This is a genomic window from Aminobacter sp. Y103A (assembly GCF_030294925.1).
Taxonomy (GTDB): domain Bacteria; phylum Pseudomonadota; class Alphaproteobacteria; order Rhizobiales; family Rhizobiaceae; genus Aminobacter; species Aminobacter ciceronei.
Window position 1 is genome coordinate 825,718 of sequence record NZ_AP017986.1, and the last position, 226,517, is coordinate 1,052,234.

Annotated in this window: 213 protein-coding genes, 4 tRNA genes, 4 pseudogenes and 3 riboswitches; of the genes and pseudogenes, 112 read left to right on the forward strand and 109 right to left on the reverse strand. The window is 63.3% G+C overall.

Translation table 11 applies throughout. The features are described from left to right. Positions 1 to 141 precede the first annotated feature (141 nt). Positions 142 to 981, forward strand: a complete 840-nt coding sequence (locus Amn_RS04000) for an LOG family protein (RefSeq protein WP_154385914.1) — start codon at positions 142 to 144, stop codon at positions 979 to 981. A gap of 3 nt (positions 982 to 984) precedes the next feature. Here Amn_RS04000 and Amn_RS04005 read toward each other — a convergent pair. Both Amn_RS04005 and Amn_RS04010 read right to left on the reverse strand, forming a co-directional pair. Next, a pseudogene (locus Amn_RS04005) lies at positions 985 to 1,833 on the reverse strand (DUF817 domain-containing protein); the annotation flags it as partial. Next, positions 1,830 to 2,540 (reverse strand): pyrimidine 5'-nucleotidase, encoded by a 711-nt coding sequence (locus Amn_RS04010; RefSeq protein ID WP_067965631.1) that lies wholly within the window; start codon positions 2,538 to 2,540, stop codon positions 1,830 to 1,832. The gene Amn_RS04010 and the pseudogene Amn_RS04005, both read right to left, overlap by 4 nt. A 177-nt stretch (positions 2,541 to 2,717) precedes the next feature. On the opposite strand from Amn_RS04010, the gene Amn_RS04015 reads away from it, so the two are divergent. The 3 genes from Amn_RS04015 to Amn_RS04025 all read left to right on the forward strand — a co-directional run bounded on the left by Amn_RS04015 (position 2,718) and on the right by Amn_RS04025 (position 6,389). Next, a complete protein-coding gene (locus Amn_RS04015; protein ID WP_067967133.1) occupies positions 2,718 to 3,479 on the forward strand; it encodes a GGDEF domain-containing protein in 762 nt (253 codons plus the stop codon). Positions 3,480 to 3,864: 385 nt separating this feature from the next. Beyond that, positions 3,865 to 5,361, forward strand: a complete 1,497-nt coding sequence (locus tag Amn_RS04020) for an MFS transporter (RefSeq protein ID WP_246340906.1) — start codon at positions 3,865 to 3,867, stop codon at positions 5,359 to 5,361. A gap of 122 nt (positions 5,362 to 5,483) precedes the next feature. After that, positions 5,484 to 6,389, forward strand: coding sequence for an EamA family transporter (locus tag Amn_RS04025; protein ID WP_067965628.1), 906 nt, complete (start codon positions 5,484 to 5,486; stop codon positions 6,387 to 6,389). 4 nt (positions 6,390 to 6,393) lie between these two features. Here the strand turns inward: Amn_RS04025 and phhA are convergent, their stop codons facing one another. Next, positions 6,394 to 7,227 carry a phenylalanine 4-monooxygenase gene (gene phhA / locus Amn_RS04030; RefSeq protein WP_067965626.1) on the reverse strand — a complete coding sequence of 278 codons (834 nt, stop codon included), beginning with the start codon at positions 7,225 to 7,227 and terminating at the stop codon, positions 6,394 to 6,396. A gap of 132 nt (positions 7,228 to 7,359) precedes the next feature. Between phhA and Amn_RS04035 the strand changes: the two genes are divergently transcribed. Further along, positions 7,360 to 7,836 (forward strand): Lrp/AsnC family transcriptional regulator, encoded by a 477-nt coding sequence (locus Amn_RS04035; protein ID WP_067967130.1) that lies wholly within the window; start codon positions 7,360 to 7,362, stop codon positions 7,834 to 7,836. 7 nt (positions 7,837 to 7,843) lie between these two features. Here the strand turns inward: Amn_RS04035 and Amn_RS04040 are convergent, their stop codons facing one another. Together Amn_RS04040 and argB are read right to left on the reverse strand one after the other, a co-directional pair. Continuing rightward, positions 7,844 to 8,626: a DUF1194 domain-containing protein gene (locus Amn_RS04040; protein ID WP_067965625.1), complete on the reverse strand. Its 783-nt coding sequence runs from the start codon at positions 8,624 to 8,626 to the stop codon at positions 7,844 to 7,846. Between the two features lie 160 nt (positions 8,627 to 8,786). Next, on the reverse strand, positions 8,787 to 9,689 hold the full coding sequence (gene argB / locus Amn_RS04045; RefSeq protein WP_172582946.1) for an acetylglutamate kinase: 903 nt from the start codon (positions 9,687 to 9,689) through the stop codon (positions 8,787 to 8,789). Positions 9,690 to 9,867: 178 nt separating this feature from the next. Between argB and Amn_RS04050 the strand changes: the two genes are divergently transcribed. The 5 genes from Amn_RS04050 to Amn_RS04070 all read left to right on the forward strand — a co-directional run bounded on the left by Amn_RS04050 (position 9,868) and on the right by Amn_RS04070 (position 12,993). Continuing rightward, the gene (locus tag Amn_RS04050; protein WP_067965623.1) at positions 9,868 to 10,407 is read left to right on the forward strand and encodes a sigma-70 family RNA polymerase sigma factor; all 540 of its coding nucleotides are present in this window, start codon (positions 9,868 to 9,870) and stop codon (positions 10,405 to 10,407) included. Next, positions 10,404 to 11,135 carry an anti-sigma factor gene (locus Amn_RS04055; protein ID WP_286294612.1) on the forward strand — a complete coding sequence of 244 codons (732 nt, stop codon included), beginning with the start codon at positions 10,404 to 10,406 and terminating at the stop codon, positions 11,133 to 11,135. Before Amn_RS04050 ends, Amn_RS04055 begins: the two co-directional genes overlap by 4 nt. 188 nt (positions 11,136 to 11,323) lie before the next feature. After that, positions 11,324 to 11,875 (forward strand): fasciclin domain-containing protein, encoded by a 552-nt coding sequence (locus tag Amn_RS04060; protein WP_154385911.1) that lies wholly within the window; start codon positions 11,324 to 11,326, stop codon positions 11,873 to 11,875. A 195-nt stretch (positions 11,876 to 12,070) separates the two neighbouring features. Continuing rightward, positions 12,071 to 12,568 (forward strand): peptide-methionine (R)-S-oxide reductase MsrB, encoded by a 498-nt coding sequence (gene msrB, locus Amn_RS04065; RefSeq protein ID WP_154385910.1) that lies wholly within the window; start codon positions 12,071 to 12,073, stop codon positions 12,566 to 12,568. Positions 12,569 to 12,660: 92 nt separating this feature from the next. Further along, positions 12,661 to 12,993, forward strand: a complete 333-nt coding sequence (locus tag Amn_RS04070; protein ID WP_182575136.1) for an antibiotic biosynthesis monooxygenase family protein — start codon at positions 12,661 to 12,663, stop codon at positions 12,991 to 12,993. 38 nt (positions 12,994 to 13,031) lie between these two features. On the opposite strand, the gene yihA is transcribed toward Amn_RS04070, so the two are convergent. The 5 genes from yihA to rpmH form a co-directional block, all read right to left on the reverse strand. After that, positions 13,032 to 13,694 carry a ribosome biogenesis GTP-binding protein YihA/YsxC gene (yihA, locus tag Amn_RS04075; RefSeq protein ID WP_067965613.1) on the reverse strand — a complete coding sequence of 221 codons (663 nt, stop codon included), beginning with the start codon at positions 13,692 to 13,694 and terminating at the stop codon, positions 13,032 to 13,034. Then, complete coding sequence (locus tag Amn_RS04080; RefSeq protein WP_067965610.1) at positions 13,691 to 14,329, reverse strand: CatB-related O-acetyltransferase; 639 nt, start codon at positions 14,327 to 14,329, stop codon at positions 13,691 to 13,693. The genes yihA and Amn_RS04080 overlap by 4 nt, the downstream gene beginning before the upstream one ends. Before the next feature lie 364 nt (positions 14,330 to 14,693). After that, the gene (yidC, locus tag Amn_RS04085; RefSeq protein ID WP_067965608.1) at positions 14,694 to 16,499 is read right to left on the reverse strand and encodes a membrane protein insertase YidC; all 1,806 of its coding nucleotides are present in this window, start codon (positions 16,497 to 16,499) and stop codon (positions 14,694 to 14,696) included. A 9-nt stretch (positions 16,500 to 16,508) separates the two neighbouring features. Beyond that, entirely contained in the window at positions 16,509 to 16,877 is a 369-nt protein-coding gene (gene rnpA / locus Amn_RS04090; RefSeq protein WP_067965606.1) for a ribonuclease P protein component, read from the reverse strand. A gap of 16 nt (positions 16,878 to 16,893) precedes the next feature. Next, a complete protein-coding gene (rpmH, locus tag Amn_RS04095; RefSeq protein ID WP_008833937.1) occupies positions 16,894 to 17,028 on the reverse strand; it encodes a 50S ribosomal protein L34 in 135 nt (44 codons plus the stop codon). Between the two features lie 355 nt (positions 17,029 to 17,383). Here rpmH and Amn_RS04100 point away from each other — a divergent pair, with 355 nt between their 5' ends. After that, a complete protein-coding gene (locus tag Amn_RS04100; protein ID WP_067965604.1) occupies positions 17,384 to 18,871 on the forward strand; it encodes a sensor histidine kinase in 1,488 nt (495 codons plus the stop codon). A 111-nt stretch (positions 18,872 to 18,982) separates the two neighbouring features. Continuing rightward, positions 18,983 to 19,059, forward strand: a tRNA-Arg gene (locus Amn_RS04105). Between the two features lie 261 nt (positions 19,060 to 19,320). On the opposite strand, the gene Amn_RS04110 is transcribed toward Amn_RS04105, so the two are convergent. Further along, positions 19,321 to 19,920, reverse strand: coding sequence for a hypothetical protein (locus Amn_RS04110; RefSeq protein ID WP_182575134.1), 600 nt, complete (start codon positions 19,918 to 19,920; stop codon positions 19,321 to 19,323). 305 nt (positions 19,921 to 20,225) lie between these two features. On the opposite strand from Amn_RS04110, the gene Amn_RS04115 reads away from it, so the two are divergent. Then, a complete protein-coding gene (locus Amn_RS04115) occupies positions 20,226 to 20,375 on the forward strand; it encodes a hypothetical protein (protein WP_154385906.1) in 150 nt (49 codons plus the stop codon). Positions 20,376 to 20,435: 60 nt separating this feature from the next. Beyond that, a tRNA-Arg gene (locus tag Amn_RS04120) sits at positions 20,436 to 20,512 on the forward strand. 92 nt (positions 20,513 to 20,604) lie between these two features. Here Amn_RS04120 and Amn_RS04125 read toward each other — a convergent pair. Further along, positions 20,605 to 20,781 (reverse strand): hypothetical protein, encoded by a 177-nt coding sequence (locus Amn_RS04125; RefSeq protein WP_182575133.1) that lies wholly within the window; start codon positions 20,779 to 20,781, stop codon positions 20,605 to 20,607. A 233-nt stretch (positions 20,782 to 21,014) separates the two neighbouring features. Between Amn_RS04125 and Amn_RS04130 the strand changes: the two genes are divergently transcribed. Then, positions 21,015 to 21,659: a carbonic anhydrase gene (locus tag Amn_RS04130; protein ID WP_067967126.1), complete on the forward strand. Its 645-nt coding sequence runs from the start codon at positions 21,015 to 21,017 to the stop codon at positions 21,657 to 21,659. 111 nt (positions 21,660 to 21,770) lie between these two features. Next, entirely contained in the window at positions 21,771 to 23,252 is a 1,482-nt protein-coding gene (locus Amn_RS04135) for an aldehyde dehydrogenase family protein (RefSeq protein WP_154386872.1), read from the forward strand. 70 nt (positions 23,253 to 23,322) lie between these two features. On the opposite strand, the gene Amn_RS04140 is transcribed toward Amn_RS04135, so the two are convergent. Then, positions 23,323 to 24,930, reverse strand: a complete 1,608-nt coding sequence (locus Amn_RS04140; protein ID WP_371818659.1) for an ABC transporter ATP-binding protein — start codon at positions 24,928 to 24,930, stop codon at positions 23,323 to 23,325. A 378-nt stretch (positions 24,931 to 25,308) separates the two neighbouring features. Here Amn_RS04140 and Amn_RS04145 point away from each other — a divergent pair, with 378 nt between their 5' ends. From Amn_RS04145 to Amn_RS04175, 7 genes are all read left to right on the forward strand, one after another. After that, complete coding sequence (locus tag Amn_RS04145) at positions 25,309 to 26,334, forward strand: BMP family protein (protein WP_067965596.1); 1,026 nt, start codon at positions 25,309 to 25,311, stop codon at positions 26,332 to 26,334. Positions 26,335 to 26,495: 161 nt separating this feature from the next. Continuing rightward, positions 26,496 to 28,022, forward strand: coding sequence for an ABC transporter ATP-binding protein (locus tag Amn_RS04150; protein WP_154386873.1), 1,527 nt, complete (start codon positions 26,496 to 26,498; stop codon positions 28,020 to 28,022). Between the two features lie 264 nt (positions 28,023 to 28,286). Further along, entirely contained in the window at positions 28,287 to 29,336 is a 1,050-nt protein-coding gene (locus tag Amn_RS04155) for an ABC transporter permease (protein ID WP_067965592.1), read from the forward strand. 250 nt (positions 29,337 to 29,586) lie between these two features. Then, complete coding sequence (locus tag Amn_RS04160; RefSeq protein ID WP_286294867.1) at positions 29,587 to 30,528, forward strand: ABC transporter permease; 942 nt, start codon at positions 29,587 to 29,589, stop codon at positions 30,526 to 30,528. Beyond that, positions 30,525 to 31,817, forward strand: coding sequence for an amidohydrolase family protein (locus Amn_RS04165; RefSeq protein WP_286294868.1), 1,293 nt, complete (start codon positions 30,525 to 30,527; stop codon positions 31,815 to 31,817). The genes Amn_RS04160 and Amn_RS04165 overlap by 4 nt, the downstream gene beginning before the upstream one ends. 81 nt (positions 31,818 to 31,898) lie before the next feature. Next, complete coding sequence (locus Amn_RS04170; RefSeq protein ID WP_286294869.1) at positions 31,899 to 32,156, forward strand: hypothetical protein; 258 nt, start codon at positions 31,899 to 31,901, stop codon at positions 32,154 to 32,156. A 113-nt stretch (positions 32,157 to 32,269) separates the two neighbouring features. Further along, a complete protein-coding gene (locus tag Amn_RS04175; protein ID WP_286294870.1) occupies positions 32,270 to 33,190 on the forward strand; it encodes a DMT family transporter in 921 nt (306 codons plus the stop codon). Positions 33,191 to 33,327: 137 nt separating this feature from the next. Here Amn_RS04175 and Amn_RS04180 read toward each other — a convergent pair whose 3' ends face one another. From Amn_RS04180 to Amn_RS04205, 6 genes are all read right to left on the reverse strand, one after another. Next, positions 33,328 to 33,810 carry a CAP domain-containing protein gene (locus Amn_RS04180; RefSeq protein WP_286294871.1) on the reverse strand — a complete coding sequence of 161 codons (483 nt, stop codon included), beginning with the start codon at positions 33,808 to 33,810 and terminating at the stop codon, positions 33,328 to 33,330. A 144-nt stretch (positions 33,811 to 33,954) separates the two neighbouring features. Continuing rightward, positions 33,955 to 36,396 carry a GcvT family protein gene (locus Amn_RS04185; protein ID WP_286294873.1) on the reverse strand — a complete coding sequence of 814 codons (2,442 nt, stop codon included), beginning with the start codon at positions 36,394 to 36,396 and terminating at the stop codon, positions 33,955 to 33,957. 2 nt (positions 36,397 to 36,398) lie between these two features. After that, the gene (locus Amn_RS04190) at positions 36,399 to 37,280 is read right to left on the reverse strand and encodes a phosphotransferase family protein (RefSeq protein WP_286297837.1); all 882 of its coding nucleotides are present in this window, start codon (positions 37,278 to 37,280) and stop codon (positions 36,399 to 36,401) included. 13 nt (positions 37,281 to 37,293) lie between these two features. Then, entirely contained in the window at positions 37,294 to 39,315 is a 2,022-nt protein-coding gene (locus Amn_RS04195; protein ID WP_083948708.1) for an ABC transporter permease, read from the reverse strand. Then, on the reverse strand, positions 39,312 to 40,334 hold the full coding sequence (locus Amn_RS04200) for a quaternary amine ABC transporter ATP-binding protein (RefSeq protein ID WP_067965579.1): 1,023 nt from the start codon (positions 40,332 to 40,334) through the stop codon (positions 39,312 to 39,314). The genes Amn_RS04195 and Amn_RS04200 overlap by 4 nt, the downstream gene beginning before the upstream one ends. Before the next feature lie 98 nt (positions 40,335 to 40,432). Beyond that, on the reverse strand, positions 40,433 to 41,398 hold the full coding sequence (locus tag Amn_RS04205; RefSeq protein WP_067965577.1) for an ABC transporter substrate-binding protein: 966 nt from the start codon (positions 41,396 to 41,398) through the stop codon (positions 40,433 to 40,435). 249 nt (positions 41,399 to 41,647) lie between these two features. Between Amn_RS04205 and Amn_RS04210 the strand changes: the two genes are divergently transcribed. Beyond that, entirely contained in the window at positions 41,648 to 42,412 is a 765-nt protein-coding gene (locus Amn_RS04210; protein ID WP_154386877.1) for a DeoR/GlpR family DNA-binding transcription regulator, read from the forward strand. 8 nt (positions 42,413 to 42,420) lie between these two features. Here the strand turns inward: Amn_RS04210 and Amn_RS04215 are convergent, their stop codons facing one another. Together Amn_RS04215 and Amn_RS04220 are read right to left on the reverse strand one after the other, a co-directional pair. Then, positions 42,421 to 43,803, reverse strand: a complete 1,383-nt coding sequence (locus Amn_RS04215; RefSeq protein ID WP_067965573.1) for a sensor histidine kinase — start codon at positions 43,801 to 43,803, stop codon at positions 42,421 to 42,423. Further along, positions 43,800 to 44,474, reverse strand: a complete 675-nt coding sequence (locus Amn_RS04220) for a response regulator transcription factor (protein WP_067965571.1) — start codon at positions 44,472 to 44,474, stop codon at positions 43,800 to 43,802. The genes Amn_RS04215 and Amn_RS04220 overlap by 4 nt, the downstream gene beginning before the upstream one ends. 210 nt (positions 44,475 to 44,684) lie before the next feature. Between Amn_RS04220 and Amn_RS04225 the strand changes: the two genes are divergently transcribed. Together Amn_RS04225 and Amn_RS04230 are read left to right on the forward strand one after the other, a co-directional pair. Next, positions 44,685 to 45,284 carry a class I SAM-dependent methyltransferase gene (locus Amn_RS04225; protein ID WP_154386879.1) on the forward strand — a complete coding sequence of 200 codons (600 nt, stop codon included), beginning with the start codon at positions 44,685 to 44,687 and terminating at the stop codon, positions 45,282 to 45,284. Then, on the forward strand, positions 45,281 to 45,898 hold the full coding sequence (locus Amn_RS04230) for a DedA family protein (RefSeq protein WP_067965568.1): 618 nt from the start codon (positions 45,281 to 45,283) through the stop codon (positions 45,896 to 45,898). The genes Amn_RS04225 and Amn_RS04230 overlap by 4 nt, the downstream gene beginning before the upstream one ends. Positions 45,899 to 45,962: 64 nt before the next feature. Here Amn_RS04230 and Amn_RS04235 read toward each other — a convergent pair whose 3' ends face one another. From Amn_RS04235 to Amn_RS04300, 14 genes are all read right to left on the reverse strand, one after another. Next, positions 45,963 to 46,280, reverse strand: coding sequence for a hypothetical protein (locus Amn_RS04235; protein ID WP_067965566.1), 318 nt, complete (start codon positions 46,278 to 46,280; stop codon positions 45,963 to 45,965). Between the two features lie 42 nt (positions 46,281 to 46,322). After that, positions 46,323 to 46,685, reverse strand: a complete 363-nt coding sequence (locus Amn_RS04240; RefSeq protein WP_067965564.1) for a nuclear transport factor 2 family protein — start codon at positions 46,683 to 46,685, stop codon at positions 46,323 to 46,325. Between the two features lie 70 nt (positions 46,686 to 46,755). Further along, positions 46,756 to 47,232, reverse strand: a complete 477-nt coding sequence (locus tag Amn_RS04245; RefSeq protein ID WP_067967121.1) for a carboxymuconolactone decarboxylase family protein — start codon at positions 47,230 to 47,232, stop codon at positions 46,756 to 46,758. 104 nt (positions 47,233 to 47,336) lie between these two features. Next, a complete protein-coding gene (locus Amn_RS04250) occupies positions 47,337 to 48,902 on the reverse strand; it encodes an alpha/beta fold hydrolase (protein WP_157097174.1) in 1,566 nt (521 codons plus the stop codon). An 88-nt stretch (positions 48,903 to 48,990) separates the two neighbouring features. Beyond that, positions 48,991 to 49,221 (reverse strand): formate dehydrogenase subunit delta, encoded by a 231-nt coding sequence (locus tag Amn_RS04255; RefSeq protein WP_067965560.1) that lies wholly within the window; start codon positions 49,219 to 49,221, stop codon positions 48,991 to 48,993. Positions 49,222 to 49,231: 10 nt separating this feature from the next. Continuing rightward, positions 49,232 to 50,059, reverse strand: a complete 828-nt coding sequence (gene fdhD, locus Amn_RS04260; RefSeq protein ID WP_067965559.1) for a formate dehydrogenase accessory sulfurtransferase FdhD — start codon at positions 50,057 to 50,059, stop codon at positions 49,232 to 49,234. 7 nt (positions 50,060 to 50,066) lie between these two features. Next, positions 50,067 to 52,946 (reverse strand): formate dehydrogenase subunit alpha, encoded by a 2,880-nt coding sequence (fdhF, locus tag Amn_RS04265; RefSeq protein WP_067965557.1) that lies wholly within the window; start codon positions 52,944 to 52,946, stop codon positions 50,067 to 50,069. An 11-nt stretch (positions 52,947 to 52,957) separates the two neighbouring features. Next, positions 52,958 to 54,514, reverse strand: coding sequence for a formate dehydrogenase beta subunit (locus tag Amn_RS04270; protein WP_067965554.1), 1,557 nt, complete (start codon positions 54,512 to 54,514; stop codon positions 52,958 to 52,960). Beyond that, positions 54,511 to 54,990, reverse strand: coding sequence for a formate dehydrogenase subunit gamma (locus Amn_RS04275; RefSeq protein ID WP_067965552.1), 480 nt, complete (start codon positions 54,988 to 54,990; stop codon positions 54,511 to 54,513). Before Amn_RS04275 ends, Amn_RS04270 begins: the two co-directional genes overlap by 4 nt. Positions 54,991 to 55,131: 141 nt before the next feature. Continuing rightward, positions 55,132 to 56,031, reverse strand: a complete 900-nt coding sequence (locus tag Amn_RS04280; protein ID WP_067965550.1) for a LysR family transcriptional regulator — start codon at positions 56,029 to 56,031, stop codon at positions 55,132 to 55,134. A 63-nt stretch (positions 56,032 to 56,094) separates the two neighbouring features. Continuing rightward, the gene (locus tag Amn_RS04285) at positions 56,095 to 56,472 is read right to left on the reverse strand and encodes a VOC family protein (RefSeq protein WP_067965548.1); all 378 of its coding nucleotides are present in this window, start codon (positions 56,470 to 56,472) and stop codon (positions 56,095 to 56,097) included. Positions 56,473 to 56,573: 101 nt separating this feature from the next. Beyond that, positions 56,574 to 57,125: an SRPBCC family protein gene (locus tag Amn_RS04290; protein WP_286294883.1), complete on the reverse strand. Its 552-nt coding sequence runs from the start codon at positions 57,123 to 57,125 to the stop codon at positions 56,574 to 56,576. A 24-nt stretch (positions 57,126 to 57,149) separates the two neighbouring features. Next, entirely contained in the window at positions 57,150 to 57,557 is a 408-nt protein-coding gene (locus Amn_RS04295) for a DoxX family protein (protein ID WP_286294884.1), read from the reverse strand. 33 nt (positions 57,558 to 57,590) lie between these two features. Continuing rightward, a complete protein-coding gene (locus Amn_RS04300) occupies positions 57,591 to 58,004 on the reverse strand; it encodes a VOC family protein (RefSeq protein ID WP_067965541.1) in 414 nt (137 codons plus the stop codon). 211 nt (positions 58,005 to 58,215) lie between these two features. Here Amn_RS04300 and Amn_RS04305 point away from each other — a divergent pair, with 211 nt between their 5' ends. Continuing rightward, on the forward strand, positions 58,216 to 59,382 hold the full coding sequence (locus tag Amn_RS04305) for an Mrp/NBP35 family ATP-binding protein (RefSeq protein ID WP_067965538.1): 1,167 nt from the start codon (positions 58,216 to 58,218) through the stop codon (positions 59,380 to 59,382). Between the two features lie 230 nt (positions 59,383 to 59,612). On the opposite strand, the gene Amn_RS04310 is transcribed toward Amn_RS04305, so the two are convergent. Genes Amn_RS04310 through pgi form a run of 3 tightly spaced genes read right to left on the reverse strand, consistent with a single transcriptional unit; the run spans position 59,613 to position 62,561 of the window. Next, positions 59,613 to 60,074, reverse strand: a complete 462-nt coding sequence (locus tag Amn_RS04310; protein ID WP_286294885.1) for a GNAT family N-acetyltransferase — start codon at positions 60,072 to 60,074, stop codon at positions 59,613 to 59,615. A 53-nt stretch (positions 60,075 to 60,127) separates the two neighbouring features. Then, on the reverse strand, positions 60,128 to 60,856 hold the full coding sequence (locus Amn_RS04315; RefSeq protein WP_182575542.1) for an HAD family hydrolase: 729 nt from the start codon (positions 60,854 to 60,856) through the stop codon (positions 60,128 to 60,130). Between the two features lie 55 nt (positions 60,857 to 60,911). Further along, a complete protein-coding gene (pgi, locus tag Amn_RS04320; RefSeq protein ID WP_502874749.1) occupies positions 60,912 to 62,561 on the reverse strand; it encodes a glucose-6-phosphate isomerase in 1,650 nt (549 codons plus the stop codon). Between the two features lie 273 nt (positions 62,562 to 62,834). On the opposite strand from pgi, the gene pdxR reads away from it, so the two are divergent. Both pdxR and Amn_RS04330 read left to right on the forward strand, forming a co-directional pair. Then, a complete protein-coding gene (pdxR, locus tag Amn_RS04325) occupies positions 62,835 to 64,328 on the forward strand; it encodes a MocR-like pyridoxine biosynthesis transcription factor PdxR (protein ID WP_286294887.1) in 1,494 nt (497 codons plus the stop codon). 278 nt (positions 64,329 to 64,606) lie between these two features. Next, on the forward strand, positions 64,607 to 66,196 hold the full coding sequence (locus Amn_RS04330; RefSeq protein WP_067965530.1) for a trimethylamine methyltransferase family protein: 1,590 nt from the start codon (positions 64,607 to 64,609) through the stop codon (positions 66,194 to 66,196). 44 nt (positions 66,197 to 66,240) lie between these two features. Here the strand turns inward: Amn_RS04330 and Amn_RS04335 are convergent, their stop codons facing one another. From Amn_RS04335 to Amn_RS04345, 3 genes are read right to left on the reverse strand one after another with little or no spacing between them, the layout of a single operon-like run. Next, a complete protein-coding gene (locus tag Amn_RS04335; RefSeq protein ID WP_286294888.1) occupies positions 66,241 to 67,473 on the reverse strand; it encodes an NAD(P)/FAD-dependent oxidoreductase in 1,233 nt (410 codons plus the stop codon). Further along, positions 67,473 to 67,790 (reverse strand): 2Fe-2S iron-sulfur cluster-binding protein, encoded by a 318-nt coding sequence (locus tag Amn_RS04340; protein WP_182575544.1) that lies wholly within the window; start codon positions 67,788 to 67,790, stop codon positions 67,473 to 67,475. Before Amn_RS04340 ends, Amn_RS04335 begins: the two co-directional genes overlap by 1 nt. Before the next feature lie 9 nt (positions 67,791 to 67,799). After that, a complete protein-coding gene (locus Amn_RS04345) occupies positions 67,800 to 68,402 on the reverse strand; it encodes an MSMEG_1061 family FMN-dependent PPOX-type flavoprotein (RefSeq protein ID WP_286294889.1) in 603 nt (200 codons plus the stop codon). Between the two features lie 146 nt (positions 68,403 to 68,548). On the opposite strand from Amn_RS04345, the gene Amn_RS04350 reads away from it, so the two are divergent. Next, the gene (locus tag Amn_RS04350; RefSeq protein WP_286294890.1) at positions 68,549 to 69,700 is read left to right on the forward strand and encodes an ROK family transcriptional regulator; all 1,152 of its coding nucleotides are present in this window, start codon (positions 68,549 to 68,551) and stop codon (positions 69,698 to 69,700) included. Here the strand turns inward: Amn_RS04350 and Amn_RS04355 are convergent. After that, positions 69,697 to 70,095, reverse strand: a complete 399-nt coding sequence (locus tag Amn_RS04355; RefSeq protein WP_192318517.1) for a hypothetical protein — start codon at positions 70,093 to 70,095, stop codon at positions 69,697 to 69,699. The genes Amn_RS04350 and Amn_RS04355 overlap by 4 nt on opposite strands. A 162-nt stretch (positions 70,096 to 70,257) precedes the next feature. On the opposite strand from Amn_RS04355, the gene Amn_RS04360 reads away from it, so the two are divergent. Next, a complete protein-coding gene (locus tag Amn_RS04360) occupies positions 70,258 to 70,593 on the forward strand; it encodes a hypothetical protein (protein WP_286294891.1) in 336 nt (111 codons plus the stop codon). A gap of 73 nt (positions 70,594 to 70,666) precedes the next feature. On the opposite strand, the gene Amn_RS04365 is transcribed toward Amn_RS04360, so the two are convergent. Continuing rightward, positions 70,667 to 71,374 (reverse strand): DUF6065 family protein, encoded by a 708-nt coding sequence (locus Amn_RS04365; protein ID WP_192318513.1) that lies wholly within the window; start codon positions 71,372 to 71,374, stop codon positions 70,667 to 70,669. Positions 71,375 to 71,535: 161 nt separating this feature from the next. On the opposite strand from Amn_RS04365, the gene Amn_RS04370 reads away from it, so the two are divergent. The 5 genes from Amn_RS04370 to Amn_RS04390 all read left to right on the forward strand — a co-directional run bounded on the left by Amn_RS04370 (position 71,536) and on the right by Amn_RS04390 (position 74,043). Then, on the forward strand, positions 71,536 to 71,889 hold the full coding sequence (locus tag Amn_RS04370) for an ArsR/SmtB family transcription factor (protein WP_067965514.1): 354 nt from the start codon (positions 71,536 to 71,538) through the stop codon (positions 71,887 to 71,889). Then, positions 71,873 to 72,334 carry an SRPBCC family protein gene (locus Amn_RS04375; protein ID WP_286294892.1) on the forward strand — a complete coding sequence of 154 codons (462 nt, stop codon included), beginning with the start codon at positions 71,873 to 71,875 and terminating at the stop codon, positions 72,332 to 72,334. Before Amn_RS04370 ends, Amn_RS04375 begins: the two co-directional genes overlap by 17 nt. A 110-nt stretch (positions 72,335 to 72,444) precedes the next feature. Then, positions 72,445 to 72,894 (forward strand): GFA family protein, encoded by a 450-nt coding sequence (locus tag Amn_RS04380; protein ID WP_067965510.1) that lies wholly within the window; start codon positions 72,445 to 72,447, stop codon positions 72,892 to 72,894. An 86-nt stretch (positions 72,895 to 72,980) separates the two neighbouring features. Then, positions 72,981 to 73,751 (forward strand): DUF899 domain-containing protein, encoded by a 771-nt coding sequence (locus Amn_RS04385; RefSeq protein ID WP_286294893.1) that lies wholly within the window; start codon positions 72,981 to 72,983, stop codon positions 73,749 to 73,751. 124 nt (positions 73,752 to 73,875) lie between these two features. Further along, positions 73,876 to 74,043, forward strand: coding sequence for a hypothetical protein (locus tag Amn_RS04390; protein ID WP_157097172.1), 168 nt, complete (start codon positions 73,876 to 73,878; stop codon positions 74,041 to 74,043). Positions 74,044 to 74,108: 65 nt separating this feature from the next. Here the strand turns inward: Amn_RS04390 and Amn_RS04395 are convergent, their stop codons facing one another. Further along, on the reverse strand, positions 74,109 to 75,911 hold the full coding sequence (locus tag Amn_RS04395) for an IlvD/Edd family dehydratase (protein ID WP_286294895.1): 1,803 nt from the start codon (positions 75,909 to 75,911) through the stop codon (positions 74,109 to 74,111). Positions 75,912 to 76,164: 253 nt separating this feature from the next. Here Amn_RS04395 and Amn_RS04400 point away from each other — a divergent pair, with 253 nt between their 5' ends. Further along, positions 76,165 to 76,902 carry a class I SAM-dependent methyltransferase gene (locus tag Amn_RS04400; RefSeq protein WP_182575565.1) on the forward strand — a complete coding sequence of 246 codons (738 nt, stop codon included), beginning with the start codon at positions 76,165 to 76,167 and terminating at the stop codon, positions 76,900 to 76,902. A gap of 121 nt (positions 76,903 to 77,023) precedes the next feature. After that, positions 77,024 to 77,476, forward strand: coding sequence for an SRPBCC family protein (locus tag Amn_RS04405; RefSeq protein ID WP_067965502.1), 453 nt, complete (start codon positions 77,024 to 77,026; stop codon positions 77,474 to 77,476). A 394-nt stretch (positions 77,477 to 77,870) separates the two neighbouring features. Here Amn_RS04405 and Amn_RS04410 read toward each other — a convergent pair whose 3' ends face one another. After that, positions 77,871 to 79,064 (reverse strand): TCR/Tet family MFS transporter, encoded by a 1,194-nt coding sequence (locus Amn_RS04410; protein WP_286294896.1) that lies wholly within the window; start codon positions 79,062 to 79,064, stop codon positions 77,871 to 77,873. A 462-nt stretch (positions 79,065 to 79,526) separates the two neighbouring features. Then, the gene (locus tag Amn_RS04415; protein WP_286294897.1) at positions 79,527 to 80,204 is read right to left on the reverse strand and encodes a TrmH family RNA methyltransferase; all 678 of its coding nucleotides are present in this window, start codon (positions 80,202 to 80,204) and stop codon (positions 79,527 to 79,529) included. 151 nt (positions 80,205 to 80,355) lie between these two features. Between Amn_RS04415 and Amn_RS04420 the strand changes: the two genes are divergently transcribed. The 3 genes from Amn_RS04420 (at position 80,356) to Amn_RS04430 (ending at position 82,134) form a co-directional block, all read left to right on the forward strand. Next, positions 80,356 to 80,562, forward strand: coding sequence for a ParD-like family protein (locus Amn_RS04420; protein ID WP_067965500.1), 207 nt, complete (start codon positions 80,356 to 80,358; stop codon positions 80,560 to 80,562). Position 80,563: 1 nt separating this feature from the next. Continuing rightward, positions 80,564 to 81,343, forward strand: coding sequence for a type I methionyl aminopeptidase (map, locus tag Amn_RS04425; protein ID WP_286294899.1), 780 nt, complete (start codon positions 80,564 to 80,566; stop codon positions 81,341 to 81,343). 161 nt (positions 81,344 to 81,504) lie between these two features. After that, the gene (locus Amn_RS04430; RefSeq protein ID WP_263008091.1) at positions 81,505 to 82,134 is read left to right on the forward strand and encodes an HAD-IA family hydrolase; all 630 of its coding nucleotides are present in this window, start codon (positions 81,505 to 81,507) and stop codon (positions 82,132 to 82,134) included. 138 nt (positions 82,135 to 82,272) lie between these two features. Here the strand turns inward: Amn_RS04430 and Amn_RS04435 are convergent, their stop codons facing one another. Then, on the reverse strand, positions 82,273 to 83,922 hold the full coding sequence (locus tag Amn_RS04435; protein ID WP_502874764.1) for a long-chain fatty acid--CoA ligase: 1,650 nt from the start codon (positions 83,920 to 83,922) through the stop codon (positions 82,273 to 82,275). A 157-nt stretch (positions 83,923 to 84,079) separates the two neighbouring features. Beyond that, entirely contained in the window at positions 84,080 to 84,646 is a 567-nt protein-coding gene (locus Amn_RS04440) for a hypothetical protein (RefSeq protein ID WP_286298239.1), read from the reverse strand. A gap of 390 nt (positions 84,647 to 85,036) precedes the next feature. Here Amn_RS04440 and Amn_RS04445 point away from each other — a divergent pair, with 390 nt between their 5' ends. The 13 genes and pseudogenes from Amn_RS04445 (at position 85,037) to Amn_RS04505 (ending at position 97,219) form a co-directional block, all read left to right on the forward strand. Beyond that, a complete protein-coding gene (locus Amn_RS04445) occupies positions 85,037 to 86,632 on the forward strand; it encodes an ABC transporter substrate-binding protein (RefSeq protein WP_067965492.1) in 1,596 nt (531 codons plus the stop codon). 110 nt (positions 86,633 to 86,742) lie between these two features. After that, positions 86,743 to 87,747, forward strand: a complete 1,005-nt coding sequence (locus Amn_RS04450; RefSeq protein WP_067965490.1) for an ABC transporter permease subunit — start codon at positions 86,743 to 86,745, stop codon at positions 87,745 to 87,747. 9 nt (positions 87,748 to 87,756) lie between these two features. Continuing rightward, the gene (locus tag Amn_RS04455) at positions 87,757 to 88,665 is read left to right on the forward strand and encodes an ABC transporter permease subunit (RefSeq protein WP_286294905.1); all 909 of its coding nucleotides are present in this window, start codon (positions 87,757 to 87,759) and stop codon (positions 88,663 to 88,665) included. Position 88,666: 1 nt separating this feature from the next. After that, positions 88,667 to 89,518, forward strand: coding sequence for an ABC transporter ATP-binding protein (locus Amn_RS04460; protein ID WP_154386911.1), 852 nt, complete (start codon positions 88,667 to 88,669; stop codon positions 89,516 to 89,518). Continuing rightward, on the forward strand, positions 89,515 to 90,342 hold the full coding sequence (locus Amn_RS04465) for an ABC transporter ATP-binding protein (RefSeq protein ID WP_067965486.1): 828 nt from the start codon (positions 89,515 to 89,517) through the stop codon (positions 90,340 to 90,342). The genes Amn_RS04460 and Amn_RS04465 overlap by 4 nt, the downstream gene beginning before the upstream one ends. 342 nt (positions 90,343 to 90,684) lie before the next feature. Continuing rightward, positions 90,685 to 92,292: an ABC transporter substrate-binding protein gene (locus Amn_RS04470; protein WP_286294906.1), complete on the forward strand. Its 1,608-nt coding sequence runs from the start codon at positions 90,685 to 90,687 to the stop codon at positions 92,290 to 92,292. A gap of 272 nt (positions 92,293 to 92,564) precedes the next feature. Further along, positions 92,565 to 93,551 (forward strand): annotated as a pseudogene (locus Amn_RS04475) (ABC transporter permease). Then, on the forward strand, positions 93,548 to 94,375 hold the full coding sequence (locus tag Amn_RS04480) for an ABC transporter permease (RefSeq protein WP_067965481.1): 828 nt from the start codon (positions 93,548 to 93,550) through the stop codon (positions 94,373 to 94,375). The pseudogene Amn_RS04475 and the gene Amn_RS04480 overlap by 4 nt, the downstream one beginning before the upstream one ends. Next, entirely contained in the window at positions 94,372 to 95,148 is a 777-nt protein-coding gene (locus Amn_RS04485; RefSeq protein WP_286294910.1) for an ABC transporter ATP-binding protein, read from the forward strand. Before Amn_RS04480 ends, Amn_RS04485 begins: the two co-directional genes overlap by 4 nt. Then, positions 95,145 to 95,951: an ATP-binding cassette domain-containing protein gene (locus tag Amn_RS04490; RefSeq protein WP_286294912.1), complete on the forward strand. Its 807-nt coding sequence runs from the start codon at positions 95,145 to 95,147 to the stop codon at positions 95,949 to 95,951. Before Amn_RS04485 ends, Amn_RS04490 begins: the two co-directional genes overlap by 4 nt. Next, positions 95,948 to 96,451, forward strand: coding sequence for an L-2-amino-thiazoline-4-carboxylic acid hydrolase (locus tag Amn_RS04495; protein WP_286294914.1), 504 nt, complete (start codon positions 95,948 to 95,950; stop codon positions 96,449 to 96,451). Before Amn_RS04490 ends, Amn_RS04495 begins: the two co-directional genes overlap by 4 nt. A 162-nt stretch (positions 96,452 to 96,613) precedes the next feature. Then, positions 96,614 to 96,802 (forward strand): YegP family protein, encoded by a 189-nt coding sequence (locus Amn_RS04500; RefSeq protein ID WP_055971136.1) that lies wholly within the window; start codon positions 96,614 to 96,616, stop codon positions 96,800 to 96,802. Positions 96,803 to 96,964: 162 nt separating this feature from the next. Beyond that, a complete protein-coding gene (locus Amn_RS04505; protein WP_067967117.1) occupies positions 96,965 to 97,219 on the forward strand; it encodes a GlsB/YeaQ/YmgE family stress response membrane protein in 255 nt (84 codons plus the stop codon). Between the two features lie 81 nt (positions 97,220 to 97,300). Here Amn_RS04505 and Amn_RS04510 read toward each other — a convergent pair whose 3' ends face one another. The 4 genes from Amn_RS04510 to Amn_RS04525 all read right to left on the reverse strand — a co-directional run bounded on the left by Amn_RS04510 (position 97,301) and on the right by Amn_RS04525 (position 101,912). Then, positions 97,301 to 98,224 carry an acyl-CoA desaturase gene (locus Amn_RS04510; protein WP_263008085.1) on the reverse strand — a complete coding sequence of 308 codons (924 nt, stop codon included), beginning with the start codon at positions 98,222 to 98,224 and terminating at the stop codon, positions 97,301 to 97,303. 672 nt (positions 98,225 to 98,896) lie between these two features. Then, complete coding sequence (locus Amn_RS04515) at positions 98,897 to 99,289, reverse strand: hypothetical protein (RefSeq protein WP_269441429.1); 393 nt, start codon at positions 99,287 to 99,289, stop codon at positions 98,897 to 98,899. Positions 99,290 to 99,585: 296 nt separating this feature from the next. Then, positions 99,586 to 100,365, reverse strand: coding sequence for a (2Fe-2S) ferredoxin domain-containing protein (locus Amn_RS04520; protein WP_263008084.1), 780 nt, complete (start codon positions 100,363 to 100,365; stop codon positions 99,586 to 99,588). Positions 100,366 to 100,480: 115 nt separating this feature from the next. After that, positions 100,481 to 100,673: riboswitch (cobalamin riboswitch) on the reverse strand. A gap of 894 nt (positions 100,674 to 101,567) precedes the next feature. Then, on the reverse strand, positions 101,568 to 101,912 hold the full coding sequence (locus Amn_RS04525; protein ID WP_067965468.1) for a hypothetical protein: 345 nt from the start codon (positions 101,910 to 101,912) through the stop codon (positions 101,568 to 101,570). A 167-nt stretch (positions 101,913 to 102,079) separates the two neighbouring features. Between Amn_RS04525 and Amn_RS04530 the strand changes: the two genes are divergently transcribed. The 3 genes from Amn_RS04530 to Amn_RS04540 all read left to right on the forward strand — a co-directional run bounded on the left by Amn_RS04530 (position 102,080) and on the right by Amn_RS04540 (position 104,581). Further along, positions 102,080 to 102,436, forward strand: coding sequence for a cupin domain-containing protein (locus tag Amn_RS04530; protein ID WP_067965465.1), 357 nt, complete (start codon positions 102,080 to 102,082; stop codon positions 102,434 to 102,436). Positions 102,437 to 102,839: 403 nt separating this feature from the next. Continuing rightward, a complete protein-coding gene (locus Amn_RS04535; protein WP_286294924.1) occupies positions 102,840 to 103,595 on the forward strand; it encodes a glycosyltransferase in 756 nt (251 codons plus the stop codon). A 20-nt stretch (positions 103,596 to 103,615) separates the two neighbouring features. After that, positions 103,616 to 104,581, forward strand: a complete 966-nt coding sequence (locus Amn_RS04540; protein WP_286294927.1) for a polysaccharide pyruvyl transferase family protein — start codon at positions 103,616 to 103,618, stop codon at positions 104,579 to 104,581. A 97-nt stretch (positions 104,582 to 104,678) separates the two neighbouring features. On the opposite strand, the gene Amn_RS04545 is transcribed toward Amn_RS04540, so the two are convergent. Further along, a tRNA-Thr gene (locus Amn_RS04545) sits at positions 104,679 to 104,754 on the reverse strand. 178 nt (positions 104,755 to 104,932) lie between these two features. Further along, a complete protein-coding gene (locus tag Amn_RS04550; protein WP_286294929.1) occupies positions 104,933 to 105,889 on the reverse strand; it encodes an NAD(P)H-dependent flavin oxidoreductase in 957 nt (318 codons plus the stop codon). Positions 105,890 to 106,183: 294 nt separating this feature from the next. Here Amn_RS04550 and Amn_RS04555 point away from each other — a divergent pair, with 294 nt between their 5' ends. Next, positions 106,184 to 107,278, forward strand: a complete 1,095-nt coding sequence (locus tag Amn_RS04555; protein ID WP_192318454.1) for a hypothetical protein — start codon at positions 106,184 to 106,186, stop codon at positions 107,276 to 107,278. A gap of 55 nt (positions 107,279 to 107,333) precedes the next feature. On the opposite strand, the gene Amn_RS04560 is transcribed toward Amn_RS04555, so the two are convergent. Continuing rightward, positions 107,334 to 108,932 (reverse strand): cisplatin damage response ATP-dependent DNA ligase, encoded by a 1,599-nt coding sequence (locus tag Amn_RS04560; RefSeq protein WP_286294932.1) that lies wholly within the window; start codon positions 108,930 to 108,932, stop codon positions 107,334 to 107,336. Between the two features lie 272 nt (positions 108,933 to 109,204). After that, on the reverse strand, positions 109,205 to 110,215 hold the full coding sequence (locus tag Amn_RS04565) for a ligase-associated DNA damage response exonuclease (protein ID WP_286294933.1): 1,011 nt from the start codon (positions 110,213 to 110,215) through the stop codon (positions 109,205 to 109,207). An 84-nt stretch (positions 110,216 to 110,299) separates the two neighbouring features. Here Amn_RS04565 and Amn_RS04570 point away from each other — a divergent pair, with 84 nt between their 5' ends. Further along, a complete protein-coding gene (locus tag Amn_RS04570) occupies positions 110,300 to 111,211 on the forward strand; it encodes a class I SAM-dependent methyltransferase (RefSeq protein WP_286294934.1) in 912 nt (303 codons plus the stop codon). Here the strand turns inward: Amn_RS04570 and Amn_RS04575 are convergent. Further along, the gene (locus tag Amn_RS04575; protein ID WP_157097167.1) at positions 111,208 to 111,381 is read right to left on the reverse strand and encodes a hypothetical protein; all 174 of its coding nucleotides are present in this window, start codon (positions 111,379 to 111,381) and stop codon (positions 111,208 to 111,210) included. The genes Amn_RS04570 and Amn_RS04575 overlap by 4 nt on opposite strands. 421 nt (positions 111,382 to 111,802) lie before the next feature. On the opposite strand from Amn_RS04575, the gene Amn_RS04580 reads away from it, so the two are divergent. Further along, positions 111,803 to 114,304: a ligase-associated DNA damage response DEXH box helicase gene (locus Amn_RS04580; RefSeq protein ID WP_286297844.1), complete on the forward strand. Its 2,502-nt coding sequence runs from the start codon at positions 111,803 to 111,805 to the stop codon at positions 114,302 to 114,304. Beyond that, complete coding sequence (gene pdeM, locus Amn_RS04585) at positions 114,301 to 115,014, forward strand: ligase-associated DNA damage response endonuclease PdeM (protein WP_154386926.1); 714 nt, start codon at positions 114,301 to 114,303, stop codon at positions 115,012 to 115,014. The genes Amn_RS04580 and pdeM overlap by 4 nt, the downstream gene beginning before the upstream one ends. Positions 115,015 to 115,269: 255 nt before the next feature. Here the strand turns inward: pdeM and Amn_RS04590 are convergent, their stop codons facing one another. Further along, positions 115,270 to 115,722, reverse strand: coding sequence for a MerR family transcriptional regulator (locus Amn_RS04590; RefSeq protein WP_067967102.1), 453 nt, complete (start codon positions 115,720 to 115,722; stop codon positions 115,270 to 115,272). A 441-nt stretch (positions 115,723 to 116,163) separates the two neighbouring features. Here Amn_RS04590 and Amn_RS04595 point away from each other — a divergent pair, with 441 nt between their 5' ends. From Amn_RS04595 to Amn_RS04645, 11 genes are all read left to right on the forward strand, one after another. Next, the gene (locus Amn_RS04595; protein ID WP_286294940.1) at positions 116,164 to 119,898 is read left to right on the forward strand and encodes a peptidoglycan-binding protein; all 3,735 of its coding nucleotides are present in this window, start codon (positions 116,164 to 116,166) and stop codon (positions 119,896 to 119,898) included. A gap of 176 nt (positions 119,899 to 120,074) precedes the next feature. Beyond that, positions 120,075 to 121,001, forward strand: coding sequence for a sulfite exporter TauE/SafE family protein (locus Amn_RS04600; protein ID WP_067963116.1), 927 nt, complete (start codon positions 120,075 to 120,077; stop codon positions 120,999 to 121,001). Next, on the forward strand, positions 121,001 to 121,783 hold the full coding sequence (locus Amn_RS04605; protein ID WP_263008076.1) for a TIGR02186 family protein: 783 nt from the start codon (positions 121,001 to 121,003) through the stop codon (positions 121,781 to 121,783). Before Amn_RS04600 ends, Amn_RS04605 begins: the two co-directional genes overlap by 1 nt. 349 nt (positions 121,784 to 122,132) lie before the next feature. After that, positions 122,133 to 123,929 carry an acyl-CoA dehydrogenase gene (locus tag Amn_RS04610; protein ID WP_286294941.1) on the forward strand — a complete coding sequence of 599 codons (1,797 nt, stop codon included), beginning with the start codon at positions 122,133 to 122,135 and terminating at the stop codon, positions 123,927 to 123,929. A 63-nt stretch (positions 123,930 to 123,992) separates the two neighbouring features. Beyond that, complete coding sequence (locus Amn_RS04615; protein ID WP_286294942.1) at positions 123,993 to 125,165, forward strand: acyl-CoA dehydrogenase family protein; 1,173 nt, start codon at positions 123,993 to 123,995, stop codon at positions 125,163 to 125,165. Positions 125,166 to 125,196: 31 nt separating this feature from the next. Then, entirely contained in the window at positions 125,197 to 126,405 is a 1,209-nt protein-coding gene (locus Amn_RS04620) for an acetyl-CoA C-acetyltransferase (RefSeq protein WP_067965446.1), read from the forward strand. Positions 126,406 to 126,427: 22 nt separating this feature from the next. Next, the gene (locus Amn_RS04625; RefSeq protein ID WP_286294944.1) at positions 126,428 to 128,647 is read left to right on the forward strand and encodes a 3-hydroxyacyl-CoA dehydrogenase NAD-binding domain-containing protein; all 2,220 of its coding nucleotides are present in this window, start codon (positions 126,428 to 126,430) and stop codon (positions 128,645 to 128,647) included. A gap of 6 nt (positions 128,648 to 128,653) precedes the next feature. Continuing rightward, on the forward strand, positions 128,654 to 129,199 hold the full coding sequence (locus tag Amn_RS04630) for a thioesterase family protein (protein ID WP_067965439.1): 546 nt from the start codon (positions 128,654 to 128,656) through the stop codon (positions 129,197 to 129,199). 76 nt (positions 129,200 to 129,275) lie between these two features. Then, positions 129,276 to 129,581, forward strand: a complete 306-nt coding sequence (locus Amn_RS04635; RefSeq protein WP_154387163.1) for a hypothetical protein — start codon at positions 129,276 to 129,278, stop codon at positions 129,579 to 129,581. 129 nt (positions 129,582 to 129,710) lie between these two features. Beyond that, positions 129,711 to 130,361, forward strand: a complete 651-nt coding sequence (locus Amn_RS04640) for a S24 family peptidase (protein WP_067967097.1) — start codon at positions 129,711 to 129,713, stop codon at positions 130,359 to 130,361. 1 nt (position 130,362) lies between these two features. Then, positions 130,363 to 131,166 carry a thermonuclease family protein gene (locus tag Amn_RS04645; protein WP_286294946.1) on the forward strand — a complete coding sequence of 268 codons (804 nt, stop codon included), beginning with the start codon at positions 130,363 to 130,365 and terminating at the stop codon, positions 131,164 to 131,166. Between the two features lies 1 nt (position 131,167). On the opposite strand, the gene Amn_RS04650 is transcribed toward Amn_RS04645, so the two are convergent. Together Amn_RS04650 and Amn_RS04655 are read right to left on the reverse strand one after the other, a co-directional pair. Further along, the gene (locus Amn_RS04650; protein WP_083948802.1) at positions 131,168 to 131,545 is read right to left on the reverse strand and encodes a GNAT family N-acetyltransferase; all 378 of its coding nucleotides are present in this window, start codon (positions 131,543 to 131,545) and stop codon (positions 131,168 to 131,170) included. Between the two features lie 91 nt (positions 131,546 to 131,636). Next, positions 131,637 to 133,286, reverse strand: coding sequence for a lysine--tRNA ligase (locus Amn_RS04655; RefSeq protein WP_286294948.1), 1,650 nt, complete (start codon positions 133,284 to 133,286; stop codon positions 131,637 to 131,639). 156 nt (positions 133,287 to 133,442) lie between these two features. Between Amn_RS04655 and Amn_RS04660 the strand changes: the two genes are divergently transcribed. Continuing rightward, on the forward strand, positions 133,443 to 133,856 hold the full coding sequence (locus tag Amn_RS04660) for a tellurite resistance TerB family protein (RefSeq protein WP_067965428.1): 414 nt from the start codon (positions 133,443 to 133,445) through the stop codon (positions 133,854 to 133,856). A 16-nt stretch (positions 133,857 to 133,872) separates the two neighbouring features. Here Amn_RS04660 and Amn_RS04665 read toward each other — a convergent pair whose 3' ends face one another. Together Amn_RS04665 and ppk2 are read right to left on the reverse strand one after the other, a co-directional pair. Further along, positions 133,873 to 134,715 (reverse strand): ABC transporter substrate-binding protein, encoded by an 843-nt coding sequence (locus tag Amn_RS04665; protein WP_502874750.1) that lies wholly within the window; start codon positions 134,713 to 134,715, stop codon positions 133,873 to 133,875. Positions 134,716 to 135,416: 701 nt separating this feature from the next. Then, on the reverse strand, positions 135,417 to 136,355 hold the full coding sequence (ppk2, locus tag Amn_RS04670) for a polyphosphate kinase 2 (protein ID WP_286294949.1): 939 nt from the start codon (positions 136,353 to 136,355) through the stop codon (positions 135,417 to 135,419). A gap of 98 nt (positions 136,356 to 136,453) precedes the next feature. Here ppk2 and Amn_RS04675 point away from each other — a divergent pair, with 98 nt between their 5' ends. The 5 genes from Amn_RS04675 to Amn_RS04695 all read left to right on the forward strand — a co-directional run bounded on the left by Amn_RS04675 (position 136,454) and on the right by Amn_RS04695 (position 140,790). Then, the gene (locus Amn_RS04675) at positions 136,454 to 137,731 is read left to right on the forward strand and encodes an ATP-binding protein (protein ID WP_286294951.1); all 1,278 of its coding nucleotides are present in this window, start codon (positions 136,454 to 136,456) and stop codon (positions 137,729 to 137,731) included. Between the two features lie 146 nt (positions 137,732 to 137,877). After that, positions 137,878 to 138,147, forward strand: a complete 270-nt coding sequence (locus Amn_RS04680) for an autorepressor SdpR family transcription factor (RefSeq protein WP_286294952.1) — start codon at positions 137,878 to 137,880, stop codon at positions 138,145 to 138,147. Further along, a complete protein-coding gene (locus Amn_RS04685) occupies positions 138,144 to 138,794 on the forward strand; it encodes an SdpI family protein (RefSeq protein WP_286294954.1) in 651 nt (216 codons plus the stop codon). Before Amn_RS04680 ends, Amn_RS04685 begins: the two co-directional genes overlap by 4 nt. Before the next feature lie 167 nt (positions 138,795 to 138,961). Further along, positions 138,962 to 139,687 carry a phosphate signaling complex protein PhoU gene (gene phoU, locus Amn_RS04690; protein ID WP_067965420.1) on the forward strand — a complete coding sequence of 242 codons (726 nt, stop codon included), beginning with the start codon at positions 138,962 to 138,964 and terminating at the stop codon, positions 139,685 to 139,687. Between the two features lie 89 nt (positions 139,688 to 139,776). After that, complete coding sequence (locus Amn_RS04695; RefSeq protein WP_182576002.1) at positions 139,777 to 140,790, forward strand: magnesium and cobalt transport protein CorA; 1,014 nt, start codon at positions 139,777 to 139,779, stop codon at positions 140,788 to 140,790. A gap of 89 nt (positions 140,791 to 140,879) precedes the next feature. Here the strand turns inward: Amn_RS04695 and Amn_RS04700 are convergent, their stop codons facing one another. Then, the gene (locus Amn_RS04700) at positions 140,880 to 141,398 is read right to left on the reverse strand and encodes a GcrA family cell cycle regulator (RefSeq protein ID WP_067965418.1); all 519 of its coding nucleotides are present in this window, start codon (positions 141,396 to 141,398) and stop codon (positions 140,880 to 140,882) included. 354 nt (positions 141,399 to 141,752) lie between these two features. Here Amn_RS04700 and Amn_RS04705 point away from each other — a divergent pair, with 354 nt between their 5' ends. From Amn_RS04705 to Amn_RS04715, 3 genes are all read left to right on the forward strand, one after another. Beyond that, positions 141,753 to 142,946 (forward strand): aspartate aminotransferase family protein, encoded by a 1,194-nt coding sequence (locus Amn_RS04705; RefSeq protein WP_067965417.1) that lies wholly within the window; start codon positions 141,753 to 141,755, stop codon positions 142,944 to 142,946. A 15-nt stretch (positions 142,947 to 142,961) separates the two neighbouring features. Then, positions 142,962 to 143,879 carry an ornithine carbamoyltransferase gene (gene argF, locus Amn_RS04710; protein ID WP_182576003.1) on the forward strand — a complete coding sequence of 306 codons (918 nt, stop codon included), beginning with the start codon at positions 142,962 to 142,964 and terminating at the stop codon, positions 143,877 to 143,879. Positions 143,880 to 143,995: 116 nt separating this feature from the next. After that, positions 143,996 to 144,988, forward strand: coding sequence for an Hsp33 family molecular chaperone (locus Amn_RS04715; RefSeq protein ID WP_182576004.1), 993 nt, complete (start codon positions 143,996 to 143,998; stop codon positions 144,986 to 144,988). A 19-nt stretch (positions 144,989 to 145,007) separates the two neighbouring features. Here Amn_RS04715 and apaG read toward each other — a convergent pair whose 3' ends face one another. After that, positions 145,008 to 145,400, reverse strand: a complete 393-nt coding sequence (apaG, locus tag Amn_RS04720) for a Co2+/Mg2+ efflux facilitator ApaG/CorD (RefSeq protein ID WP_182576005.1) — start codon at positions 145,398 to 145,400, stop codon at positions 145,008 to 145,010. Positions 145,401 to 145,560: 160 nt separating this feature from the next. Further along, positions 145,561 to 146,754, reverse strand: a complete 1,194-nt coding sequence (locus tag Amn_RS04725) for an O-succinylhomoserine sulfhydrylase (protein WP_067965413.1) — start codon at positions 146,752 to 146,754, stop codon at positions 145,561 to 145,563. A 43-nt stretch (positions 146,755 to 146,797) separates the two neighbouring features. After that, positions 146,798 to 146,875, reverse strand: a riboswitch (SAM riboswitch). A 141-nt stretch (positions 146,876 to 147,016) separates the two neighbouring features. Between Amn_RS04725 and Amn_RS04730 the strand changes: the two genes are divergently transcribed. Then, positions 147,017 to 148,105: a 2'-deoxycytidine 5'-triphosphate deaminase gene (locus Amn_RS04730; protein WP_182576006.1), complete on the forward strand. Its 1,089-nt coding sequence runs from the start codon at positions 147,017 to 147,019 to the stop codon at positions 148,103 to 148,105. Positions 148,106 to 148,214: 109 nt separating this feature from the next. Then, positions 148,215 to 148,997, forward strand: coding sequence for an ABC transporter substrate-binding protein (locus Amn_RS04735; RefSeq protein WP_067965409.1), 783 nt, complete (start codon positions 148,215 to 148,217; stop codon positions 148,995 to 148,997). Positions 148,998 to 149,132: 135 nt separating this feature from the next. Here the strand turns inward: Amn_RS04735 and Amn_RS04740 are convergent. Together Amn_RS04740 and Amn_RS04745 are read right to left on the reverse strand one after the other, a co-directional pair. Then, positions 149,133 to 149,206 (reverse strand) — tRNA-Gly (locus Amn_RS04740). A gap of 93 nt (positions 149,207 to 149,299) precedes the next feature. After that, positions 149,300 to 151,123, reverse strand: a complete 1,824-nt coding sequence (locus tag Amn_RS04745; RefSeq protein ID WP_067965407.1) for a glycosyltransferase — start codon at positions 151,121 to 151,123, stop codon at positions 149,300 to 149,302. 104 nt (positions 151,124 to 151,227) lie between these two features. On the opposite strand from Amn_RS04745, the gene Amn_RS04750 reads away from it, so the two are divergent. Continuing rightward, the gene (locus Amn_RS04750; RefSeq protein WP_286294965.1) at positions 151,228 to 152,214 is read left to right on the forward strand and encodes a UDP-glucuronic acid decarboxylase family protein; all 987 of its coding nucleotides are present in this window, start codon (positions 151,228 to 151,230) and stop codon (positions 152,212 to 152,214) included. A gap of 17 nt (positions 152,215 to 152,231) precedes the next feature. Here Amn_RS04750 and Amn_RS04755 read toward each other — a convergent pair whose 3' ends face one another. After that, positions 152,232 to 154,070, reverse strand: a complete 1,839-nt coding sequence (locus Amn_RS04755; RefSeq protein WP_185910215.1) for a diguanylate cyclase domain-containing protein — start codon at positions 154,068 to 154,070, stop codon at positions 152,232 to 152,234. A 327-nt stretch (positions 154,071 to 154,397) separates the two neighbouring features. On the opposite strand from Amn_RS04755, the gene Amn_RS04760 reads away from it, so the two are divergent. Further along, positions 154,398 to 154,694 carry a DUF6460 domain-containing protein gene (locus Amn_RS04760; protein ID WP_182575995.1) on the forward strand — a complete coding sequence of 99 codons (297 nt, stop codon included), beginning with the start codon at positions 154,398 to 154,400 and terminating at the stop codon, positions 154,692 to 154,694. A gap of 60 nt (positions 154,695 to 154,754) precedes the next feature. Here Amn_RS04760 and Amn_RS04765 read toward each other — a convergent pair whose 3' ends face one another. Further along, positions 154,755 to 155,651: a histone deacetylase family protein gene (locus tag Amn_RS04765; RefSeq protein WP_067965402.1), complete on the reverse strand. Its 897-nt coding sequence runs from the start codon at positions 155,649 to 155,651 to the stop codon at positions 154,755 to 154,757. A gap of 78 nt (positions 155,652 to 155,729) precedes the next feature. Between Amn_RS04765 and Amn_RS04770 the strand changes: the two genes are divergently transcribed. Beyond that, entirely contained in the window at positions 155,730 to 157,127 is a 1,398-nt protein-coding gene (locus tag Amn_RS04770; protein WP_182575993.1) for an MATE family efflux transporter, read from the forward strand. Here the strand turns inward: Amn_RS04770 and Amn_RS04775 are convergent. Next, a complete protein-coding gene (locus tag Amn_RS04775; protein ID WP_067965397.1) occupies positions 157,103 to 158,179 on the reverse strand; it encodes a quinone-dependent dihydroorotate dehydrogenase in 1,077 nt (358 codons plus the stop codon). The two genes, Amn_RS04770 and Amn_RS04775, sit on opposite strands and share 25 nt — an antisense overlap. Further along, positions 158,176 to 158,523, reverse strand: coding sequence for a DUF952 domain-containing protein (locus Amn_RS04780; protein ID WP_154387168.1), 348 nt, complete (start codon positions 158,521 to 158,523; stop codon positions 158,176 to 158,178). Before Amn_RS04780 ends, Amn_RS04775 begins: the two co-directional genes overlap by 4 nt. Before the next feature lie 112 nt (positions 158,524 to 158,635). Here Amn_RS04780 and Amn_RS04785 point away from each other — a divergent pair, with 112 nt between their 5' ends. Then, entirely contained in the window at positions 158,636 to 159,073 is a 438-nt protein-coding gene (locus Amn_RS04785; protein ID WP_154387156.1) for a hypothetical protein, read from the forward strand. 154 nt (positions 159,074 to 159,227) lie between these two features. Further along, positions 159,228 to 159,884 (forward strand): response regulator transcription factor, encoded by a 657-nt coding sequence (locus Amn_RS04790; protein WP_067965392.1) that lies wholly within the window; start codon positions 159,228 to 159,230, stop codon positions 159,882 to 159,884. 55 nt (positions 159,885 to 159,939) lie between these two features. Here Amn_RS04790 and Amn_RS04795 read toward each other — a convergent pair whose 3' ends face one another. Then, positions 159,940 to 163,434 (reverse strand): PAS domain-containing hybrid sensor histidine kinase/response regulator, encoded by a 3,495-nt coding sequence (locus Amn_RS04795; protein ID WP_286294966.1) that lies wholly within the window; start codon positions 163,432 to 163,434, stop codon positions 159,940 to 159,942. A gap of 214 nt (positions 163,435 to 163,648) precedes the next feature. Here Amn_RS04795 and mscL point away from each other — a divergent pair, with 214 nt between their 5' ends. After that, positions 163,649 to 164,071 carry a large conductance mechanosensitive channel protein MscL gene (gene mscL / locus Amn_RS04800; protein ID WP_067965388.1) on the forward strand — a complete coding sequence of 141 codons (423 nt, stop codon included), beginning with the start codon at positions 163,649 to 163,651 and terminating at the stop codon, positions 164,069 to 164,071. Positions 164,072 to 164,185: 114 nt separating this feature from the next. Continuing rightward, positions 164,186 to 165,352, forward strand: coding sequence for a pyridoxal phosphate-dependent aminotransferase (locus tag Amn_RS04805; RefSeq protein WP_154387155.1), 1,167 nt, complete (start codon positions 164,186 to 164,188; stop codon positions 165,350 to 165,352). Between the two features lie 84 nt (positions 165,353 to 165,436). Here Amn_RS04805 and hemA read toward each other — a convergent pair whose 3' ends face one another. After that, the gene (gene hemA / locus Amn_RS04810; protein WP_067965385.1) at positions 165,437 to 166,714 is read right to left on the reverse strand and encodes a 5-aminolevulinate synthase; all 1,278 of its coding nucleotides are present in this window, start codon (positions 166,712 to 166,714) and stop codon (positions 165,437 to 165,439) included. A 248-nt stretch (positions 166,715 to 166,962) separates the two neighbouring features. On the opposite strand from hemA, the gene galE reads away from it, so the two are divergent. The 3 genes from galE to Amn_RS04825 all read left to right on the forward strand — a co-directional run bounded on the left by galE (position 166,963) and on the right by Amn_RS04825 (position 171,248). Continuing rightward, a complete protein-coding gene (gene galE, locus Amn_RS04815) occupies positions 166,963 to 167,958 on the forward strand; it encodes a UDP-glucose 4-epimerase GalE (protein ID WP_286294968.1) in 996 nt (331 codons plus the stop codon). A 209-nt stretch (positions 167,959 to 168,167) separates the two neighbouring features. Then, a complete protein-coding gene (locus Amn_RS04820; RefSeq protein WP_154387153.1) occupies positions 168,168 to 169,418 on the forward strand; it encodes a D-amino acid dehydrogenase in 1,251 nt (416 codons plus the stop codon). Positions 169,419 to 169,421: 3 nt separating this feature from the next. Further along, entirely contained in the window at positions 169,422 to 171,248 is a 1,827-nt protein-coding gene (locus Amn_RS04825) for an alanine racemase (RefSeq protein ID WP_067965379.1), read from the forward strand. Here the strand turns inward: Amn_RS04825 and Amn_RS04830 are convergent, their stop codons facing one another. The 3 genes from Amn_RS04830 to Amn_RS04840 are packed head-to-tail and all read right to left on the reverse strand — an operon-like array spanning position 171,249 to position 173,374. Further along, complete coding sequence (locus tag Amn_RS04830; protein WP_067965378.1) at positions 171,249 to 171,902, reverse strand: amino acid ABC transporter permease; 654 nt, start codon at positions 171,900 to 171,902, stop codon at positions 171,249 to 171,251. Further along, positions 171,899 to 172,543 (reverse strand): ABC transporter permease subunit, encoded by a 645-nt coding sequence (locus Amn_RS04835; protein WP_154387150.1) that lies wholly within the window; start codon positions 172,541 to 172,543, stop codon positions 171,899 to 171,901. The genes Amn_RS04830 and Amn_RS04835 overlap by 4 nt, the downstream gene beginning before the upstream one ends. 27 nt (positions 172,544 to 172,570) lie before the next feature. Next, complete coding sequence (locus tag Amn_RS04840; protein ID WP_154387149.1) at positions 172,571 to 173,374, reverse strand: substrate-binding periplasmic protein; 804 nt, start codon at positions 173,372 to 173,374, stop codon at positions 172,571 to 172,573. A 154-nt stretch (positions 173,375 to 173,528) separates the two neighbouring features. Here Amn_RS04840 and Amn_RS04845 point away from each other — a divergent pair, with 154 nt between their 5' ends. Then, positions 173,529 to 174,443: an ABC transporter substrate-binding protein gene (locus Amn_RS04845; RefSeq protein WP_154387148.1), complete on the forward strand. Its 915-nt coding sequence runs from the start codon at positions 173,529 to 173,531 to the stop codon at positions 174,441 to 174,443. Here the strand turns inward: Amn_RS04845 and tsaA are convergent. Genes tsaA through Amn_RS04870 form a run of 5 tightly spaced genes read right to left on the reverse strand, consistent with a single transcriptional unit; the run spans position 174,440 to position 178,028 of the window. Next, a complete protein-coding gene (gene tsaA, locus Amn_RS04850) occupies positions 174,440 to 174,931 on the reverse strand; it encodes a tRNA (N6-threonylcarbamoyladenosine(37)-N6)-methyltransferase TrmO (protein WP_182575987.1) in 492 nt (163 codons plus the stop codon). The two genes, Amn_RS04845 and tsaA, sit on opposite strands and share 4 nt — an antisense overlap. A 2-nt stretch (positions 174,932 to 174,933) precedes the next feature. Continuing rightward, on the reverse strand, positions 174,934 to 175,140 hold the full coding sequence (locus tag Amn_RS04855) for a TOBE domain-containing protein (RefSeq protein WP_154387146.1): 207 nt from the start codon (positions 175,138 to 175,140) through the stop codon (positions 174,934 to 174,936). Further along, the gene (locus Amn_RS04860; protein WP_154387145.1) at positions 175,137 to 175,925 is read right to left on the reverse strand and encodes an ABC transporter ATP-binding protein; all 789 of its coding nucleotides are present in this window, start codon (positions 175,923 to 175,925) and stop codon (positions 175,137 to 175,139) included. The genes Amn_RS04855 and Amn_RS04860 overlap by 4 nt, the downstream gene beginning before the upstream one ends. Beyond that, positions 175,922 to 176,953 carry a FecCD family ABC transporter permease gene (locus Amn_RS04865; RefSeq protein ID WP_154387144.1) on the reverse strand — a complete coding sequence of 344 codons (1,032 nt, stop codon included), beginning with the start codon at positions 176,951 to 176,953 and terminating at the stop codon, positions 175,922 to 175,924. The genes Amn_RS04860 and Amn_RS04865 overlap by 4 nt, the downstream gene beginning before the upstream one ends. A gap of 22 nt (positions 176,954 to 176,975) precedes the next feature. Beyond that, a complete protein-coding gene (locus tag Amn_RS04870) occupies positions 176,976 to 178,028 on the reverse strand; it encodes an iron ABC transporter substrate-binding protein (protein WP_067967080.1) in 1,053 nt (350 codons plus the stop codon). A 221-nt stretch (positions 178,029 to 178,249) separates the two neighbouring features. Here Amn_RS04870 and Amn_RS04875 point away from each other — a divergent pair, with 221 nt between their 5' ends. After that, a complete protein-coding gene (locus Amn_RS04875; protein WP_067965367.1) occupies positions 178,250 to 178,699 on the forward strand; it encodes a universal stress protein in 450 nt (149 codons plus the stop codon). A gap of 72 nt (positions 178,700 to 178,771) precedes the next feature. On the opposite strand, the gene Amn_RS04880 is transcribed toward Amn_RS04875, so the two are convergent. Beyond that, positions 178,772 to 179,830, reverse strand: coding sequence for a D-TA family PLP-dependent enzyme (locus tag Amn_RS04880; RefSeq protein WP_067965366.1), 1,059 nt, complete (start codon positions 179,828 to 179,830; stop codon positions 178,772 to 178,774). A 159-nt stretch (positions 179,831 to 179,989) separates the two neighbouring features. Between Amn_RS04880 and Amn_RS04885 the strand changes: the two genes are divergently transcribed. The 7 genes from Amn_RS04885 to Amn_RS04915 all read left to right on the forward strand — a co-directional run bounded on the left by Amn_RS04885 (position 179,990) and on the right by Amn_RS04915 (position 185,232). After that, complete coding sequence (locus Amn_RS04885; RefSeq protein ID WP_067965365.1) at positions 179,990 to 180,829, forward strand: transporter substrate-binding protein; 840 nt, start codon at positions 179,990 to 179,992, stop codon at positions 180,827 to 180,829. 72 nt (positions 180,830 to 180,901) lie between these two features. Continuing rightward, positions 180,902 to 181,564, forward strand: coding sequence for an amino acid ABC transporter permease (locus tag Amn_RS04890; protein ID WP_067965363.1), 663 nt, complete (start codon positions 180,902 to 180,904; stop codon positions 181,562 to 181,564). A 5-nt stretch (positions 181,565 to 181,569) separates the two neighbouring features. After that, on the forward strand, positions 181,570 to 182,232 hold the full coding sequence (locus Amn_RS04895; protein WP_067965361.1) for an amino acid ABC transporter permease: 663 nt from the start codon (positions 181,570 to 181,572) through the stop codon (positions 182,230 to 182,232). A gap of 10 nt (positions 182,233 to 182,242) precedes the next feature. Continuing rightward, positions 182,243 to 183,013 carry an amino acid ABC transporter ATP-binding protein gene (locus tag Amn_RS04900; protein ID WP_067965359.1) on the forward strand — a complete coding sequence of 257 codons (771 nt, stop codon included), beginning with the start codon at positions 182,243 to 182,245 and terminating at the stop codon, positions 183,011 to 183,013. A gap of 16 nt (positions 183,014 to 183,029) precedes the next feature. Then, positions 183,030 to 183,413 carry a RidA family protein gene (locus Amn_RS04905; protein WP_067965357.1) on the forward strand — a complete coding sequence of 128 codons (384 nt, stop codon included), beginning with the start codon at positions 183,030 to 183,032 and terminating at the stop codon, positions 183,411 to 183,413. A 42-nt stretch (positions 183,414 to 183,455) separates the two neighbouring features. Then, positions 183,456 to 184,277: an IclR family transcriptional regulator gene (locus Amn_RS04910; protein WP_067965355.1), complete on the forward strand. Its 822-nt coding sequence runs from the start codon at positions 183,456 to 183,458 to the stop codon at positions 184,275 to 184,277. Positions 184,278 to 184,311: 34 nt separating this feature from the next. Further along, positions 184,312 to 185,232 (forward strand): sugar kinase, encoded by a 921-nt coding sequence (locus Amn_RS04915; RefSeq protein ID WP_154387143.1) that lies wholly within the window; start codon positions 184,312 to 184,314, stop codon positions 185,230 to 185,232. 36 nt (positions 185,233 to 185,268) lie between these two features. Here Amn_RS04915 and Amn_RS04920 read toward each other — a convergent pair whose 3' ends face one another. Further along, a complete protein-coding gene (locus tag Amn_RS04920) occupies positions 185,269 to 185,868 on the reverse strand; it encodes a hypothetical protein (protein ID WP_154387142.1) in 600 nt (199 codons plus the stop codon). Between the two features lie 330 nt (positions 185,869 to 186,198). Here Amn_RS04920 and Amn_RS04925 point away from each other — a divergent pair, with 330 nt between their 5' ends. Then, positions 186,199 to 186,882, forward strand: coding sequence for a helix-turn-helix domain-containing protein (locus Amn_RS04925; RefSeq protein ID WP_067967077.1), 684 nt, complete (start codon positions 186,199 to 186,201; stop codon positions 186,880 to 186,882). Between the two features lie 102 nt (positions 186,883 to 186,984). Here Amn_RS04925 and Amn_RS04930 read toward each other — a convergent pair whose 3' ends face one another. From Amn_RS04930 to Amn_RS04960, 7 genes are all read right to left on the reverse strand, one after another. After that, a complete protein-coding gene (locus Amn_RS04930) occupies positions 186,985 to 188,025 on the reverse strand; it encodes a heme-dependent oxidative N-demethylase family protein (protein ID WP_067965351.1) in 1,041 nt (346 codons plus the stop codon). Between the two features lie 42 nt (positions 188,026 to 188,067). Beyond that, a complete protein-coding gene (locus tag Amn_RS04935; protein WP_067965350.1) occupies positions 188,068 to 189,033 on the reverse strand; it encodes a PDR/VanB family oxidoreductase in 966 nt (321 codons plus the stop codon). Then, positions 189,030 to 189,623 (reverse strand): dimethylamine monooxygenase subunit DmmA family protein, encoded by a 594-nt coding sequence (locus Amn_RS04940; RefSeq protein ID WP_286294969.1) that lies wholly within the window; start codon positions 189,621 to 189,623, stop codon positions 189,030 to 189,032. Before Amn_RS04940 ends, Amn_RS04935 begins: the two co-directional genes overlap by 4 nt. A gap of 19 nt (positions 189,624 to 189,642) precedes the next feature. Beyond that, positions 189,643 to 190,776: an aminomethyl transferase family protein gene (locus Amn_RS04945; RefSeq protein WP_067965348.1), complete on the reverse strand. Its 1,134-nt coding sequence runs from the start codon at positions 190,774 to 190,776 to the stop codon at positions 189,643 to 189,645. 285 nt (positions 190,777 to 191,061) lie between these two features. Then, positions 191,062 to 192,489 (reverse strand): formate--tetrahydrofolate ligase, encoded by a 1,428-nt coding sequence (locus Amn_RS04950; protein WP_286294971.1) that lies wholly within the window; start codon positions 192,487 to 192,489, stop codon positions 191,062 to 191,064. Positions 192,490 to 192,542: 53 nt separating this feature from the next. Continuing rightward, positions 192,543 to 193,436 carry a bifunctional methylenetetrahydrofolate dehydrogenase/methenyltetrahydrofolate cyclohydrolase gene (locus tag Amn_RS04955; protein ID WP_067965343.1) on the reverse strand — a complete coding sequence of 298 codons (894 nt, stop codon included), beginning with the start codon at positions 193,434 to 193,436 and terminating at the stop codon, positions 192,543 to 192,545. Positions 193,437 to 193,817: 381 nt separating this feature from the next. Beyond that, positions 193,818 to 195,527 carry a trimethylamine N-oxide permease gene (locus Amn_RS04960; RefSeq protein ID WP_154387581.1) on the reverse strand — a complete coding sequence of 570 codons (1,710 nt, stop codon included), beginning with the start codon at positions 195,525 to 195,527 and terminating at the stop codon, positions 193,818 to 193,820. 439 nt (positions 195,528 to 195,966) lie between these two features. On the opposite strand from Amn_RS04960, the gene Amn_RS04965 reads away from it, so the two are divergent. Next, on the forward strand, positions 195,967 to 196,668 hold the full coding sequence (locus Amn_RS04965; RefSeq protein ID WP_154387582.1) for a response regulator transcription factor: 702 nt from the start codon (positions 195,967 to 195,969) through the stop codon (positions 196,666 to 196,668). Between the two features lie 429 nt (positions 196,669 to 197,097). Here Amn_RS04965 and Amn_RS04970 read toward each other — a convergent pair whose 3' ends face one another. After that, entirely contained in the window at positions 197,098 to 198,459 is a 1,362-nt protein-coding gene (locus Amn_RS04970; protein ID WP_154387583.1) for a trimethylamine monooxygenase, read from the reverse strand. A gap of 299 nt (positions 198,460 to 198,758) precedes the next feature. Here Amn_RS04970 and Amn_RS04975 point away from each other — a divergent pair, with 299 nt between their 5' ends. Next, positions 198,759 to 199,934 (forward strand): ABC transporter substrate-binding protein, encoded by a 1,176-nt coding sequence (locus Amn_RS04975; protein ID WP_286294973.1) that lies wholly within the window; start codon positions 198,759 to 198,761, stop codon positions 199,932 to 199,934. On the opposite strand, the gene Amn_RS04980 is transcribed toward Amn_RS04975, so the two are convergent. Beyond that, the gene (locus tag Amn_RS04980) at positions 199,917 to 200,642 is read right to left on the reverse strand and encodes a FadR/GntR family transcriptional regulator (protein ID WP_286294974.1); all 726 of its coding nucleotides are present in this window, start codon (positions 200,640 to 200,642) and stop codon (positions 199,917 to 199,919) included. The genes Amn_RS04975 and Amn_RS04980 overlap by 18 nt on opposite strands. A 302-nt stretch (positions 200,643 to 200,944) precedes the next feature. Here Amn_RS04980 and Amn_RS04985 point away from each other — a divergent pair, with 302 nt between their 5' ends. Next, positions 200,945 to 203,311 (forward strand): trimethylamine N-oxide demethylase, encoded by a 2,367-nt coding sequence (locus tag Amn_RS04985; RefSeq protein ID WP_286294975.1) that lies wholly within the window; start codon positions 200,945 to 200,947, stop codon positions 203,309 to 203,311. A gap of 130 nt (positions 203,312 to 203,441) precedes the next feature. Next, positions 203,442 to 204,185 carry a bestrophin-like domain gene (locus Amn_RS04990; RefSeq protein ID WP_286294976.1) on the forward strand — a complete coding sequence of 248 codons (744 nt, stop codon included), beginning with the start codon at positions 203,442 to 203,444 and terminating at the stop codon, positions 204,183 to 204,185. Positions 204,186 to 204,524: 339 nt separating this feature from the next. Here Amn_RS04990 and Amn_RS04995 read toward each other — a convergent pair whose 3' ends face one another. The 6 genes from Amn_RS04995 to Amn_RS05020 all read right to left on the reverse strand — a co-directional run bounded on the left by Amn_RS04995 (position 204,525) and on the right by Amn_RS05020 (position 211,231). Further along, positions 204,525 to 206,615, reverse strand: coding sequence for a putative bifunctional diguanylate cyclase/phosphodiesterase (locus Amn_RS04995; protein ID WP_286294978.1), 2,091 nt, complete (start codon positions 206,613 to 206,615; stop codon positions 204,525 to 204,527). Between the two features lie 172 nt (positions 206,616 to 206,787). Next, positions 206,788 to 207,537 carry a hypothetical protein gene (locus Amn_RS05000; protein WP_286294980.1) on the reverse strand — a complete coding sequence of 250 codons (750 nt, stop codon included), beginning with the start codon at positions 207,535 to 207,537 and terminating at the stop codon, positions 206,788 to 206,790. A gap of 44 nt (positions 207,538 to 207,581) precedes the next feature. Further along, positions 207,582 to 208,082: an excalibur calcium-binding domain-containing protein gene (locus Amn_RS05005; RefSeq protein WP_286294981.1), complete on the reverse strand. Its 501-nt coding sequence runs from the start codon at positions 208,080 to 208,082 to the stop codon at positions 207,582 to 207,584. A gap of 281 nt (positions 208,083 to 208,363) precedes the next feature. Next, entirely contained in the window at positions 208,364 to 208,750 is a 387-nt protein-coding gene (locus Amn_RS05010) for a hypothetical protein (protein WP_286294982.1), read from the reverse strand. Positions 208,751 to 209,658: 908 nt separating this feature from the next. Beyond that, positions 209,659 to 210,411: an SEC-C metal-binding domain-containing protein gene (locus Amn_RS05015; protein ID WP_286294984.1), complete on the reverse strand. Its 753-nt coding sequence runs from the start codon at positions 210,409 to 210,411 to the stop codon at positions 209,659 to 209,661. Positions 210,412 to 210,883: 472 nt separating this feature from the next. Further along, complete coding sequence (locus Amn_RS05020; RefSeq protein WP_286294986.1) at positions 210,884 to 211,231, reverse strand: hypothetical protein; 348 nt, start codon at positions 211,229 to 211,231, stop codon at positions 210,884 to 210,886. A 112-nt stretch (positions 211,232 to 211,343) separates the two neighbouring features. Here Amn_RS05020 and Amn_RS05025 point away from each other — a divergent pair. The 3 genes and pseudogenes from Amn_RS05025 to Amn_RS05035 all read left to right on the forward strand — a co-directional run. Next, positions 211,344 to 211,580, forward strand: a pseudogene (locus Amn_RS05025) (GAF domain-containing protein); the annotation flags it as partial. 615 nt (positions 211,581 to 212,195) lie between these two features. Continuing rightward, positions 212,196 to 213,305, forward strand: coding sequence for a histidinol-phosphate transaminase (gene hisC, locus Amn_RS05030; protein WP_286294987.1), 1,110 nt, complete (start codon positions 212,196 to 212,198; stop codon positions 213,303 to 213,305). A gap of 126 nt (positions 213,306 to 213,431) precedes the next feature. Beyond that, positions 213,432 to 214,454 (forward strand): LLM class flavin-dependent oxidoreductase, encoded by a 1,023-nt coding sequence (locus Amn_RS05035; RefSeq protein WP_286294988.1) that lies wholly within the window; start codon positions 213,432 to 213,434, stop codon positions 214,452 to 214,454. A 261-nt stretch (positions 214,455 to 214,715) separates the two neighbouring features. On the opposite strand, the gene Amn_RS05040 is transcribed toward Amn_RS05035, so the two are convergent. From Amn_RS05040 to Amn_RS32575, 11 genes and pseudogenes are all read right to left on the reverse strand, one after another. Beyond that, a complete protein-coding gene (locus Amn_RS05040) occupies positions 214,716 to 215,486 on the reverse strand; it encodes a hydroxymethylpyrimidine/phosphomethylpyrimidine kinase (RefSeq protein WP_010913510.1) in 771 nt (256 codons plus the stop codon). Then, positions 215,477 to 216,082, reverse strand: coding sequence for a thiamine phosphate synthase (locus Amn_RS05045; protein ID WP_096453536.1), 606 nt, complete (start codon positions 216,080 to 216,082; stop codon positions 215,477 to 215,479). The genes Amn_RS05040 and Amn_RS05045 overlap by 10 nt, the downstream gene beginning before the upstream one ends. Beyond that, a complete protein-coding gene (locus Amn_RS05050) occupies positions 216,079 to 216,852 on the reverse strand; it encodes a thiazole synthase (RefSeq protein ID WP_286294996.1) in 774 nt (257 codons plus the stop codon). Before Amn_RS05050 ends, Amn_RS05045 begins: the two co-directional genes overlap by 4 nt. Before the next feature lies 1 nt (position 216,853). Then, entirely contained in the window at positions 216,854 to 217,051 is a 198-nt protein-coding gene (gene thiS, locus Amn_RS05055; protein WP_286294998.1) for a sulfur carrier protein ThiS, read from the reverse strand. Next, the gene (gene thiO / locus Amn_RS05060) at positions 217,020 to 218,021 is read right to left on the reverse strand and encodes a glycine oxidase ThiO (RefSeq protein ID WP_286295000.1); all 1,002 of its coding nucleotides are present in this window, start codon (positions 218,019 to 218,021) and stop codon (positions 217,020 to 217,022) included. Before thiO ends, thiS begins: the two co-directional genes overlap by 32 nt. Further along, a complete protein-coding gene (thiC, locus tag Amn_RS05065) occupies positions 218,018 to 219,853 on the reverse strand; it encodes a phosphomethylpyrimidine synthase ThiC (protein ID WP_286295001.1) in 1,836 nt (611 codons plus the stop codon). The genes thiO and thiC overlap by 4 nt, the downstream gene beginning before the upstream one ends. 103 nt (positions 219,854 to 219,956) lie before the next feature. Then, positions 219,957 to 220,073, reverse strand: a riboswitch (TPP riboswitch). Between the two features lie 281 nt (positions 220,074 to 220,354). Beyond that, the gene (queE, locus tag Amn_RS05070; RefSeq protein WP_202296411.1) at positions 220,355 to 221,092 is read right to left on the reverse strand and encodes a 7-carboxy-7-deazaguanine synthase QueE; all 738 of its coding nucleotides are present in this window, start codon (positions 221,090 to 221,092) and stop codon (positions 220,355 to 220,357) included. Continuing rightward, positions 221,089 to 221,445 (reverse strand): 6-carboxytetrahydropterin synthase QueD, encoded by a 357-nt coding sequence (gene queD, locus Amn_RS05075; protein WP_044548957.1) that lies wholly within the window; start codon positions 221,443 to 221,445, stop codon positions 221,089 to 221,091. Before queD ends, queE begins: the two co-directional genes overlap by 4 nt. Next, on the reverse strand, positions 221,445 to 222,143 hold the full coding sequence (gene queC, locus Amn_RS05080; protein WP_286295008.1) for a 7-cyano-7-deazaguanine synthase QueC: 699 nt from the start codon (positions 222,141 to 222,143) through the stop codon (positions 221,445 to 221,447). The genes queD and queC overlap by 1 nt, the downstream gene beginning before the upstream one ends. Positions 222,144 to 222,556: 413 nt before the next feature. Next, a complete protein-coding gene (locus Amn_RS32570; protein WP_353622439.1) occupies positions 222,557 to 222,943 on the reverse strand; it encodes a hypothetical protein in 387 nt (128 codons plus the stop codon). A gap of 80 nt (positions 222,944 to 223,023) precedes the next feature. Next, positions 223,024 to 223,137: pseudogene (locus Amn_RS32575) on the reverse strand (hypothetical protein); the annotation flags it as partial. 508 nt (positions 223,138 to 223,645) lie between these two features. Between Amn_RS32575 and Amn_RS05090 the strand changes: the two are divergent. Then, a complete protein-coding gene (locus tag Amn_RS05090; RefSeq protein WP_202296399.1) occupies positions 223,646 to 225,079 on the forward strand; it encodes a phosphomannomutase in 1,434 nt (477 codons plus the stop codon). After that, positions 225,079 to 226,494 carry a mannose-1-phosphate guanylyltransferase/mannose-6-phosphate isomerase gene (locus tag Amn_RS05095; RefSeq protein WP_010913522.1) on the forward strand — a complete coding sequence of 472 codons (1,416 nt, stop codon included), beginning with the start codon at positions 225,079 to 225,081 and terminating at the stop codon, positions 226,492 to 226,494. The genes Amn_RS05090 and Amn_RS05095 overlap by 1 nt, the downstream gene beginning before the upstream one ends. The last annotated feature ends 23 nt before the right edge of the window (positions 226,495 to 226,517 follow it).

Below are 226,517 nucleotides of genomic sequence, written 5' to 3' on the forward strand. Positions count from 1 at the left end.
ACATCTCCGTTACGGGCCGTTAAGGTTAAGGCTTCTAAGCTGGCATAAAATCGCGCGGACCCTATTTCAGGCTTATCTGGGGGTCAATCGCGGTGACGCCGCGGAATGTCGCGGGCAACGAAATTTGAGGTCGAGCATATAATGAATCCAATGGACAAGGCTGGCTGGACGCCGCTGCCGCACTCCGACGAGGATCTCGAGCGTTCCAAGAGTGTGCCCGACACGCCGCAGACGCGCGCCTCGACATACAGGCTTGCCTGGAATGATGAAGACTTCATGACCCAGCGCGACCTGCGCCCGGTGCGGCTGCAGCTCGAACTGCTCAAGACCGAGATGATCCTCGCCGAGCGCGGCATACGTTCGACGGTCATCCTGTTTGGTGGTGCGCGCATTCCGGAGCCGGGCGGCGAGGCCTGGGCTGCCAAGAACGAGACGCAGCGCAAGAACCTCGAGGCCAACAGCAGATATTATGACGAGGCGCGCAAGTTTGCCCGCCTGTGCTCGCAGCATTCGGCCGCGTCCTACTATCGCGAGTTCGTCGTCGTCACCGGCGGCGGGCCGGGCGTTATGGAAGCCGGCAACCGCGGTGCCGACGATGTCGGAGCCCCCTCGATCGGCCTCAACATCGTCTTGCCGCACGAGCAGGCGCCCAACCCCTATGTGACGCCGGAGCTGTGCTTCAATTTCCACTATTTCGCCATCCGCAAGATGCATTTCGTCATGCGCGCCAAGGCGGTCGCCGTGTTCCCCGGCGGCTTCGGCACGATGGACGAGTTCTTCGAAACGCTGACGCTGATCCAGACGGGGCGTATGGAGCGGGTGCCAGTCATCCTGTTCGGCAAGTCATTCTGGGAGCGGGCGATCGACCTCGATTTCCTCGCCGATCAGGGCACGATCACGCCCGGCGACCAGGACATCATCGACTTTGTCGACACCGCCGACGAGGCATGGGACATCATCGCCAGATTCTACAGCCTTTGAGCCGGCGTCCACCGGCAGCGGCCGGTGGACGAGCGTCACCAGCACGAAGGAGATGATCATCAGCAGATACCAGGCGCCGAGCTTCTGGATCGAGACCGGCGTCCAGCCATCGTGCTGGCCGGGATAGATCCAGGCGCGCGACCAGGTGCCGATGTTCTCGGCAAACCAGATGAACAGCGAAACCAGCAGGAAGCCGAGCAAAAGCGGCATGCGGTGGCGGAAGCGGAAGACGCGGTAGTGCACGACGGTGCGGAGATAGAGCACTGCTGTGACGGCAAACAGTCCGTAGCGGATGTCGATGACGAAGTGGTGGGCGAAGAAGTTGACGTAGATCGCCGCGCACAGAAGCATCGTTGCCCATAACGGCGGATAATGCGTGTAGCGCATGTCGAAGATGCGGCTGACGCGGGCGAGGTAGGAGCCGACGGCCGCATACATGAAGCCCGAAAACAACGGGACCGCGCCGATGCGGAACAGGCTGTCCTCCGGGTAGGCCCAGGAACCTGCCTGTGTCTTGAATACCTCCATGGCCGTGCCGACGATGTGGAAGATCAGGATAACCTTGGCTTCCGACGGCTTTTCCAGCTTGAGCGCCAGCATCGCCAGCTGGATGGCGACGGCCGAGAGGAACAGGAAGTCGTAGCGGGCAAGGGCGACCCCGTCCGGCCACCACAGCTTGGTCGCCATGATCAGCGCCAGCATGGCACCGCCGAACAGACAGGCCCAGGCCTGCTTCAGCCCGAAGACGAGGAATTCGACGACCGCGCCAGAGAGGCCTCCGGCGGGCAGGCGGTCGAGAACGGCATGGGCCGCTGCATCGATCCGCGCCTCGACGGAGGTAAAACGGCTCAAGCGGCGTTGGCCTCGACGATGGTGGTCAGGAAGCTTGCGAGATCGTCGGTGACGTAGTCGACGTCGTCCTCATGGGTCGGATCGCTTTCCCAGATCTCGGAGAAGGTCGGCTCGAAATTGCGCGGCACGATCAAGACCGTGGTCATGCCGAGCGACTTCGGCACCGACAGGTTACGCGCCAGGTCCTCGAACATGACAGCGTTGGCGCCTGTCACCTTGTGCAAGGCGGCGAAGGTCTCGTAGGGCTGGCGCGCCGGCTTGGGCGTAAGCCCTGCGGCGACGATGTCGAAGATGTCGTCGAAATGGTCGAGGATGCCGAGCTGGCGCGCGGTGCGCTCGGCATGGCTGCGGTTGCCGTTGGTGAAGATGAACTTGCGGCCCGGCAATTGGCGGATGGCGGCACCCAGCACCGGGTCCGGCACAAGCCAGGAATAGTCGATGTCGTGGACGTGTTCGAGGAACGCGTCGGGGTCGATGCCGTGACGCTGCATCAGCCCGTTCAGCGTCGTGCCGTACTCCAGATAGAGCTCCTTCTGGAGCTTGCGCGCATCCTCGCGCGACAAGGTCAGAAGCTCCGCGACATAGCCGGTCATCTTCACGTCGATCTGCGAAAACAGATTCGAGTGGTGCGGATACAGCGTGTTGTCGAGGTCGAAGACCCAGTCGGTGACGTGGTCGAAGCGAGCGGGATCGGGTGTGTCGGTCATGCCGCCCTTATGCCACGGTTCGAGAATTTTGGAAGCACCTGCATAAGGCCAGTCTGGCTCTCGACAATGGCCAAAATTCGTTGGACACCAGATTCAACATGGTGGGTCAAATTTTAACTACCGATGAAAGATGACCTTCAGTTGATGCTGGCATTCCAAAGCCGGCAGGGAGTCGAAATGAAAATCGTCGTTCTTAAAACAGCCGCTGTGACCTTGATTTCAATCTTGGGTTCGCTTGCACTGGTCTTGACGATCGTGCCGGCGCTGGGAGGAACAGTTGGCGCCATCGCCTGGCTGATGTGCTTGCTGTGCCCACTGTTCATTGCGCCTCCGCTGGGTTTCTTCACCTTCATGCAGGAGAGGAAGCTCAAGCTTGCCCATGAAGACCTGACACGGGCCCACGCTCAACTCGCCGCCGCCCATCGCCGCCTGTCGGAAAAGGCGAGCCGCGACGAGATGACAGGCATGCTCAACCGCGAGAACTTCTTTGCCGCGCTCGACGGCAGCAGGCGCAAGAGCGATCGCGGCGCGCTGCTGATCATCGACGCCGACCACTTCAAGCAGATCAATGACAGTTTCGGCCACCTGACTGGCGACCAGGCGTTGCTGCAGATCGCTGCCGCCATCACCCGTGGCGTGCGCGGCGGCGACATCCTTGGCCGCATCGGCGGCGAGGAGTTTGGCGCCTTCCTCGTCGGCGCGACGGTTGACGAAGCCAAGCTGGTGGCTGAACGCATTCGCAGCGAGGTCGAGGCACTACGCTTCCAGCCAAGCGACGAGCGTGCCGTGCCGCTGACGGTAAGCATTGGCGGCACCGACTGCGAAGCGGAAGCAAATGTTTCCGAACTCATGCGCAACGCCGACAAGCGCCTCTATGAGGCCAAGCGCCGTGGCCGCAACCGGGCCATCTTCGACATGGGCGTTCCGGAAGCGGCGTAACGGCGTGCAAAACGGTCACACGGTTTGCGACAGGGGCGGTGGCGTTTGCCGTCGCCCATTTTGCTTTTGAGCTCGCCCGTTACCACTCGCTGCGGCGAAGATCCTTCGCGAAGATCGCGGTACATTCCAGCCGACCGAAGGCCAAGAAATGAACATGGGCTTAGACAGCCCGTCGATTCGCCCTACATCGACCGCGTAGGTCTCTGACGCAACCGTCATCGCTGGCGCAACGTTTTCTCTGAATCTGTCGAAACCAGGCGGTTCAGAACGACATACGTCCGCATGCATGATGCGACCTCGAAGCAGATGCCTGCATGGAATCGTTCGGTGGCCTCACGGGCAGTGGCAGTCCAACTGTCGGCTTTCGAAGTCAAAGGAACCGGAAATGACATTTTCCCATAGCTCGCCGGCAACGCCCGAGGACGCCTATCCAAGGCGATGGATTGCGATGGCGATCCTGCTCCTGGCCGGCTTCATGAATCTGATCGACGTGACAATCGTCAATGTTGCCTTGCCACGCCTGCAATCCGGGCTTGGCGCGACAAGCAGCCAGATCGAATGGGTGGTGGCGGCCTATGTGCTGGCCTTCGCGCTCGGCCTGCTGCCGTTTGGCCGGCTTGGCGACGTTGTCGGTCGCAAGCGTCTGTTCCTGATCGGCGTCGCGAGCTTCACCGTGTTTTCGGCGCTGTGCGGTCTGGCGCCGACGATGACGACCTTGATCCTTGCGCGCGTGCTGCAGGGCCTGGCCGGCGCCATGATGATGCCGCAGGTGCTGGCGATCACCCAGGTGATCTTTCCGCCGCAGGAACGTGGCTTTGCCTTCTCGCTCTTCGGCCTGTCGGCGGGCCTTGCTTCCGTCGCCGGTCCTCTCGCCGGAGGCATGCTGATCAGTGCCAACATTTTTGGCCTCGACTGGCGGCCGATCTTCCTGGTCAACATCCCGATAGGCATCATGGCGGTGATTGCCGGCCGGGCGCTCATCCCGGACATGCCTGGACGGCCGGAGCTGACGCAGGATCCGGTCGGCATTCTGATCGCCAGTGCCGCGGTCTTCCTGCTGGTGTTTCCGCTCATCGAGGGTCATGCCTATGACTGGCCGCAGTGGACCTTCGTGATGATCGCACTGTCGATCGGCGCAATGGTCAGCTTCTTCCTGCACCAGAAGTCGCGGGCGAAGGGGGAGAAAAGCCAGTTGCTTCCGGTAGCCCTGATGACCAACGGCAACTTCATGCTCGGCTCGGTGATGACCATGACCTTCTTCTCCGGCGTGGCGGGCTTCTTCCTGGTCCTTGCCGTCTTCCTGCAGACCGGTTTCGGCCTGACGCCGCTGCAGTCAGGGCTGACGACGGTGCCGTTTCCGATCGGCGTGCTGATCGCGTCGCTGATCTCGGGGCGGCTGGGCAGCCGCTGGCCGCAGCGGCGCATCGTTGCCGGCGCGCTGGTCATGGGCATCGGCATGGGCTGGCTGCGTTTCGTCGTCGCCAATGTCGGCGACGCTGTCGACCATTGGAACTTCGTCCTGCCGCTTTTGATGTGCGGCTTCGGCATGGGCATCGCCATCTCGTCGCTGTTCCAGACGGTGCTGTCTACCGTGCCGCCGCGCGATGCAGGTTCGGGCTCGGGCGCCGTGCAGGCCTTCCAGCAGATCGGCGCAGCCCTCGGCATTGCCGTTACCGGACAGATCTTCTTCTCGACCCTGGCCGTCAAGGCGAGCGAGCTTCCGCACATCGCCTTCGTCTCTGCCATGGAGCACGCGCTTGTCTACGAGATGGTGGCATTCGCCCTGGTGGCGGCGATGGTGTTCTTTCTGAAACCGGCCACCCCGCAAGGCAACCGCGGCCAAAGCGTCGAAGACAGGCAGCCGCTGCCCGTGGAGATGTGACGGGGACGCGCGGTCCGCTGGATCAATGCATCACCCCGAAAATCGATTCCGAATTGCGGGGTGATGCTGTAGACGCGGACATGCGGCCGCTCCGGCCGTCTTCAAGCCGACACTGAACCGACATGCCATTGTGGATTCCCATCACTATTGCCGCCGCCTTCCTGCAGAACCTGCGGTCGGTGGTGCAGAAGCACCTGAAAGGGGTGATGGGCACGACCGGTGCCACATTCGTGCGCTTCGGTTTCGGCTTTCCCTTCGCGCTTGCCTTTGTCGGGGTGCTGCATTTCGTCGTCGGCTACGAACTGCCGGCTCTGAACAGGACGTTCTTTGCCTGGGCGGTGGTCGGCGGCCTGGGCCAGATCGCCGCGACCTTCCTGTTGATCCACCTGTTCTCGTTCCGGAACTTTGCCGTCGGCACCGCCTATTCGCGCACCGAACCGGCGCAAGCGGCGTTGTTCGGGCTGTTGTTCCTCGGCGAACGCGCGACGGCGGGTGCTGTCGCGGCCATTGCCATCAGCGTCTTCGGCGTGATGCTGATCTCTGTCGCCCACACCGCATTCACCGCGCGAACGCTGGTGACCTCGGTGCTCAGCCGCAACGCGCTTATCGGTCTGGCCTCCGGTACGTTCTTCGGCATTTCGGCGGTCGCCTACCGTGCGGCGTCGCTGGCGCTCGGCGGGCCGAACTTCATGACGCAGGCGGCGGTCACGCTCGCCGTCGTCATCGTCTTCCAGACGCTGATCATGCTGGGCTGGATTCTGTGGAGGGAGCGCGACGAGCTGCCTCGCATCGCCAGGGCCTGGCGGCCGGCGCTGTTCACCGGTCTCGTCGGCGCCTCGGCTTCGTTCGGCTGGTTCATGGCGATGACGTTGCAGCAGGCGGCGATCGTCAAGTCACTCGCCCAGATCGAGATGCTGTTCACCTTCGCGTCGAGTGTCTTCTTCTTTCGCGAGCGCATCAACCGGCTCGAAATAGCCGGTTGTGTGCTGATCGTCGGCGGCATCCTGGTGCTGCTAGCTCTGGGCTGAGAGCCTAGACCGTAGCTGGATCGCGCGGCGGCTCGCCTTTCCAGCGCTTGATGATGCCGGCGAGGTCGCTGTTCTGGAAGGCATCCTTCAGCGTGTCGAAGGACGGCAGCACGAAATAGGCGCGCTGGAATTTGTCGATCTCGTAGGTCGTGCGCATCACCGTTTCGATGTCGAACGGCACCTGGTGCGCATCGGGGCTTTCAACAGCGAATTGCAGCTCGGTGAAGGACGACATCAGGCCGGCGCCGAAGGCCTTCAGCGGCTGGCCGGGTTCCTGCATCAGGCCGTATTCGGCCGTATACCAGTAGAGCCGGGTGATCATTTCGTCGCCGCCGAGCGCGATCAGATCGGTCGCTTTCTCGCCGTACATCTGCATGAAGTCGCCGAACACCGGCTGGCTCAGTACTGGCACATGGCCGAAGAAGTCGTGGAACATGTCGGGCTCGACGATGTAGTCGAGTTCGTCGCGCGTCCTCAGCCAGTTGGTGACGGGGAAGCGACGGTTGGCCAGGTGGTCGAAGAAGGGTTGCGCCGGGATCAGCCCGGGCACCGCCACGATCTCCCAGCCGGAGAGCTTGCGCAGCTTGTCACTGACGTCATGGAAGTCCGGAATGCGGTCGACCAGGCCGAGCGCCGACATGCCGTCAAGATAGGATTTGTGCGCCAGCCGCTGGGTCAGCCTGGTCTGGCGGTCGCACAGCGTACGCCACACATCCTGCTCGGCAGCGCTGTAATCGTATTTCTGCTCGACGGTGAAATCCGGACGGCAGACGCTGTAGTCGCCGCGTAGCCCCTGTTCCGCGCACTCCCGTGCATAGTCTTGAACGCTCACGCTCATGTCAGATCCTCCCCGGAAACAGCTTCGATGGAGGAATCATAGGCGCTGGAAGCGAGCGGAATTCACCTCTTTGCGAGCGTTCGATGTTGTTCTGAGGTATATTTACCCAAATCTCCAAAATGGATGGTGAAAATGCCTCAGTTTGATGAGTTCGAGATCAGGATGCTCGACATTCTCCAGCGCGATGGGCGCAAGCCGGTTTCCGAGATCGCGCAGGAGATCGGCCTGTCCAACACGCCATGTGCCCGACGTTTCGAGGCGCTGCAGGACGCCGGCGTCATCAAGGGCTTTTCCGCCCGCATCGGACGCCGCGCCGTCGGCCTCATGGTCGAGGTCTTCGTCCAGGTCAGGCTGGTCAGCCACAGCGACGATTCCCCGGAAAAGTTCATCGCCGCCGTGCAACGCATGGACGAGGTCTCGGCCTGCTGGACGATGACCGGCGACTACGACTTCCTGCTGCATGTCATGGTGCCCAATGTCGACGACCTCAACGCCTTCGTCATGCACCGGCTGATGCGCCTGCAAGGCGTCCGCGACGTTCACACCCAGCTGGTGCTGCAGAACATCAAGGGCCCCGGCCACGTGCCGCTCGCGCATTTGCGAGGCTAGGGGGCGACTAGGGATCGGGATAGGTGAGCGGGTAGCGCTCGCCAACGAGACAATTGACGGGTTTCGAGGCCTGGATTTTCATCATGCCTGGTGCATCCGCGATGCCGCCGACTTCGAGCACGAGCTTGCGGCGGATGGCCGTGACGAACTCGGATGCGAGGTGGATCGGCAGCACGAACGAGCCCGGCCCGCCGGTGACGCATTCGGCGTAATAGCGGTCGATGTCTTCCAGGCTGCCCGTCGGCCGGACGAGGATCGGCAGGCCGTTGATGACGATGCCCTTTGCAACCGCATTGTTGCGGGCGACCTCTACCGGCGCTCCGAGGTTGTTCGGTCCGTCGCCCGAAATGTCGATGACCTTCTTTTCACCGCGGAAGACATTTTGCTCCAGCAGGTTGGCACCGAACGCCACCGCATTCGAGATCGACGTGCCGCCGGATCCGCCGATGGGCTTGACGGCGAGCTGGGCGGCGAAGGCGTCGGCGCTCGAAGCATCGTCGATGATCTGCCAGGGGATGACCGATTCTGGCCGCACGGTCCCTGCCCACTCGAAATAGGTGACCGCGATACGGCCTCTCGAGCCCGCCAGCACGGCATTGATGAAGTCGGGATGGCGCAGCGCCTTGACGTAGCCGGCGCGCTGAAGCGCAAACTCGCCTTCGTCCATCGAACTCGAAACGTCGACGGCCAGCACCAGTTCGACATCCACCGTCCGGTCGTCCACGTCGATGGTCGGCGTGGCAGGCAGTTCGCAACCCGTGCACAGGATCAGCGCCAGCGCAGCCAGCATTGTTCATCGTCCGAGGGACCCGGAGGTCAGTGTGCGTCAACGCAGGGAAAATGAAAGCCGCAACGCTTCAAGGCTTCGTGAATACGAGGCCTGCTCTTGAAACGACAAGGCCGGCAAAAGCCGGCCTGTCTTTGTGCACTGGGCAGGTCAGTCCTGCTGCTTACGGAACGATCAGCGTCCCTGCGCCGTGCTCGGTAAACAGCTCAAGCAGCACCGAATGCGGCGTCTTGCCGTTGAGGATGACGACACCTTCGACGCCGCGCTCGATCGCCTCGATGCAGGTCTCGACCTTGGGGATCATGCCGCCCGAAATCGTGCCGTCCTTGATCAGTGCCTTGGCGTCGGCAACCGTCAGTTCGTCGATGAGTTTCTTGTCCTTGTCGAGCACACCGGGCACGTCGGTCAGGAACAAGAGGCGCGACGCCTTGACGGCACCGGCGATGGCACCCGCAAAGGTATCGGCGTTGATGTTGTAGGTGTGGCCGTCGCGGCCGGGCGCGACAGGCGCCAGCACCGGGATCATTTCCGAACGGGCCAGAAGGTCGAGCAGCGTGCGGTCGACTTCGACCGGCTCGCCGACGAAGCCGAGATCGATCACCTTCTCGATGTTCGAATCGGGGTCGACCATGGTCTTCTTGGCCTTTTCGGCGAAGACCATGTTGCCGTCCTTGCCGCACAGCCCGATCGCCCACTCGCCTTCGGCGTTGATCAGGGCGACGATCTCCTTGTTGATCGAGCCGGCCAGAACCATCTCGACGATCTCGACGGTTTTCTGGTCGGTGACGCGCAGGCCGCCCTCGAATTTCGATTCGATGCCCATCTTGGTCAGCATGGCGCCGATCTGCGGGCCGCCGCCGTGCACGACGATCGGGTTGACGCCGGACTGCTTCAGTAAGGCGATGTCGCGGGCGAAGGCACGGCCGAGCTCGACATTGCCCATGGCGTGGCCGCCATACTTCACCACGACCGTCTTGTTTTCGTAGCGCTGCATGTAGGGCAAGGCCGCGGAGAGCAGGGCAGCCTGCATTTCGGCGGTGGCGGCGACGTTCGTCGTCATCGGCATGGTCCCGGATAGGTGGAAAAGGTCGGCGCGGTCTTAGCCGGAAACCGGGCAGGGGGCAAATGGTTCGATGGGCTGGCAGGCGTGCTGTTTTGCCGATGCGCTACGGAATGTGGTTGCATGGCGCCCGACGATCTAAACAGCAGTTGCAAATAGTTTTGCGCCACGTAACTTGGCGGGCATGACGCCGCAGGACATCACCAAGCTGATTGTTCGGACCTCGATGAAGGACCGTGCGGCCTTCGATTTGCTCTACCGGCAGACGAGCGCGAAACTTTTTGGCGTCTGCCTGCGTGTATTGAACGACAGGGCAGATGCCGAGGAAGCGCTGCAGGAGGTCTTCGTCAAGATCTGGACGAAAGCGGACCGCTTCGCAGTTTCTGATCTCAGCCCCATTTCGTGGCTCGTAGCAATCGCGCGCAATCATGCGATCGATCGCATACGGGCGCGGCGTCAGGCGCCTCTCGCGATCGACGAGGCACTCGAGGTCGCGGACCCAGGGCCGGGGCCAGAGGCTGCAGCAGTGGCGGGCGGTGAAGCCGAGCGCATCCATGGCTGCCTGGAGGAACTTGAAAAGGACAAGGCTGCCGCTGTCCGCGGTGCCTATCTCAAGGGGGAGAGTTATAACGAACTCGCGGACCGCCATGGCGTGCCGCTGAACACCATGCGTACCTGGCTGCGCCGCAGCCTGCTCAAACTCAGGGAATGTCTGGAAAGATGACGCTCGCGCAAGACAATGGACCGGAACGTGGAGGCGACGATCTGGTCGCAGCCGAATACGTTCTCGGCGTCCTGCCTGCCGACGAGCGGCGTCAGGCCAGCGCCCGCATCGACGGCGAGCCTGGTTTTGCGCGCATGGTCGATCAATGGGAAGTACATTTCGCCCCGCTCGCCGCGGCCTATCCGGAGATCGAGGCCCCGGCCTCGGTGAAGCCGGCGATCGACCGCAGGCTGTTCTCGGGGGCCGCGACGTCGTCGGCACCCAGCGCGCAAGGCTCCGCGGGCTTGTGGGCCAGCCTCGCCTTCTGGCGCGGCCTGGCAACGGCGGCGGTCGCAGCCCTGGCCATCTACATTGCTGTTCCTTACATCAATCCGCCGGCCCAATTGCCGCAGGAGCGCATGGTCGCCTCGCTGGCTGCCGATGGCAGCGACGTCAAGTACATGGCGATGTACGACGCTGGCAGTGGCCAGATCGGCCTTTCGCACGTCTCCGGCGAGCGCGCCACCGGCAGGGATTTCGAACTCTGGATGATCGAGGGCAGCAACGCTCCGGTCTCGATGGGCGTCATCCCGGTCGGATCGACGATCCATATCGACGTCGATCAGGCGATGCGTGACAAGCTCGCCGCAGGCGCCGTGCTTGCCGTCAGCCTCGAGCCGACGGGCGGTTCGCCGACCGGCCAGCCGACCGGACCGGTCGTAGCCGCTGGCGACCTTCGCGACATCTGATCCACGAAAATTTGCCCGAATTCGCCGCGGGCTGAAACTTTTCCCTGCGTTGATCGTAACTATAAGTTTTGCCAAAGCTTAGAGTGAAAGAAAGGAAATATTTCTCTCCAGAAGGTGAAACTACCTGATCTCAAATCCGTAATTCCTTGTGCCTTTCCATTTAGGGAAACAACCCAAGGAGTTACATTATGCGTAAGATCTCTCTCGCTTTGCTCGCCGGTGCCTTTTCCGCTCTCGCCACCTTCGCCTATGCTGAAAACCCGATGGTTGGCGGCGCCGCGATGTTCGCCGATAAGAACATCGTCGAAAACGCGGCCAATTCGAAGGATCACACCACGCTCGTCGCTGCCGTCAAGGCAGCCGGCCTGGTCGAGACGCTGCAGGGCAAGGGCCCGTTCACCGTCTTTGCGCCGACCAATGAAGCTTTCGCCGCACTCCCGGCCGGCACGGTCGAAAACCTGCTCAAGCCTGAAAACAAGGATCAGTTGACCAAGATCCTGACCTGCCATGTCGTTGGCGCCAAGGCGATGGCCGCAGACATCAAGAAGATGGTCGATGACGACAAGGGCGCGCACCCGGTCAAGACCGTTGGCGGCTGCACCTGGACCGCGAAATATGAAGGCGACAAGGTGACTGTAACCGACGAGAACGGCAATGTCGCCAATGTGACGATCGCCAATGTCGAGCAGTCGAACGGTGTCATCCATGTCATCGACAAGGTCCTGCTGCCCAAGATGTAAGCCCGGGGGGCAGCGTGGTTGTGCGACGCTGTCGCTCCCTGAGGCGCGCGCAATCGGCAAAGCGCCCCGCAACGGGTCACCGTTGCGGGGCGCGGCCTGTTGTGCGCAGGCTGGTCGGTTTTCGCGCCAAACCCTCAAGCCCTGTTGATTTCGCCGTGATGTGACGCCGGCCTATGGTCGGCTGGGAGAAATGCCATGGACCGCCGTACATTCCTGCTGGGCAGTGCCGCGATCGCCGTTCTTGCCGGCTTTGTCGTCTCGAGGCGATTGACCATCGCCGACCAGGCATTGGCTGAAAACTTCGAAGTCACCAAGACCGATGCCCAGTGGCGCGCGATCCTTGCTCCCGCCGCCTTTGCCGTGCTGCGCCAGGAGGACACCGAGCCGCCGGGGTCTAGCCCGCTGCTCAACGAGCACCGCAAAGGCACCTTCAACTGCGCCGGCTGTGACCTGGCCGCCTATTCGTCCGCTACCAAGTTCGATTCCGGCACCGGCTGGCCGAGCTTCTGGGATGCGCTCCCCAATTCGATCGGCACCAAGGTCGATACCTCGCTGATGATGACCCGCACCGAAGTGCATTGCCGCCGCTGCGGCGGTCATTTCGGCCACATCTTCGACGACGGCCCGCCTCCGACCGGCAAGCGCCATTGCATCAATGGGCTGGCACTGACGTTCCGCCCTGTCGCGGCCTGACCTTTTCTCGAAAAATCCTCTTGACCTCAAGATACATTGAGGTTGCATCAATGCGCTCTCACGAAATCCCGAATGGAAAAAGGAGAGCGGAAATGATCCAGAATACAGAGAACGATCAGAACGGCCCGGTGGCGTTCGTCAACATCTTCACCCTGAAGCCGGGCAAGCTGGACGAGTTCATCGCCCTCCAGAAGATCAACCTGGACCGTTCGATAGGCAATGTGCCGGGCTGGCGCGGCAGCCGGCTGCACCGGGCGATCGACGGCGATACAGCGATCATGATCAGCACCTTCGATACGGTTGCCGATCACCAGCGGGTTCATCAGACGCAAGGCTTCGCCGAACACATCGCCAAGGTCGGGCCACTGATCGAAGGCGTGACGCCGGCCTACTACCAGGTCGTCCACGAAGTGACGCAGGCCTGAGGCCGGTTGCCTCAGGCAACATGCGACGGCGGCCGTGATCAGCCGCCGTTGACCACCAGCGCGATCGCCGCGCGCAGTTCGTCCAGGCCTTCGTTCTTCTCGGACGAGGTCGCAAGAACGGTCGGGAAGGCGGCGGCGCGTTTCTTGATCTTGAGCAATGTGTCTTCGATCAGCGGCTGCACGCCTGCGGCCTTGATCTTGTCAGTCTTGGTCAGGACGATCTGGTAGGAGATCGCGGCCTTGTCGAGCAGGGTCAAAACCTCCTCGTCGTTCTTCTTGATGCCGTGGCGGGAATCGATCAGCAGGTAGACGCGCTTGAGCGTCACCCGGCCGCGCAGATAGTCGAACACCAGCTTTGTCCAGGCGTCGACCTGTTCCTTCGGCGCCTGGGCGTAGCCGTAGCCGGGCATGTCGACCAGCGCCATCGGCGGCAGGTCGCCTGCCTCGCCGGAAAAGCCATCCGGGACGAAGTAATTGAGCTCCTGCGTGCGCCCCGGCGTGTTCGAGGTGCGGGCCAGGCCGCTGTGGCGAACCAGTGCGTTGATCAGCGACGACTTGCCGACATTCGAACGGCCGGCGAAGGCGATCTCCGGCGGCCCTTCCGGCGGCAGGAACTTCATGGACGGCACGCCGCGGATGAAAACCCACGGGCGCTTGAAGAGCTCGGCATCCACCGTGCGATTGGTCGTATGTTCGTTCAAGCCGCTGCCTCCAGCAGAGAAATATCCGAGCCGCGAATGGCCTTGAGGTTGCGGCCGATCTTGTCCACCGGCCAATCCCACCAGGCAATCGTCAGAAGCCGTTCGATGGTCTTGTCGTCGAAACGCTTCTTGACCACGACAGAAGGATTGCCGGCTACGATCGCATAAGGCGGTACGTGTCTGCTGACAACCGATTTCGCCGCAATGATGGCGCCGTGGCCGATATGAACCCCAGGCAGGATCACCGCTTCCATGCCGATCCAGACATCATTGCCGAGCACCGTGTCGCCGCGGACCTCCTGCTGCCAGGAGGCAAGGTCGAAGCCTTCCTCCCAGCCATGGCCGAAAATGTTGAACGGATAGGTCGAAAAGCCGGACATGGCGTGATTGGCGCCGTTCATGATGAAGCGCGCGCCTTCGGCGATCGCGCAGAACTTGCCGATGATCAGCTTATCGCCGATGAAAGGGTAGTGGTGAAGCACGCATTTCTGCTGGAACAGATCGGGTCCGTCGGGATCGTCGTAGTAGGTGAAATCGCCTATCTCGATGTTCTCGGCGTCGACGAGCGACTTGAGGAAGCCGACGCGCCTGTGCATCGGGATCGGATGCTTGAGCGAAGGGTTAGGTCCATGCATGGCATTTCGTCCCCATTGATACGCCTCTCTACCAGTATAGCGCGATCCGCGACGAAGACATCGGGGGCGATGATCTCAAGGGAAATGGTTCTTGCGCAGATAAAGGGCCGACTAGTTCGACCGAGCTGCAAACCGGGGTTCTGCAAGGGCTTGCAGAACCCCGGCCTTTGCCGAGACGGTTCAATTCTGACCGGGGGGGATGGTCAGAGACCGCCACCCCGCAGGCTGATGCTTGAGAGGCATCGCTCAGCTACGCTGCCAGCTGGAAAAAAGTTTCAGCTCCCGGTTGAAGAAAAGTCAGGTTCCTCACAATGCAGAAAAGCCCCGGAGTGCGGGGCTTTTTCGTTTCGTCTGGGCTGTTCGGCTATTCGGCCGGTGTCGGTTTCTTCTTGAACAATGCCATCAGATTGTCCCAGAGCTCGATCTTGGCGCCCTGGCGCTTCATGATCACGCCCTGCTGCAGGATCGACAGCGAGTTGTTCCACGCCCAGTAGATGACGAGGCCCGCCGGGAACGATGCCAGCATGAAGGTGAACAGGATCGGCATCCAGGTGAAGATCATCGCCTGGGTTGGATCCGGAGGCGTCGGGTTCATGCGCATCTGCAGGAACATGGTGACACCCATGATCAGCGGCCAGACGCCGATCATCAGGAAGGCGGGAACGCCCCAGGGCAGCAGGCCGAACAGGTTGAACAGCGAGGTCGGATCCGGAGCGGCCAGGTCGTGGATCCAGCCGAAGAACGGTGCATGGCGCATTTCGATGGTGACGTAGAGCACCTTGTAGAGCGCGAAGAACACCGGGATCTGGATCAGCACCGGCCAGCAACCGGCCAGCGGGTTGATCTTCTCGGTCTTGTACAGCTCCATCATCGCCTGCTGCTGCTTCATCTTGTCATCCGCGTATTTCTCGCGGATTTCCAGCATCTTGGGCTGCACCATCTTCATGTTCGCCATCGACTTGTACGACTTGTTGGCGAGCGGGAAGAAGATGGCCTTGACGATGACGGTGGTGGCGAGGATCGCCAGACCGAAATTGCCGAGCAACTTGTAGAGCGTGTCGATAAGCCAGAACATCGGCTTGGTGATGAAGTAGAACCAGCCCCAGTCGATCAGAAGCTCGAACTGGCGGATCTGGCGGTCCGCTTCGTAAGCGTTGATCTTGGCCACTTCCTTGGCGCCAGCGAAGACCAGCGTCTCGACGGTCGCCGACTGACCCGCGGCGACCGTGATCGGATCGGTCATGAAGTCGGCCTGGTAGCGCGGGCGGCCGTCCTCGAAATAGGAGAAGCGCGGCTGGAACGGCTGCTTTCCAGAAGGCACCAGTGCGGCAGCCCAGTATTTGTCGGTGATGCCGAGCCAGCCGTCGGTCGACTTGCCAGGCAGAACCTGCTTGTCGTCCTCGATGGTGGCGTAGTTGATTTCCTGCAGGCCCTCGGTGCCGGTCACGCCGATCAGACCTTCGTGCAGCACGTAGGTCGAGGCATGCAACGGCTTGTCGAAGCGGGTGAGGCGGCCGTAATTGGACAGCGCGACGTCGGTGCTGCCGGCATTCGCCACCGTATCGGTCACCGTGAACATGTAGTTCTGGTCGACGGCGATGGTACGCTTGAAGGTCAGGCCCTTGTCGTTGGTGTAGGTCAGCGTGACAGGCGTTGCCGGTGTCAGCGTCGTATTGGGCTCGGCAGTCCAGACAGTGTCGGGACCCGGAACCGCGCCGGTCGCTTCGCTGCCGACGAAGCCGATTTCGCTGTAGAAGCCGGCTGGCAGCGCCTGCGGGTTCAAAAGCTCGATGACGGGTGAATTCGGTTCGACGGCGACGCGGTAGTGCTTGAGGCTGATGTCGTCGATGCGCGCGCCGGTCAGGTTGATCGAGCCCTTGAGGCTCGGCGTGTCGACCGGGATGCGGCCGGATGCTGCAAGCGCCTGGGCACGGTCGACAACGGCGACCTGGGTCGTCGGTGCGCCGGGGACACCGGCCTGCGGCGTCGCTGGCAAGCCGGCGCTGGTGCCGGGTGCCGTGCCTGCCGGCTGCTGCGCCACACGCTCGGCTTCGATGCGTGCGGCTTCGCGCTGCGATTCGACGCGCGGGTTCATGTAGAACACCTGCCAGAGCGTCAGGATCAGCACCGACAAGGCGATGGTGATGAAGAAGTTACGGTTGTTTTCCATCGAAAGCCCTTATCGCGTTCCGCGAATGCGCCGAGAAAGTTCGGCCGTTATCTGGCCGAAGGGGGCGGTGAGCACGTCTTCGCGCCCGACGATCACATAGTCTTTGCCGGCGGCCATGTCACCTGCGGCATGTGTACGAACGGCTTCCCGGAGGCGCCGCTTGACGCGATTGCGGACAACCGCGTTGCCGACTTTCTTGGTGACGGTGTAGCCGACCCGCGGCCCCGCACTGTCGTCGCGATCCAGAACCTCGACGAGAAAAAACCGCCCGCGCCGCTTGTCACCGCGGCGGACGGCCAGAAACTGTTTTCTTTTCAGAAGCCGTTCGGGGCCGCGTCCATGCGGAGCAGACCCCTCTGGCTTGCCGTCAGCGGGCAAGGTTCCCGCCTATGGCTTAGGCGGAAAGCCGCTTGCGGCCGCGGTTGCGGCGAGCTGCGACGACGCCGCGACCACCCTTGGTTGCCATGCGAGCACGGAAACCATGACGGCGCTTACGGACGAGTTTGGACGGCTGATAGGTACGCTTCATTTGTTTTTACACCGCGGCGTGCGGCCCTTCTTGATTCTGTCACTTTGTAACAGGAGCTTGGCTCAGCTTGCTTCGACGCGATCAAAAACCGCGACGGAAGCGGGTCCCGAGCGTGTGCGGGCTTATAGAAAGAAGGTACCGCGAAGTCAATCCGCCCGTGCCGGCGCCACCGAAGGTTGATTCCTGCTGTCAGCAGCAGACAGGGGATAGCGTCCCGGCTCTGACATTTTGCAGTGCGGAATTTGCAACTGCGTTGTGATCACCTATCTTTGCCATAAAGGGGATGCAAGGCAGTTCGTGCTCATTTTAGTCCGAAGCGCATCATTCTCGCACTGGCCTCGCAGCAAAGAACAGCATGACTGAAGCAGCCGATACCGGTGTATTTCCCGGAAAACAGGCGGACCGTGCGGTTCCGCTTTCGCGCGGCCTGTCGGCCAAGCTGCTGCTGCTGACCATCGCTTTCGTACTCTTCGCTGAAGTGCTGTTCTTCCTGCCCTCTGTCGCAAGCTTCCGCATCCGCTGGCTCGAGGAGCGTCTGGCCACTGCCGCCGCCGTCGCCACGATCCTGGTACAGGGCGACCCGACCACACTTTCCCGCGCCGCCCAGAACGACGTGCTGGCGGCGATCGGCGCCAAGGCGATCGCCGTTCGCGATGGCGGCGTGTCCCGCCTGCTTGTCGTCGCCGACATGCCGCCCGAAGTCGACGAGCATATCGACATCGCCAAGGAAGGCGTGCTGGACTCGATGCCCGACGCCATCGACACGCTGCTGTTCGGCGGCAACCGCATGCTGCGCGTCTATGGCCGGGTCGGCGAGAGCGCCAAGGAGTTCGAGCTGGTCATCCCGGACTACCGGCTGCACCGCGCCATGCTCGCCAATGCGCGCTACATCGTCTTCGTCTCGCTGCTGATCTCGCTGTTCACCGCGGCACTCGTCTATGCCGCCATCGACCGCATCATGATCAGGCCCATCCGCACCATGACACGCTCGATGCTGACCTTCTCCGATGCCCCGGACAATCCCGCCGGTGTCATCGTTCCCGAAGCCCGCTCCGACGAGATCGGGCTGGCCGAGCGCGAACTGGCGGCGATGCAGACGCATCTGCAGCGGATGCTGCACGAACGGAAGCATCTCGCCGACCTTGGTCTTGCCGTATCGAAGATCAACCACGACATGCGCAACATCCTGGCCTCGGCACAGCTGATGTCCGACCGCTTGCGCATGGTCAAGGATCCTGCCGTGCAGGCTTTTGCGCCGAAGCTGCTCAGGACGCTCGACCGAGCGGTTGCCTATTCCGAGAACGTTCTGTCATACGGCCGCGCCCAGGAGCCGGCGCCGGCGCGCCGCCGCCTGCGGCTGAGCCAGCTGGTCGATGACGTGCACGGCCTGCTCGGCCTAGAGGCCGAGCAGGGCATCGAGTTCTTCAACGCGGTCGACACCGAATTCGAGATCGAGGCCGATCCCGACCAGTTGTTCAGGGTGTTGACCAACCTGTGCCGCAACGCCGTGCAGGCCATGGCCGGTGCTGCCGACAGCGCCATCGTCAATCGCCTGACCGTTTATGCCGAACGCGAGGGCAGCGTCAGCCGCATCTTGGTTGCCGATACGGGTCCCGGCCTGCCGCAAAAGGCGCGCGAGAACCTGTTTGCCGCCTTCCGCGGTTCGGCCCGCAGCGGCGGCACCGGGCTTGGCCTCGCCATCGCCTACGAGCTGGTGCGCGCCCATGGCGGCCAACTGGAGCTTGTCGAGAGCGCCGGCGGCCGCACCGTGTTCGCTGTCACCATCCCCGATCAGCCGGTTCGCCTCGATGAGGCGCGCCAGGGCATGCGCCGTCCGGCCTGATCAAAAAACTTTGCCGGCGGCGGCTTGCATTTCCCGATTCGAGCCGTTAGGTAGCGCCGGTCGCTGCAGTCGATTGACCGCAGCGTGTTGGCCGCTCACTCGGCCTGATGCGCGCCCGTAGCTCAGCTGGATAGAGCACCAGACTACGAATCTGGGGGTCAGAGGTTCGAATCCTTTCGGGCGCGCCATTTTCTCCTTGTGACAGCGCACGCCGTCATGGCTCAGGCCACAGCATCGAGGTCCACGACGCCGGACCTGGACTGAGTGGCGCTGCATTCGAGCAAACGCTGTTGCGCCGGGTGCTTGCGGAGGGGCGAGCGGACCGACCAACTCGAATTCGTTGCCAGTTGCGGCGTGCCCTACCTTCAGGGATGGATGTTCACCAAGGCGCTGCCACTGGGGCAGGCCATCGAGGTGACGCAGGGCACGACGCCGCGGCCGACTAAGAACTAGAGGCTGGTTGGAATGCGCTGCCCCTCCCAATCAGGCGGCCACCAGTCTCCGCGCAGGTGCTCGTAGTCGTCGTCGGTAATCCAGGTCAGCGGCTCCCCGCGCGTGTCCTCTGGGTCAATACGTTGTTTCAAGCCTTCGCATCGGCGCAATGCCCATTCCAGCATGGCCAGTGTATCGACCTCGCGGTCGCGAACGACCCTGCCTCGCCGGCAAGTGATGACCCGCTCGCGGGTGAACCACGATGACCAACCGTGGAAGCCCCACAGGAGCATCGGTCCTGTCGGGATGCGAAGGTGACCACTGAACCACTCGGCGCTTACTGGAAATCTGGTCGCTGGCACGAGCCGCAAAAACCAACTGCGCATGGCATCCGAGAGTGGCCGCTCCCGGTCACCATAGGTACTCAAGGCGACGAGGCACAACTTGCCATCGATAACATGCCAAGTGCCGACGTATTGACGATGACAATTCGTCGTCCATTCGTCGGGCGCGCTTATTCTGACCCGGCGGGAAGCAAGCAGGCGATAGAGCGGCAGGGCATGTAATAAATGCGGCTTGCCATCGATAAGTATCCGCTCGGGCATCTGTGATGTCATGGCCCTCCTCACGGTAGAGAAGTGTCGAGGCGGCAACCTCGAGATCGTGGCAGACTGCATGCAAGGGGCAACTCGATAATCATCTAATATTTTGATATCATGAGGTAAATTTCAGTTATCCCCTCCTTCCATTGGTGTCGGAATTTGTTGACCCTGTCCTTTGCTGAAGGAGGATTCGACGATGGAGGAGGTCGTGTTGGGTACCAGTTTCATCCTGACGAACTGGATGTCAGAGGCTGCGCCGCCATCGCGGCGAGGACATGCAAGGTACCGGCTCTGGCCGCGACAACGGAACAGGATTGTTCATGCGGCTGCTCACCGGCGGCATCGCCGCCGCCGATCGGCAACGTTTCGGCCTGCCGCCGGATCTCCCCTGGCGTCATCCGGCGCCGACAGCTTTTCCCAGAAAGTTTGAACAGGGCGGCTTGCAATTCGCCAAGTCAGCGGCTAGTTAGCGCCGGTCGCTGCGGTCGATTGATCGGAGCGTCCCGGCCGTTTCCTTGATGGCCTGTTGCGCGCCCGTAGCTCAGCTGGATAGAGCACCAGACTACGAATCTGGGGGTCAGAGGTTCGAATCCTTTCGGGCGCGCCATTCTCCTCACCAATGCAGTCAGGTCACTTCACTCGGCAGACTGGGCCTTGTCTATTGCCTGCTCGCCCTGAGGCATTTCGCCGGCCCGCCGGTCAGCTGACCGTATTTTCCTTCTTGTGCTCGCAGTCCCTGCCGCTGCCCTGGCCCCTCGGCTGCGGACAATTTTCGCCGCTGCATTCCTGGGCCTGGGCACGAATGATTGTTTTCGGCCCACCGGCGCTGGCGGCCAGAAGAATGGCGGTCGAGAAGGCGAAGAGGAGCAGGCGCATGACATCTCTCCTTGTGGCTGGGGCGGCAGAATGCCGGCTTGGTAGCCGGTCGGCGCGGCATGACCGAGGTCACGCGGCAATCAGGCTGCCGTAACGGCAGCATAGCGCACGTGGCATTGCGGTAAAGCCCGATCCGGCTGCCTGACGATAGGGAAACAATGCCGCAGGGCGGCGTTGCCTCGCGCTTGCATTTGCATTTGCCGCCACGGCAAATTTTGTTTAAGGCCAAGCTCATGTCGCACTTGCCCGAGACTCTGCTCGCCGGTTATCGCAACTTCATGAACGGTCGCTACGCGGCCGAGACGGACCGTTACAAGTCCCTGGCGCGCGAAGGCCAGTCGCCCGAGACCCTGGTCATTGCCTGCTGCGATTCTCGTGCCGCACCCGAAACCATCTTCGATTCTGGTCCGGGTGAGCTGTTCGTCGTCCGCAATGTTGCCAATCTCGTACCGCCTTATTCGCCGGATGGTGAGTTCCATTCGACCTCGGCGGCGCTCGAGTTCGCCGTGCAGGCGCTGAAAGTCAAGAACATCGTCGTCATGGGCCACGGCCGTTGCGGCGGTATCCGTGCAGCTCTCGACCCCAACATGGCGCCGCTGTCGCCCGGCGACTTCATTGGCAAGTGGATGAGCCTTGTGGCACCGGCCGCCGAGACGGTGACCGGCAACACGATGATGACCCAGGGCGAACGCCAGACGGCCCTCGAGCGCATCTCGATCCGCTACTCGATCGCCAATCTGCGCACCTTCCCGTGTGTGAAGATTCTGGAGCAGAAGGGCAAGCTGGAGCTGTTCGGCGCCTGGTTCGACATCTCGGCCGGCGAGTTGTGGGTCATGGATCGCGAAACCGGCGATTTCGAGCGCACCTCCATCGCCTGACCTTGGCCGCTGGCCTCATTTCAAAGACTTGAATGGCCTGACGTCTCCGGCCTAGCTTTGCACATGAGCCTTGGACGCCTGTGCCATGGCCGCGCGGCGAGGAGCCAAGCCATGACAACTGCCCAGCCCCGTCATTTGCTCGACGGCAGTCACCGTCGCATGTTCATCGGTGGCGCCTGGGTCGAGGCGGCGTCCGGGCAGACGATGGAAACGCGCAATCCTGCCAACGGCGTCGTAATCGCCACGGTGCCGCGCGCCGGCAAGAAGGATATCGAGCGCGCCGTCGCCGCCGCCCGCAATGCGTTTGATGGGCCGTGGAGCCGTTTCAAACCGCATGAACGGCAGAAACTTCTGCTCAGGATCGCCGAGCTGTTCGAGCGCCACTGGGAAGAGATCTGCGTTTCCGACACCACTGACATGGGCCTGCCCATCGCGCGTGCCCGGGGCAATGCCAACCGCGTCCTTGGCATGCTGCGCTATTATGCCGGCATGGCGACGGCGCTGCACGGCCAGACCATCGACAACTCGCTGCCGGGTGACATCGTCTCCTACACCCGCAAGGAGCCGATCGGGGTCGTTGGCGCCATCATCCCGTGGAACGCTCCGACCGCAGCGTCGGTCTGGAAGATCGGCCCGGCCTTGGCCACCGGTTGCACCGTTGTGCTGAAGCCGTCGGAGGAGGCGCCGCTGACCCCGCTTCTGATCGCCGAACTGATGGCCGAGGCTGGCGTCCCCGACGGCGTCGTCAACATCGTTACCGGCACCGGCACCGAGGCCGGCGCGCCGCTCGCCGAGCATATGGGCGTCGACAAGATCGTCTTTACCGGGTCGACGGCCACCGGCCAGAGCATTGTCCGCGCCTCGGCCGGCAACCTCAAGCGCGTGTCGCTTGAGCTCGGCGGCAAGTCGCCGGTAATCGTCTGCACTGATGCCGATCTCGAGCGCGCGGTGCCGGTTGCCGCCATGTCTGTCTTCGCCAATTCCGGCCAGATCTGCATCGCCGGCTCCAGGCTTTTTGTCGCGCGACAGATCCACGACGAGTTCGTCGCGCGGCTGGCCGCCTATGCAGCCGGCTTGCGCATTGGCAACGGCATCGACCCCGAGACCGAGATCGGCCCGCTGATTTCGCCCCGCCAGCTGCAGCGCGTCGAGGGCTATCTGCGCGCCGGTTCGGAGGAGGGCGCGCGGCTCGTCGTCGGTGGCACCAGGCTGTCGCAAGGCGCGCTGGCTGCAGGAAACTTCGTCGCCCCCACCGTCTTCGCCGGCGTCTCCGACACCATGCGCATTGCGCGCGAGGAGATTTTCGGACCGGTTATCTCGGCCCTGCCGTTCGACACACTCGACGAGGTGGTGCGGCGCGCCAACGACACTCCATACGGCCTCGCCGCCGGCGTTTTCACCCGCGACCTCTCCACTGCGCACCAGCTGTCACGACGGCTGCAGGCCGGCTCGGTATGGGTCAACACCTATCACGCGATCGACCCGGCGGTGCCGTTCGGCGGCTACAAGATGAGCGGCTACGGCCGCGAGGGCGGCACTGATCATCTCGACGAATACCTCAACACCAAGGGCGTGTTCATCCGTATCGATTGAGGGCGGCCGCAACGAAAGAGCTGCGCCCGGCTGCCGGCGCGGCCTCTTTTTTCGGCTGTGTGCAGTCTATTCAGTCCATCAGCTGGAATTCGTAGAGCCTGCGATAGAGACCTTCGGCCTCGATCAGGTCGGCATGGCGACCCTGCTCGACGGCCTTGCCGTCCTGCATCACCACGATGTTGTCGGCCTGGTGAACAGTCGACAGGCGGTGCGCGATGGCAATCGTCGTGCGGCCGGATGAGAGTTTCTCCAGCGCCTCGCGGAACAGCGCTTCGGACTCGGCATCGAGTGCGCTGGTGGCTTCGTCGAGCAGCAGAACATTGGCATCGCGAAGAATTGCGCGGGCAATCGACAGGCGCTGCTTCTGGCCACCAGAGAGCAGGGCGCCGTTTTCGCCGACCTGCGTGTCATAGCCGCCCTTGAGCGCCATGATGAAGTCATGCGCGTTGGCCGCCTTGGCGGCTGCGATCACCTCTTCATCGCTGGCACCGTCGCGGCCAAGGCGGATGTTGTGCATGATCGTGCCGGAGAACAGGAACGTGTCCTGGCTGACATAGGCGATGCGGTCGCGGACCGAATGCAGTGTGGCATGGGCGATGTCCTGGCCGTCGAACAGCACCTGGCCGCTGCTGGGGTCGTACATGCGCATGATCAGGTTCATGATCGTTGACTTGCCGCTGCCCGACGGGCCGACCAGCGCCGTCATCTTGCCGGGCGGGAAGGTGAGGTCGAGATCGCGCAGCACCGGTTCGCCGTCGGCATAGGAAAAGCTGACGTCCTTGAGCTCGATTTTGCCGGAACCGGGCACGAGAGCCTCTGCGCCCGGCTTTTCCGCAAGCGTCAGCGGACGGTCGGTGAGTTCGAACATCATGCGCACGCCAACCAGACCCGCTTCCAGCGAGACACGGAAGCGGGCCAACCGCTTGGCCGGCTCGTAGGCCAGCAGAAGCGCGGTGATGAAGGACATGATGCTGCCCGGGGTTTGGCCGCCCTGGACGACTAGATAGCCGCTGACCAGCACGACGCCGGCGATGGCAAGGCCGGCAAGCGTCTCCATGATCGGGCTGGTACCGGCTTCGAGGGCCGCGATGGAGTTGGCGCGCCTTTCGACGTCGGAGACGGCGCGATGCATGCGGACTCGCATCGTCGCTTCCAGGTTGAACGACTTGACGATCCTGACGCCGATGGTCGTTTCCTGCATCACCTGCACGATCTGGGCCAGCGACATGAATTCGGCCTCCATGATCTTGCGCACGCGGCGCAGGATCAGGTTGACGCCGAAGATGGCGATCGGCCCGACGATGAAGGCGACCAGCGACAGCACCGGCTGCTGGTAGACCATCACGGCTATGAGGCCGATCAGCGAAAACAGGTCGCGCACGAACGAGGTGACGATGACGTCGAGCACAACGCGCGCCGCCTGCGCATTGTGCGTGACGCGGGTGATCAGGTCGGCCGAAGGGATCGAATGGTAGAAGGAAATGCCCTGCGCCAGGATGCGGTCATAGATCTTGCGCTGGCGGTCGGCGATGATCGAGTTGCCGACGCGGCTCAGGAAAAATGCCTGCACGAAGGTCGCGACACCCTTGAGGATGAAGATCCCCGCAACCATCGCCGCGATCATGTAGACGCGGTTGATATCCTTGCCGATGACGAATTCGTTGGTGATGTCCTGCATGATCCAGGCGCTGGCCGCCGTCATGGCGGCCACCACAAGCATCGCAACGATGGCGATGCCGTAGCCAAGCGCATGCTGGCGGAACGACTCCCTGACCAGTCTCCAGATCAGGAGATGATTCTGCGACGGACGAAAAAATCGAGGCAAATCAATAAGTCCTTTGGGCGCTAATCCCCCGCGCCGGCCTGTATAAAGCAGCTCTCCGCGAAGGGGAACTGTCGTTGATCTTAGGCTCCGGGCTTACTGTCGCAGCATCCATGGCCCAGTGGACAGCCGGCTACCGCAGATTGCCGCTTCCGGCGATTTCGCATACCGTTGACCAAACGATAAAAAGTCGCCTTCGCCAAAAAAGACCAAAACCAGCCAGAGGTGGATCGTATGCACAGCAGCTCCAAAAATTCAGGCATTTCCAGACGCACGTTGATCAAAGCCGCGGGCGCTTCCGCCGCGGTCGCGGCCGTGGGCTTGCCCGGCCGGCTTTTCGCCGCCGACCCGATCAAAGTCGCGGCCATCTACACCGTCCCGGTCGAGCAGCAATGGGTCAGCCGCATCCACAAGGCGGCCAACGCCGCCAAGGATCGTGGCGACATCGAATATGTCTATTCGGAAAACACCGCCAACAACGACTATGAGCGCGTCATGCGCGAATATTGCGAGGCCGGCCACAAGCTGATCATCGGCGAGGTCTTCGGCGTCGAGGATGCTGCCCGCGCAGTCGCCAAGGACTACCCCGACGTCGCCTTCCTGATGGGCTCGAGCTTCAAGCCCGATGCCGCCGTGCCGAATTTCTCGGTGTTCGACAATTACATCCAGGATGCGTCCTATCTCTCCGGCCTCGTTGCGGGCGCGATGACCAAGTCGAAAAACATCGGCATGGTCGGCGGCTATCCGATCCCAGAGGTCAACCGCCTGATGAACGCCTTCATGGCGGGCGTGAAGGAAGTGGCGCCAGACACCAAATTCCAGGTCGCCTTCATCGGCTCGTGGTTCGATCCGCCCAAGGCCAAGGAAACCGCCTTCGCCCAGATCGATGGCGGCGCCGACCTGCTCTACGCCGAGCGTTTCGGCGTGTCTGACGCCGCCAAGGAAAAGAAAGTACTGGCCATCGGAAACGTCATCGACACCCAGGCCGACTATCCCGAAACGGTGGTCGCCTCCGCACTCTGGCACTTCGAGCCGACGCTCGACAAGGCGATCGCGGAAGTGAAAGCCGGCACCTTCAAGGCCGACGACTATGGCGTCTACTCCTTCATGAAGAACGGCGGCTCGTCGCTTGCGCCACTTGGCACCTTCGAGGGCAAGGTGCCTGACGAGATCAAGGCCAAGGTCGCCGAGAAAGAAAAGGCGATCAAGGACGGCTCGTTCACTGTCGAGATCAACGACGCCGAGCCGAAGTCGAGCTGATGACAGCGTTCTTCTCCCCCGTTTACGAGGGAGAAGATGCCGACAGGACGATGAGGGACAGCGTATCCTCTCCGATTTCGGCACTGCCCATCATCCGGCCCTTCGGGCCACCTTCTCCCCGCAGGCGGGGAGAAGGGACCTCCAGCTGCCGTCGCCGCTTCATGACAACTGAGCCCAGCATCGTCCTTCGCCTCTCCGGCATCACCAAGCGTTTCGGCCCGCTGACGGCCAACGACGCCATTTCCTTTGAGCTGAAGCGCAGCGAGGTGATCGCGCTTCTCGGCGAGAACGGCGCCGGCAAGACGACGTTGATGAACATCCTGTTCGGCCACTATGTTGCCGACGAAGGCACTGTCGAGGCGTTCGGCAAGCTGCTGCCGCCGGGCGATCCACGCGCGGCCCTCGATGCCGGCATCGGGATGGTGCACCAGCATTTCACCCTCGCCGACAACATGACCGTGCTGGAGAATATCGCGCTGGGCACCCAGGGCCTGTGGCGAGCCAGGCTCGACAGGGCAGCCGCGCGCCGTCGCATCGAACAGTTGTCCGCTGATTTCGGCCTGACCGTCGATCCTGCGGCCACCGTGGCCACACTGTCGGTGGGGGAGCGCCAGCGCGTCGAGATCCTCAAAGCGCTCTACCGCGACGCCCATGTGCTGATCCTCGACGAGCCGACGGCAGTGCTGACGCCGGCCGAGACCGACGCGCTGTTCCGCACGCTGAAGCTGCTCGTCGCCAAGGGCCTTTCGATCATCTTCATCTCCCACAAACTTCATGAGGTGATGGCCGTCAGTGACCGCGTGCTGGTGCTGCGCGCCGGCCGGCTCGCCGGCGAACGGGAGACGAAATCGACCGACCGCAAGGAACTTGCCGCCCTCATGGTCGGCCAAGAGGTCAAGCCGGCAGAGGTCAGTCCGGTCCATGCAGGTGCGGCCCTGCTGGCACTCGACCGCGTCTCGACGGCGCGCCATAACGGCGCCGGCCTCGACGAGGTGTCGCTGACACTCAACGCCGGCGAGATCACCGGCCTTGCCGGTGTTTCCGGCAACGGGCAGGCAGCGCTCGCCGCACTCATGTCAGGCACCCAGCGCCCGACCGGCGGCGCGATTTCCATCGCCGGCCACGCGGTTGGCGACTGGTCCCCGCGCGCCGCCCTCGGCCATGGCATCGCCCGCATCCCCGAGGACCGCCATGCCGTCGGCACGATCGGCGACATGAGCGTTACCGAAAATGTCATCGCCGAGCGTTATGGCAGCTCACGTTTCAGCCGCATGGGCTTCCTTGACTGGACGGCGGCGCGCCGCTTCGCCGAGGAGATCATTGCCGACTACGACGTCAAATGCCCATCGCCCGAGGCGCGCATCCGCCTGCTTTCGGGCGGCAACATGCAGAAGCTGATCCTCGGCCGCGCGCTCGACCCCGAACCGGCGGTCATCCTCGCCAGCCAGCCGACGCGCGGCCTCGACGTCGGCGCCGTCGCTTATGTCCACCGCATGCTGCTCGCCGCGCGTGAGCGCGGCGCGGCGGTGCTGCTGATCTCGGAGGACCTGGAGGAAATCCTGGCGCTTTCCGACCGCATCGTCGTGATGTCCAAGGGGAGGTTGTCCGCGCCATCGGCGCGCGGGGAACGGACGATTCGCGAACTGGGTGAACTGATGGCGGGCCATGGTGGGGAGCAGCCGGCGTGAACGCGCGAGGTCAGATGTCAGTGCTCCACGCCACCCCCCTCTGTCCTGCCGGACATCTCCCCCACCAGGGGGGAGATCAGCCGTCATGGCCTCTGAGGCCAATCACTGACGTTGCAGGACGTCCGCTGACGCTCAAGCAGACTTCCAGGGTCTCAGGACGAGGGTGGACGCGGACACCGCCAATCTCCCCCCTTGCGGGGGAGATGTCCGGCAGGACAGAGGGGGGTGCTGTCCCGCAAACATCTCAGGCCACGGAGCAGACCCATGCGGCTTGAGCCCAAACCCGCGCCATCACTGGCGGTCACGCTATTGTTCCCGCTGGCGGCGATCGCCGCCACGCTGCTCATCACGTCGTTGCTGGTGCTCGTCGCCGGTGCGTCGCCGCTGTCGGTGTTCTACCTCGTTGCCAAGGGTGCGGCTGGTTCGCAGTTCGCGCTCCTGGAAACCCTGACGCGCGCGACGCCGCTGATCTTTACCGGGCTTGCCGTTGCCGTCGCCTTCCGGGCCAAGCTCTGGAACATCGGGGCCGAGGCGCAGCTCTATGTCGGCGGCATCGTCACCGTGGTGCTCGGCACCGGCGCGCTGCCGCTGCCCGCGCCCATTCTCATCCCTATCATCATGGTCGCCGTCATGGCCGCGGGCGCGTTGCTGCTGCTCGGACCCGCCGTGCTGAAGACCCGCTTCGGCGTCGACGAGGTTGTGACTACGCTGCTGCTCAACTTCATCGTGCTGCTGTTCGTGTCGATGCTGCTCGAAGGCGTGCTCAAGGACCCGATGGGGCTGGGCTGGCCGCAGTCGCAGAAGGTCATCGCCGAGGCGCAACTGCCGCGCATCATCCAGGGCAAGCGCCTGCATTATGGCTTCGTCATCGCCATCGTCTCGGCCATTGTCGTCTGGGTCATCATGAAGAAGACCGTGCTCGGCTACGAGATGCGCGCCGTCGGCCACAACCCCGAAGGCGCGCGCTTCGTCGGCATTCCCGTCAATCTCGTGCTGATGAAGACGGCACTCCTGTCGGGCGGCCTCGCGGCGCTCGCCGGCTTCTCCGAGGTCTCGGGCCTCAAGGGCAACCTGACGCTCGACCTGTCGCCGGGCTACGGCTACTCGGGCATCGTCGTTGCCATGCTGGCAATGCTGAACCCGCTCGGCGTGATTGCCTCGGCCATCTTTGTCGCCGGCATCTTCGTCGGCGCCGATGCCATGAGCCGTGTTGCCAAGGTGCCGAGCTACATCGCCGACGTCATGGTCGCCACGTCGCTCTTGACGATGGTGGTAGCGATCCTGCTGACGCGGTTCAGGGTGAGGTGGAGGTGATGGCTGAGATCCTTCGCGCCTGGCCTGCCGGCCATCTCCTTCACAAGGGGGGAGATCAGTCGCATCGACGCCACACCAGTTCCTGTTGTTTCCCGGGATGCTTTGGCCGACACGGAGTTCCTAAGCGAACGATTGTGCGAGGCGCTGGCGAAGTCCTGATCTCCCCCCTTGTGGGGGAGATGGCCGGCAGGCCAGAGGGGGGCAACGTCGAGCGCCAGCGTTGTTTGGTATCGAGGCGGAGTGCCCTCTGATGGACGCATTTGAAATCCTCTTTACCGCTTCCTTCTGGGTCGCCGCCATCCGCATTGCTTCGCCGCTGATCTTCGCCACCATGGGCGAGCTGATCTGCGAGCGCGCCGGCGTGCTCAATCTCGGCATCGAAGGCATCATGACCGCCGGCGCCTTCGCCGGCTGGTTCACCGTCTATGCCGGCGGCGACCTGTGGACCGGCGTGCTTGTAGCGGCCCTGGCAGGGGCCATGTTCGGCTTGTTGCATGCGACGCTGACCGTGCCGCTCGGCCTGTCGCAGCATGTCGTCGGCATCGGTGTCACGCTGCTCGCCACCAGCCTGACCTATTTCACCTATCGCCTGGCGCTGCCTGAGGTAACCTCGCCGCCCAAGATCGAGCCATTCCAGCCATTGCCGATCCCTGGTCTGTCCAAGATCCCCATCGTCGGCGAAGCGCTGTTTTCGCAGACGCCGCTGACCTATCTCGCCTTCCTCACCGTCGCCGTCGTTGCCTGGGTGCTCTACCGAACACCCGTCGGCCTTGCCGTCCGCGCCGCCGGCGAAAACCCGGCGGCCGTGGAAGCACAGGGCATCTCGGTCACCGGCATCCGCATGGGCGCGGTGGTGGTCGGCAGCGCGCTGATGGCCGTCGGCGGCGCCTTCCTCACAATGTCGGCGTTCAACTCGTTCTTCTTCGAGATGATCAACGGCCGTGGCTGGATCTGCATCGCGCTCGTGGTGTTCGGCTCGTGGCGGCCGGGCAAGGCGCTAATCGGCGCCATCCTGTTTGCCGCCTTCGACGCCTATCAGGTGCGCCTGCAGCACATGTCGGGCGGCGTCGTGCCTTACCAGCTGTTCCTGATGATGCCCTATGCGCTGTCGATCCTGGCCCTGATCCTCGTGGCGCGCCGCGCTACCTATCCGAAAGCGCTGATGATCCCCTATCAGAAAGGCGAGAGATGAGCTTCGACCTGATCGTCAAGGGCGGTACGCTGCCCGATGGAACCGTCGCCGATATTGGCATCAAGGGCGACAGGATCGCTGCCATCGAGCCGAAAATCGAAGCAGCGGCCAAGAACGTCGTCGACGCCTCCGGCAACCTCGTCTCACAGCCCTTCGTCGACCCGCATTTCCACATGGACGCGACGCTGTCCTATGGCTTGCCGCGCATCAACGCCTCGGGCACGTTGCTCGAAGGCATATCGCTCTGGGGCGAACTCAAGCCGCTGCTGACGCATGAGGCGGTCAAGGAGCGCGCGCTCGCCTATTGCGACTGGGCCGTGTCGATGGGCCTGCTCGCCATTCGCACCCATGTCGACACCTGCGACGACCGGCTGCTGGCCGTCGAGGCCCTGCTCGAGGTCAAGAAGCAGATTGCGCCTTATATCGACCTTCAGCTCGTCGCTTTCCCGCAGGACGGTCTCTATCGCTCGCCCACGGCGCGCGCCAACACCATTCGCGCCTTGGACATGGGCGTCGATATCGTCGGCGGCATTCCGCATTTCGAGCGCACGATGGCCGACGGCACGCGCTCGGTGACCGAACTGTGCGAGATCGCGGCAGCGCGCGGCCTGATGGTCGACCTGCATTGCGATGAAACGGACGACCCGCTGTCGCGCCATATCGAGCAGTTGGCCTACGAGACCCAGCGTCTCGGCCTGCAGGGCAGGGTGGCCGGCTCGCACCTGACCTCGATGCACTCGATGGACAATTATTACGTCTCGAAGCTGTTGCCGCTGATTGCGGAAGCCGGTGTGTCGGCGATCCCCAACCCGCTCATCAACATCATGCTGCAGGGGCGCCACGACACCTATCCCAAGCGCCGCGGCATGACCCGCGTGCCGGAAATGCTGAAGGCAGGCATCCGCGTCGGCTGGGGCCAGGACTGCGTGCTCGACCCCTGGTATTCGCTCGGCACCGGCGACATGCTCGACGTCGCCTTCATGGGCCTGCACGTCGCCCAGATGTCTTCGCCTGCCGACATGCGCCGCTGCTTCGACATGGTGACCAAGGTCAATGCCGAGATCATGGGGCTCGACCATTTCGGGCTCGAAGTCGGCAAGACCGCAAGCCTCGTCGTGCTCGACGCCGGCAACCCGATCGAGGCTGTGCGCTTGCGCGCCGAACGCCTCTGCGTGATTGCCAAGGGCAAGGTCGTGGCGGAACGTCCGAAGCGCGACACCGCGCTGTCGATCAAGGGCCGTCCGACTAGCATCAACCGCCGCCATGTGGTGCCGCCGCAGGCGAATTGACCTGGCGTAGCGCGTGGCCAGAAGTCACAAAAAAGTCTACAACAGAACTCAAGATTCTCGCGGTTGCGGAAGGAGAAGGTCATGTTGTCGAGGTCGGTTTTGCTGGTGTTCGTGACGGCTTTGCTTGCCGGCTGCGTGTCGGCGGAAGAACAGCGCGCCCGCGACGAAGACAAGTGCCGCTCCTACGGCTTCACCAAGCGCAACGACGCCTTCGCCGAGTGCCTGCAGCGTATCGAGCTCGATCGCCGCGCCGAGTTCCGCCAGAGCAAGTCGTCGTTCGACGACTGGGACCGGCCTGTCGTGGTCTATCGCCCGATCGTCGTCGCACCGAAGCCGTAACGGCTGGTACTGCGACAGGGCAACGCATGGTCCAGGCCAGATTGCCCTCGCCATTACTCTTTCAAGCGCATAGATAGCCTCAATCCGGGCCCGTCGCCCGGCGGATTGGCACCATGACGTTTCGACAAGCCCTGGCCCTCCCGAAGAACAACATGGTTCTTTCGGGCATCCTCCTCATGTTGCTGGGCGACTTCATGTTCGCGCTCAACGACGCGATGGGCAAATGGCTGGTCGAGAACTTTTCGGTCGGACAGGTGCTGTTCATCCGCTCGATCGGCGCCTTCATCATTCTTGGCCCAATGATCTACAGGCAGGGGCTCGGTCCGCTGACCAATGTCGAGCGCCCCGGCCTGCAGGTGTTGCGTGTCGTGCTCGCCACCGCCGACACCGCCTTTTTCTACGCCGCCGTCGCTTATCTGCCGCTGGCCGACGTGATGACCTTCTACATGGCCGGCCCGATCTACATCGCCGCGCTGTCGCACTTCTTCCTCGGCGAAAAGGTCGGCTGGCGCCGCTGGCTGGCCATCGTGCTTGGCTTCTGCGGCGTGGTCATCGCGCTCCGCCCGTCGACGGCGTCGCTGTCCTGGCCGTCGCTGTTTGCCGTCGTCGGCAGCATGTCCTTTGCCATCAGCCTGATCCTCAGCCGCAAGCTGCGCGCCACCAACGATACGACGCTGGTGACCTGGCAGACGGTCGGCGCGCTGATCATGGGCGGTGTCCTTGCCGCCTCCGACTGGCAGCCGGCAAGCGCCATCGACTGGTCGGCCATGCTGTTGCTCGGTGTCGTCGCCTGCGCGGCACATCTTTTGATCACCCGCGCCCTCAAGCTCGCGCCCGCCTCGCTGCTTGCGCCGCTGCAATACACACTGCTGATCTGGGCCGTGGTCATGGGCATCGCCTTCTTCGGCGACTATCCGGATGCGCAAATCCTGATCGGCTCGGCGATCATCGTCATCGCCGGCCTGTTCATCTTCCATCGCCAGAAGGTGGTGGACAAGGCCGAACCCGAGACGGTGCCGACCAGCGTGCACTGACGAGTTTAGCTCCTTCACCAATAGCGGGTTTAGCCTCTCCCCAGAAGCGGGGGGACGTCGGCCTGCTCTCGGCAATGAGGTGTCATCGGCGGCAAGATGTTCGGATACCTCCCCCTTGTGGAGAGGGGGGATGGACCCTAGCGCCCCAGCACCAGCGCCCAATAGCGCTGGTCGCTGCCTTTGCTCTCGCGCACATAGGCGAGGCCGAATTTGCCGAAGCGCGGGTCGAGCATGTTGCGGCGGTGGCCCGCCGAGTTCATCCACATCGAGAACAGCTTGGCCGGCTCCATGCCGCCATGGGCGATGTTTTCGGCCGCGGCGCCCTCGACGCCGCCATCCTTCATGCGCGCCGCGAAATCCTTGCCCCAGCCGGTGGTGTGCTCCATCTTGCCGCTGCGCGCCATGTAGGCGGCTTGCTGCAGGGCGGCGCGCTCAAGCGTCGAGTCAGGGCTCAGCGGCGGCAGGCCATGCTCGGAGCGGATGGTCTGCAGGTAGGTGACGCCGGTCGACGACGCACCGGATCCGTCGCCGGCAATGTTGGACCCAGTCTGGCAGGCAGCCAGAAACAGCAGGGGCCCAAGAGCGGTCGCCCGCATCACCGTGCCTGTCAGTCGCGCCATGGTTTTTTCCTTGTCTGTCGTCATTGGCGACCGTTGATAAGGCTGATCATGGCTTTTTGGCGAGCATGGCGCCTCGGGGTGGGCGGGACCTTGGGACCGCGCACCACCTTTTCCGAGGATCGATTCTGGCTTTGCCGGTCGCAGCTACGCCTTCACCCTTGCCGCTAGCGGATCGAACAGCGGCTCCATATGGATCTTCGCCGGCACGCGCTCCATGGCAACGACAAGCTCGTAGCTGCCACCTGCAAGGAAGGCGTCGTCGACGCCGCCGGTATTTCTGACATAGCCGAAGCCGATGTTCTTGCCGACCGTGTAGCCATAGCCGCCACTGGTGAGGTAGCCGACCGGCTGGCCGTCGCGCAGGATCGTCTCACGTCCCAGAAGCACGACGTCCTTGTCGTCGACGGTAAAGCAGGCAAGCCGCTTGGTCGGCGCCGCGTCGCCGAGCTTCTCCAGCGCCTTGCGACCGAGGAAGTCGGTGTCTTTCCTGAGCTTCACCGCCCAGCCGAGCCCGGCCTCGAGTGGTGTGTCGTTGGGGGTGATGTCGGAACCCCAGGCGCGATAGCCCTTTTCCAGGCGCAGCGATTCCAGCGCGCGGTAGCCGACAGGGCGGATGCCGTGAGGCTTGCCCGCCGCCATCAGCGCGTCGAACACCTCACCGGTGGCGCCGATCGGCACATGCAGCTCCCAGCCGAGCTCACCGACGTAAGTGACGCGCAGCGCCCGCACCGTCGCGCCGGCGATCACGATCTCCCTGACATGGCCGAAGGGGAAGGCTGCGTTGGAGACGTCGCTATCGGTGACCGCTTCGAGCACCTTCCGCGCGTTCGGCCCCATCAGCGACAGCGTGCCGAACTGCTCGGTCACATCGACCAGCTTCGCGTCGAGCCCTGCGGGGATGTGGTCGCCGATCCAGGCAAGGTCGTGGGTGCGGAAGCCGGTGCCGGTGACGACGTAGAATTTGTCGTCGGCCAGCCGGGCAACGGTAAGATCGGCTTCGATGCCGCCGCGTGTGTTAAGCAACTGCGTGTAGGTCAGGCGTCCCACGGGCTTCGCCACGTCGTTGGCGCAGATGAAGTCGAGCGCTTTCTGCGCGTCCTTGCCGGTCATCTCGTATTTGGCGAAGGACGACTGGTCGAACACGCCCACCGCCTGACGCACATGCCGGTGCTCGTCGCCAACCGGCTCGAACCAGTTCTGCCGCCCCATGGCGTAGACGTCCTTTGGCTCTACGCCGTCCGGCGCGAACCAGTTGGGCCGCTCCCAGCCGAGCTTGGAGCCGAACACGGCGCGGTGCTTCTTCAGCCGCTCGTAGAGCGGCGAGACGATGTAGGGCCGCCCGCTCGCATATTCCTCGTGCGGATAGCCGATCGTGTAGTGCTTGCCATAGGCCTCGAGCGTGCGGTCCGACACCCATTGCCGGTCGCGGTGCAGGCCCGAGAAGCGGCTGATGTCGACCACCCAGAGGTCGAGCGGCGCCTCGCCGTCGACCACCCATTGCGCCAGCACCCAGCCCGCACCGCCGCCCGAGGCGATGCCGAAGGCGTTGAAGCCGGCGCCGACGAACATGTTCGAGCATTCAGGCGCCACGCCGAGGATGAAATTGCCGTCGGGCGTGAAGCTTTCGGGGCCGTTGATCATCTGCTTGACGCCGACATCGGCCAGTCCGGGCACACGTTCGATCGCCTGCACCATGTGCTGCTCGAAGTGATCGAAATCGTCGTCGAACAGGCGGAATTCCCAGTCGTTGGGCACGTCATCGGTGGTCCAGCCCTGCGGGTTTGGCTCGTAGCCGCCCATGACAAGCCCGCCAACCTCTTCCTTGAAATAGGTGCGACGGTCGGGGTCGCGCAGCGTCGGCGCGTCGGTGGCGAGGCCGGGCAATTTCTCGGTGATGATGTACTGGTGCTTGACGGGCTGCAGAGGCACGTTGATTCCGGCCATCGCACCGACCTGCCGCGCCCATTGGCCAGCGCAGTTCACCACCTTGTCGCAGGCAACGTCGCCTTGGTCGGTCTTCACCGTGAGGATGCGACCGTCCTTCATCTCGAAGCCGGTGACGCGCACGTTTTCGAACAGTTTGGCGCCATGCATGCGCGCGCCCTTGGCCAGCGACTGGGTGATGTCGGAGGGGCTCGCCTGGCCGTCGGTCGGCAGCCATGACGCACCTACAAGGTCCGAGGTGTCCATCAACGGCCACATGCGCTTGACCTCGTCCGGCGACACCAGCTGCATGTCCATGCCGAAGCTCTTGGCGGTCGTTGCCAGCCGCTTGTATTCCGTCCAGCGGTCCTGGTTGGTGGCAAGCCTGAGGCAACCGGTCATCTTCCAGCCGGTGGCAAGCCCGGTCTCGGCCTCCAGCCCCTTGTAGAGCTCGACCGAATATTTCAGTACCCGCGTGATCGACGCCGACGAGCGCAACTGTCCTACCAGGCCCGCCGCGTGCCAGGTCGAACCCGAGGTCAACTTGCCCTGTTCGAGCAGGATCACGTCGGCCTTGTGGTCGCGTGCCAGGTGATAAGCCGTCGAGCAGCCGATGATGCCGCCGCCGATGACGACGATCTGCGCGTGCGAGGGGAGGGCCATAGCTACAGTTTCCCGTACTGGTTCTGGTAGGTTTCGAGCGCCGCCTTGAATTTTTCGAGATTCTCGGCGGTGTAGGCGACGTAATCGCTGCCCGGGGCGGTGAGGTACAGTTCCGAGACCATGCTCCACATCGCCTCGCGCAGCAGCGAGGCGCATTGCATGGCCTGGTGCGAGCGCCGGATCGCCTGGTCGGGTCTGCCGCCGAAATAGACGGTCAGAAGCTCGTCCGACTCCTCCGCCGTCATGCCGGCATTGGAGGCGGTACCGGCAAGGTCGAACATCGCCGTCGAGAAACCGGCATATTCGAAGTCGATGAGCCAAAGCCTCGAGCCGTCGTCGAGGAAGTTGGCTGGCAGCAGGTCGTTGTGGCTGAAAATGATCGGCAGCGGCGCTTGCGCCTTTTCCAGCTTGTCGGCCAGGTCGAGATAGCGCGGCAGTTCCTGACACATCCGGCTGTTGCCGGCGGCCAGAGTGCGGGCATAGTCACGGATGACGTGGAAGGCCCAGAACATGAAGCCCGCGCCGGAGACATGCCGCGGCATCACGTCATGGAAGCGCTTGACCAAGTGGGCGATGCGTCCGGCATTGGCCCGCACATCGTCGGCGCCATAGGTCTTGGCGCCGAGGAAAGCGCTGACCATGACGCCAGGCGCGGCATAGCGCAGCTCCGGTGCAAAACCGGCCTCATGGGCCGCACGCGCCACCATCGCCTCGCGGTCGCGGAAGACGTGATGGAACGGATAGTCCTTGCCGAAGCGGACGACATGGCGGCCGTTGCCGTCTTCGACCAGCCAGCTCTCGTTGCTGATGCCGCCCTTGAGTGGCGCAATTGTCAGCGTCCCGTTCCACAAGGGCAGGGCGCGAATGCGGTCCATTGTTGTCAACGCAGCCATCCCCTTACTCCAATCCCAGCCGTGCCTTTGTCCGAGCGGCCCCGGCCGAGATCAGCCGGTCGGCTATGATGGCGATGAAGGCCACCGCCAGACCAGCAACAAGCCCGCGTCCAGTATCGGCCTTGGTCAGGGCGATGTAGACCTCCTGGCCGAGATCCCGGGTGCCGACGAGCGCCGTGATGACAAGCATCGACAGGGCGAACATGATGGTCTGGTTTAGCCCCAACATGATTTCGGGCAGCGCCAGCTTGATCTTGATCCTGGTCAGCAATTGCCATTGCGTGCAGCCCATTGCGGTGCCGGCTTCGATCAGGCGCGGATCGACCTTGCGCAGGCCATGCACGGTGTAGCGAATTGCCGGAGAGATCGCATATGCCACCACCGCAATCATGGCGGTGAAGTCGCCGACACGGAACAGCATCACCGCCGGCATCAGGTAGACGAAGGATGGCAGCGTCTGCAGTGTGTCGATGATCACCTGCACCCAGTTCCACAGCCTGTCGCGCTGGGCAGCGGCGATGCCGATGGGAACGCCGATCAGGCAAGCCAGAACGACCGATATTCCGCACAGATAGACCGTGATCATCGCCTTTTCCCACTGGCCCGTGGCGGCGATCAGGAAGGCAAGCGCGCCGGTCAGCATTGCCAGGCGAAGGCCACCGAGGCGATAGCCGGCGAAGGCCAGGAGTGCTGTCACTCCCGCCCAGGGCAGTCCGAGCAGCAGTCGCTTGAGCGGCACCAGTATGTTCAGCAGAACTGCGTTCTTGGCCGCTTCCAGCGTATCGAAGTAGTTCACGTTGATCCAGCCGACGACATTCGACCAGAACGAGCCGGTCGAGAGCTGGAGCGCCGGCGGATAGGTTTGCAGTGCCGGCATGGCGAGACCGGCAACACCGGCCAGAACGATCATTACCAATGCCGCCACGATGTAGGGATGACGAGCCGGGAGGCTGGTCGACACGGCGGGCGGCGTCATTGTGCCGGCGCGCGCGGCAAACGCCTGGCTCAAACGGTCGAGCGCGATCGCCAGTGCGACGATGGCAAGTCCAGCCTCCAGGCCAGCGCCGATGTCGAGGCGCCGCAATGCCGCCAGAACATCGAAGCCGAGGCCTCCGGCGCCGATCATCGAGGCGATGATCACCATATTTAGCGACAGCATGATCACCTGGTTGACGCCGACCATCAGGCTGTCCTTGGCCGATGGCACAAGCACACGCCATGTCATCTGCCGGCGCGTGCAGCCGATCATCCTGCCAAGGTCGAGCGTATCGGAAGGCACCGCGCGCAGCGCGAGCGTGGCAATGCGGGTCATCGGCGGCATCGCGTAGATCACTGTCGCCACCACCGCCGCTGTCGGCCCGAAACCGAACAGGAACAGGATCGGCACCAGGTAGGCAAAGACCGGAATGGTTTGCATCAGGTCGAGCACTGGGGTGAGTGCCCGTTCGAACCAGTGCCAGCGATAGGCCGCAATGCCAAGCAGCAGCCCGCCAATCACGCCGATCGGCACCGCCACCAGGATCGAGGCGAGCGTTGCCATTGCGCTCTGCCATTGGCCGAAGGCTGCCAAGAAGCCAAAGCACAGGACCACCAGTGTCGCGAGCCTGCGGCCTCCGGCATGAAAACCGATCAGGCCAATGGTCGCCGTCACTGCGACCCATGACAGCGGTGGCAAAATCTGGACCGCGCCCGAGCCCTGGCCTTTGAGAAAGCCGGTCGCCAGCAGGCTGAGCGCGCAGCGGTAAGGAAGGTCGATCAGGGCAGCAATGAACCGGGTCAGGTCCTTGAAGCTGAACAGTCCGAAATGCGCCTCATTGACTAGCCATTTCATGAAATCGCCGATCCATCGTCCAGCGGGGATGATCGCTGCACTGGGATATTCGAAGGCCCAGTTATAGGCCCCGCCAAACCGCCAAAGCACGATGAAGGCGCCGGCAGCGACGATCCACGGAATGAGCCCGCGCGGCAAGCCAATTGGACCGGCAGCAGCTTCGACGCTGGAGTTGGCCGGGGCGGTCATCGTCATCCCCGCATCAGCACGTCGACGACGTCGGTTCGAAGCAGTTGGCCCAACATGTTGCCTGCTTCGTCGATGACACCGACGCACTCGTTGGAACCGTCGAAAAGTGCGACGGCTTCCGACACGGTGGCCCGCGCCGGCACAGATGTTTTCGGCTGCGCGCCCTGTACCGGTTTCATGATCGACTGCGCCTTGATCACCTTGGCTTTCGGGACGTTGCGGGTGAACTCGGCGACATAATCGGTGGCCGGGGCAAGCACGATGTCCTCGGGCGTGCCGATCTGCACGACGGCCCCATCCTTCATGATGGCGATGCGGTCGGCCAGCCTGATCGCCTCGTCGAAATCGTGGGTGATGAAAACGATTGTCTTGTTCAGTACCGATTGCAGGCGAATGAATTCGTCCTGCATTTCGCGCCGAATGAGCGGGTCGAGCGCCGAGAAGGGCTCATCGAGGAACCAAAGCTCCGGTTCCACCGCCAGCGACCTGGCAATGCCGACTCGCTGCTGCTGGCCGCCGGAGAGTTCGCGCGGGAAGACACCTTCCTTGCCAGACAGGCCGACAAGTTCGACCATGCGGCGCGCCAGTTGCTCCCGTTTCTGCCGCTTGACGCCCTGAACCTCTAGCGGAAAGGCCACATTCGCAAGCACCGTCAAATGCGGCAGCAAAGCGAATTGCTGGAACACCATGCCCATCTGGTGGCGGCGGATTTCGATCATCCGGGCTTCGTCGGCGGCGAGCAGGTTTTCGCCGTTGAACAGGATTTCGCCTGAGGTCGGCTCGACCAGGCGCGACAGACAGCGCACCAGGGTCGACTTGCCAGAGCCCGACAGCCCCATGATGACGAAGATCTCGCCGTCACGGACCTCGAGATTGACGTTGCGTACCGCGCCGACGAGGCCTGCTTTCACAAGATCGTCGCCGGTGACCGATGCCGGCTCTCTCGCTCGCAGGAAATCGCGCGCGCCGGAGCCGAATAGCTTCCAGACATTGCGGCAGACGAGTTTAGGTTGGCTATCGTTCATCGACCCGGCTGACAATGCTTGCGGGAAATCTGCCCTTCGGCCATGGGGCCGAAGGGATGACGCGCGTCATTCGTTCCGCCCCGTGGCGGGAATGCGGTCTATTTCTTGATCCAGCCGGACCAGCGGGCTTCGTTGGCGCCCATCCACTCCGCTACCACGTCGCTGACGCTCTTTCCGTCGAGGTCGACCTTTGTGATCATCGCGCCCATCTCGTCATTGTCGATCGTGAACGCCTTGATCGCGGCATAGGCGCCAGGCCATTTGTCCTTGACGCCTGACCAGCCGACTTTCCAGATTTCGCCGAAAGGCTTGCCGCAATCATATTGGGCTGCGGCATTCGAGCCCCATTTCGGGTCCTCGTAGCATTCCTTGGTATAGGCTGGGAATTCGACCCATTCGCCCTTGTACTTGGCCGGCGCCCAGTGCGGTGCGTAGATCCACAGCATGATCGGCGCCTGCCGCTGATAGGCGCTTTCGAGTTCGGCAAACAGTGCGGCGTCGGTGCCGGCATGGATCACTTCGAAGGGCAGGTCGAGCGCCTGCACACGCTCATCGTCGAAGCCGCCCCAGGTGACGGGGCCGCCGAGGTAGCGCCCCTTTGGGGCGGTTTCAGCGGTGGAGAATGCCTCGGCGCACGACGCTTCCTTCAGTGCCTCCCAATTGGGAAGGCCCGGGCACTTCTCCTTCATGTATTCGGGGAACCACCATTCTTCCTTGGCCTTCATGCCGGTCGGGCCGATGTTCTCGACCTTGCCGGTTGCCGTCGCCGCGTCCATGGCGTCGCGTCCGGTGGTTTCCCACATCTCCATCGCCACATGCAGGTCGCCGGCTTCAAGCCCGGCAAACTGAGCGAGATAGTCGGCCTGGACATATTCAATGTTGTATCCGGCCTTCTTCAGCACTTCGCCCATGATCTCGGTGGTGATCAACTGACCGGTCCAGTCGTGTAGTGTCAGCTTGATCGGGTCAGCGGATTCCTGTGCCGTGGCCGGTGCCATGGCAAACGCAGCAGACAGCGTCAGTGCTATCGCTGCGGACTGCAAAACCTTGTTGCGCGCGAACATGTCGTGCCTCCTGATCACCCTCTGAAGATGTTGTTTCTTCTTGGTATACCCGAAGGCCCGCACGGCATTGGCGACGGCGGCTCCTGCCAGGTCACTGCATGAGTGTCACGCAGCGTAATGCACGTTGTCAACGAGTGTTTGAGGTTTTATGTGTTTTTTTGACCGATGAATGTGGAATTTTGGTCAAGGAACGGCCATCATACCACGAAACAAGTCAAACCATTGTACGTCTCCTAACAGGTCTGCAAGATGAATCACTCCAAGCGCCACAGCGAAATCCTGCGCCTGCTCGAGGATGAGGGTACGATCACCATCGCAGAGCTCGCCGACAAGCTTGGCGTCTCGCTGGAAACCGTGCGCCGCGACGTCAAGCCGCTCGCCGACGGTGGCTCGATCCTCAAGATGCACGGGGCCATCGGCCTTCCTTCGGTCGTCGGCGAAGCGCCTTTCGAGCGGCGCATGCGCGACAATGCCGACGCCAAGCGTGCCATCGCCAGGACTGTCGCCACCACCATCCATGACGGCGAGTCGGTCATGCTCGATACTGGCACGACGACAAGCTACCTGGCGCGCGAGCTTCTCGGCCATCGCCGCCTGACGGTGGTGACCAACTCCTCCGACATCGCCCGTACGCTGGCGACGGTGAACGGCAACAAGGTCTACATGGCCGGCGGCGAGTTGCGCAGCGACAGTGGTGCGGCCTTCGGCATCTCGGCGATCGAGTTCGTCAGCCGCTTCGCCGTCACCCATGCGGTGATCTCGGCCGGTGCTGTCGATGCCGAAAACGGCGTCATGGACTACAATCTCGAGGAGGCTGAGTTCGCCCGCGTCGTGCTGGCGCGCGGCCAGCGTTCGGTTGTCGTCACCGACCACAGCAAGTTCGGCCGCAAGGGCCTGGTCCAGGTATGCGGCTTCCACGGCTTTACCGAGCTCGTCACCGACAAGCAGCCATCCGACGACCTTGCCCAAGCCCTGGCCGACGCCGGGGCTCAGCTCACCATCGCGGGGCGTTGAACCAGACCTCAGGCCTGCGCGAAGACCAGCCTGAAGCAGGCGCCTTTCCTGTCGCTGCCGGCGAGCTCGATGCGGCCGCCATGGATCTGCATGATCTCGTGTACGAGGTTAAGTCCGAGGCCGGCGCCATGGCCGCGCGGGCGCAGGCGATAGAACGGCTCGAAGATCTTCTCCCGTTCCGCCGCCGGCACGCCGTCGCCCTCGTCCGAAACCTCGATCGTGGCCGGGCTGTTGACGCCGATGGTGATCCTGCCGGCATTGCCGCCGTGCTCGATGGCATTCTGGACGAGATTGGTGATGGCGCGCTCGACGGCGGTGCGGTCGCCATTGGCAAACAGCTCGCCGCGTGCCGGTTCGAACGACATCTCGTAGCCGGCGGCAAAGGCCATCGGCGCCAGGTCGACGACGACCCCACGGGCCACCGCCACCAGGTCGAAGCGGGTGAATTGCTGCGTCTGCCGGCCGAGCCGCTGGATGTCGAGAAGCTGGTCCGTCAGCGTCGACAGCCGCGCCGTGTCCTGCAACAGCCGCGCCCGTTCGGGCGTCGCCGGCAGCGAGGTGATGCGCGTGTTGAGGATGGCGACCGGCGTGCGCAATTCGTGCGCGGCGTCGATCAGGAAGCGTTTGTGCCGCTCATAACCCTTGTCGAGACGGTCGAGCGCCCCGTTGACAGCCTTCACCAGCGGCGCGATTTCGGTTGGGATTGCCTCGATTGGCAGGCGGACGCCGCGTTCTTCGACGTCGATCTTCTCGGCGAGAGTGGCAGCGCGCCGCATACCCTTGAAGGCATTGCGCACGACGAGGGGAATGACGATCAAGGTCGCCAGGCCCATGACGCCGCCGACGGGCAGAATGATGTCGGTGAACAGCTCCGGGGTTATCGACACCAGAGCCATGTAGTGAAACTCACCCTGCGCGCCAGTGAAGATCTGCACGCGGCCAGCCGCGGTATCCGCCCATTGTACGGTCGCCGACGTCTGCGTGCCGCCAAACTGCTTCACGAAAGTCGCGTCGTTGATGTAGTCTAGCGAAGAAGGAATGTCGATCAGCAGGCGGGGCACCTCGCCTTCGGAGATCTTGTTGCCTTCCGTGTCTCGCACGATGAACCAGAGGTTTGGCACCTCAGCGCGCAATCCGGCGAGCAGTGGTCCTTCCTTGAGCGTCAGCTTGCCGGCGTCGTCCTTGCGCACGGTCTTGCGCAACACGTCGATCGCGCGACCCTCATAATTGTCCGGGATCACGCCGGCGATGGTCAGCCCGGCGAGCAGGATGACGATCATCAGCGTCAGCAGAACGACCTGCAACACCACTAGGCGCCACACCAACTGCCACTTCAGCGAGCGCGGCCGGAAGAAGCGCTGGATATAGAAAAGCAGGCGCGCCAGTCTCATGAAATCTCGCGCAGGAGATAGCCGACGCCACGGACGCCATTGATCTCGACCTTGCCGTCGGCTTCGGCCAGCTTGCGCCGGAGCCGCGACACATGGGTGTCGAGCGCATTGGATTGGATCTCGTCGTCGAGGCCGAACACCGCTTCCATCAGCGACGAACGCTGCACCATGCGGCCCGTCCGACGCAACAGCGCTTCCAGCACCAGCAGCTCACGGCGCGGCAGCGTCAGCGGCTCGCCGCGGACCATGACCTCGCGATGGCCCAGATCGAAGGACAGGTCGCCGGCACGGATGACCTGCGTCTGCACATTGGCCGGCCGGCGCAACAGCGCGCGCAACCGCGCCAGCAGCTCCTCGAAGGCGAAGGGCTTGGCCAGATAGTCGTCGGCGCCCATGTCGAGCCCGTCGACCTTGTCGGAGGTGTCGCTGCGTGCCGTCAGCACCAGCACCGGTGTTGCGTTGCCGCGCGCGCGGATCTTCGGCACCAGCGTCAGGCCGTCGCCGTCGGGCAACTGCCGGTCAAGCAGGATCGCGTCGTAGTTCTCGCTGGCGGCAAAGTCGCCGGCCTCCAGCAGCGATGCGGCGTGATCCACCACCATGTCGTATCGCCGCAACGCCGTCTTCAAAGCCGAAGCCAGTTCTGGCTCGTCTTCCACAAGCAGTATGCGCATTTCAGTCCTCGAAGGGCCCCTCGGTGCCTTCCGGCTATTCCCTCAACATTGCAGAAGCATTGCGCAATAAAGGCCACGACCGAATGCAGCCGCCGAAATGCCCGGTTCTCAGGCTTTGTCGCAATGCATGTGTAATCCAGCGGCCTCAAACAGCTTTCGCTAAAGGCAGGCGACCGATTCGCCGGCAGACGATTTCGAAAGAGGTTCGCAATGGCCGCAAATGACACTTTATCCTTTCTCATGGCATGGGCCACCGCGCCACTCAAGGTCGCCTCGATAACGCCGTCCAGCTCCAGCCTGGCGACGCTGATGACCCGGGAGCTTGGCCCCGAGACCGGACCGGTCCTCGAACTCGGCGTCGGCACCGGCCCGTTCACCCGCGCCATGCTGGCGCGCGGTGTCAGAGAAAGCGACATGACGCTGATCGAATTCAACAGCGATTTCGCTCATTTGCTCAGGTGCCGCTTCCCCAAGTCGCGGGTGCTGGAAATGGATGCGGCCGATCTGCGCTACCGGCCGATCTATGACGGCCCGATCGCTGGCGCGGCTGTCAGCGGCCTGCCCTTCCTGGCGATCCCGCCACGCCAGACGCTCTCCATCCTGGAAGGTATTTTCGCCAATCTCCGGCCCGAGGGGGCGATGTACCTATTCACATACGGCTTCCGGTGTCCTATTGATCAGCCGCTTCTCGACAGGCTCGATCTCGAAGTGACGCGCATTGGCCATACCTTCCGCAACCTGCCGCCGGCAGCTGTTTATCGGATCACAAGGATGAAGCCGGCAAAGAGTTACGACTGGCGCTTTTCATGATTCCATCTTTCCTGGGCTTCGGCCTGCTCGGCGCGGCATGTCTTGCCTTCACCGAGAAGGTCTCGCCTGTTCCGCCATCGCATGTGCTGCTGCTGTTCCTCGGCATGACGGCTGCACCGGACGTTACGACACTTGTCCCGTTGATGTTTGCGACGACTTTCGGTTCGACCTTGGGATCGATGATCTGGTACACCGGCGGCAACTGGCTGGGGCCCGATCGCGCCGATGCAGCGGTCCGACGGTTCGGCAAATACATCTTCCTCAAGCACGCCACCTATCAGCGGCTGACGGTGGCTTATCGCCGCAACAACTTCCGCGCATCGCTGATCGCCCAGCTGGTGCCGGTGGCGCGGACCTATCTCGCGCTCGAGGCAGGCGTGCTCAGGCTACCGTTCGTGCCCTTCGCGATCGCCACCATGACCGGCGCCTTCATCTGGAACGCTGCCTTCCTGATTGGCGGCTATATGATGCGCGACAGCGACCACGACCCGGTGACCATCGGCTTTCGCATCATCGCCATCGTCGTCGTCGCCGAGATCGTCTTTCTCGTAGCTCTGCGCCACAGCGCGCGAGGGGAGGACAAGGACCGTCCCTCGGGCGAGACGCACCCATGACGGCCGGTGCCCGGCAACAGGCAACCTGCCGCCGGGCACTGCCTTTGATCGGGTTGTGGCTGCCTCAGCCCTGGATCACGCGATAGAAGTTCCAGTAGGACGAGCCTGAGACGACGAAGGGCTCGAGCTTCTTGCCCCATTGTGCATGGGCATCGATCTTGGACAGCTTGGCGAACATCTCTTCGATCTGCGCCAGGCTTTCGACGTTGTGGTTGACCTCGATTGTGGCTTCCTTGGCGCCGATCGATCCGGTCAGGATCTGCATGGCCATCTTGTCGGTTCCGGCCTGCGGACCGATTTCCCGTTCCCATTGGCGCAACAGATCGATGGCGCTCTGCTTGTGCCCGAAGCGGGCATCGATCTTCCAGCGTGCGACGAACATGGCTTCCTCCCATCTGGCGGGCGACCATTCGCCCGCATCCGATCACTCGTCCCAGGCCTGCACCACGGTCTGCCGCGCGATCTTGCCGTCCTTGAGTTCCAGCATCGCAGCGCAGAAGACTTTGGTGCCGTCCGGGTAGGCGCAGTCCTGCGAAAAGGCGAGGTTGTCGCCTTGCGCAATTGTCAGGTCGACGCGATGGCTCATCGCGCGGCTGCAGATGTCGTCCCAGAAGGTGGTGATCGCCGCGCGGCCGCGGATTTCGCGCGGCTTGCTGGGCGGGTTGTTACGGTCGATGACCCGCACCAGCGCGTCGTCGGCGTAGAAGCTGGACAGCATCGGCCCGTCGCGGCTTTCGATCGCCTTCTTGATCGAGGCACCGGTGACGGCTTCCTTGGTGGCAAGCATTTCTTCCTCCTGTCGGCCGGCCTCCCGAGGCGGCCCTGTGTTGCGACGGTCCCTGTGAGGACCTCGAAAACTACTGCGACTTCGCCTTGGCGGCGGCCATTGCCGTGTCGACCTCCTGCTTGAACTGTGGGTAGTCGACCTGCATGCCGTTCAGCACCGTCGACCAGTGGCGGACGACGGCCGCCATCGCCACCGCCTCGCGGATTTCTTCGTCGGTGGCGCCGTTGGCCTTGGCCGCGGCAGTGTGGAAATAGACGCAGTACTGGCACGGTATCTGGGCGGCGACGGCGAGGCCGAGCAGCTCCTTGGTCTTGCCGTTCAGCTCGGTCTTGGGATTGAGCTGGATGCCCTTGAACTCGGCCCAGGCGCCGGCAATGCCCGTTTCCGGGAATGCCTTGAAGAAGCTGGGCACCGAACCGAGCGTGGCTTCGATGTCCTTGTAGGTCGCCTCGGCAGAGGCGTCTTCGGCGCCGGCGCTCGAAGCTGCCAGAACGGCGAGGCCAGCTGCCATCGCCAGCGTGGTGAGCATTCCACTTGCCTTGGTCATGTCTTCCTCCTTCGCAGTTTCGAGGCGCTGTCTCCGCCTGCCTGCATCGGAAAACTTTAGTCCCAGGCGCCGCTTCACCGCTTCGCCCGAAAAGGCCACTGGTCCTATGGCCCGTCCGGGCCAATCTGCCGCACCGCGAATGCTGCCGCGGCCGCGCGCGAGGGCAGGTCGAGCTTGGTCAGGATGTTGGCGACATGGCGTTTCACCGTGTGTTCGCTGAGGCTGAGTTCGATGGCGATGGCGGCATTGCTCTTGCCGTCGGCGATGAGCGCCACGACCTCGTTTTCGCGCGCCGTCAAGGCCGAAGGCTCGGCTGCGGCGGGCGTGCGGCTGCGGCACGCCGGTTCGAGATGCTGCTCCGACGTCGCCTCGACCAGCGCCAGCGGTCCCTCCAGGTCATCGAGCGCCAGGCGACCGGCGTCGACGAAATGCAGGCCCGAGCCAGTCGCGATTTCGGAGACGAGCCGTGATGCCAGGATGCCGCCGCGCCCGGCATGTTCGGCAATCTTGACGGCGACACGCACTGTCAGCCCTGACGGTGGCCCGCGTGCGTCGATCTCGCCGACATGCACGCCCTGGGCGCTGGCGATGCCGATGCCCTGAGCCGCGTCGCGCAATGCAGCCGCACATCTGATGGCGCGCGCCGGCCCGTCAAAGCGGGACACCACCACGTCGCCATATTGATCGGCGATGCGGCCGCCATGGCGGCCGACAAGCAGGCGCAGCGTTTCCTGGAAGCGCAGGCTGCGTTCGCTCCACATCCGGTCGCCGAGCCGCGCTGTATCAGAGACGCGCGTCACCAACAGTGCCGCCAGCACCCGGTCGGTATCCGGCGGGGCATGGGTGCCGGTCAGGAATTCCTCGATCAGGTCGGCAACACGGTTGACGTCGCCCGTCCAGATCGGATGGTCGCGCCCTGAAATCTCGCAGAGCTGCGCGTCGGGAATGTTGCGGGCGAGGTAGCGGCTGGCCTCGGGGGCGACACGGGCATCGTTGCGGCGGTGGATCAGAAGCGTCTGCGCCCGAATGCTGGCCAGCGCACCGCGCACGTCGATCTCGGCGTTCATCCGGGCCAGTGCCGCGGCCGCCGTCGGGCTCGCCGACAAGCGTTCGAAGCGCGCCCACCAGGCGGCAAAGCGGGCGTCGTCGAGACGGCCCGGGGCGAAGTTCTGCAGCGTGGCGCCGGTGCCCCAGTTGGTCTCGGCCGCGTCGATGAATGTCTGCAGCCGCTCCGGGTCCATTACCCATTTGTGGAAATGGGCATAACCGGCATAGAGCACCAGCGAGCGGGTCCGTTCGGGATAGGTCGCGGCAAACAGGATCGCCATCGGCGCGCCCTCGGAGGCGCCGAGGATCGCCGCACGGCTCGATCCCGCGGCATCCATCACCGCGCGCACGTCGTCCATCCGCGTTTCGAGGCTGGGCAGCGCATTCGCGTCGACGCGGTCGGAAAGCCCGGTGCCGCGCTTGTCGAACAGGATCAGGCGCGAGAAGGCCGAGAGGCGCGACAGCAGCCGGCTGTAGCCTTCGTCTTCCCAGTGCAGGTCGAGATTGGAGATGAAACCGGGAACGAAGACGAGGTCGAGCGAACCCTGGCCAACCACCTGATAGGCGATCTGGACGTCACCGCTGCGCGCATATCGAGTAGCGATCGGCCTTGCCACAGCCATTCCGCCTGCAAATTGCATTAGGTCTGGCTAAGATTAGCAGGTTTCCGGCGGGAAGGTGAGGGGCCTTCGCCGGCCCCGGGGCCTGCTTTCAGGCTGCGTCCTGCCTGGGGCGCCGGATCTTGGCGGCGGCGTCGATGACCAGCGGCTTCATGCCCTTGCCGCCTTCGTCGAACATCTCGAAGAACTGGCGCCGCATCCGCGGATCCCAGAAGTCATTGATGTGCTTGGCGACGCCTGCAACACCCTCGTCATGGGGCTTGGACTCGAAGAATGTCGCGATCTGGTTCGCCATGTAGACGAGCTTTTCCTTCGTCCCCATCCTGTGCTCTTCATGCGACATTTTTGGCGGCTCCGGTGGTTACGCGGTCTGGATGGGTGAAGATGTCGAAATCGTCGCCGCGCACCAGTGCGATCAGCGTCATGCCGGCCTGTTCGGCGGTGCGGATGGCGAGTGCCGTCGGTGCCGAAACGGCGATGATGAAGGGCGCCCCGATGGCTGCCGTCTTCTGCACCATTTCCACCGACACGCGGCTGGTCACCACCACGGCGCCCGTACCGCCGCTGATGCCGGCTTTGTTCAGCGCACCCGCGAGCTTGTCGAGCGCATTGTGGCGGCCGACGTCCTCGCGTGCTGCCACGATGCCCTTGCCGGGCACGTAGAAACCGGCGGCGTGCACCGCGCCAGTCTCGGCATGCAGCGGCTGTACCTTGGACAGCAGCTTCACCGCCTGCACGATGTCGTCGGCGGAAAGCCCTGATGACGATGTGTGGACGTCGTCGACCGAACGCATCGCCTCCTCGATCGATTCGATGCCGCAAAGGCCGCATCCGACCGGGCCGGCAAGCCGGCGGCGGCGTTGCTCGAAGCGCTTGTTGGCCTTGTCCTTGAGCCTGATCTGGATGTCGATGCCGGCCTCGACATCGAGCACTTCGATCGTTTCGATCTCCTTGACCGAGCCGATGATGCCTTCGGTCAGCGAGAAACCGAGCGCGAAATCCTCGAAGTCGGCTGGGCTCGCCATCATCACCGCATGGGTGGTGCCGCCATAGGACAGCGCCACCGGCGTCTCCTCCGGCACCAGGCGGTTGGCCACCGTGATGCCGCTCGCCCGGCGGGCGAGACGGCTGGTCTGGGTGATGGCGGGGCGGTCGGTCACCGCAAGGCTACTCCGCCGCTTCCAGATGGCCGGCGATGCGGCGGCTCTGCTGGGCCTGCTCGTTGTAGTCCTTCTGCCAATCCGACGGACCGTTGGAGGCGCCGACCTGAACCGCCGTTACCTTGTATTCCGGACAATTGGTTGCCCAGTCCGAGAAGTCGGTGGTGATGACGTTGGCCTGCGTGTCGGGGTGGTGGAAGGTGGTGTAGACCACGCCAGGCGACACCTTGTCGGTGATCGTCGCACGCAGCGTCGTTTCTCCGGCACGGCTCTGCAGCCTGACCCAGTCGCCGTCGCGCAGGCCGCGCTGTTCGGCGTCGTGCGGATGGATTTCCAGCAGGTCCTCGGCGTGCCAGGCAACGTTTTCGGTGCGCCGTGTCTGCGCGCCGACATTGTACTGGCTGAGGATTCTGCCGGTGGTCAAAAGCAGCGGGAAACGCGGGCCGGTCTTTTCGTCGGTCGCGACATACTCGGTGCGGATAAACTTGCCCTTGCCGCGGACGAAGCCGTCGATGTGCATGATCGGCGTGCCTTCCGGCGCCTTGTCGTTGCACGGCCACTGCACCGAGCCCATCTTCTCCAGGAACTCGTAGGAGACGTTGGCGAAGCTCGGCGTCGTCTTGGCCACCTCGTCCATGATCTCGGACGGGTGCTGGTAGTTCCAGTTCAGGCCCATCGCCTGAGCGAGGCGCTGCGTCACTTCCCAGTCGGCGAGGCCGTTCTTCGGTGCCATCACCTTGCGCACGCGGTTGATGCGGCGCTCGGCGTTGGTGAAGGTGCCGTCCTTCTCGAGGAAGGTCGAACCGGGCAGGAACACGTGGGCGTAGTTGGCGGTCTCGTTGAGGAACAGATCCTGCACGACGACGCATTCCATGGCTTCCAGGCCGGCCGACACGTGCTTGGTGTCGGGGTCCGACTGCAGGATGTCTTCGCCCTGGATGTAGATGCCCTTGAAGGTGCCGTCGACGGCGGCATCCAGCATGTTGGGGATGCGCAGACCGGGCTCGTTGTCGAGCTTGACGCCCCACAGGCTGTCATAGATGTCACGCACCGCGTCGCCCGAGATGTGGCGGTAGCCCGGCAGTTCGTGCGGGAACGAGCCCATGTCGCAGGCGCCCTGAACGTTGTTCTGGCCGCGCAGTGGGTTCACGCCGACGCCTCTGCGGCCGATATTGCCGGTCAGCATGGCGAGGTTGGCGATGCCGATGACGGTCGTCGAACCCTGGCTATGCTCGGTGACGCCGAGGCCGTAATAGATCGCGCCGTTGCCGCCGGTGGCGTAGAGGCGGGCCGCACCGCGGATGGTCTCGGCCGGAACGCCCGACAGCTTCTCGACTTCCTCGGGGCTGTGGCGCGGATCCGAGACGAACTCGGCATAATCCTGGAATTCCGACCAGTCGCAGCGCTCGCGGATGAACTTCTCGTCGAACAGGCCTTCGGTGACGATGACATGCGCGATCGCGGTAACCACGGCGACGTTGGTGCCCGGCTTCAACGCCAGATGATGCTCGGCCTCGATATGGGCCGACTTCACCATTTCGGTGCGGCGCGGATCGATGACGATAAGCTTGGCGCCGGCGCGCAGGCGCTTCTTCAGGCGCGAAGCAAACACCGGGTGGGCCGAGGCAGGGTTGGCGCCGATGATCAGCGCGACATCGGTGTCCTCGACCGAGTCGAAGTCCTGTGTACCGGCTGACGTGCCATAGGTCTGGCCGAGGCCGTAGCCGGTCGGCGAGTGGCAGACGCGGGCGCAGGTGTCGACGTTGTTGTTGCCAAAGCCCTGGCGGATCAGCTTCTGCACGAGGAAGGTTTCCTCATTGGTGCAGCGCGACGAGGTGATGCCGCCGATGGCGCCGCGGCCGTACTGATACTGGATGCGGCGGAATTCCTTGGCCGTGTGTGTCAGCGCCTCTTCCCACGACACTTCACGCCACGGATCGGTGATCTTGTCGCGGATCATCGGGTTGAGGATGCGCTCCTTGTGCGTGGCATAACCATAAGCGAAGCGGCCCTTGACGCAGGAGTGGCCACGGTTGGCCTTGCCGTCCTTCCACGGCACCATGCGCACGAGCTCGTCGCCGCGCATCTCTGCCTTGAACGAGCAGCCGACACCGCAATAGGCGCAGGTGGTGACGACCGAGTGCTCGGGCTGGCCGATCTCGATCACAGACTTTTCCGTCAGCGTCGCCGTCGGGCAGGCCTGCACGCAGGCGCCGCAGGAAACGCACTCGCTGTCGAGGAACAGTTCATGCGCGCCGGGCGAGACACGGCTGCCGAAGCCGCGGCCTTCGATGGTCAGCGCAAACGTGCCCTGCACCTCTTCGCAGGCCCGCACGCAGCGCGAGCAGACGATGCATTTGGACGGGTCGTAGGTGAAATACGGGTTGGACTCGTCCTTGGCCATCCACTTGAAGTTTGCGACGCCGTCGTTCTTGGCGCGAACATGGTTGTCGCCTTCATAGCCGTAGCGCACGTCGCGCAGGCCGACGGCACCCGCCATGTCCTGCAATTCGCAGTCGCCATTGGCGGCACAGGTCAGGCAGTCGAGCGGGTGATCGGAGATGTAGAGCTCCATCACGCCCTTGCGGATGTCCTTGAGGCGGCCGGTCTGGGTATGCACGACCATGCCGGGCATGACAGGCGTCGTGCAGGACGACGGCGTGCCGTTGCGGCCTTCGATCTCGACCAGGCAGAGGCGGCAGGAGCCGAAGGCGTCGACCATGTCGGTGGCGCAGAGCTTCGGGATGGCGATGCCCGCTTCCATCGAAGCGCGCATGATCGAGGTGCCTTCGGGCACGGTGACCTCGAAGCCGTCGACGGTCAGCGTGACTTGCTTTTCGGCCTTGGAGGCAGGGGTGCCGAAGTCGATTTCGTGAATGAGACCCATGATGTCGTCTCCTATTCCGCTGCCTGGGCGACCGCTGCCGGCCGGAAGTCTTCGGGGAAATGGTGGATGGCGCTCATGACAGGGTACGGAGTAAAACCGCCGAGAGCGCAAAGGGATCCAAACTTCATCGTGTTGCAGAGGTCGGTCACCAGCGCGAGCTGCTTTTCCGGCTCGATGTTCTGCTTGAGCTTGTCGAGCGTTTCGACACCGCGCGTCGAGCCGATGCGGCAGGGCGTGCACTTGCCGCAGCTTTCGATGGCGCAGAATTCCATGGCGAAGCGCGCCTGCTTCAGCATGTCGGCGCTGTCGTCGAACACGGTGATGCCGGCATGGCCGATCAGGCCGTCACGTTTGGCGAACTCCTCATAGTCGAATGGCGTATCGAACAGAGCGCGCGGGAAGTAGGCGCCGAGCGGGCCGCCGACCTGCACCGCCTTGACCGGACGACCGGTCGCCGTGCCGCCGCCGATCTCGTCGACGATCTCGCCCAGCGTCAGGCCGAAGGCAACTTCGAACAGGCCGCCATGCTTGACGTTGCCGGCGATCTGGATCGGGATGGTGCCGCGCGAGCGGCCCATACCGAAGTCCTTGTAATACTGCGCGCCCTTGTCCATCACGATCGGCACCGAGGCGAGCGAAATCACGTTGTTGATGACTGTCGGCTTGCCGAACAGGCCCTGGATCGCCGGCAGCGGCGGCTTGGCACGGACCACGCCGCGCTTGCCTTCGAGGCTGTTGAGCAGCGAGGTTTCCTCGCCGCAGACATAGGCGCCGGCGCCCGAGCGGATTTCGATGTCGAAGCCCTGGGAGGATCCAAGCACGCTCTTGCCGAGCACGCCGGCGCGACGGGCAACTTTCACCGCCTTGTCCATCACGGCGATGGCGTGAGGATATTCGGAGCGGATGTAGACGTAACCCTTGGTGGCGTGGGTGGCGAGGCCGGCGATCGCCATGCCCTCGATCAGCACGAACGGGTCGCCTTCCATGATCATGCGGTCGGCGAAGGTCGCCGAGTCGCCTTCGTCGGCATTGCAGACGATGTACTTCTGATCGGCCGCGGTATCGAGAACGGTCTTCCACTTGATGCCGGTCGGGAAGCCGGCGCCACCGCGGCCGCGCAGGCCGGACTCGGTCACTTGCTTGACGATGTCGGCCGGCGCCATTGACACGGCCTTGCGCAGGCCGGCAAGGCCGCCATGAGCTTCGTAATCTTCCAGCGAAATCGGGTCGGTGATGCCGCAGCGGGCGAAGGTCAGGCGCGTCTGCTTGGCGACAAATGGCAGCTTTTCCGGATCGCCGAGCGACAGCTTGTGCTGGCCGCCATTGGCCAGGCCGGCGTCGAACAGCGAAGCGACGTCCTTGGCAGAGACCGGGCCGTAGGCAACGCGACCGGCTTCGGTCCTTACTTCAACCATCGGCTCGAGCCAGTACAGGCCGCGCGAACCGTTACGCACGATCCTGGCGTCGATGCCGCGTGCAGCAATTTCTTTCTCGACCGCCTTGGCGACCTTTTCGGCGCCGAGCGACAGTGAACCCGAATCGCCGGGAATGTAGATCGTCACGCTCATGAGCGGATCTCCTCGGCGATTTCATCGATCTTGTCGGCGTCGAGACGGCCGATCACTTCGCCGTCGAGCATCGCGGCAGGAGCACAGGCGCACAGGCCGAGGCAATAGATCGGCTCCAGCGTCACTGCGCCATCCTTGCTCGTCTCGTGGAAACCAATGCCGAGCTTCTGCTTGATCTGGGCGGCGATCGCGTCGCTGCCCATCGACTGGCAGGCTTCGGCCTGGCAGACCTTGAGCACGTGCCGGCCGGCCGGGTGGTGGCGGAAATCGTGATAGAAGGTGAAGACGCCGTGCACTTCGGCACGCGACAGGTTCAATGCCTCGGCGATGATCGGCAGGGTTTCCTGCGGAACATAGCCAAACTCTTCCTGGACACCATGAAGGATCGGGATCAGCGGACCCTCGAGGTTCTTCAATTCGCTTATCACCGCAGCGGTTCGCTCGGCGAGTTCGGTACTTGCTGGCTGCATGACCACGCAGCGCCCTCCCTGACTTCGCGCCGTTCCCTTGGCGCAGTATGTCTATTGAACCGATCCAAGGGGCCGGAATCAATAAAGCTGTTTCGTCGTATGATAAAAATTTTCTATCGAGTGGACGAAAGCAGGGGGTAGTGTAGGTCAGGACCTGCGGCGGAAATCGCCTGCCAGCGCCATGGCTTCGTCAAGCAGCGCCTGCACCAGCGTGGTGTTCGGATCGCGCTTGGCGACCACCAGTCCGACCGTGTGGCTGGCATCGGGCTCGACGATCGGTATTGCACGGATCGGTTCGGCAAAACCGAATGTTTCCGCGAGGTTGAGCGGCATGATCGACGACCATTTGCCGGTCCTGATGTGCGAGAAAAGCACGATCATCGAGTTCGATTCCAGCGTCGGCCGCACCTGAACGCCGGCATCTGCCAGGTGCTGGTCGATGATGCGGCGGTTCTGCATGTCGGGGGTGAGCAGGCACAGCGGCAGCGTGCTGACCTCTTCCCATGTCACCTTGTCACGATCGGAATATTCGTTCCCCGCCGCCGTGATCAGCTGGTAGCGCTCTGCATAGAGCGGCACGCTGGTCACCCGGCCGAGCGGCTCGTTGTCGAGATAGGTGATTCCCGCGTCGATCTCGAAATTGCCGAGCAGCGACAGAACCTCGATCGAGGTGCGCGAGAGGATCGAGAAGGTGACGCCGGGGTGCTTGTCGCGGAACGGCGTCGTCAGCCTCGGCACCATGGCAAGCGCCGTCGGGATGGCGGCAATGCGGATTCGGCCGGACAGGCCGTGCCGAGCCGCACGCATCTCCTCGCGCATGGCGCGAGTGTCGCCGACGATGCGCCGCGCCCAGTCCAGCACCTGCCGTCCCTCGGGCGTCAGCCCCTGAAAGCGCGAGCCGCGCTGCACCAGCATCACGCCAAGGATGTCCTCGAGCTGCTTGATGCCGGCCGACAGCGTCGGCTGGGTGACGCCGCATTCCTCGGCGGCGCGCCCGAAATGTTGCTCCCTTGCGAGCGCGATGAAGAACTCAAGCTTGTCGATCATGCCGGAAAACTATCCGGCGTCGGTCGAATTAGCCAGTCTTCACAAGGGACTACCGCATCAAAATCACTGGTTGATCAGGTTGAGGATGTTGCCGTCGGGATCCTTGAACCAGGCAACCCGCAAGTCGCCGAAGACATGGACGTCGCCTTCGAGCCTGACATCGGGCATGTCGTAGTGCTCGAACGCCACGCCCTTCGACCTCAGCTCATCGACGAGGCCGTCGATCCGGTCGCCGACGGCCCAGGTGACCGAGGTCGCCTTGTTGGTTCCGGCATAGTCCGAGCGGTAGACGTTGATCACAGTGTCGCCGCTCTTCAGCACCGACACCTCGTCGCCCATGTGCTCGACCTCGCTGAGACCGAGCGTCTTTTCGTAGAAGGCCCTGGCGCGTCCGAGATCCCTGACGGCCACATTGGCAACGGCATTGATTTGACCAAGCATGTCAGTCTCCTCTCTGTTGCCCCCGCATTGGGGCAAAGCCCCGGTTGAATATAGTGCCACCCGGTTGGGCGGCAGGTCTTGCTGTGCTGAGACTGGTAAACTCACGAGCCGGCAAGGCGTTTCCGTTCGGCGATCGCCTTGATGCTCGCGAGGCCCTTTTCGAAGTCTTTGCCGACCATTTTGTCGAAGTTCATGAACACCTGCATCACCTTCGACATGAACGGTGACGGACCGGTCATTTCCCAGTTCAGGCGCGTCTTTCCGGCCCTCGGTTCCATGGTGAAGCGGGCCTCATTGTGCGCTTCGAACGGCTTCAGGAAGTCGAGCTTGATGACAACCTTGTTCGGTGCCACAGCTTCGGTGATCTCCATCCGGCCGCTGCCGACCTTCTTGTTACCGTCCCATTCGTAGACCGCGCCGCGGCCGGTGCTCGCACCGCTCATCTTGCGCTTGAGGTCGGGGTCGAGCGCCTCCCATGGCGACCAGTCGCGCCAATTGTGGAAGTCATTGATCAGCGAAAAGACGGTATCAGGGTCTGCGTCGACATCGGTCGTACGCTGGATCGAGAAGATAGCGGGTTTGGTCGCGGCGATCGCCAGGATGATGAGGATCGCGAGCACGAGCAGCCCGAGGATGATGGCAAGAACCTGCATTGTCGTCTCCTGGGTATGGCTGGTTCAGCGGCGGAATGGGATCAGCGCCTGCAGACGCGGATCGCGCAGATACAGCCCGCCCCAGGCCATCAGCCCGAGATAGACGCCGAACAAGGTGTGCGAAAGCATCGGATTGCCGATGCGCAGGTGGATGGCGATGGCGCCGCCGAGATAGCCGGTCAGAAGGATCGCGCCGAGGATCGCAGTGCGTGGCCAGGCGTAGAGGATCGTGCATGCCAGGGTCAGCACGCCGAGTGTGCGTGCGAGCCCCGAAGGCAGGCCGAGCGTCGCCATGGTGTCGTGCACGACCTGCAGCGGCACCAGCTTGATTGCGCCGTCAAACAAAAGGAAGGCGATGACCAGGCCGCTGAGAACGCGTCCGGTCCACAGGACGCCATTGGAAATTGCGGGCGTTGCAACTGCAGTATTCATTGTCAGTTTCCTCGTAATGCCGCTAGTTTGAAATTATTCGCCAGCGTTGCCGCTGCTGATCATCCAGGGTGTTCCGAACTTGTCCTTCAGCATGCCGAACCCCTTGGCCCAGAAGGTCGGGGCAAACGGCATGGTGACAGTTCCGCCGTCGGCAAGGGCTGCGAAGATGCGCTCGGCGCGGGCAAGGTCGCCGAGGTCGACCGAGATCGAGAATCCGCCCATTTCGCTCGCATATTGTGGCGGCGAGTCCGACGCCATCAGCGACTGGTCACCGATCGACAGTTGCACGTTCATCACCTTGTCCTGCCAGTCCGCAGGCATGCTGCTCTCGCCGGGTTCGTCACGATAGGTCACCAGGCCGACGACCTGTCCGTCGAACACGTCGGCGTAGAACTCGAAAGCCTCACGGCAATTGCCGTTGAAGAAGAGGTAATTGACGAATTTCATCACGGTTCTCCGGGTGATTGCTCTCCGTATGCCCCAAGGACGCAGCAGGCAGCGCTGATCCTACATCCCTGCTGAAGTTTCTTTGCCGGTGTAACATGGCGCCGGATCAGGCACTTGCCAGCGGTCAGGATCCGGCTGCCATTTCGGGTAGCTTGGTTCTTCCGCCAAACTGCATTATCTCAGGCTCGACACAGAGCAGCAGGTTCGTCACATGACAGTCACCAAGGAAATCGTTGTCGAGCGTCTCAAGACGGTCAATGGCCCGGATTTCTCAGGCAACATCGTCGATCTCGGATTGGTTTCCGACATCTTCATCGCCGACGGCAAGGTGTTCTTCTCGATCACCGTGCCGGCCGCCCGCGCCCAGGAGATGGAGCCGCTGCGTGCCGCGGCCGAACGCGTCGTCAAGGCGATCCCGGGCGTCAACGGCGCCGTCGTCGCCCTGACCGCAGAGAAAAAGGGCGGCGGCATGGAAGCGCCGGTGCCGCAGAAGCCAGCACCTCGTCCGACGCCCGCACCGGCGGCACGGCCTGCTCCGCACGCACCGGCTTCGCAGACGCAGGGCAAGCGCGGAGTTCCTGGCATCGCCTCGATCATCGCCGTTGCTTCCGGCAAGGGCGGCGTCGGCAAGTCGACGACTGCCGTCAACATTGCGCTTGGCCTCGCTGCCAACGGCCTCAAGGTCGGCGTGCTTGATGCCGACATCTACGGCCCGTCAATGCCCAAGCTGCTTGGCATCCATGGCCGCCCGGAAACTGTCGACGGCAAGATCCTCAAGCCGATGCAAAATTATGGCCTCAAGGTCATGTCGATGGGCTTCCTCGTCGACGAGGAAACGCCGATGATCTGGCGCGGCCCGATGGTCATGTCGGCGCTGACCCAGATGCTGCGCGAGGTCGAATGGGGTCCACTTGACGTGCTCGTCGTCGACATGCCGCCCGGCACCGGCGATGCCCAGCTGACCATGGCCCAGCAGGTGCCGCTGGCGGGTGCCGTCATCGTCTCGACGCCGCAGGATCTGGCACTGATCGACGCGCGCAAGGGTCTGAACATGTTCAAGAAGGTCGACGTGCCGCTGCTCGGCATCGTCGAGAACATGAGCTATTTCATCGCTCCCGACACCGGCAAGCGCTACGACATCTTCGGCCATGGCGGAGCCAAGCGTGAGGCCGAGCGCCTCGGCGTCACTTTCCTCGGCGAAGTGCCGCTGGAAATGGGCATCCGCGAGAGCTCCGACGCCGGCACGCCGGTCACCGTCGCCAAACCCGACAGCGCTCAGGCGCAGACCTACCGCGACATCGCCGCCAAGGTCTGGGAGCGTCTGCGGGAGGAAAAGGGTGCCGCCGAAGCGGCGACGCCGACGATCGTGTTCGAATAGGCGAGGGCTAGGAGGCTCGTGAGACTACTGTCTCATCCTTCGCACCCCTCTCTGTCCTGCCGGACATCTCCCCCGCAAGGGGGGAGATTGGCAGCTCGGACGCCGCAGCACATCCTGCAACGCTGGTGATTGGCGAAAGTCGATTTGACGGCTGATCTTCCCCCTTGCGGGGGAGATGTCCGGCAGGACAGCGAGGGGTGCGAAAGATCGCTACCCGACCGAGTTCCGCCTCACCCCACCCGCGACGGTATACGCCTCATCTCAAACCCCGTCTTGGTCGTCTGGAACCCGGCGTTGCGGTAAAAACCCAGCGTCGCCGGCTCCTTCGAGCTGGTCAGTAACATCACCTTGTAGCAGCCGAGCGACCACGCCTCCTCGACGGCCGTGAGCAGCACTGCCTTGCCATGGCCCCGGCCGCGGAAGTCGGCATGGGTCACCACATTCTCGATCAGCGCATAGTTGGCGCCGCCGCGGACGAAGTTGGGCACCACCACAAGCGTGCAGGTCGCCACCTGCCTTCCGTCGACCAGGCCGAGCAAGATGCCGCTCGGCCCGTACTGCGAGAACCGCTCCCAGATCTCTTCCGCATGTCCGGTGCTGACTGGCTCGTCAGGCACGAGATGACGATAGAGCTGCACCAGTTCGGGCAGGTCCTCGCGGGTCGCCCGGCGGATGGTCAGCTCGTCGGCCATGGGTTTTCCTTCGGAGTGGCTGGATGCCTGCGGGTGTTGCCGATGGGCCCCGCTCAGGCTTCGCGTGCCAGATAGGCGGGCAGGTCGGCGATCGAATCGAGCACCACGTCGGCCATCGGCGTCAGCGATTCCCGCGTGCCGGTGCCCGACAGCACGGCGATGGCCAGGGCGCCGCCAGCCTTGGCCATCTCGAGGTCGTGACGATTGTCGCCGACCATGGCGATCTCCTTCGGCTTGAGGCCGGTGAGGTCGGAAAAGGCATGGATCGCATCGGGCGCCGGCTTGGGGTTGGCGACGGCGTCGTAGCCATAGGCCGCGTCGAACAACTGGGCGATGCCGAGCGACAGCAGCGTCTTCTCCGCGCCGCCGGTCGAATCGTTGGTGGCGACGCCGAGGCGGAAGCCGGCGCTGTGCAGGCTCGCCAGCGCATCCTTGCTGCCCGGCAGCGGCACGGCCTTGGCCGAGCCCTGCTCGGCCGATACCTGGTCGAACATCCTGATCAGGTCAGAGCGCTCGCTGTCGGTCGCGCCGGGATACCAGAGCGCGACGATATCGGCGTTGGTGCCGGCGGCAAAAACCGAATCGGCCTTGAAGCAATGGGCGCTGAAATCGTAGCCGGCTGCTTCCATCAGCGCGGTTGCCTGCGCCTGGTCGCCATCCGCCGCCTTCAGCGCCATCATTTCGCCGATGGCGAACCACGTCGCCTGGAAATCGACAAGGGTCCCGTCCTTGTCGAAAAGTATGCCCTTGATGCCCCTCAAATCACTCACTCCTCCGACCATGCGCCCCGGCGGAAGGCCGAATGCGCAGGTGCAATGCCAGGGGCGCCGTCCGCTTCTATTGCCCGCGCGGCGCTCTGAGGCGGTGGATATGCTCCACGAGGCCGGCTGTCGAGGAGTCATGACGCGCGGCATTTTCTCGCCCATCCACGACAGGCAACAAGCCGGTGGCCAGTTCCTTGCCGAGTTCGACGCCCCATTGGTCGAAGGCATTGATGCCGAACAGCTGCGCCTCGACGAAGACGCGGTGCTCATATAGCGCGATCAGCCGGCCGAGCATGTAGGGGTCGAGCTTACGGTAGAGGATCGTCACCGACGGGCGATTGCCCGAGAAAACGCGGTGCGGCGCGATCTTGTCGACCTCCTCCGGCTTGATGCCCTTGGTCAGCATCTGCCGCCGTGCTTCCTCGAGCGTACGGCCCTTCATCAGCGCTTCCGACTGCGCCAGGCAGTTGGCGAGCAGCAGGTCATGGTGTTCCTGCAACTCAGGTTCATGGCCTTCCGCCGCCGCGAGAAACTCGACGGGGATGAAGTCGGTGCCCTGGTGCAGCAACTGGAAGAAGGCGTGCTGGCCGTTGGTGCCCGGCTCGCCCCACACCAGCGGACCCGTCGGCGTCACCACGCCGCCGCCCGTTATCGTCACGCTCTTGCCGTTCGATTCCATGTCGAGCTGCTGCAGATAGGCTGGCAGGCGCGACAGGCGCTGGTCGTAGGGGATGACGGCGCGGGCCGGATAGCTGCACACCACCCGGTGCCAGAAGCCGATCAGCCCCATCAGCACCGGAATGTTCTTGAGCAGCGGCGCCGTGGCGAAATGCTTGTCCATGGCATGCGCGCCGGCCAGGAATTCGCGGAAGTTCTTCGGTCCGATGGCGATCATGATCGGCAGGCCGATCGCCGACCATAGCGAATAACGCCCGCCGACCCAGTCCCAGAAGCCGAACACGCGTGACGGCTCGATGCCGAAGGCGGCAACCTTGTCGAGAGCCGTCGATACGGCGGCGAAATGGTGGCCCACCGCCTTGGCCCCCAGCTTCTCCTCCACCCAGCGCCGCGCAGTGGCGGCATTGGTCATGGTCTCGACCGTGGTGAAGGTCTTCGACGCGATGATGAACAGCGTCGTGCCGGCGTCGAGCCCCTTCAGCGTGTCGTGGATATGGGCGCCGTCGATGTTGGAGACGAAATGCGCGCGCGGCCCGTCATGATAGGGCGCCAGCGCCAGCGTCGCCATGGCCGGACCAAGGTCGGAACCGCCGATGCCGATATTGACGATGTCGGTGATCTTCTTGCCGGCGGCACCTGACGCCTTGCCCGAGCGGACGTCGTCGGCGAAGGCCGCCATGGCATCGAGCACGGCGTGCACGTCAGCCGTCACATCGTGGCCGTCGAGCATGACCGGCTCGCCGCGTGGATTGCGCAGAGCCGTGTGCAGTACGGCGCGGTCTTCGGTGACGTTGATGCGCTCGCCGGCGAACATCGCGGCGCGCCGGCCTTCGAGATCGACCGAGTGTGCCAGCTTTTCCAGCAGCGTCATGGTCTCGGCGTCGACAGCACATTTCGACCAGTCGAGCAAAAGGTCGTCGTCGGAGGCGGAAAAATGCTGGAACCGCTTCGGGTCGGAAGCGAATGCCGCCCGGAGATTTCTGGGTGCGTCCTGATGGTGGCTGCGAAGCGCGGCCAGTGCCGCCTTGAAAGGTTGGTCGATCACCTGGGAACTCCGGAAATGTCAGCTGCTGGCATCATCCTAGCAGACCTTGGGGCTGATTGAGAGGCGTCGCGGCGGACTATCGCCGCAAATTTCAATCGATTCAATAGATGTCTTTCAATCGATTTAATCGGTGTCATTTGCAACCGCCGCTGGAAAGGTTCACTGGCATAAATCTATAAGATTAGAAAAATTGATTGGTGCAACTGCTTGTGCCAAGGATAGCTTTCTATGGTCCAGCGAAGTCAAAAGACTGGACATGCAGGAAACGTCCCCATGCCACAGCGAAACGATACGGCTATCTGGTCAGGCTTGTTCAGAATTTCGGCGGAATCAGGTCAGACGCTCCAGGCCCAGATCCGACAGGCGATCGTCGCCGCCATTCTCGACCGTCAGATCGCGGCGTCGATGCCGCTGCCGTCGTGCCGAATCCTTGCCGAAAAACTGGGCGTCGCGCGTGGCACCGTCGTATTGGCGTTCCAGCAGCTCGTCGACCAGGGCTTCCTCGTCGCGCGCGAGCGCCGTGGCCACTTCGTCAATCCCGAAGTGCTGGCGACGCCGGCCAAGCCGCAGCAGAAGAGCCCCGATCAGGCCAATGAAATCGATTGGAAGGCGCGCCGCCAGATCGCTGCCTCCGACATGCAGCCGCCGGCCAAGCTCGATAACTGGATCAAGTCGTCCTATCCCTTCGTCTACGGCCAGTTCGACCCGACTTTGTTCCCGACCGCAGAATGGCGTGAATGCAACCGCATGGCGCTGGCCGTGCTCGAAATCCGCAACTGGGCGGCCGACATGGTCGACCGCGACGATCCGTTGCTGATCGAGCAGATCCAGGCGCGTCTGCTGCCGCGGCGCGGCATCTTCGCCAATCCGGATGAGATCATCGTCACGCTGGGCGCCCAGAACGCGCTCTACATGCTGGCCACGCTCCTGATGAGCAAGGGCTCCAAGGTGGCGATGGAGGATCCGGGCTACCCCGACGCGCGCTCGATCTTCCGCCTCGCTGGCGCCGACATCGAGCCGGTGCCTGTCGACCATTCGGGCATCGTCACCTCGGCGATTCCGTCGGACGCCGGCTTTGTCTTCGTCACGCCGAGCCACCAGTGCCCGACCATGGTGCCGCTGAGTGCCGAGCGCCGGCAGGACCTGCTGGCGCGCGCGGCGCGCAACAACCAGATCATCATCGAGGATGGCTATGACAGCCAACTGCTCGACGAAGCGCCGCAGCAGGCCTTGAAGAGCCTCGATCGCTCGGGCCGCGTCGTTTATGTCGGCTCGATGTCGAAGACGCTCGCGCCAGGCCTGCGCCTTGGCTACATCGTCGCTTCGGCCGACCTCATCTCCGAGTTGCGCGCATTGCGCCGCTTCATGCTGCGCCACCCGCCGGCCAACAATCAGCGCGCAGTGGCATTGTTCCTGTCGCTCGGCCATCACGAGGCGCTGGTGCGCCGCCTCTCCACCGCCTTCGGCGAGAGGCGCAAGCGATTGGTCCAGGCGATCTCGGCTTTTCTGCCAGAATGGCAGTCGACCGACTCGGCCGGCGGCACGTCTTTGTGGCTGGAAGGCCCCCGCGGCACCGACTCGCGCGGTCTTGCGGCAGCGGCAGCGGCGCGCTCGGTCATCATCGAGCCGGGTGAGCGTTTCTTCGAGCATTCCGACAAGCCGACACGCTTCATGCGGCTGGGCATCTCCTCGATCGCGCTCCAGCATATCGAGCCTGGAATCCGCGAACTGGCAACCGCTGCCGGCCGTCGGCCCGCCGCTGCGTGATCCCTCAGCAACGCTGCCCGCCTCCTGGCGCGTGGCGTTGCACCACTTTTTCCAGCTTCCGATCCCTGCCCGATTTCGGCTCCGATTTCAGGCCTATCGTCCATGCCGGCCGCCGCTTCGTGCCGCCGCGCATATATGAGCGCTCTGGCATATCCGGCGCAATCTGCTGGCCCATAGTCTGGGCCAATGGACGTTGCATAGTCGCGCAAAGGGAACGAGGCGACGCGACGGTGGCATAATCACTGCGGGCCAGCCTCACACGAATTCGGAGGACCTGCATGTCAGTTGCCGTCGAAAGCCATGACCTGTCTGCGGAACAACGCTCACGAAGGTCCGGTGGCAGGGAGGCGCGACGGGCGATGCGCGCTGCTCCGCTGGCCGACGATATCCGCCCCGTGCGGGCCGGCCTGGAGGGCGGCACCTTCAAGGCATTGGGCCAGAACGATCTCGAACGCATCCACGAGGCGGTACTGACCCTGCTCGAAACCGTCGGCTTCGCCAACGCCATCCCGAGCTGCATCGAGGCGCTGAAGCGGGTCGGCGCCAGCTACGGCGACGACGGCCGCATCCGCTTCCCCAGGGAATTGGTGCTGTCGACCATCAGGAACGCCGCCCGCAACTTCACGCTCTGCGGCCAGGACCCGAGGCACGACATGGTGATTCAGGGCAGGCGGGTCCACTACGGCACCGCAGGTGCCGCTGTTCACCTCGTCGACGTCGAGAAGCGCGAATACCGCGAAAGCCTGCTGCAGGACATCTACGACGCCGCCCGCATCGTCGACGGGCTCGACAACATTCACTTCTTCCAGCGTCCGATGGTGCCGCGCGACATCCCAGACCCGCTGGAGATGGACTTCAACACGCTTTATGCCTGTGTCTCGGGCACCTCCAAACATGTCGGCACCAGCTTCACCGTGCGCGAGAACGTGGCGCCTGCCTTGCAGATGCTCTACGAGATATCAGGCGGCGAGGAAAATTTCCGCGCCCGCCCCTTTGTCTCCAACTCCAATTGCTTCGTCGTGCCGCCGATGAAATTCGCCGAGGATGCCTGCGGCGTGCTCGAAGCCTGCGTCGAGGGCGGCATTCCGATCCTGCTGCTCTCCGCCGGCCAGGCCGGCGCCACCGCACCTGCAGCCATCGCCGGCGCCGTCGTCCAGGCGGTCGCCGAAGTGCTGGCCGGCCTCGTCTATGTCAACGCGCTGAAACCCGGCCACCCCGCCATCTTCGGCACCTGGCCCTTCGTCTCCGACCTGCGCACCGGCGCCATGTCCGGCGGCTCGGCCGAGCAGGCGCTGCTGACTTCAGCCTGCGCCCAGATGGCCCAGTTCTATGACCTGCCCGGTGGCTCGGCCGCCGGCATGGCCGACTCCAAGCTGCCCGACATCCAGTCCGGCTACGAAAAGGGCATCACCAATGTCATGGCCGGGCTGTCCGGGCTCAATCTGGTCTATGAATCCGCCGGCATGCATGCCTCGTTGCTCGGCTTTTGCCTGGAAAGCCTGATCATCGACAACGACATGCTGGGCCAATGCTTGCGCTGCGTGCGCGGCATCGAGGTCTCCGATGAGGCACTCTCCATCGCCACCATCTCCGAAGTCTGCCTCAACGGCCCCGGCCATTATCTCGGCAACGAGCAGACGCTCCGGCTAATGCAGACCGAATATTTCTATCCCGCCGTGGCCGACCGCTTCTCGCCCAAGGAATGGAACGAAAAGGGCAAGCCGGATCTGCTGGGCAAGGCGATCGCGGAGAAGAGACGCATCCTTGCCGAGCGTTTTCCGCGACATATCCCGCGCACCCTCGACGACAGGCTGCGCGCCCAATTCGGCGAACTGATCAAGTTGCCGCGCTCGGGCATGGGCGGGTAACGCCAGAAACTCCTGGCGGTGTTTCAACAGACCTGCTGTGCGGCCTAGGCTGCGCGTGAAGACTCGGCCACTCGCGCGGCAAGTGCCTTCGCATGAGCCACAATGTCGAAGCCCGGCGCGTTGGCCACATCCATTCCGAGCGGGACACCCGCGTCGAGAATACGCCGCGCCGCGACATGGACGCGGTTGGCGTTGATCGTCTCGACGGCAGCCAACTGCTGGTCGCGGAAGCATAGCGCGACATGACCGTCATTGACTGCCAGTGTTTGCACCACATCGTCAGGCTGCCTCACTCCCACCATTTTCAGCTTGAGCTCGCCGATATCGCTCCAGAACCAGGGCGTCTCCGGTGTCAGATCGGGCTTGCCGCAGAACTGGGCCGCGATGCGGCGTGCCTGGAAGGTGGCATTGGCCACGCTCTCCAGCCGGGCGCCGCCACGCAGCCGCGCACAGTCGCCAATGGCCGAGATGTTGGCAGCCGATGTCGCCAACGCTTCGTCGACCAGAATGCCGTCGTCGACGTCGAGCCCGGCATGGTCGGCGAGCTCGATACTGGGCACGGCGCCGATGCCGATGACAACAAGCTCCGTCGCGCACAACCTGCCGTCGCCCAGCCGAACGCCGGTCACGCGATGCCTGCTGCCTTCGAAACCGGCAACATCGGCGCCGACGATGATCTCGATGCCCATCTCCCGCAGCGCCGTCGCTAACACCTTGGCCGTCCCCTCGGACACCGAGCGGCTCAGAGGCAGCGGACGCGACGCGGCGATGGTCACCTTCACGCCGCGCCTCGCCAGTACGGCGGCCACCTCGAGGCCGAGATAACCCGCACCAACGACGAAGGCCCTCGTGCCGATGACGACAGACGAGGCCAGCCGGTAGGCGTCGCCGAGATCGCGGATCGAGACGATGCCGTTCAGCTCCTCGCCAGGAACCGCAAGCCGGCGGTTGCGCGCGCCGGTAGCGAGGATCAACTGGTCATAGGCAAGCTGTTCGCCGCTTCCCAGCGTCAAACGCTGCCTCCTGGCGTCAATTTCTTCCACCGCCGTACCGCGCCGCAGCCCGATGTCCTGCGTCGCGTAGAACGCCGCCGGCCTGAGCGCGATCGCCTCATCGGTCAGCCCCTCGGCAAAGCGCTTCGACAGCGGCGGGCGATGATAGGGCAGGGTGCTTTCTGCACTGACCAGCTCGATGTCCCCGTCAAAACCCTCGTCGCGCAGCGAGGCAGCCGCCTGCACGCCGGCGTGACCGGCACCGACAATGACGATGCGCTCCATCAGGCGGCTCCCGGGATCGCCACGCTCAGGCCATTCAGTTCGGGCGCGAGCCTGATTTGGCACGCAAGGCGGCTCTGTTCGGTCACGTCCTCGGCCAGCGAAAGCATGTCGGTCTCGTCGTCGGCCGGCGCCGGCAGCCTGCCTGTCCAGTCCAGAGCGACATGGACGTGGCAGGTGCCGCATGAGCAGCCGCCGCCGCATTCGGCGACGATGCCCTTGATGCCGGCGCCGAGGATGGCGTTCAGCAGCGTGCTGCCGGGATCGGCGCTCAGGATGCGCCTGTTGCCGTCGGCTTCGGTGAAGTTGATTTCGATCATGTCACACCCTCAGTAGAGCGTCCGCTGGTCGCCCACGCGGATCCATTCGATCATCTCGTCCTTGTCGAGCCCGGCGATCTGGTCGGCCAGAACGGCGCCCAGCGGCGGAAAATCCTCGCGCCTGGCAAAGGTCGCCGGGTTCCAGACCTTGGAGCGGATGACCGCCTTGGCGCAGTGGAACAGCGCCTCGCCGATCCGGATGCGGATGGCGACCGGTGGCGTCTTGCCCTGGAAGGCAAGCTGCTCCAGCTCCGGCCCGACGACGAGGTCGGCTTCGCCATTGATGCGCAGGATCTCGCCCAGCCCCGGCACCAGGAACAGGCAGCCGACGCGCGGGTTGTCGAGGATGTTCTCCATCGTATCGAGCCGGTTGTTGCCGGGCCGGTCTGGGATCAGGATCGTTTGCCTGTCGATCGCCTTGACGAAGTCGGCGGGGTCGCCGCGCGGCGACACATCGGCGCCGTTGTGACCTTGGGTCGCGATCAACAGGAACGGCGACAGGGACAGGAAATGCAGGCAATGCTGGTCGAGCCGATCGAGCACCTTCTGCACCACCAGGTCGCCGGGCGGCGGAAACATCTCCCTCAGCTTCACGCGGTCGATCGACTGCATCGACTGATCTCCCTTGCTTGCGGCCCATCTCCATGGCGGGCCTGTTCGATCCGCCGCGAGGCTAGCGGAAGCTGGTTTGGAGTCAATAAAGAAATTTCGTTGTTTTACTTTTATATGCTAGCGAGACTGGAATCGAGGGTGGAAACATGGCCAACGGCAATTCGGCGACGCTGACCCGGCGCTACAACCGCACAGTCGTGCTCGACGCGCTACGCCGCCACGGCAGCCTGTCGCGCATCGAGCTGGCGCGGCTTTCAGGCCTCACGCCGCAAGGCATCCGCAACATCATCGAGGATTTGATCGACACCGGGCTGGTGCGCGAGACCGGCCGCCGGCGCGGCCAGCGCGGCCAGCCGCAGATCGACATCGAGATCAGCCCAGGCGCCGGCTATTGCCTCGGCCTGCATGTCGCGGCGGGCGCCTGCCACGCCATCGCCACCGACCTCGCCGGCAACGTCCTGGCGCGGCCGGAGGCGCGCGCCTTTGGCGGCGATCACGGCCAGCAACTGGACGCATTGGGGGCGATCGCGCGCGAGGTGGCTTCCGCGGCCGACGGGCTGTCTCGGCTCGGCACAGGTGTCGTGGTCTCGCGTCCGCTTGCCAGCCGCTGGTCGGCGACGGGCGGGTCGGCCGAGGCGCAGGCGGACTTCGCCAAGCCCTTCGAGGCCCTGTTTGCGTCGACCCCGCTGGTGTTCGAGAATGACGCCAATGCCGCCGCCATGGCCGAGTACACGCATGGCCGGGCCAAGGGGCGCGGCGACTTCCTCTATCTTTTCCTCGGTGAGGGCGTGGGTGGCGCGATCGTGCAGGGGGGGGTGCCGGTGCATGGCGGACGCGGAAATGCCGGCGAGTTCGGCCACATGCTCATCGACCCCAAGGGACCGAAGTGCCACTGCGGCAATCGCGGTTGCCTGCATGGCTCTCTGGCGCTCGATGGCCTCAGGCGGCTGTTGCCGGCAGGTGCTGCGCTCGCGCCGGAGACCGTTCCGCAATCCTGGCTGGATGGCGCAGCTTCGGCACTGTCTCGAGCGCTCGTCAGCCTCGAGAACATCTTCGATCCCCAGGCGATCGTGCTCGGCGGCACTGCACCTGCCTGGCTGTTGCATAGGCTGGTAGAAAAAATGGGTGATCCCGGCCCGTCGGTTCGTTCGGATATGGCAGAGGCACGAGTCGAGGTCAGCGGTCTCGGCCAGAGCTGCGCCCTGATCGGCGCCGCGGCCCTGCCGCTGCTCGCGCTGACCAGCCCGGACCCGGCGACCTTGATGAAGGAACCTTTGGTCGAGCAGGCTGCCGATTAGTCGGACGACAACCCGAAGCGTTCGACGACGTCGGGATTGATCAGCTTGGCATGCAGCGCCAGCAGGATGATCTGGGCGTCGAAACTGTCCTCGGCATCGAGCGCGATCTCGATGCGCTGTTCCGCCCGCACGGCCATGTCGCCGCCATTGGCGCCGGCAAAGGCGTCGGCGCCAGCAATGCAGTAGCCGAACAACTGGGCGATGGGCGGATAGGCTGAAGAAGGCGGCTCTTCGGGCCAATGGTCCTTCATCAGGTTGACGATCGTGAGCTTCACCCCCTCCGGCACCAGCGCCGGATGCAGGTCGACCGCGCGCAACGCAGCATCAAGTTCGCGCAGGTCGCTGGAGCGGCCGAACAGGCCGAGGAAACCGAGGGATGAGCGTCGTCTGGCCATGGCTTGCGTCCGTTGCGTCGGTTTCCAGTTAGGCGAGGCGAGGGGTGAATTCAAACATCCTCGGACGTTCATCGGCAGAATTTCCCGGCGGCGGTGGAATAGTCACCGATGTCTCCCGTTCCTCCCCGGCAATCAGCAAGATTGTCGAACAGGAGATGACAGATGAAAAAGACCCTCGCCATTCTTGGTGCCCTGATCTTCGCCGCACCGCTGGCGCAGACGCCTGCACATGCCGACGACGACATCAGCCGCTTCTTCAAGACGGTCATTGCCGGCGGCAAGAAATCCGACGGCAAGAGCTGGTCGAACAGCTCGTCGAACGCATCGAGCAATTCGAGTTCCAACCGTTCGTCGAACTCGTCCAACAACTCGAGCTCCAACAGCTCGTCCAATTCCTCCAGCCATTCGAGTTCGAACTCCTCGTCCAATTCCAGCTCCAATTCGTCGTCGAACTCGAGCTCCAACAGCTCGTCGAACTCGTCGTCCGACGACGATTGACCCCGACGGAAACGCAGAAAAAGGGCCGGTGGTTCGCCACCGGCCCTTTTTGTGTGCATTGAAAACATGCGCCTCAGCGCTGGCTGCGGGCGAAGCGGCGATACCAGCCGTCGGTGGAGATGGTGTTGCGGAAGACGCGGCTGCGGTCCTTCTTTTCGTCTTCCCTCTCGGCCCGAATGTCTGCTGAAAGCTCCAGCGCCTTGCGCTCGAAAGGGATGACCTGCGCGATCGGCGCGCCCTTTTCGATGATGTGCAGCCCGTCCGCGCCGGTGGCGAAGAACGGGAAGTGGATCTCGGCCGCATAGCTGTCGGTGTCGACGACGCCCGAGATGATCTCGAAGATGCCATTGGGGCGGTTCAGCGGCTGCACGAACAGGCAGCTCCAGCCCGGTGGGGTACGGATGCTCCAGTAGTTATGGAACTTGCACGGCGGCAGCGGCGCGCGCGGATTGCCGGCCACCTGATGGGCACCATGATTACTGACCAGAGTGCGGTCGAAGTCCCAGGCGGTATCGACCTTCTTGCCGCCGTCCGAAATTTCCATGCGCACGGTTGCCGCCAGCCGGATGATCCAGCCGGCCGTCATGGCGTCGAGAAACGGCATGCATCGTTTGACCGTCAGCCCGCTGTCGCCGGTCGACAGCTTCTCGGGATCGACCGCCGGCAGCTTGCGAAACCAGTCGGGCATGAAGGTCTTGGCCGACACCGGCGGCGGGATCACGCCGTCGTCTTCGGGGCGGCAGAGAAAGCGTATCGCGCGCGTCTTGGGCGTCAGGAACATTCTTGCATCTCCTTGATGATGGCAGGGAGAACGGGCGGGCAGGGCGTCTATTCCATGGCGTGGTCATGCAACCCTTCCGGCCGCTATTTTCGGCCTCGCTTGACAGCGTGGCTTTCCGGTTGTAATTAACAGGTAAGTTAATTAACAAGTCTGCTAAATAGATGACCGAAGATCACCTCGACGCCACATTCGCCAGCCTCGCCGACCCGACCCGGCGGGCCATCCTTGCCCGGCTTGCGCAGGGCGAGGCGACCGTCAACGAGCTGGCCGAGCCGTTCGAGATGAGCCTGCCGGCGATCTCGCGCCACCTGAAAGTGCTGGAGCGCGCCGGTCTGATCAGCCGCGGCCGCGAGGCGCAGTGGCGCCCGTGCCGGCTGGAGGCCGGGCCGCTCAAGGACATCGCCAACTGGGTCGAGCGCTACCGCCGCTTCTGGGATCAGAGCTTCGACCGCATGGCTGACTATCTCAAGGAACTGCAGACGCCCAGGGGAGACCAGGATGACCGCAAGAACTGACACCGTCGCCGCCCAGTCGCTCGTCCTCGAATTTTCACGTGTCTTCGATGCGCCGCCGGCGCTCGTCTTCCGCATGTGGTCGAGCCCCGAGCATCTCTGCCGCTGGTGGGGGCCGAAGGGCTTTACGTCGAGCTGCGAGACGCACGAGTTCCGTAACGGCGGCAGCTACCATCTGCTCATTCATGGCCACGTCGAGGATGGCATGACCGGCACCTTCCGCGAGGTCGTCGAGAACGAGAGGATCGTCTTAACCTTTGCCTGGGACCACGACCCCGACTGGCAGACGCTGGTGACGGTGACGTTGAAGCCTGAAGGAGACCGCACGCGGCTGACCTTCCGCCAGGAGCCGTTCCTCGACGTCGAAACGCGCGACTCGCATCTGGGCGGCTGGGGCGAATGCCTCGATCGCCTGGCCGACGCGCTTGCCGGCCGACCCGTGCTGTGAAGCTTCGCGCCGGCTGAAGCTGCCGGCGCGCCGACTGCCCGATTGAAACCGCTGTCCCCGATGATCGTTGTCGATCATCGGAACGAACAGCCATGCGAGGAGAAACGAAGATGCTGAAATCCTATCGCGGCAGTTGCCATTGCGGGGCCGTGCATTTCGAATGCCAGCTCGATCTGGCACCCAAAGGCCAACGCTCGACGCCTGAGCTCGACGGCGTCTGGTGGACGTCGAGCTTCCGCTGCAACTGCTCCTGGTGCGCCAAGACCCGTTTCTGGAAGAATTTTGCCCGGCCTGCCGGCTTCCGCGTCACCGCGGGTGCCGACATGCTGACCGAGTACCGCTTCAACTCGTCAGCCATCCGCCACACTTTCTGCAGCCGCTGCGGCGTCCATCCCTTTGCGTCGGCCAGCTTCGACATCATGGGCGGCGACTTCTTTGCGGTGAACGTCGCCTGTCTCGACGACATCTCGGCCGACGAACTGGCTGCCGTGCCAATCACCTATGAGGACGGCAAGAACGACGCCTGGGACCGGCCACCTGTGGTGACCGCCTACCTCTAGCAGCGAGCATCGGACCTTCGAGCCGTGCATGACGGCCGCCACGGGGCGGCCGATTGGAAACCTGTGTCCAAAAGATGGAGAGTGACATGCAGCATGAAACCGTATCACGAGACGAGTGGGTTGCGGCGCGCCGGACGCTGCTTGCCAAGGAAAAGGCAATGACCAGGGCGCGCGACGCGCTGAGCGCCGAGCGGCGCGAATTGCCTTGGGTCAGGATCGACAAGCAATATTATTTCGACGGCCCCGGAGGACAGCTGTCGCTGTCCGACCTGTTCGACGGGCGCAGCCAGCTGTTCATCAAGCACTTCATGATGGCGCCGGGCCAGCAGCACCATTGCGTCGGCTGCTCGTTCGAGATGGACAATGTCGACAGCGTGCTCGTCCACCTCGAAAACCACGACGTCAGCTACGTTGCGGTCACCCGTGCGCCGCTGGCCGAAGCCGAGGCGCTGAAGGCGCGCATGGGCTGGAAGGCGCGCTTCGTCTCCTCCTTCCGCAGCGACTTCAACTACGACTTCAACGTCTCCTACACGCCCGAGCAATTGGCGGCGAAGCAGGCCGTCTACAACTTCGCGCCACTCGATTTCCCTATCGAGGATCTCTCCGGCGACAGCGTCTTCTACAAGGACGACGACGGCCAGATCTATCTGACCTATTCGACCTTCGGCCGCGGCGCGGAGCAGTTTCTCGGCATCTATGGTTTTCTCGACGTGATGCCCAAGGGCCGTGCCGAGAACGGTCCGTTCCACCTGCTCGCCGACTGGGTCAGGCCGCACGACATGTATGGCAAGGGCGGCATGGTCGAGATGACGGGCCGCTACCACCCGGCCGATTGCGGCTGCGGCAAGCACGGTTGAGCGGGTGATGTGCTGCGCCCTGACAGCATTGCTCTTCGCCGTGATGGCAGCCTGGCGCCGCTTGTGGAGAGCGGCGTCCGGTTGGCATCACGGCGTGCGCTGGGGGGCAGTTGTTGGCACGGCCTTGGCCGTAGGTATCGGGACAGCTGCCGCCGCGCAGCATCTCGGTCATTACGTCGCGCGCGCCGAGATCAACCAGCGCAGCATTCTCGCCGAGATGCTGGCGCAGCCGATCTGCTCCGGCGAAGCCGCAAATGTGGCGGGCGAGCAAACGGCGATCCGCCTCGACTGACTGCGTCTCGGGCTGACCGTTCCCGAGGCGTGATTGTGCCTAGGCAATGATGCTCCCGGGGGTACCTAGTGATTGTCGCGCGGCAGGCCCTTGGTCTGGGCGACACGCTGGTATTTGACGGCCGGCTTCAGCACCATGCCTTGCGCCAGCTGGTCGACCATGCCGCGCTGGATTTCCTGCCATGGCGTCTGGTGCGCCGGGAAGTGATAGCCGCCATCGTTCTGCAGCTCGGCGCGGCGGCGGGCGATCTCGTCGTCGCTCACCAGGATGTCGGCGGTGCCCTTCCTCAGGTCGATGCGCACCCGGTCGCCCGATTTCAGCAGCGCCAGCCCGCCGCCGACGGCGGCTTCCGGAGAGGCGTTGAGGATCGAGGGCGATCCCGATGTGCCCGACTGACGGCCATCGCCGATGCAGGGCAGCGAGTGGATGCCACGCTTGAGCAGATAGGCTGGCGGCTGCATGTTCACCACCTCGGCGCCGCCGGGATAGCCGACAGGCCCAGCACCTCGCATGAACAGCACCGTATGCTCGTCGATGTTCTCGGCGGGGTCGTCGATGCGGGCGTGATAATCCTCCGGTCCGTCGAACACCTTTGCCGTGCCTTCGAAGGCTTCCGGGTCTTTGGGGTTTGACAGATAGCGGTCACGGAACTCTGGCGAGATCACGCTGGTCTTCATGATCGCGCTGTCGAACAGATTGCCCCTGAGGTTGATGAAGCCGGCATCCTTCTTCAACGGGTCGGCGACCGTCCTGATGACCTTGGGGTCCATGTTCTCGGTGGCGCCGCAGTTCTCGCCCATCGACTTGCCGTTGGCGGTGATCGCGTCGGGGTGAGGCAGCAGGCCGGCCTTCATCAGTTCGGCGACGACCGCCGGCACGCCGCCGGCGTGGTGATAGTCCTCGCCGAGATATTCGCCGGCCGGCTGCAAATTGACCAGCAGCGGCACATGGTGGCCGACCCTCTGCCAGTCGTCATTGTCGAGCGGCACGTCGAGATGACGGGCAATGGCATTGAGGTGGATCGGCGCATTGGTCGAGCCGCCGATCGCCGAATTGATGACGATGGCATTTTCGAAGGCTTCGCGGGTCATGATGTCGGACGGCTTCAGATCCTCGCGTACCATGTCGACGATGCGCTTGCCGGTCTCGTAGGAGATCTGGCCGCGCTCGCGATAGGGCGCGGGGATCGCAGCCGCTCCGGGCAACTGCATGCCGAGCGCCTCGGCCAGGCTGTTCATCGTCGTCGCCGTGCCCATGGTGTTGCAATAGCCGACCGATGGCGCCGACGAGGCGACGATGTCCATGAACTGGTTGTAGTCGATCTCGCCCGACGACAGGCGCTCGCGCGACTTCCACACGATGGTGCCCGAGCCGGTGCGTTCGCCCTTGTGCCAGCCATTGAGCATGGGGCCGACCGACAACGCGATCGCCGGGATGTTGACGGTGGCCGCTGCCATCAAAAGCGCGGGGGCAGTCTTGTCGCAGCCGATGGTCAACACCACGCCGTCGAGCGGATAGCCATAGAGCACTTCGACGAGGCTGAGATAGGCGAGGTTGCGGTCGAGCGAGGCGGTTGGGCGCTTGCCGGTTTCCTGGATCGGGTGGCAGGGAAACTCGAACGGCACGCCGCCGGCGGCAACGATGCCGTCGCGCACGCGCTTGGCCAACTCGATGTGGTGGCGGTTGCACGGCGACAGGTCAGAGCCGGTCTGGGCGATGCCGATCAGCGGCTTGCCCGACTGCAGCTCCTCGCGCGTCAGGCCGAAATTCAGGTAGCGCTCGAGATAGAGCGCGGTCATGCCGGGATTGTCGGGATTGTCGAACCACTCCTGCGAACGGAGCTTCTTCGTCGTCTTTGTGCCGGCCATCAATTCCTCCCGAAATCCGGACTTGCATCGTTATGGCAAGGACCAAAGCGCTGCAAGAGCGACGAAGGGCGCAACGTGCGGGATGGCGTTGGGCGATGCCCTGGTGCAACTTTCACCGGCCTCTGATCCGGCCGGCGAGGCTTTTCTCGTGACGCTCCAATGATAAGAATGCGCCGCCGGCGCGTCGGTCGGAAAGCCGAAACCGGCTTCGCAAAGATGCGCGACTTCAACAAGCAAAGCGAGCAATGCCTTGATCGACGACCGTCTTTACATCGACCCCGAGCTTGTCCAGTTCTACGACCTCGAGAACGAAGGCGGCGACGATGTCGACTTCATCATGGGCTTCGTCGGCGACGCCAAGAGCGTGCTCGACCTCGGCTGCGGCACCGGCGCGCTGACGGCGATGTTGGCCGACGGCAGGGCGGTCACCGGTGCCGATCCGGCGCCGGCCATGCTGGATGTCGCCCGCAAGCGCTGCGGCGGCGATCGCGTCGAATGGGTCGAGGGCGATGCCCGGTCGCTGCGCCTCGGCAAAAGCTTCGACCTGGTTATCCTGACCGGCCACGCCTTCCAGGTGTTCCTGACCGCCGATGACCAGCGCGCCGTGCTCGACACCATCGCTGCCCACCTGGCATCAGACGGCCGCTTCATCTTCGACAGCCGCAATCCGCTGGCCCGGGAGTGGCAGGAGTGGGGACCCGACGACTCGAGGCGCACCGTTGCGCATCCCACTTTCGGCGCCGTCGAGGCCTGGAACGACGCCGTCCAGGACGCGGTAACGGGCATTGTCACCTACGACACCTTCTATCGAGTGCCGGCCGGCGGGCGGCAGTTCCATGCCCAGTCGCGCATCGCCTTTCCGGCGCAGCAGGCGCTCGCCGAGATGATAGCCGCGGCAGGGCTTGTCGTCGACCGCTGGCTCGGCAGCTGGCAGGGCGCGCCCTACGCGCCCGACACGGGCGAGATCATCCCGATCGGCCGCAAGGCCTAATCCCGATCGGCCGCAAGGCCTGATCCCGATCGGCCACGGGGTCTGACAAAAACTGCGGCGATGGACAATCGCCGGGCGCTGCGTTACGCCTCGATCGGATCGGCATTCGGGAGGATAACGCATGGCCCTGGTGATCGAAGGCGAGGAAAAGATCGCCGCCCCCATCGAGGTGGTGTGGAAGGCGCTCAACGATCCCAATGTGCTCAAGGAGAGCATTCCCGGCTGCGAGAGCCTGGAGATGACCTCGCCGACCGAGATGGCCGCCAAGGTGGTGCTCAAGATCGGTCCGATCAAGGCGACCTTTTCCGGCGAGGTGACGCTGAAGAACCTCAAGCCGCCGCACTCCTACACCATCGAAGGCGAGGGCAAGGGCGGCATCGCCGGCTTCGCCAAGGGCGGCGCCGACGTGACGCTGACCGAGGATGGGCCCGGTTCGACGATCCTCAGATACGAGGCCAAGGCCGATGTCGGCGGCAAGATCGCCCAGCTCGGCAGCCGCCTGATCACCTCGACTTCGAAGAAGCTGGCCGGCCAGTTCTTCTCGACCTTTGGTGAGAAGGTTGGGGGGGCGTAAGCGTCCCTTCATCTTTCGGCACCAGGCCAATCTGCAGCCTCGCGTTCCGTCGCACCCCTCTGGCCTGCCGGCCATCTCCCCCACAAGGAGGGAAATTGGTCGCGTCGCCCGCGCGCACTTTTCTTCCAAGTAGGAAAAGCCCGGCGGTGTTGGCGAAGTCGGCGATTGGGCGCGGGGCAGATGCAGGCCTGATCTCCCCCTTGTAGGGGGTGAGATGCGATCCGCGTAGCGGAAGAAAGCTTGGCTTTTCGAGTATCGAACGCCCGGCAGGGCAGAGGGGGGAGGAATGAGACCGAGGCGGTCTGCGGGAGTTCCGCTTGGCGGCTCCGGTTCAGAAAAACCGGAAAAGCGTGGAAAAGCCCTCCACGTCTCGCACCCTACCCACCCACCAGCTTCACGTCGCCGCTGCCGGCACCGCCTCGCGAAACCTCAGGCCAAGCACCAGCGGCACGCTGAGGGCGTAGAGGGCGATGACGGAGAGCCAGATCGCGCCGGGCCATTGGGCGCGGACGACAAAGTAGAAGCAGGAGAAGGCAAGCGGGGCTGCGATCGAGGCCAGGCTGAGGGCGGAGGCCAGGACGCCCTGGAACTGGCCTTGCTGGCTCTCGTCGACCTGCCGGGTGGCGAGCGACTGAAGGGCGGGCACGCCGATGCCGCCGAGGGCGAAGAGCGGCATGATGGCGAAGATCATCCAGCTCGCGGTGGCGAATGCCATGACGACCAGTGCAGTGCAGGCGCAGGCGATGCCGACGAGGATGGCGGTGCGCTCGCCGAGCAGCCTGACTGCGGGACCGGGTAGAAAAGCCTGGGCAAGCGCCTGGCAGACGCCGAAGCTGCCCAGCGACAGGCCGATCCACAGCCCGTTCCACTGAAAGGCATCGCTGCCCCACAGCGCCCAGGAGGTGCCGTAGGCCTCGCCGGTGGCGCTGAAGATGAGGAAGACGGAAATGACGGGCAAAAGGTGCTTCATCGAAAACAGCCAGCGCAGCGGCCTAAGCGGATTGAGCGCGGCGAGGTCGATCTTCGCCCGGCTGGGTTCTCGCGATTCCGGCAGGACGAAAAATGCCAGCAGGAGGTTGCAGGCGTTGAGCACCGCTGCCGCGATGAAGGGCAGGCGCAGCCAGTGGTCGCCGAGCACGCCCCCCAGCACCGGCCCGATGATGAAGCCAATGCCGAACATGGCGTTGAACAGGCCAAAGCGGCGGGCACGTTCATGCTCGGCGGAGATGTCGGTGATGTAGGCAGTCGCCACCGACAAGTTGGCGCTGGTCAGCCCGGCAATGGCGCGGCCGAGCAGCAGCATCCAGAGGCTGGGGGCGATGGCCAGGAACAGGTAGTTGACCGCCGCCCCGGCGAGCGAGATCAAGAACACCGGGCGCCGGCCGAGCCGGTCGCTCAGCGAACCGAGGACTGGAGCGAAGACGAACTGCATGGCGGCGTAGAGTGCCGTCATGATGCCGATATAGGCGGCGACATTGTCGGCATGGGTGACGTCGCGCAAAAGCGCGGGCAGGATCGGAAAGATGAGCCCGATGCCGATGGCATCGAGGACGACAGCAACAAAGATGACGATGAGCGGCTTGCTCATGGCGGACTCCAATCGATGCAAGCGTGCAACGGCGCATGGCGCGATGGGGCTCGCAATGAGGCCTGATCGGTGCCAGGCGGGATGATTTTCGGGAGACGCTGGCGACCCATGCTCGAAACGGCATGGGTGCTTATGCTTGACCGCCTGGACGACTATTCGTCCACCTGTTTACTCCGCCACTGAGCGGATCAAGGGAAGCGGTCGCTTTTCGCGACGGGTTCCCTTTACGTCATCTGGTGGTGCGCGGCAAGGGGAGGCGTTGGTGCTCCTCAGGGGCAACGGGCTGACCGAAGGGCTGCAGTCGAGGGCGCGCTGAGCAGCGCCGGCCAAGGCACTGTCCAGATGCCCCGGCGCGCAGGCTTCGTGGAGAAGGGGACGGCCCGCGGGCTATTCTGGCCGCACGCATATGCCGCCGCCTTTGGGTAGCGCCTGCGTTCGCGCTGGCTGGCGGATGTGGATGGCCTATCCGTCCATGCCTGCGCCGGCATCGGCGCCGTCACGCGGCATGATGGTGGGTAGGGGCTCGGCGCGTTTTCCCTTCCGTCTGCTGCGGCGGTACAGGCTCTGATATCCGCGCCGCTGCTTGGTGACTTCGTAGAGAACGATACCTGAGCACGTGCCGAGATTGAGGCTCTCGATCATGCCGAACATCGGAACGGCCACGCACATGTCGCTGCGCTCGACCGCGAGCGGACTGATGCCACGCCCTTCGTTGCCGAACCACACAGCGAGTTTCGTGTGCCGCGTGTAGTCGCCTTCATGCAGGTAGGCGTTGGTCTTGCCCTTGACGTGCGGCGAGGTGACCACTGAAACGAAGCCGTTCTTTTCCAGATGATCGAGGCATGCCTCGGTGCTGTCGAAGCGCTTCACGAATGTCCATTTGACGGCTGATACCGATATCTTCGAAAGCGACTTCCGCTCGCGCATGTCCTGCCAGTCGTCGGGAAGCGCCTTGCCGGGATCGACGATGTAGACCTTCTCCACGCCGAGTGCATTGGCGTTTCGGATGACCGTGCCGATATTCTTGATATCGGACGGTTCTTCGATGACTGCGATAAGGTTTTTGCAGCGAAACGACTTGATCGCTTCGGCACGCTTGCGAACAGATGCTTTGGACTTCTCGGCTTCGACTGTTTCCATCGGGTCGTCTTAACACGCGCGCACCACGGTTCAATAGGGCCGAAGACCCAGCGCGCATGCGAGCGATTGGCCTGTGCGTTGGCGTGCAGATGGATTGACCAAGGATTATACGAAACATATATGGATTGTATATTCAGTTCAGGAGACATTCATGGGCATCGTAAAGATCGACGAGGAGCTGCATGAGGAAGTCAGGCGGGCGAGCACGGTGATGTGCCGGTCGATCAATGCCCAGGCCGAGTTCTGGATGAAGGTCGGCATGCTGGCGGAGGCCAATCCGACGCTGTCGTTCAACGAGATCGTCAGGATGCAGTTTGCGGCAGCACAAGTGCATATCAGGGACCTGGCGGTCGCCTGACATGGTCAAGACACCGGACGAGCTGGCGCTGATGCGGGTCGCGGGCAGGATGCTGGCGTCGGTATTCGAGATGCTGGACGGGCAGGAACTGGCCGGCATGTCAACCTTGCAGGTCAATGATCTTGTCGAGCGCTTCATCACCGTCGACCTCGCCGCGCGTCCGGCGAGCAAGGGGCAGTATGGCTTCCAGCATGTGCTGAACTGTTCGATCAACCATGTCGTCTGCCACGGTGTGCCCGACGGCCACGAAATCATCCGGGATGGCGACATCGTCAACTTCGACATCACGCTGGAAAAGGGCGGCTACATCGCCGATTCGAGCAAGACCTATCTCGTCGGCGATGCCGCGCCGACGGCGACGCGGCTGGTGCGGGTGGCGCAGGAGGCGATGTGGAAAGGCATCAGGCAGGTCCGGCCCGGAGCGCATCTCGGCGACATCGGTTTCGCCATCGAGCGACATGCCAAGCGGAACGGCTATTCGGTGGTGCGGGAATATTGCGGCCACGGCATCGGCCGCGAGATGCACGAGGAGCCGCAGGTGCTGAATTTCGGACGCCCGGGAACCGGCCTGGAACTGCGCGAGGGCATGGTCTTCACCATAGAGCCGATGGTCAACCAGGGCACTCGCAGGGTTGTAACCGAGAGCGACGGCTGGACAGTGGTGACGGGTGACCGCAAGCTTTCGGCCCAGTTCGAGCATACGGTCGCGGTAACCGCGACCGGCGTCGAAGTGCTGACGCTGCGTCGCGACGAGGCGCGGATGATGGCAGGCCGGGCGTGATAGCTGGTCGACATCTGCCGGGGGACGTAGGCGGGTGGCTGGGCCTGAATCGATAGGGAACCAGCATTTATGCCGGCGTGACCGGGGCCGATGCCGGACCGGCCCGCATTGACGCCGCAATGACACTGGGGCAGTGACGCTGCGTTTACGGCGGCGGTGCGATGTCTTCCTTCTCCCTTGCGATCTTCGACTATGACGGAACGCTGGCCGACAGCTTTCCGTGGTTCTGCTCGGTGCTCAACCAGACGGCGCGGCAGTTTGGCTTTCGCGAGGTGGCGGAGGACGAGATCGACGAATTGCGCGCGCTCGGAACGCGTGAGATCGTTGCCCGCCTGGGCGTCGCCAAATGGAAGCTGCCGGCCATAGCCATGCACATGCGCAAGCTGAGCGCTGAAAGCGGCGATGCGGTTGCACTGTTCCCCGGAGTTGAGCCGATGCTTGCGAGCCTTGCCGCAAGCAACATCAGTGTTGCCATCGTCAGTTCCAACAACGAAGACACCATTCGCCGGACACTTGGGCCGGCTGCGACTCATGTCAGTCACTTCCAGTGCGGCGCGTCGCTGTGGGGCAAAAGCGCGATGTTCAAGGCCGTTATCAAGCGCATTGGCGCCGACAGGCGGCGCGCCATCGCCATCGGCGACGAGGTTCGCGACATCGAGGCGGCTCGAGGCGCAGGCATCGCGGCCGGCGCCGTGACCTTCGGCTACAATGCAGGCGCCACCTTGCGCGCCCACGGGCCGGATCTGGTGTTTGACGACTATGCCGATCTGGTTGCAAAGCTGACCGGCTGATCGGGTTGCGGCACTGCTGGTCGCCTGATGCACCGATACGCCCCGATTGGCATGCGATCAGCACGTCGAGCCGCCGGGGGCACAAAAACGGCCACCGTGTTCCCACGATGGCCGTTGTCGTTCGGATCGAGCGGAGCCTCAGCCCCTGAGTTCTCTCCGTAGGATCTTGCCGACATTGGTCTTCGGCAGTTCGGTGCGGAACTCGATGTATTTGGGCCGCTTGTAGCCGGTCAGGTTTTCGCGGCAGTAGGCGATCAGCGTCTCGACGGTGAGGTCGGGATCCTTGCGCACGACGAACAGCTTCGGCACTTCGCCCGAATGCTCGTCCGGCACGCCGACGGCGGCGACCTCGAGCACGCCGGGATGCTGGGCGACGACGTCCTCGAGCTCATTGGGATAGACGTTGAAGCCCGAGACCAGGATCATGTCCTTCTTGCGGTCGACGATCTTGGTGAAGCCGCGCTCGTCCATGAAGCCCATGTCACCCGACTTGAAGAAGCCGTCCGAGGTCATCACCTTGGCGGTCTCGTCGGGGCGGTTCCAGTAGCCGGCCATGACTTGCGGGCCCCTGATGCAGATCTCGCCGACCTCGCCGAGCGGCATGTCGTTGTCATTCTCGTCGCGGATGGCGATGTCGGTCGAGGGCAGGGGCAGGCCGATGGTGCCGGTGAAGTCGGGCGACGAGCACTTGTTGGCGGTTGCTACCGGCGAGGTTTCCGACAGGCCATAACCTTCGGTGATGTGGTTGCCGGTCGCCTTCTTCCAGCGCTCGGCCACCGGCCGCTGAACCGCCATGCCGCCGCCGAGCGACAGGATCAGGCCTGAGAAGTCGAGCTTGCGGAAGTCCTCGTTGTTGGTCAGCGCGTTGAACAGCGTGTTGAGTCCGGGGAAGATGTTGAACTGGAACTTGCCCAGTTCCTTGACGAAGCCGGGAATGTCGCGCGGGTTGGGGATCAGCACGTTGAGCGCGCCCTGCTGCATGCCCATCAGCGCGTTCACGGTGAGCGCGAAGATATGATAGAGCGGCAGCGCACAGACGAAGGTCAGGTGCGGCGGCTTCGGACGCACCGTGTAGGCGTCCTCCACCCACAGCGCCAACTGGGCGACGTTGGCGAGCACGTTGGAGTGGATCAGCATCGCGCCCTTTGAGACGCCCGTGGTGCCGCCGGTATATTGCAGGAAGGCGATGTCGGAGGCAGCGACAGTGGCCGGCTTGAAGCTGAGGCTTGCACCTTCCTTGAGCGCCGCCATGAACTTGACATGGCCGGGCAGCGACCAGGCCGGCACCAGCTTCTTGACCTTGCGCACGACGAGATTGACCAGCAGGCCCTTGAGGCCGAGCATCTCGCCCATCGAGGCCACGACGACATGCTTGACCTCGGTCTTGGCGATGACGGCCTGCAGCGTGGTGGCGAAGTTTTCGAGGATGATGATGGCCTGGGCGCCGGAATCCTTGAGCTGGTGCTCGAGTTCGCGCGGTGTGTAGAGCGGGTTGACGTTCACCACAGTGTAGCCGGCGCGCAGGACAGCCATCATGGCGACCGGGTACTGCAGCACGTTCGGCATCATGATGGCGACGCGGGCGCCCTTTGCGAGGCCCTTCGACTGAAGCCATGCGCCGAACGCCGTCGACATGCGCTCGAGCTCGCCATAGCTCAGCGATTTGCCCATGCACGAAAACGCCGGGCGGCCGGCATATTGGCGGCAGGCTTCGGTCAACAGATCGCCGATCGAGCTGTATGTGAGCGGCGGCATCTCGGCCGGAACGTTGGCCGGGTAGCTCTTCAGCCACGGCTTGTCGCCGGACCTCGCTGCTGCCTTGGCAGGTGCCGCAGGCTTGGCTGCTGGCGTCGGCTTCGCGGTGGGGGCTGCTGCAGCCTTGGCGGCAGGTTTTGCCGCTGCTGACTTTGCAGCAGGCTTCGCCTTGGCAACAGGCCTGGGCGTTTCAGCAACGTTTGCCGGTGCGGCGACCGCAGGCGCCGATGCCGCGATCTTCGATGCGGCAGGTTTGGCGGCGCTTTTCGCCTTGGCCGGAGCGGCCTTTGCAGCCGCTTTCGGCGCTGTGGCTTTTGGCTTGGCTTCGGTCTTGGTTGCGGGCTTCGTGGCCGCAGGCTTTGATGCCGCTGGCTTTGCTGCAACAGGCTTTGGCGCTGCCGCCTTTGGCTTGGCCGCTACGGCTTCGGTCTTCGCGGTTACTGGCTTGGATGCGGCTGGCTTCGCTTCGGATTTCTGAGCCGGCTTGGCGGCCGGCTTGCTCACTGGGGCCGCGGACTTCGGCGCTGCGGCCGCCTTTGCCGGCTTTGAAGCCGCTGCCTTGGCAGGTGCCGGCTTGGCGGCGGTCGCCTTGGCTGCGGGTTTGGTTTCGGGCTTGGTCGTATCGGCTGGCTTGGCCGCCGCCATGGTGGTTGCGGACTTCGCCGTGCTCGCCTTGCCGGTAGATTTGGCCAATGCATCCTCCCTTGTTGTTCTTGTTTCCGGCGGCAACGATCCGCCGGCTTTCGCCCTCGTCCACGTCGCAGCGCCGCAAGAACAGTGCCGCGTCGGGGCATGTTGTAGTTGTTTGTATTGCCACCTGACGTTAACGGCAAGTATCACCCAACGTCACCTCGCAGAACGAATTTTAGGTTTCGCAGTTATATCGGCCCGGTCCAGCAACAGCGCCGCAATTGCCATCGGCCGCGATGACAAAACCTGTCGCCGTCGAATCTAACGCGAAGTGCAAATGGCTGGCCAGCCAATGGAAATTGCGAATTTTCGACTATTTCGAAGTCATCTGTGGGTAAAATATTCTGCTTACCAAAGGGCAGGTAGGCGGGGAGTTCCAAAGCTGGATAAACGGTGCTTATATGCGCGCCTGCGAGCCTGACGGGTAGGGCTTGGGAAAAATCATAGGGAGTGTTCAATGTTGAAAAAAACGACCTTTGCGGCCGCGTTGCTGGCTGCAACCGTCCTCAGCGGTGCGGCGAGCGCTAAGACGTTCGTCTACTGCTCGGAAGGTTCGCCGGAAGGCTTCGATCCGGGCCTTTATACCGCCGGTACGACCTTCGACGCCGCCGCGCACACCGTCTATAACCGCCTGCTTGAGTTCAAGAAGGGCACCACCGAGACCGAGCCGGGCCTGGCCGAGAGCTACACGGTTTCCGACGACGGCCTCGAGTACACCTTCAAGCTGCGTCCGGGGGTCAAGTACCAGACGACCGAGTTCTTCACGCCGACCCGCGACTTCAACGCCGACGACGTCGTGTTCTCGTTCGACCGTCAGCTGAAGGCCGACAATCCCTGGAACAAGTACGTGACCGGCGCTTCGTGGGAATACGCTGCCGGCATGGGCTTCCCGGAAGTGATCAAGTCGGTCGAGAAGGTCGACGACCTGACGGTCAAGATCACCCTGACCCGCAAGGAGGCTCCGTTCCTCGCCAACGTCGCGATGCCGTTCGCATCGATCGTGTCGAAGGAATATGCCGACAAGCTGCAGGCTGACGGCAAGATGAACCAGATGAACCAGATGCCGCTCGGCACTGGCCCGTTCGCCTTCGTCGCCTACCAGCAGGACGCCATCATCCGCTACAAGGCCAACCCGGATTACTGGGGCGGCAAGCAGAAGATCGACGACCTGGTCTTTGCGATCACCCCTGACGCATCGGTTCGCTATCAGAAGCTGAAGGCCGGCGAATGCCACCTGATGCCGTTCCCGAACGCTGCCGACGTGGCTGCGATGAAGGCCGATACGAACCTGAAGGTCGTGGAACAGGAAGGCCTGAACGTCGCCTACCTCGCCTACAACACCACCCAGGCTCCGTTCGACAAGCCGGAAGTCCGCAAGGCGCTCAACCAGGCCATCAACAAGCAGGCCATCGTCGACGCCGTGTTCCAGGGTGCTGCAACGCCGGCAACCAATCCGATCCCGCCGACGATGTGGTCGTATAACAAGGCCGTCGAAGACGACAAGTATGATCCGGAAGCATCGAAGAAGGGCCTTGAAGCCGCTGGCGTCAAGGACCTCAAGATGAAGGTCTGGGCGATGCCGGTTTCGCGTCCCTACATGCTCAACGCCCGCCGCGCGGCGGAGCTGATCCAGTCCGATTTCGCCAAGGTTGGCGTGACGGTCGAGATCGTCTCCTACGAGTGGGCCGAGTACCTCGACAAGTCGAAGGCCAAGGATCGTGACGGCGCCGTCATGCTCGGCTGGACCGGCGACAATGGCGATCCGGACAACTTCCTTGACACCCTGCTCGGTTGCGACGCTGTCGGCGGCAACAACCGCGCCCAGTGGTGCAACAAGGAGTTCGACGATCTGGTGACGAAGGCCAAGGAAACCTCGGATATCGCCGAGCGCACAAAGCTCTATGAGCAGGCGCAGGTCGTGTTCAAGAAGGACGCTCCCTGGGCAACCATCGACCACTCGCTGTCGATCGTTCCGATGCGCAAGGGCGTCGAAGGCTTCGTCCAGAGCCCGCTCGGCGACTTCGCTTTCGACGGTGTTGACATCACGGAGTAAGGTTGCCTAAACAGGCCAGCCTTGGGTTGGGGCGCTTGGATCACAAGCGCCCCAATGCACTTTTTGTGCTACCCTTACCTTTTCTCGGAACATTCACTTAAAGGTTCGACATGCTCCGGTTCCTGTTGGGACGGCTCGCCGTCCTGATCCCGACATTCATCGGGGTCTCCATCATCGCATTCTCATTCATCCGACTTCTGCCCGGCGATCCTGTCGCCCTGCTTTCCGGCGAACGCGTCATGTCGCCGGAGCGCCACGCGGAAATCTCCGCTGAGCTCGGCTTCGACCGGCCCATCGTCATTCAGTATCTCGATTATCTCTGGGGTGTTGTGCGCGGCGATTTCGGCACCTCGATCGTCACCAAGAAGCCTGTTGTCGACCAGTTCTTCGAACTGTTCCCGGCGACCGTCGAGCTTTCGCTCTGCGCGATCGTCTTCGCCATCGTTCTCGGCGTGCCCGCGGGCATCGTCGCTGCGATCAAGCGCGGCTCCTTCGCCGACCAGGCGATGATGGGCACCGCCCTTGTCGGCTTCTCGATGCCGATCTTCTGGTGGGGCCTGCTGCTGATCATGCTTGTTTCGGGCATGCTCGGCTGGACGCCCGTCTCCGGTCGCATCTCGCTGATGTTCTATTTCCCGCCCGTCACCGGCTTCATGCTGATCGACTCGCTGCTTTCAGGCCAGGCAGGCGCCTTCAAGTCGGCCGTCAGCCACCTGATCCTGCCGACCATCGTGCTGGGCACCATTCCGCTCGCCGTCATTGCGCGCCAGACGCGCTCCGCGATGCTGGAGGTGCTGTCCGAGGACTATGTGCGGACCGCGCGCGCCAAGGGCCTGTCGACCTTCCGTGTCGTCGGCGTCCATGCGCTCCGCAACGCCATGATCCCGGTCGTCACGACAGTCGGCCTGCAGGTCGGCGTGATGCTCGCCGGCGCGATCCTGACCGAGACGATCTTCTCCTGGCCGGGCATCGGCAAGTGGATGGTCGATTCCGTGTCGCGGCGCGACTACGCCGTCATCCAGGGTGGCCTGCTCATGATCGCTGCCGTGATCATGCTGGTGAACCTTGCGGTCGACCTGATGTACGGCCTCATCAACCCGCGTATCCGGCACTAGGAGGGCACGATGTCTCAAGCTGCTGCAACCAGTGCTGTCTCGACCGATCCGTCCCGCCGGGCGCGACTGGCCGAGTTCTGGTACTACTTCTCCGAAAACCGCGGTGCCGTCATCGGCCTCGTGTTCTTCATCTTCCTCGTGCTCTTGGCGATCTTCGCACCGCTGATCGCGCCGCATGATCCGACCCAGCAATATCGCGACGCGGTTCTGGTTCCGCCGGTCTGGCAGGAGGGCGGCCGCGCCGACTTTCTGCTCGGCACCGATGCCGTCGGCCGCGACATGCTTTCGCGCCTGGTCTACGGCACCCAGTTCTCGCTCTTCGTCGGCGTCATCGTGACGGCGCTGTCGCTGGTCGTCGGCGTCGTCTTCGGCGTCATCGCCGGCTATTTCCGTGGCTGGGTCGATACCTCCATCATGCGCGTGATGGACATCATCCTGGCCTTCCCGTCGCTGCTGCTGGCACTCGTGCTGGTGGCGATCCTCGGGCCGGGCCTGGTCAACGCGATGATCGCCATCTCGCTCGTCTACCAGCCGCATTTCGTGCGCCTGGCACGCGCGGCGGTGATGAGCGAAAAGACCCGCGACTACGTCGTCGCCGCCAAGGTGGCCGGTGCCGGCCATACCCGCCTGATGTTCAAGACCATCCTGCCGAACTGCATGGCACCGCTGATCGTCCAGGCGACGCTGTCGTTTTCTTCAGCCATTCTCGACGCCGCCGCACTCGGCTTTCTCGGCATGGGCGCGCAGCCGCCGACCCCGGAATGGGGCACGATGCTGGCCGAGGCTCGCGAGTTCATCCAGAGCAAGTGGTGGGTGGTGACGCTTCCGGGCGTGGCGATCCTGATCACCGTGCTGGCGATCAACCTGATGGGCGATGGCCTGCGCGACGCACTCGACCCCAAGCTGAAGAGGTCCTGAGATGGCACTTCTTGAAATCGAAAACCTGGTCGTCGAGTTCGAGACGGCCTCCGGTCCCTTCCGCGCCGTCAACGGCGTCTCGATGAAGGTCCACGAGGGCGAGGTTCTCGCCATCGTCGGCGAGTCCGGCTCGGGCAAGTCGGTGTCGATGCTGGCGGCGATGGGCTTGCTGCCCTGGACGGCCAAGGTCACCGCCGACAAGCTGACCTTCAACGGCCGCGACCTGCTCGGAATGCCGGCAAACGAACGGCGCAAGATTATCGGCAAGGACATTGCCATGATCTTCCAGGAGCCGGTGGCGAGCCTCAACCCGTGCTTCACAGTCGGCTTTCAGATCGAGGAAGTGCTGCGCGTGCACATGGGCCTCGACAAGGCTGCGCGCCGCAAGCGCGCGATCGAGCTGTTCCAGGCTGTCGGTATCCCAGACCCGGCCGAGCGTCTCAATTCCTACCCGCACCAGATGTCCGGCGGTCAGTGCCAGCGCGTGATGATCGCCATCGCCATTGCCTGCAATCCGAAGCTGCTCATCGCCGACGAGCCGACAACCGCTCTCGACGTGACGATCCAGAAGCAGATCCTCGACCTCTTGATGAAGCTGCAGGCCGACCATGGCATGGGCCTGATCATGATCACCCACAACATGGGCGTCGTGGCCGAGACTGCCGACCGCGTGGTCGTGCAGTATAAGGGCCGCAAGATGGAAGAAGCCGACGTGCTGACGCTGTTCGAGAACCCGAAGAGCAACTACACGCGCGCGCTGCTGGCGGCACTGCCGGACAATGCGACGGGGGATCGCCTGCCGACGATCTCGGAACTCTTCGTCGACGACCAGGTGGAAGGGGCAGCACGATGAGCGTCATTCTCGAAGCGCGCAACATCGTGCGCGACTACCACGTGCCCGGCAGCTTTCTGAAGAAGGCCAAGACCGTTCACGCCGTCAAGGGCGTGAGCTTCCAGGTCGAGAAGGGCAAGACGCTGGCGATCGTCGGCGAAAGCGGCTGCGGCAAATCCACGCTCGGCCGCATCCTGACGCTGATCGACCCGGCGACGTCGGGCGAGCTGTTGATCGAAGGCAAGACCGTCGACATTGCCAAGGGTGACCTGACGCCCGAGATGCGCCGCAAGGTGCAGATCGTGTTCCAGAACCCTTATGGCTCGCTCAACCCGCGCCAGAAGATCGGCGACATCCTGACCGAGCCGCTGGTCATCAACACCAAGACGCCGGCCGACGAACGCCGCGACCGGGCGATGACGTTGTTGAAGAAGGTCGGCCTCGAAGAGAAGCATTACAACCGCTATCCGCACATGTTCTCGGGCGGCCAGCGCCAGCGCATCGCAATCGCGCGTGCGCTGATGCTGAACCCGAAGCTGCTGGTGCTGGACGAGCCTGTGTCGGCGCTCGATCTGTCTGTGCAGGCCCAGGTGCTGAACCTGCTCGCCGACCTGCAGGATGAGTTCCAGCTGACCTACGTCTTCATCAGCCACGACCTTTCGGTGGTGCGCTACATCGCCGATGAGGTGATGGTGATGTATTTTGGCGAGGCGGTCGAATATGGCAGCCGCGACGAGGTCTTCGCCGACCCCAAGCACAGCTATACCAAGACGCTGTTTGCAGCGACGCCGCGTGCCGATGTCGAGAGCATCCGCGCGCGCCTAGCCAGGAAGAAAGCCGCCTGACCGGCTGGCGACTATGACTGACCGACCATTGCTTCGGCCCGGAAATCGACAACGGTTTCCGGGCCGAAGCTTTTCCGGACCTGTTCTCGCACTGATAGGCCGCGCACGTAGCACAATGTTTTGGGCCAGCGGCCCAAAACGCCAATTTCGTCTCTCGCAAAAAGGCTTTCCCGGATCATAATCCCGGCCATCATCACTACAGCGCCGCGCGCTCACTTGGACGCGCAAAGGACGTTGTGAATTCTGGATCGGTGCATGATCCTTTCCGAAAATCGATTCCGATTTTCGGCGTCATGCACCAGGGCCCGGCGACGCCGCCGTGCCGAGGGCTTGGAGGCTGACATGGCGGGTTTTGAGATTTCGAGACGCAAGGTTCTGGCGGGATCGGCGTTCCTGCTGGCCTCGACGGCACTGCCGTCGATCGGCTGGAGCCAGGCCAGGAAGGGCGGGCGACTGGTGGTCGCCGCCGATTCCGAGCCGCGCAACCTGAACCCGGCGATCGTTGCCTCCAACGGCGTGTTCTTCGTGTCGAGCAAGGTTGTCGAACCGCTGGCCGAGGCCTCGTTCGACGGCGAGGATGGGCTCGAGCCGCGGCTGGCGACAAGCTGGGAAGGCTCTGCCGACGGCCTGTCCGTCACCTTCAAGCTGCGCGAGGGCGTGACCTGGCACGACGGCCAGCCATTCAGCTCGGCCGACGTGGCGTTTTCGGCACTCAATGTCTGGAAGCCGCTGCAAAATCTCGGCCGCGTCGTGTTCAAGAACCTGGAGGCGGTGGAGACGCCGGACGCAAACACCGCCGTGTTCAAGTTCTCCAAGCCGACGCCGCTGCAGCTGATCAAGAACGCGCTGCCGGCGCTTACGTCGGTGGTGCCGAAGCATGTCTATGACGGCAAGGATATTGCCGAGAACCCGGCCAATAACGCGCCGATCGGCACCGGACCCTTCAAGTTCGCCGAGCACAAGGCGGGCGAATATTACCGGCTGGAGCGTTACGACAAATACTGGGGCGAAGGTGAGCCTCAGCTCGACGAGATCATCTATCGCGTGCTGCCCGACCGCGCCGCGGCCGCCGGCGCGCTGGAGGCGGAAGAGATCCAGCTTGCGGCTTTCTCTGCCGTGCCGTTGGCCGATCTCGAGCGCATCTCCAAGGTTCCCGGTATCAAGGTCATCACTGAAGGCTACGAAGCGTTGACCTACCAACTGGTGGTCGAGATCAATCATCGCCGCAAGGAGCTGGCCGACCTCAAGGTGCGCCAGGCGATCGCCCATGCCATCGACAAGGATTTCGTCGTCAAGACGATCTTCCTGGGCTATGCCAAGCCGGCGACCGGCATCGTGCCGCAGAACGACAAGCAGTTCTACACGCCTGATGTTGCGACCTATGGCTTCGACGTCGCCAAGGCGAACGCACTGCTGGATGAAGCCGGCTATCCGAAGAAGGATGACGGCAAGCGTTTTGCGCTCAAGCTTCTGCCGGCGCCCTATTTCAACGAGACCAGGCAGTTCGGCGACTATCTGCGCCAGGCGCTGGCCGCCGTCGGCATCGATGCCGAGATCGTCAACAACGATTCTGCCGCCCACCAGAAGGCCGTCTACACCGAGCACGCCTTCGACATCGCCATCGCCCCGCCGGTGTTCCGCGGCGACCCGGCGATCTCGACGACGATCCTGGTGCAGTCGGGTATTCCTGACGGTGTGCCCTTCTCCAACCAGGGCGGCTACAAGAACGACGAACTCGACGCGCTGATCGCCAAGGCGGCGGAGACGCTGGATCCGGCGGCGCGCATCGAGCTCTACAAGCAGCTCCAGAAGAAGGTGGCGGCCGACCTGCCGCTGATCAATGTGGCCGAATGGGGCTTCATCACCGTCGCGCGCGACACGGTGAAGAATGTGTCGAACAACCCGCGCTGGGCGGTCTCGAACTGGGCGGACACCTATGTCGAAACGTGACATCATCGCCTGAGCTGGGATGATGATCCGTTACTGAGCATGCCCCTGGAAGTCGCAGTGCCTGAACCTACCCCCACCCCTTACGCCTCCCCACAGAGCGTAAGGGGACATGATGCCGCGTGCCCTTCATTTGGCGCGCGGTTCATCTTGACGGGGCAGGCGACCCCAGAATTCCCCTTCCCCTTGTGGGGGGCAAGGGATGGGGGCAATTTCTTCACTCCGGCAACCCCGAACGGGCTGCTCGGGGCACTTTCCCCACAAGGGGCAGGGTAATGAATCGCGCCTGGGGCCTGTTGAAGCGCCGGCTGATCGGCAGCATTCCGGTGCTGCTGATCGTGGTTGTCGGCTCGTTCCTGCTGCTCGAGGCGGCGCCCGGCGACGCTGTCGATGCTTACGTCGCCTCGGTCGGCGGCGACGCCGGCATGATCTAGGCGCTGCGGACCAGATGGGGCCTCGATGCCTCGCCGATGACGCGGCTCGCCGCCTATCTCTGGGCGCTGCTGCATCTTGATCTCGGCCACTCGGTCGCCTTCTCCCGCCCGGTGCTCGACGTTGTGCTGGAGCGGCTGCCGAACACGCTGCTTTTGATGGGGGCGGCAACGGCGCTGTCCTTCGCGCTTGGCACCACGCTCGGCATCCTGGCTGGCGCGCGGCCAGGCAGCGCCCGCGACCGGCTTCTGTCGATCGGTTCGCTGGCGCTCTATGCCGTGCCCGGCTTCTGGCTGGCGCTGGTGCTGACCATCGTCTTTTCAGTCGAGCTGCGCTGGCTGCCGCTCTCGGGCATGGAGACCATCGCCTCCGGCAAGACCGGCATCGCCCGCATGCTCGACATCGCCAGGCACATGGTGCTGCCGGTGACGAGCCTCGGCCTGATCTATCTCGCGCTCTATCTCAGAATGATGCGGGCCGGCATGGCCGAGGTCTGGCGCATGGACTTTACCCTGGCCGCCCGTGCGCGGGGCATCCCCATGCGGCGCATCGTGCTCGCCCATGTCGCGCGCAACGCGCTGCTGCCGCTGGTCACCATGCTCGGCCTGCAGTCGGCGCAGATGCTGGGCGGCAGCGTGGTGATCGAAAGCGTGTTTTCGGTGCCGGGTCTCGGCCGGCTGGCGCAAGAGGCCGTGGGCTCGCGTGACACGCCGCTGCTGATCGGCATCATTCTGGTCAGCGCCTTCCTGGTGATCGTCATCAACCTGCTTGTCGACATCGCCTATGCCGTGCTCGACCCGCGCGTTGGCGCGAGCGAGGTCAAAGCATGAGCCTCTCTCGTCTGTTTCGCACGCCGGAGGCCGCCGCCGGCCTGGTCATCCTTGGCCTGCTTGTCGCCATGGCTGTCGCCGCGCCGTGGCTGTTCCCACGCGACCCGCTGGCGATTGCCGGCCAGCCGCTCTTGCCCCCGTTCCAGGACTGGGCCCTGCCGCTCGGCACTGACCGCCTTGGCCGCGATGTGGTCGCTGGGCTGTTCCATGGCGCCCGCACCTCGCTGGCCGTCGGGCTTGCCGCCGCTGCCGCCTCGATCCTCGTCGGCAGCATCGTCGGCACGGTGGCCGGCTTTGCCGGCGGGCTTGTCGACGAAGTGCTGATGCGTATCACCGACGCCTTCCAGACAGTGCCGGGCTTCTTGCTGTCGCTGGCGCTGGTCAGTGTCGTCGGGCCGTCGCTTTCGGTCGTGGTGGCAGCGATCGCGCTCAGCGCCTGGACCGGCCCGACGCGCATCGCGCGTGCCGAAGTGCTGTCGATCCGCGAGCGCGACTATGTCGCTTCGGCGCGGGTGATCGGCATGCATCCGGTCGAGATCGCCTTCCGCGAGGTGCTGCCCAATGCGTTGCCACCGGTCTTGGCGCTGTCGTCGGTAATCGTTGCCGCCGCCATCCTGACCGAGGCGGCGCTGTCCTTCCTCGGTCTCGGCGACCCCAACCGCGTCACCTGGGGCGGCATGATCGCGGAGGGCAGGGCGGTGCTGCGGTCGGCGCCTTACCTCTCCGTCATCCCCGGTATCGCGCTGGTGCTTTCAGTCCTCGGCGTCTACCTCGCCGGCGAAGGCGTGGTTGAAGGCACGGCGGCACGGGAGGGGCAGGCATGAAGCCGCTGCTCGAACTGCGTGGTCTCGGCGTGTGCTACAACGGCGCAGTTGCGCCGGCGCTCGAAGGCGTCGACCTCGATCTGGCCGCCGGCGAAAGGCTGGCGATCATCGGCGAGAGTGGCTCGGGCAAAAGTACGCTGGCCCGGGCCATATCAGGGCTGCTGCCGCAGACGGCGAGACTTCAGGGCACCGTCGCATGGCCGGGGCTCGATCATCCGGCGCGCAACGGCCGCGACATCGGCTTCGTCTTCCAGGATCCGGCTTCGAGCCTCGATCCGGTCATGTCGGTCGGCGACCAGGTCGCCGAGGTGGCGCACGCCAATCTCGACATCGACTGGGGTGCTGCACGGCGGCTGGCGGTCGAACTGCTGGACAGGGTGAAATTGCCGGAGCCCGAGGCGCTGGCGCGGGCATATCCGCATCAGTTGTCGGGCGGACAGAAACAGCGCGTGGTGATCGCAGCGGCCATCGTGGCGTGTCCGAAACTGCTGATCGCCGACGAAGCGACGAGCGCGCTCGACACCATCGTCCAGGCCGAGATCGTGGCGCTGATCCGCCGGCTCGTGGGCGAGGATGGCATGGCGCTGCTGTTCGTCAGCCATGACATAGCACTTGCCGCCAACCTGGCCGACCGCATCGCCGTGTTCCGTCACGGCCGCATGGTCGAAATGGCGGCGACGGCCGAGTTGCTGGCGCGGCCAAGGAGCGACTACAGCCGCGCGCTGCTGGCGGCACATCTGGGGCTGAAAGCCCATTCTGGTGCCAGCCGATGAGCGCGCTGCTGCAGGTCGAGGGGCTGTCGAAGCGCTACTGGCGCGGCGACAGGGATTTCTCCGCCCTCGATGGCATTTCCTTTTCTATTGCGCCGGGGGAGACGCTGGCGCTGGTCGGACCCTCCGGCTCGGGCAAGTCGACGGTGGCGCGTATCCTGCTGCGGCTGGTCGAGCCCGATGCCGGCAGCATCCGCTTCAACGGCGAGGAATTGTTGGGATTGCGGGGGGCAGCCTTGAGGGCCACCCGGACGAAGCTGCAGATGGTGTTCCAGGATCCGCTGGCGGCATTCAACCCGCGCGCCACGGTGGCCCGCCTGATCGACGATCCGCTGCGCATTCACGGCATCGTCGGGCGCGCCGATCGACCCAAGGCAATCGCAGCGCTGCTGGAGCGTGTCGGTCTCGCCGCCGAGCTCGCCAGCCGTCGCGTGCACGAAATATCGGGCGGTCAGCGCCAGCGCGTGGCGATCGCGCGCGCGCTTGCTACCCGGCCGGCGCTGATCGTGCTCGACGAAGCGTTGTCGGCGCTGGACGTGCTGGTGCGCGGCGACATCCTCAACCTGCTTGCCGAGCTGCAACGGGACGAGGGCGTCGCCTATCTCTTCATCTCCCACGACCTTGGTGCGGTGCGCGCCGTAGCCCACCGCATCGCGATCATGGACAGCGGCCGTATCGTCGAAGAGGGCGACGCCGCCGCCGTGATAGCCGCGCCCGCATTGGCCACGGGCCGGGCGCTGGTGGCGGCCACGCCGGAACTGCCTGTGTTCCCAAGGTTGCCTGTTTTCAAGGAGACCGTTTCGTGACCGAACATGCCGTGCGCGCCGAAAAGCTCGCTGCCGAACTTGACTCCGCCTTTCGCAACCGCGCCGATCTCTACCGGCTGATGCTGGATGAACTTGCCGCCGAGCTTGGCGACGCCAAGGCGGAAGAAGTCCTGGTAAGGGCGATCGAGAAGCGCGGCCGCGAGGTCGCACAGGTGGCGTTCGCCAGCTTCGGGCCGAACGATGCGCGCGCCATCGGCGAGGCCTTCCTGGCCGTCAGCCCGGATGGCGGGCGCATGTACCCCACCGATGTCGAGCGCAGCGACCATCACATCGCCTTCAAGGTCAAGCGCTGTCCGCTCAAGGACGCCTGGGTGGAGGCCGGTGTCGGCGACGACAGGCTGGCGACCTTGTGCCGGATCGCCGGCGCTTTCGACCGCGGCCTGTTCGAGGCGACCGGTGTGCGCTTCGAAAACGTCACCTGGAAGCCGGGCCATGGCTCCGGCTGCTGCCACATCTGCCTGACCGACCGCGACATCTGAGATCGCACTTGGCGCGGCTGACGGGTGCAGCGGCGATGGGCCTTGGCGGTTGTATTGGTGCGTTTGCGTCGCGAAAATCGCTTCGCGCTTTTCCTCGGGTTGCCGTCGTGCGACGATTCGTCAGCGGCGTGAGTCGCGGATCGGCACATACGGGGAAATGCGATGTACAAATTCGAGGTCTACAAGGACAAGGGCGGCGAGTTTCGGTTCCGCTTCAGGGCTTCCAATGGCGAGGTGATGTTCAGCTCGGAAGGCTATTCGGCCAAGGCATCGGCGCTGAAGGCGATCGAGTCGATCAAGAAGAACACGCCCGGCGCCGCGGTGGAGGATCAGACCACGGCGGTCGCCTGACGGGCGGCATTTCCACGGCGGGCCGATAGGTCGGCCCGTCTCCAGCCTGTTGTTCCAGCATGATCTCTGGCTGCCTGCTTGTCGATCATGCGCTGGTCGTTGCAACTGCGCATCGTGGCTCGTGACGTGCTCCGGCCGATGCGCCAGAACCTGGAGAGACAAATGGGTATCGAAAGCTTGCTCGTCTTCCTGATCGTCGGCGCCGTTGCCGGCTGGCTCGCCGGCCAGTTGGTCAAGGGCTACGGCTTCGGCCTGATCGGCAACATCGTGGTCGGTATCGTCGGCGCGCTGATCGCCGGCTGGCTGCTTCCGACGATCGGCATCAGCCTGGGCTCCGGCATCATAGCTGCCATCATCCATGCCACCATCGGCGCGGTGATCCTGCTCGTACTGCTCAGACTGGTGAAACAAGCCTAGCGAAACCACCCGAGACGTAGTTGCGATCGCCGGCAAGCACAGCTTCGCCGGCGATCTTTTTTGTCCCCTCTTGAGGCGGCGCTAGTCGGCGCGCTTCCGCGGCTCTGCGATCTTGCTCGCCAGTCCGAGCACGCCGAGCAACCTGATGGTCAGGTAGGTGACGTCGAATTCCCACCAGTGGTGGCCGTGGCGGGCCGAGCGCGGGTCGGCGTGGTGGTTGTTGTGCCAGCCCTCGCCATTGCTGAGCAGGCCGACGATGACGTTGTTGGTGCTGTCGTCTGTCGTGTCGTAGTTGCGGTAGCCCCAGACATGGGTGACCGAATTGACCGACCAGGTGATGTGCCAGGTAATCACGGTGCGCGCGAACACGCCCCAGACGAGCAGGCTGAGGCCGAACTGGATCGCCTCGTCAGTCGTGCCGCCGGTGATCAGGCTCGCGGCGACGCCGCCGCCGAAGAAAGCTGCCCAGGACGCGATGATGATGCCGAGATAGACATGCGGCTTGTCGAGCTTGCGGTAGAACGGGTCGCGGACGATGTCCTTGGCGTAGCGCCCGTAGATCTGCATGCGCTCCATGTCGGGCGACTTGACCAGCAGCCAGCCGACATGGGCCCAGAGGAAGGTGACGATCGGGCTGTGCGGATCCGGCTCCTCGTCGGCGTGCTCATGGTGGCGGCGGTGCACCGCAACCCAGCGCGCCGGCGTGTCCTGGAAGGCGCAGACGGCGATGATCGCAAGCCCGTGCTCGAGCCATTTCGGGCAGGTGAAGCCGCGATGGGTGAGAAGCCTGTGGTAGCAGAGGTTGATGCCGAGCGTGCCGAAGACATAGATGCCGGCGATGCAGAGGACGACGCCGGTAGAGCTGAAGAACCAGGGCAGCAAGGCGTAGAGCGCGACGACATGATAGAAGGCGAGGCCGCTCAAATTGAGCCAGTCGATGCGGGCCAGAAGCGGTCGGCGCGCAATTGCGGGCGTGGCGGACGACGCCGCGATCTGGTCGGACATAGATGCTCCCATTTGCGGCCCGGATCGCTTCCCCACGATCGAGCCGCCTCCTCCGTTTCGGGCGAGGTTGCGCAGTTTCTAATTCAGGGTCAAGGCACGTTTGGAATTACCCCGAAATATGAGTGCGGACGGTGGGCCGCGGCGGCGACCCACTGCTATTGGGGATGCGGGTTTGGCCGGATCATCGGGGAAGGTAGATCGCCCAAGAATGTGCCTGGGACGCCGCGGACACGGAAGTTCCACAGCAGTCGATCCAGGCGCTGGAACTCCCGCAAAGGGAGCTGCGCCGGCTGGACAATCAGTCGTGATGCAGGCAGTCGTCGCAGAGGCCGAACTTCCAGGCGGCAGCGGTGACGCCGATGAAGCGATTATGACAATGGACGCATTCCATGTTGCCATATCCCCGCGGCGAAGGCGGTGACAGAGATCTCTGCGCCGCGATGTAAGTCTCGCGCCGACGCATCAACTCTTCGCGGACATCACGCCGCGAATAGGATACTTGAATTGCCATGACTGCCACCGCCCACTGAACTGATCTAGCCCTGCGCAATAGTCGCTGATGTTTCCCTTGGGTCAATTAGATCGATGGATTGACGTGGATCGCAACAGGCTGTGTCAGCCCATCGGACCTGTGCCCGACGACCCCAGGCGCCGCTGCCGCTGCTGCGCGTTTCAGCCTTGGCTTCCAGCCAGTGGCGGATATCGGCGGGAACATCCGCCGTTACGTTGAGCAGCGGATTGCGCGCCGTGCCTGGTAAAGACGTCGTGATAGTTGACGATCGACAACGGCAAGCGTTGCTGTTCGGCCGGAATCGGGTCGAACAGGTGGTGCGGAAAGTTGTGCGGTGCCGACAAGGTGCGCATCGTCAGGCCGCTGCCCGGTATGGCCAGCGACAGGCAGGCCTGCGAACTGTCCCACAGCTCGCTTCCCCGGGCGGAAACGCGCCGTGGCCCGCCTCGACACGATGGCTGACATTGGGCGCGAGCTTTGCTGCCACCGAACGCTCGAAATAGCCGAGTAGCCGAGGATACGGTCTTCTCGCCGAACCACGACGAGGCCGCCATCGTAGCTCGCTTTGACCCCAGCCTTGTCGACGGTGGTCTCGATCATTGGCACCAGGTCGTAGTTAACGCCCAAGGTCCGGGACGGCGCCTGCCAATAACCGTCCCGAGGATCGGTCGTCGCGGCCATATGTGCGCATGCCCTTGACGTCGACGGAGCCGAAGGGCGGCCGCAGCAACTTCCAGTGCCAGATCAGGTTCACGGCAGAACAGCATGTCGCTGTCCAGGCCGATAAAAGGCAGGGGCAAAAAGCAGGTGGTGGCGGAACGACACGATCCCCCTTGTTTTCAATGGGCCTTCACCGCAGCACCTGCTTGCGGCCGGTGGGGTGGTAGGCAAAGTCGTCGACCACCGCGCCGCCGAGCAGATGTTCGGTGACTATGCGGTCGACGGCGGCCTCGGTGACCCCGCCGTAATAGGTGCCTTCGGGAAAGACCTGCAGCACCGGTGCCAGGTTACAGGGGCCAAGGCAGGTCGATTTGGCGCTCATCGTGCCGTCGCCGGTCACGCGCAGCTTCTGGCGGTCCTGCTGGTTGCGCAGGTGGCCCCAGATCAGGTCCGCGCCGGCGGCATTGCACGGGCCGCCCTGGCAGACCAGCACGCGGCGTTTCTGCGCCGGCACGAGCGAGCCCTCTGGCGCCAGCCTGTCGAGCGGCGGGATGGGCGGCGTCGCGTCGGCACCGGTGACGAGGTCGGCCATCATTGCAGCCAGCAGCGGGCTTTCGGCGAGGCCCCGCGCGATGCGCACCGTCGGCCAAGGTGCCGCGTCCTCGGTCTGCCACCGGCGCAGCGACTTGGTGAGCCAGGCATTGAAGCTGGGCTCGATCGGCAGCATAAGCGGCAGGATGAGGATATCGGAGAAATCCTGCTGGCGAAGTGCCGCAAGCGCCTCGCGCAGCGACGGCGTGCCTTGTTCGGTGAAGCCGAAGCTGGTGTGATCGACGCCGGGCAACGCCGCGGCGAGATCACAGAGCTGCTGCATCTGCCTGTAGGGCGCGGCAGCAAAGGCCGACTTGGCGACGAGCACGATGGCACGTCTGGCCTGGGACTGCGCGGTCTCAACTTCTGTATTGTGCAAACGATCGATCCCTGGCCTGACTGCGGTCGGGATTGTCGCAACGCATGTTGGTGGAAGGCGATGGCCGATAGCGCCGCCTGCACGAACCTGCGCTCCGGTGGTACACCCCGCCCACGGAACATCACTCGGTCAGGCAGGTCTCCTGGCTCGCGGGTCTCGGCTCATTGCCTGCCTTCCCGGCCGTCGGCCAGTGACACAATCGGCAATGCGGCTCACCGCTTACAGTTGCGGGGCAGCTTCGGTTTCGCACCGAATTCCCTCTTAGCTTCCGCCCGAAAGCAGAAGAACCATAACCGCGCGGCAAGCTATATGCGGGCAGACGCAAGTCAAGGGTTGTCGATGGACACGTACCTAGGCCAGCAATGCGCTGCCTTGCGATCGCTTGGCGTTGCTGGACATAGTCCGGCGATGGACGACGATTGCCAAGCAGCCCTTCCGATCATGACCGTGCGCCATCGGGGCGCATTGGTAGAGACCGGAGATGGACATGCACCCCAAGCGGAATAAGCCCAGGAATGCCAGGGCCGGCTGCCTCTGTGCAAACCGCACAAGGCGAACGGCGCCTGCCCGAGGCATATCGACATGAAAATCGGCAACCGGCGTCGATATGAAGCGGGAAGCTCGCAGTTGCGATGTGAAGGCGTCCGCGGCTGATAAGCTTGTCTGCGCGACATCGGATGTGCGAGGGGACGCGCCCGCCCATTGATTGGGGGGGCAGGGCGGGCGCTAAGCTCGGGTGGTCCAAGGGGGGGTAAGGACGAGGTGAGCCTGTAGGTCGTTTAGAGGTTCCTAACGTAAGGTCAACCAGCGCCAGCGAGCGGACGGCGCGGTCGTTCAACTTCTCGTGTAGAGCGGCTGGATCGCAAGCGGCGTCGAGCCCGTTCAGGGCAATCTGAGCGGCCGTCCACCGGTGCGTTGCCAGGACACCGGCGAGTGTCGTGAGTTACCGCCAACGTGAAGACGCTGGGAACGGCCACCAGGCGGGTCGCCAGAATGATTGCAGAGCAGCTTTGGCCTGTTTTCGTGGGCACCCCACCAATGTGGCCCGGCATGCAATCGCGACAGCCACAGGCGACGATCGGAGGTGTCGATGATGTGCGCGGCGGCGGCTCACCGCGTGGGCGAACGCTTCGCCGAAAGCGTTGGAGCAGGCGCGCGACGAGCTTGCCGCACATGCGCGCCGTTGGCAGTGAGGACCGAAGTTACCGCTTCGCGGTGTCCGCGCTGCTCGCCAGGCTGGCAGGAAGGGGCTTGCTCGAGCATTTCAGATGCATGTCCCGGGCGAATTTCTTGCGCATCTTGGCGCGATGCTCCTTGCCGGCCATGGCGATGCCGAGCCCGTATGGGCCAAGCAGCAGCCCTGCCGATACGCTCAGGGTTTCTTTCTCTTGCGCTGCGTAGTTCGCCGCCTCAGCTCGAGCTTTCGTGCAGTCCGCTGACCGCCATTTGGGATCCTTGGCAGAGAGTGTGGTGGCATAGTCGGCGGGCTGGGATGCACAGCCGGCAACTGCGAGCATCGTCACCGCAGCGAGCAGTTTGGCCTTCATCTATGAGTCCTTGCTAAACATCCGTCCATCAACACAGACAGGGCTGATTCCGCAAGGGGCGGCGGAAGAACACCAACATAGGAATATGCCTCTTTATCATAAGGAAACAAAGTTGCCTGATTTGAGGGCGTCGGCTATGCAGGGGTGTCTTAAGGGAGGAGAATGCCATGGCGAACAAAACAATCCTCAAATTTGGCCAGCCGGAAGGTGCAGATTCCAACGACCTACCGGGATGGGTGGTGGTCGACGGAAAGCCGACGATGAAGACGGCCGTCCAGCATACGACCGGGGATGGCAAGGTGCTGTCGGGAACGTGGCAGGCCACGCCAGGCACCTACCACGCCAGCTACACCGACTACGAGTTCGTCCACATGATCTCGGGTCGCATCATCATCACGCCGGATGGCGGCGCGCCCGTCGAGGTTGGGCCGGGCGACGCGTTCGTCGTGGAAGCGGATTTCAGGGGCACCTGGAAGATCATCGAGCCGGTGACGAAGCACTTCGTCGTTACGCTGGGATCGTAGGAAACACCGCGCAACCGGCGGGGATATCTCCATCGGCTGTCGAAGAAGGCTGCCGGCCGGCTCGTGCACGCGGACGAACGCCTGATTGATTCGACCTGGTTCCGACAGTGAGCGGAACCAGGCGCACCGGTGATGCCTTGCTGGCTTAATTTCCTTGGGAAAAGGCTGGTGCAGCTTTGAATGATCAAACAACGCGAGATGCATCGCGCATGTTGCGTTCCCCGGCCGAGAATGAGCATTTTTCCAAGCTTTGCGGCCAGGACTGATCGCTCGCTGCGCGACCACCACAACATCACCGTCGACCTTGTCCGCGGCTATTGCGGGCTACCACCTGTGCTTGCAGAAGGTTGACCTTTGCCCGAGCTGGTTTATTTAGGCCCCGGGCAGGTATGGGTGGTAATTTATGTTGGCAGTGGTGAATTCGCTGTGGATCGGCAACAGATTGGGGCCGGTCCACGCGGGGTGTCTGAGGTCGTTTCTTCGAAATGGGCATCGTGTCGTTCTGCACGTGTTTGACCGGCCGGACGACGTGCCTGAAGGCGTCGAACTTTTCGACGCCCAACGGTTGATGGCTCGATCGGAAATCGTTGCACATGAGACGACGGGTAGCCTGGCTTTGGCGTCGGATATCTATCGGTACCGCATCCTGCGGGCGGGCCTCGGCATATACGTGGATTGCGACGTCTATTGCCTGAGGCCGATCCAGCAGGAGGAATTCCTCTTCGGCTGGGAATCCGACAAGGCGATCAATGGCGCCGTGCTGGGGCTGCCTTCGCAGCATCCGGCGCTCAATGAGCTGATCGCGGCATCCAGCGATCCTCATTTCATTCCATGGTGGTATCGAAGCACAAAGAGACGGTTACTGCGCCTGCGCAAGGCCATGCGCCTGCCTGTCCCGGTATCCCGCCATCGTTGGGGTGTCATTGGACCGCAGCTGTTGACCAACGTCACCCGGCGCCACGAAATTGCAGCTTCGGCCAAGCCGATCGATGTGTTCTATCCGGTCAGCTACCAGAACACCAACCTGCTCTTCGATCGCGGGCTGTCCTGGCCCGATATAGCCACCAATCGGACGCTTGGCGTCCATTTGAGCGCGTCGGTCATATCAGGCCGCGAAATCATACGCGGCAGCCTTCTGGACGCCGTTGTCACGCAATAGCTCGTTTCGAGACTGCACTGATGTCGCTGAAGAGCCGGCTAAGCTCCTTTCGTCGCGTATATCTGGCTGCGCGCACCGTCGACACGCCGCCGACGCTTCTGTTCTGGTGGGGAAGCTACGGCTACAGGGGCGGCCCGACGATCGGCGACCTGATGGCGGTCGACAACCTGTCATCGAGGCTGCGTCTGCGCGGCGTCGAGCACGCCGTCATTTCGCATCCGGAACTGCAGATTCCGGGTCATCTGCCGGTTGATGATCTCTATGCGATCAAGCCTGCGAAAAAGCTCGTGTTCGTCTGTGGTCCTATCACCTACAATCGCGACCTGAACGACCTTTTGTCTGTCCACAGGCATGCGACCAAGATCGCGGCAGGCGTCAGCGTCCTTCCCAATCACGCCAGGATGAATCGCCGCTTCCATCACATTGTTGGCCGTGATGGCGTCGCTCCACCGTATTTCGATCTCGCCGTTTCGGAGACCGTTGAATCCACTGGAAAGGGGCGGATCGAGACCGCAGGTGTTTGCCTGCGTGGCCCTCAAGGCGAGTATGGCGCCAGGCGAGTTGCGATGGCACCTCAGGCAGAGGCGATGTTCCAAGATGTGGTGCGCGGGTCGGCGCTAAACCCGATCGAGATCGACACGGTGCTGTCACCTGAGAATGGTGCTGGGAAGATCCATGCCGGGTTCGCACGATCCGACATTGTGCTGACGACCCGCATGCATGGGGCGCTGTTGGCGCTCGCCGCAGGAAAGCCGGTGATTGCGATCGATCAGGTTCCCGGTGGAGCTAAGGTTTCAGCCGTGGTCGGCAGGACCGGTTGGCCATTTGTGTTCCAGGCAGAAAAGGTGTCTGCCGAAACGGTGCGGGCGGCGCTTGACGAATTGCGCACCGGCAATTGGCGGGCCCAGCTGGTCGGAGCCCAGGCCAGGATCCGTGCGCTTGTCGAAGATGCTCTCGCGGCAAGCGTCGACGTCATCGCGGACTGATCCGTCTGCACCTCGTGGAGCGAAGGACAGTCCCGAAATGGGCATAGATTTCCGGTGCCGCGTGGGCATCTGGAAGGAGCTGATTTTCCTGGGAAACTGGTGCCGCTTGCGTGACTCGAACACGCGACCCCATCATTACGAATGATGTGCTCTACCAACTGAGCTAAAGCGGCTTCCAGGCAGCGCAGCCTGACGGCCGCGCGACGGTGTGTGCCTGATAACTTCAAAGCGCTGTGATTGCAAGACGCCTTCTGAGGCTTTCGACAGGCGGGACAAACGTGCTGCCTGCCGGATATTCAGCGCGCCTTTCGGCACCGGAACAGGTCGGGCGCCGACGGTTTATGGATGTTGTCAGCCCGTGATGCGGGCCTTGGCCGCAGCGTATTCGGTGGCGAGGCGCTCGACCAACTCGGCGACGGGCACGACCTTGTCGACGGCGCCGATACCCTGGCCGCAACCCCAGATGTCTTTCCAGGCCTTGTACTTGGCGGCTTCCTCGAAATCCATCTTGGAGGGATCTGAGACAGCGAGGTTGTCGGGGTCCATGCCGGCGGCGCGGACCGAGCCCTTGAGGTAGTTGCCGTGGATGCCGGTGAACAGATTGGAGTAGACGATGTCGGCGGCCTTGGATTCGACGATCATCTGCTTGTAGTCGTCGCCGGCGCGCGCCTCCTCGGTGGCGATGAAGGGCGAGCCGATATAGGCGAGATCAGCACCCATGGCCTGTGCCGCGAGCACCGCACCGCCATTGGCGATGGCTCCGGACAGAAGCAGCGGGCCGTCGAACCACTGACGGATTTCCTGGATCAGGGCGAAGGGCGACAGCGTGCCGGCATGGCCACCGGCACCGGCAGCGACCGCGATGAGGCCATCGGCACCCATCTTGATCGCCTTGCGGGCGTGGCGGTCGTGGATGATGTCGTGCAGCACGATGCCGCCATAGGAATGGACGGCCTGGTTGACCTCCTCGACAGCACCCAGCGACGAGATGACGACCGGCACCTTGTATTTCACGCACAGGCGCAAATCGTGCTCGAGCCGCTTGTTGGACTTGTGCACGATCTGATTGACGGCGAAGGGGGCTGCCGGACGGTCGGGATTGGCGGCGTCATGGGCGGCGAGATCTTCGGTCACCATCGCCAGCCATTCGTCGAGCTGGGCCTCTGGGCGGGCGTTGAGCGCCGGAAACGAGCCGACGATGCCGGCCTTGCATTGGGCCAGCACCAGTGGCGGATGCGAGATGATGAACAAAGGCGCGCCGACGACGGGAACACGCAGGTTTTTCTTGAGGATGTCAGGCAATGCCACGCGTCTCTCCCGGGTCTAGAAATTGACGTTTCCGTAAACGTCACTCCATATAGCAGATCGGGCACGATCGACAATGCACGAGTCTGGGCACGAGTATGGGCACGAGTCCTGGACACCAGTCCGGCGGGGCTTGCCGTCGCCGGTTGCGGCGTCCGCTGCGAGGCGCGACTTGTTTTGCCGGCCTTGCCGCCCATTGCACCCATTTTGGCCGACATTTCGCTCGCGGTGCCGTTGATTGATGTCTTTTCTGCCGCTAACCATCTGGCAACACTGGCGCGTTGCGAGGAACATCGGTTGGATTCGATCGAAAAAGCGATCCGGAACGCTTTCGAAAAAGGCGATCCCGAGAATCGCGAGTTTCGCGAAAAGGTCTATCGTGCCGCCTTCGGTGCGCTCGACCGCGCGCTCAAGGCCAATCCGGCGATGACCGTGGAGGCGGCGATCGGCCGCCGCAAGTCGCTGCAGGCAAAGATCACCGAGATCGAATCGGAATTCATGCCCGCGGCCCCAGCGGTTTCGCTCGGCCAGGCCGGCGCGGCCCCGGCGCCTGATATCTCGCTCGACGGCAATGGCGCCGCCAGCGCACCGTCGGTTTCGATCGGCACCCCGGCGGCGGGTATTACCCCCGTCGTGCCCGACATCATGCCCGACGCAGTGTTGCCCGGCGGACCGCCGATCGCAATCACGGAGAAGCGCAGCCGCGCGGAACGGCGCGCCGCCGACCGTGCCAGCGCGCGGGCCGAACGGCGCCGGCCTTATGCCGCGATGTTTCTTGCCGTCACCTTGCTTGCCATGGGCGGCATCGGCGCCTGGTGGGCGGTCCAGACCGGCCAGTTCAAGTCGGCGGCCGAGATCGACACCTCGGTGCACAATCCGCCCAAGCAGCTTGAAAGCGAGGACTTTTCGCCGACCGATGCCGGGCCGGCGCGGCCCGGCGAGGTCGACCAGTCGCGCAACTGGATCACCGTGTTCACGCCGACCGACCCGACCGATGTCAGCGCGCCGGGTGGTACCTCGGCCGAGGTTGCCAAGGACGACACCGGCAGCTTCCTGCGCATCCGCTCGGGCAACACCGGCTCGGCGATCGTCTTCGACGTCGGCCGCGGCGTGCTCGAACAGATCGCCGGAAAGCATGCGGTGTTCGACATCATTGCGCGCGCCGAGGACGGCAAGGAAACGCAGATGGCCGTCGACTGCAATTTTGGCGAGCTCGGCGACTGCGGCCGCAAGCGCTACCTCGTCGGCTACCAGCGCGGCGAGTACCTGTTCGAGATGGACGTGCCCGACAAGGAACCGGGTGCTGCCGGCACCATCGCCATCAACTCCGACCTGACCAAGGAAGGCAAGGCCGTCGACATCTACGAGATCAGGGTGTCGGTGACGGAGTAGTGCGGCCTCGCCGCGGCTACGATTTCGTTCGACGTCAGGTTTTCGGAACCGGGCCTCAGTCGAGCAGGGCCTGCAGCGTCTCGATGCGGTCAGCTTCGGCTGGTGGCTTGTCCCAGCGCAGCCGGGAGATTCTGGGAAAGCGCATGGCGACGCCCGATTTGTGGCGGGTCGAGCGGTTGAGGCCCTCGAAGGCGACCTCCAGCACCAGGCCGTTGGCCCTGTCGGCGCGCACCGAGCGCACCGGGCCGAAACGCTCGACAGTGTTGTCGCGCACGAACTTGTCGATCTGCTTGAGCTCCTCGTCGGTAAAGCCGAAATAGGCTTTTCCCACCGGCACCAGCTCCTCAGCCCCCTCCGCGCCCGACCAGACGCCGAATGTGTAGTCGGAATAGAAGCTCGAACGCTTGCCGTGGCCGCGCTGGGCGTACATCAGCACGGCATCGACAATGTGCGGATCGCGCTTCCACTTGAACCACGGACCCTTGGGCCGACCGGCGAGATATGGTGAATCCAGCCGTTTCAGCATGACGCCTTCGATGATCGGATGCGGCGGTTCTCGTCGCATCGCCTCCAATTGATCCCAGCTGTCGAAGGCGACCAGCGGCGACAGGTCGAAGCGGTCCGGGTCGAGCGTGGCGATGAAGGCTTCAACACGGGCGCGGCGCGTCGTGAAGGGCAGCTCGCGCAGATCCTCGCCGTCGAGCTGGAGCAGGTCGTAGCAGCGCACGAAGGCGGGATAGCGGTCCTGCATCTTGGCTGACACGATCTTGCGGTTCAGCCGCTGCTGCAGGTCGGAGAAGGTGCCGGTCGCCTCGCGGGGTGAGCCGACGAGCAGCTCGCCGTCGAGTGCCGCGTCGAACTCCATTGCCGTCACCACGTCGGGGAAGGCGCCGGAGACATCGTCGCCGGTACGCGAATAGAGCCTGCGGATGCCGCCCTCCGACACCGCCTGGACACGGATGCCGTCCCATTTCCACTCGGCGGCGTAGTCGGTGGGGGCGAGTTTTTCGAGGTCGCCGTCGCCGACAGGATTGGACAGCATCACCGGCCGGAACAATGCGCGGGCAGCCTTTTCAGGCTTCGGCGCCTTGCCTTCCAGCCAAGCGAACAGGCTGGTGTAGGGTGGTGTCAGTCCGTGCCACAGCTCCTCGATCTCGGCGACGTCGACGGAACCGAGATCGGCCAGCGCCTGTTTGGCGAGGCGGGCCGAGACACCGATGCGCAAGCCACCGGTGACGAGCTTGATGATCGCGAAGCGGGCGGAGGTTTCGGCCTGATCGAGCAGCCGGGCGAGCACGGCTGGCCCGTCGGAACGGCTGGCGGATTGCAGTTTCTGCACGACCTCGGCGAGTGTGATGTCGTGGTTGGGCCGGCTTTCAGGCGCCTCCGGCCAGACCAGCGACACCGTCTCGGCAAGGTCGCCGACATAGTCGTAGGAATAGCCGAACAGGATAGGGTCCATGCGCTCGGAAACGAGCTGGCGCAGCATCGCCGGCTTGACCGAGGCGATGTCGAGTTCGCCGGTGATGGCGGCAAGGGCCAGCCCGCGATCGGGATCCTCGACCGCGCGGAAGTGGTCGGTGATGAGCTTCAGCTTGCCGTTGCGCGATGGCGTCAGCACCAGACGGTCGAGGAGTTCGGCGAAGCGGTTCATGGGAGAACCACGCCGCGCGAGGTCCGCGCTCTACGTTGCCCCCTGTCCTGCCGGACATCTCCCCCGCAAGGGGGGAGATCAGGCGCGCCTCCGGCGGCCCCATATCTTCGACGGTTGCGATTGGCCAAGGCCGCGATGAGGGCTGATCTCCCCCCTTGTCGGGGGAGATGCCCGGCAGGGCAGAGGGGGGCGCTGTCCCGCAGTGTTTTCCGTCCTGTGATGGACAGCAGGCCAGACAGAGGAGCGAGCAATGCTACGGGGCTGGACCATCCTCAATCCCCCTCATCCTCATACCCCACCAGGTGCAGCGGCCTCGCAGCAATCCCGTTGAGCTCGCACCAGCGTACCAGCGCTTCCTCGCGGCCATGGGTGACCCAGACCTCGCCGGCGCCGGTTTCGGTGATGGTGGCGGTCAGCTCGTCCCAGTCAGAGTGGTCGGAGATAACGAGCGGCAGTTCGACGCCGCCTTGCTTGGCGCGCTGGCGGATGCGCATCCAGCCGGATGCGAAGGCGGCGAGCGGGTCGGGGAAGCGCCGCGCCCAGCGGTCGGCGAAGGTGGCGGAGGGGGCGACGATGATGGCGCCGGCGAAGTCGGCCTTGTCGCCATCCTCGACGGTTGCCGGTCGGAGGTCGCCGAGGTCGACACCCTGGCTCTGGTAGTATTCGCTGAGCCTGGTCAGTGCCCCGTGGATGTAGATCGGCTTGTCGTAGCCCTGGTCGCGCAGCAATCGCATCACCCGCTGGGCTTTGCCGAGTGCGTAGGCGCCGACGAGATGGGCGCGCTCGGGAAACTGCCGGGTCGATTTCAGCAGCTTGCCGATCTCCTGGGAGGCGTCGGGATGGTGGAAGACGGGCAGGGCGAAGGTGGCCTCTGATATGAACACGTCGCAGGGTACGACCTCGAAGGCAGTACAGGTCGGATCCCTGGCGCGCTTGTAGTCGCCGGAGGCGACGATGCGCATGCCGTTGCGCTCGACCGAAATCTGCGCCGAGCCGAGCACGTGGCCTGCGGGGTGGAATGACACGGTGACGTCGCCGAGCCGGATCTTCTCGCCCAATGGCATCGCTTGGGTGGTCCCGGCGAAGTCAGGCCCGCAGCGGATCGCCATGATGTCGAGCGTTTGGCGCGTCGCCAGCACCTTGGCGTGGCCAGGGCGGGCATGGTCGGAATGGCCGTGGGTGATGAGCGCGCGGTCGACCGGCCGCACGGGGTCGATGTAGAAATCGCCTGGCGGGCAGTAGAGCCCTTCGGGACGGGAATGGAGGAGGTCGCTCGGCCGCATCTCCTCAAGATAGGCATTTGCCGCTTGCGTGGAAGCCCGGTTTGGCAGTAATGCGCGCCACCCTCCTTGTCATGGATGTCGCGCTTGACGCCGTTGCAGCTCTCCTCCAACGACCTGCTTGCCGACCGGCGGGCGGACTATGCCGAAATGCTGTTCGCCTCAGGCGACCATGCCGCCGCCGCCGAACTGATGCTCGGCGCGCTGGAACTCGCCCCCGGCTGGGCCATGGGCTGGTTCCGGCTCGGCGAGATGCAGGAAGCTGCCGGCGAGATGCGGGCCGCCGCAGAGGCCTGGCGCATGTCGCTGAAGCTCGAGCCGGCTGATCGGCCCGGTGCCGCGCTCAAGCTGCAGCTGATCGGGGCGGCACCTGCCGAGGACAGCCCGCCCAGCGCCTTCGTCGAAATGCTGTTCGACCAGTATGCGGAAAAGTTCGACCACGCGCTGGTCGAGACGCTGCATTATCGCGTGCCGGAACTGCTGACGGCGGCGATCGGCGCGACCGGGCGCAACACATTTGCGCACGCCGTCGATCTCGGCTGCGGCACCGGGCTGATGGGCGTGAAACTCCGGCCAGTGACGAAGCGCCTCGACGGCTACGACATCTCGGCCGAGATGCTCCGCAAGGCGCGCGACAAGGGCGTCTACGACTATCTGATCAAGGCCGACCTGCAGGAGTTGGAGCCGGCGGGGCAGACGGCCGATCTCGTCACCGCGGCCGACGTGTTCATGTATCTCGGCGCGCTCGACCGGGTGTTTTCGAGCGTGATGAAGATGCTGGCACCGGGTGGTGTGTTTGCGTTTTCGGTCGAGCGTCTTGCGGGCGAAGGGGTGTTCGATCTGCAGGAGTCCAGGCGCTATGCCCATTCCGAGGCCTATGTGCACGGGCTGATCGCCGCTGCTGGATTACGCCTGCTGTCGCTGGAGCACGCGGTCATACGCCAGGACCGCCGCACGCCGGTCGAGGGCCTGATCGTGGTGACGGACCTGGCGGTCTAGCGCCGACTGCTGCTCGGGCTGCCGAGCATGCCGCGCGAGCGCAGCGGCTTTTCAGCCGGTTTGGCAGTGGGGGCCACCTGATGCTGCAAGGCCGCCAATTGGGCCTGAAGGTCGCGGACGAGCTTTTCCAGCTCGATGATGCGGGCTTCGTGGGAGGCGGTGTCTGTCATGGGCGAAGGCTCTCAGTTTTTGAGGCCATCTGATACGGCGGTGCCTGGAACGCAAGCCTCCTGCGTCACGTTCCTTCCCACCCTCCTCTGCCCTGCCGGGCATCTCCCCCACAAGGAGGGAGATTAGTCGCTTCGGCGCCGTGCCATTCCTGCCGCGTCGAAGCGCGTCCAGTCTGATGAAGTATTTCCGCTCTGCTGTTGAAGACTGGACGAAGCGCTGGTGAAGGCCTGATCTCCCCCCTTGTGGGGGAGATGCCCGGCAGGGCAGAGGGGGGTGGGAGGGAACGAGACCTTGGCCGGTTGGCATGCAGCTGTCCTTGATCCCTGTTTGTTCCAGATTTCGCTTGGCGCAGCCTGATCGCCGCGCTAGGCATGAGGCGTGACGAGCCAAGCGCGACTGGAGCCGAATTCGACTGCCGCGATGCTGCCGGAGCCATTCCTGCGATGGTTCGCCGAGCGCGGCTGGTCGCCGCGTGCCCACCAGCTCGACCTGCTCACCAGTGCCCAGCAGGGCAATTCGGTGCTGCTGATCGCCCCCACCGGTGCCGGCAAGACGCTGGCCGGTTTCCTGCCTGCGCTGACCGATCTGGCGATCCGGCCGAAGAGGCGTCCCGGCGAGCCGCAACGCGGCGTGCATACACTGTACATTTCACCGCTCAAGGCGCTTGCCGTCGACATCGAACGCAATCTCGGCAGGCCTGTTGACGAGATGAACCTGCCGATCACGATGGAGACGCGCACCGGCGACACGCCGCAGCACAAGCGCACGCGCCAGAAGCTGTCACCGCCGGACATATTGCTGACGACACCCGAGCAACTGGCGTTGCTGATCGCATCGCCCGACGCAGACCGCTTCTTCAACGGGCTGCGCTACATCGTGCTCGACGAACTGCATTCGCTGGTCACCTCCAAGCGCGGGCACCTCTTGTCGCTCGGGCTGGCGCGGCTCAGGGCCTACGTGCCCGACCTGCAGGCGATCGGGCTGTCGGCGACGGTGGCCGAGCCGGACGAGCTCCGGCGCTGGCTGGTCAGGCAGAATCCGGCAGGCGAGATGGCCGACCTCATCACCGTGTCGGGCGGTGCCAGGCCAGAGATCACGATCCTCGATTCCGAGGAGCGTGTGCCGTGGTCGGGGCATTCGGCGCGATATGCCATTCCCGAAGTCTATGACGCGATCCGCCGGCACCAGACGACGCTTTTGTTCGTCAACACCCGGAGCCAGGCCGAGCTGTTGTTCCAGGAGCTGTGGCGCGTCAACGACGACAATCTGCCGATCGCCCTGCATCACGGCTCGCTCGACGTCGGCCAGCGCCGCAAGGTCGAGAAGGCGATGGCCGACAACGTGTTGCGTGCCGTCGTCGCAACCTCGACGCTCGATCTCGGCATCGACTGGGGCGACGTCGATCTCGTCGTCCATGTTGGCGCCCCCAAGGGCGCGAGCCGGCTCGCCCAGCGCATCGGCCGCGCCAACCACCGGATGGACGAGCCGAGCCGGGCGATCCTGGTGCCGGCCAATCGTTTCGAGGTGCTGGAGTGCCGGGCCGCACTCGAGGCCAATTATCTCGGCGCGCAGGACACCCCGCCGCTGATCGACGGCGCGCTCGACGTGCTGGCCCAGCATGTGCTGGGCTGCGCCTGTGGCGCGCCCTTCGTCGCAGACGAGCTTTACGCCGAAGTAACATGTGCTGCTCCCTATGCCGGGCTAGACCGCGACAGTTTCGACCGCGTCGTCGATTTCGTCGCCACCGGCGGCTACGCGCTGCGCAGCTACGAGCGCTACGCCCGCATCCGCAAGACCAAGGATGGTAAGTGGCGGGTGTCCAATCCGCGCATTGCCCAGCAATACAGGCTGAATGTCGGCACCATCATCGAAGCGCCGATGCTGAACGTCCGTTACACCAGGGCCAAGGGCAAGGTCGGCGCGGGCACGGCAGCAGCACTGACCCTGCGCGGCGGGCCGGTGCTCGGCAAGATCGAGGAGTATTTCGTCGAGACACTTTCGGTGGGCGACATGTTCATGTTCGCCGGCAAGGTGCTGCGCTTCGAGGGCATCCGCGAAAATGAGTGTTATGTCTCGACGGGCGGCGCCGGCAACGTTCTGGTGCCGTCTTATGCCGGCGGCAAGTTTCCGCTGTCGACCTATCTCGCCGACCAGGTGCGCGGCATGCTGGCCGACCCCGCGCGCTGGAAGGCGCTGCCTGAGCAGGTCGCAGACTGGCTGCGCATCCAGCAGGAGAAGTCGGTGCTGCCGCGCAAGGAGGACCTTCTGATCGAGACTTTTCCACGCGGCGAGCGCTTCTACATGGTGGCCTATCCCTTCGAGGGGCGGCTGGCGCACCAGACGCTCGGTATGCTTCTGACCCGCCGGCTGGAGCGCATGGGCGCGCGGCCGCTGGGCTTTGTCGCCACCGACTATTCGCTGGCCGTCTGGGCGCTGGGCGATCTGGGGGCGATGTTCAGGGCGAAAGAACCGTCGCTGGGCGAACTGTTCGACGAGGATATGCTGGGCGACGACCTCGAGGCCTGGTTGGCCGACAGCTGGCTGCTCAAGCGCACCTTCCGCAACTGTGCCGTCATCGCCGGGCTGATCGAGAAGCGGTTTCCCGGCCAGGAAAAGAGCGGCCGACAGGTGACTGTTTCAGCCGACCTCATTTACGACGTCTTGCGCAGCCATGAGCCCGACCACCTTCTGCTCAAGGCGACGCGGGCGGATGCAGCCAGCGGGCTGCTCGATGTCAGGAGGCTTGCCGAGATGCTCTCGCGCATCCGCGGCCGAATCGTGCACAAGATGCTCGACCAGATTTCGCCGCTGGCGGTGCCAGTGATGCTTGAGATCGGCAAGGAGCCGGTCAATGGCGAGGCGCACGACTCCCTGCTTCTGGAGGCGGCGGATCTGATCGATGAGGCGATGGGAAGCGCATGAACATAGCCGCGCGCGAACTGACCAGGGCAGGCTGCGAGACGATCGCGGTCGCTGGCGTGCGCGCCGCCTGCGACTGGCGCGGCGTGGTGCATTTCCCTGAGCTCGACCTGCTCGTCGTCTCCGACCTGCATCTGGAGAAGGGCTCTTCGCACGCCCGCCGCGGCCGGCTGATCCCACCCTATGATACGGCAGCGACGCTTCAACGCCTGGCCGTGGTTGTGGATGACTACCAGCCGCGCACAATCGTCAGCCTCGGCGACAGTTTCCATGACGGCGAGGGCGCGGCGCGCCTGCCCGAACCATTCCGTGACAGCCTGATGGCGATGATGGTTGGGCGGAGCTGGTTCTGGATATCAGGCAATCACGACCCCGACGCGCCCGACGATCTGCCGGGCGAAACGGTAGAGGAATTGGCGGTCGCAGGCCTGGTGTTCCGCCACGAGCCGTCGAAGGGCCATGCCGAGGGCGAGGTCGCCGGCCACCTGCACCCCTGCGCCCGCATCGTCCAGCGCGGCCGCTCGGTCCGTCGCCGCTGCTTCGCCAGCGACGGAATGCGCCTCATCATGCCCGCCTTCGGCGCCTTCACCGGCTCGCTCAACGTGCTCGACCGGGCCTATCGCGGCATGTTCCGGGAAGGGGCGCCGACGGCTTACATGATCGGGACGAGCCGGGTCTATCCGATTGCAGGGTCGCTGCTCAGGCCGGGTTGATGTCGTTTTGACTGCTCGGCAGTCGCTCCTTGCCGTTCTCCAGGTCTTGCCAGTGACGGTGTAGGCTCACCGCGAATTCTGCGCTGCAAAACAGCCACCGCGGAGGGGAGCAACAGGGCGTCCGACGCCGGTGTCGAGGACTGCCGCCATATCAGGCACGGAAGCATCGGAAGAGACGGCACGCGGCCCTCAAACGTAAAACGACCCGGCACGGTCTCCCGCGCCGGGTCGTTTCGTCAACACGCAGTCGCCTTGTTAGCTGGCAGCACTTGCCTGCACGGCGGTGCGCTCAGCCAGGAGCTGGCGGACGACGGCCATGTGGTTGTTCAGTTCGCCGATCGCCTCATCGAGCAACTGGCGCTGCTTCTGCAGGCGACCGAGCTGCTTGTCCGACTTGTCGAGCGTCAGGCGCAACTGCTTGGCGTTGGTGCCGGTCGGGTCGTAGAGGTCGATCATCTGCTTGACGTCGCGCAGCGAGAAGCCGACCTTCCTGCCGAGCAGGATAAGCTTCAGCCGGGCGCGGTCGCGGCGGGTGTAGAGGCGCGTCGCACCTTCGCGCTTGGGGTTGAGCAACCCCTTGTCTTCGTAAAAGCGCAAAGTACGGAGCGTTACGCCGTACTTCTTTGCCATTTCGCCGATGCGGACATAGTCCTCGCCGGAGAGATTGTTTTCATTGGCCGCAACATCGGCGACCGATACAAGTTTCATCATCTACTCTGCTATCCCCAATTGCGAGCAATGGCGGCAGGGCCGGCCGGTGCTCTGATGGAAGCCGGAGGGGGCAAGGCTTCCGATCGTGGTTTCTACGTAAATGCTACAAAAAGACGGCGATCTGTACACGTCTTACGTTTACGTAAATGCTATAACGATCTGGCCTACCCTACGCAAGGGAAATCTGGCCGAACCGACCGCCAAGGCGGGAACACAACGTCGCACTTTCTTAAGCTTGGTTAAGAGCTTGTTTACCACGTTGAGGGAAATGTAGCCGTGTCGGTTTCCCCCGTGGTCATCATGTACCGAATTGTTCACGGTTTCGGAAGGCGGCGAAATGCCCGAGGAGCCAAAACCCGCGGCAAATCGCAGCCTCCGTCCCGGCAAGGCTTGAGACTTCTGGTTCCGGCACCAGCACTCTGACCAACGGGCGATTCGATGAACAGCAAGCGGTCCTATCTCGATTCCCTCAATGACGGCAGGCAGCGCCGCCCGCTTGCCTCGCTCGACGAGCTCAATCGCTCGCTCGAAAATCTCGAGGCTCGGCTTGAGCGCCAGCGCAACGAGCAGCGCGATGCGCCTGCCGAACCGTATCGCGCGCCACAGCGCCATGCGCCGCCTGCCGGCTACACGCCGCGCGGCGAATATGGCCGCACCACACCCTATGAGCGCCCTTACCAGGCGATCGCCCGCGACATCGACCGCGCCCGCGGCCAGGAAGATGGCGTTGCCGCCGTCGGCAAGATCGCCGGCGAGCTCCGCGCCCTGCGTGAAGAGATGCGCCACCAGATGAGCACCGGGCTGCAGCGCGAATTCGACCTCCTGCGCAAGGACATCGACCGCGCCAGCCAGTCCGGCGCCGTCGGGTCGCAGGCCGTCGAGCTGGGCCTCGAGCTGGAGCGCCTGTCGGGCGCTATCCACACGCTCGCCGAACGCAGCGACGACAAAAGCGTCAACACGCTGCGCCTCGAACTCGAGCAGGTCCGCCGCTCGCTCGGCGAGCTGGCGCGCGAGGAGACCGTGCTTTCGGTCGACCGCCGCTGGGACGAGTTCGACCGCCGCTGGGACGCATTCGCCGACCGCATGTCGGAAGATGCTCGCCAGCGTCCCGAAGATCCGGCGCTTGCTGCCCTTGCCGGCCGCCTCGAACAGATCAACGACGCCGTCAACAACCTGCCCGAATCGCTGTCGCTGCTGTCGATCGAGGACAAGGTCCGCACGCTTGCGGGTGCGGTCGAGCAGTTCGTGCGCCAGCGCGACAGCCATGGCGACGAGATGTTCAGCCTGATCGACGAGCGCCTCGACGAAATCTCGCGCGCCATCGTCGCCTCGACGGTCGCCGCCCAGACGCCGCACTTCAACCCCGAGCCGTTCGAGCGGATCGAGGTGCGCATTGCGGCCCTTGCCCATCAGATCGAAGAGATCACCGCGGAGCAGCCGACCGCCGAGATCATCGACCGCCTCAACACACTGTCCGAGCGTGTCGACGACATCGCGCAGCGCAGCGACATCCCCGAGCAGGCTGTCGAGCGTCTGACGCGGCAGATCTCGCTGATCGCCGACAAGATCGAGCGCACGCCCGCTGCACCTGACGCCGGCCTGATCTTCCAGGGCATCGAACAGCGCTTCGACGCCCTGGCCGACGTGTTCGAGCGCCGCCAGGGCGATGCCTTCGAACATGGCAACACATTGTTCCGTGACCTCGAGCGTCGCCTCGAAGACCTGGGCGAGCGCCTCGATCGCCAATCGGCACAGCCCGCCGCCGATCATTCCGGCATCATGGAAGCGATCGATGCGCGCTTCACCGCCTTCGCCCAGCGCCTCGAGACCAATCGCCCCGACCCGGCGAATGAACTGGCGATGCGCGGGCTCGAAGCCCGGCTGGACGACATCTCCAACCGTCTGGAAATCTCGGCGGCACAGGTGGCGAGTATCGACCCCGACCTGATCCGCGGTCTCGAAGCCCAGGTCAGCGAGCTGTCGAACCATCTGGCGCGGCCTGGCTCGCCGCTGCCCGAGTTCGCAGACGTCCGCCCGCGCCTCGAGGAAATCGAGCGCGCGATTTCTGGCAATCATCATGCGCTGGTCGAAGCAGCCCGCCAGGCCGCCGAGGACGCGGTGCGTTCCTTCTCCGGCTCGACCACCGAAATCGCCGCGGTGACCGGCCTTGCTCAGGACCTGAAGGCGCTCGAAGCGCTGACCCGTCGTTCCGACGAGCGCAACGGCAAGACCTTCGAAGCGATCCACGACACGCTGCTGAAGATCGTTGACCGGCTTGGCTCGATCGAGACCAGCGAAGCGCCGGCGCCTGTCGAAGCCCCGCCCGCTTCCGTCGCAGAACTGCTGTCGACCACCATGCTGTCGCCGGCGCCGAAGCTTTCACTCAGCGAAACGCCGTCGCTGCAGCCGGAAGCGCCGGCACCGCTGCCCGAGGCCAATCACACGTTCGGTCGTCGCGCCAGTGACAGGCCCGACGACGATCGCCCGGCGCGCAGCCCGGCCCAAGCCGCCGCCGAAGCCGCTGCGGCAGTTGCAGCCCTTGACGGTGTCCGCACCGAAAAGAAGGAGCAGAAGCCGGCCAGAACTTCGATGCTGAGTGGTCTCGCCCGCGCTTTCACCAGCAAGAAGGCCAAGCCGCAGCCGCCGGTCGTCGAAGCTGCCGAACCCGTCGTCGAGGCACCGGCGCCCGGCATGGCGCTCGACGCGCCGCTCGATCCCAAGATTGCCAACCGTCCGCTGGAACCCGGTTCGGGCGCGCCCGACCTCAACGCCATCATGCGCCGCGTCCGCGACGAACGTGGCGACACGGTGCGCCCCAACGAGCCCGACGCTTCGAAGTCCGACTTCATTGCCGCCGCTCGCCGTGCCGCCCAGGCCGCGGCCGCTGAGGCGGATGCGGCCAAGCGCAGTTCCGACCTCAAGGGCCCGGTGCGCGCGCTGCGGATCGGCGACCTGATCAAGTCGCGGCGCAAGTCGGTGCTGATGGCCGTCGGCGCCGTGATGCTGGCGCTCGCCGGCATGCAGCTCGGCAAGGCCTTTATCAGCGACCCGATCGAGACGGCAGGCGTCACCGTCGCTCCGGCGGCATCGCAACCGGTCCAGACGGCAGCCGTGGTGCCGGCAAAGCCGGTTGTGACAGCAGCTGCGCCTGTCCGCAATGTCGACAAGCCGGAGACGGCGAGCGCGACCGTCGCCGAGCCCGAGCAGATCGCCGACGTGTCGGTCGACCAGTTGCCCGCCGCTGCCGCGCTCGACAAGACCAGCACCCAGTCGATACCGGCACAGCCTGTAACCACCGAGACCATCAAGCCCTCCGTCACCCCGGCAGCCTTCATGCCCGAGGCCGTTGGACCGGAGGCGTTGCGCCAGGCAGCGAACGCCGGTGACGCCAAGGCGCTGTACGAGATGGGCTCGCGTTATGCCGAGGCGCGTGGCGCCAATGCCGACATGAAGGCAGCATCGCAGTGGTATGAAAAGGCCGCCGAGCTCGGCTTCGCGCCGGCACAATACCGCATCGGCAACATGTACGAGAAGGGCACCGGCGTCGAACGCGATGCCATCAAGGCTAAGACCTGGTACCAGCTCGCGGCTGCCCAGGGCAACGCCAGCGCCATGCACAATCTGGCGGTGCTGTTTGCCATGGGTGCCGACGGCACTGTCGACAACGACTCGGCCAATCGCTGGTTCACCAGCGCCGCCGAACTTGGCATCAAGGACAGCCAGTTCAATCTCGGCATCCTTGCTGCCAAGGGCGTCGGCATGAAGCAGAACCTCGAAGAATCCTATAAGTGGTTCGCCATTGTCGCCAAAGAGGGTGACAAGGATGCCGCAGCCAAGCGCGACGAGATCGCCAAGGCGCTCAGCCCCGAGCAGCTCAAGCGCGCCGAGGAGACGACGGCACTGTGGCAGCCCAAGCAGCTCGACGCGGCCGCCAATTCGGTCGTCGTGCCGGCTGCCTGGCAGGATGCACCGGCCGCCAACATCGACATGAAGCGGGCGGTGCAGAACATCCAGGCGATCCTCAACAAAAACGGCTACGAAGCCGGCAAGCCCGATGGCATGATGGGTCAGAAGACCAAGGACGCGATCATGGCCTTCCAGAAGGACAATGCGCTGGCGCCCACCGGCACTGTCGACGAGCCGCTGGTCGAGGCGCTCCTGGCGCGCAAATAGTTAGCCACAGCTGATATCAGGTGACCCGCCTTTACCGGCGGGTTAACTGATTGAGTTATTTTTCGTTTTGTGTCCGGTGAAGTTTGACTTCGCCGCAATGTCGGCGCAAGTACCCGGTAGCCAACAAGCTCCCAGGGATGGGCGTCGGCAACAATTCGATTTGCAGAGTCTGACGGGTGGGCATTTATCTCCCGATTGCTGAGATGTCGGTCAATGTGTTCGTGCTCCTGGCGATGGGTGCGGCGGTCGGCTTTCTGTCTGGTATGTTCGGGGTCGGCGGCGGTTTCCTGATCACGCCGCTTCTGATCTTCTACAACATCCCGCCCGCCATCGCTGTCGCCACCGGCGCCAACCAGGTCATCGCCTCGTCCTTCTCCGGCGCGCTTGCCCATCTCAAGCGCGGCACGCTCGACTTCAAGCTCGGCACGGTGCTTTTGATCGGCGGCATCGCAGGTTCCGCCGCCGGCGGCTTCGTCTTTGCGCTGCTGCGCGCCATAGGCCAGCTCGACCTGTTCATCTCACTGCTCTACGTCGTCTTCTTGGGCACCGTCGGCGGGCTGATGCTGATCGAAAGCGTCAATGCGCTGCGGCTCACCAAGGGCGGCGTGCCGCCGGCCCTAAAGAAGTCGGGCCAGCACAACTGGATCCACCGCCTGCCCTTCAAGATGCGCTTCCGCACCTCGAAGCTGTTCGTCTCGGTCATCCCGGTGCTCGGCATCGGCGCCGGCATCGGCTTCCTCTCCGCCATCATGGGCGTCGGCGGCGGCTTCATCATGGTGCCGGCGCTGATCTACCTGCTCAAGGTGCCGACCAATGTCGTCGTAGGCACCTCGCTGTTCCAGATCGTCGTCGTCTCGGCCTTCACCACCTTGGTGCACTCCTCGACCAACCAGACCGTCGACATCATCCTGGCGCTGGTCCTGATGGTCGGCGGCGTTGCCGGCGCCCAATACGGCGCCAAGGCCGGCCAGAAGCTGCGCGGCGAACAGCTGCGCGCGCTGCTCGCACTGCTGGTGCTGGCGGTCGCCTTGCGCCTCGGCTTCGACCTGTTCGTCAAGCCGCAGAACCTCTATTCGCTGACCGGCGTGAGCGGGCTGTTGTGATGCGGGTCGCGGCATATCTCGCAGCCCTGATGCTCGCGGCAGCGGGGCCAGTGCGCGCCCAGGAGCCGGCGCATCCCGAAAGCATCCAGATCGGGCTCTCGACCGACCGTGTCGCCATCACCGCCGACTTCGCCGGTGCCGACCTCACCATCTTCGGGGCGCTCGAAAACGCCGACCCGCTGATCAACCGCCAGGGCCGCTACGACGTCTATGTCGTGCTCGAGGGTCCGGCGCGGCCGGTGGTGGTGCGGCGCAAGAGCCGCGTGCTCGGCATGTGGATCAACACCCAGTCCGAGACCTTCGTCAACGTGCCGATGTCCTATTCGGTGGCGACCACCCGCCAGCCGCAGGACATCACCGATCCCAACAACTACCGCCAGCTCTCACTGGGCGCCAACAACATCTACATGGAGCCCGAGGACAAGCGCGACAGCCCGCTGACCATCCAGGAGTTCACCGAGGCGCTGCGCGAGCGCAAGCTGGCGACCGGGCTCTACTCCGACAATATCGGCGGCGTGCAGTTCCTGTCGCAGAGCCTGTTCCGCGCCACGCTGCACCTTGCACCCAACGTGCCGGTCGGCACCCACAAGGCGCGTGCCTTCCTGTTTCGCAACGGCATCTTCATCAAGGAAACCTCGGCCCAGCTGGCCATCGTCAAGTCGGGCTTCGAGCAGACCATCTTTCGCTTCGCCACCGACCACGGCTTCGGCTACGGCCTCTTTGCCATCGGGCTGGCCATGCTCACCGGTTGGCTCGGCAGGATCATCTTCAGGAAGGACTGAAGGGGAGGCCAAGCTCTGTGCTTCCGCTCGGTGGTCGCCGGCACTCGACGGCTGACTGGCTATCGCATCCTCATATCGGCAAGTCCGGCACCGGCGTTGTCACGGCGACATTGGCAAGGGCGGAAGCAGCCAAGCAGCAGGCGCCTGCGCCTTTCCGCCCGGCCAGCGCCTGCTCAGTGCTGACGACCTCCTAAAAAGCTCAAAACGCAAGGAAAATTTCGCCGAATTGCGGATTCGCAAAAATTGACGTTTACGCAAACGTCAATTTTTGCTAATCGCGGTTCGACAAGCGGTTCCCCGTCGCATACCGTCTGGCCGGAACCGGCTCACATTTGCTGGAGGAAGAGCAATGCCGACATTTCGCGCGCCGGTCCAAGACACACTTTTCGTGCTCAATGACGTGCTCGGCTACGAGCGCTACAGCAACCTCGCCGGCTTCTCCGACGCCAGCCCGGACGTGCTGGAGGCGATCCTCGCAGAGGGCGCCAAGCTCGCCGAAAACGTCATGCATCCGCTCAACCGCGTTGGCGACATGGAGGGCTGCGTCCGCAACGACGATGGCTCGGTGACGACGCCCAAGGGCTTCAAGGAAGCCTTTGACCAGTATCGCGAAGGCGGCTGGATGGGGCTGGCCGTACCAGTCGAGCACGGCGGGCAGGGCCTTCCCTACACTGTTCATTCGGCTGTCGGCGAATACATGTCGGCCGCCAACATGGCGCTGATGATGTATCCCGGCCTGACGCAAGGCGCGATGGCCGCGATCCTCGTCCATGGTTCGGACGAGCAGAAGGCGACCTGGCTGCCGAAGATGGTCGAGGGCACCTGGACCGGCACCATGAACCTGACCGAGCCGCATTGCGGCACTGATCTCGGCCTGCTCCGCTCCAAGGCCGTGCCGAATGGCGACGGCTCATATCGGATCTCCGGCCAGAAGATCTTCATCTCGGCGGGCGAGCACGACATGTCCGAGAACATCATCCATCTGGTGCTGGCCCGTATCGAGGGCGCGCCGGAAGGCGTGAAGGGCATCTCGCTGTTCATCGTGCCGAAATTCAAGCTCGACGCTTCGGGTAACCCCGCCGCGCGCAACACCGTTTCTTGCGGCTCGATCGAGGAGAAGATGGGCATCCACGGCAACTCGACCTGCGTCATGAATTATGACGAGGCCGAGGGTTTCCTGATCGGCGAGGCCAATGGCGGCCTGAAGGCGATGTTCACGATGATGAACGAGGCGCGCCTCGGCGTCGGCCTGCAGGGCCTGGCGGTTTCCGAAATTGCCTATCAGAACGCCGTCGCCTATGCCAAGGACCGCATCCAGGGCCGCTCGCTGACCGGGCCGAAGGCGCCTGACAAGAAGGCCGATCCGATCATCGTCCACCCCGACATCCGCCGCAAGCTGATGACCATGAAGGCCTTCAACGAGGCCGGCCGGGCACTGGTGCTGTGGACCGCCATCAATTCCGACGTCGCCCACCGTTCCGAGGACGGCGCCGAGCGCCAGGCTGCGGACGACCACATGGGCTTGATGACCCCGATCGTGAAGGGTGTGCTGACCGACAAGGGCTTCGAGCATGCCGTGATGGCGCAGCAGGTTTTCGGCGGCCACGGCTACATCGAGGAGCATGGCATGAGCCAGTTCGTGCGCGATGCCCGCATCGCCATGATCTATGAGGGCGCCAACGGCGTGCAGGCGCTCGACCTCGTCGGCCGCAAGCTCGGCCTCAATGGCGGCCGCGCCGTGCAGGCCTTCTTCAAGGAGGTCGGCGAGTTCTGCGAGGCCAATCGCGGTGACGAGCAGATGGCGCCTTACACCAAGGCGTTGAAGAAGGGCCTTAACGACCTGCAGGCAGCGACCATGTGGCTGGTGCAGAACGGCATGGCCAATCCGGACAATGCCGGTGCCGCCTCGACCGACTATATGCATCTCTTCGGCCTCGTCGCGCTTGGCTACATGTGGGGTCGGATGGTCAAGTCGGCGCAGGACAAGCTGGCAACAGGCGCCAATGGTTCGGCTGATTTCTACGAAACCAAGCTGGTGACGGGGCGCTACTTCATGGAGCGCGTCATGCCCGAGACCTCGGTGCATCTCGCGCGCCTGTCGACCGGTTCGGCGACGATGATGGCGCTCGCCGCGGAGGCGTTCTGATCGAAGACCTGGCGGCCGTTCGCGGCCGCCTGGCAATTGCGGCGTCGAAACGCGGAGGAGATCGTGGCGGCAATTCCTGCAGATGTTCTGGGGCTCCCGAAGCCCGCCTGGGCCGCGGACGACGTGGCGATGCTCTACGACATGGCACACCGCTTCATGTCGGAAGAGATCCTTCCGCATTATGACGGCTACGAGAAGAACGAGATCGTCGACCGTGCCGCCTGGGAAAAGGCCGGTGCTGCTGGCCTGCTCTGCGCCTCGATGCCCGAGGAATATGGCGGTTCGGGCGGCACCTTCGCCCATGAGAGCGCGATCATCGAGGCGATCGGCCATGTCGGCGTCGACGGTTTCGGCATCGCCCTGCACAATGCCATCGTCGCCCCCTATATCCTTCACTATGGCTCCGAAGAGCAGAAGAAGAAGTGGCTGCCCAAGATGGCGACCGGCGAGTTGATCGGCGCCATCGCCATGACCGAACCGGGTGCCGGCTCCGATCTGCAGGGGGTGAAGACGCGCGCCGAAAAGGACGGCAACCAGTACCGGATCAACGGCTCCAAAACCTTCATCACCAACGGCCAGCTGGCGAACCTGGTCATCGTGGTGACCAAGACCGACCCGTCCAAGGGCGCCAAGGGAACCTCGCTGATCGTCGTCGAGACCGACGAGGTCGACGGTTTCGAGCGCGGCCGCAACCTCGACAAGATCGGGCTCAAGGCCAATGACACCTCGGAGCTGTTCTTCAACGACGTACGTGTTCCGACCTCCAATCTGCTGGGACAGGAAGAAGGCCAGGGTTTCGTCCAGCTGATGCAGCAGCTGCCGCAAGAGCGGCTGGAGATCGGCACCGGCGCGATCGCCATGATCGAGCGCGCGCTGGCCGTGACCATCGACTACGTCAAGGACCGCAAGGCCTTCGGCAAGGCGATCCTGGATTTCCAGAACACCCAGTTCAAGCTGGCCGAACTCAAGACCGAGGCGACCATCGGCAGGGTTTTCTACAACGACTGCGTCGCCCGTCACATTTCCGGCGGGCTCGATCCGGTAACTGCTTCGATGGCCAAGTATTGGCTGTCCGACCTGCAGTGCAAGATCGTCGATGAGTGCCTGCAATTGTTTGGCGGCTATGGTTATATGAACGAATACCCGATCGCCCGCATGTATCGCGACGCCCGCGTGCAGCGCATCTATGGCGGTACGAACGAGATCATGAAGTTGCTGATCGCGCGCTCGCTCTGAGCAGCCGATCCGGAAACCAAGGAGCAAGAAAATGGCTGACGCTTTTGTCTATGACGCCGTGCGCACGCCGCGCGGCAAGGGCAAGAAGGATGGATCGCTGCATGAGGTTCCGGCGGTGCGCCTCGGCGCCAAGGTGCTGGAAGCGCTGCGCGACCGCAACGGCTTCGACACGGCAGAAGTCGACGACATCATCTTCGGCTGCGTCGATCCCGTCGGCGAAGCCGGTTCGGTGATCCCGCGCTCGGCCGCCTTCGAGGCCGGCTACGACAACAAGGCGCCGGGCATGCAGATCTCGCGCTTCTGCGCCTCCGGCCTCGACGCCATCAACTTCGGCGCTGCGAAGATCGCGCAGGGTGCCGACGAGATCGTGATCGCCGGCGGCGTGGAATCGATGTCACGCGTCGGCATGGGCATGTCGGGCGGCGCCTGGTTCATGGATCCCTCGGTCGGCATGCCGGCCTGGTTCATGCCGCAAGGCGTATCGGCCGATCTGATCGCCACCAAATATGGTTTCTCGCGCGACGACGTCGACGCCTATGCCGTCGAGAGCCAGAAGCGCGCCGCCAAGGCCTGGGAGAAGGGCTACTTCAAGAAGTCGGTGGTTCCGGTGAAGGACCAGAACGGCCTCACCATCCTCGCCCATGACGAGCACATGCGCCCGACCACCGACATGCAGTCGCTCGGCCAGCTGCAGCCTTCCTTCGTCATCCCCGGCGAGATGGGCGGCTTCGACGCGGTCGCCGTGCAGCGTTATCCCGAGCTCGAAGAGGTCAACCACGTCCACCATGCCGGCAACTCGTCCGGCATCGTCGACGGTGCGGCGGCCGTCCTGCTCGGCTCTAAGAAGGCCGGCAAGACGATGGGCCTCAAGCCGCGCGCCCGCATTCGCGCCTTCTCCAACATCGGCTCCGAACCGGCGATGATGCTGACCGGTCCGGTCGACGTCACCGAGAAGCTGCTCAAGCGCGCCAAGATGAAGATCTCCGACATCGACCTGTTCGAGCTCAACGAGGCCTTCGCCTCGGTGGTGCTGCGCTACATGCAGGCCTTCGAGATCCCGCACGACAGGATCAACGTCAATGGCGGCGCGATCGCCATGGGACACCCGTTGGGGGCCACCGGGGCGATGATCTTCGGCACTGTACTCGACGAACTGGAGCGCCGGGACCTCAACACCGCGCTGGTGACGTTGTGCATCGGCGCCGGCATGGGCACCGCAACGATCATCGAACGCGTTTGATTTCGGCCGGAAGGAGACAGACATGACCTATACCAACTTCACGGTCGAAACCGATGCCGATGGCATCGCGCTCGTCACCTGGAACATGCCCGACCGCTCGATGAACGTCTTCACCGAAGAGGTGATGGGCGAGCTCGACAAGATCATCGACCAGGTCGTCGCCGACGCCGGCATCAAGGGCGCCGTCATCACCTCGGGCAAGGAGACCTTCTCCGGCGGTGCCGACCTCACCATGCTGCAGAAGATGCTCGGCATCTATGCCAAGGAGAAGTCCAAGGATCCGGAAAAGGCAGCCAGGCTCCTGTTCGACAATGCCGGCCGCATGGGCGCGTTGTGGCGCAAGCTCGAAACCTGCGGCAAGCCGTGGGTGTCGGCGATCAACGGCACCTGCATGGGCGGCGCATTTGAATTGTCCCTGGCTTGTCACGGCCGCGTCGCGGCTGACTCGGACAAGGTCAAGATGGCCCTGCCGGAAGTGAAGGTCGGCATCTTCCCGGGCGCCGGCGGCACCCAGCGCGTGCCGAGGCTTGCCGACCCGCAGTCGGCGCTGCAGATGCTGACCTCGGGCCAGACGCTGTCGCCGCAGAAGGCGAAGGGCATGAATCTGATCCACGAGATCGCCGAGCCGAAGAAGCTGATCGAGACCGCCAAGGCGATGATCAGGAATGGCCTGAAGCCGGTCCAACCCTGGGACGAGAAGGGCTTCAAGCTGCCCGGCGGTCCCGTCTATTCTGCCGCAGGCGCCAATCTCTGGCCGCCGGCAATCGCCATCCTGCGCCGCGAGACCTATGGCAACTATCCGGCTGCGACAGCGATCCTGAAATGCGTCTATGAAGGCCTTTTGGTGCCGTTCGACACCGGCCTGCGGATAGAGCAGCGCTACTTCACCGAGATCATGCAGACCAGGGAAGCGGCAGCGATGATCCGCTCGCTGTTCGTGTCGCTGCAGGAGCTGAACAAGGGCGCTCGCCGTCCCGAAGGCATCGCCGATACCAAGTTCAAAAAGATCGGCATCATCGGCGCCGGCTTCATGGGGGCGGGCATCGCCTTTGTCACCGCCAAGGCCGGCATTCCCGTGGTTCTGGTCGACCGGGATCAGGAAGCCGCCGACAAGGGCAAGGCGCACTCCGACAGCCTGATCTCCGACCAGGTCAAGAAGGGACGGGCCAAGCCGGAGGAGCGCGAGAAGCTCCTGTCGCTGATCACGCCGAGCGCCGACTATGCCGACCTCGCCGGCTGCGACCTGGTGGTCGAGGCGGTGTTCGAGGATTCGGAAGTCAAGAAGGCAACGACCGAGAAGGCGGAAGCCGTGCTCAAGTCGTCGGCGGTGTTTGCCTCCAACACCTCGACAATACCGATCACCTCGCTTGGCAAGAACTCGGTTAGGCCGAAGAACTTCATCGGCATCCACTTCTTCTCGCCGGTCGACAAGATGATGCTGGTCGAGATCATCCTGGGCAAGAAGACCGGCGACAAGGCGCTTGCGGTGGCGATGGACTTCGTCCGCGCCATCAAGAAGACGCCGATCGTCGTCAACGACACGCGTGGCTTCTACGTCAACCGCTGCGTGCTGCGCTACATGTCGGAAGCCTTCAAGATGCTGATCGAAGGCGTGCCGGCAGCGATGATCGAGAACGCCGCCAAGGCTGCCGGCATGCCGGTCGGCCCGCTGGCGCTGACCGACGAGACCGCCGTCGACCTCGCCCAGAAGATCATGAAACAGACCATCCGGGACCTCGGCGAGAAGGCTGTCGATCCACGCCAGATGGCGCTGATCAACACCATGGTCGACAGCCATGGTCGCCTCGGCCGCAAGAACACCAAGGGCTTCTACGATTACCCGGCAAAACCGGCGAAGAAGAAGCTGTGGCCCGGCCTCAAGGACCTCTATCCGCAGCTTGCTCCGGAGAAGGTCGATGTCGAGGAGATCAAGCAGCGCCTGCTGTCGGTCATCGCGCTCGAAGCCGTGCGCGTGATGGAGGAGGGCATCGTCACCGACCCGCGCGAGGCGGATGTCGGCTCGATCCTCGCCTTCGGCTTCGCGCCCTACACCGGCGGTGCGCTGTCCTACATCGACGGCATCGGCGCCAAGAAGTTCGTCAAGATCGCCAAGGACCTGCAGAAGAAGTACGGCGCCGAGTTCAAGGCGCCCAAGCTGCTGGTCGACATGGCCGAGAAGGGCGAGACCTTCTACCAGCGCTTCGATCCTTACGCGAAGGCAGAGGAAAAGAAGGCGGCCTGACGCAGCATGTACGTCTGGGCAAGACTGGCACGCATGGCCGCGACGAAATCTCGTCGCGGCCCTTACCGTTTTGGCGATGAGGGCCGGCTGTCGTTCCGCTGCCTGCCGACCGACATCGACTTCAACATGCATCTCAACAATGCGCGCTACATGATGCTGGCCGATGTCGGTCGCATCGACATCTTCATGCGCTCGGGCCTGATCGAGCTCGCCCGCAAGCGTGGCTGGGCACCGATGCTGGGTGGCCTGCAGACGGTGTTCGTGCGCGAAATCAGGTTGTGGAAGCGCTTCGACGTCGTCTCCTCAATCGAGACCTGGAGCGGCTCCGAGGTGATCGGCAAGCACCGCTTCGTGCTCGAAAACGGCGAGACAGCGGCGCTGATCATGACCAGCGCCGGTGTCTACGACCGGGCCAACCGCCGCTTCGTGCTGATCGACGATCTGGTGCGCGAGCTCGGCGCCGACATCACCCCGCGTGACGCCAGCGAGGAGGAGAGCATCTTCATCGCCTCGCACAAGGGCCTGCGCACGCTGGCGAAGTCGAAGGACTGATGCCGCTTCTGGCGGCGGGTGGAGAGTGCTAAAATAGCGAGACCTGAACGATTGTGCATTGGGAGGAGTGTTCGCCATGCGCATGATGCTGAAGGTCTCAATCCCCACCGAAGACGGCAACAGGGCGATCAAGGACGGCTCGCTGCCCCAGGCCATTGAACGCGTCATGGCCGACCTCACGCCGGAGGCAGCCTATTTCACTGCCGAGGCCGGGCGCCGCACGGCGTTCATCTTCCTCGATGTGGCCCATTCGTCCGACATGCCGCTGGTCGCGGAACGCTTCTTCTTCGGCTTCAACGCCAACGTCGACATGATCCCCGTGATGAATGCCGACGACTTGAGGAAGGGCCTGCCCGCGGCGATGGCCGCGCTGGCAGGCTGATCCCTTTCATCAGCGGCAGCGTCCAGACCTGCGACGCGGTCACTCTGGCTGTCCGCATTGGCGGTGGACAACCGCGACAGGCGTGGTTAAATGCCGAAAGGTATTTTTTCCTGTCCGAAGGAGAGCGCCATGCTCTCGCATGAACGTGTCTGGGCCGCGATCGACGCTCTCGCCGAGCGTTATTCGCTTTCGGCGTCGGGCCTCGCCAAGAAGGCCGGGCTCGACTCGACGGCGTTCAACAAATCCAAGCGCCAGTCCGTCGATGGGCGGCCGCGCTGGCCGTCGACGGAGTCGCTGGCCAAGATCATCGAGGCCACCAATTCCTCGCTCGAGGAGTTCCTGGGTTTTGTCGAACCGGTGCGAACGGTCAGCAGGGCCAAGGGACGGGAACGGGCGGCCGGCGTGCCGCTGCTCGGCTTCGCGCAGGCCGGCGCCGGCGGCTTTTTCGACGATGCCGGTTTTCCGGCAGGGCAGGGCTGGGACCTCATCGAGATTCCGGCGCGCGCCACCGAAAGCTCCTACGCGCTCGAGGTGCAGGGCGACTCGATGTTGCCGCTCTACCGCAATGGCGACGTCCTGATCGTCGAGCCTGGGGCCGTGGTGCGCAAAGGCGACCGCGTGGTGGTCAAGACGATCTCGGGCGAGGTCATGGCCAAGGTGCTGGAGCGCCAGACGCAAGGCATCATCGAACTGGTCTCGCTCAATCCCGAGCATCCGATCAGGCGTTTTCAGGCCCATGAGGTCGAATGGGTGGCGCGCATCGTGTGGGCGAGCCAGTAAGGTGCGTCCGGCAGCCATAGCAGTCGCCGCCGCGGGGTTCGGCATCGCGGCTTTGCTCGTCACCATGGGCGGGCACAGGCTCGCGGCGATCGAGGCGCCCGAGATCGACGTGATCGACGAAAGCGACCTGCCTGACATGCCGCCGCCGGAAGAGGGTAGCACGTCGGCGGTCGAGCCGGAGGCGCTCGATGCCGAGGCTGCGTCGAGACCGGTGGCGCCTGAAGACATCGCCCCGCCGCCGCTCGAGCAGGGCGATCTTGTGCGCGAAGCACCGCGCCCGCCATTGAGCGAACTCAGCCTGGCGTTGCCGCCCAAGCCCAAGATGCCCGACGATTGGGACGGCACAACACTGTTCCAGCCGGTAGCGTCGGCTTCAGGCCTGATCGAGGCCAAAGGTTTCAGTGTGGCGATTGCGGGGGTGACCCCCGTCGATGTCGGCGAAAACTGCAGCTATGAGGGTAAGGAGTGGAACTGCGGAACGCGGGCGCGCACGGCGTTTCGCAGCTTTCTGCGCTCCCGCGCCGTGGTCTGCGATGTGCCGCCTCAGTCCGAGCGCGGCGTGATCGTTGCCCGCTGCCGCATTGGCAAGCAGGACGTCGGCGAATGGCTGGTCGCCAATGGCTGGGCCAAAGCCGAGGCCGGTGGTCCCTATGTCGAGGCGGGCAAGAAGGCCGAGGCCGAGATGAAGGGCATCTACGGGCCGGTACCGACGCGCATCGAGATGACGCTCACGCCCGTGGGGACGAGCCTGCCCGCGGTCGAGCCGCCGCCATCCGAGCCGGCCGTCGAAGAGCCGGCGCAATAATTCAGGCGCTTTCGGGCAACCGCTCCAGATAGAGGTCGAATTCGTCGCGATGGGTTTCGACGAAGCCGTGGCGCTCGTAAAAGCGCCGGGCGTCGCTGCCGCGCAACACGTCGAGGCGGATTGGCTTGGCACTCTCATTGGCCTCGCCCAACAGCTGTCGCAATATGGCGCCGCCGACACCACGCCCCTGCGCTTGCGGCACGAGATAGAAGTGCTCGAGCAACAACGCGCCATCTTGTGGGCCAAAGGCGACGCAGCCTATGAGCTGTCCGGCCGGGTCCAGGATCAGGCGCGTATGCTCGGGGCGGAACGACGCGCGAAAGCGGGCACGCGCCCGCTCTGGATCGAAGCGGCCGATGCGCTCCAGGCTCGGCCGCATTGCAAGCAATCTAATCTCGAACAAGCGTTCGAAATCAGCCTCGCGGGCTGGCACCAGGCTGAACGCAGCGGCCGCGCCGGCTGGTGGCACGTCAGGCCGCCAACTTGCCTTCCAGCGCCTTGGTGATCAGCGCCCGGGTTTCGGCGATGCCGTAAAGGGCTGCGAACGAGCCGAAGCGGGGACCGCGTTCCTGGCCGATCAGCACCTGGTAGATCATCTGGAAGAAGGCGCCGGACACGCCGGGGCCACCCTCCGGACTCTTCTTGCTGTGGTCCTGGTAGCGCTCGATCTGGCGCGCGACGTTAAGCGAGGCATTCTGGATGGCTTCGCCGTCAGCACCCGCGGGCAGGTCGGCAAGCGCCTTTTCCAGCGCTTCCAGTGCCGCCCGCTCGACCTCGTCGGCCGGCCGGAAGGTCTTGGTCGGCTTCACGAAATCGTCGAAGTAGCGGACGGCATAGCCGGTCAGCTTGTCGAGCTCGGGATGCGTCTCGGGCGTCACGCCGGGCGCATGGCGCGAGATGAAGCCCCACAGAACTGCCTTGTCATGCGCGTTGGAGGCGCTGACCAGGTTGAGCAGCATCGAGAACGGCACCGGCATGTCGACAACGGGCGGGTTGCCGTCATGCATGTGCCAGACAGGATTGCCCAGCCGTTCCTTCCATTCCTGTCGCGGATACGCGGAGAGGAAGGTGTAGTACTCGTCGACGGCGCGCGGGATGACGTCGAAATAGAGTTTCTTGGCCTGGCGCGGGCGCTGGTACATGTAGAGCCCAAGGCTTTCGGTCGGCGCGTAGGTCAGCCACTCGTCGATGGTGAGGCCGTTGCCCTTCGACTTCGAGATCTTCTGGCCGTTCTCGTCGAGGAACAGTTCGTAGACGAAGTGCTCCGGCGCGTGCCCGCCCAAAAGGTTGCAGATGCGGTCGTAGATGACGGCATTGGTCTGGTGATCCTTGCCGAACATTTCGAAGTCGACGCCGAGCGCTGCCCAGCGCATGCCGAAGTCCGGCTTCCACTGCAGCTTGACCTTGCCGCCGGTGACCTCAAGCGTGGTTTCGGTGCCTTCGTCGTCGAAGGTGATGGTGCCGGCCTTGGCGTCGACATGCTTCATCGGCACGTAGAGCACGCGGCCGCTCTTGGGCGAAATCGGCAGGAACGGGCTGTATGTCGCCTGGCGCTCTTCGCCCAGCGTCGGCAGCATCACCGCCATGATCTGGTCGTAGCGCTCGGCGGCGCGCAGCAGCATCGCGTCGAACTTGCCGGCCTTGTAATAATCGGTCGCACTGGCGAACTCGTACTCGAAGCCGAAGGTGTCGAGGAAGCGGCAGAGCATGGCGTTGTTGTGGTCGCCGAAGCTGGCGTAGTCGCCGCCGAAAGGATTGGGCACCGCCGTGAGCGGCTTGTGCAGGTGCGGTTCGAGGAAGGCGCGGTCCGGCACGTTGTCGGGGATCTTGCGCATGCCGTCCATGTCGTCGGAGAAGCACAGCAGCTTCGTCTTGACCTTGCCTTCGGTCAGTACATGGAAGGCGTGGCGTACCATGGTGGTGCGCGCCACTTCACCGAAGGTGCCGATATGCGGCAGGCCGGATGGGCCGTAGCCGGTCTCGAACAGGACGATCTCGGGAAATTCTTTGCCTTTGTAGCGCTCGACGATCTTTTTGGCCTCTTCGAACGGCCAGGCTTTGCTTTCAGCCGCTGCCGCGAGAAGTTCGGGGTTGAGATCGATGGTGTTTGATCTCGTCATGTCGAGAGCCCTTTGATTGTTGGGCGGAGTTTCCGCCGAAGACGGCCATGCTCTATGCGCGCATGCCGCGGGCGTCAACGATTCCGGCCATTTTTCGTTGCAGTGACGGGGTTGCGTTCCTAAGTTCGGGCGAGATTCAACACTTTGGAGACCTCCATGCCCTTGCCGACTGCCCACGAGGCGCTGATCTATCTGATGGTCATCACCTCAGCTTCCGACCGCGACATGACCGATGTCGAGCTGGCGCGGATCGGCGAGGTGGTCAAGTCCTGGCCCGTCTTCATGGACTTCGACCAGAAGCGGCTGATCGGCGTGGCACAGGACTGCCAGGAGCTGCTGCACGAGGAGCCGGGGCTGGAAGGCGTGCTCGAACTCGCCCGCCGGGCAATTCCGGAGCGGCTACATGACACGGCCTATGCGGCGGCCTTCGAGGTGGCTTCAGTCGATCTCGAAATGCGGATGGAGGAGGTGCGCATCCTGCAGCGCCTGCGCCATCACCTGAGCGTCGACGCGCTGACTGTCGCTGCAATCGAGCGCGCCACCAAGGCCCGCCACCGCTCCCTGACCTGAGCCGGTCGAGCCTTGGTCAGAAGAAGCTGACCGGGAAGTAGCGGAGATAGAGCTCGGCGAAGGTGCCCTTGGCCGAGATTTCGTGCAGCGCGTAGTCGAAGGCTGCGGCAAGTGCGGCATTGCCTGGCGTTGTCGCGATCGCAAGCCCGGTGCCGAGATATTCGGGCGCCAGGTAGGGCCCGCCGGCAAAGCGGCAGCAGCCGACGGCGTCGGTGCCGCTCAGCCAGAACGACAGGCGCATGCCGTCGCCGAAGACGGCGTCGAGCTTGCCGTCTTTGAGGTCTGCGTTGAGCCAGTCCGGCTTGGCATAGGTGACGACCTTCAGATTGCCGAAATAGTCCCTGAGCACACGCTCATGCGCCGAGCCGGCGATCACGCCGACACGCTTGTCGCGCAGCTTGTCGACCAGCGGCTCGGTGACGGCCTGCGCCTTCTTCATGATGAAGCGCGCTGGGAAGTGCAGATAGGGCCGCGAGAAGGCGTATTTTTCGCGCGTCTCGGCCGTTGCCGGCACGCCGGCGATGAGGGCTTCGCCTTCGCCTGCGTTCAGCGCGCTGCCGAGCTCGTTCCAGGGCAGGGCCTGGATCTGGCATTTCTCGGCAATGCCGAGTTCCGCGCAGATGGCGCGGGCGAGGTTGACATGGAAGCCCGACAGGCGGCCCGCCTTGTCGATGAAGTTGAAGGGCGGGAAATCTGTGGTGGTCAGGAAGCGCAGGCGCGGCAGCGTCGACAGATCAGGCTTCGGCAGCCGCTCCTTGCTGTCCCACAGCACCGGCACCTGCGGTTCGGCCGACCGGGCCGGGCCGGGCAGTGTTGCAAGCGACATGACGATCGCAAGCATCAGCGGTGCGGGGTTCATCTCTGCTCCGGGCCTTCGGTTGCCGCGTGTCCGGTCTGGACACGCGTCGCGATGATCACTGGCAGAAGCTTTAGCGTCGTCGTCGCGCGCAGGCAAAGCGATTGTGGAACAATGCACCACAAGGGTCACAAGCCCCGAGGTGAAAAAGACAATCTAAGTTAATTAGTCGGCGTCTCACCCGTTCGGGGCATGGCCTCAAATGGGCCAATATGCATAATCGCTGGCGGGGAGTTGCAGCATGGGGGTGTTGCAATGCAACTGGACCAGTCGCCTTGGGGGGGACGCACCTGCGCGTGCGGGCTGTCTGAAACAGCTGGCGTGGCTTGGTTCGATTACTGTCGTAGTATCCAAATTTACGGCTCGCAGGCCGTGGGTGCGTGATGGTTGCGGTTGACTCCAGTCACGCGACCATCCGCCCCGCTTTTTCTGCGTCCGCGCTGTATTGCGCGCCACCGAAGCTCAGGCGTTCGACGAAGCAGACGGCACCACGCCTATGAGGCTGGTATGGCGCTGCCGGCTTGCGCTGAAACCAAAAAGACCGCCGCAGCTTCTGAAGGCTGTGCGCGTTTGCGACGGCGTGTTGGGCGATGCTGCCATGGGCAGGTGGTGCTTGCTGTTTGAGCGTTGCCGGTGGTCGCCCCATTGGGCGAATACACCGCATCGGCGCCGCCGCGCGAGCTCACTCATTTGCCTTCAAACCGCTAGTCCTTCAGGAACTTCATGCCTTCGGCGATGATCTTGCCGTCGGGCCTGCCGACAACGTCGAGATCGCGGCCTTCATAAGGCAATGCCCGCAGGATATGGCGGATGACCGCGATGCGGCCGCGCCGCTTGTCGTTGGCCTGGACGACGATCCATGGCGCGTGCTGGGTGTGGGTCTTTTCGACCATCAGGTTCAGCGCCCTGGTGTAGTCGTCCCATTTGCTGATGCCGGCAATGTCCATCGGCGAGAACTTCCAACTCTTGAGCAGGCTGTGGCGCCGGTCGTGGAAGCGCTTGAGCTGCATTTCCTGGCTGATGTCGAGCCAGAACTTGAAGAAGTGGATGCCCTCGTTGACGATCATCTTCTCGAAGCTCGGCGTTTCGTCGAGGAACTGACGGTGCTGTTCGGGCGTGCAGAAGCCCATGACCGGCTCGACTCCGGCGCGGTTGTACCAGGAGCGGTCGAAGGTGACGAACTCGCCCGAGGTCGGGAAATGCTCGACGTAGCGCTGGAAATACCATTGGCCGCGTTCGGTCTCGGTCGGCTTGGTCAGAGCAACGTCGCGCGCCGTACGCGGGTTGAGGTATTGGCGCACCGCAGCGATGGTGCCGCCCTTGCCGGCGGCGTCACGGCCCTCGAACAGGACGAGCACGCGCTTGCCGACGGCCTGCAACCAGGCCTGCAGCTTGACCAGTTCGATCTGCAGCTGTTCGATCGTCTTTTCGTATTCCTTCTGCGGCAGCTTGTCGTCATAGGGATAGTGGCCCGACGTCAGCGCCTTTTTGTCGATCCAGTCGGGCAGGACGGGGTCGTTGATGTCGAAGCTGCGCTCTTCCTTGCCGATCCTGATCTCGACGGGGCCGGCGACCGGCACCGGATCGACCTTAACCGCCGCGCTGGCGGCGTTGTCCTTCTTGCTTTCCTTGTCTTTTTTCATGACCTCGGCACCTTTCCAGCTCGGCAAGTCATGCTATTGGGTGGCTTGGGAGCGGTCCAGAGGCTTCTTGCAGGTGCTGCGGCACCGGAAACGTTCGTATGGCAGAGACCACCACGCAGACGAAGGCAAGGCGCACGGCGCGGATCGGGGTCGGCCGACTGTACCAGAACCGCTGGATGTTGGCCGCGGCGATCCTTGCCGTCCTCGCGGTCCATTTCTTCGGCGGCGTCTCCGTGCCCTTCACTTTTGGGACGATTGCAGCGCTAATCTTGTTCGCGCTCGTCGCGCCGCGCACGCCGGCAGCCCGCCGGCTGGCCGAGGCCAGCGCCGGCATCGAGCGCTCGCTGCTCGACAGGCTGTCGGGCGAGAAGCTGGCGGCAGCAGTTGCCGATCCGCTCATCATCTTCGACCGCGACGGCACGGTGGTGCATGCCAATGCGGCTGCCGAGACGGCCTTCGGCGCGATCAGGCCCGACCTTCCGCTGCTTTTGAAGTTCCGTGCGCCCGAAATGCAGGCGCTGATCGAGACGGTGCTGGCGGGCGCGGGCAACGGGCAGGCTACGGACTATGTCGAGCGGGTGCCGTTCGAGCGTGTTTATCGCGTCACCGCGTCGGCGGTCGGGCGCGGCACCGGGCTGTTCGTGCTGGCATTCAAGGACCAGAGCGAGGCGCGCCGTATCGACCGTATGCGCGCCGACTTCATCGCCAACGCCAGCCATGAGCTGCGCACGCCGCTCGCCTCCATCGCCGGCTTCGTCGAGACGCTGCGCGGTCCGGCCCGCAACGATCCCAATGCGCGCGACCAGTTCCTGCAGATCATGCAGAACCAGACCGGCCGCATGGCTCGCCTGATCGACGATCTCTTGTCGCTGTCGCGGCTGGAGATGAAGCCCTATCTCAAGCCCGGCGTCCGCGTCGACCTGCGCCAGACGGTCGACGCGGTGATCGCCTCGCTCGGCCCTCTGGCCGGAGAGACCGGCGTGGTCGTCGAGCGCGATTTCGGCGATGGTTCGTTCGAGGTTCACGGTGACCGCGACGAGCTGTTCCAGGTGTTCCAGAACCTGCTCGAAAATGCCTGCAAATACGGCCAGTCGGGCGGGCGCGTGCAGGTGTCGATGCGGCGCGTCGGGCAGGGCAGCGAAGCCGAGCTTGAAGTCACCGTCCGCGACTTCGGTCCGGGCATTCCGGAAGAGCATATTCCACGCGTCACCGAGCGCTTCTACCGCGTCGATGTCGAGACCAGCCGTGCGCAGAAGGGCACCGGCCTCGGCCTGTCGATCGTCAAGCACATCCTGACGCGGCATGGCGCAAGGCTGTCGATCCGCTCGAAGCTGGGCGAAGGCTCGGCCTTCACAGTGCATTTCCCCATCGCCTGAGCCGCAAGCAAAACTTGCCTTGTCGCATGCAGCGTCGACCGCCTGGCATGGACAGCCGGCCGACGCTTCTGCATTTCAATAATTCGCATTGACTCTAATTAGAAGAATTTCTAAATAATAGCGCGGACACATTCAACGGCGGCCAGATGGGCATCAATGCGGTTTTTGAGGCGCTTTCACACCCGGTCCGGCGGCGGATCCTGGCGTTGCTCAAGAAGGGGCCGCTCAGTGCCGGCGAATTGGCAGGGCATTTCGATCTGACCAAACCGACGCTGTCGGTGCATTTCAACAAGCTCAAGGAGGCCGAGCTGGTCGCTGTCGAACGGCGCGGCACGAGCCTGATCTATCACCTCAACACGTCGATCCTCGAGGATGCCCTAACAGGGCTCCTCAGCCTGAAGGACCCGGAACCATGAAGCAGGCCCTGTTTTCGCGCATCAATCTGGCGCTTGCGGCAGCCCTCGCTGCCGTCACGCTTGCCGGTTACCTGCTGGTGCCGGCGGGCTCGATGTTGCCGATCCATTGGGGGCCGAGCGGCGAGGCAGATGCATTCTGGCCGCGCGACACGGCATTGCTGCTGACGCCCGTGGCGGTTGTTACGCTGTCGGTGCTGCTGGCCTTCATCGGAAACCGGGCGGGACCGGAGCAGATGGCGTCGAGCAAACATGCCTTTGCGACCGTCATACCCCTCATGACCGGGCTGATGCTGACGATCCAGGGCTCGATCGTGCTGATCGGCCTCGGCTACCCCGACCAGATGGTGCGCGTCATCACGCTGTCGCTTGGCGTCATGCTGATCCTTGTGGGCAACGTCATGCCCAAAACCCAGCCCAATGCCATCGCCGGCGTGCGCTTGCCGTGGATCATGAATGATCCCGCGCTCTGGCGCGCGACGCAGCGGCTGACCGGCATGCTGTTCGTTGCCGGCGGCATCGTGCTGGTGGTTTGCGCGCTGCTGGTGCAGCATCCGACCTGGCTGATCGCCGCACTGCTGGCGGCGTTCCTGGTGCCGCTGCTTGTGGGTGGCATCTACAGTTACCGGTTGGCCAATCACACGCGATGATTGCCTGAAGCCGGCAAAGCGATCTTTCCGATGTGCAGACCTGGCAGATTTCGTCGCGCCGGCGCTAAATCCTTCCCCGGTTTCTTTTTTCCGTCATGCGGCTAGCGTAAAGCGCTAGATTCAGGATCACGATTCCCCAACGGGAACCGACGAAAGAAAATTCGGCCATGCAGTCACAACATATTGTCAGTGCCTACGACGACGAGCTGAAATTCCTGGCGCGGAAGATCGCCGCGATGGGCGGCCAGGCTGAGCGTATGGTCGATCAGGCGATCGCCGCTCTGGTCAATGCCGACCCGGCACTTGGCCAGAGGGTGATCCAGGACGACATCGTGCTCGACGAGGCCCAGCGCGAGATCGACGACAAGGCGATCCTGATCATCGCCAGGCGCCAGCCGATGGCGACCGACCTGCGCGAGATCGTCGGCGCGATCCGTATTTCGGCCGATCTCGAACGCGTTGGCGACCTTGGCAAGAACATCGCCAAGCGTGTGCTGGCGGTGGCCGAGGGCCGGCAACCCAACAGCCTGTTCCGCGGCCTGGAGGCTTTGGCGGAGCTCGCGCTGACCCAGCTTAAGGAAGTGCTCGACGTCTACGCCTCGCGTTCGGTCGAGCGTATCGGCTTCGTGCGCGACCGCGACGAGCAGATCGACGCCATGTACACCTCGCTGTTCCGCGAGCTTTTGACCTACATGATGGAAGATCCGCGCAACATCACCCCGTGCACGCACCTGCTGTTCGTCGCCAAGAACATCGAGCGCATCGGTGACCACGCCACCAACATTGCCGAGACGATCTATTACATCGTCACCGGAGAGCAGATGCCGCCCGAGCGTCCCAAGGAAGACAAGAGCCATCGCGTGACGCTGGAAGGCGAGGGAAAGTCCGGCTGAGCCACGATGGACGCAGGCTCTTCTGCGCCGGGTGGTGAAGGTCTAGAATAGTCTCCGATCGGCGGGGCTGATCCCCGCAGGGGTGCAGCATGACCGAACTGGCCAGGAAGTTCGACAAGGACCCCGAGCTGGAAGGCGGTGTCGTCGCCTCCAGCGTCTATTTCGGCGGCCATCGTATTGCCGACATCCCGATCGAAGAAGCCGGCCTCTGGGCGGCCAAGGAAGGCCACGTCGTCTGGATTGGCCTGCTCGAGCCGGCCCGCGAGCTGCTGCTCAGGGTGCAGCGCCAGTTCAATCTGCACGACCTTGCCATTGAGGACGCCGAGCATCCGCACCAACGTCCCAAGATCGAGCAATATGGCGATGCCTTGTTCATCGTCGCACGCACAGCGCAGTTGGTGCAGGGTCGGGTGAATTTCGGCGAGACACACATGTTCGTCGGCAAGGGCTACATCGTCAGCGTCCGCCACGGCGTCTCGACCTCCTATGCCGCTGTCCGCCAGCATTGGGAAAGCTGTCCGAGCGCGCTGGCAAAAGGCGAGGACTTCATCCTCTACGCGATCCTCGATTTCATCGTCGACAACTACATGCCGGTGCTTGAGCAGATCGAGGAAGAGGTCGACCTCATCGAGGATGGCGTTCTGGCGCGGCCGATGACGTCGAAGGACATCGAGCGGCTCTACATGCTGCGGCGTGACCTGTTGCGCCTGCGCAATGCCGCCGGCCCACTGGTCGAGGTCTGTCGCCGCCTGACCAGCGCCGACCTGCCGCAGTTGCGACCGGCGATGCATCCGCTGTTTCGCGACGTCACCGACCATATCCGCACCGTGCTGGAAAAGGTCGACAATCTGCGCGAGGTGCTGGCCTTCGCCTTCGAGGCGAGCCTGCTTGTCGGCCAAAGCCAGGAAACGGCGATCGCCAAGAAGCTCGCCTCCTGGGCGGCCATCCTCGCCGTGCCGACGGCGCTTGCCGGCATCTACGGCATGAATTTCGCCGAGATGCCCGAGCTGCATTTCGAGTACGGCTATCCCACCGTGCTGGTCGCGATCGCGACGATCTGCTCGATCCTGTACTGGCGCTTCAGGAAGAACGGGTGGCTGTGAGAGCAGCAAATGGTGAGTAGCGGATAAGAAAAGGCCCCGGAACGCTTGGCGATCCGAGGCCTTTCTCAATTGCACTGTTTGCTATTCGCTCAGCGCGAGCGGCGGCGCTCCGAGGCCGGCTGGAAGGCGATCTTCGAGTGGTAGCCGCAATAGGGCCCACTCTCACCGGCTTCGTTGCCGCAGAAACTGAAGTCTTCGCTCAGCGGATCGCCGTTCGGCCACTTGCACGTGCGCTCGCTGAGCTGAACCAACTGCAGGCGGCGCGAGATCGGCACGACGACGTTCTCAACCGGGCGGATGTACTGGCGGGCAACCGGCTCGACCTCGAACTGCGCCTGCAGCGCGGTTGCGCCGATGCTGGCGGTTACGGTGCGCGTCGCCGTGACTGTGCGCTGCACAGTCTTGGTCGCGGTCGTTGCCTGCGTCGTCTTCTTCTGACGGGCCGGGGCAGCCGTCGCGCGGCCGCGGCTCGACAATTTCAGGCGGTGAACCTTGCCGATGACGGCATTGCGGCTGACGCCGCCCAATTGCGCCGCGATCTGGCTCGCGCTCAGACCTTCCGACCACAATTTCCTGAGTAGTTCGACCCGCTCGTCAGTCCAATTCATGAGACAGTGCTCCTGATTTAACGCGCAGTACTCGGAATCCTTTTCCGTCCGGGCAAAGCCGGTTGGACACCACATCTATTCGGTGATTATGTCCGCCGCACGAAATCTAGTTATTTCTCAATTACAATTACCGATGCGCTGACTCCGTGACAAGAGTCCGAGAGGGCAGCACGATTCGGTTTTTACGGTTTTCCCCAACTTGCCGAGATAACGTGGCTACGCGGCAACGGGTGGCTTGGAATGCGCTGGCATAAGCGACGTTTTCGTTGACTTCATGGCAGAAAAACCTGATATAGCCGCAGGCCGCCGCTCTGAGGCGGCTTTTTGATTTTCCGGGCTTCGGAGAGACATATAATGAGCGGTTCGGCGCTTTTCGAGACGTTTGCTCGTGCACCTCTGGCTTTCGAGCGAGGTGAGGGTTCCTGGCTGATCACCGAAACCGGCGAGCGATATCTCGATTTTGCTGGTGGCATCGCGGTGAATTCGTTGGGCCACAGCCATCCGCATCTCGTCCAGGCACTGACCGAGCAGGCTGCCAAGCTCTGGCACGTCTCCAATCTGTACCAGATCCCCGGCCAGAGCCGGCTTGGCGAACGCCTGGCCGAAAACTCCTTCGCCGACCGCGTCTTCTTCACCAACTCGGGTGCGGAAGCGCTGGAGTGCGCGATCAAGACGGCGCGCCGCTACCAGTATGTGAAGGGGCATCCCGAGCGTTACCGCGTCATCACCTTCGAGGGCGCCTTCCATGGCCGCACCCTGGCGACAATCGCCGCCGGCGGCCAGGCCAAATATCTTGAGGGCTTCGGTCCGAAGGTCGAAGGCTTCGACCAGGTCGCTTTTGACGACATCGATGCGGCGGAGAAGCTGATCGGACCGGAGACGGCGGCGATCATGCTCGAGCCGGTGCAGGGCGAGGGCGGCATCCGTCCGTTCCCGACCGCATCCCTGAAGCGCCTGCGCCAGCTTTGCGACAAGCACGGCCTGCTCTTGATTTTCGACGAAGTCCAGTGCGGCATCGGCCGGACCGGCAAGCTGTTTGCCCATGAATGGGCCGGCGTCAATCCGGACCTGATGGCGATCGCCAAGGGCATCGGCGGCGGTTTCCCGATGGGTGCCTGCCTGGCCACCGAGGAGGCAGCAAGCGCGATGACTGCCGGCGTGCACGGCACCACCTTTGGCGGCAATCCGCTTGCCATGGCCGTCGGCAATGCCGTGCTCGACGTCGTGCTCGAGGAAGGCTTCCTCGATGAGGTCAGCCGCAAGGCACTGCTGATCAAGCAGGGCCTCGCCGCCGTCGCCGACGAGTTCCCCGACGTGATCGAGGGTATCCGCGGTTCCGGCCTGATGCTCGGTCTCAAATGCACCATGCCCAACACCAAGGTGAACATGGCGCTGCGTGACCACAAGCTGCTTGCGGTGCCCGCAGGTGATAATGTGATCCGCCTGCTGCCGCCGCTGACGACCAGCGACGCGGACATCCAAGAGGCGCTCGCGCGGGTTCGCGCCGGAGCTGCCAGCCTTTCCAAGGCCGCCGCCAGCGGCGGCTGAACCCAAGGAAGTTACATGACCAGCGGGATTCGCCATTTCACCGACCTCTCAGCACTTTCCGGGAGCGACCTTCGCGGGATTCTCGACGACGCAGCCAAGCGCAAGGCGCGCCTGAAAGCCGGCGAGCGATCGAAGCCGCTGGAGGGCAAGGTACTGGCGATGATCTTCGACAAGCCGTCGACCCGCACGCGCATCTCGTTCGATGTCGGCATGCGTCAGCTTGGCGGCGAAACCATCATGCTGACCGGCACCGAGATGCAGCTCGGCCGCTCGGAATCGATCGCCGACACCGCCAAGGTGCTGTCGCGCTATGTCGACGCCATCATGATCCGCACCACCGCGCATGACCGACTGCTCGAGCTGACCGAGAATGCGACCGTTCCCGTCATCAACGGCCTGACCGACGACACCCATCCGTGCCAGCTGATGGCCGATATCCTCACCTTCGAGGAGCATCGCGGCCCGGTGCGCGGCAAGACCTTTGCCTGGACCGGTGACGGCAACAACGTGCTGCACTCGCTGCTCGAGGCTTCGGCCCGCTTCAGCTTCAACGTCAACATCGCCGTGCCCGAGGGCAGCGAGCCGGAGCAGAAGTATATCGACTGGGCCCGCGCCAATGGCGGCAAGGTCATGATCACGCGCTCGCCCGAAGACGCGGTTCGCGGTGTCGACACCATCGTCACCGACTGCTGGGTGTCGATGGGCCAGGAGCATCGCGCCCGCGGCCATAACGTGTTCCTGCCTTATCAGGTCAATTCCGACCTGATGAAGCATGCCAAGCCCGACGCCCTGTTCATGCACTGCCTGCCGGCGCATCGCGGTGAGGAAGTGACCGACGAGGTCATCGACGGCCCGAACTCGGTGGTCTTCGACGAGGCGGAAAACCGGCTGCACGCGCAGAAGGCCGTGCTCGCCTGGTGCCTGGGCGCTTGAATGCGTGATCCCGCGACCCTATCTGGGGCGGGATCATTCAATTATCATCAAAGCCATGTTCTGCGACCGTCGGCGGACCGACCGGGCGCGGAACTCTATAGATGGGATAAGTTCCAGTGACTGACACCGAACGCAAGCTCGGCGAATTCGGGTTCGCCGGCGACGACCATGTCGTTCCATTCCAGGTCGAGCCGCTCGACGTGCGTGGCCGCACCGTCCAGCTCGGCCCGCTGCTCGACCAGATCCTCGGACGGCACGACTATCCCGAGCCGGTGGCCAGGCTCCTGGCTGAGGCCTGTGTGGTCACGGTGCTGCTCGGCACGTCGCTGAAATTCGAAGGCAAGTTCATCTTCCAGACCCGCACTGACGGGCCGGTCGACATGCTGGTCGCCGACTTCACCACGCCGCATTCGCTGCGCGCCTATGCACGCTTCGACGCCGACCGCGTCGATGCGGCGATAGAGGCCGGCATGACCGCGCCCGAGGATCTGCTCGGGAGCGGCGTGCTGGCGCTGACCATCGATCAGGGCGAGCATACCCAACGCTACCAGGGCATCGTCGAGCTCAACGGCATCACGCTGGAAGAGGCGGCGCGCGCCTATTTCCGCCAGTCGGAACAGATCCCCACCGAGGTCAAGCTGTCGGTGGCAAAGCTCGTGCTGCCGGCCGAAGGCGGCCCGCGCGAGCATTGGCGTGCCGGCGGCCTGTTGGCGCAGTTCCTGCCCGACTCGCCCGAGCGCCGGCGCGTGGCCGACATCCATGGCGGCGACGGCGACGAGCGCGACATCGCAGTCCACCCGGACGACAACTCCTGGCAGGAGCTTCTGGCGCTGGTCGGAACCATCGAGCCGACCGAACTGATCGACCCGACGGTCGGCACCGAAAGGCTGCTCTACCGCCTGTTCCACGAGCATGGCGTGGTCGTCTATGACGGCGTTCGCGTCGTCGACGAATGCTCGTGTTCGGGCCAGAAGATCAAGGGCATCCTGCAGGGCTTCACGGCCGAGGAAATCACTGACAGCGTCGAAGACGGCGTCATCCGCGTCGCCTGTGAGTTCTGCTCCAAGTCCTACGAATTCGACCCGGCAGAATTCGCACCGGTACAGTGAAGTCGGGCGCAATGATGCGTCAGTTCAGCCTGGGGCGAGCATCGGGCAAGTCGAGCGAGAAGGCCGGGATGGCGATGTCGAACATCTCGCCCGCCTCGTTGCGCATGGTGTAGCGCCCGACCATGATGCCTGACGGCGTCGAGAGCGGGCAGCCGGACGCATATTGATAGCTGTCGCCGGGATTGAGTTCGGGCTGGTCGCCGACCACGCCCGGGCCGCGCACTTCTTCGACCTTGCCGCTCGCATCGGTGATGTGCCAGTAGCGCGACAGCAACTGGACGAATTCGTCGGAATTGTTCTCGATGGTGACGCGGTAACCCCAGACGTAGCGGTTTTCCGATGGCTCCGACTGGTCCACCAGATAGAAGGGCTCGACCTCGACCGCGATGTTGCGGGTGATTGCGCGATACATATGCTGCGCTCCTTGGCCTGCACGATGACAGAGTCCGCCGCGCGAGGCTGCGGGTCAACTGCTGTTCGACAAAATCACGCCGATTGTGATGAGGCTGTGACGGATCTTACCGCCGGCTTGAACGGCGCTCCCGGTTGCGGAGCGCCGTTGTCCCGGGCGTCTAGCGCGCCGCCTTCAGCGCGTCGCCGATGTCGTTGAGCAGGTCGTCGGCGTCTTCGAGGCCGACCGACAGACGCAGCGTGCCGTCGTCGATGCCGAGCTCGGCGCGGGCCTCGTCGGTGAGGTTCTTGTGCGTCGTCGTCGCCGGATGGGTGATCAGGCTCTTGGCGTCGCCGAGATTGTTCGAGATCAGCACGATCCGCAGCGCGTTCTCGAAGGCGAAAGCGGCTTTCTTGCCGCCCTTGACGTCGAAGCAGATCAGCGTCGAGCCGCCCGACATCTGGCGCTTGACGATGTCGGCCTGCGGGTGGTCGGCGCGGCCCGGATAGATCAGGCGCGACACTTCAGGCTGCTCGGCGAGGAAGTCGGCGATCTTTCCGGCGGTCTCGGTCTGCTGGCGCACGCGCAGCGGCAGTGTCTCCAAGCCCTTGAGCAGCGTCCAGGCGTTGAACGGCGACAGGCTCGGGCCGGTGTGGCGGAAGTAGTCGTGCAGGTTCTCATCGATCCACTTCTTGTCCGACAGGATGACGCCGCCGAGGCAGCGGCCCTGGCCGTCGATGTGCTTGGTGGCAGAATAGACGACGACATGGGCGCCGAGCTCGAGCGGCTTCTGCTGCATCGGCGTGGCGAAGACATTGTCGACGACGAGGCGTGCGCCGATCGAATTGGCAAGGGTCGCGACCGCCGCGATGTCGACGACTTCGAGCGTCGGGTTGGTCGGGCTTTCCAGGAAGAACAGCTTGGTGTTGGGCTGGACCGCCTTTTCCCAGTTCTCGATCAGCGTGCCGTCGACCAGCGTCGCCTCGATGCCATACTTGGGCGCCAGCGTCTCGACGACCCAGCGGCACGAGCCGAACAGGGCACGGGCAGCAACGATGTGGTCGCCGGCCTTCAGGCCGCACAGGATGGCGGCGGTGACGGCCGCCATGCCGGAGGCGGTGGCACGTGCGTCCTCCGCGCCTTCGAGCGCACACATGCGCTTTTCGAACATGTCGACGGTGGGATTGGCGTAGCGCGAATAGATGAAGCCGGGGGTCTCGCCCTTGAAGCGGGCCTCGGCGCTTTCGGCGCTTTCATAGACATAGCCCTGGGTCAGGAAGATCGATTCCGAGGTCTCGCCGAAGCCGGAGCGAAGGCTGCCGCCATGGACGAGGGTGGTCTGGGGTTTCCAGTTACGCTGCTTTTCGGAGCTCATAGCCAAATCCAAATACAAAAAAACCGGCCGCGATAAGTCGCAACCGGTCCACAACGCGGCCCTTTAGCGACTTGTTTAACGTGGCTGCAAGCCGACCGGCCAAATCACCACGGGATAAATGTCCTTTAGACCCGCAGCCTGCTTGCGTCAATTGCGAGGACGACTAAACGTTTTGGGCCACGCACATGAGCCCGGAAACGGTCGGGATCCAGCGGCCCCGGCTCGCTTTTTGGGCTGGCGGCGCTGTAGAGGAGTGAGGCAATTGCGGCAGTCGGGCATTCTTCCAGACCAGGACATCGCGGCGCTGTTTGCGTCGGGCGCGCTCAAGGCGTCGCCGCTCGATGCCGACCAGATCCAGCCGGCGAGCCTCGACCTGCGCCTTGGCGCCATCGCATATCGCGTGCGCGCGTCCTTCCTGCCTGGCCCCAATTCGCTGGTTCAGGCCAAGCTCGACCGGCTCAAGCTGCACGAGATCGACCTGAGCAATGGCGCGGTGCTGGAGACGGGCTGCGTCTACATCGTGCCGCTGCTGGAGAGTCTTGCTTTGCCTGCCGAAATATCGGCCTCGGCCAACCCGAAGAGCTCGACCGGCCGCCTCGACATCTTCACCCGTGTCATGACCGACCATGGCCAGGAGTTTGACAAGATTCCCGCCGGCTACAGCGGCCCGCTCTATCTTGAGGTCAGCCCGCGCACCTTCCCGATCGTCGCGCGCAAGGGTTCGCGCCTGTCGCAGATCCGCTTCCGCAAGGGAAATGCGCTGTTGTCGGAAACCGAGCTCAACGCGCTGCACCTGTCCGACCGGCTGGTGGCGATCGATCCGCCAAACATTTCGGGGGGCGGCATCGCGCTGTCGATCGACCTTGCCGGTGCGCCCGGCAGCATCGTCGGTTATCGTGGCAAGCACCATACCGGCCTCGTCGACGTCGACAAGCGCGCCGCCCAGAAGGTCGTCGACTTCTGGGAGCCGATCTACAATCATGGCGCCGAGGAATTGGTGCTCGACCCGGACGAGTTCTACATCCTGGTGTCGCGCGAGGCTGTGCATGTGCCGCCGCTCTACGCCGCCGAAATGACGCCGTTCGACCCGCTGGTCGGCGAGTTCCGCGTCCACTATGCCGGCTTCTTCGATCCAGGCTTCGGCCATTCCGGCGCCGGCGGCACCGGCAGCCGCGCCGTGCTCGAGGTACGCAGCCACGAAGTGCCGTTCATCCTGGAACACGGCCAGGTCGTCGGCCGCCTCGTCTACGAGCACATGCTGGCACGCCCGAAAGCGCTTTATGGCACCGACCTCGGCTCCAACTATCAGGCTCAGGGACTGAAGCTCTCAAAGCATTTCCGTACGGACTGACCTTAGGTCAGGGCCTGCCGACCTTAGTCTGCTTGTCCATTTCAAGCCGCTGTGCTTGGCTGCGGGCAGGGACGCCCGACATAAGGGTGCCCGGCAAATGGAGAGGATCATGCAGATTTCGTGGAAGTTCGCTTGCGCTGCTTCGCTGGCAGCGCTGTTGTCTGCGGCGGGCGGTGCCTCGGCGCAGGACGCAACAAAGCTCAAGATCGCCACAGAGGGCGCCTATCCGCCCTTCAACAATCTGAGCGCCGACGGCAAGCTCGTCGGCTTCGACGTCGACATCGCCAATGCGCTGTGCGCTCAGATGAAGGTCGAATGCGAGATCGTCGCCCAGGATTGGGACGGCATCATTCCGGCGCTGCAGGGCAAGAAGTTCGACGCCATCGTCGCCTCGATGACCATCACCGAGGAACGCAAGAAGCAGGTTGCCTTCACCAACAAATATTACACCACGCCGCTGGCGCTGATTGCGCTCAAGACCTCCGAGTTGACCTCACCGGAGCCCGATGCGCTGAAGGGCAAGTCGGTGGGCGCACAGGCCTCGACGACGCAGAGCATCTATGCAGAGGACCACTATGCCAAGGCCGGCGCCGACGTGAAGCTCTATCCGACGCAGGACGAGGCCGTGGCCGACCTGACCAATGGCCGCCTCGACGCCGTCGTCGCCGACAAGTTCGTGCTCGTCGACTGGATGAAGACCACCGGTCAGGATTGCTGCAAGATGATCGGCGATCTCAAGGGCACCGAATCCGAGACCGGCATTGCCGTCCGCCTCGATGACACCGCCTTGCGCGACAAGCTTAACGCCGCGATTGACGCCATCTACAAGGACGGCACCTACGCCAAGATCAACGCGAAGTATTTTGACTTCGATATTTATGGCGCGGATTGATCGCTGATACCTGAACACCGAAGGCCGGGCGCTTGCGTCCGGCCTTTTCGTATCCGGAGCAGGCGTCGCAAGACGCATGTGCTAGCACCCGCCTCGGATTGGCTGCGGGCAGGGCGAGAATCCTGCTGCAAAAAATGGAGCGGGTAGCGGGAATCGAACCCGCGCGTTCAGCTTGGGAAGCTGACAGGCTACCATTACATCATACCCGCGCGGGCACTTGGTTAGCATTCGCCTTGCGGGCAGGCAATCGGGAAACGTGTTGTACCAGTACCGACGCAATTCGGCTGCTGCGCCGGGCGACGTTATTTGTGCTTCCGCAGGATCGACAGCGCTTTGCGCAGCTCGGACAGTGCAATCTCGCCATAGGCGCGCTGCTTGAGCTTCCCGCCATATCCGGCGCGGAGGATCTTTCGTGCCTGGCTGCCGGAAAAGCGGGCAAGGATTTCACGGCAAAAGACACGCGAGCGAAACTCGGCCGCCAGTGTTGGTGCATTTGCCAGGAAGACCGCGAACACCTTGCGGTCGCCGTAGAACCTGCGCAGTCGCTTGGGTGTTTCGCGGGTGATGAGATCCAGCACCGACCAGTAGCCGCCGTCGAGCATCCAGGCATATCTGCCTGCATTGGCCAGGAGAAAATCGATATCGGTCAGCGTCGCTTCCTCGGCGAGCCGGTAGTATTCCGGCGTCCCGGACCGAAGCCAGGGCGAGCTTTCATGGTTCGAGAAGGCGTTTTCCCCATGCAGCCTGTAGCCTGACAGAACGACATCGATAAGGGCGCTGCCGCCAAAGCCATGGCACATGAAGTTGAAGTAGCCGTCCGCCGCCCGCATGTGTCTGGCTTCGCCGCCGCGCCGGACCAGCCGCAAGTGCGACGCCCGGTACATGTTTGCCGTACCGGGACTCCATTGCCAGCCGCTTGCCCACCTCGGCACGAGAACGGTCCGCGCCGACAGTTGCTGGAAGTGCTGCTGTGAGACGGTCGGCAGCCGGAAGACGGACGCTTCGACATGCAAGTTTCGCGTCTGGCTCTGGCTGTCGACGGCGCCGCCGCCAGCGGCAGCCAGGATGTTTCCCACCGCGTCCATTTCCGCGACGCTGGACGAGGTGAAGGCAACGCTTTGCCGCAGCGCCAGGTGAGCCTGGACATGCATCGACGCGTAGGTCGACAGCAGCACATCGTCGGCATCGACGAAGCTGACGAAGCCGCCCTTGATCTTGTCGAGCGACCAGAATGCCGCGCCAAGCTGGCCGAGATTTTCCGGCAGCGTTTCGATACGGAAGCGACTGTCATTGCCGACATGTCTGGCGATGACCTCGACGCTGTCGTCGGTCGAGCCATTGTCGATGACCAGGCACTCAAAATTGGGGTAGTCCTGCGCCTTGATCGAGTCGATCGTCGCACCGACGTAGCGGCCATAGTTCCAGGCGATGACGACGAAGCTGACCAAGGGCGGCTTGATCGACCCGCCGGAGGCCTCGTCGATGCTCCGCCCGCCGATGGTGAAACCTGAAGCGGCATCGCGGGACGGGCTCCAGGTCTTGCGGACGATCACCTGGTAGTCGTTGTGCAGGACCTCGTACTCTCCTGCTCTTGCCTGGAGAAAGGCGTCGATGCCGGGCTTTGGGCGCTCGGCGGCCGGCTTGGCCGGCTGCCACAGATAGTCGTCCAGGATCATGATGCCGCCCGAGGCAAGCAGGTCCCAGCTCTGCTGGGCGTCGGTGAAAGCCGAGGCGGCATGGTGGTCGCCGTCGACATAGACGACGTCGAAGCGGCGCGACTCGCGCTGCAGTTCCGACAGCGCCTCGATCGAGAAGGCCTTCAGCTTTTCGAGCCGGTCGGAAAAGAGCTTCGTGTTGGCATCGAAGCGTGCCTCGACTTCGCTCATGTCGGTGTGATGGCGCGAGCCGGGTGTCCTGTGCTCGACGCTGCCCTCGAATGTGTCGATGCAGGTCAGATGGCAATTAGGCAGGAACTTCAGGAAAAACAGCGCCGAGCGGCCCTCGAAGGAGCCAATTTCCAGAACCCGCAGCGGCTCCTGCGCGCGCTCGCGCAGCAGCTTTTCCCAGATCGGGATGTGGTGGGATGTCCAGTCCCTGCTGAAAGCGCTGCCGTCGAAATAGTTCATTCAAACGCGCCTATTGGCCTGGAAATGCCGAACTTGTAGAAACATGAGCGACATTGCATGAGCTTGCCCGCCAAGCAATGCCTGTAGCGAAAGCAGAGGCCGACATGCGTCCAGAAAAGCGGGTACTGGTTACAGGTGGAGCGGGTTTTCTTGGCTCGCATCTTTGCGAACGGCTTCTCGCGGCAGGGACGCGTGTCTTGTGCGTCGACAATTTCTTCACCGGTGCGCGCGCCAATGTCGCACACCTTGCCGAACATTCCCGTTTCGAATTGATCGAGCACGACGTCTGCCAGCCGCTTTTTGTCGAAGTCGACGAGATCTACAACCTGGCCTGTCCGGCGTCGCCCATCCATTACCAGCGCGATCCGGTGCAGACCACCAAGACCAGCGTGCTCGGCGCCATCAACATGCTTGGCCTCGCCAAGCGTCTAGGCGCCAGGATCCTCCAGGCCTCGACATCGGAAGTCTATGGTGACCCGGCCGTCCACCCGCAGGACGAGAGCTACTGGGGCAACGTCAATCCGATCGGCCCGCGCTCGTGCTACGACGAGGGCAAGCGCTGCGCCGAAACGCTGTTCTTCGACTACCGGCGACAGCACCATCTGGAGATCAAGGTCGCCCGCATCTTCAACACCTATGGCCCGAGGATGCAGCCCGATGACGGGCGCGTCGTCTCCAACTTCATCATGCAGGCGTTGCGCGGCGACAGCATCTCGATCTTCGGCGGCGGCACGCAGACGCGGTCGTTCTGTTATGTCGACGACCTCGTCGACGGCCTGATCAGGCTGATGGCCTCTCCACGCGATTTCACCGGACCGGTCAATCTGGGCAACCCGGAGGAGTTTTCGATGATCGAGCTCGCCCGCGCGGTTCTGGCCGAGACGGGCAGCAGGTCGCGGCTCGAGTTCTTGCCGTTGCCCGAGGATGATCCGAAGCAGCGGCGGCCCGACATCACCTTGGCCGGTACTCTCGGCTGGCGACCCGCCACGCCGCTGGAGCAGGGCCTTCAGCGCACGGTTGCCTATTTCCAGGAACTGATGGACGCTCAACCGCACATCAAGGACGGTGGCGTGGTGGCTGCTGCTTCCTGAGCGCGACTGGCGACGGCCTAGGCGCGCCCGTTGCTGCGCTCGGCGACGTCCTTCGCCTGCACCGAACCGCCCTTGGCCAGTTCGACCATATCGGCGAGCAACTCGACCTGATCGAAAAAGCAGACGCGGCCGCGGCCGTCCTGCTTGGCGCGGTAGAGGGCGGCGTCGGCGCGCTTGAAGTAGGTACCGATGTCGCTGCTGTCGTTGCCGATCAAGGTGACACCGACGCTGGCGCCGATGGAAATCTGGTGACCGCCGATGTCGTAGGGTGCGCAGAGCGCCTCGACGATGCGGCAGCCGAGCGAAACCGAAGCGTCCGGCTGTCGGCTGTCATTCTGGATGACGGCGAATTCGTCGCCGCCGAGGCGCACGAGGCAATCCGCCGCGTCGACACAGCCGCGCAGCCTGTCGGCGACCACGCACAGCAGCGCGTCGCCGACAGGGTGGCCGAGCGTGTCGTTGACCTGCTTGAACAGGTCGAGGTCGAGGCAGAGCAGGGCGCGGGCGCGGCCATCCCGGACATTGCCGACCGCCAGTTCGAGCTGCTGGCGAAACAGGATGCGATTGCCGAGCCCGGTCAGCGTGTCGTGATGCGCCAGATAGGCGATGTCGGCCTGCGCGCGCTTGCGTTCGTCGATGTCCTCTAGCAGCCCGACCCATTCGATGATGCGCCCGTCTGTGTCGAACACCGGGGCACCTTGCGAGCGAACCCAGAGCCAGCGTCCGTCACTGACCTTGAGACGGAACTCGACATCGAGCGGCGTGTTTTGCTTGAGCGCCTCGGCCCAGGCGGCGGAGGTAATCGGGCGATCGTCGGGATGGATGGCGTTGGTCCACTCCTGGCCCTCGACCTCGCTTTCCGGCCGGCCGGTGAGTTGCTCCCAGCCGGTCGCGAGGCCAGCGCTGCCATCCCCGTCGCGACGCCACAGCACAATGGCACCCGTTTCGGCGATGGTGCGATAGCGGCGCTTTTCGCTGCGCAGGGCATTTTCGGCCCTGGCAAAGCTCTGGCGCAGGATCTCGAATTCCTGGATTGAGGATGGGGCAACCGAGGCCGCCTCCGTCTCCTGTCCATCGGCGATGGCATTGCTGTAGCGGGCCAGTGCCTGCACAGGCTGCAGGATGCGTTTGCCGAGCCACATCGCCACGCAGACGGCAAGCAGCAGGCTCATGCCTGCACCCAACATCAGATTGAACATCGGGTCGCGCCAGCGCGCGTCGAATACGGTCGTCGATTCACCGACGATGATCACCCAGCCCGGTGTGCCAGCCAGCTTCTGGAAAGACAGGATGATCGGCAGGCCTTCAATGGTCTTTGCCGCAAAAAGTCCGGCATTGGTTCCAAGCGCCTCCAGTTTGGGCCAGTCCGGAGCGACTTGGCCAATGAACCGGCTGGCGTCACGCGAACGTGCGAGAATGCGCCCGTTGCCGTCGGTGACGGCCACCAATATGTCGGTCGGCGCGCGCTTGCCGCGCTGCAAGGTCTGGATCAGGTCTTGAGGTGACGTCGACATGACGTAGGCAGCGGTCCCGCGCTTGCCCGGAGGGGCGGGCACAGCCAGCACGAGGCGCGGCTCGTTGCCTGTGGTAAGCACATTCGAGACAACGTTCGCCTGCGTACTCATGGCAAGCACTGCGGCATCCGCCGCCGCGTTCGACCTGGCGCGCAAGGCCGGGACGCGATCGTTGGCGATCAGCGCCACATTGTTGTCGGCGCCGAGCACCCACAGTTCCGGCTCAGGGAGCGGTTCGGGATCGGGAATCTCACGATGTTGCGCCAGCACCGACATGTTGGCGAAGCGGCTGCTCAGCTCTCCTTCGATGGCATTGGCCAGCGTGCGAGCGGTGTCGTTCAAGCGCGCGACTGCCGCATCCCTGTAGGCGCTTCCGGCAGACCAGACCGCAACCGCCGATACTGCGACCACGGGAAGCAGGCAGGCCAACGCCAAGGCGATGAGGTAGCTGTTGAGACCGCGTTTGGCTTGCGAGTTCTTCTCCATTCCCACCGCGCGCTCAACTCCCGACGATCCATCAGAAGTTGCTAATCGCCCGAGAATGTTTTCCAAAAGGTCAACGCGGATGTATCGTCCTGCGTGAAATGTCTGCCGATCACATGAATCGCAGGTTGTGCAGCGCGGGTGGCATCGGCGTCAGCACCTTGAAGCGCGTGGCGCAATCACGATATGCCTGATGGCTCGAATCGCAGGAGATCGAACTTGTCCGGATTGACGCGCTTTCTCGGCGACACCCCGCTCAGGGTGTTCATCAAGCTGCTGGTCATCTCCTTCCTCGTCGGCATCGTCATGTCAGCCTTCGGCTGGTCGCCCTTCGACGTGATCTACGGCATCCGCGATTTCTTCGTCGACATCTGGCGCATGGGCTTCCGCGCCGTCGATCGCTTCCTCGGCTACTTCCTGCTGGGTGCCGCGATCGTCGTGCCGGCCTTCATCATTCTGAGGCTGTTCAGCTACCGCAAATAGCTGCCGCCCCGTCTGGCATGATCTTTTCCGAAACGCGATTGATGCGTTTCGGGGCCATGCTCAGGCGAAGGCGGCCGCCGTATCGAACAGGATGGCGTGGCGGGCGGCAAGGGCTGCGACATCGGTCGAATAGCCGCCGCCGATCACCCCGCACAATGGCACGCCACGTCCGCGAAAGTGCCCAATGACGAGACGCTCGCGCCGGCGCAGCCCCTCGTCGCTCAGCGCTAGACGGCCAAGCCGATCCTCGCGATGCGGATCGACGCCGGCATTGTAGAAGACGATGTCCCATCTGCCGTGTCGTGACAGGCCGGCAAGGGCGTCGGTGAGAGCATCCAGATAGGCATCGTCGCCAGTCTTGTCGGGCAAGCCGATGTCGAGGCTCGAGGCGACCTTGCGCACCGGGTAGTTCTTTTCGGCATGCATCGAGAAAGTGAACACCGAAGGAGTGCTGGCAAGGATCTCGGCGGTGCCGTCGCCCTGATGCACATCGAGATCGACAACCAGGATGTTCTCGACCTGCCCATCTTCGAGTAGCGCCAGTGCGGCGACGGCGACGTCGTTGAAGGTGCAGAAGCCGGCGCCCTGGGCGCGGCGGGCATGGTGACTGCCGCCGGCGGCGTTGCAGGCGATGCCATGGCTGAGTGCCAGCCGTGCCGAAGCCAGCGTGCCACCTGCGGCGAGCTGGGCGCGCCGCGACACGCGCTCACCGACAGGAAAGCCGATCTCGCGCTCGATATGGTGCGGCACCGTGCAGGTCAGCACTTGGTCGACATAGGTAGCGTCATGCGCAAGCCTGAGATAGTGCGGCGCGATCGGTTCGGCCCGGTTGACCCCGCTGGTCAGGCCGAGGGCTTCGAGCCGTGCCATCAGCGCCGTGTATTTGCCCATCGGGAAGCGGTGGTCGGCGGCAAAGCCGGCATCGTAGTCGGGATGGCTGACGATCTGAAGCGGCATGGAGGGGTGCTGAACCAGGAGGGCGAAATCGATTGTTGCCGTAACTTAAATGGTTGCGGGCGTTGGGGAAACCGGGGCATGTGCCCTAGGGAGATTCGGCAACTGGGAGGACTTTCGTTGGAATACGCATCGCCAGAGGGCCGCGTGACGCCTTTTTCCGTCACCAACCGCTCGGTGTTGGCGATTGCCGTGCCAATGACCCTGGCCTATCTGACCACGCCTTTCATCGGCCTTGTCGGCACCGGCGTCGTCGGGCAGTTCGGTGATGCCGCCCTGCTCGGCGGCCTGGCAGCCGGTGCTGTCGCCTTCGATGTCGTCTTCACCAGCTTCAACTTTCTGCGTGCCGGCACGACGGCGCTGGTGGCGCAGGCTTTCGGCCGCGGCGATGCCTCCGAAGAGCAGGCGGTGTTCTGGCGCGCCGTGGTGATCGCCCTGATTGCCGGCATCGTGCTGGCGCTGACTGCACCACTGACCTCGCTTGCCGGGCAGTGGTTCATGCAGGCCGAGCCGCGCGTCAACGAGACGCTCGACCACTATGTCCGTATCCGCATGCTGGGCGCGCCCTTTGCCCTGATCAACTACGCCATCCTCGGCTACATCCTCGGGCGGGGCGAGGGCAGTTTCGCGCTGTTTCTGCAAGCGACGCTCAATGGCGTCAACATCGTCGTCTCCATCCTGCTTGGGCTGCATTTCGGCTGGGGCGTCGAAGGTGTTGCCTGGGCCGCCGTTGCCGGCGAGCTTGCCGGCATGGTCATCGGACTGGCGGTGCTGCTGCGGCGTTTCGGGCGCGAGCCCAGGCTGGCGCGCCGGCGCATCTTCGATGCCGCCGCGTTCAAGCGACTGTTCGTGCTCAACCGCGACATCATGATCCGCTCTTTGTCGCTGCTCATAGCCTTCGCGCTGTTCACCCGCCAGGGCGCCCAGTTCGGCACGGTGACCCTTGCGGCCAACGCGGTGTTGATGAATTTCTTCATCGCTGCCGGCTTCTTCCTCGACGGCTTTGCCGCCGCTGCCGAACAGCTCGCTGGCCGCGCCGTTGGCGCGCGCTACGAGCCGGCTTTCCGCAAGGCGGTCTATCTCTGCTCGATCTGGGGCTTTGCGCTGGCCGGCAGCATGACGGCGGCACTCATGATCTTCGGCGCCGACCTGATCGCGTTGATCTCGACGGCCGAGGACGTGCGCGCCGCAGCCATCGCCTTCCTGCCCTGGGCGGCATTCACCGCGCTGAGCGGCGTGCTTGCCTTCCAGATGGACGGCATCTTCATTGGCGCCGCCTGGTCGCGCGATATGCGCAACATGATGGTGATCTCGTTGCTGGTGTTCATCGCGGCACTTGCGGTCCTGCCCTCAGCCTACGGCAATGCCGGGCTATGGGCAGCCCTGCACCTGTTGCTGATCGTGCGCGGCCTGTGCCTGCTGGCGATCCTGAAGCCCAGGGCGCGGGCAACGTTTCAGAGCGGTGTCGCGGCCCACTGATCGAGCTTGCTGTCACGCAGCTCGGAGATGCTCTTGAGGCCTTCGCGCGCAGCAAAGTCGGACATGCCGCGCACGATGCGCGCCGGCAGCGACGGGCCCGCATAGACCATGCCGGTGTAGAGCTGGACGAGGTCGGCGCCGGCACGGATCTTCTCCAGTGCCGTGTCAGTCGAGTCGACACCGCCGACGCCGATGATGGCGCGCTGCGGGCCAAGCAGCTTGCGCATGCGCGCAAGAACCGCCGTCGAGCGCGCGAACACTGGCTTGCCTGACAGGCCGCCGGTCTCGCCGGTGTGGGCCGGGCTGCGCAGCGCAGGCCTCGTGATGGTGGTGTTGGAGACGATGACGCCGTCGATCGCCTTTTCGGTCACTTCGGCCGCGATGTCTTCGAGCTCTGCCTCGTGCAGGTCGGGCGCGATCTTGAGGAAGATCGGAACGGCATGGCCAGCTTCGGCGCGGGCGATCATGACGCTGGCCAGCAACTCTGCGAGCTGTTCGCGTGCCTGCATGTTGCGCAGACCGGGCGTGTTGGGCGACGAAATGTTGACCGTGAGATAAGAGGCATGGCGGGCGAAGCGCTTCACGCCGAGCACATAGTCACCGATGCGGTTTGTGCTGTCCTTGTTGGCGCCGATGTTGACGCCGACGATACCGGGCCGGCCGGCGCGGGCAATGAGGCGCTTTTCGCAGGCGTCATGGCCTTCATTGTTGAAGCCGAGCCGGTTGATGACGGCATCGTCCTCGACGAGGCGGAAGATGCGCGGCTTGGGATTTCCCGCCTGCGGCAGCGGCGTCACCGTGCCGATCTCGGCGAAGCCGAAGCCGAGCCCGAGCAAGGCGTCCGGCACCTCCCCGTTCTTGTCGTAGCCGGCTGCCATGCCGAGTGGATTGGGAACGTCGAGCCCGGCGATCTTCAGCCGCAGGCGGGCATCACGCGGGGCGCGGCCGCCGACCGGCAGGCCGCAGCGCAGCGCCTTGATCGACATCCCGTGTGCGGTCTCGGCATCGAAGCTGAACAGCAGATGCCGGCCAAGACGGTCGAATGCGCTCATGCTTCAAGCTCCGGAAAATCGTGGGCGCCGTCGGCGTTGAGCGGCAGGGGGCGAACCCATTTGGCGGCGCTGGCCTCGAGCTGGGCATAGAGATGCGGGAATAAGGCGCCGCCGCGCGAGACCTCGTATTTCAGCGCCGGGCCGAGGCGCTCGGCGTCGATGGCAATGAGCAGCAGGTCGGCCTGCCCAGTGAAGTGTTTGGCGGCGGTTTCCACCACCTGTTCAGCAGTCGAGAAATGGATGAAGCCGTCGGCGAGATCGATCGGCGCGCCGGTGAAGATGCCGCTGCGTTCGGCCTCGCGCCACATCGCTTCGGGACAGATCTTGTAGATGGTCTTCGTCATACGGGCGCTATAGGCTGAAAGCATCATGCGGGAAAGGGCAGCTTTCATTGCCCACCGCAATTTGGGCCCAATGCTTTCAGACAATGCGCACCGTCCGCGAATGGAGACAGCTATGCGCCGCGCTTTTTTGATGCTCATTCCCTTCATCGCCGGCCTCGGTGCCGGACCGGCGCTGGCCGCCGAAACGCAGCGCTACCAGATGGAAAAGACCGACAAGGGATATGTCCGCATGGACACCCAGACCGGCGAGATGTCGATCTGCGAGGAACGCGACAATCAGCTGGTCTGCAAGCTGGCCGCCGACGAGCGATCGGCCTTGCAGGACGAACTCGGCCGCGTGCAGTCCGAACTGAAGGCGCTCGATGAACGCATCGTGAAACTCGAGAACTCGCTGACAGCCCAATTGGAATCGAAACTGCCGACCGAGGAAGAGTTCCAGAAGAGCATGGGCTACATGGAGCGCTTCTTCCGCAGCTTCATGGGCATCGTCAAGGACATGGAAAAGGAAGACCAGGCGCCACAGATGGCGCCCGCACCGAACAAGACCTGAGCGGATTTTGTGCCTTGGCGGCCTGAAAGTTGAGCATGAACGGCCAACTCACCGGGCGATTTGACTTTAGCTGCTTGAAAAGACGCCACCGGGCCGCATAATCACGGCCGACGGTCCAAGACGCACAGAACGGTCGGGGCCTCGGGAGGGATATTTGCCAGCAGGCCACAAGTTCGTCATCGCGGACGACCATCCGCTGTTCCGCGGCGCTCTCAAACAGGCTATTGCCGGGCTGGCCGACGTGTCGAGCGTGCTCGAGGCCGGCGACTTCGAGAGCGTCAAGGCGATCGTTGCGGCGAATGAAGACATCGACATCGTGCTGCTCGACCTGTCGATGCCCGGCGCTTCGGGGCTCTCCGGTCTGATCTCGCTGCGGGGCATCCATGCGACCGTGCCCGTCGTCATCGTCTCGGCCCATGACGACCCCGAAACCATCCGCCGCGCGCTCGAGCTCGGCGCTTCCGGCTTCATCTCCAAGTCGGCGAGCATGGACGACATCCGCAACGCCATCGAGGCGGTGCTGTCGGGCGAAATATCGGCCCCCGGTGACATCGACCTCGGCGTCGAGCGCGATCCCGAAATCTCCGACCTGATCAAGCGCCTGCAGTCGCTGACGCCGCAGCAGACGCGTGTGCTCGGCATGCTGGCGGAGGGCCTGCTCAACAAACAGATCGCCTACGAGCTAGGCGTCTCGGAAGCGACGATCAAGGCGCATGTCTCGGCGATCCTGCAGAAGCTCGGCGTCGACAGCCGCACCCAGGCCGTCATCCTGTTGTCCAAGATCGGCGGCGAGCCGCGCCCGGCGGCGTGAGCATCCCGAAACGCGGACGCCGGTTTTCGGCATAGATCATGCTCGCAAAGCAGGGTCACTCGGCGGCGTGGGCCATGCGCCGCATCCGGTTCATCATCGAACGCAGGACAGCGGGCTTCAGCGGCTTGTTGAGCACGGCGACATCGAGCTGGTCGGCTGCGGCGCGCACCTCGTTGGAACGGTCGGCGGTGATCAGCACGGCAGGTGTCGCTTCGCCATAGACCGTGCGCAGCGAGCGAATGACGTCGAGACCGTTTTCGCCGTCGAGATGATAGTCGGCGAGGATGATTTCCGGTGCCGGTCCGTCGGGCTCGCCGGCGATGAATGCAGCCGTTCCCGAATAGGTGCGCACCTCGCAGCCCCAGCCTTCAAGCAATAGCCGCATGCCTTCCAGGATGCGGGCGTCGTTGTCGATGCAGACGACCGTCAGGCCGTTCAGCGCGGCCGCGGCCTGGATGCGCGGCCGGGCGGCCGCCGCCGCTGGCAGTTCCTCGGCAGTGGTGACGGGCAGGATGACCGAGAAGCGGGTGCCCTTGCTCTTGTGCGACTCGATCTGGATCTCGAGCTTCAGCACGCGCGCGATGCGGTCGACGATCGACAGGCCGAGCCCGAGGCCCTGGGCTTCGCGCATGCCGTCGTCGAGGCGGGTAAATTCGTGGAACACGGTGCCGAGCTTGTCTGAGGCGATGCCGATGCCGCTGTCGATGACCTGGATTTCGGCAAGCTCGCCGCGCCGCCTGACGCCAACGACGACGCGGCCGGTGCGGGTGTATTTGATGGCGTTGGAGACGAGGTTCTGGATCAGCCGGCGCAGCAGGTTGCGGTCGGTGTTGACGGTGAGCGTCGACGGCACGATCACCAGTTCGAGATGCTTGGCGCGGGCCATGGGCAGGAAGTCGGTGCCGATCTGGCGCAACAGCCCATCGAGGCGAAAAACGGTTTCCGCAGGCTTCATCGCACCCGCATCGAGGCGCGATATGTCGAGCACGGCACCGAGGATGGTCTCGACGGATTCGAGCGAGGATTCGATGTTGCGCGCAGCGATGCCGGCATTGCCCTTGCCGGCCTTCTCGATCAGCGACGAGCAGTAGAGGCGGGCGGCGTTGAGCGGCTGCAGGATGTCGTGTCCGGCAGCCGCGAGGAAGCGCGTCTTGCCGAGATTGGCCTCCTCGGCCAGCATCTGCGCCTGGGCGAGTTCCTCGTTGACGCGGGTAAGCTCGGCGGTGCGGCTCTTGACGCGCTGTTCCAAAGACTCGTTGGCGCGCTTGAGCGCGAGGTCGGCGGCGACGCGCGCGGAGATATCGGTATAGGTCGCGACGATGCCGCCGTCGGGCATCGGGTTGGAGCTCATTTCGATGATCCGGCCGCTGGTGGTCAGTTCGATCTGCCAGGGGCCGCCGAAGCTGGTCAGCCTGTCGAGCGTTCTGAGCCGCGACGTCGGCGGGATGTCGCCGCGGGCGACAAGATAGGCAAGGATGCGGTCGATCGAGACGCCGACCTGGCCCATCTCGTCGGGCAGGTCGAACAGCGAGCGGTACTGACGGTTCCAGCAGATCAGGCGGAAATCCTGGTCGAAGACGGTGATGCCCTGTTCCATCTGGTCGAGCGCGATCTGCAATAGGTCGCGGTTGTGCTGCAGCGCCTCGGTGGCGTCGTCGAGCAGGCGGAACGTGTCCTTGGCCGAGTTGTCGCCGCGCTTGAACAGCAGGGACAGGATCAGCCGCGCCGACGAGGAGCCGACGGCACTTGCCATCAGTTGCTCGGAGAAGCGGATGACGTCCATGCCGGCGGGGTCGTTGCCATTCAGCTTGCTGCCGCTGTCGCGCTCAAAACTCTGGAAAGAACGTTCGGTGCGCTCGACGCCGAGATATCTGGAGATGGTGTCCTTGAGATCGTTGACGGTGATCGCCGTGCGGAAGCGGCGCAGCGACGGCATCGGGCTCGAGTCGCGCGGCACGAAGATCGAGGCCTGGATACGCTCGAGCGGCACCGAGGCGCGCGACAGCGAGCCGAGGACGAGGAACAGCGTGTTGATCGCCAGGCTCCACAGCACGCCGTGGTTCAGCGGTTCGGCCGAGGTGCCGAACAGCGCCTGCGGCCTGAGTGCCTCGATGCCGAACAGGCCCTCGGAGAGGATCGCCGTATCCGGCGAAGCGAGCGTCGGCAACAGCAGCGTGTAACACCACACAGCGATGCCGGCGGCCATGCCGAGCGCTGCGCCCCTTGCATTGGCGCGGCGCCAGATCAGGCCGCCGATGAAGGAGGGCGCGAACTGCGCGATCGCCGCGAACGACATCAGGCCGATCGAGGCGAGGCGCGTGTTGGTGGTGCTCTCGCGATAGTAAAGGAAGGCGACGAACAGGATGATGAAGATCGAGGCGCGGCGGATGTTGAGGATGATCGCCGACCAGTCCTCGGTGTCGCCGGCCTTCAATTTGACCAGCCGGCGCACGAAGATCGGAATGACGAGATCGTTGGAGATCATGATCGACAGCGCCACGCTTTCGACGATGACCATGGCGGTTGCCGCCGAGAGACCGCCGATGAAGGCGACCATGGCGAGGAAGTCGTGGCCTTTGAACAATGGCAGCGACAGGACGTAGAGGTCACCTGTGGTGGCCGTGCCGACCACGGCCAGACCGGCAAAGGCTATCGGCAGCACGAACAGATTGATCGCCACGAGATAGGCGGGGAAGACCCATGTCGCCTTGCGCAGCTCGTCTTCGCTGCGGTTCTCGACGATCATCACGTAGAACTGCCTCGGCAGCATCACGATGGCAAAGCCGCTTATGCAGGTGACCACCAGCCAGGTGCCGAGCGAGGTGCCATAGCTCATGGCGTCGCCGACCTGTTCGGTGGCGCCGAAGCTGTTCAGCATGTCGCCGGGGCCGTCGAACAGCGCAAAGGTGACGAACAGGCCGACGGCGAGGAAGGCGACGAGCTTGACGATCGACTCGACCGCGACCGCCAGCACCAGCCCGTTTTGGTGTTCGGTGGCGTCGGCATGGCGGGTGCCGAACAGGGTGGCAAACAGTGCCAAGAGCAGCGCCACGATCAGCGAGATGTCGCTGACGAAGGGATCGAAGGATGGCGGCGAGCCGGTGTAGTGCTCGACCATCAGACTGACCGAGCCCGATATCGCCTTGAGCTGGAGCGCGATGTAGGGGATGGCGCCGACCGTGGCGATCAGGGTGGCGATCGAGGCGACGGAAAAGCTCTTGCCGTAGCGGGCGCCGAGGAAGTCGGCGATCGACGTGATCTTCTCGGCCTTGGCCAGCTTGATGATGCGGCTGAGCAGCGGGAAGCCGAACATGAACACCAGCACCGGGCCGACATAGATGGCGAGGAATTCGAGCCCGCGCTCGGATGCCAGCCCGACCGAGCCGAAGAAGGTCCAGGACGTACAGTAGATGGCGAGGCTGAGCGCGTAGATGAACGGTCGCGGCCGGCCCGGGCCCCAGTTCGCGGCCCGACGGTCACCGATGCTCGCAATGGCGAACAACAGCGTCACATAGGCGACGGCGATGAGGACGACGGCCAGGCCCTGCACTCTTGGTTCTCACTCCCTCGGAAATGTCTGTTTCCGATGCAGTGAGGCAATCACAGCTGCGCCGGCATGTCCATTATCCTTGTCTCCTAGACTGGCCGCGTCGGCGCTTGCGGGGCGGGGTTTTGCAACCGGCGGTTTTTGCTATGGTGACGCTGTGCGGCGACGGTTGGCGGGGAACGATTCGCCTTTTTGCAGATCGTGAACGGAGGGTTCAATGCTAAAGGAATTCCAGGAATTTATTGCCAAGGGCAATGTGATGGATCTCGCGGTCGGCGTGATCATCGGCGGCGCCTTCGGCCTAATCGTTTCCTCGCTTGTCGGGGACATCATCATGCCGATCGTCGGTGCGATATTCGGCGGGTTTGACTTCTCGAACTACTTCCTGCCGCTGTCGTCGTCGGTGACGGCCGTGTCGCTTGAGGAAGCCAAGAAGCAGGGCGCGGTGTTTGCCTATGGCAACTTCTTCACTGTCGTCATCAACTTCCTGATCCTTGCCTGGATCATCTTCCTGATGGTCAAGGGCGTGAACACCATGCGCAAGCGCCTGGAGAAGCAGAAGGCGGCCGAGCCGGCCGGTCCTCCGCCCGCCGATGTCGCGCTGCTGACCGAAATCCGCGACCTGCTCGCCAAGAAATAGCCTGCGAAAGCTGGCATCGCGAAAACCCCCGGCTGGCTGGACCACCGGGGGTTTTTTCGTTTGTGCCGGCACGATAGGACTAAGCCCAAGCAGCAATTCAAGCCTGGGGTGACCATGAGCCTTCTCGACGCCGTTCGCATTGAGGCCCGCAGCGCGCCGATGAGCGGCATCGAGGCAGTGGCCAATTATGGGCGTGACCGCGCAGGGCTCATCCCGCTGTGGTCGGGCGAGAGCGACATGCCGACGCCGGCCTTCATCAGCGACGCGGCAGCGCGCGGGCTTGCCGATGGCGAGACCTTCTACACCTGGCAGGCCGGCATACCGGAATTGCGCCAGGCCATCGCACGCTACTACCAGCGCCATTTCGGCAAGAGCTTCGGCGCCAACGAATTCATCGTCACCATCGGTGGCATGCAGGCGATCACCATGGCGCTGCAAGTGACGGCGGGCGCCGGCGACGAAGCCATTTATCTGGCGCCGGCATGGCCGAACTTTGCCGGCGCGGCAGGCGTTGCCGGCGTCAGGCCGGTGCCGGTGCTGCTCGACATGACCGACAATGGCTGGAGCTGCGACGTCGAGAAGATCGCTGCCGCCATCACGCCGCGCACCAGGGCGATCTTCGTCAACTCGCCGTCCAACCCGACCGGCTGGACCGCCGACCGCGAGACGCTGCAGGCGATCCTCGACCTGGCGCGCCGGAAGAACCTCTGGATCATTGCCGATGAGATCTATGCGCTGTTCCACTATGATGGCCGCCGTTCGGCGTCGTTCATGGACATCATGGATCCGGAGGACAGGATCCTGTTCGTCAACACCTTTTCCAAGAACTGGGCAATGACCGGCTGGCGCGTCGGCTGGCTGAAGACGCATCCGTCGCTCAGTCGCACCTTCGAGAATCTGGTGCAATATTCGAGCTCCGGCGTGGCGCAGTTCATGCAGCGTGGCGGCATTGCCGCTCTCGACGAGGGCGATGCCTTCATCGCCGAGCAGGTCGAACGTGCCCACAAGGCGCGCGACATCGTCTGCAGGATTCTGGGCGAGACCGGCAAGGTGCGTTTCAGCGTGCCGCCGGGCGCCTTCTACCTGTTCTTTGCCGTCGACGGCATGAAGGATGCCGAGGCTGCCGCTTTCGACATTGTCGACAAGGTTGCGGTCGGCGTTGCCCCCGGCACCGCGTTCTGCGCCGGCGGCGAGGGGTTCCTGCGTCTGTGCTTCCACCGCCGCCTCGACCAGGTCGAGGAGGCATCGCAGCGGCTGGCTAGATGGATCAGGGAGCAATAGCCCGACCGGCGGATCCAAGGCTCAAGATGCAGAAAGGCCCGAAACCTGACCGGTTCCGGGCCTTTCGAATGAGATGAGCTGCAATCAGCCGCCCGACTGCGGCACCAGCAGCGAGACGATGCGCTCGCTCTTGGGAACTTCGGTGTGGCCCTCGGTGCGATAGGGAATGCCCAGCGCGTTCCAGGTCTCGACGAGTGCTGCCTTGAGTTCGGCGATCAGCGCGTCGCTGTGGAACGGCGTCGGCGTCACGCGCAGCCGCTCGGTGCCGCGTGGCACGGTCGGGTAGTTGATCGGCTGGATGTAGATGCCGTGGACGCCGAGCAGGCGGTCGCTGGCCATCTTGCACAGCTCAGGATCGCCGACCAGGATCGGCACGATGTGCGTTGCCGACTCCATGACAGGCAGGCCGGCGTCCGCCAGTACCTGTTTGGTGTGCGTCGCCTGGCGCTGCTGGGCGTCGCGCTCGGCTTGCGAGGTCTTCAGGTGGCGGATCGACGCCGTCGCTGCTGCTGCGATCGATGGCGGCAGGGCGGTGGTGAAGATGAAGCCGGGTGCATAGGAGCGTACGGCGTCGATGACGCTGCGCGTGCCGGTGATGTAGCCGCCGAGCGTGCCGAAAGCCTTGGCCAGCGTGCCTTCGATGATGTCGATGCGGTGGGCGAGGCCCTCGCGCTCGGTGATGCCGCCGCCGCGGCCGCCATACATGCCAACCGCATGAACCTCGTCGATATAGGTCATGGCGTTGTATTTCTCGGCGAGGTCGGCGATCTCGGCGATGGGGGCGATGTCGCCGTCCATCGAATAGACGCTCTCGAACACGATCAGCTTGGCGCGCTCACGGCCGGCGGCCTGTAGCAGGCTTTCGAGATGGGCGACGTCGTTGTGGCGGAACACCTTCTTCTCGGCGCCCGAGCGGCGCACGCCCTCGATCATCGAGGCGTGGTTGAGCTCGTCGGACAGGATCAGGCAGTTCGGCAGAAGCCGGCCGATGGTCGAGATGGCAGCTTCATTGGAGACGAAGCCGGAGGTGAAGACGAGGCCGGCTTCCTTGCCGTGCAGGTCGGCGAGCTCATGCTCAAGCTCGACAAGCGGATGGTTGTTGCCGGAAATGTTGCGCGTGCCGCCGGCACCGGTGCCCATGTTGCCGGCCGCCTGCTGCATGGCAGCGACCACGTCGGGGTGCTGGCCCATGCCGAGATAGTCGTTCGAGCACCAGACGGTGATTTCCTCGGCTTTGCCGTTGGCACGCCAGATGGCGCGCGGAAACTTGCCGACGATGCGCTCGAGATCGGCAAACACGCGATAACGGCGCTCGGCGTGGACCTGGTCGATCGCTTCTTCGAAAAACCGCTGGTAGTTCATATGGACGTCCCAATTTTTCAACCATGAGCATAATCAACGGTCGGTTCGGCGTCCATCGACCGTTTCTGGTCAAAATGCCACGCCCTCGACGTCGCAAACGACCACGGAACGCCGAAAAGTCCCTTGATGTGGATCAAATTCCACTGCGACCGAATGGTCAACGTGATCTCGCCGCGAAAGTCCTATCTCGCATTTGCCGGTATTGTCGGGCTACACAGAGCGCGACGGATGCGATGCGGAGTGTTGTCATGGCGGTATTGGTAACGGGCGGTGCCGGCTACATCGGCAGCCACATGGTCTGGGAGCTGCTCGATGCGGGCGAGAAGGTCGTCGTGCTCGACCGGCTGTCGACAGGTTTTGACTGGGCGGTGGCGCCCGAGGCCACGCTGGTCAGGGGCGACGTCGCCGACAAGGATCTCGTCGGTCAGTTGATCCGCGAGCATGGCGTCGACGCCATTATCCATTTTGCAGGCTCCATCGTCGTGCCGGAATCGGTGTCCGATCCGCTCGGCTATTACGAGAACAACACCTGCAAGACGCGCAGCCTGATCGAGACGGCGGTGCGCGAAGGGGTGAAGCATTTCATCTTCTCCTCGACCGCTGCCGTTTATGGCGCCGCTGGCATGGAGCCGGTGGTCGAGGACGCCCGACTTGCGCCGGAATCGCCTTACGGCCTGTCCAAGCTGATGAGCGAATGGATGCTGCGCGATGCGTCGGCGGCCCACCCACTGACCTACACGGCGCTGCGCTATTTCAACGTCGCCGGCGCCGATCCCAAGGGTCGTACCGGCCAGTCGACCAAGGGTGCGACGCATCTGATCAAGGTCGCCTGCGAAACCGCACTCGGCAAGCGCGGCTCGATGCAGGTGTTCGGCGAAGACTATGCGACCCCTGACGGCACCTGCGTGCGCGACTACATCCATGTTTCCGACCTCGCCGCCGCGCACCGCCTGGCGCTCGCGCGCTTGCGCGCAGGTGGCGGCAACCTCGTCGCCAACTGTGGCTACGGCCACGGCTATTCGGTGCTCGAAGTGATCGACAGCGTGCGCCGCGTCCATGGCGCCGACTTCGCCGTCGAGATGGCTGTCCGCCGCCCGGGCGATGCGGCCTCTGTCGTTGCCAATTCGGATCTGGCGCGCGGCGAACTCGGCTGGGCGCCAAAGCATGACGATCTCGATGCGATCGTCGGCGACGCGCTGAACTGGGAACGGCTGCTCAGCCGCAAGAACTCTTCCGTTATATAAGCTGCAGGTGGTGGATATCCGCCGCCCCGTCTCGATAATTGCAGCGCCAGGCGTTATGGGTGGCAAAGGGGCCTGACCCCGCACGGTGAAGGGTTCCCGCCAGAGCCTGGTGCATCGGCCAATCCTCGGCATCGCCGATGCGCAAGAAACAGTTGGAGCGTCCTTTCCGCGTGCCAGGGGCACTGCACGACGCTCTATGGGGTGGCAGCATGAAGATACTGGTTCTCGGCGCAGGTGTGGTCGGAACGGCAGCAGCCTATTACCTGGCGCGCGACGGCCATGAGGTCACCGTCGTCGAACGCCATCCGGCGGCGGCACGCGGCACGAGCTACTCCAATGCCGGCCTGGTTTCGCCGGGCGACGCCACCGCCTGGGCCTCGCCGGCGGCGCTGAAGACCTTCATCCGCTCGCTCTATACCTCCGATCTCGGCATCAAGGTCAGGCTCAGGCTCGACCCCTATTTTTATGCCTGGAGCCTGCGCTTCCTGCGCCAGTGCACGACGGCGCGGCTGCGCGCCAACAGCGAGGTCAAGCTCCGGCTCGCGCTCTATTCGCGCCAGTGCATCAACGAGATCTCCGACGAAGCCGGCATCGGCTATGACGACCGGCGCAAGGGCATCCTCTATTTCTTCCGCTCGCAGAAGAGCCTCGACGAAGGCAGCGAGAATTACCGCTTCCTCGCAAAACACGGCCTGCCGATCGAGATCGTCGACCGCAATCGCATGGTTGAGCTGGAGCCCGGCCTGGCGGCCGCCAAGGACGGTATTGCGGGCGGCGTCTATTCGCCTGTGGATCAGACCGGCGACTCCCGCATGTTCGTCGAAAAGCTCGCCGCTTATGCCAGGGAGCGGCTGGGTGTGACGTTCAAGTTCGACACCACTGTCGAGGGCTTGGTCGTCGAGGGCGATCGCGTCGCTGGGGTGAAGACGCAAGCCGGCGTGCTCACAGCGGATGCGGTGGTCATCGCCATGGGGCCCGAAAGTGGATTGCTCGGTCGCCGCCATGGCATCGACCTGCCCGTCTATCCGGTCAAAGGCTACACCGCGACAGTGCCGCTCGATGCTCCCGAAAAGGGACCGACGATGGGCGGCGCCGATGAGGACAACCTGATCGCCTATTCCAGGCTTGGCGATCGCCTGCGGCTGGCTGCGACCGCCGAGTTCGCCGGCTTCGATCGCAGCTACAAGCCGAGCGATTTCGCCCGCCTGTTCAAGGCCGGCCAGGAGCTTTTCCCGGGCGCCTTCAATCCGCGAAAGGCCGAGGTCTGGGCCGGTCTCCGGCCAATGATGCCGGGCTCGGTGCCAGTCATCGGCCCGGCCCGCTACAAGGGGCTTTATCTCGACACCGGCCACGGCCATGTCGGCTGGACCATGGCCTGCGGCTCCGGCAAGTTCCTTGCCGACCTGGTGGCCGGCCGCAAGCCCGACATCGATCCACAGGGGCTGGTCTACGGGGGCTGAGTCATGTCTGGACCGCAAGTCGCCATCGATCTCGGTCGCATCGAGCGCAATGCGCGGGCAGTCGTCGAGCGCGCGAGCCAATCCGGCATCAAGGTGTTCGGTGTCACCAAGGGCAGCTGCGGCATGCCGCAGGTGGCGCGCGCCATGCTGCGCGGCGGTGTGGCGGGGCTCGCCGAGTCGCGTTTCGAGAACATCCGCCGGTTGCGCGAAAGCGGCATCGGCTGCCCTGTAATGCTGTTGCGCAGCCCGCCGATTTCGCGCGTCGAGGAGGTGGTGCGCACTGTCGACATCAGCCTGCAGTCGGAGCTGGAGATCATCCGCGAGATCTCGCGCATCGCCCAGCGCATCGGCCGTGTCCACGACATCATGCTGATGGTCGACCTCGGCGACCTGCGCGAAGGCATCTGGCCAAACGACCTTCTGCCGACCGTCGAGCGCGTGCTCGAACTGCCCGGCGTGCGCATTGCCGGCCTGGGCACCAACCTGACCTGCTTTGGCGCCATCATGCCGACGGAGGAGAACCTCAGCCAGCTTGTCGCCTATGCCTACAAGGTCGAGCGCCTTGCCGGCGTCAGCCTCGACTGGGTGTCGGGCGGCAATTCGTCGTCGCTGCCGCTGCTTCTGGACAACAAGCTGCCGGCCGGCATCAACAACCTGCGCATCGGCGAGGCGATCCTGCAGGGCGGCTACGAGACCTTCCGGGAAGAGCCGTGGCGGGAGCTGGAGTTCAACGCCTTCAAGCTCACCGGCGACCTGATCGAGGTCAAGCTCAAGCCGTCGCTGCCGATCGGTGAATCCGGCTACGACGCCTTCGGCAACCAGCCGGTGTTCGTCGACGAGGGCGACAGGCTGCGCGGCATCGCCAATATCGGCCGCGAGGACACGATGATCGAGGGCCTTGTGCCGATCCATCGGGGCGTGCGGGTGCTGGGCGCGTCGAGCGACCATCTCGTGCTCGACATTACCGACGCCGAGCCGCCGCTGGTCGTCGGCGATCGCGTCAGCTTCCACATGAACTATGGCGCGCTGTTGACGGCGATGACCTCGGAATATGTCGAGAAGGCGCCGATGCACGACATCACCGAGGTCACCGGCCGCCGCATGGTCTCGATCGTGGCCGACAGTGCTGCCGGGCCACTGCTGGCAAGACAGTCTGTTGGTACGCGGCTCGAACAGATGCAGTTCGACGTCATCGAGATCGCCGATGCCGAGCATCCGCCGGCCGGCCTCATCAGGCTGCACGCCGGTGCTGACAGGCATGTGGCGTCGAAGGCGCTGACGACTGCCGCCGAGGCGACACATTCCCTGGGACTGATCTGGATCGATTCCATTGCCGCGCTGATGCCGGAGGGCGAGGAGGGCGTCGAGGCGCCGGAGCGCTCGGTGCTGGCGCGGCTGCTCGGCCTCGACCACAAGCCCGGCGCGCTGCAGCCGCAGCTGTCGCCCGAAAATGTCGTGCTCGTCGGGCTGCGCGAGGCCGATCCGGCGGAGGTGCGCATCCTCAAGGATTCGCGCGTCACCGCCTTCACCATGGCAGAGGTCGACGGCTCCGGCATGCGCGAGGTGATGCGCGAGGCAATCCGCATCGCCTCGTCGGGAACCGTCGGTTTCCACGTCAGCTATTCCCCCACGGCCACCGAAATTCCCGGCTGGGCGAGTGGCTCTGGCGGCATGACCGTGCGCGAGACGCACCAGGCGATGGAGGCGATAGCGCTGTCCGGCGGCATGCTGTCGATGGACGTTTCGGGATTGGCCGCGGAGACGGAGCCGCGCGTCGCCACCGAAGCGGTCAACTTCGTCATGTCCGCCTTTGGCAAGAGGATCCTCTGATCAGCGTCGGCGCGCGCTCTGCCTGGTTTCGTAGATGTACTGCAAGGCGATGATCGCCGCTGCGATGACGAGATAAAAGACCGACACCACCAGCAACACCTCTATGGCCTTGTAGGTCTCGGAGATGATGACGGTCGAGGCCGCCGTCAGCTCGTCTATGGCGACGAGGCTGGCGAGCGAACTGCCCTTGACCATCTGGATGGCATTGGAAAACAGCGACGGTGCCGCCAGCCTGTAGGCCTGCGGGATCATCACCTTCCAATAGGTCGCAAATGGCCTGAGGCCGAGCGCCTTGGCGGCGTCGAGCTGGCCTGGGGGAATGCTCTCGAAGCCGGAGCGCAGGAATTCGAGATTGTAGGCGGTCGAGGCGAAGATCAGGCCGATCAACGCCGACGGCACCGGCTCGAGATAGATGCCGAGGCGAGGCAGGCCATAATAGAGCGCAAACAGCAATGCCAGAACGGGAGCCGCGCGGGCAAAGAAACTGTAGCCGATGATGACGCGGTGAAACGCGCCCTTGGGCCGCTGCATGTAGATGGCCAGCGGCAGTGCAAGGATGTTGGAGACAACGATGACGACCACCGAGATGAACAGCGTCATCGCCAGCCCGTCGAACAGCATCTGCTGGTAGGTCGGGTCGAGCAGGATGTTCATCGCGCCACCGCTTGCTTGGGCTTGCGCTCGTTGAAGACGAGCAGCGGCGTGACGATGAGGATGTAGAGGCCGACGGCGAGCGTCAGGAAGGTAAAAGGTGCGTTGGTGGCGGCGATGCCCTGCTTGGTGACGTAGAGAATCTCGCTGACCGACACCGCCGAGGCGATCGACATGCGCTTGACCGTGCCGATGGCGTAGGTGATCCAGCCCTTGCGTGCCAATGGCAGGATCTGCGGGATCAGCACCCTAAGGAACACGACCCGCTTGGGCAGGCCGAGCGCGAGGCCCGCCTCATACTGGCCGAATGGCACGGCCTTCAACGCGCCCTTGAATACCTGATAGTCGAAGGCGATGCCGACGAGCGTGAAGGCGATGATCGTCGAGCCGATCGGGCCGAAGTCGATGCCGACCTGCGGCCCGCCGAAGAAGAACAGGAACAGCACCACGAGTTCCGGCACCGAGCGGAAGAAGGCGCTGAACGCCTCGATACCGTTCCGGAGCCAGGATTTTTCGCGGCCGTAGTGAACGAGGGACAACAACAGGCCGAAGACTGCCGACAGGCTGAAGACCACTGCCGACAGCCCGATGGTGAGGGCCGCCGCAACCAACAGCCGCGGCAGCCAGGCAAGTGCGATTTCCATGTCCCGCGCCCCTCGCGGCAGCCCTGCTTACTGAGCCTTCGACCAGTCGATGGAGGCGCCGAACCACTTGTCGGCCAGGCCCTGCAGGGTGCCGTCCTTGCGCCAGGTCTCGAACTGGGCGTCGATGGCGTCGGCCAGCGGCTTGTTCTTGTTGCTGACGGCAACGCTCTGGGTGATGGTCGACAACAGGTCGTCGAGGGTAACAGTGCCGGTCAGCTTGCCCGATTTGGCGAGGTATTTCGGACCGAGGAAGTCGTGGGCGGCAAAATCGATGCGGCGGTTCTCGAGGTCGAGGAACAGCTCGGTGGCGCCGGGATACTCACGGCTCTTGGTGACGCAATCGGCCGGAAGCTTCTCCTTGGCGACCTTCTGGAAGGCGCCGCCGCGCACCGCGCCCATTGTCTTGCCGCAGACATCCTTCCAGTTGGCGATGTCGGTGTCAGCCTCGCGGCGGGTGATGGCAGCACCGTTGACGATGTAGGGCGACAGCAGGAAGAAGTCCTTCGAAGCCAGGCGCTCCGGTGTGCGGGTCACGCCCGAGGCGATCAGGTCGAAGCGGCCTGCGGTGAGGCCCGGCAACAGCCCGGCGAAGTCGAGCTTCTCGAACTTGGCGGTCAGGCCGAGCTGCTTGGCGACGAGATTGACGACGTCGATGTCGAAGCCTTCAAGCTCGCCCGCAGCATTGGTCATGCTGAAGGGCGGGGCCGAGCCTGACGTGCCGACGGTGATGGTATCAGGTGCAACCAGGGCGGCCTTGTAGTCCTGTGCACTTGCTGCGCTCACGCCGAAAATCGCAATGAGGGCCAGCAGGGCTGTCCGCGCAATTCTCATGATCACTCCTTTGATGGGCTGCTTGAAAACAGAATGTTTGCGTTATATCGCAAATTGCTAAAGCCACCAAGGACGGCGGCCAATTTGGATACAATAGTTTCTGGAGAATCTGTTTCTCAAGAACGGCCGTTCCGAAAGTTCGAGGTTTTGTGAAATGGAACTGCGCTTCAAGCTCAACTATCTGTATCAAGGGCAGAATTCGCCGTTTCTGCATGCAGCCGACGCCGGCTATTTCGGTGACCATGGCCTGTCCTGCAGCTTCGTCGAAGGCTTCAGCTCGTCGCTGGTGACGCGCACGCTGGTGAACGATGAGGCCGATATCGGATACGGCGATGTATCCTCTGTCTTCGAGCGGGCGCTGCGCACAGGCGAAACCGAGATCTCCTGTCTCGTGCCGATCTATGAGCACACGCCCTGCTGTCTCGGCTACGTCTCCGACGGCAAGCGGCTGACCCTCGCCGATATTCCCGGCAGCACTTTGTGCGGACCGAACGGCGACACCTCGGCGCGGCTTCTACCGCTGCTGCTCAAGCGCAACGGCTTTGCGCCCGACAGCTACACCTATCTCGGCGTCCAGCCGGAAGAGCGTGACCGGCTGGTGGCGTCTCGCGCGGTGCTGGCGGCGACCTGTTTCGATGCGACACTGAAATTTGCCATGCAGATGCGTGGCCACGACGCCAGCGGCCTCGACTTCCTCTATTTCGCCGACAACGGGCTCGACATCTATTCGGGCGCGCTGGTGGCGTTGAATTCGGTGCTGGACCGGGAACCGGGTCTCGCCGGCAAGCTGCAGGCGATCACGCGCCAGGCCTGGCATGATTGCCTCGTCAATCCGCAGCTCGGCGTCGATGCGGTGATCAGGCGTTCGCCCGGCATGGATCCCGATATCGTCCTGCAACAGCTGACCTGGATCCTTGAACGGCAGGTCTTCCCGGATGGCGCGCGGGCGATGAAGTTCGATCTCGGCGGCGCCAAGATGGCCAACACGTTGGAATGCGCCACCTACTCCGTCGGCGCCGAGGCCAAGCGCAGTGCAGACGGAATGGCGGCCGAGATCTGCCTGAATTAGCTGGTCTGGAAGTCTCCCGGCTGGGGCGGGGCGATGGGGCTGAACAGCGTCCGGTCGGGCTTGATGTCGATCAGCGGCGTGCCGTCGAGGCAATCCATGCCGCGCACCGAAAGCATGTTGCCCTCGATGCTGACCAGTTCGACGATCTGGGTGCCTATCGGATTGGGGCGAACGGGCGAGCGCAGCGAGAAGGTGCCGCGCGCGGCGCCGTCATTGGCCGGACTCTGGCGCACCAGGTCGCGCCGGGAGAGGTGAAGCCAGTAGAGCACTTCCAGGCGTGCGAATTGCGCGACGTCTTCGAGGGCCGCCACCCATGGCTCGAAAATCTCGATATGGCAGACAGGACCATCGGCGCGGCCCTGTCGCGGGGTCAAAAGGCGCGAGTCCCAGGGTGTTCGGATGCGGCCGATGAAATAGATCTCGGCATCGTAACCCGAGGGCAGTGCGACGGCACTTTCAGCGTCGCGGATTTCGTTTTCGCGGACCACGCTCAGTCGACCGCGACCATGACGTCGGAGGCCTTGATGACTGCATAGGCGTCCTTGCCGACGGCGAGCTTCAGGTCGTCGACCGCCTCATTGGTGATCGAGGCGGTGACGACGGCGCCGCCGATGTCGATGCGGACATGCGGTGTTGTCGTGCCTTTGATCACTTCGACGATCTTGCCCTTGATCTGGTTGCGGGCGCTGATCTTCATGGTGCGTTCCTTTCGTTGAGGGTTGGCGTGCAGACATGGCGTCCGGCTTGTTCGAGATAGGCCACTGCAACGCCGACGCCATAGAGAGCTCGCAGCAATTGCGGTGTCAGCACGTCGGCAGGCTTGCCGATGGCGACCAGTGCCCCCGACTGCATCAGCGCGACACGGCTGGCGCAGGCAAAGGCATGGCTGGGATCGTGGGTGGAAATGACCACCGCCATGCCTGAGCCGGCGAAGCTCGAAATGCGACTCAAGACGCGGGCCTGATTGCCGAAGTCGAGGCTGGCCGTCGGCTCGTCCATCACGATCAGTTCGGGCTCCTGGGCGAGTGCGCGGGCAATCAGCGTCATCTGCTTTTCGCCGCCCGAGATGTCGGTGAAGGGGCGGGTGGCGAGATGGCCGATGCCGAGGGCTGCCAGCGCTTCCTGCGTGATCGCCCGGTCGGCCCTGGTCGGTGAGGCGAAGGTGTCGATGCGGCTGGCGCGGCCCATCAAGACGACGTCAAACACCGAGAATGGGAAATAGGCGCCGGTGGCCTGCGGCACATAGGCGATGTGGCGGGCGAACTGTGCGCGCGAGAAGGTCGAAATGTCCTTGCCGTTCAATTCCAGATGTCCGCCCTGGCGCGGCAATAGGCCGAGCAGGGTCTTGAACAAAGTGGTCTTGCCGCAGCCATTGGGACCGAGCAGGCACAACACTTCCCCGCGGTCGACCGACAGCGTGACCCCTTGGCCGATTTTGACGCGGCCATAGCCGAATGCGAGATCGGTTGCCTGAAGCATCATTGCCAGCCTCGCCGGGTCGTCAGAAGCAGATAGAGGAAGAATGGCGCGCCGATGGCGGCGGCGAGGATGCCCAGCGGGACCTCGATCGCGGCGATGCTGCGGGCAAGCGTGTCGACGCCGACCATGTAGGCGGCGCCGATCAGCATCGAGGTCGGCAGCAGGCGCGAGAAATCGGGCCCGACGAACATGCGCGCGACATGCGGCACCAAAAGGCCGATCCAGCCGATGATGCCTGAAGTCGAGACGGCGGCGGCGGTCATCAGCGTGGCGGCGGCGACGATGACGATTCGAATCCAGCGTGTCTCGACACCAAGCGCGCGCGCCTCCTCGTCGTCGAGCGTCATCAGGTTCATGCGCCAGCGCAGCAGCACCATCGGTAGCAGCGCGACAAGGACGGCGGGCAGGATGGAGCCAAGGTCGGCGCGGTTGATGCTGGCGAGACTGCCGAGCAGCCAGAAGGTGATGGCGGGCAGCTGGTTGTAGGGATCGGCGAGCACCTTGAGCAGCGACACGCAGGCGCCCAGCAGCGCGCCGATGGCGACGCCGGCGAGCACCAGCACGAGGATCGGGTCGCGCTCGCGCACGATCGAGCCGATGGCATAGACGATTGCCACAGCTGCCAGCCCGCCGGCGAAGGCGAGGCCCTGGATGGCGAGTACTGACAGCGACAGGAAGATGCCCACGACCGCGCCGAAGCTGGCGCCGGCGGAGACGCCGAGGATGTCGGGTGAAACCAGCGGGTTGCGGAACAGGCCCTGATAGACCGCGCCCGCCGCCGCCAGCGAAGCGCCGACGAGGATGCCGGCGCAGACGCGCGGCAGGCGCACGTTCCAGATCACGGTCTCGATCGTCGGCGCAACGCCGCTTTCGCCGCCCGACAGCTTGGCCACAACCACCGCGAAGATGTCGCCTGGCATCACCGGATATTTGCCGGTCAGGATCGCTACGAGGATGACGGCGACGAGCAGACCCGCCAGCGCGCCGATGGCGATCGGCCCGGCGTGCTGGGCTTTTGGCTGCTGCTGCAAGTGCTTGGCTTCCGCTCGAAGCTCAGGGCTTCCGGCCGGTGTCGGCAAGCAGCTTGCCGAGTTGCTCGGTGGTGAGATCGACATGATAGAACAGCTTGTAGAAGTCGCGGGTCTCGGCCTTCAGATCGATCTCGGCCTTGCCGGGATAGAGTGCGGAGGTGAGCCACGATATGCCGATGGCGCGATTGACGCCGGGAGGCGCGTCGAACCAGCCGAAGGGCAGGGCCGGCGCACGGAACACGCGGCCGTCTTTCACCGCCTTGATGCCTGCCCATGACGGGTCCGACAGCACCGACTTCCGAAACATCGGGCTGAGCGTCAGGATGACGTCGGGGTTCCACGACAGGATCTGTTCGAGCGAGACATTTGCGAGCGAGCCCTTACCTGCGGCTTCGGCGACATTGGTCGCACCGACGGCGGACAGCACTTCCATGTTGATCGAGCCGGCGAGGCCGGTCTCCAGTCCGTCGGGACCGCGGCCGTAATAGACGCGCGGGCGCTGGTCGGCCGGCACCTCGGCGACGACCTTGTCGAGCCGCTGCATCGCAGCCTCGGTGTAGGCAGCGAGTTTCTCCGCCTGTTCCTTCTCACCCAGGAGTTCGCCGATCTCGCGCAGCGACTTCGGCGCGTTGGCGAAGCTGCCGTCGACCAGCACGTAAGGGATGCCGGTCTGCTCCTGTACCTTGTCGGCGAGCGAGGCATAGGTCGGGTTGACGGTACCGACATCGAGGATGATGTCGGGTTTCATCGCCAGCACGGCTTCCATGTTGGCGGTGTCGCCCTTGCCGGTCAGGCGGCCGTGGACGGGCAGGTCACGATAAGGCGCTGCGATGAAGTCCTTTTCGTCGTCCGTGAATTCACGCACCCAGCCGACCATGCGGTCGGGCGCGACCGAGTAGAGTAGCACCGAGGCGGGCGGACCGGCGGCCATGACGCGGGTGATCTTCTCGGGCAACGCCACCTTGCGACCGGCGGCGTCGGTGAAGACGCGCTGCTCGGCGGCAGCGAGCGAGGCTGAAGCGACCAGGGCGGTGGCGGCAGCCAGGAATGAAATCAAGAGGTTGCGGCGTCTCATGCTGTCGATCTCGGGTTGAACAATGGGTTTGGATATATACATGCCAATATAACGAGCGGCGCATTGTTATGTTTGACTGAATATAACGGTCAAGGGATTTGTGCGGCTGTGCCAGCCGATTTCAAGGCCTTCGCCTTGACCCATGGGCGACGGTCGGAAAGGCTGGGCGTAAAAGTTAGCGTCGCAACCCAACGGGTTCGGCGAGCCAAGGAGAGAAATCCATGTACACCCACGTCCTCATTGCCACTGACGGATCGGAGCTGGCGCAGAAGGGGCTCGACCATGGCTTGGGCCTGGCCAAGGGCATCGGTGCCAAGGTGACGGTCATGAACGTGACCGAGCCGGCGCCGATCTTCGCCTCTGCCGGCATGTATGGTCCGGTCGCGACGGCCGAAGACATCGTCTCCTACCAGAAATCGGGCGAGGAATATGGCGCCAAGGTGCTGACCGCCGCCAAGGCCCAGGCCGACAAGCTTGGCGTCAATGCCGATACGGTGCATGTCGAAGAGATGTGGGCGGCGGAGGCGATCAATCAGCTCGCCCAGGAAAAGGGCTGCGACCTGATCGTCATGGCCTCGCATGGCCGCCGCGGCCTGGGGCGGCTTATCCTCGGCAGCCAGACCGTCGACGTTTTGACCAACAGCAAGGTGCCGGTGCTGGTCGTCCGCTAGACATCTCGACAGAAACGACAAAGGCCTCCCTGACCGGTGTCGGGGAGGCCTTTCACTATTGGATGGCGCGGCTCAGACGATCTTGCCGCGTGCCGGTACCGGCCATAGCTCCGGTGCCTTGTCCTTGCCGTAGACATAGACGCCGTCGACCATGTTGGTGACGACGCAGGCGTGGTTGGGCACGATGCGGATGCGCTGGCCGACGGTGAGATTGATATCGCTCTGGCAACGCAGGCGGCCGTGCTCCTCGGAAAGTTGGTCGATCGAGATGTCGGGGCGCCCGAGCACATGGCCGTGGCCCACGAGGCCGAGCAGGTCCGAGGTCAGCGTCTTCGAGCCGGCGTCGATGATGGCGCGGTTGGAGGCGGGCACCGAGACGACGGTGGCGAGCACGGTGAGTGCGCAGTCGTCCCAGCTGGCGACGTCGCGGGCGACGAGCGAACGGTCGTTGTAGACATAGGTGCCGGGGCGGAATTCCGTGGCGATCGGCGCCAGATGCGCCTTCATCATGTCGGGCGTGCCCCCCGAGCTTATGGCGGGAACGGCAATGCCCCTGGCTTCGATCAGTGCCTTGGCCTCGGTCATGAAGGCCTGCACCTTGGCAGCACCGCCCACCGGCGGATAGGTCATCAGCCCGGCGAACCGCAGGCCGGGAGCCGCATGGATGCGGACGGCCAACGCGGCTGCCTCCTCAGTTGTGCCGACGCCGCAGCGGTCGGCACCTGTGTTGCACTCGACGAAGACATTGAGCGTAGCGCCGGCCGCCGCAAAGGCGGCTGAAAGCCCGTCGATCACGGTCATATTGTCGGCGACAACAGCAAGCTTGACCTTGCCGGCGAGCGCCACGAGCGCGTGCAGCTTGTCGTCGCCGAGGATGTTGTAGGTGATCAGCACGTCGTTCAACCGGCCGCTGCCGGCGACCATGGCTTCTGCTTCCGACACCTTCTGGCAGGTGATGCCGACGGCGCCCGCGTCGAGCTGCATTTCGGCGATGGCAGGCAGCTTGTGTGTCTTGATATGCGGACGAACCTTGAGGCCATGGCTGTCGGCGTAGGTCTGGAAGCGTTCGATGTTCCGCTTCGCCACATCGATGTCCACCAACACGGCGGGGGTCTGGATCCTGTCGAACATGGCTTCTGCCTTCCAAATCGAATGGGCGCGCGCGGACCTTGCCTGTGCCGCGCTTGACAAACAATGCCGCGCGGCGCTTTATACGTCAATCCGATATTAAGGACATATGTCCGAAATAGCGGACATTGGAATAGAGAACTCTTTGGGAGGAACGGCGAGATGAAGATCGCACTTTCCGCGGCCGTCGCCGCGCTCGCGCTGATGGCGGCAATGCCTGCCGGCGCACAGGAAAAGCAGAGCAAGCTTGATGAGGTTCTGGCGCGTGGCCACCTGGTCTTGGGCACCGGCAGCACCAATGCGCCCTGGCACTTCAAGAGTGCCGACGACAAGCTGCAGGGCTTCGACGTCGACATGGGTCGCATCGTCGCCAAGGCGCTTTTCGGCGACCCGGACAAGATCGAATACGTCAACCAGTCGTCGGATGCCCGCATCCCCAACATCACCACCGACAAGGTCGACCTGACCTGCCAGTTCATGACGGTAACGGGCGAGCGCGCCCAGCAGATCGCCTTCACCATTCCCTACTACCGCGAAGGCGTCGGCCTGATGCTGAAGGGCGACAGCAAATATGCCGACTATGCCGCGCTCAAGGGCGCCGGCTCGGGCGTCACCATCTCGGTGCTGCAGAACGTCTATGCCGAGGCGATGGTGCATGCCGCGCTGCCGGAGGCCAAGGTCGACCAGTATGAGTCGGTCGACCTGATCTACCAGGCACTGGAATCGGGCCGCGCCGATGCAGTTGCCACCGACCAGTCTTCGCTGGCCTGGTACATGAAGCAGAACCCGGACCGCTACAAGGATGCCGGCTATGGCTGGAATCCGCAGACCTATGCCTGCGGCGTCAAGCGCGGCGACCAGGACTGGCTGAACTTCGTCAACACCGCGCTGCATGAGGCGATGACCGGCGTCGAGTTCGACTTCTACGCCAACTCCTACAAGACCTGGTTCGGCAAGGAGCTCGCTCCGCCGCAGATCGGCTTCCCGGTCGAGTACAAGTAAGCTCGCCAACAGTGGCGCGGCCCCTGGCACATGCGGCCGCGCCATCTCTTCTGACCGGAACCTGACGGCACCATGGGTTACACACTCAATTTCTCGGCGGTCTGGCGCAGTTTCGACCAGCTGCTCTGGGGTCTCGGGCTCAGCCTGGCGCTCGCCTTCGTGGCGATCGCCATCGGCTGCGTGCTCGGGCTGATCACCGCCTTCGGCCTGTTGTCGAAGCAAGGCGCGTTGCGCCACCCCGCGCGCATATATGTCACCATCATCCGCAACACGCCGATCCTGGTGCTGGTGCTGTTCACCTTCTTCGCGCTGCCGCAGCTCGGCATCCGGCTCGGCAAGATCGAGAGCTTCGTCGCCACGTTGGCGCTCTATTCCGGCGCCTATCTCGCCGAAGTGTTCCGCGGTGGCCTGCTCGCCGTGCCCAACGGGCTCAAGGAGGCCGGTCTCGCCATCGGCCTGACCCAGGCGCAGATCCGCAACTCGATCGTCATGCCGCTGATGCTGCGCAACGTGCTGCCGTCGCTGTCGAGCACGCTGATCTCGCTGTTCAAGGACACCTCGCTGGCCGCCGCCATCGCGGTGCCGGAGCTGACCTTCGAGGCGCGCAAGATCAATGTCGAAACCTTCCGTGTCATCGAGACCTGGATCGTCGCCAGCTGCCTCTATGTCGCCACCTGCTCGGTGCTCGCAGCCCTGCTGCGCAGGCTCGAGCGGCGCATGTCCATTCCCCGGTGAGTGCCATGGAAACAGTGACATTCTTCGAAACTCTCTGGCTCGCCCGCATCCCGATCCTCAAGGGCATCGGCGTCACCGTCTCGATCTCGGTTCTGGCGATCCTTGTCGGCACCATATTGGGCATCGGCGTCGGCCTGGCGCTGACCTATGGCAACAAGCCGTTGCGCTGGCTCGTGCGCGGCTACACCGACTTCATCCGCGGCACGCCGGTTCTGGTGCTGGTGCTCGCGAGCTACTACGTGCTCGGCACTGTCGGCATCGACCTCGGCCCGTTCCAGGCCGGCGTGCTGGCGCTTGCCGTGTTCTGCTCGTCGCATGTCGGCGAGATCGTGCGTGGCGCGCTGCAGTCGATCCCCAAGGGCCAGACAGAGGCTGCCAAGGCGATCGGCCTGACTTTCCCCCAGACATTTGCCTATGTGCTCGGTCCGCAGGCGCTGCGCCAGGTGTTGCCCGCCTGGGTCAATACGGCCGCCGAGATGGTCAAGGCCTCGACGCTTCTGTCGATCATCGGCGTGGCCGAGCTTCTGCTCAGGACCCAGGAGCTGATCTCGCGCACCTTCATGAGCCTCGAGTTCTATTTCTTCGCGGGCTTCCTCTATTTCGTCGTCAACTACGGCATCGAGCGTTTCGGCCGCTACGTTGAACGCAAAACCTCGATCCCCTCGTGAGGCCGCAACAATGACCGGCAACCTTCTCGAAATCCGCGACCTGCACAAGCGCTACGGCGATGTCGAAGTCCTCAAGGGCGTCGACTGCACCATGGCCCAGGGCGACGTCATCTCCATCATCGGCTCGTCCGGCTCGGGCAAGACGACGATGCTCCGCTGCATCAACATGCTGGAGGAATTCCAGGGCGGCTCGATCCGCATCGACGGCGAAGAAATCGGCTACGAGACCGCAGGCGGCACGCGCCGTCGCAAGAAGGAAAAGGAAATCGCCCGCCAGCGTGCGATGACCGGAATGGCCTTCCAGCAGTTCAACCTGTTCCCGCATATGTCTGCGGCCGAAAACGTCATGCTCGGCCTGGTCAAGGTCAAGAAGATGTCCCGCGACGAGGCGCGCAGCGTCGCCGAAAAGTGGCTCGACCGTGTCGGCCTCGCCGAGCGCCGCGACCGTTTTCCCGGCCAGCTCTCCGGCGGCCAGCAGCAGCGCGTCGCGATCGCACGCGCCATTGCCATGAACCCCAAGCTGATGCTGTTCGACGAGGTCACCTCGGCGCTCGACCCCGAGCTGGTCAACGAGGTGCTGCAGGTCATCAAGGATCTCGCCCGCGACGGCATGAGCATGCTGCTCGTCACCCACGAGATGCGCTTTGCCTATGAGGTGTCGTCGCGCGTGATCTTCATGAACCAGGGCCGCATCGGCGAGGAAGGTAACCCGCGCGAGATGTTCTTGAAGCCGCAGACCGAGCGGCTGGCCGAGTTCCTCAAGACCTCAACCTTCAACTAGCATTCGGAGAATAGACATGACGATCAAGCGCTATGGCACCGGCCAGACCGGGGCGGGCAAGCAGGCACTGCCCTTCGCGCGCGCCGTCGAGGCCAATGGCTGGCTCTACGTTTCCGGCCAGGTCGCCATGGAGAATGGTGAGATCGTCGGCGGCGGCATCATCGCCGAGACGCGCAAGACGATGGAAAACGTCATCGCCATCCTGGAAGAAGCCGGTTATGGGCTGGAGCACATCGTGCGTGTCGGCGTATGGCTCGACGACCCCCGCGACTTCTGGTCGTTCAACGGCGTCTATGCCGAGTATTTCGGTGACCATCCGCCGGCGCGTGCTTGCGTACAGTCGAGTATGATGGTCGATTGCAAAGTCGAAATCGACTGCGTCGCCTACAAGGCGCCGTAATGGCATGAAGTTTTGCCGGCGATCTGCCGGAAGAGGCGACACATGGACGACGTATCCGACGACATGACCAACAGGCGGGCGCGCGGTCTCGACCGCGCCTTCGAGATCATGAACTTCTTGCGTCTCAAGCGCACGCCGCTTCGCCCCAACGAGATCGCATCTGGCATCGGCGCGCCGCGTTCGTCCGTCTATGAGCTGGTCAATCTGCTGATGCGCCAGGGCGTGCTCGAATATCGCGGCGAGGACGGCCGGGTCTTCCTCGGCCGCAAGCTCTACTTCCTCGGCATGGCCTATGCCGAGCAGTTCGACCTGATGCGCGAATGCGACAAGCTGTTGACGCACATCGCCGAGGAGACGCGCGAGACGGCGCAGATGTGCCTGCTCGAAGGCAACAAATACACCGTCGCCCAGATGAAGGAAGGCCTGCGCCCGTTCCGCATTTCGTCCAATGTCGGCGATCCCGTCTCCATCGCCTGGACGGCGTCGGGCCGGCTGCTGGTCGCCCATATGAGCGACCAGGAAATCCTCGACTTCATCCCGAAGGAGGATTTCCAGCTGCCCAACGGCCAGTGGCTCGATCCGGCGCAGTTCATCGCAGAAGTGCGCGAGGCGTCGCGGGTCGGCTACTACACCTTCAACAGCGCCGTCGAGAACTTCACCCACTGCTTCGCCGTTCCGGTTTACCAGGCCGACAACATCTGTATCGCAACGCTCTGCCTCGTGGCGCCGCGCGAGGATGGGCTCAAGAACCACGCCAGCTATCTCAAGACGCTGCTCGATGCCGCCGCCGACCTGTCGAGCCGCCTCGGCCACGTCGCCGACGAGCACGCGCCGGGTGCAGCCCGCGCCGGCGGGCGGCGCTGAACGGCAACATACACAACATTTCTGGACACCCTTGATGGCCGGACGCGCACTCCTGATCGGCGAATGCATGGTCGAACTTCGCCAGGCCGGCGACGGCCTGATGCGCAAGGGCTTTGCCGGCGACACCTTCAACACCGCCTATTACCTCAGGAGCTTGCTGCCCGAGGCATGGCCGGTCGACTATTTCTCCGCCGTCGGCACGGACACGATCTCCGATGAAATGCTCACCTTCATCGAGGGCACCGGCGTCGGTACCGGCTTCATCCGTCGCCTGCCGGAGCGTACGCCCGGCCTCTACATGATCCATCTCAAGGATGGCGAGCGCAGCTTCTCCTACTGGCGCTCGACCTCTGCTGCGCGGCTGCTCGCCGATGACGCTTCGGCATTGCGTGCGGCCATCGGCGCCTCGGAGACGATCTTCTTCTCCGGCATCACGTTGGCGATCCTGGCGCCCGAAGCGCTCGCAACGCTGCTTGCCGAAATTGGCCACGCCAAGATCGCCGGCAAGCTCGTCGCCTTCGATCCCAACATCCGCCCACGCCTGTGGGACGACGCCGACAGGATGCGGCGCGCAATATCCGATGGGGCCGCGGTCTCCAGCATGGTGATGCCGAGCTTCGAAGACGAGGCGACGCATTTCGGCGACGCCACGGTCGATGCGACGATCGCGCGCTACGTTGGGCTTGGCGTGAACAAACTCGTGGTCAAGGACGGTGCCGCTGGCATCGCGCTGGATTTCGACGGCGAGCGAAGCTTCGTGCCGGCCAGCCGGACGAAACAAGTTGTCGACACGACTGGTGCCGGCGACAGCTTTAACGGTGCTTTCCTCGCCAACTATCTGCAGACCGGCGACCACCTGAAGGCAGCAGCCTTCGCGGCCAATGTGGCGGCCGCCGTCATCGGCCACCACGGCGCGCTTGTCGGCCGGTCCGAACTGAGGATACCGGCCGCATGAACAGCCTGGATGGACGATCCTTGAAGGCGCTTCCGCTTATTGCGGATGCACCATCTTGGTCGGCTCCTCCAGCAGGCTGAACGGATGGCCGTCGCACGACACGTCGGGGTTGGTCGGGCTGAACATCCCGTTCGGATTGTCCTTGAACAGCCAGGCGTGCAGGTCGTAATGGGCGAATTCCTTGGGGATCAGGGGTTCGTGCCCTTCCATCGGTCCCTGGAACGGCTGGCCGAGCACGGTCGGCCGTTCCTTGACCGCGTCCATTGGAACCAGCCACTCGACCGCGACGAGGGTGAGCTTGCCGTCGGCACCCGGTTCGTAGACCAGCACGTTCGGCTTGGTGGGGTCGGGCGGGCCCTTCACCGTCAGATTGACGAAGTGTACGCCCATCGCGCCTTTGGGATACTCCATCCGCCCTTCGATCTTTTCCCCGGTGTAGTGGACGCAGCCGACCGTCGACAGATAGAGGTCGCGCACGGCGACGTAGGGATCCTTGTATTTTTCCAGTGCCTGGCGCGCGGCGTCGAGTTCGGCTTTGCTGGGTTCGGCGGCGCGGGCGTCGTTGATAGTCGGGGCCGCAGCCCATATCAGAGCCAGGGCGACGATGGCGCCACTGGCGAAACCGGCAGACCTCATGGCAGTTCCTCCGCTGATGCATCGTGCAATTGCACGGGGCTGGGAGTTTCGCGCTCTCCGGGAGCGCTGTAAATCAATCGAATGGGGGAGGGCACTAGTCAAATCAGTGGGCCGCCGCAGTCCGATGGCGCGTGCCTGGAGGTGATGGCAAGGCTTTGTGGCGGAATGATTTTCCGCGGCAAGCTGCCTTTTCGTTATGCATATTGCCTGCAGTTTGATCGTCGGCCCTTGAAACTTGTGTAAAGAAATTTTACCATGGGTGAACTGGTGAATTTGTGAGTTTTTGCAACGAGGGATAGCGGCGTGAAAGAAGACCGTTTGTCAGCCGTGATGACTGCCGACGGCAAGAAGGCTGCCGCCGCGATCGCGGCGAAGGCGCAGCCATCGCCGCTTCACCAGGATCCTCATGCCATCCGTGACACGCCCGAGAAGGTGCTGGAGGTGGCGCTCGGCCACGAAGTCCGCTCCTTCCGCAAGAAGCTCGGCATCACCGTGGCCGACCTTGCGGCGATGACCAACATCTCGCTCGGCATGCTGTCCAAGATCGAAAACGGCATCACCTCGCCGTCGCTGACCACGCTGCAGGCGCTGTCGCGGGCGCTGGGCGTGCCGCTGACCGCCTTCTTCCGCCGCTTCGAGGAGGAGCGCAGCGCCGTCTTCGTCAAGTCCGGCGAGGGCGTCGACGTCGAGCGTCGCGGCACCCGCGCCGGGCACCAGTACAACCTGCTCGGCCATATCGGCTCCAACACCGCCGGTGTCGTGGTCGAACCTTATCTGATCACGCTTGCCGGGGATTCGGACGTGTTTCCGATGTTCCAGCATGAGGGCATGGAGTTCCTCTACATGCTGGAGGGCGAGGTCGTTTATCGCCACGGCAGCAACCTCTACCGCATGACGCCGGGCGACAGCCTGTTCTTCGACGCCGATGCCCCGCACGGTCCGGAAGAGCTGACCCAATTGCCGATCCGCTATCTCTCCATCATCTCCTACCCGCAGGGGGCGAGCGGCGACTAGCCTCGGCGGCAGTGGTGTCGAACGAAAAAAGGAGGCGATGACATCGCCTCCTTTTTCGTGGTCGGTGGCCGGGCCTCGGTGAGGCCAGGCCGGATCGATATGTTAGTCCGGGCTGAAGCCGGATGAGGTCGGAGCGCCGTCGTCATATTTCGACAGCCAGTCGACGGTGGTCTGGCGATAACGGGTCAGGCCCTTGTATTCGGCGAGCTCGACCGGCAGGTCGCGCAGCACGCGGTGGAAGCGGCGGGCCCATTTCGGCACCGTTACCAGCTCGTCCATCTTGAGCAGGTAGCAGCGGATCGGGAAGACCAGCGCGTTGGAACGCGGCAGGCGCCAGAAGCTCTGCAGTTCGACGCGGAGATGGACCTTCTGGCCGACATTCTCAGGCGTCACCGTCAGGCGGTCACTGCCCCATTTGTGGAAGTTCTCCGGGCTGGTGTCGAGGCGCGGATTGATCGTCATGGTCCAGTTCAGGCGGCGTGCGGGCTTGCCCTGCTGGATGTTGGTCAGGAATTTCAGGGCGCGGGTGAAGACGCCCATCTCATGCGCCAGCGGCACCGGTGCATGCCATTCGAAGAAGTTCATGCCGATGTCGAAATCGAGCGACCAGTCGGCCTGGGTGGTGACCATGCCGGCGTCCATCCAGAGATTGTTGTCACGCTGGTCGAGGATGGCGAAGTCGCCCTGGCTCTGGCGGGTGATGTACTCCATCGGCCCATAGGGCAGGGTGGAGATGTCGCCAAAGGTGAAGGTGTCGTCGATGCCGAGTGGCCGGTTGATCCAGCGCCAGCGGTCGCCGTCGCGGGTCAGCGTGAAGTGCTCGGGATAGCTCGCGGCCTTCTCGGTCATCAGAAGTTCGAGCAGGTCCCAGCCGGCCAGCGTCATGTGCGGCAGCGACTGGCAGCGCAACGGATCTTCCGCCAGCACCATGGCGCGGTCCTGCATCTCCGAGACATAGTGTTCGTCGACGTCGATCAGGTGCTCGAACACGCTGCCCTTGGGGCCCGGCACATGCGGCTCGATGTTGACCGAGTACATGTAGGCGTCTTCGTGATAGGGGAAGGGAAACCGCTTGATCTGTTCCGGACTGTTCCTGAAGGTAAAATCGTCGCGGAACGTTTCTTTCCTGAAGTTTATTCCCATCAATTCCTCCCTCTTCCAAAGCGCTGGGCGCTCCGGGATGTTCTACCGTTCCAGGACCAGCGAGCGGCCCTCGAAGCGCGAAACGCATGGCATGATCTTCTTGCCCGAGCAGTGCTCCTCATCGCTCAGCCAGTGGTCGTTGTGCTTGAACGTGCCGTCATAGGAGATGACGTTGGTCTCGCACTGGCCGCAGACGCCGCCGCGACAGAGATAGGGCGGGTCGACGCCTGCCGCCTCGATCGCCTCGAGCAGGCTCTGCTGTTCGCCGACCCGGATCTCCAGGCCGCTGACTGCCAGCTTGACGTCGAAGGGCGTGCCCGGCTGCGGTGCGGCGAAGTGCTCGTAATGCACCGAGTCATCCGGCCAGCCATGGGCAGCGGCGGTGTCGCGCACCCATTTGATCATGCCAGCGGGGCCGCAGACATAGATATGCGTGCCGAGCGGCTGGGTGGCGAGCAGGCGGTCGAGCGGGATGCGCTCGTTGTGCTCGTCGTAGTACAGGTTGACCCTGCTGCCGTAGCGTTCGCGCAGCACCTCGGTGTAGCTGCCCAGCGCCTCCGAACGGCAAGTGTAGTGCAGCTCGAAATTGCCGCCCGACGAAGCGAGCTGGGCGGTCTGGGCGAGAAACGGCGTGATGCCGATGCCGCCGGCGATCATCAGGTGCTTCCTGGCGCGCAGGTCCAGCGAGAACAGGTTGACCGGATAGCTGATGACCATTTCGCTGCCGCGCTTGACGCGGTTGTGCATGAACAACGAGCCGCCGCGGCCGACGTCGTCGCGACGCACCGAGATGGTGTAGTCGCGCGTGGCGAGCGGCGAGCTCATCAGCGAATAGGGATTGAGCCTGGTGATGTCGCCGTCGCGCATTTCGACGACGACGTGGGCGCCGCCGGAAAAGGTCGGCAGGTTGCCGCCGTCGGTGCGCTCGAAGTGGAAGCGCTTGACCAGTTCATTGACCGCGACCACTTCGGTCACGGTGACGTTCAGCTTGTTTGTTCCCGCGCTCACCGGAAAATCTCCTCTTTCTGAGGGATCTCGGTCGGATCCTCGGCATTGATGCAGACGCCCTGGAAGGCGGCCAGACGCTTGGAGTAGTGGTCGCGGACGAGCAACAGCAGACCGCAATGCGAGCAGGTAACCGGCTGGGTCGTGACGTTTTCGGTGACGCCCTTGCAGTGCACGCACTGCACGCGGCGCGCCCACGAGCCGCGATGCTCGGTCTGGATCGAGGCCGGGTCGATGCCGGCTTCGATCGCCGCCTGCATCATCTGGCCGATCAGCCCTTCGGTACCGGCGAGATACATGCGCAGGCCCATATGGGCGTTGGCAAGTGTCCAGGTCAGCCGCGGCAATGCCGCCGCGACCGACGGTCCTTCATAATACTGGGCCGGCTTCAGGGCTTTCAGCAAGTCCTGAAAGCTGTTTCCGGTCCGGCCCGGTACGAACATGATGTGGGCGTTGGCGAAGAAGTCCTCTGGAGCCTTCTTCGCCAGGTCCAGGATCGCGGACGCCCCTTCGGCGTCCGCAATCAGAAGGTGGCTCTTGCCGGCCTGCGGTGACAATGTTCCGTAGACCGGGCGACTGAGGATCGTCTTCACCGGTGCACTGTCCAAGGTCTCAGCCCTTCGCCGTCCGCTTCAGCTTCTTCGGGTCGTCAAACGGCAGCGACTGCGCCGTTGCCTTGACGGTTCCGCTGGCGTTGCGGATTTCCAGCGGCGTACCGACGATGGCGCAGTCGACGTCGAGGCGGGCGATGCCCATCGACTTCTTGACCAGCGGCGAATACATCGCGCAGGTCACGACACCGACCTTCTTGCCGTCTCGATAGATCTCAGCGCCTTCGTCAGCCGGCTTGTCGCTGTCGAGCAGCACGCCAAAGATCTTGAAGCGTTCCTTGCCCTTGAGGCGATAGTGCTCTTCGGCGCCGCGGAAGCCGGTCTTGCCGGGGCTGACGGTGAAGTCGAGACCGAGTTCCCACAAGGTGTCGCCAGGGCCTTCGTTCGCGAACGGGTACTTCTGCGAGTTGTCGTACGGGTAAAACAGAAGGTAGCTCTCGACGCGCAGCATGTCGAGCGTGGTGAAGCGCGTCGGGATGATGCCCATCGGCTTGCCTTCGGCAACGATGGTGTCCCAGATCTGGCCCGCGTCCTGGCCGCGGCAGAAAATCTCGTAGCCGCGCTCGCCGGTGTAGCCGGTGCGCGAGATCATCACCGGGAAGCCGAACAGTTGGGTCTGCATGTGGTGGAAGTAGTTGAGGTCCCGGATGCCGGGAACGTGCTTGGCAAGGTAGTCGACGGCGAGTGGGCCCTGCAGCGACAGGTCGTGCAGATTGTCGTCGAAGCGGACCGAGACGTCGCGGCCGATCGATGCGCGGGTCAGTTCCTCATGGCCCGAGCCCGAACCGTGCACGACCATCCAGGAGTTCGGACCCATGCGGTAGATGACGCAGTCGTCGGTGAACTTGCCGGCGTCGTTGAGCATGCAGGCATAGACCGACTTGCCGGGGTAGATCTTCTCGACATTGCGGGTGGTGCACAGGTCAATGACATGCCCTGCGTGGGCGCCGGTGATGTGCACCTTCTTGAGGCCGGAAACATCCATCAGGCCGGCCTTGGTGCGGATCGCCACATACTCCTCGTCGGCGTCCTTGTCATAGCTCCAGGCCGTGCCCATACCGCTCCAGTCTTCCAGTTTGGAACCCAGTGCGCGGTGGCGGTCGGCCAACATCGAAAAACGCCATGAAGCTGTCATTTCAGGTACTCCTCCATATTGTTCCCCGCCCTTGGCCTTGCCTTGAGGCGGTCATTTGTTGAGGGCATTTGAACCCAAATTTGCCTCTAGGGCAATATCCAAGTGCAAGAATTTTTACTGATAGGCAACATTTTGCCTGTCGTTTCTTCCAGGCCTGTACTGCTCAGCAAGCTTGGTTGCGGGCAAAAAAAAGCCTGGCACATGAGGTGCCAGGCCTTGAAAGGGCGCTCCGGGCCTGGGGGACAGGAGGGGTGGATTGGAGCGCCTTGGGAGAGAGGTTTCGCCTCAGAACAGTCCTTCGATCTGGCCCTGTTCGTTGAGGAAGATCTTCTCGGATGACGGTGCCTTGGGCAGGCCGGGCATGGTCATGATCTCACCGCAGATGGCGACGATGAAGCCGGCACCGGCTGCCAGGCGCACTTCGCGCACCGGCACGACATGGTCGACAGGGGCACCCCTGAGGTTCGGGTCGGTCGAGAACGAATACTGCGTCTTGGCCATGCACACCGGCAGGTGGCCGTAGCCGGCCTGTTCCCAGGCATGCAGCTGGTCGCGCACCGACTTGTCGGCGATGGCTTCGGAGCCGCGGTAGATGCGCTTGACGATGGTGTCGATCTTGTCGAACAGCTTCATGTCGTCGGGATAGAGCGGCGAGAACTGCGAGGCGCCGCTTTCGGCCAGCTGCACCACCTTGTGGGCGAGCTCCTCGATGCCGGCCGACCCCTTGGCCCAGTGCTTGCACAGGATCGCTTCCGCACCCATCGAGGCGACATACTCCTTCATCGCTGCGATTTCGGCGTCGGTGTCGGAGACGAAGTGGTTCATCGCCACCACCACAGGCACGCCGAACTGCTTGACGTTCTCGATGTGGCGGCCAAGGTTGGCGCAGCCCTTCTTCACCGCCTCCACATTCTCGTTGTTCTCCAATGTCTGCACCAGGTTCGGCTGCACCGCATCCTTCAGCAGCACCGCCATGGCGCCATCGGCCTTGAGGTCGCGGGCATAGACGGCGGTCTTGTCGCGGCGATAGGCGACGATGATGTCGCCGAGGCGCTTCTCGAGATCTTTCAGATCGGTTGCCAGGCACAGGATCGCCATGACTTCGGAAGCGACGGTGATGTCGAAGCCGGCTTCACGCGGAAAGCCGTTGGCGACGCCGCCGAGCGAGCAGTTGATCTGGCGCAGCGCCCGGTCGTTCATGTCCATCACCCGGCGCCAGACGACGCGGCGGGTGTCGATGCCGAGCTCGTTGCCCCAGTAGATGTGGTTGTCGATCAGCGCCGACAAAAGGTTGTGGGCGGTGGTGATGGCGTGGAAGTCGCCGGTGAAGTGGAGGTTCATATCCTCCATCGGCACGACCTGGGCATAACCGCCGCCGGCAGCACCACCCTTGACGCCGAAGTTCGGCCCGAGCGAGGCTTCACGGATGCAGACGATGGCCTTCTTGCCGATGCGGTTCAAACCGTCGCCGAGGCCGACCGTCGTCGTGGTCTTGCCTTCGCCGGCCGGCGTCGGGTTGATCGCGGTGACCAGGATCAGCTTGCCGTCCTTGTTCTTGCGCGCATTGGCGATGAACTCGGCCGAGATCTTCGCCTTGTCGTGGCCATAAGGCAGCAGATGCTCGGTCGGAATGCCGATCTTGGCACCGACCTCCTGGATCTGCTTCTTCTTCGCCGCACGCGCGATCTCGATGTCGGTCTTGAATTCGGCCATGACTCTCTTCCCTTGAGTTTGGTTCGATTTCCGCGGAGCCTCGGGCTCCCAGATTAAAAACGTGGTGCTGACTGGCCCGCCGAACGGAAGGCCGAGACGACCGTATTGGCCATCAGAAGTGCAATGGTCATCGGCCCGACGCCGCCCGGCACCGGCGTGATGGCGCCGGCCTGCTCGGCGGCGCTGCCGTAGTCGACGTCGCCGACGAGCTTCGACTTGCCATTGAGACCGCCCTCCAGGCGGTTGATGCCGACGTCGATGACGGTGGCGCCCGGCTTCACCCAGTCGCCCTTGATCATTTCAGGACGCCCGACGGCCGCGACGAGGATGTCGGCGCTGCGGCACAACGCCGGCAGGTCCTTGGTGCGGCTATGGGCGACGGTGACGGTGGCGTTGGCATTGAGCAGAAGGTTCGCCATCGGCTTGCCGACGATGTTGGAGCGGCCGACGACGACCGCATTGAGGCCCGACAGGTCACGGCCGAGCGCACGCTCGATCAAAAGCATCGAGCCGGCCGGCGTACAAGGCACAAAGGCGGTGTCGAGCTCACCGGTGCCGAGCTTGCCGACATTGGTGAAATGGAAGCCGTCGACATCCTTGTCGGCCGAGATCGTCTGGATGATCTTGCCGGCGTCGATATGGTCGGGCAGGGGCAGCTGCACGAGGATGCCGTGGATCTTGGGATCGGCGTTGAGCTTCTGCACCAGTGCGACCAGATCGGCTTCCGAGGTATCGGACGGCAGCGCGTGCTCGACCGAGTGGAAGCCGCATTCCTTGGCCTTCTTGCCCTTGGAGGCGACATAGACCTGGCTTGCCGGGTCGTGGCCAACGATGACCACTGCGATACCGGGGACGACACCGGTCTCGGCGATCAGCTTTTCGGCTGCGATCCGGACCTTTGTCACCACATCGGCGGCAACTGCCTTGCCATCGATTACCGTCGTCATGCTGTGCAATTCCTCCCAGGCGCGCGCGTACGATCCTATGGCATGAGCCATCGGTTCCAGCCCCGGATTACACCATCCGGACAGCTTTTTGCGCTGAATTTTCCCGTCTGAATCTATAGCAGCTGACGGGGGTGAAAGTCAACCACAATGCAAAAATCTTTCATGGAAAGAAATATTGGCCCAGCGTGGTTTTGCGCGCTTCCGGAGTGGGCGACGCCGGGGCAAATCGGCGCCAAGCGTGCGGCGGTTGTCGAAATGAATTGCGCAAAAACAAGAAGATAGAGCGGCGATGCGAATCGCTGAAAAGGACGGCAACGCCGCGGCGCGAAATGCAAAAGGCCGGCTTGCGCCGGCCTTCGCAGGTTGAATGTGCGTCAAGCTTCAGAGCACGAAGAACCAGTTGGCGAGAAGCACCACGGCCAGACCGGCGAGCAGCGTCAGGTAGGGCAGGATACCCGCCTTCTTCACGCGCAGGTCGCTCTGCTGCATGCCCAGATCCTCGAGCATGTGCTCGGGGAACTTGCCGCCGTCCTGGATATAGTGGCGGTAGCAGAACACCGGGATGATCAGGGCCGCGGTGAACAGGCCGGCCCAGAGTGCCATCGGATTCCACACCTTGGCGCCGGCGCCCATGAAGATGGCGTTGACGTAGGCAAAAAGGGCACCGACCGTGATCAGCCAGGTCGGCGCGCGCCACGGCCGCTTGATGTGGCCGTTGTCCATGCGATGGATCCAGCCGGAGTTCAGGTTGAGGAAGTTGAAGATGATGTAGCCGCAGTTCGAGACGGCGAGGATGAAGAAGAAGCTCGTCGCATCCGTCGAGGCGATGGCCAGGACGAACAGGTTGGCGATGAGATCGGTCCACATGGCGCGGGTCGGCGCGCCGTGCTCGTTGACGTGGCTGAGGTAACGCGGCAGCCAGCCGTCGACCGAGCCCTGGTAGAGCGTGCGCGACGATCCGGCCATCGCCGTCATGATGGCGAGCAGCAAGGCGAGGATCATCAGCATGACGAGCAGGTTCTTCACCAGCCCGCCACCGCCGACCATGCCGGCAAGTGCATCGGCAACACCGGAACCGTCGACGATCGGCGTCGACAGCATGCCGTTGAGCCCGAGCACGCCCTGGAAGGTGAAGGGCACGATCATGAACAGCAGCATGCAGAGCAGGCCGGAATAGAAGATGGCCTTGAAGGTGTCGGTGGCCGGGTTCTTGAACTCGCGGGTGTAGCAGACGGCGGTTTCGAAGCCGTAGGTCGACCATGCGGCGATGAACATGCCGCCGAGCACCAGCGTCCAGCCAGCGACGTTCCACGCGCCGGGTTCAGGTGCGTAGGCTGCGGCCAGCGGCACGAAGGGCGAGTAGTTGTCCCAGTTGATCTGGCCGGTGAGGATCGGTACCACGCCGACGATCAAAAGCGGCACGATGACCAGCAGGCCGACGACCTTCTGCACGGCAGCAGTGCCGAGAATGCCGCGATGCTGGATCGCGAAGGTCACCAGCATCAGCACGGCGCCGATCCAGAAGGTTGCGTTGAGCGAGAAGCCGACCGGACCGAGCGAGTGGCTATAGAGCGTCCAGGTGCGGATGCCGGGCGTCGCTGCGGCGGTTACCGCTGCAACGGCGTCAGCGGCAGTGGTGCCGACATTTGCCGCCATGTACTGCAGCACCTCCGGCGAGGCTTCGGTGAAGCCGGGGATCGGTGCCAGCGCGTTGAGGATGTAGGCGGCGGCGATCGAACAGCCGAGCGACAGCACCGGTGACCAGGCGAACCAGTTGCACCACACCGACAGCGGCGCGACGAACTTGGAATAACGCAACCATGCGGTGGCGCCATAGACCGAGGCGCCACCCGACTTGTTTGGGAACAGGCCGGCGATCTCGGCATAGGTGAAGGACTGGATGAAGCCCATCAGCATGGAGCAGATCCAGATCGCAAAAGCGATGTTGCCGGCGGTACCGGCAATGCCGCCGATCGAGAACAGGACAAGAGGCGGCACGCCGCTGGCAACCCAGAAGGCGCCTCGCCAGTCGATTGTCCTGTGAAGCTGGCCGGCGGAATCCGCCGGACTGATGTCCGTAACAGCGCTCATTGGTCAAATTCCCCATTGATTAGGATGCCCGTCGCCCAAGCCCGGCTTTCCCGGTTTTCAAGGTGCGGCGGCAGTTTCCGCTTAGGCTTCTTTTTTTCCTCAAAGTGAAGTTTGTCCGAATTCGAGGCGCCGTCAAGCTATTTTGTCGCAGCACTGGACCAATCTTCACAACTGGTACCCCCGGTTGGAAAATTGGGCAGACGATGATGCCTCTCTGGACAGCGGCGGCCTACCCGAACGGGTGGGTAAGCAGGCTTGGCGCCATTTGCCGGCTTGTGGAGGCCAGTTCGGCAGTAAAAATGCCGCATCCACTGGAATGAAAAAATCATTCATGATATGAATTGCGTTCACAGGGTCGATCCGGGCAGGACCGGAGAGGAGCGACCCAGCGCAGGAGACGTCGGCAAGAGGTGCGTGCACGAACATAGGCGGGAGGAACATGAACGCCGAATGGAAGGGTCAGCGCCATGGCATCGGGATAGAGGTGGTGCCGGTGGTGAAGGAAAACAGCTTCAGGGTTCTGATAGCCGAGCGCAATCCGCTCGTCATCGCAGCCCTTGGCGACATGCTTTCGCGCGACAGCCGCTTCGAGCTGGCCGAGAGCGTGCAGACCGGCAGGGCTTTTCTCGAGGCGGCCTCAACTGCTGCCCCACAGTTCGATATCGCGGTGCTGGGCTGGCGGCTGCAGGACATGGATTCCGGCGAAGTGCTGGCCGAAATGCAGCGCCGCGGCCTTCATGCCCGTGTGGTGATCTTCTCCAACGACCACGACATCTCGATCCTCAAGCAATGCGTGCGCCTTGGCGTGCAGGGCTTCTGCTATCAGTTCGACGATCCGGCGATCCTGTTCGACACGCTCGTCGCCGTCGCCCACGGCCGCATCTGCATTCCCTACATGGACGTGTCCAAGATCAACGACACGCCGCTGTCGCGGCTGACCGCACGCGAGCGCGAGCTTCTGTCGGTGCTGGCTGACGGCTGGACAAACCTGCAGATCGCTGCGCGCACCGGAATCTCGGAAAATACGGTCAAGTACCACCTCAAGAATCTCTACGACAAGCTCGACGTCCGCAATCGCGCGATGGCGGTGGCGCTCTACGCCAGCGAGAAGAACCGCGGGCCGCATCTGAGTTCGCAGTAAACACCGGCTGCGGATGAACTGTGCCCTGCGGGCCGTCTCATCTGCTTCGCCTTCCGCGGGCGCAACCGCCTCAACGCCTGGCTACACCCTCTTCGACAAGTTCAGAGCCAACTGCGCCCTCCTGTGAGGGAGCGGAAACGCCTGCTGTTTGGGATTGCAAGCCACCGGAACAGGCCTCCTCACCACCTTGAAAGGAGGCTGGGAATGAGGCTGCGCTGGTCGAAGATGCGTGGAAAGGGGCGCGGGGATCGGTGTGGATGACCTACCCGCTGCGGCGCTCATCTGGAGGCGAGCAGACGGCAGTCCAACATGCGTGCGGTGCAACTCTTTTGTTGCGCTCTCAGCCGTAAAGACACGCAAAAGGGATGCCGCCCCGGTAGGGGCGGCGTTTCATGTCGGGGAATTCTCGCGGCCCTGTTGGGCCGGCCTTCACTCCGCCGCTTCGGCGGTGCGCAGGTAGGATTCCAGCGAGTCGTCGAGCGCGTCCTTCCACGGCGTGTGGTGGGCCGGCGCCATGGTGCCTGTTATGACCGACTTGTAGGAGTGGTTGCGGAATTCCATGATGCCCTTCTTCTTGTGTTCCTTCCACTCGAAGAAGGCCTCGTTGGCGCCGTCGACGTCGAAGCTCGGATAGTCGGTCTCGGCGATCAACTCCTTGACGTATTCGCCCTGGTATTCGATCGCGTCATGCGAGTCCTTGCCAGCATCTTCGCCGGCAACGCGTTCCTGAACATCGTCGAGCAGCGCCTGCTTGCTGTCGGGCAGCTTGATGCGGCCGAGGATGACGTCGCGTGCCCACCATGCCTGGGCGTCGAACATGTTGAAGGTGAACCACTGGTCCTGCATGCCGAGATAGAACATCGCCGGGTTGTGGACATAAGCGACACCCTTGTAGAGGTCGGCGGTCGCAAGGCGGTTGGCGGTCTTGAGGCGCAGGTCGTCGGGCAGGAACGGGAAGTGGTGCTTGTAGCCGGTGCACAGGATGATGGCGTCGATCTTCTTGGTCGAGCCGTCCTTGAAGGTCGCGGTGTTGATCTCGACCTTTTCCAGCAGCGGCCGCTCTTCCCAGTTGTCGGGCCATTTGAAGCCCATCGGCGCGGTGCGGTAGCAGTTGGTGATCGACTTGGCGCCGTACTTCCAGCACTGCGAGCCGATGTCTTCAGCCGAATAGCTAGTGCCGACGATCAGGATGTCCTTGCCGGCGAATTCGCGGGCGTCACGGAAGTCGTGGGCGTGCAGGATGCGGCCGTTGAACCGGTCGAAGCCGGGGAATTCAGGAACGTTCGGAGTAGAGAAGTGGCCCGAGGCGACGATGACGTGGTCGAACTCCTCGGAGTAGCAGTGGTCCTTGGGCAGGTCCTGGACGGTGACGGTGAATTTCTTGGTCTCCTTGTCCCAGGTGACCATGCGGACGGCTGTCTCGAAGCGGATCCACTTGCGGACGCCGGCCTTCTTCACGCGGCCCTCGATGTAGTCGAACAGCACGGCGCGTGGCGGGTAGGAGGCGATCTGCTTGCCGAAATGCTCCTCGAAGGAATAGTCGGCGAATTCCAGGCCCTCCTTGGGGCCGTTGGACCAGAGATAGCGGTACATCGAACCATGAACCGGCTCGCCATACTGGTCGAGGCCGGTGCGCCAGGTGTAGTTCCACAGACCGCCCCAGTTGGCCTGCTTCTCGAAGCAGACGATTTCCGGGATGTCCGCGCCTTTCGCCGCGGCCGACTGGAATGCCCTCAACTGCGCCAGTCCAGATGGTCCGGCACCGATCACGGCGACACGCTTGGCTGTCATGGTTTCCTCCTTTTGGTATAGACCAAATTTCGTTATTGGTTCCTCTGGTTCAGTTATGTTGCCTGCCATTATACCAATTTGTCAACGGCGTGTTTCCTGTGAGGAAGGAAAATTTCGCTAAGATAGGGTGAAACGCCCGATTTTTGGTGGTATTCACAGCCATGACGAACTCCAGCTTTGCCCATCGACTCGCCGTTTCCAGCGTCCTGCCGCGGCTTTCCGTCGGCATGCCGGACGCGGTGAACATTGGATTCCTCGGACCGCTCAGCGGTCAAGTGGAGTCTTGGGGGCGGCCCGGATTGCATGGCTGCCGGATCTGGGAGGACTGGCTCAACCGGACCGGCGGGCTCTTGATCAACGGCCGCCGCTATCCGATCCGGATCGTCGAGTTCGATTGCGGCTATGATGCCGGCCGGGCTCTGGAGGGCGCGCGTCAACTGATCGAGCGGCATGACGTCAAGCTCTTGATGATGCTGGGCGGCGATACGATGGCCGAGATCAGGGATTATCTGAGCCAGCGCAAGGTCCTGACCTCGACCCTTTTGCCGAGCGACCTGTCGCCCGATACGCCATATCTGATCGCGCCCAGCGAACTGCACCCGATCTTCAACGTGACAGGGGTGGAGTGGCTAGCGCAGGCGAGGCCGGAACTGCGGACGGTGGCACTCTGCAGCCAGACTGACGCGCTCGGCCTGCCGTCGCTTGCCACCTATCGCGCCGCCTTCAAGGCAGCCAAGCTCGGGATCGCCAAGGAAATCCAGTACGATCCCGACGCCACTGACGCGGCCGAAATCGTGCAGCCGATGCTGGAGTCGGGTGCCGACATCCTGTGCTGGTGCACCAGCTACACGCCGATGGTCCATGCGATGACCGAATATGCGTTTGCGCAGGGCTTCAAGGGCCAGATCATATCCTGCACGCTGGACTATTACGACCAGCTCGTCGCCCGGACGTCGGTCGAATTCATGGAAGGTTTCGTCTTCCAGTTTCCCGACTTCGATGACGAGAAGCTGAACGACAAGACCTTCTTCTTCAACCAGCCGAAGGGCTTTTTCGACGAGTACAACAGCCGCTTCCCGGGTACCTGGACCGCGGTGAGCTGGGAATATGTCGCCATCCTCGACATCTGGCATGCCGCGGTCGAAAAATCGAACAGCGTCAACCCGGCATCCGTGCTGGCGGCGATGAAGCAGCTCGGCCACGTCACGCACGCTTTCGGCCCGGCGCACTGGTGGGGCGAGAGCATGTTCGGTATCGACAACGCGCTTGTTGGCGACTGGCCGGTGGTGACGCTGAAGAACGGCAAGGCCAAGATCGCTGCCTTTGGCTCGATCCCGCGCTGGCTGAAGCGCCATGGCGCACTGCTCAAGCAGGAGATGTCGGATCTCGGCCAGCTTTGGGACCAGCGCCTGCGTGAGAGCGGCAACGGCACCGCCCTGCAGGCTAGGACGCCGGAATCAGTCCTGCAGAAGTAGTTTCTGCTCCTCGACCAAGTGCAGCTTGATGAATTCGACGGCACGCTCGACGTCGCGGGAGGCGATCGCGTTGAACAGCGCGTTGTAGCGCTGCTGGTACTCAAGAATCCGCTTCGGTGACAGGTGCCGGCGCAGCTGCGTCGTGCGGAAACTCACCCGGCAGGCCTCAATCGCCAGATTGTAGCAGGATGCCAGCAAGGGGTTGTGCGTACCCTCGGCGATCTTGCGGTAGATCTCCTCTTCGCATTTGACGAATGCGGCGACGTCGGTCTGCACGTTTTCGATCTGCGACGTCAGCTGTTCGAGGTCCCAGACCTCGCGCGGGGTCATGTTGATGACGGCCAGGCGGACCATTTCGGGTTCGAGGATGCCGCGCACGACGAGATGGTCGAGCGGGCTGGTTTCCAGCGCCACCGAGCTCTCCGCCCTTTCCGGCACTTCTTCCGAGCGGTAGGTGACGAAACTGCCGCTGCCTGGCCGCCGCTTAATGACCTTGCGGTCTTCCAGCACATCAAGCGCCTCGCGCACGGTGTTGCGGGCAACCCCCATCTCCGAGGCCAGTGCCCGTTCCGAGGGAAGGCGTGTGTCGAGCGGGTATTCCTCTGACCTGATCTTGGCAAACAGCCGGTCGAGCACGGTCTGCACCGTCGCTCCCACCGAATAGGAGGCGATGATTTGCGATGTGAGTTGACCGTTTTCAACCTTCATTGCGCGACCTTGCATGTCAGTCCTGCCTTGTGGCCACGACGCGGGACGAATCCCAGCGCAGCGTAGACCAATTTTGAAATATTTATCGAATCTGGTCCAGTCCACGCTTGAACGGGCCGGGACAATCGCGTGGCGGACGGCTGATCGGCGCTCCCCGATACACCGCAAGACTGCCTGGCGCATGGTCACCTCTCCGCATTTTTGATTACTGTGATGAAACGAAGCCTTGCGGCAGCGGCAAAATTGAGTATTCTTCTGGCTCAAATAATTTTACACACAGGCAAGATTTGAACGAGGTGGCGATGACGATTTCAGTCTACCCCGAAATTGTGGCCGGCCCACCGCGTCCGAGCCTGGTTGTGCAGCCTGGCCTGCTGGTGCCTGGCATGGAGCGCTATCACGTGCCGGGTGGCGGTGCGGTGCTGATCGACATCGAAGCCGGCGATAAGGTTTCGGTGCGCAATCTCGAGGGCGGGCAGGCATGTGAACTGGTGGCGTTTGATGCTGCCGGACGTGCCGATGCGGGCATGCTGTCGACACGCTCGAACAGCGATGCGTCGGGGCTGAAGGCGCTGCTCGTCGATGGCGACGAGAGCTTGCAGAAGTTTCGGCTTGGCCTCGCCCGCCGCAAGCTCGAGCTTGGCCGGGTCGAGGCGGTGCGCTTCTTCGATGGTGCGACCGCTGCCGGGGTCGAGGAGCGTTTTGTCGTCTCGCGGCCGGGCTCGCTGGTGATTGCCGCACCCGGGGCGCCGATGTCGGTCGACAGCCAGGACACGACGACGCCTCTGGTGGTGATGGTCAAGCGGGCCAAGGTCCGTGCCGTGTCAGGCGGCTTCGAGCTGCCCGATCCGCTCGCCGATCCGGTGCTCGATGTCAGGGTCAAGTCGAAGACGGCGGAGAGCTATTTCGTCAAGGCCGGCGACTACATCCAGATCATCGACGTCGATGGCCGCCAATGCACCGACTTCCAGTGCTTTTCCGCCCGCAAGCTCGACAAGGGCAGGGACCTCGCCCTCGACGTCACCGCCACCCGCTCGCTGATGGGCCACGCCTATCCGATGCCCGGCCTGCATGCCAAATATTTCGATCAGGATTTCGAGCCGCTTGTCGAGGTCGTGCAGGACACCTGCGGCCGGCATGATGCCTTTGCGCTCGCCTGCTATGCCAAATATTACGACGACATCGGTTATCCCGGCCACATCAACTGCTCGGAGAACTTCAACGGCGCACTTGTGCCGCATGGCGTCAATGCCCGTGCCGGCTGGATGGCGGTCAACTTCTTCTTCAACACCGGCATCGACGCCCATGGCGTGATGTTCTCGGACGAACCCTGGTCGCGACCGGGCGACTATGTGCTGCTGAGAGCGCTGACCGACATCGTCTGCGTCTCCTCCGCCTGTCCCGACGACACCACGCCGGCCAATGGCTGGAACCTCACCGACATCCACGTCCGGACCTATTCCGGCTCCAACACATTCCAGCGCGCGATCGCCCGACGCACGACCCCGGAGGCAGAACCCAAGATGACCCGCGAGACCGGCTTCCACGCAAGCTTTGCCAAGCACACCCGCAACTTCATCGAATACAAGGGCTTCTGGCTGCCGCAGGAATTCGCCAAGGAGGGCGCCATCGCCGAATACTGGGCCTGCCGTGAGAAGGCGGTGGTGATGGATCTCAGTGCCCTGCGCAAGTTCGAGGTCACCGGCCCTGATGCCGAAGCCCTGATGCAGTACACGCTGACCCGCGACGTCAAGAAGCTCGGTGTCGGTCAGGTCGTCTACACCGCCATGTGCTACGAGCATGGCGGCATGGTCGACGACGGCACGCTGCTGCGTCTGGGCAAGGACAATTTCCGCTGGATCTGCGGCGATGACTATTCCGGCGTCTGGCTGCGCGAGCAGGCGGAGAAACTCGGCCTCAAGGTGCTGGTCCGCTCCTCGACCGACCAGATGCACAACATCGCCGTCCAGGGCCCGAACAGCCGCGACATCCTGAAGGAGATCGTCTGGACGCCGCCGCACCAGCCGGCGCTCAGTGAACTCGAATGGTTCCGCTTCACCATCGGCCGCATCGGCGATGCACAGGGTGTCCCTGTGGTGGTGTCGCGCACGGGCTACACCGGCGAGCTCGGTTACGAGGTCTGGTGCCATCCGCGCGATGCCGAGACCGTCTTCGACGCGGTGTGGGCAGCGGGCCAGCCGCATGGGCTGAAGCCGATGGGCTTTGCAGCACTCGACATGGTGCGCATCGAGGCCGGGCTGATCTTTGCCAATTACGAGTTCTCCGACCAGACCGACCCGTTTGAAGCAGGCATCGGCTTCACCGTGCCCTTGAAGACCAAGACCGACGACTTCATCGGCCGCGAGGCGCTGATCCGGCGCAAGGACAACCCGATCCACAAGCTTGTCGGCCTCGACATCGACGCCAATGTCGCTGTCGGCCATGGCGACTGCGTCCATATCGGCCGCGCCCAGATCGGCATCGTCACCTCGTCGATGCGCTCGCCGATCCTCGGCAAGAACATCGCACTCGCTCGCATCGAGGCAGCACATGCCGAGATCGGCACCGAGGTCGAAGTCGGCAAGCTCGACGGCCAGCAAAAGCGCCTGCCGGCCAGGATCGTGCCGTTCGCCCATTACGATCCCAAGAAGGAACGGCCGAGGTCGTAAGGCAGCCGCGCCGCACCTTCACCACATCACCTTCGACAACGCAAAAGCCCCGCAACAGCGGGGCTTTCTGTTGGTAGCGGCGGCCGATTTGGCCTATTCAGGTTCAGGGATGGCTCTGGGGAGGGGCGTCGTGGACATATTTGCCTGGTCGCCGCTGATCATGACGCTGCCCTTCATCCTTGTCGGGGGTATCGCCTTCTTCCTGGGTGCGGCGTTCCTTGCGGTTTTCGCCCGGCAGGCGGCCGACAATCCGCTGACCATGCCGGTCGCTGCCTTCGTCGGCACCATCACCACGGCGTGGGCGCTGTCGCTGGGCTTCACCGCCGCCGACGTCTGGTCGGTCAATTCCCGTGCCAGCCAGGTGGCGAGCGCGGAGCGATCCTCGCTGATGCGGCTGGCCGGCATGGCAAAGCCCGAAGCGCTTGCCTCGGCCGAGCTCATGGCAGGGCTCAAGGCCTACAAGGATGCTGTCGTTCAGATGGAATGGCAGAATGCGAACCGATCGCCCGAGCCTGTTGTCGAGCAGGCCCTGCAGGGCATCCGCCTTGCCATGATCGACCTGGCGAAGGCGGGTCATCCCGATCCGATCATCAGCCAGATGGTGCAGGATCTCGACGAGTTGCAGGATGCCCGAAATTCACGTCTCGCCATCGGCACGAGCTCGGTCAACCAGCTCAAATGGTATCTGGTGCTGTTCCTGACGATGTTGTCGGCGATCGTCGTCGGCGCTGTCCACGCCGACAGGCCGCATGCCGGCAGGAAGGCGATCCTGATCTTTGCCGTCACCGCTGGCGTCAGCCTGTGGATCCTCGCGCTGCACGCCAACCCCTATGTCGGCGTTGCGCAGGTGACGTTGGGCGAGGTCCGGCTGTAGCGCAATTCCAGGGAAAACCGTATGGCGGTTTTCCGTCCTGGATTGCGCAAAGACGACAACTTGATCGGCCGGGCGTCAGCGCTTGCCGCGCACCGGCTCGGACGTCAGGCTGGCATAAGCAAGGGCCACGGCGAAGAAGCCGAAGGCGGAAAGCACGGCGGCAACGACGATGATGGTTTCGGTCGGCATGTCATTTCTCCTGTCTGGACATGTCCTGATTTGAACCGATAGCCGGGACGCCGCCTTGATCTGGATCAACGGACCGAACCGGCCGCTTGCGGCCGGGGCAATTGCAGGAAAAGTGTGCGGCGGACTTTTGTCTGGATGCGCGTCAGAACGCTAAGCGACGTGGATCGCCTCCGTCCGCTGCGCTCCTGTGCTGTGGGTCTCCAGCCACGCCTCCGCCTGAGTGCTCGGCATCGGGAAGGCGATGCCATAGCCCTGTACGGCAGGGCAGCCGAGGTCGTGGAGCCAGGACAGCTCGACGTCGGTCTCCGCACCCTCGGCGACGATCGAGATGCCCAGGCCACACGCCAGCTCGATGATCGCCTTGACGATCTTGGTGTTGGCCGGGTTCTTGTCGATGTCGCGGACGAAACGGCGGTCGATCTTCAGCCTGTCGACCTCGTTGGCGCTGATATGGGCGAGCGAAGCGTAGCCGGTGCCGAAGTCGTCCAACTCCAGCCGAATGCCGGCCTTGCGCAGGCGCTTCAGCGTCAGCCCGATGCCGGTGTTCTCGTCGTCGAGCATCACCGTTTCGACGATTTCGAGCGCCACCAGCCGTGTCGGCAGCCCTTCCTGCTTGAGCAGGTCGAGCAGGTGGCCGGCGAAATCCGCCTCGCGCAGCTCCTGCGCCGAAACATTGAGCGACAGCCGGCCGAAGTCGATGCCGGCGCGATGCCATTCGGCACCGGTCGCAATCGCCTTGGCAAAGACGATGCGGCCGAGTGCCGGCATCAGCCCGGCCTTTTCCGCCACTGGCAGAAACTCGCCTGGAGACACGTTCCTGCCCGCCATTTCCCACCGCACCAGCGCCTCGACACCGATGACCTTGCCGCCCTGCAGCGAAACCTGGGGCTGGTAGTGAACGGTGAAGGCCTGGCTTGCGATGGCCTCGCGCAGCTCGCGTTCGAGATTGGCCTTCTCCTCGAACTTGTCGCGCAGGGTCGTTGCGAAAAGCTGGTAGCCGCCACGCCCCTCGGCCTTGGCGAGATAGAGCGCCAGGTCCGCATTGACGATCAGGTCGCCGACCGTGCCATTGCCGCCTTGGTACAGCGCGATGCCGGCGCTGGCGCTCGGCTTCAGTGACGTCCCGGCGAATTCCAGCGGCTGCTTGAGCCCGGCGACGATGCGCTCCGCCACGTCGACGGCGTCCGCTTCGGAGCCGACGTCGTTGAGGATGACGGTGAACTCGTCGCCGCCGAGGCGCACGCACACATCCGAATCGCGCACGGCGGTGACAAGACGCATCGCCGTCTCGATCAGCACGGCATCGCCCGCGGCATGGCCCATCGTGTCGTTGATGGTCTTGAAGTGGTCGAGGTCGAGATGGATGACAGCCATCATCTCGCCCTTGCGCTTGGCGGTGGCAAGCGCCGTTTCCATGTAGTCGTTGAGGAAGGCCCTGTTGTAGAGGCCGGTCAGCGCATCGTGGTTGGCGGCGAAGTTCATCTGGTCGCGCGCCTTGAGCAGTTCGCTGGTGCAGGACACCACCCGGCGCACCAGCGGCCGGAAGATCAGGATGGCCTCGGCCAGGAGCAGAAGCAATGTGAGCAGGAAGACGGTCAGGTGGATCTTCTCGACGGCAGCACCCTTCTCGGCCGCCTCGGATGAAAACAGCCGGGTCAGCGTCTCGTATTCGCGGCGGACCTTTTCGGAGACATAGAGCCTGAGCGCGCTGAAATGGGCCACGGCGTCGTCAGGCATCGGTGCCGAGACCGAGGTGGGAAGCATGTCGAGGAACGAGTTGACGGTGTGGGCGAGGATCCGCGTCGACGCGTCGATCTGGCCGGGGGCCTCGTCGAACAGCTTGGTCGCCTCTTCGGACAGTGCCAGCCGGTACAGCGGCGACTGCGGGTCGGGCGAGCCGTCGCGCAGCAGCTTCTCGTTGGCGAGGAAGGCGGCCAGGGTCGCTGTCAGGTTCTGGCGCGCCTGTGTGCGTAGCCACTGCGCTTCGGCGGTATAGGCCTCGGTCGCGGTCAGGAGGATGCGCTGAGACAGCAATTGCTGCCGCGATCCGAGCTCGATCAGCGCTGTCTTCTGGATGTTGGCCGAAATGACCGAGCTGAGCAGGAAGAAGCTGGCGGTGGCCAGCGAGCCGATCAGAATCAGCGCCGCGACATAAGACGCCTTGGTCTTGTGCATCAGCCCATGCGCGAGTTTCCGGTGCTCCGATCCGGGCTCGGCCCAGTCGCGTTGCGACGTCTCCATCCCGCTTCCTCCTCAAGAAGTTCCCCCGGGTGGTGAAATTGCAGATGAATGATGAATCCGATGTAAATCTGATGGTTGCCAAGATGTAATTACGTAAGAGATTGTTAGATTTCGGCTGTTTTCTCCCAAAAATTGGGCGCAAATGGAGGAAATGTACAGGTTGGAACAATTTTTATTCGGAAGAGTTGCTCCGCGTGCGGCGTAGGGCCTGGCGGGTGAAGGTCAACGCGGAAAGCCTTCCGTTCGCGTCTGGTAGAGTGCTTGCGGAGGGGCTGGCCGAGCACAGACGGCAAGGATCGAGCGACATTCGCTGACGTTGCTGGCAAACTTGCAGGGTATTCTGTGAGGAGAAGGAAGTGGTGCCAGACGCGGAATCCAAGTAGAGGAAATTTGAATTCGTTTTCAATCGCCTCGGCATGGAGCAATAGCAGCGCGGACCAACAAAAATACCAACAAAATATTTCTGTGGATTGGTTCGGTTCCCGAATAATGCCCTATCCATCCATGACACCGCATCAAGGTCGCGGTGCCGTTTCCTCCAATAGCGGGACGAGGAAAGAGCAGCAAATATCCTCCTATTATGCTGGCATGGGTCGACCACCCGGAATTGGAGAACTGCAATCAGGTAGTCGGTATCCCAGGTCGCGAGTTTTCGCTTTCCCTTGATGGATTGTTTTCCGGACATGGCTCGGATGAGGTTGAGGGCGAGGTGGCGGACCATGGCCATGTTTGTGGCGCCGTGGCTGCGGCGCAGGCGGGACTGATCATCCTTGAATTGGACATCGAGAACCCAGCGTAGCCCGTTCTCGATCCCCAATGGGGCGGCCTCGGCGAAAGTTTTTGCGGTGAGGATGCGAGAGGAGATGTAGCATCGCCGCTCGACCCTGACCTCGGCGCTGGTCTCGATGTGGGTCTCGACCATGTCGATGGGGCTGGGGCCTTTGAAGCGCAACTCAGGGCGCCGCGTTAGCACAACGTCTCGCACGCCACGCCGTCGCCGTCCCGATCCAGCTTCCGGCCCCAAGGGCAGTTGCTGAGATACCATTGGGCTTCCTCACAGGAGCCGATCTGCGAACAGGTCCGCCGTGGCTGGCACGAATAGCTCTGCGCGACCTGTTGGCGGCTGATGCCGAGCGGCTGGCTCGACGGAGCCGCGCCGTCTGCATGCTCCGTGCGCCAATCCCACGGCGACTGAAACTTGCCGACCCAAATGCCGACTTTCGACGCCTCGGCCGTCGCCTGCTTCTCTGCGTAGGTGCCGTGGCTGTAGCGGGGCCAATCCAGCGCCTGGCCGTGCTCGACCATCCAGGCGGCAACGCTGGCGCCATCGGCGCGCCGGCAGTCGCCGATATAGCGATGATAGCGGTCCCAGGTCACGAAGGTGCATTGCACCGGCTTCGAGGCTGCCAGGAAGCCGAAGCGCGGCGGCCGATCGCCGCCCGCAAGGATAGTCGGCCCCGCTCGCATTTTTACAAAGCTGCTGGCTCTCCGGCGCGTCGATGCCGTTGAAGCGGATGCGCTGGCCGTGGATTTCGATCGTGTCGCCGTCGATGACGGATGCCACGCCGGCAATCGTCGCCAGGCCCGCGCTGGTCCAATTCGGCAGATGGAGCTCGGGCATGTGGTCGCTGTGTTGCATGGCCGTTTGCGCAGCCAGAGCGCCAGCCGCGGCCACTGTCACCAAGATCAGGCGCCTTTGCACCACGCCAAGTGGCCTCCGGCGAGGCGATCGCATTCTACGCAGCATGCTAGTTCGCCTCATGTCCGGTGCGGCCGCCCGGTTTCGCTTCGGCGGCACGTTCACCACAAGCCCGGCCTAGGCTGTCAACCCCATTGCGCAGATCGCATGGATGATTGCCAGAGTCCCCGCCGCCACCTTGGCGCGCACCTTGGCCTGGCGATGTCAGCGGGATTCCGCGAAAGGCCTGGATGACTCCAGCTGTTCGCTGGCCGTCGCCCTCGATATGCGTGTTCTGATTGTTCGGGTTGAACGGGTCGACTGTCTGGGCGAGACTATTGGCGCGATTGGCGTCGCCGGCAGAGAGCGTCACGCTGTCATAGTGATTGAGATAATCCGATGCGCAGCCGCTCAATGCCAGAACGATGCCAAGGCAGATCGCCAGGTTCCACTGCATGGCCCCTAGACCGGCGCCGGGTTTATGCCGGCGGCTCTCAGTTGCGCACCAAGCTTCGCTCGAGTCCCACACGCGGCCTTGTCGCCGGCGACGCACTTGTTATTCGCGTCTGACCAGTCCAGCAGCGCCGTATTGATCCAGCTGCCAGGTGCGCGCTGGATCCCATAGGGTGTCGGTGGCGCGCCACCAGCAACGGCTGGAGCTGCCGTGGCACCCTGGCCATGCGGGGCACGCTTCCACCCGCTTAGGATGAGGCAGTTCTTCATATACTGGTCTTCGGCAGCCAAGTTGCCGAGGGCATTGCCGATTCCGGCCCCCGCAACAAAGCCCGGGGACCCGATAGCAATATAGCCTTGGTCAACCGACCCCTTATGCATTTCGCATTGAGCGTGGGCGACGTCGAAACTAGGCCCGTAGCCTATTTGCATGTAGTCGGCTTGATTGCTTGTTTGACAGCCGCCCAGCGCTGCCGTGGCACCAAGTGCCACAAATGCTTTTATTCTCATCCCCCAGCCCTCCCAAGGCCGAGTTAGCATCTCCTAAAGTTGAATTTGGTGCAAGAGTGATGAACAAATCTGGTAAATTCCCCCTGCTGGCAGTTCGTAGACTTCCCTCTTACGACGGATATACCCCGTTATTTTATCCATCATTCCGTGGGATTGAAGATGCGAAACAGCGAATTGGCGCAACGGCTATGCAAGGGCTGGACCCCATGGGCAAAGGGTCCAGGCGACCACGATATTGAGAAAATATGGTGGGCGGCCCGCGTGTTGCTGCATTTTCCGAAGCTGAACTTCTCGACATGGTTCGACGGCTCGGAAGTCGTCGGCACCTGGCATTGGGGATTTCGTCAGAAGCGGAATGCTTTTCCCTCTGACCCGATCGAGCATCTCTTACGGGATGTAGAGCTAAGGATTCCCCCTTACGTCCGCGACATGAGCCCGCAGAGTAGAGTGAACCCCTAGCATGGGGGGTGGGGGATTTTGTCCTCCTTCGGCGATCAACACTGCAATTTCGGCGGGAGGGGCTCGATCAAAGATGCCGAGACCGAGATTACGGCTTTTGAAGGCGTGCAGAATCGACGGGAAGGGTAGCTTCAGATCATGCGGCCGGCAGCATTCGCCATAGCGCCGATTTGATCCGCAGTTGCAAAGCTCGGCCTCCTTAAACTGGGTTAGCCGATAATAGGGATCAGCTTGGCCCAGTTCATCCAGCATCGCATACTGGCGTCCCGGCCACCGATCAAACACCACCAAATGAAGCTGGCGAAGCGCCCATACGCTATAAAGGTCCAGCAACGTGCACAAATCACTGCCTGGCGACCAAGCTTTATCGAGCATGGGGTGATAAGCGCACACCGAGCCGTCAGGGAAATTGGTATGTCGCGGGCCGATCCATTCGACCTGCCCATCTTGCTGCCAGAACGCCCATCCACGCGGCTCGACCGCTGGCGTTTCTGGTAGGGCAATAAGGAATATGGCTTCTCGCGATAAGCCATCTATCACTTGGCTGCGAGCGAGAAGCCATACTCCATGGTCATCGGGGAGGAGTGTTGCGCCGGGGTATGCCCGTTGCACATTCTCTAGCTGCCCGGCGTAGTTGCCGGCGAGGCTGATGCGTCTTTGCGACCGGGATCGATACTCGAGAAGTGAGCTGCGCAACACTTCCGATCCGAAGCATCTCGCGCGCTGGCGCTCGGAATGGCCCTGTCGGCCCGAGATGTGTCTCGCCTGGCAGCCGCCGCCTCAAACCATCGTTGATTTGCAGATCCTTGGCGCGCTGTGCAATTTGGCGGACCATGTATCGATCAATGGAGCGGATCAGCTTGCTTCTAATGGCCGCCGTATGCTTTTCGGGCGTCGCACCTGATTTCCTTCAAAAAGAGATGCAAGAAGCGTTCGATCCGGCACTGACCCTTAAGCGGGGGCTGGTTTGAGCCGATGCCGGACCGAACTGTCAGGGCAACGCCGGCTTTCTGGTGGGGCATTGCGACCACGTCGCGGCTAAAACGTGGCGATAATGTGATACGGAATCACCGATTCCAACACGCACTTCGAAAATGTGACCTAGACGTTTGGGAAACGGCGCAGCGCAGCTGGTCGGCGGGGCAGGGGGCCATCAGCCGCTCCGCGGTCAAGACCTTGTCGCGATTGTGAATGAAATCACGCCGGAGTCGCGGTCGGCCCACTTAGATGACATCGTCGCGATGGCGGTCGCCACGCCACTGTGCCAGCTTTGCCAGGAGCTGATTAGGCTGATGGCCCGGGCCATCAGCACCGGCACCGCGGGGACGCCGGGGCAGACATTCTGCCGTTCGATATCATCTACCGGAGCTATATGAAACTGATGGAATTCTATCATGAGCGCAGAGTTTCCTTTCGCGAATGAAAGAAAGCTCGATTGACTCTCCCGCCCCATTCCGGTCTCGTGAATCAACGTGCGGTTGCGGCGTGCAGAAGTCAGTCGACGGTCGCGATTCATGAAAGGAAACCCATGGCAAGGCATCGCTCCGCTGTGCACTCGACCACGTTGCGGCGCCCCGACTTACGGCCAGGGCGTTTTTCGCGCTTGCCCGTGACCAGTCAAAATCCGCAACCAAGCGGTGGATCCGGCTTTCAACGCCGCCGACAAGGACGTGCTCGGGGCGTCCGACAACATGAAAGTGTCGTTCATCGGCGTACCCGTTCGCGTCGATGCGAACGTCGTGGGCACGCCGACCATCGACCGCATTCTGGACAACAAATCAGGTTCCCTCCTCGATTACGACCTCCGCCTCCTCACCACAATCGCCAATTTGGTTGGGCAGACAGTGAAGCTGCATCGCATGTTCCTGGCAGCGGGAGCGTCAATCGGCTGAAACGACTTTGACTGCTGCCACGGACAGTGTTTTCCGCAACGCCGTGGAAGAGCGGACCGGGCACCAAGGTGCTGCAACTGGGGCCGATGATGCCAGACAAGGCCGGCCACGCGGCCGACTGAGGCTGCTCCTTGGGCCGCCGCTACGGTCCCGTCCGTCGTCAGGGACCAGGCACCGCTGGCGCCTGCCAGCGCAGCCTCTCTAAAGGTACGAGTATGTCAAATCGCGAGCGTGTCATCGCGGCCGTGGAGAGATGGCTCGGTGCAGGCAAAGGCGGCGCCTGCTTGGACTGACGCCGCGCCAGATTGGATACACGCTGAGGAAATACGGCATCAGATCAAGCGTCCTTGAAAGGCTGACCGAGGCAAATATCAGGGACAAATCAAGCGTTGGTGGTTGGCGGAGCCTTGGCCCGATGACGAGTGGATGCGGACTGAGCGTCGGGCCAATCCGACCCGGGAGGACAGCCCGCCCGACCTCGCGGGGTCAATGTGCTGACAACGGCGGTGTGAATGCACTGTTGGTCGGCCATGTGCTCAGACCATCAGTTCATCCCGGATTCCCTCTGCGACTGAAACGGAGAAAAACATGTCCGATGCAAAACTTCAGAGTGTGCTGTCGTCTCTTTCGCAAGTGGCGAGACAGTTAGATGCTCTGCCATCCGATACACCAGCGCCGGATTCAAGTTGGGTAAAACTAAACACGAATGAGAACCCCTTCCCGCTTCCGGAAATCATAATGCAAAGTGCGATTGCAGCTCTCGAACGGCAGTATCTATATCCAGAAGACGATAACATCAGCTTGAGAGAAGCAGCCGCGAATGCCTACAGCGTCTCCATGGATCAGGTGATCGCCGGCAACGGATCGTCTGAACTGCTTGGACTTGTCTACAGAGCATTCCTTACCCCGGGGGATAGCGTGGCGATGATGTCGCCAGGCTTTTCGTTCAACCGCAAACTTGCAACGTTGCAGGGTGCTCAATTTGTCGAAATCGAATTTAGCAAAGATCATTCCTTGCCGATGGAGCAATTGCTCTTCGGTCCTGCAAAGGACGCCAAGTTCATTCTGCTAGCCAATCCGAACAATCCGACTGGAACGTTCGTTCCGGTGGCCGATATCGAACGCCTGGTAGCGAAATCGGACCGCTTGATCGTGCTGGATGAGGCCTACGTCGACTTTGCACCCGAGAATGGTCTACGCCTCATCAATCGCTATTCGAACCTTCTGGTCTTAAGGACATTTTCGAAAAGCTATGCTGCCGCCGGCATTCGCGTCGGTTTCGGTTTCGGTCACCCTGAAATTATCGGCAGGCTACGCAACATCCAGAACGTCTTCAACATGAATGTGATCGGGCAGGCGGTTGGTATCAGCGTCCTTGCGCACCGCGCCGCCTATGCAGACAACCACAGACACATCAGGCATGAACGACGGCGAGTGACGCTCGCGCTGTCGCAACTTGGATTTTCCGTAATCCCTTCCCACGCAAACTTCTTGCTTGCCCGCGTGCCAACGGCACAGGACGGCTCATGGTGGCAATCAGCCTTCGCAAGGCAAAAAATACTTGTTGCCGTCTTTCCAGATAAAGGTTTGGAAAATTACATCCGCGTCAGCATCGGTACAAAAGAGCAAATGGATGCGTTTCTTCGTGCCGCTAGTCGTATTAGCAGAATATTGAATATGTCAACACCCCCGCATTAGGTTGCTAAGGCTCTGCTTTAGCATTTCGCAGCCAATAATCCGAGCGATTACACGAGCGAGAAATCTTTAAATTGCTTGGAATACGCAAGCAACCGGACTTTCTGCGTCAAAAATGGAGACAATATCATGGATAAGGCCTTTCCTTCAGGCCTAGCTGTCGGCATCTTCGATCATCTGGACGAGGACGGCCCCGATATCGCCCGACAGTACGAAGATCGCCTGATGTTAGCGGAGGCGTGCGATCACCTTGGGTTCTATGCATATCATCTCGCAGAGCACCATTGTACCCCACATGGGAGAGGTCCCTCACCGAATCTGTTCTTGTCGAGCGTAGCCCAGCGAACCCGGCGCCTTCGTGTCGGCCCGTTGGTAATGCTGCTTGCCCTCTATCATCCGCTACGTGCGTTCGAAGAGATCTGTATGCTGGACCAATTGAGCGGTGGCAGGCTCGAACTTGGGATAGGGCGCGGCTCGCTCCCGATCGAATTGGGTTACTTCGGGATTGGCTCGGACGCGGCGCCAAACCACTATGCGGAAGCCAGCGAAATTCTTATCAATGCGCTGAAGGGCGGCACGCTATCCTATCAAGGTCGCCATTTTGAGTTGAACAGCGTTCCGCTGACGCTAAGAACTCATCAGCGTCCACATCCGCCGACTTGGATCGCCACCAATCGACCGGAATCGGCAGTCTGGGCCGCTGCGAATGGCGTGAACATCGCGTGCGTGGGACCTTCCTCTTCCGTTCGAAGAATCACTGATGCCTTCCGTCGAGAGCAAACCAGTGAGGCGGACGACCAAACGCCATTTCTTGGATTGCTCCGAATGGTCGTGATTGGGCGTTCTGAAACAGATGCACGTTCACTCGCCGCACCTGCTTACGAACGGTGGCTCAAGAGCTTTAAATTCCTTTATGATCTTAATGGCATGCCGACTCCACCAAACCTGCCGCTGACCTTCGATGCAGCAATCGAGAAGGAATTGTGCGTAGTAGGAACGGCAGCTTCTGCGGGACAAGCTCTTCTTGAACAGCTGGAAGCGGCAGGTGCAAACTACCTCCTTTGTCAACCGGCGTTTGGGAATCTGTCGTTAGATGCTTCCCTATATACCGCAACGGCGATTCAATCCGCAATTATGGCTCGAGTTGGCTAACCCCGGTTCGAACGTTCGCTCACCCAACAACGTGCCAAGCGGCATGCGGTCGCTAGCGACGACTAGATGCGGGTTTCGGATGACCCATCAACCGGTTGGCACAGAGACATGCGGCTTCCTCCTCAAAGCGGCGTGTTGTTGATAGGCGAAAGCGACCGTGTATGCCGCATTCTCACCCCTCGGATAGGGCCTTCATGTCCTAGGAGTAGACCCACGATCGCCTGCCAGACTTGATCGGAGCGTTGGATACGTTCGGCCCGATCAGCTTTTCGGCCCGAGGTCCTTCGATCCGGCAAGCGCATCGAAAACATATTGCTTGCCTTGGCGCACGCTCGCTTCCAGCGACGCTCCAAGAGCAAGCGAGGCGGCGACTGCGCTGGCCATCATGCAACCCGTTCCGCGCATCCCTCGCGGCAAGCGGGGCGCCTCGAACCGAACTGCAGGTTGGTTCGGCTGCAAAAGCACGTCGACGCAACGGGTTCCTTGTGCATGGCCGCCCTTGACGAGTACGGCGGTCCTCACCGTCCTCGATAGCTCTTCAGCCTGACGACAAGCCCCTTCTTCGTCCGCGGCCGGTGACGAGCCGGTAAACGCAGCCAGCTCGACCAGGTTAGGCGTTACAAGCCGGCAGATCGGCATCAGATCGTGGCGCAGCATATTAATGGCATCGTCCGCCAGCAGATTGCGTCCCGAGGTAGAGGCCAGGACCGGGTCGAGTACCACAGGCACTTGGCGGTTGACCAAAACAGCGCCGACTGCCTCAACAGCCGCCGATGTCCCAATCATGCCTATCTTGACGGCCGCGACAGCGTTGGCAGCGAACGCGGCGCGCATCTGAGCGGCGACAAGCTCCGACGGCACAAGCTTGACGTGCTCGACAGCCGAGTGCGTCTGGACTGTCACGGCGGTGATGGCAAGACAACTTCGCACCCCGAAGGCGGAAACCGTTTCTATATCGCGGGCAATTCCAGCTCCACCGCTGGAGTCCGACCCGCCAACGACAAGCACATGCGGTTCTCGCCTCAGCGCCATCGCTCCGTCTTTTCGATCCATTCTCGTGTGCGCGCTTCGGGATCGGCATTCAGCGTGATGTCGGTCACGACGGCCGCGCTGTCCACGCCAGCCGCAAAGACACCGTCGAGCCGGTCAGGATTGAGGCCTCCAATGGCGACCAATGGGACAGGTGCGACCCGGCGCTTCCACTCGCGGATTCGTTCGAGCCCTTGCGGCGCCCATTTCATCTTCTTCAGGATGGTTGGGTAGATGGGACCGAGCGCGATGTAGTCGGGCTCGGCAAACAAGGCCGTCTCCAGTTCGACATGATCATGCGTGCTCAGCCCGAGCCTGACGCCGGCTGCCCGTATCCGCGCGCGGTCGGCGGTCTGCAAATCCTCCTGGCCGAGATGGACGAAGTTGCAGCCTTCCTCGATTGCCAGGCGCCAATGGTCATTGACGATGAGCTGGCTTTGGTGCTCGGCGCACAAGGCCGTTGCCTTCCGGATTTCCGCGCGCAACCCGGCCTCATCCTTGGTCTTGATACGCAGCTGCACCAGCTTGACGCCGAGCGGCAGCAGCCGTTCGATCCAGGCTGCGCTGTCGACGATTAGGTAGAACGGATCGAGCTTCATGAGAAAACCGCCCTGCCGAATATCGGCGTCGACGGCACGGCGACCTCGCGTGGCTCGAGCAATCCTGAACTGAAGGCTTCGCGACCGGCATCGACCGCCTTGCCGAACGCACGCGCCATGCCGACCGGATCGGCCGCCCTGGCGACCGCCGTGTTCAGGAGCACGGCGTCGAAACCGAGCTCCATGACCGTTGCGGCGTGTGACGGTCGCCCGAGGCCTGCATCCACGATCAGCGGGACGTCAGGGAAATGTCCGCGCATCGAGCGCAGTGCCGTCATGTTGACCGGTCCGAGGGCGGAACCGATCGGCGCGCACCACGGCATCAAGACCCTGCAGCCCGCCTCCAGCAGCCGTTCGGCCACGACAAGGTCGTCGGTGGTATAGGGGAATACCGAAAAGCCATCTTCGCACAGGATGCGGGCGCCTTCGACCAGGCCGAACACGTCTGGCTGCAGCGTGTCGTGGTTGCCGATCACCTCGAGCTTGATCCAGCTCGTCCCGAACACTTCGCGCGCCATCCTCGCGGTCGTGACCGCTTCCTTGACCGAATGGCAGCCGGCAGTATTGGGCAGGATTTTCGTGCCGAGTGAGCGGATCAGCGACCAGAATCTTTCGCCGGCCCTGCCGCCTGCCATCTCCCGCCGCAAGGAGACGGTCACCACCGACGTCCCCGACGCCTTCACCGCGTCGGCGAGGATGGCCGGCGACGGATACTGAGCCGTGCCGAGAAGCAGGCGGGAGGGAAGTGGCGTCCCGAAAAGCTCCAGCATGCTAGCCTCCCTGCATGGGCGAGAGGATTTCGATCCGGTCGCCGTCGCTCAACTGGAATTCTGCCCGCCGGGCTTTGTGCACGACGTCGCTGTTGACGGCCGTCGCCAGCCAATCGCCCTCATAGTCGAGCGCCGCAAGCAGCGCCGCCAGGGTTGTTGCCGGGGTCTCAAGCGGTTCGCCGTTGACGATCAGTTTCATGTGCAGAGTCCATAGCTTCGTGCTGCCTGAAGACAATTTCGGCCGCCCGGCGCGCCATGGCAGGCGCCAGCAGAAAGCCATGACGATAGAGGCCGTTGATCGCGACGGTGTCTCCGCCCGTTTCGACGCGCGGCAGGTTGTCTGGAAAGGCCGGACGAACGCCGACGCCGGTTTCGAGGACCTCAGCCTCGCCAAAGGCCGGATGGAGGGCATAGGCGGCGCCCAGAAGCTCCATCATCGAACGCGCCGTGACCGGTCCCCCGGATTGGCTTTCGATCATCGTCGCCCCAACCATGAAATGGTGGTCGGCACGCGGCACCACATAGAGCGGAAAGCGCGGATGAAGCAGACGGACCGGGCGCGACAGCGAGACATCAGGCGTACGCAGGATCAGCATTTCGCCGCGAACGCCGCGCAACCCATCGTCTTCTGCCGCCATCCCCGTGCAGTCGATCCGGCGATCGAATCCGGAAATGTGCCGGGCATCGGCACCGAAGCGGAATTCGACGCCCATCGCCGCCAGCCTGTTATGCAGTGCAGCCATCGCCCGGCGCGGGTCGAGATGGGCTTCGTCGGGGAAGAACAGCGCACGGCGGAAACGACCGGAGAGGTCCGGCTCGAGCTGTGCGATTTCGTTTTCATCGAAAGGCCTGTACCCCGACGTGCGACTGGCAAACCGGTCGAGCTCGCCCGCATCGCGCGGCGCGGCCACGACCAGTGTTCCGGCCCGCGTCACCTGCCCGGGCGTTGCCGTATCCCACCAGTCGGCGGCGTCGCGTCCGAGATCGAGCACCGGCTGCTCGGCGCTTTCACGCTCGCACCATGGCGCCAACATGCCGCCCGCGAACCACGACGCATTGCCGCCGAGGCTAAGTCTCGTCTCGGCAACCGTCACCGCCGCGCCGCGGATGGCGAGTTCGAAGGCCGCGGTGAGGCCGGCGACGCCGGCCCCTTTGATCAACACCTTCATGACAGCTCATGCGCCTCCGGCATGAGTGGTGCGCCGCTCTCTTCCGCTGGCACGTAGAGATCGCCGCCCTCGCGGTATTTCGCCGCCATCGCCGCCATGCCCTCTTTCTGTGCCTCGGCGCGGATGTCGTGGGATATTCGCATGGAGCAGAATTTCGGCCCGCACATCGAGCAGAAATGCGCCAGCTTGTGCGCCTCCTTGGGCAAGGTCTGGTCGTGGAAGGACCGCGCGGTTTCAGGGTCGAGCGACAGGTTGAACTGGTCCTCCCAGCGGAACTCGAAGCGCGCGCGGGAAAGGGCGTCATCCCTGACTTTCGCCGCCGGATGGCCCTTCGCGAGATCGGCGGCATGCGCAGCGATCTTATAGGTGATCACGCCGGTCTTGACGTCATTACGGTCGGGAAGCCCGAGATGTTCCTTCGGCGTGACGTAGCAGAGCATAGCCGTGCCGAACCAGCCGATCATTGCCGCGCCTATGCCTGAGGTGATGTGGTCGTAGCCCGGCGCGATGTCGGTGGTGAGCGGTCCAAGCGTATAGAACGGCGCCTCGCCGCAGACGGCGAGCTGCTTGTCCATGTTCTGCTTGATCTTGTGCATCGGCACATGCCCGGGCCCCTCGATCATCACCTGGCAGTCCTTGGCCCAGGCGATCTGTGTCAGCTCTCCGAGCGTTTCCAACTCAGCGAACTGCGCCGCGTCGTTGGCGTCGGCGATCGAGCCCGGACGAAGCCCGTCGCCGAGCGAGAACGACACGTCGTAAGCGCGACAGATGTCGCAGATCTCGGCGAAGTGCTCGTAGAGGAAGCTCTCCCGGTGATGGTGCAGGCACCATTTGGCCATGATCGAGCCGCCGCGCGAGACGATACCAGTGACCCGATCGACGGTCATCGGGATGTAGTGCAGCCGCGCGCCGGCGTGGATGGTGAAATAGTCGACGCCCTGTTCGGCCTGTTCGATCAGCGTGTCGCGATAGACCTCCCAGGTCAGGTCCTCGGCGATGCCGCCGACCTTTTCCAGCGCCTGGTAAAGCGGCACCGTCCCGATCGGCACCGGCGCATTGCGCACGATCCATTCGCGGATGTTGTGAATGTTGCGGCCCGTCGACAGGTCCATCACCGTATCGGCGCCCCAGCGGATCGCCCACACCATCTTCTCGACCTCTTCGGCCATCGACGAGGTGACGGCGGAGTTGCCGATATTGGCGTTGATCTTGACCAGGAAATTGCGGCCGATGATCATCGGCTCGCTCTCGGGATGATTGATGTTGGCGGGAATGATCGCCCGCCCGCGCGCCACTTCGTCACGCACGAATTCCGGGGTGACGAAGTCGGGGATCGCCGCGCCGAAGGCCTCGCCGTCGCGCTCAAGCTTGCCGCGCAGCATCTCGCGGCCCAGATTCTCGCGGATCGCGACGAACTCCATTTCGGGCGTGACGATGCCGGCGCGCGCATAGGCAAGCTGGGTCACCGCCTTGCCCGCTTTGGCCCTGAGCGGCTGGTTGCGAATGGGAAATTCCGGCGTCAGGCGCTCACCCACCGCGAATCCATTGTCTTCCGGCCGGACATGGCGGCCGTCATAGGCTTCGACATCGCCGCGCGCGGTAATCCATTCATGGCGAAGCCGGGCGAGGCCCTTTTCAATGCTGGTTTCGACTGTCGGGTCGGTATAGGGGCCTGATGGATCGTAGACGATGACGGGCGGCTCGCCGGCCGTTGGATGAACGGAGATTTCGCGCATCGGCACCCTGATCTGCGGGTGGAGGACGCCGGATTTGTGGATTTTCCGCGAGGCGGGCAGTGGTCCCGTCGACACGGCGGGGGTGAGGGCATTCATCGTGAGGCTCCTTTGCTCATGCATTGGAGACCCAGTTCTGTGCCGGAAGGATGAAAAGACGCTTCTGCCGACCTGCCGAAACAGGACCTCGGGCGTAAACTCCCGCAAAGCGCTTGCACCGTCCCTACGCCAGTATGAACTGGATCAGGTTCAACGGGTCACTGCGCCGCGAAAGCCAGCAGTATCTCAGCCCCTTGCCGGGACTCCCCTGGTGAATGCATCGAATTGAACGGCCCTTCGCTATTTTGTCAAGCGCATTCGTCCCGCAGCGGTGATCGGCGACCAAACAAACCCAGCGGAAAAGCATGGTAGTATCGAGAGCAAGTCACGCTCCAGAGGAGCGGTGAAGCGCCCCCAATAAGGCGAGCCCTCATGCGGATTTCGGTGCCTTTTCCAGCACGGTGTTTTCGGGGCTTTCCGGAACGACGCTGCTGCCGCCCAGTTGGGTGAGATTGCTATAGAGGTCTGTCTTGCTCATCGTCGGCAATCCTTCCCCTTCGGCTAGACGCCCCGTTTGTTTCCCCAGAGCAGAACATGAAGCTGCGGCAGTACACGCGCCTCGAACCACATGTCACGGGTCACTTTTTCAACCAGCCATTCCATGCGCCTCATCACACCGGCCATGTCGATGAACGCGTCTTCGTTGCCGGGACGCGGCGGCGTGTGATTGCCGGGCTGCAGATAGACGGGTAATTGCGGGTAGCGCGCCGCGGCGTCTTTGGCATAGGCATAGTCATCTTCGTCGAAGACGACGAGCTTGAGCGCCGTCTGCGGCTTATCCTGCGCCGCCTCTAAGCAGGCGTCGAACGCGGCCCAATCTGTCGTCATTTCACTTGAGGGCGGCTTGGGGCTGAGTACCAGCACGTCGAGATCCGCGAACCATTGCTTAGACACCGAACCTTGGGTTTCCAATGCAAAACGGTAGCCCTCACCATGCCCGCGGTCGATCAACTGGCCAAGCGGCTGGATGGCCGGATTGCCGCCCGACAGCGATACCATCACGGGCTGACCGCCGGAAAGTGCAATGACCTTTTGCCAAACCGCGTCGGAAGACATCATCTCCCAATCATGGCGGAAGCGACGGTCCACCGCATGCAGGCTGTCGCACCAGGAACAGCGATAATCGCACCCGCCGGTTCTTACGAACACCGTCGGCAAGCCGATCAGCACGCCTTCGCCCTGAATGGTCGGCCCAAAAATCTCGCTCACCCGGATTCCGGGATGCAACGCGCAAGTCATGGTCGGTATTCCGCCCAGGTTTTCGGCGTCTCGCTCACCCGCACGGCGGAGGTTTCGGGTAGCCGCACCTTGCACCAGTCGTAGAAGTGCCTGGCCAGACATTCCGCTGTGGCATGGTCATGCCCCAGCACGTCGTTAAGATGCCGATGGTCGAACGTCCCATCGATGTAGTGCTTGAACGCCGCCAGATCTTGGTAGTCGCGCACAAAGCCGTGTTCGTCCAGTTCGCCACCTGAAAGCTCCACTACGACGATGTAGTTGTGGCCGTGCAGACGTGCGCACTGATGATCTGGTGGCAAGGAGGTGAGCTGATGCGAGGCCGAGAAGTGGAACTCTTTGGTAATGCGGAACATCACGCGCTCCTTGTCTGGATAGCGTGGAGCCAGAAGTCTGCGTCCTCATAATCTGTCGGGTCGGTGATGCCGGCCAGATCGAATGCTTCGCGCCGTTCGACGCATGTCCCGCAGCGACCGCAATGAAGTGCACCGCCCTTGTAGCAGGACCACGTCGCCTCGAACGGTGTGGCGTACTTTGCCCCCTCGCTGACGATGTCGGCCTTCGACATATTCACATACGGAGCGTACAGGCGGATATCGGCGTAGCCTGCGAGGGCATGGTTCTGCATCGTCTGAAAGGCGTCGATAAAAGCGGGCCGGCAATCGGGATAGATGAAATGATCTCCGCCGTGGACGGCAGTGGCCACCGCATCGGCCTTCTGCGCGGCGGCAACCCCGAAGGCGATGGCCAGCATGATGGCGTTCCTATTCGGCACCACCGTGATCCTCATGGAGTCTTCGGCATAGTGCCCGTCGGGCACGTCCACATTATCAGTCAGCGCCGAGCCGCTCAGGTTCCGGCCAACATCGCGGATATCGACGATCTGGTGCGGAACAGCCAGCCGCTTGGCGCAGATAGCGGCAAAGCCGAGTTCCTTTTTGTGCCTCTGGCCGTAATCGAACGAAAGCAGGCCAATGAGTTTCTGCTCGGTCGCCACCTTGTGAGCGAGCGAAACAGAGTCCAATCCGCCGGAGCAGATGACGAGGGCATTCATGGTTTGAATCCTTGTTTTGACCGGGTAAGGCTGCGACCGGAGATTTCTCTGCGTTCCCACTACTCCACGGAGCCGGTTTTGTGAATGGGGTGGACGCGATTGAGCGCACGTACCTTGTTGTCAGCGTCCCCAAGATGACTTGCACGCGACTTGTCGCGTATCTTCGACCGCTGGGGTGCTGACGCCGGCACTGCGTATATAGGCGTATAGATGATGCAGAAATCACTGCCGTGGCGCAGCAGCATTCCCGACACACCTTCGGCTTGTCCGGTTTGCCCCAGAACTTGACGTCCCGAGTTTCGGCGCTAACGCAAGGGTCGACCGGCAGTCCCAGGGAAAGGCTTCTGCCGCGTGCTTTGCCGTTTTCTGGTCTGCGCATAGATCGCCTCGAGCCGCCCGCGCTTCGTCATTGGTCAGAGCCGGGAATTCCTTTCCGAGGGCGCGGCTCGATAGGGGCCACCATTCTGGTTAAGGAAACGGAAGAGCAGATCGATCAGCCGCTTGGGCGTGTCGATAAAGGCATTCACCAGTTGCCGGAATTGATCGTAGCGCTGCAGAAAAGCTGTTTCGTAAGGAAGGTACCGTTCGATCGTCCGCCGAAGGCAGGCATAAAGAAATTCGGCGTGCGGGGTTGCATCGAAGTATCGGTAGAAATCCCCGGTGTCATTCAGCACCCGGACGTTGAATTGCGGCGTCGGTTCCCATTCGACCAATGGCAGAAGGCGCTTCGAATTGCTCTCCAGCACGCGCCTGTACTCGTCGATCTGGTCCAGGATCGCGGCCGAGACGGGAAACACCACTCCCGGCGATTGAAGCGGTGCATGGCAAGGACGTGGTGGATCAGGTAGCGGTGAATGCGGCCGTTTCCGTCCTCGAACGGATGGATGTAGACAAAGCCGAAGGCGAAGATTGCGGCGGCGACGACTGCATCAAGGTTTTGCGCTGGGCCTTGATCGAACGCAATCCAGAAACAACTTTCTGAAGGGCGTCGCAAGGCAAGACATTGTCGGCGCTGATCGTCGCCCCAACTGATCCAAGCATCGGTTCCTGCTTGGGTCCAGCGCCCTAGGCGACGCCATGGTCGGCGAGCGCTCTGGCTGACCTTAATCCATTACCCAAGAATCACAGGGTTCCATTGCGCTGATCGAGACGGCTTTCTAGCCCTATCCATGCCATGGATGCGTTCCATCCAAACAACCAAGTTTACGGACCTGTCATGATGCTGCATAGCGAAATACCGGCAGGCACCGATCGATCACTCCACTTCCTTGATCATTAGATGAGCCCGCCAAAAGATTCCATTAGAAGGAGAACTGTGGATGCCCCTGTGCCAGTGGATGCCCTGCTGTTCGGCGGAACTCTGAGGGGTCCTTACGCCACACCGTGTTGTAGAGACCGCATACCTGAACAGCAGGTGCCTGAGAACGATGGCGCTTGCAGTAGAAAGTACTAGCCCATTGCAACATTACCCCACCCTGCCTGTCCACTAGCAAAGCGAAATCATGAAATTCGGGTCAAGCGGCGTTCGAGGTTTGGCTTCGGAATTGGTCGGCAAGGCCAGCGGACTTTATACCGAAGCTTTCGCTTGGCGTTTGATTTCCAGCCGGGTTCAGCCGAATAGTTCAGTCTTCATAGGCCGCGACCTACGTGACAGCAGTCAGGCGATAGCCAACAATTGCATGGCGGCGTTGGCCGCAAATGGTTTCCAGCCGATCGATTGCGGCACCATACCCACGCCTGCCCTGGCACTATATGCATGCAAACACGGCGCGGCGGCTCTTATGGTCACCGGGTCGCACATTCCAGCCGATCGCAATGGCATCAAATTCTATGGCCCGAATGGTGAAATCAGCAAGGCGGATGAGGCCGCGATTACGCGCTTTGTAGCCGAAAGATCAATTGCGTATTGCTTACCAACGGCTTGTCTGGGAACGACGTGGCCTATGCACCGTGAAGAAGCGATCGCCTCTTATCGAGAGCGCGCCCATGACATGCTGGAGCCGGGCTCACTTTCCGGCATGAGACTTGGTGTCTATCAGCACAGTTCGGTCGCGGCGGAACTGTTGGTACAGGTTCTTCGATCGCTCGGTGCCAGCGTGGTCGCCGTCGGGAAAACCGGGACCTTCGTACCTGTCGATACCGAAGCCGTGGACGCAGCAACAATCGCAAAATTGAAGAAGTGGGTCCGCGAATTCGGTCTCGATGCCATCGTGTCGACCGATGCGGACGCTGATCGGCCACTCATCGCTGATGAAAATGGCGATCTTCTTCGCGGCGACCTGGTTGGGCTTGCAACGGCTCTTTTCCTGAAGGCAGACACGATCGTGACGCCAGTGACCTCCAATTCGGGAATTTCGAAGGCCTTGGGTTTCGCGGTCCAGAGGACGAAAGTCGGGTCTCCATTTGTCATTGAAGCAATGGAAGCATTACACGGCGCCGGCGGCGTCATCGTCGGCTTTGAGGCCAATGGTGGTGTTCTGCTGGGCTCGGATTGTGTCGTGAATGGGAAGACATTGACTGCACTGCCGACGCGGGACTCATTCCTCCCGATTTTGGCCGTGCTCAGTACCATGGCGTCGACAAAAAAGAAGCTGTCGCGACTGCGCGGGCTTTGGAATCTTCCTGTGTGCGCCAGTGATCGGCTTCAGAACTTCCCCGCGGAAAGTTCGCGCAGATTGATGGATCATCTCGCAAGCCGGAACGCACTGCAGCACTTTCTTGCCTCGTTCGGGACCGTCGCCGAAATTGACGAAACCGATGGCCTCAGGGCGCGGATGCTTTCAGGTGAGATCATACATCTGCGGCCTTCCGGCAATGCCCCGGAACTGCGCTGCTACTCGGAAGCTTCGACCGAGAGCAGGGCCATGGCGATCGTCGCCTCGACGCTGCAAGGGGCACATGCGTTCGCGCTTACAGACGAGATAGAGGACCTTTGATGAAAGTGGTTCCGGTCATCATCAGCGGTGGAGCTGGTTCGCGGCTCTGGCCCGCCTCAAGGCAATCGCACCCCAAACCTTTTCTCAAGGTGGCGGATGGACTTTCGCTCATCCAGCACACCGTGTTGCGCGCCGCTTCGATGCAGCATGTCGTGGAGCTTGTTACCGTGACGTCCACGGGGCACCTCTTCCTTACGAAAGACGTTTTCGACGAGCTGGATTCCGTTGTTTTGCCACGCACCTTTCTGCTTGAGCCTGAGGGTCGGGATACCGCCGCCGCCGTCGCTGCGGCAACCGTCCATGCCAAGGCAACACAGGGTCCCGATGCTGTTCTGTGTGTTTTTCCCGCCGACCATATGATTGGTGATCTGCCCGCATTTCAAACCGCCATGAACCGGGCAATCGAACAGGCGCTGCAGGGGCGTATCGCAACCTTGGGGATAACCCCGGATAGGCCAGACACCGCATTCGGCTACATCGAGGCCGACGGTGAGAAAGTTGTCCGTTTCGTCGAGAAACCGAACGCCGAGACTGCCAAATCTTATGTCGCGTCCAAACGTTTCTTCTGGAACGCCGGCATCTTCTGCTTCAAGGCGCAGGTCATGCTCGACGAAATGGCTGCGCATTGCCCGCAGGTGATCGATGCCGTTCTCGATAGCTATGATAATGCTCGCGTCAGCCACGGCGAACATGTTGCCAGCGTCGAACTCTCATCTGAGCACTTCGCCATGGCGCCGCGTATTTCACTCGACCATGCGGTGATGGAAAAAACCCACAATCTCGCTGTCGTTCCCTGCGAAATGGGGTGGAACGACATTGGATCTTGGAACGCAATGGCCGAACTGGTCGCCGCTGACGGGAGCGGCAACAGGATTCGCGGCGATGTCCATGTGGTCGACACCGTGGGCAGTTACATAAGCTCGGACAAACGCGTCATCGGCACCGTCGGCATCAGCGACCTGGTGATCGTGGATTCCCCCGATGCATTGCTGGTTGCATCCCGCGATCGCGTCCAGGACGTCAAGAAACTCTTCGAGGGACTCAAGGCTGCGGGACATGAAGCGCACTTGCTTCACAGTACCGTGCACCGGCCCTGGGGCACCTACACGGTTCTGGAGGAAAGCGAGCGCTTCAAGATCAAGCGCATCGAGGTGAAGCCGGGCGGACGCTTGAGCCTGCAGATGCACCATCACCGCTCCGAGCACTGGGTCGTGGTCAGCGGCACTGCGAAAATAGTCAACGGCGACCAGGAGCTACTCCTGACCACTAATCAATCCACCTATATCCCTTGCGGCCACAAACACCGGCTCGAAAACCCCGGCAATATCGGACTGGTGATGATCGAGGTCCAAAGCGGCGAGTATCTCGGCGAAGATGACATCGTGCGGCTTGAGGACGTATACGGTCGAACGTGACAGTCCAACGTCACATGCCCTAC

Coding starts and splice junctions, on each gene's coding strand:
- Amn_RS04000 (WP_154385914.1), top strand. CDS start 142: ATGAATCCAATGGACAAGGCTGGCTGGACGCCGCTGCCGCACTCCGAC.
- Amn_RS04010 (WP_067965631.1), bottom strand. CDS start 2,540: ATGACCGACACACCCGATCCCGCTCGCTTCGACCACGTCACCGACTGG.
- Amn_RS04015 (WP_067967133.1), top strand. CDS start 2,718: ATGAAAATCGTCGTTCTTAAAACAGCCGCTGTGACCTTGATTTCAATC.
- Amn_RS04020 (WP_246340906.1), top strand. CDS start 3,865: ATGACATTTTCCCATAGCTCGCCGGCAACGCCCGAGGACGCCTATCCA.
- Amn_RS04025 (WP_067965628.1), top strand. CDS start 5,484: ATGCCATTGTGGATTCCCATCACTATTGCCGCCGCCTTCCTGCAGAAC.
- phhA (WP_067965626.1), bottom strand. CDS start 7,227: ATGAGCGTGAGCGTTCAAGACTATGCACGGGAGTGCGCGGAACAGGGG.
- Amn_RS04035 (WP_067967130.1), top strand. CDS start 7,360: ATGCCTCAGTTTGATGAGTTCGAGATCAGGATGCTCGACATTCTCCAG.
- Amn_RS04040 (WP_067965625.1), bottom strand. CDS start 8,626: ATGCTGGCTGCGCTGGCGCTGATCCTGTGCACGGGTTGCGAACTGCCT.
- argB (WP_172582946.1), bottom strand. CDS start 9,689: ATGCCGATGACGACGAACGTCGCCGCCACCGCCGAAATGCAGGCTGCC.
- Amn_RS04050 (WP_067965623.1), top strand. CDS start 9,868: ATGACGCCGCAGGACATCACCAAGCTGATTGTTCGGACCTCGATGAAG.
- Amn_RS04055 (WP_286294612.1), top strand. CDS start 10,404: ATGACGCTCGCGCAAGACAATGGACCGGAACGTGGAGGCGACGATCTG.
- Amn_RS04060 (WP_154385911.1), top strand. CDS start 11,324: ATGCGTAAGATCTCTCTCGCTTTGCTCGCCGGTGCCTTTTCCGCTCTC.
- msrB (WP_154385910.1), top strand. CDS start 12,071: ATGGACCGCCGTACATTCCTGCTGGGCAGTGCCGCGATCGCCGTTCTT.
- Amn_RS04070 (WP_182575136.1), top strand. CDS start 12,661: ATGATCCAGAATACAGAGAACGATCAGAACGGCCCGGTGGCGTTCGTC.
- Amn_RS04080 (WP_067965610.1), bottom strand. CDS start 14,329: ATGCATGGACCTAACCCTTCGCTCAAGCATCCGATCCCGATGCACAGG.
- yidC (WP_067965608.1), bottom strand. CDS start 16,499: ATGGAAAACAACCGTAACTTCTTCATCACCATCGCCTTGTCGGTGCTG.
- rpmH (WP_008833937.1), bottom strand. CDS start 17,028: ATGAAGCGTACCTATCAGCCGTCCAAACTCGTCCGTAAGCGCCGTCAT.
- Amn_RS04100 (WP_067965604.1), top strand. CDS start 17,384: ATGACTGAAGCAGCCGATACCGGTGTATTTCCCGGAAAACAGGCGGAC.
- Amn_RS04110 (WP_182575134.1), bottom strand. CDS start 19,920: ATGACATCACAGATGCCCGAGCGGATACTTATCGATGGCAAGCCGCAT.
- Amn_RS04115 (WP_154385906.1), top strand. CDS start 20,226: ATGCGGCTGCTCACCGGCGGCATCGCCGCCGCCGATCGGCAACGTTTC.
- Amn_RS04125 (WP_182575133.1), bottom strand. CDS start 20,781: ATGCGCCTGCTCCTCTTCGCCTTCTCGACCGCCATTCTTCTGGCCGCC.
- Amn_RS04130 (WP_067967126.1), top strand. CDS start 21,015: ATGTCGCACTTGCCCGAGACTCTGCTCGCCGGTTATCGCAACTTCATG.
- Amn_RS04135 (WP_154386872.1), top strand. CDS start 21,771: ATGACAACTGCCCAGCCCCGTCATTTGCTCGACGGCAGTCACCGTCGC.
- Amn_RS04140 (WP_371818659.1), bottom strand. CDS start 24,930: ATGCAGGACATCACCAACGAATTCGTCATCGGCAAGGATATCAACCGC.
- Amn_RS04145 (WP_067965596.1), top strand. CDS start 25,309: ATGCACAGCAGCTCCAAAAATTCAGGCATTTCCAGACGCACGTTGATC.
- Amn_RS04150 (WP_154386873.1), top strand. CDS start 26,496: ATGACAACTGAGCCCAGCATCGTCCTTCGCCTCTCCGGCATCACCAAG.
- Amn_RS04155 (WP_067965592.1), top strand. CDS start 28,287: ATGCGGCTTGAGCCCAAACCCGCGCCATCACTGGCGGTCACGCTATTG.
- Amn_RS04160 (WP_286294867.1), top strand. CDS start 29,587: ATGGACGCATTTGAAATCCTCTTTACCGCTTCCTTCTGGGTCGCCGCC.
- Amn_RS04165 (WP_286294868.1), top strand. CDS start 30,525: ATGAGCTTCGACCTGATCGTCAAGGGCGGTACGCTGCCCGATGGAACC.
- Amn_RS04170 (WP_286294869.1), top strand. CDS start 31,899: ATGTTGTCGAGGTCGGTTTTGCTGGTGTTCGTGACGGCTTTGCTTGCC.
- Amn_RS04175 (WP_286294870.1), top strand. CDS start 32,270: ATGACGTTTCGACAAGCCCTGGCCCTCCCGAAGAACAACATGGTTCTT.
- Amn_RS04180 (WP_286294871.1), bottom strand. CDS start 33,810: ATGGCGCGACTGACAGGCACGGTGATGCGGGCGACCGCTCTTGGGCCC.
- Amn_RS04185 (WP_286294873.1), bottom strand. CDS start 36,396: ATGGCCCTCCCCTCGCACGCGCAGATCGTCGTCATCGGCGGCGGCATC.
- Amn_RS04195 (WP_083948708.1), bottom strand. CDS start 39,315: ATGACGATGACCGCCCCGGCCAACTCCAGCGTCGAAGCTGCTGCCGGT.
- Amn_RS04200 (WP_067965579.1), bottom strand. CDS start 40,334: ATGAACGATAGCCAACCTAAACTCGTCTGCCGCAATGTCTGGAAGCTA.
- Amn_RS04205 (WP_067965577.1), bottom strand. CDS start 41,398: ATGTTCGCGCGCAACAAGGTTTTGCAGTCCGCAGCGATAGCACTGACG.
- Amn_RS04210 (WP_154386877.1), top strand. CDS start 41,648: ATGAATCACTCCAAGCGCCACAGCGAAATCCTGCGCCTGCTCGAGGAT.
- Amn_RS04215 (WP_067965573.1), bottom strand. CDS start 43,803: ATGAGACTGGCGCGCCTGCTTTTCTATATCCAGCGCTTCTTCCGGCCG.
- Amn_RS04220 (WP_067965571.1), bottom strand. CDS start 44,474: ATGCGCATACTGCTTGTGGAAGACGAGCCAGAACTGGCTTCGGCTTTG.
- Amn_RS04225 (WP_154386879.1), top strand. CDS start 44,685: ATGGCCGCAAATGACACTTTATCCTTTCTCATGGCATGGGCCACCGCG.
- Amn_RS04230 (WP_067965568.1), top strand. CDS start 45,281: ATGATTCCATCTTTCCTGGGCTTCGGCCTGCTCGGCGCGGCATGTCTT.
- Amn_RS04235 (WP_067965566.1), bottom strand. CDS start 46,280: ATGTTCGTCGCACGCTGGAAGATCGATGCCCGCTTCGGGCACAAGCAG.
- Amn_RS04240 (WP_067965564.1), bottom strand. CDS start 46,685: ATGCTTGCCACCAAGGAAGCCGTCACCGGTGCCTCGATCAAGAAGGCG.
- Amn_RS04245 (WP_067967121.1), bottom strand. CDS start 47,232: ATGACCAAGGCAAGTGGAATGCTCACCACGCTGGCGATGGCAGCTGGC.
- Amn_RS04250 (WP_157097174.1), bottom strand. CDS start 48,902: ATGGCTGTGGCAAGGCCGATCGCTACTCGATATGCGCGCAGCGGTGAC.
- Amn_RS04255 (WP_067965560.1), bottom strand. CDS start 49,221: ATGGGGACGAAGGAAAAGCTCGTCTACATGGCGAACCAGATCGCGACA.
- fdhF (WP_067965557.1), bottom strand. CDS start 52,946: ATGGGTCTCATTCACGAAATCGACTTCGGCACCCCTGCCTCCAAGGCC.
- Amn_RS04270 (WP_067965554.1), bottom strand. CDS start 54,514: ATGAGCGTGACGATCTACATTCCCGGCGATTCGGGTTCACTGTCGCTC.
- Amn_RS04280 (WP_067965550.1), bottom strand. CDS start 56,031: ATGATCGACAAGCTTGAGTTCTTCATCGCGCTCGCAAGGGAGCAACAT.
- Amn_RS04285 (WP_067965548.1), bottom strand. CDS start 56,472: ATGCTTGGTCAAATCAATGCCGTTGCCAATGTGGCCGTCAGGGATCTC.
- Amn_RS04290 (WP_286294883.1), bottom strand. CDS start 57,125: ATGCAGGTTCTTGCCATCATCCTCGGGCTGCTCGTGCTCGCGATCCTC.
- Amn_RS04295 (WP_286294884.1), bottom strand. CDS start 57,557: ATGAATACTGCAGTTGCAACGCCCGCAATTTCCAATGGCGTCCTGTGG.
- Amn_RS04300 (WP_067965541.1), bottom strand. CDS start 58,004: ATGAAATTCGTCAATTACCTCTTCTTCAACGGCAATTGCCGTGAGGCT.
- Amn_RS04305 (WP_067965538.1), top strand. CDS start 58,216: ATGACAGTCACCAAGGAAATCGTTGTCGAGCGTCTCAAGACGGTCAAT.
- Amn_RS04310 (WP_286294885.1), bottom strand. CDS start 60,074: ATGGCCGACGAGCTGACCATCCGCCGGGCGACCCGCGAGGACCTGCCC.
- Amn_RS04315 (WP_182575542.1), bottom strand. CDS start 60,856: ATGGTCGGAGGAGTGAGTGATTTGAGGGGCATCAAGGGCATACTTTTC.
- pdxR (WP_286294887.1), top strand. CDS start 62,835: ATGCCACAGCGAAACGATACGGCTATCTGGTCAGGCTTGTTCAGAATT.
- Amn_RS04330 (WP_067965530.1), top strand. CDS start 64,607: ATGTCAGTTGCCGTCGAAAGCCATGACCTGTCTGCGGAACAACGCTCA.
- Amn_RS04335 (WP_286294888.1), bottom strand. CDS start 67,473: ATGGAGCGCATCGTCATTGTCGGTGCCGGTCACGCCGGCGTGCAGGCG.
- Amn_RS04340 (WP_182575544.1), bottom strand. CDS start 67,790: ATGATCGAAATCAACTTCACCGAAGCCGACGGCAACAGGCGCATCCTG.
- Amn_RS04345 (WP_286294889.1), bottom strand. CDS start 68,402: ATGCAGTCGATCGACCGCGTGAAGCTGAGGGAGATGTTTCCGCCGCCC.
- Amn_RS04350 (WP_286294890.1), top strand. CDS start 68,549: ATGGCCAACGGCAATTCGGCGACGCTGACCCGGCGCTACAACCGCACA.
- Amn_RS04355 (WP_192318517.1), bottom strand. CDS start 70,095: ATGGCCAGACGACGCTCATCCCTCGGTTTCCTCGGCCTGTTCGGCCGC.
- Amn_RS04360 (WP_286294891.1), top strand. CDS start 70,258: ATGAAAAAGACCCTCGCCATTCTTGGTGCCCTGATCTTCGCCGCACCG.
- Amn_RS04365 (WP_192318513.1), bottom strand. CDS start 71,374: ATGTTCCTGACGCCCAAGACGCGCGCGATACGCTTTCTCTGCCGCCCC.
- Amn_RS04370 (WP_067965514.1), top strand. CDS start 71,536: ATGACCGAAGATCACCTCGACGCCACATTCGCCAGCCTCGCCGACCCG.
- Amn_RS04375 (WP_286294892.1), top strand. CDS start 71,873: ATGACCGCAAGAACTGACACCGTCGCCGCCCAGTCGCTCGTCCTCGAA.
- Amn_RS04380 (WP_067965510.1), top strand. CDS start 72,445: ATGCTGAAATCCTATCGCGGCAGTTGCCATTGCGGGGCCGTGCATTTC.
- Amn_RS04385 (WP_286294893.1), top strand. CDS start 72,981: ATGCAGCATGAAACCGTATCACGAGACGAGTGGGTTGCGGCGCGCCGG.
- Amn_RS04395 (WP_286294895.1), bottom strand. CDS start 75,911: ATGGCCGGCACAAAGACGACGAAGAAGCTCCGTTCGCAGGAGTGGTTC.
- Amn_RS04405 (WP_067965502.1), top strand. CDS start 77,024: ATGGCCCTGGTGATCGAAGGCGAGGAAAAGATCGCCGCCCCCATCGAG.
- Amn_RS04410 (WP_286294896.1), bottom strand. CDS start 79,064: ATGAGCAAGCCGCTCATCGTCATCTTTGTTGCTGTCGTCCTCGATGCC.
- Amn_RS04415 (WP_286294897.1), bottom strand. CDS start 80,204: ATGGAAACAGTCGAAGCCGAGAAGTCCAAAGCATCTGTTCGCAAGCGT.
- Amn_RS04420 (WP_067965500.1), top strand. CDS start 80,356: ATGGGCATCGTAAAGATCGACGAGGAGCTGCATGAGGAAGTCAGGCGG.
- map (WP_286294899.1), top strand. CDS start 80,564: ATGGTCAAGACACCGGACGAGCTGGCGCTGATGCGGGTCGCGGGCAGG.
- Amn_RS04430 (WP_263008091.1), top strand. CDS start 81,505: ATGTCTTCCTTCTCCCTTGCGATCTTCGACTATGACGGAACGCTGGCC.
- Amn_RS04445 (WP_067965492.1), top strand. CDS start 85,037: ATGTTGAAAAAAACGACCTTTGCGGCCGCGTTGCTGGCTGCAACCGTC.
- Amn_RS04450 (WP_067965490.1), top strand. CDS start 86,743: ATGCTCCGGTTCCTGTTGGGACGGCTCGCCGTCCTGATCCCGACATTC.
- Amn_RS04455 (WP_286294905.1), top strand. CDS start 87,757: ATGTCTCAAGCTGCTGCAACCAGTGCTGTCTCGACCGATCCGTCCCGC.
- Amn_RS04460 (WP_154386911.1), top strand. CDS start 88,667: ATGGCACTTCTTGAAATCGAAAACCTGGTCGTCGAGTTCGAGACGGCC.
- Amn_RS04465 (WP_067965486.1), top strand. CDS start 89,515: ATGAGCGTCATTCTCGAAGCGCGCAACATCGTGCGCGACTACCACGTG.
- Amn_RS04470 (WP_286294906.1), top strand. CDS start 90,685: ATGGCGGGTTTTGAGATTTCGAGACGCAAGGTTCTGGCGGGATCGGCG.
- Amn_RS04480 (WP_067965481.1), top strand. CDS start 93,548: ATGAGCCTCTCTCGTCTGTTTCGCACGCCGGAGGCCGCCGCCGGCCTG.
- Amn_RS04485 (WP_286294910.1), top strand. CDS start 94,372: ATGAAGCCGCTGCTCGAACTGCGTGGTCTCGGCGTGTGCTACAACGGC.
- Amn_RS04490 (WP_286294912.1), top strand. CDS start 95,145: ATGAGCGCGCTGCTGCAGGTCGAGGGGCTGTCGAAGCGCTACTGGCGC.
- Amn_RS04500 (WP_055971136.1), top strand. CDS start 96,614: ATGTACAAATTCGAGGTCTACAAGGACAAGGGCGGCGAGTTTCGGTTC.
- Amn_RS04505 (WP_067967117.1), top strand. CDS start 96,965: ATGGGTATCGAAAGCTTGCTCGTCTTCCTGATCGTCGGCGCCGTTGCC.
- Amn_RS04510 (WP_263008085.1), bottom strand. CDS start 98,224: ATGTCCGACCAGATCGCGGCGTCGTCCGCCACGCCCGCAATTGCGCGC.
- Amn_RS04515 (WP_269441429.1), bottom strand. CDS start 99,289: ATGGCGGCCTCGTCGTGGTTCGGCGAGAAGACCGTATCCTCGGCTACT.
- Amn_RS04525 (WP_067965468.1), bottom strand. CDS start 101,912: ATGAAGGCCAAACTGCTCGCTGCGGTGACGATGCTCGCAGTTGCCGGC.
- Amn_RS04530 (WP_067965465.1), top strand. CDS start 102,080: ATGGCGAACAAAACAATCCTCAAATTTGGCCAGCCGGAAGGTGCAGAT.
- Amn_RS04535 (WP_286294924.1), top strand. CDS start 102,840: ATGTTGGCAGTGGTGAATTCGCTGTGGATCGGCAACAGATTGGGGCCG.
- Amn_RS04540 (WP_286294927.1), top strand. CDS start 103,616: ATGTCGCTGAAGAGCCGGCTAAGCTCCTTTCGTCGCGTATATCTGGCT.
- Amn_RS04560 (WP_286294932.1), bottom strand. CDS start 108,932: ATGAACCGCTTCGCCGAACTCCTCGACCGTCTGGTGCTGACGCCATCG.
- Amn_RS04565 (WP_286294933.1), bottom strand. CDS start 110,215: ATGCGGCCGAGCGACCTCCTCCATTCCCGTCCCGAAGGGCTCTACTGC.
- Amn_RS04575 (WP_157097167.1), bottom strand. CDS start 111,381: ATGACAGACACCGCCTCCCACGAAGCCCGCATCATCGAGCTGGAAAAG.
- Amn_RS04580 (WP_286297844.1), top strand. CDS start 111,803: ATGCTGCCGGAGCCATTCCTGCGATGGTTCGCCGAGCGCGGCTGGTCG.
- pdeM (WP_154386926.1), top strand. CDS start 114,301: ATGAACATAGCCGCGCGCGAACTGACCAGGGCAGGCTGCGAGACGATC.
- Amn_RS04590 (WP_067967102.1), bottom strand. CDS start 115,722: ATGAAACTTGTATCGGTCGCCGATGTTGCGGCCAATGAAAACAATCTC.
- Amn_RS04595 (WP_286294940.1), top strand. CDS start 116,164: ATGAACAGCAAGCGGTCCTATCTCGATTCCCTCAATGACGGCAGGCAG.
- Amn_RS04605 (WP_263008076.1), top strand. CDS start 121,001: ATGCGGGTCGCGGCATATCTCGCAGCCCTGATGCTCGCGGCAGCGGGG.
- Amn_RS04610 (WP_286294941.1), top strand. CDS start 122,133: ATGCCGACATTTCGCGCGCCGGTCCAAGACACACTTTTCGTGCTCAAT.
- Amn_RS04620 (WP_067965446.1), top strand. CDS start 125,197: ATGGCTGACGCTTTTGTCTATGACGCCGTGCGCACGCCGCGCGGCAAG.
- Amn_RS04625 (WP_286294944.1), top strand. CDS start 126,428: ATGACCTATACCAACTTCACGGTCGAAACCGATGCCGATGGCATCGCG.
- Amn_RS04630 (WP_067965439.1), top strand. CDS start 128,654: ATGTACGTCTGGGCAAGACTGGCACGCATGGCCGCGACGAAATCTCGT.
- Amn_RS04635 (WP_154387163.1), top strand. CDS start 129,276: ATGCGCATGATGCTGAAGGTCTCAATCCCCACCGAAGACGGCAACAGG.
- Amn_RS04640 (WP_067967097.1), top strand. CDS start 129,711: ATGCTCTCGCATGAACGTGTCTGGGCCGCGATCGACGCTCTCGCCGAG.
- Amn_RS04650 (WP_083948802.1), bottom strand. CDS start 131,545: ATGCGGCCGAGCCTGGAGCGCATCGGCCGCTTCGATCCAGAGCGGGCG.
- Amn_RS04655 (WP_286294948.1), bottom strand. CDS start 133,286: ATGACGAGATCAAACACCATCGATCTCAACCCCGAACTTCTCGCGGCA.
- Amn_RS04660 (WP_067965428.1), top strand. CDS start 133,443: ATGCCCTTGCCGACTGCCCACGAGGCGCTGATCTATCTGATGGTCATC.
- Amn_RS04665 (WP_502874750.1), bottom strand. CDS start 134,715: ATGAACCCCGCACCGCTGATGCTTGCGATCGTCATGTCGCTTGCAACA.
- ppk2 (WP_286294949.1), bottom strand. CDS start 136,355: ATGAAAAAAGACAAGGAAAGCAAGAAGGACAACGCCGCCAGCGCGGCG.
- Amn_RS04675 (WP_286294951.1), top strand. CDS start 136,454: ATGGCAGAGACCACCACGCAGACGAAGGCAAGGCGCACGGCGCGGATC.
- Amn_RS04680 (WP_286294952.1), top strand. CDS start 137,878: ATGGGCATCAATGCGGTTTTTGAGGCGCTTTCACACCCGGTCCGGCGG.
- Amn_RS04685 (WP_286294954.1), top strand. CDS start 138,144: ATGAAGCAGGCCCTGTTTTCGCGCATCAATCTGGCGCTTGCGGCAGCC.
- phoU (WP_067965420.1), top strand. CDS start 138,962: ATGCAGTCACAACATATTGTCAGTGCCTACGACGACGAGCTGAAATTC.
- Amn_RS04695 (WP_182576002.1), top strand. CDS start 139,777: ATGACCGAACTGGCCAGGAAGTTCGACAAGGACCCCGAGCTGGAAGGC.
- Amn_RS04700 (WP_067965418.1), bottom strand. CDS start 141,398: ATGAATTGGACTGACGAGCGGGTCGAACTACTCAGGAAATTGTGGTCG.
- Amn_RS04705 (WP_067965417.1), top strand. CDS start 141,753: ATGAGCGGTTCGGCGCTTTTCGAGACGTTTGCTCGTGCACCTCTGGCT.
- argF (WP_182576003.1), top strand. CDS start 142,962: ATGACCAGCGGGATTCGCCATTTCACCGACCTCTCAGCACTTTCCGGG.
- apaG (WP_182576005.1), bottom strand. CDS start 145,400: ATGTATCGCGCAATCACCCGCAACATCGCGGTCGAGGTCGAGCCCTTC.
- Amn_RS04725 (WP_067965413.1), bottom strand. CDS start 146,754: ATGAGCTCCGAAAAGCAGCGTAACTGGAAACCCCAGACCACCCTCGTC.
- Amn_RS04735 (WP_067965409.1), top strand. CDS start 148,215: ATGCAGATTTCGTGGAAGTTCGCTTGCGCTGCTTCGCTGGCAGCGCTG.
- Amn_RS04745 (WP_067965407.1), bottom strand. CDS start 151,123: ATGAACTATTTCGACGGCAGCGCTTTCAGCAGGGACTGGACATCCCAC.
- Amn_RS04750 (WP_286294965.1), top strand. CDS start 151,228: ATGCGTCCAGAAAAGCGGGTACTGGTTACAGGTGGAGCGGGTTTTCTT.
- Amn_RS04760 (WP_182575995.1), top strand. CDS start 154,398: ATGCCTGATGGCTCGAATCGCAGGAGATCGAACTTGTCCGGATTGACG.
- Amn_RS04765 (WP_067965402.1), bottom strand. CDS start 155,651: ATGCCGCTTCAGATCGTCAGCCATCCCGACTACGATGCCGGCTTTGCC.
- Amn_RS04770 (WP_182575993.1), top strand. CDS start 155,730: ATGTGCCCTAGGGAGATTCGGCAACTGGGAGGACTTTCGTTGGAATAC.
- Amn_RS04775 (WP_067965397.1), bottom strand. CDS start 158,179: ATGAGCGCATTCGACCGTCTTGGCCGGCATCTGCTGTTCAGCTTCGAT.
- Amn_RS04780 (WP_154387168.1), bottom strand. CDS start 158,523: ATGACGAAGACCATCTACAAGATCTGTCCCGAAGCGATGTGGCGCGAG.
- Amn_RS04785 (WP_154387156.1), top strand. CDS start 158,636: ATGCGCCGCGCTTTTTTGATGCTCATTCCCTTCATCGCCGGCCTCGGT.
- mscL (WP_067965388.1), top strand. CDS start 163,649: ATGCTAAAGGAATTCCAGGAATTTATTGCCAAGGGCAATGTGATGGAT.
- Amn_RS04805 (WP_154387155.1), top strand. CDS start 164,186: ATGAGCCTTCTCGACGCCGTTCGCATTGAGGCCCGCAGCGCGCCGATG.
- hemA (WP_067965385.1), bottom strand. CDS start 166,714: ATGAACTACCAGCGGTTTTTCGAAGAAGCGATCGACCAGGTCCACGCC.
- galE (WP_286294968.1), top strand. CDS start 166,963: ATGGCGGTATTGGTAACGGGCGGTGCCGGCTACATCGGCAGCCACATG.
- Amn_RS04820 (WP_154387153.1), top strand. CDS start 168,168: ATGAAGATACTGGTTCTCGGCGCAGGTGTGGTCGGAACGGCAGCAGCC.
- Amn_RS04825 (WP_067965379.1), top strand. CDS start 169,422: ATGTCTGGACCGCAAGTCGCCATCGATCTCGGTCGCATCGAGCGCAAT.
- Amn_RS04830 (WP_067965378.1), bottom strand. CDS start 171,902: ATGAACATCCTGCTCGACCCGACCTACCAGCAGATGCTGTTCGACGGG.
- Amn_RS04835 (WP_154387150.1), bottom strand. CDS start 172,543: ATGGAAATCGCACTTGCCTGGCTGCCGCGGCTGTTGGTTGCGGCGGCC.
- Amn_RS04840 (WP_154387149.1), bottom strand. CDS start 173,374: ATGAGAATTGCGCGGACAGCCCTGCTGGCCCTCATTGCGATTTTCGGC.
- Amn_RS04845 (WP_154387148.1), top strand. CDS start 173,529: ATGGAACTGCGCTTCAAGCTCAACTATCTGTATCAAGGGCAGAATTCG.
- Amn_RS04855 (WP_154387146.1), bottom strand. CDS start 175,140: ATGAAGATCAGCGCCCGCAACCAGATCAAGGGCAAGATCGTCGAAGTG.
- Amn_RS04860 (WP_154387145.1), bottom strand. CDS start 175,925: ATGATGCTTCAGGCAACCGATCTCGCATTCGGCTATGGCCGCGTCAAA.
- Amn_RS04870 (WP_067967080.1), bottom strand. CDS start 178,028: ATGAGACGCCGCAACCTCTTGATTTCATTCCTGGCTGCCGCCACCGCC.
- Amn_RS04875 (WP_067965367.1), top strand. CDS start 178,250: ATGTACACCCACGTCCTCATTGCCACTGACGGATCGGAGCTGGCGCAG.
- Amn_RS04880 (WP_067965366.1), bottom strand. CDS start 179,830: ATGTTCGACAGGATCCAGACCCCCGCCGTGTTGGTGGACATCGATGTG.
- Amn_RS04885 (WP_067965365.1), top strand. CDS start 179,990: ATGAAGATCGCACTTTCCGCGGCCGTCGCCGCGCTCGCGCTGATGGCG.
- Amn_RS04890 (WP_067965363.1), top strand. CDS start 180,902: ATGGGTTACACACTCAATTTCTCGGCGGTCTGGCGCAGTTTCGACCAG.
- Amn_RS04895 (WP_067965361.1), top strand. CDS start 181,570: ATGGAAACAGTGACATTCTTCGAAACTCTCTGGCTCGCCCGCATCCCG.
- Amn_RS04900 (WP_067965359.1), top strand. CDS start 182,243: ATGACCGGCAACCTTCTCGAAATCCGCGACCTGCACAAGCGCTACGGC.
- Amn_RS04905 (WP_067965357.1), top strand. CDS start 183,030: ATGACGATCAAGCGCTATGGCACCGGCCAGACCGGGGCGGGCAAGCAG.
- Amn_RS04910 (WP_067965355.1), top strand. CDS start 183,456: ATGGACGACGTATCCGACGACATGACCAACAGGCGGGCGCGCGGTCTC.
- Amn_RS04915 (WP_154387143.1), top strand. CDS start 184,312: ATGGCCGGACGCGCACTCCTGATCGGCGAATGCATGGTCGAACTTCGC.
- Amn_RS04920 (WP_154387142.1), bottom strand. CDS start 185,868: ATGAGGTCTGCCGGTTTCGCCAGTGGCGCCATCGTCGCCCTGGCTCTG.
- Amn_RS04925 (WP_067967077.1), top strand. CDS start 186,199: ATGACTGCCGACGGCAAGAAGGCTGCCGCCGCGATCGCGGCGAAGGCG.
- Amn_RS04930 (WP_067965351.1), bottom strand. CDS start 188,025: ATGGGAATAAACTTCAGGAAAGAAACGTTCCGCGACGATTTTACCTTC.
- Amn_RS04945 (WP_067965348.1), bottom strand. CDS start 190,776: ATGACAGCTTCATGGCGTTTTTCGATGTTGGCCGACCGCCACCGCGCA.
- Amn_RS04950 (WP_286294971.1), bottom strand. CDS start 192,489: ATGGCCGAATTCAAGACCGACATCGAGATCGCGCGTGCGGCGAAGAAG.
- Amn_RS04955 (WP_067965343.1), bottom strand. CDS start 193,436: ATGACGACGGTAATCGATGGCAAGGCAGTTGCCGCCGATGTGGTGACA.
- Amn_RS04960 (WP_154387581.1), bottom strand. CDS start 195,527: ATGAGCGCTGTTACGGACATCAGTCCGGCGGATTCCGCCGGCCAGCTT.
- Amn_RS04965 (WP_154387582.1), top strand. CDS start 195,967: ATGAACGCCGAATGGAAGGGTCAGCGCCATGGCATCGGGATAGAGGTG.
- Amn_RS04970 (WP_154387583.1), bottom strand. CDS start 198,459: ATGACAGCCAAGCGTGTCGCCGTGATCGGTGCCGGACCATCTGGACTG.
- Amn_RS04980 (WP_286294974.1), bottom strand. CDS start 200,642: ATGAAGGTTGAAAACGGTCAACTCACATCGCAAATCATCGCCTCCTAT.
- Amn_RS04985 (WP_286294975.1), top strand. CDS start 200,945: ATGACGATTTCAGTCTACCCCGAAATTGTGGCCGGCCCACCGCGTCCG.
- Amn_RS04995 (WP_286294978.1), bottom strand. CDS start 206,615: ATGGAGACGTCGCAACGCGACTGGGCCGAGCCCGGATCGGAGCACCGG.
- Amn_RS05000 (WP_286294980.1), bottom strand. CDS start 207,537: ATGGTCGAGACCCACATCGAGACCAGCGCCGAGGTCAGGGTCGAGCGG.
- Amn_RS05005 (WP_286294981.1), bottom strand. CDS start 208,082: ATGCGAGCGGGGCCGACTATCCTTGCGGGCGGCGATCGGCCGCCGCGC.
- Amn_RS05010 (WP_286294982.1), bottom strand. CDS start 208,750: ATGCAGTGGAACCTGGCGATCTGCCTTGGCATCGTTCTGGCATTGAGC.
- Amn_RS05020 (WP_286294986.1), bottom strand. CDS start 211,231: ATGAATCGCGACCGTCGACTGACTTCTGCACGCCGCAACCGCACGTTG.
- hisC (WP_286294987.1), top strand. CDS start 212,196: ATGTCCGATGCAAAACTTCAGAGTGTGCTGTCGTCTCTTTCGCAAGTG.
- Amn_RS05035 (WP_286294988.1), top strand. CDS start 213,432: ATGGATAAGGCCTTTCCTTCAGGCCTAGCTGTCGGCATCTTCGATCAT.
- Amn_RS05040 (WP_010913510.1), bottom strand. CDS start 215,486: ATGGCGCTGAGGCGAGAACCGCATGTGCTTGTCGTTGGCGGGTCGGAC.
- Amn_RS05045 (WP_096453536.1), bottom strand. CDS start 216,082: ATGAAGCTCGATCCGTTCTACCTAATCGTCGACAGCGCAGCCTGGATC.
- Amn_RS05050 (WP_286294996.1), bottom strand. CDS start 216,852: ATGCTGGAGCTTTTCGGGACGCCACTTCCCTCCCGCCTGCTTCTCGGC.
- thiS (WP_286294998.1), bottom strand. CDS start 217,051: ATGAAACTGATCGTCAACGGCGAACCGCTTGAGACCCCGGCAACAACC.
- thiO (WP_286295000.1), bottom strand. CDS start 218,021: ATGAAGGTGTTGATCAAAGGGGCCGGCGTCGCCGGCCTCACCGCGGCC.
- thiC (WP_286295001.1), bottom strand. CDS start 219,853: ATGAATGCCCTCACCCCCGCCGTGTCGACGGGACCACTGCCCGCCTCG.
- queE (WP_202296411.1), bottom strand. CDS start 221,092: ATGACTTGCGCGTTGCATCCCGGAATCCGGGTGAGCGAGATTTTTGGG.
- queD (WP_044548957.1), bottom strand. CDS start 221,445: ATGTTCCGCATTACCAAAGAGTTCCACTTCTCGGCCTCGCATCAGCTC.
- queC (WP_286295008.1), bottom strand. CDS start 222,143: ATGAATGCCCTCGTCATCTGCTCCGGCGGATTGGACTCTGTTTCGCTC.
- Amn_RS05090 (WP_202296399.1), top strand. CDS start 223,646: ATGAAATTCGGGTCAAGCGGCGTTCGAGGTTTGGCTTCGGAATTGGTC.
- Amn_RS05095 (WP_010913522.1), top strand. CDS start 225,079: ATGAAAGTGGTTCCGGTCATCATCAGCGGTGGAGCTGGTTCGCGGCTC.